A 230,686-nucleotide genomic window follows, 5' to 3' on the forward strand; every position below is an offset into this window, starting at 1 on the left:
TAATATTTAACTGTTTTCGAGAGGTTAAAAAAGCTTCTCTTAGATCATTGGATAAATGGCAAGAAGAAGATTGGCAACAAGTAATCGATCGCTTGCAGCAGTTACAACCGCAAGTTATTATCACCATTGAGGAAGTGCAAGCAAAACTCAATCAAATAGGAGAGATAATGCGTAATCATATCGATCCTCCTTACTCTAAATTTGAGCCTAATAATTATGACCATGATAGCAATTACTTTTGGGACAATCTCCCCAGCAAGAAGCAAAGTCAAGACTTACTACAACAGCAAGAAATCCAGGAAGATATTAAGAAGTTACTGATCACTCAAGAGGAGGAAGTTAAACAGATTGTCTATTGTTACTATCATCAAAAGATGACGCAAGCACAGATCGCTAATCGATTGGGAGTTCACTCATCTACTATTAGTCGAGAAATAACCCAATTATGTAAAAAAGTTTATCAGCTACTCTGTGCAAGGGAAGGCAAAGATTGTCCTAGTTTGTTAAATGAGATTAAATTACAATCTCGGCAAAAACAAGAGATCGATGCTTATCTAGAATATTTTTGTCAGTCCTACTTAACTCAAAACTAATCTATTAGGAGATACCATGAAAGTCAACCTCGATATTTTGCAACAAATTAACCCGAAATCTCTTTGGCTAACTTTTTCGGAAACAGAGATTAAACAAGCTCGATCGATTCTCGGTCAATACTCGAATCAAACCGCCAAAAATCAGGCTTTGATTAATTACTTAGTCCAAATATGCTTAAGCAATTGGCTGAAAGATAATCTTGATTTTTCCCTTCAAACAACACCTAAAAACCATCAGTATCTTTGGGAGTTTATTAACGGGTTTACTTGGCAAATTCAAGATAAAAAAGTGACTACTATTCCTAGTCAAGCTATTGACATTGAAGGATTGACAATAGAGCAAGAATGGGTTGATATTCCCGATTTAGCGGCGGATTTTTATCTAGGGGTGCAGGTAGATTTAGCAGAAAAATTCCTCAATATCTGGGGTTTTATATCCAGAAAAGATGTTAAAAATCTCGCAGAATACGATCCAATTTACCATCAATATTATTTAGACAGTGAGCAAATCATTGATGATTTAGATATTCTTTGGCAGAGTTGTTTAGAGGGAGAGAGTGAAAAAGGAAAACTGGAATCTTTAGCAAACTTATCGCCAGCAACAGCAGAAAATTTAATTAAAAAGTTAGGTCAAGTTTCCCCCTATTCTCCGAGATTAGATATTAGTTTTCAGCAGTGGTTAGCTTTGTTGAATAATCAGCAATGGCGAGAACAAATTTATAAGCAGCGTCTAGAAATAATCCCCACTAAACTTAGTCAATGGTTACAGGGAATTATTACAGAGAAATGGCAGGAAATCCTCAGCACTATCGACAATTATCGTCCAATTAATCCTGGTTTTTTGTTGGTTGCTGAAAAAATCAGCAGCCGAGAATCTCCGGCAGATATTCAGCGAGAAATTAGACAACTGTATGCTAGTCAAAAAGAGGTGGAATTTTCGGAACATTTAACCCCAGAGGAAGCTTTAGCAAAACTACAACATCAAACCCCAGATGAAACTATTCGCTGGCAAGCGGCCGAATATCTCTGGAATATCGATCCTCATTATCCCAATGCTGCTATCCGTAAAATGCTCGATGTGGGTAGTCAATTAATGGGACATAAAATCGCTTTAATGGTGGGAGTTTTATCGACCAGTCACCAGAGAGTTGCTGTCTTAATTCGTGCCTATGCCATGGACAATTTTGCCAAGCTACCCCCCGGTTTATCTTTGCAAATTAGCGATGAAATAGGCCAATTAATCCCCAGTTTAGAGGCAAGAGCAAGGGAGAAACCCTTAGATAGCTATCTGCAGCTTTATTTTCTAGCTGATGCCGATGATCGCTTTAATGTTAACCTAAGTTTAGGGGATAGTAGCATTACCGAACAGTTTAGGATTTAATAGAGATAGCAGAAAATGTCAAGGGTAGAGACATGAGCAGAGTTGTGATTCTGAAAATTGGTGATGGCAGTTTTGAAACGGGATTTTCCGTCACTCTAGAAATTCGTGACAATCATCTCTTGATAGCGCCTTTTGCCGAGGGTAAATTAGTCCCTAACCTTGACATTGCTGACGCTTTGCAAAATTATCGTCGAGCTTATTATCATTGGGTAAAAAGTCAACCCAGTTTAGGAATTACCGTTCCTCATAGCATGATCACCCATGCAGCGGTAGGTGATCCTAGAGACAACCTCAGAAAAGCCACTAAAACTTTAAAAGATAGCTTAAATGAATGGCTAAATTCCAGTTCTCTGAGTTCGATACAAAATCAGATCTTGTTCCATACAGGTACTGAGTCAGAAGTAAGATTTTTTATCCAAACTACCCACTTTGATCTACAACAAATTCCCTGGGAGTGTTGGAATTTTTTACACAAATGGTTTCCCGATGTGGAAATTGCTCTTACTATCCAGATAGATCCCCCGAAAGAACGTACTTTTACTTCCGCAATTAAGATTTTAGTAATTTTGGGGAATATTGACATCGAAAACAAGCATACTTCCCTGTGTTTATCCAGTTTGCAAACGGTACTAGGAAACCAAGATAAGGTTTCTATGCAAATATTAAGTCCTGGTTCAGACCCTCCTCTTTCAACGATAAATATTCACAATGAGTTGATCAAAAATCCATGGGATATTGTAGTTTATTTAGGTCATAGTCAAACCAGTAGTGACGGTCACGATGGAGTTTTTATCATTGATAATGATACGGCTTTATCTCCCGACCATAACTTAAGAAATTCCCTAGAAATAGCTGTTAAAAAAGGATTAAAACTTGTTATCTGTAATTCCTGTGATGGGTTAGGTATTGGTCGTCAGTTGGCTAATATCGGAGTACCGCATATTATTGTTATGAAAGAACCGATCGCCGTGCGGGTTGCTTTGAGATTTCTAGAAGTTTTTCTTCCCAATTTTCTTGGACATAAATCCCTACAAGAATCCTTAACAAGCGCTCGGCAAGAATTAAGATTACATGAATTTGAGGTGGATGCTGCTAGTTCTTCTTTGCTGCCTCGTTTGATAGAAAATCCTGAAGAACCACCGTTAATTTTACCTTTAACCCCTAAAAATACGGCAGAAGATTCCCAAGAAGATACTGATCAAAGTTGGCATTTACGTCTATCTAGTCGCTGGAAACAAGCACTGTTATTTATTTTAAGTCTTCTGGTAACTTTATCAGTTTTATATGGGGGAGGAGTATTTTCCGATGATGCTAGTAAATACCCAGAAATTAGCTTAGGTGAAGAAATATTATTCAAGACAAACCGACAAGATAAAAGTCTTGAACGGGGAAGACAAGCTTTTAAAAACCAAGAATATAAACAAGCAATTCAGCTTTTTAAACAATCCCTCGATCGCTTGCCCAATAATCCAGAGATTCGCATCTATTATAATAACGCTCGTGCGGCCTATCAAGACAGAAATCCCTTAAAAATTGCCACCAGTGTTCCTCTTGGTAATAATCCAGAAATTGCTCAAGAAATTTTACGAGGTATTGCTTTATTCCAACAGGAGTTAAACGATGAACAGGCCAAAAACCCCGATTTTCACTTTCTACAGGTAGTGGTCGCTAATGATAATAATAGCGCCGCAGATGCCAAAGATCGAGCCGAAAAATTTGTTAAAGATCCGTCAATTATAGCAGTGGTTGGTCATAATGCTTCTGCTGCTAGTGAAGCGGCCAAAGATATTTATGTACCAGGGAAAATTGTTGCCCTATCTCCCACCAGCTTTTCCCCGAAAATCTCTGGCAATGGCTATATATATAAAATGGTTCCCGATCTGGAAACTTTTGCCACAACCTTAAGTGAATATATCCGCGAACAAACTGAGAAGCTAATTATCCAAAACCCCACTAATTTAATTTGTTACGATAGTCGCTCTGGGGATAATTATAACTTTGCTCAAAAATATAGAAATATTCTTCTCGGTCAGCAGTTTCAAAAATTCGTTAAAGATGAAGATTTTGACTGCAATATCGAACCAAAAATTAATTTAGATCAAGAGAAAATTTATCAAAAAATCGCTCAATACCAAGTAAATATTCTCATGGTTGCTCCCTATATTGACGATCTGAAAAGAGCCGTCAGTATCTTTAAGCAACGTCCCGCAGAAAAGTTAAACTTAGTAACTTTAGGTTCCCCCACTTTTCAAAGTTATCTCACCCTTGCAGAAGGTAAACAGGGGGTAGAAAATTTAGTTATCGCCGTGCCTTGGTATGATCTCAAACAAGATAATTATATCCAGAGTTTTTGGCAAAATAAGATCAATGTTTGGCGCACTCCCATGTCCTACGATGCGACTAAAGTTATCCTCACCGCTTTGCGAAAGTTATACCAACAAGGACAAAAATTCGATCGAGAATCATTAAATCAAGTTTTAAGAAACGATTTTTCTATCGAAGGAATGACTGGCACTGTTAGATTCGATGAGAATGGTGTCCGCAACATGAATAATAATCCTGATGATCGCCGCTACTTGATTCTACAGGTCAAAAATGGTCGATTTGTCCCCCTCGCTCCCATTAAATCTGCCGATTCACTCTAAAGCTCCCTATCCTTGTCAAGACTTTTTACAAAAATTAACCTTACCCATTGCATCAAAGTTGGCCATCACTCCTAATTAACAGGTAATACCTCTAGGAGACAAACGGCATGAAATTGTTAAAAAAATTAACCCCAAAAGCCTTGATTTTTTGGCTGATCGGTGATAAGGCAGGAAATTCTCTCGTTGCGATCTGGAATTGGTTGTGGGGTATTCCCATCGAATCCGGCGGCAAAATTGCCGTAGAATCGGCCAGAGAATCCCTAGAATCGATGCAAAAATCCCTAGCGGAATTAACAGAATCAGTGGCGAAAGTAGTAGCGGCCCAGCAGTCGGCTCAAGCACAATACGAGGCAAAAAAACAGGAACACACAAACTACTTGCAGCAGGCTGTCACCGCTCAAAAAAAAGGTCTTCAAGAAGCGGCAAGACTTGCTATGGCTAAGGTTATCTCCCTAGAAAAAATTCTACCCGCCATGAAAGATCGGGTCGATAATGCCGAAAAAGTGGTCATTGCTGCCAAGGAAAAACTTCGCAAAGAGCAGGAAAAAATCGAGCATTATAAGTTAGAAATGAGCAACTTAAAAGCGATTAGTTCCATGAATGAGGCTTTAGGTAAAATAAACGAATTTGATAGTAGTCTCAACCTCAATACCTCCCGCGATCGCTTTGATGATGCCAATGAAGCGATTAACGACCGTTATCGCAAAGAAAACGCCTATAGTGAATTAAGCGAGAACTATAGCGAGAAATTAGCTCAAGAAATCGATTTCTTAAGCCTTGATGACGAAATTAACCGCCGTTTAGCCGAATTCAATCAGCAAAGTTAAGGAGTAAAGCGATGACAAAGACTGGCAAAAAAGCGAGCTTACCGCCAATTTTCTATGTTTTACTGGGGTTGATCGGTTGGTTTCTTTTTCCCCAAATCTCGGCAATATTTGCCCCAAAAGCCGATGATAATCCCCGCATCAGTTACGGCAATCATCTGCTGATCAAAACTAATTCTAACACCGCCAAAGAATCAGCGATCGCTGCCATTGCTCAAGGTGATCACCAAGAAGCAGCGCAACTCCTGCAAAAATCCCTCGCTCAACGTCCCAACGATCCCGAAAGCGTAATTTATCTCAGCAACCTGCAAACTGGCTCAAATCCCTTTAAAATCGCCGTTGTTGTCCCAGCGACAACTAATCCCAACGTCGCTCAAGAAATGTTGCGAGGAGTCGCCAGCGCACAAACCCAGATCAATCAACAGGGAGGGATCAACGGCAGAAAACTGATGGTTATCGTGGTTAATGACGATAATCAGCCGCAGATATCGAAAGAGGTAGCTGGTGAATTAGTCAAAAATCCCGATATTATCGCTGTTATCGGTCATAATGCCTCCGATGCCAGTTTAGCCGCCGCTCCCATCTACGAAAAAGGCGGTTTGGTGATGATTTCTCCCACCTCCCTGGCTAATAATCTCTCCGGTGCGGGAAATTATATCTTTCGTCTGGTGGCTTCTAACGGCAAAATTACGGAAAAATTAGCAAATTACATAGTAAATACTGCTAAAGTACAGAAAATTGCTTTTTGCTACGATTCTCAAGCTCCCGATAATGTTTCCTTTAAAGACGAGTTGATGGCTAATGTGGCGAAAAAAGGCGGTCAAATTGTGCCGATTGTCTGTGATCTGAGTGTCCCCAATTTTAAGGCCGATCAAGCCCTTAATCAGGCGATTTCTGGGGGTGCTAACGGCCTATTTGTCGTCGCTCATGTTGATCGTCTCGATCCCGTTTTTGAGGTTATTCGCTCCAATCGTCAGCGTTTGCCTCTGTTTAGTAGTCCCACCCTCTACAATATTCGTACCCTCGAAGATGGCGGCAAAAACGCCCAAGGTTTAACCCTTGCCGCACCCTGGCACCCCTCGGTTAACCAGACTTTTGCCAATCTTATGCAGGAACAGTGGCGCGGTCCAGTTAGTTGGCGCACAGCTACCAGTTTTGACGCTACACGGGTGATTATTGCCGGTTTAAGGGAAAATCCTCAACGTCAGGGCCTACAATCCAGGCTGCGTTCCAGCAGTTTTCATCAAACAGGGGCCACGGGAAAAATTAGCTTTGATCCCAATACTGGCGATCGCATTGGTCAACCAGTGTTAATTCAAGTGCGATCGACTCCCGACGGTGAGCAGTTTGTCGCTTTACCGTAAAAAGTCCCTAGTCCACCAAAGTCGGGAGAGTTGGCAACTCTCCCCCCAAAAAATGCTCAAAAATTACAATTATTTCAATGTTCAACCCTGAGCAAGACATGAATAGCTAATATGTTAAAATGTGCCTAGATATTTGTAAACTTTTTCCCTTGTATGGATATCGTTATTATCGAGGATGAAATTGAAATCGCCCATTTGATTCAGCAAACTTTAGAGAGGGAATCCTTTACTTGTCATCTGGCTTATAATGGTAGAGTAGGACTAGAACTATTTTATCAAAAGCAACCAGACTTAGTTATTTTAGATTTAATGTTACCCGAATTAGACGGACTGGAATTGTGTACCAGAATTCGCCAAAAACCGGGGACAAAAGACCCCTATATTTTAATGTTAACCGCTAGGGGAGAAGAAATCGATCGCATTATCGGTCTATCTACGGGAGCCGATGATTACATGGTCAAACCCTTTAGTCCCCGGGAATTAACCGCTCGCGTAAGAGCTTTATTAAGACGTAGTTTAAGACACGATAGTCAACCCCAGCAACTCCATCGCAGCCGTCATTTTCTGATCGACTTAGATCAACATTCTGCTCTTCGTAAATTGGAGGGAATGCCAGAGGAACCACTCGATTTAACCACCTTAGAATTTAATTTATTAGCTACCTTTGTCAGTTATCCCAATCGCGTCTGGAGTCGCACCCAATTAATCGATAATCTCTGGGGAAATGATTTTTTTGGCGATGAAAGGGTAGTAGATACCCATATCCGACGCTTACGCAAAAAAGTAGAACCCGATCCTGCTAATCCGATCTTTATCAAAACCGTAGTCGGTGTCGGTTATAAATTTGAAGATGACATTATTTAAAGACTATTGATCAGTAATTGGCAGTGATCAGGAGTCAGCATTCAGGAGACAGGAGACAGGAGACAGGAGATAGGGATTTAGGGGTTTTGGGGTTTTGGGGTTTTAGTTCAATTTCCCCACTTCTCCACTTCCCCACTTCCCCACTTCCCCACACCCCACACCCCACACCCCACACCCCACACCCCACACCCCACACCCCACACCCCAACCCCAATAAAAAATTCTCCCTAAAGGCACTTAAGCAGTCTTTAACCCTTATGTGCTAAAATTTTTGAAGATTTTGCTATTCATTTAGGTTTAATCAGGGATCACAGCCTTTTCAGGGAAATTTTATGACAAGTAACTACGGCGCGGAACAGATACAAGTTCTCGAAGGGTTAGAACCAGTCAGGAAGCGGCCGGGGATGTATATCGGTACGACCGGGCCGCGGGGACTACATCATTTAGTCTATGAAGTGGTGGACAACTCGATCGATGAGGCCTTAGCGGGTTACTGTACTCATATCGAAGTGGATATCAAGGCCGATGGTTCCGTCAGCGTTACCGACGATGGCCGGGGTATTCCCACCGATGTTCACCCCACCACGGGTAAATCTGCTCTCGAAACCGTTCTCACTATACTTCATGCCGGCGGTAAATTTGGCAGTGGTGGCTATAAAGTGTCGGGAGGGTTACACGGAGTCGGGATTTCCGTCGTTAATGCTCTTTCCGCATGGGTCGATGTGACAGTCTGGCGCGATCATAAAGTACATAGCCAACGCTACGAAAGGGGTATCCCCGTCACAGAATTGGTCAGCAGTCCTAGTGAAGAGGAAAAAACGGGAACTAGGGTTAATTTTCTGCCAGACACCGAAATTTTTAGCCAAGGCATCGAATTTGATTACAGTACCCTCTCTGGACGTTTACGAGAACTAGCCTACTTAAATGCCGGTGTTAAAATCACCTTTAGCGATTACCGTCCCGGGGAACCCCACATCGAAACCTATTGTTATGAGGGGGGTATTAAAGAATACGTCGCTTATATGTGTCGGGAAAAAGAAACCCTGCACAAAGATATTATCTATGTATCGGGGGAAAAGAACGGAATTAATATCGAAGTGGCGTTTCAGTGGTGTATAGATGCCTATAGCGACAATATTCTCGGTTTTGCTAATAATATCCGCACCATTGACGGGGGAACTCATCTAGAAGGATTAAAGGCAGTTCTGACTCGTACTTTAAATAATGTTGCTCGTAAACGCAATAAAATTAAAGAAAACGAGCCTAATCTAGCGGGGGAAAACGTCCGTGAGGGTTTAACCGCCGTTATTTCCGTAAAAGTCCCCGAACCAGAATTTGAGGGACAAACCAAGACCAAATTAGGTAACACTGAAGTCCGGGGTATTGTTGATTCCCTGGTGGGGGAAACTCTCAACGAATACCTAGAACAAAATCCCCAAGTGGCCGACACGATTATCGAAAAAGCAGTACAAGCGTACAAGGCGGCGGAAGCAGCCCGACGGGCCCGGGACTTAGTACGACGGAAATCGGTCTTGGAATCCTCACCTTTACCGGGTAAATTGGCTGATTGTAGCGAAAGAGACCCAGAAAAGTCAGAAATTTACATCGTCGAAGGGGACAGCGCCGGCGGCTGTTTTCATGGTGATACAGAAATCGCCCTTGTCGATGGACGCAACCTCAGTTTTAAACAGCTAGTGACCGAACAAGCCCAAGGAAAGGAACATTTTTGTTATACCATTCGTGACAATGGCACGATCGGGGTTGAACGAGTTATTAATGCCCGCATCACCAAAAAAGACGCAGAAGTAATTAAAATTACTCTCGATCATGGTGAAGCGATTATTTGTACTCCTGACCATCTTTTCCTGTTAAGAGATGGTAGCTATAAACCTGCTGCGGCTTTAACTCCAGAAGATGCTTTAATGCCTTTGTATCGGAAATTGTCCGCTCTTCGTGACCCCGGAATCACCATTAACGGTTATGAAATGGTCTGGAATCCCGCTTCCGATTCTTGGTTGTTCACTCATGTGATCGCTGATTGGTATAATCGTTGGCAGGGAATTAACACGATCAAGAAAACTTACTATCAAAAAACCCTAGCGACCTTAAAACAAATTGAGATCGATCGAGGTTATATTGATTTGGAAGCTTATCAAAAATATCGGCTTCAGACGCGGGATAAATCAATATTGCGATTTGATTCTTTCTGCGATCGCTACTTTGATGGTGATAAAAATAAAGCCTTAGAAGCGGTGTCTAATTACAATCATCGAGTCGTGGCGATCAAGCGATTAGAAACAAGATTCGATGTCTATGATATCGAGGTTCCTCACACCCATAACTTTGCCCTTGCTTCCGGTGTTTTCGTCCATAACAGTGCCAAACAGGGGCGAGATCGTCGTTTTCAAGCGATTCTACCTCTGCGGGGAAAAATCCTCAATATCGAAAAAACCGATGATGCCAAAATCTACAAAAATACGGAAATTCAATCCTTAATTACAGCCCTCGGTTTGGGGATTAAAGGAGAAGATTTTGACCCCTCACAATTGCGCTATCATCGCATTGTTTTAATGACTGATGCTGATGTGGATGGCGCACACATCCGAACTTTGTTGTTAACTTTCTTCTATCGTTATCAGAAGAATTTAATTGATCAAGGTTATGTATATATCGCCTGTCCTCCTCTCTATAAATTGGAACGCGGTAAAAATCATTCCTACTGCTATAGCGATCGAGAATTACAGCAAAAGATAGCGGAATTTCCCGCCAATGCTAACTACACAATCCAACGTTTTAAAGGGTTAGGGGAAATGATGCCCCAACAACTTTGGGATACTACTATGAATCCCGAAACTCGCACTTTAAAACGGGTGGAAATCGAAGACGCAGCCAAAGCTGAGGAATTATTTACCATTCTTATGGGCGATCGAGTTGCCCCCCGGCGAGAATTTATCGAAACCCATGGACCACGTTTAAATCTTACCGATTTGGACATTTAAACAGTAACTTGGGGCTGTGTTAGTCTAGGCTAATACAGCCCGATTATATTCCCTAAATCCAGTTACTAATCGGGGGGTTAGGGATTCAAGGAAACCGGGGCGCATTCCAGAACTTCATCGAAAAAATCAGCTGGTAGCAGTGGATTATCGGGGTCTTCTAGGGCGTTTTTGGCAATTTCCGCTTCACTCATCCCTTTAACTTTCTCCCAGTTCGTTTTGCCTTTCAACTTCGCCCACTGTTCGCGGGTGACTCTGGTAATATGTTCTTCGTTCACGGTTGTTAGCCCTCCTAGCACTAATTATTCGACAAACCGAGCCACGCCATCTATAAACCACCACTCAAGTGGAGCGATGTCGCCGTTGAGGATAAGGGACTTGCGTGGGAATAATATCCCAGCTTTGAAAATCGCTCTCTAGAAGAATCAGACCAGCCAGATGGCATATTATCAAAGCGCAAGTCCCTTAGCTGCGGAGGCTCTCGAAGGCTCTCCCCCTACTTAGGGTTGGCTGAATAAATCTAAAAACCTTGTTGGGTAAGACTTTTAGACTTTTTGTCAATCAAAAAGTACCGGATATGGGAGTGTTCGGGGGGAAAATTCAGATACTTTTTCCCTGAAAATTAGGTAATTGACACCCTCAAAATCGGTAAAACCCTACACCCCACACCCTACACCCCACACCCTACCCCCACGAAAAACTTTTTGCCGCAAACCCTACTTAGGGTGATCAGCAAATCTGATCGATCAGAGGGCGCAGCTTCCTTGCGCCCCTACAGTAAAGGATTTTGTCCACAATGTAGGGGCGAACTGCGTTCGCCCAAAAGGTACATTATCAAAGCGCAAGTCCCTAACTACCTGAGATCGATCGAAATGGGATTTAATAAAAATAAGGCCGCATGACTAGCCATTTCTGCTGATAAATAAATCTTTTTATATTTAATAATCCCCGTTTCTAGAAAAGAATCCCTTAACATGGCTTTTGTCCCACTATTAAAATCCGCTTCGTAAAAAACTTCTTTAATTCCCGAAGAAATAATTAGTTTTAAACAGGAAATACAGGGTTCTAAAGTAACGTAAATACTAGCTCCTCGTGTAGAAATACCGTGTTTAGCCGCTTGAGCGATCGCATTAGCTTCGGCATGAATTGCCCGAGAGGGAATTTCTCCGGATTCTCGACAGGTTCCCAAACCGGGATAACAAAAACCCTGGGCAGTACAATGAACTGTTCCTGATGGGGAACCATTGTAACCCGTGGCTAGAACCTGCCGATCTTTGACAATTACCGCACCGACGGGAAAAGCTAAACAGGTGGATCTGGTGGCGGCTAATTTAGCGATCATTAAAAAATATTCGTCCCAAGTCGGTCTTTTTTCTTCAGAGTTGATCACGGTTTCATACCAAGCTAGAAAAAGCGAAAAAGAGGGGGTTATCTCTGATAGCTTATCATTAGTTGACCTCTAAACCAATTAAAGCACTACCCTGACTACCGATCGCGTAGTCAATGTAGTCACCAGACTCTTCTAACTGATAACTGATTAATAACCAGCATAAAAACCGAAAAAAAGCTCTAAATTTAATAATAATTTAAATAATTTGACTGCTTGAGAATAATTCAGATTTTGGCTGATAGCTAAACCCTGACGACCAGAAAAAATAACAGAAATTCTTAAGAAGATCAAGGGTTTAAATCCCCAGAGAGAGCATTGTAGAATGAAGCGGTTAGTTATCTACTAGAAGATAGGACTTTTCCGTCCCAGCGAAACAATTCTCCTCAAATCCTTAACCCAAATTGCCAAGGAGACTGAGTTTTAATGTCTGTTAATTTTCTGGGAGTTGGCTTGTTTCACCCTCTCCTTACCCCTTATCTCGCCCTCCATATTCCTGACGGCTTTTTGAGTCCATCGGTGAGTCTATTTACTTGGATAATTGCCGTCGTCCTGATTGGCTTTTCTCTCAAAAAAGTGCGCGGTCACTACGCTGAACGGGCTGTGCCTTTGATGGGAGTTTGTGCCGCCTTTATTTTTGCCGCCCAGATGATTAATTTTCCCATTCCGGGGGGAACCTCCGGACATTTGTTAGGGGGGACTCTCGCGGGGGTTCTGCTCGGTCCCTGGGCGGGTTCTCTGGTGATGGCGGTGGTTTTTATCGTGCAAGCTTTATTTTTTCAAGATGGCGGTTTAACGGTTTTAGGGGCAAATATCGTCAATATGGGTCTGATCGGGACGTTTGGCGGTTATTATCTCTATCTGGGGATCAGGAAAGCCCTTGGTTTTAATAGTTGGCGCAGTATGGCGATCGCTGTTGCCCTGGCCGCTTGGACAAGTGTGGTGGTGGCGGCGTTGGCTTGCGCCCTGCAATTGGCTTTATCTGGCACTGTACCGCCTTTAGTCGCCCTTTTTACTATGTTATCTTGGCATATCCTCATCGGTATCGGGGAAGCGGTGATTACCGTTTTCGCTGTCGGTTATATCTGGCGAACCCGTCCCGATCTCCTCTACGATCCGCCCCATTCCCTTAATACCTCTGTTCCCTCTTCCTACGCTTCTCGTCAATAAAGCAATTAATTCGATGAATATTCGCAGAAATAGCCAATTTTTTCTGATTGGCTTGGTATTATCCCTAATTATAGCCGTTTTTCTTTCTCCCTTTGCCAGTCTCGATCCCGACGGACTCGATCGAGTGGCGGAAGACTTACAATTTAGCCAAAAAGAAGACCCTAACGCCCTAGGTAGTCAATTACCTTTCGCCCGAATTTTTGATGGTTATGCCCTCAAAGGTGTTCCCGAAGGTGTCGCCACTCCCCTGGCCGGTTTTCTGGGAACTCTTGCCACTTTCGGCATCGCTTGGGGTATCGGTAAATTAGTCATTCCAAAATCCCAAAATCAGGAGTAAGGAGATAGGAGTCGAGAAGTGGGGCATTTAGCTAAAATTTCCCTAAACCCCTATATCCCTATATCCCCTTTCTAACTGATAACTGATAACTGATAACTGATAACTGGATCAATGCTACACATTGCTACTTTTTCTCGCGAAAATGAGTGCCAAAATTTCGCTTTTTGGCAGAAACTTGCGCCCCATACCCGGGTTTTAGTGACTCTTTTGTTAGTTTTTGCCACAGCCTTAACTCCGAATGGTAGCTGGGCAACTTGGGGGATTTACGGATTAGGATTAATTATTTTAGTTCTGATCAGTCGGGTGACTATTAGCGTACTTTTACAAAGAGTAGCGATCGAATTTGTCTTTATCGGTGTGGTTTTATTGGGAACTCTTTTTCGCGATGGCGGCGAAATTCTTTGGTCTTGGGGATTTTTGCGGATAACTAGCGAGGGATTGCTGGTTTTAGGCAGTGTCGCCCTAAAAGCTTTTCTCTGTCTTTGTACGGTCAATATTCTGGTTTTAACGACAGCAATTCCCGACCTGTTACAAGCCTTAGTTACCCTAAAAACTCCCCCTTTATTGGTGGCAATTTTAGCTTCTATGTACCGTTATCTAGCTGTTTTGAGCGCTGAATTTAATTCCATGCGAAGGGCAGCAATTGCGCGTAATTTAATGAGTAGTCCCCGATGGCAACGGTTGCTAGTGGGACACATGATCGGCTCTTTATTTATCCGTACCTACGAACGGGGCGATCGCATTTATCAAGCCATGTTATCGAGGGGTTACACCGGTTCTTTGCCTTCTGTACGGGTTCCCCAAAGCAAGCTAAACGATTATCTCGCTATAATTGGCATAGTAATTCTGATCCTCTGGGGTCAAATGGTACATCTACTCAGGTAAAAGTCTCGTTTTTCATGCACCACAACCCGATTTTTATTGAAAACCTAGTTTATACCTATCCTGACGGTACAGAAGCGTTAAAGGGTATTAATTTAGCCATTGAAGCTACGGAAAAGGTGGCTTTAGTCGGGGCCAATGGATCGGGAAAATCCACCTTATTACTGCATTTTAACGGTATTCTCCCGCCGCAAACGGGTAAAATCACCGTCGGTCCCTACCAAGTTAAACCAGAGAATTTAGAAAATATCCGCAATTTTGTCGGTTTAGTCTTCCAAAACCCCGACGATCAGCTATTTATGCCCACTGTCTGGGAGGATGTGACTTTTGGCCCGATGAATCAGGGAATTCGGGGAGAGGATTTAAACCATCGCTGTCATCATGCTTTACAAGCGGTGGGATTGGATTCCCAGCATTACGGTAAGAGAAACAGTCAGAATCTATCGGGGGGTGAAAAAAAACGCGTGGCGATTGCGGGGGTTTTAGCCATGTTGCCCGAGGTCTTAGTTTTTGATGAACCTAGCGCCCAACTGGACCCCCGGTCCCGTCGGCAATTAATACAACTGTTAGCCACTTTACCCCAAACCCAGGTGATCGCCACCCATGATCTCGATCTGGCTTTAGAACTATGCGATCGCACGGTGGTTTTAAGTCGTGGTCAGGTGGTGGGAGAGGGAGAAACCGCTAAGATTTTAAGTAATCGGGAATTTTTGGAACAACACGACCTGGAAACACCCCTTTGTTATAGTCGTCCCTACTGTGCGATCGCTGATGCGCCCTCACAAGTCAGTGATCAGTGATCAGTGATCAGATGTGAGTTTTCAGTTTACTGGCTCTCCCGACATCATGGGGGAAAATGTTCGCATATGTTACATTTGGGCGAACGCGGTTCGCCCCTACATTGTGGAAAAAATCCGTTACTGTAGCGGCGCAAGGAACCTGCGCCCTCCGATAGATAAGGTTTGCTTATCACCATAAGTACGGGAGAGCCAGTTCACCGATTAAGTAGGGTCTGCTGAAAAAGTTTTTCGTGGGAGCAGGGTGTGGGGTGTAGGGTTTTTCAGTGGGTCAATACCTAATTTTCAGGGAAAAAGTGCCTAAATTTTGGCGTTGTCAGATCGGAATATGAAGAATGAATTGCGACACAACGCAAGCTTTGCTCTTAAAGCGTTGTCAAGTGTGAAGATAATCGCGCGTCAGAGCAGACTTGACAACGCTTGTCATTTTTGCTAGGTTATGGGGTAATTACAAGCGCAACAATATTTTTTAGGAGGCATTTATTTGTGGTATTAGCAAAACTTATAAAAAACTCCGTTGGGGGGGGGTAATACTTATCAGTCTCTCCATCGCCAGTGGAGTACAAGCTGTAACTATTACGGTTCCTGGCCAATCTAGCCCTTGGCTCGCAGGGATGCCCAATGGAACTACTCTCGACGGGGATACTGCTCCTAATCAGTCTCCTGTACAATTGTCGGGACTTTCCTTGATTCCTGGACAAACGCTCAATTTCTCCGTAACTGGGGCAGTCAACAATAATCCCTCCCCACCCCCACCCACCGCTACGCCAGATGGGACAACACAGTTTCTAAACTATGGTCCTAACTTTGGAATTTCCAGGATTAACGCTCCGCTCAATTCCCTTCTCGGTGTCTTTTTAGATAACAGCCAACCAGATTCGACTCCTGCACCGGCATCTCTTGACTTTTCTGCAATTGGACTCAATTTTTCTTCGTTAGCTCCACAAGTTAAGCAAGTTTTCTTCATCGGCGATGGACTGACAGGAACCGGCAGTGGTGCCGTGCAGAATTTCATCGTTCCTGCTGGAGCAACTCGCCTCTTCCTTGGACCACAGGATTTTGCAACGTTTAACAACAGCGGAAGTTTTACTGTAACAGTTCAAGCAGTACCTGAACCTAGCACAATTCTGGGCTTAGGTGTATTAGGATTTGGTGCTTTCTTGAAGCACAACCTAGCTAAATCTAAAAAGTCGAATAAACAGGACAAGTAAACAAGTCAAATTTTGGGCGCAGGCAGTTCGATAAACTCACTGACCACATTGCGCCCCTACCATTGGCGCAATAATATCATTGTAGGGGCGAATTGCATTCGCCCTCTTTTAATAACTTCTGCTGCTCACCATAAGTGAGAGAAAGTCACAAATAATGAGATGCAGCCTACACCCTTTCTTAGATAATCCTTTCTTATCACCATAACTCCGATAAGCAGAATTAAGATAGAGTTTAAATGCTTAGGAAAAAAGGGTCCGTAGGCGCACGGATCTTCCATTGTGAATACAATATCATGTCAAGTCGCCTTTGTCAAGAGAAATTTTGACAAAATCCAGATTTAGTAAAACGTAGTTAGACAGCCAAAATTTCCGCTTTAACTTCAAGCTAACAATCCGTCCTAACGCAGCACCATCGACTGTGATTGATGTAATCATCAGATGGACTATGATTAGGTATCTAGTTAAGACCATTGGAAAATAGGGTCTGTAGGCGCACGGATTTTCCATTATGAATATAATATCATGTCAAGGGGCTTTTGTCAAGAGAAAATTTTTCTGACCCGGAAGAAATTCAACCTAGATAAAAACTGAGGATCAGAGCCACTAAAAAAGTCATTAACAGGCATAAAATTCCGAAATAAAGGACGATTTTAGGACGGAAAGCTGATAGGAGAAGGATAAAAGCTTTAATATCAATGAGGGAAGCGACCAGTAAAAAAGCTAGAGTGGAACCCACGGACAGATTAGTAATTAAAGAACCGGGGACAAAAGTGCTAAGACTAGCATTAACAGCGAGGGTGAAACCAAAGAACAACTGGACGAGAATTTGAGTAACGGGAGTATTCCCCCAGGCAATTAATTGACTCTGAGGTAATAATAGCTGAAAGACACTAGCGATCGCACAACCAATAATTAATAATCCCCCTAATTCCAGCGCTTCATCGATAAAGTTATCGAGAAATAACTGCACAGAAATTGGCCAAGCTTGCCTATCTCTAGTTTTATACTCATAAACAAGACTGCCGACTCTTTGTAGGGGTTGACTGGCTGCTTCCTCCAGTAAAAAACTACCGGAAAGAACTAAACTCGATTCTAGGGGAATTTCGCTATCGGTGTGGGGTTTTTCCCGATAGAAACTAAAGAGAGTACCGATAACAATTGCCATTAACCAGACCGAAAGCGATCGATAGAAGAAAATACTAGAATAGCTGAAAGTCTGCCAAGTTAGCCAAAGAGTGACGATATTGAGGGTAGGTGCAGCGGTAAGAAAGCTAAAGACCACCCCTGGGGGTACTCCCTCTAATAAGAATCTTCTAGCGACGGGAATCGTGCCGTATTGTCCGACGGGTAGGATTAATCCGATGGCACTGCCAACGATCGCTCCTAAGACTCGATTACGGGGAAATATCGCCGCTAATCGCTGTTTATTGACGAAAACCAGCAAAAAACTGGAAACGGCTGTCCCCAAAAGTAAAAAGGGAAGCGAGGTCAAGACTAAACTAAGAAAAAAAGTAACAGCGATAGAAATTTGATTCATGAATAGGGTTCAAGATCGGAAGCTATCCTACAAAATAGCAGATAAGGTAAAAAGTAAAAAGAGCGGTTTTAGATGCAAGAATAGGTTAGTTTCTTGAAATCAAAAATTAAAAAGAACGTAAAGCGATTAATTGTGCCTCAGCTTTATGAAGGGATTCTAGCCATTCTTTTTCGGGATCACTATCGGCAACTATTCCCGCTCCCACTTGTCCCCAAACGGTGTTTAAATTCCCTTGAGCAGTCATTAATAGGGTACGGATGAGAATATTCAAATCTAAATGACCCCGTAGGTCAATATAGCCACAGGAACCATAGAATAAATTGCGTCGCATCGGTTCCAATTCTTCGATAATTTCTAGACAACGAACTTTCGGACAACCGGTAATTGTTCCCCCGGGGAAAAGAGCTTTAATTAAATCAATAGCATGATACTTTTTATCTAATTTTCCTTGAACATTACTGACCAAGTGCATAACGTGACTATAACGCTCGATCGTCAGTAATTCATCCACATCAACCGATCCCCATTCACAAACTCTACCCAGATCATTACGTTCTAGATCCACTAGCATAATATGCTCGGCGCACTCTTTTTTATTAGTTAATAGTTCCTCGGCTAATTGTCGATCGAGTGCTTCGGTTTTACCCCGGGGACGGGTTCCAGCGATCGGTCTAGTGCTGGCTATTCCCCTTTCTAATTTTACCAATCTTTCGGGAGAACAACTAATCATTTCTCCCCAAGGGGTGCGCCAATAACTGGCAAAAGGAGAAGGGTTAATCTGTTGTAAACTGCGATAAATTTGCCATCCTTTTGCCCTAGTTGTGCTTTGAAATCTTAGGGATAAATTTGCTTGAAAAATATCGCCTTTTCTGATATAATCTAGAGCTTTTTTAACAGCTTTTTCGTAGTCGAGTTGAGAAGTATAAAAGATTAAGGGAGAGGGATGGGGATCGATCAACTCAAAATCGTGGTTAGTGGTTAAAGATTGTTCGTATTTATCTAAATCTTCGGGTTTAGTGGCAGCTAACCAGAGAATTTGTGCTTGGTGATCGAGAATGGCAAAACTATCCGGTTCATACCAATAAGCGACGGGAAAAGGGAGAGTATCAGCTTTCCTGTCGGGTAATTTTTCTATCTCCCAAGCTAAATCATAGCCTAACCACCCCAACCAACCGCCATGGAAGGGAAGATGATCGGGAAGAACATCGGATCGGGTTTGGAGGAGTAAACTGCTTAAAAAGGGCAAAATTTCCCCCAGTGCGGGGGTCCAAAGCTGACGCGGGGAACCAGCACAAAGAGAGTAACGGGAGAGGGAATTACCCGGATAGGGACTTTCTAGTAAAGTAGCGATCGCATCTTGGCAGAATAAACAGGCAAAAACCTCGGAACCAGTGCGCTGATGCAGAGGAAGCGATCGCCAATGCCATGCTAAAGGTTTTTGCATCTAAACTCGCGGGCCAAAATAGCTGGGAAATTGGGTATAACTGGGGTTTTGGTGTTAGTTGTGGGGGAGTTTATCTTTCCTATCTGCTAACACCTATTCTCTTAGTCCTAAATGTTTGCTGCCTACTAATTATCCCCGATAATCGAGGTCAATTTCTTTAGAACCACCGCGCTGTAATTGGCCTAATAATTCCCCTAACTGACTCCAAACCAAACCACCGATGAAGATAGTCATCGGGAGAGAGATAGCGTAGGCAACCCAACCATTGAGAATAAATATATCTAATCCCGAGGCCAGGAAAAGACAAATCCCGATACAAATCCCAATAAAAGGAATTTGTAAGGAACTAGATTTTAAAAGATTTTGATCGTCTGAACCCTTATTTTTATACCAATTGTTAACCACTTGCTTGAGACTAGCTTCAAAAGCGGCCCCGCAGGTAATACCGATAAATAAACCAGCAAAAACTAGAAAATAGGGCGGTTGGGGCAGAAAATAATAATCCATAGAAAAAGTGATTAACCGATGATGACCTTAAACACTTTAACGCGAACTGGTTTCTCGCGGAAGGACAGCGGCCACACCTGGGGACGATAATTCCCGAAAAGCGCTCATGGCCACATCCAAGAGTCGCCGCGGTTGCAATTCTCCTTGAATTAAACCCCAGAGACGTTGCACTTCGGCCGTGTGGAGACGGTCATCTTCCGTTAAAGCTAATAGCAATTGACGACGCAGATAACGACCTTCTTCCGAGAGAAGAAAAGTGATGCCTAATTGCGCGGTGGGCAGTAAATCGAAGTTACTTTCCGAACGAGCCATTTTAATCATGTTTTCTAGGCGTTGCCACTGGAATTTACCGTTTTTGAACAGGACATCCAGTAAACGCCGCCGCAGTTGGGGCGATTCCCCGGTCAGGAGACGTTTAGCGACGTAGGGATAGGCCACTTGGACGATTTTGAAGTTAGGATCGAGGGTAAGGGCCACCCCTTCTTGGGTGACGAGGGAACGAATAATCAGGGCGAATTTGGCGGGAATCCGGAAGGGATATTGGTACATCAATTCGGAGAAATCATCGGTAATGGTGCGGAAATTGAAGTCACCGACACTCTGACCGATGGCATTGCCTAAAACTCGTTCTAGGGCTGGAATAATTGGTTTTATATCCGTTTCTGGGGTTAAAAATCCCAGTTTGACAAAGTTGGCGGCCAGGTTTTCGTAGTCTTTGTTAATTAAATCGACGACGCAACCAGCGAGGGTTTCTTTAGTTTCCTCCTCTAACTGGTCCATCATGCCAAAATCGATATAGGCCATGCGACCATCAAAGGTGGCGAAAAGATTACCCGGATGGGGATCAGCGTGGAAAAAGCCGTGTTCGAGGAGTTGCTGTAATCCCGAGGTTACGCCGATTTTAACGATACTATTGGGGTCTAATCCCAAAGCTTTGATATTCTCGATATCGGTGAGTTTATAGCCATCAATCCATTCCAGGGTGAGGACGCGGCGACCACTATAACGCCAGTAGATACTGGGAACTTTAACTTCGGGGTTATTTTGGAAGTTGGTGGCGAATTTTTCAGCGTTGCGACCTTCGTTTTGATAGTCGATTTCCTCAAAGAGTTTGGTGCCGAATTCATCGACAATCAGGGTGAGGTCGTGGCCGAGATTGAGGGGTAATAAACGACCGAATTTTTGGGCAGCCCAGCGCATTAGGTATAAATCGAGGCTTAAAAGCGCCCGCAGCCCCGGTCTTTGCACTTTAACGGCTACTTCTTCGCCGGTGGGTAGAATCGCTTTGTAAACCTGTCCTAAACTAGCGGCAGCCACGGGGGTGGGGGATATTTCTCGATAGGCTTTTTCTACAGGCATCCCCAATTCTGTCTCGATAAGGGCAAAAGCGATGTCGTTATCGAAGGGGGGAAGTTGGTCTTGTAGTTTAACTAATTCGTCTAAAAAGTCTTTGCGAACGAGGTCGGGACGGGTAGAGAGAGCTTGACCGACTTTGATGAAGGTGGGACCCAAACGGGTGAGAATTTGCCTAAGTTCGCTGGCACGCCTGTATTTATTGGCTTCTTCTTGCTTTGTCCATTTGTCCCAGAGGAGACTGAGGAGAAATAATCCTAAAGACCAAGTAATCACGAAAGCGCGACCGAACAATTGCCAAGGTTTGTAACGGTATTGTTGAGCGATCGCTTCTGCACTGTAAGGAGTGAACTGTGTTTCTTCTCGTTTCCGGTCAGTTTGACTGTCTTGATGCCGACTCACTAGCTAATCTCTATATATCTTACGCCACTTAATATTGTAGCTAAGTTCTTGACATCAGTATACAAAACTACACATTATTTAATGATTGTTATAATTCCCTGAGAAATCATAAGTATTTATGGCCGGACTGCCGGGGAAATTCTCGGCTAGTGGATGTCCTCAAGTACCTGATGGATATTTTCAACAAGCTGTTCTATAAAGTTAACGGCATCATTAACGAGATTTTCATCGATATTCCAGCGACTGCCAATGCCATAACTCGGGTCTATATCAGCTTCGTGGGCGATTTTGTTCCTTCGATCAACAATTGCGCTAAGTTGGCTTTTAATATCTTTAGCTGGTTTATTTAGTTTGCTGGCCACTTCTTCCCACAATTTCTTGGCTGAAATTAGTCTAATGGCCTCCGCTATTTTGTCCGGTTGTTGAAAGCTTTTATAGCTGAGGTTTTCTCTAATTTCAGCCTAAGAGCCAATAATTACTATTAAGTTTGTTAGTGAGAAGATTTTCAATCATTGGTAGTACCTCGGAAATTGAGCGAGATTCTTGATCAAAAAAAGAACCGTAGTTTTGTTGAATTTCGGTCTCTAACCAAGAGCCAATACTAATAGCTATCAATCGTTCTTGTCTTGCGCCATCTAAGGATACTTGAAAACGAGAAAAGGCAGAGGGTTCTGAACGTTGGCCTCGATAAATTTCCAGCATTCCTAGAGTAACCACTTCGTGAATATAATAATCTAAAGCGCTGACAGTCAGGACTAAAGCGGCTCTGAGGATATCCGATAGATCTGGGGCGGGAGTAGTCTGAGATTTGAGAGAATTGTGGATAGCGATTAAGTCACGAACGCGAGCAATGCTAAGGCGAAATTGTTCAATTGCTAACTGCATAAATCTCGGAGGTAAGACCGATAACTTTGTCTGCCAATTCAGCAAAAATCTTCTTAAAGTCTTCTTGTTTTTCTTGAGCTTTATCCAATACTTTACCTTGCCATTTAGCCGAGCGCAATTGTTCATCAGTTAACGCAAAAACAGGCCGTTGATGTTCTTGGGATAAAGCAATAAGACTATTAAAATTAGGGATTTTTACTAGAGTACAGCAGTCTGGTACACCATTCTCATTGTACATCGAATCAGGTAACATCATGGCATTTTTTTTTAGGGCTGGAATCATTTTATCGCTGATATTTTCCTCGATTGTGTTAATCCATTTTTGAAAAGCTTTTGTTTCTTGACCACTTCTAATTCGATAGTTCTGAACAATAGTTCCCAAAAAATGTAGGTTAACTTCGGGGAAGGGATAGTTGGCTGTTTTGAGAATTGGTAAAGCACTAGCTGCCTTGGCCCATTGATACCACTTAGGCAAGATTTTAGTTAGAGAATCGATAGCCATAACTGAGAAAAAATCCGCTGCGGTTGGCACAATAAAAAAGTTACTGGTCATCAGTATATTTTGATTGATTGACCCCAAACTGGGACTCATATCGATTAAAATATAGTCAGCTTGGAATTTTTCGGCAGTTTTGTCTAATAAATATGTAATCGCACCGGGGACATTTTTTAAAGCTTGAATTGACCCACTAAGTTCTTGAGCAATACCTAGGGTAACTTCATATTCAGCTAACCCCACATGACCGGGCAGTAAAAATAAATCATCACGACCATAAATAGGAACACAGTCCACAGCTTCGATTAATCTCGGTTGAGATTCAAAAGCGGGTGCTAAAGCTGTTTTAATATTAGAGTAAGTATTGTAGATAGCCTGTAGTCTTTCTTCTGTATCTTCACTTTCTTTAGCCAAAGCCATACCAGTTAAGTTACATTGGGGATCAGTATCGACAATAATTACTCTTTTGCCCTTGTCAGCAAGCATCCAACCAAGGTTAAAAGTGGTTGTAGTTTTGCTCACTCCACCTTTATGATTAAACAAAGCTATTTTTTGCACCATGGCATTAATTATATTTGAAGATTGTTGCCCTTGGTCATTATTGTAACATCAGTGTGGAGATTTTGCCATGATTTCTAGGCTAGAATCAGAGTTTCGGATTACTCGTTTTAATGCCTAGCAATTAAAGAAAAATTGCGTCATGGTTTCCACCCTAACCCCCCCACTGGATATTTAAGCAATTTCATCGGGATTAATGCCCAATTCTCGCAGCTTTTGGGCTAATTTTTCCGCCCGTTGTTGTTCTCTTTCTTTGGCTAATCTTTCCTGTTCTTTGGCTAATCTTTCCCGTTCTTTGGCTAATCTTTCCTGTCGGGCCGACTCTTGAGGGGTGGGAACCAATTCACCCGATGCGGTGAAATAGCGCAATTTATTGGCAAAAATCCCTAAATATAATCCTAGTTGCTTACTCCATAAATAACCGTTTTCATTGGGGGTAATCGGTTGGTATTGTCCCTCGATTAAAGTGAATCCTTGCCATTCTAAAGTATTGGGATCAAACCAAAAATATTCAGGAGTCCGGAAAGTATGCTGATATAGTTCCTTTTTGGCTTTTCTGTCCACATTAGCGGTGGAATCGGAGAGAATTTCGATGATTACATTGGGATATTTACCCCCTTCTCCCCAGACAACCCAACTTTTTCTGGGACGTTTCTCTGTATCTAAAACCACGAAAAAATCTGGCCCACAAAAATCTCGCTGTTTCAGTTGTCTTTCGTTATAATATATGGTCAAATTGCCCGAGGCATAGTAATCGTTTCTATCTTGCCAGAGCCAATCAAGACAAGATAATAATAAAATAATTTGTTGTAAATGCAGATCACTTTCCACGGGTGGTTCATCACTCCATAAATCGGTGGGAGGACAGACAATATCGGTAGCAATATCTAGGGTTGTCATCGTTTATAAACCCATTGAGTCAATTTGGGGTGATTCTAGCAACAAGGCACAATCAATACAATTATATTATAACTTTTATCGTTTTGCTTGGCGGGAAACTTTCTGCTAAAATTAGGGGTTACTTTCGGTTTTATCACTCAATCCCAGCTTTTGGGGGGTTCTACCCCCCAAACCCCGGAGCGCATTAGGTTAACTGTGAGATGCTTACACGCGATTGTTCATATTTTTGTACCAATTTAAGAGTCCCTGATAATTGCTGATTGTCGATATTTCTGCAAATGTGGGATGCACTCCTTAATCTTCCGCTCGGTCTTAGGGAGATTTTTGTCAAGTCTGAACTCGAATTACTTAACAATTCGGTGAAGGTGAATCAACGAGAGCCGTTAATCTTTATTAAGGGGGGGGTTGCCCTCAATTTCCTTCCTTGAAGGACTTATAAAAACCAGAAGAAAGCAATTAAAATAACAGTGAGAGTGGCGGCAAAAATGAGAGCGTATTCAATTTTTTTATTGATAATACCAATAACCATGACTAGGGTAATTGCCAGAATAAACACACCGATATAGACTAGATCTTGAGTACCTGAATTAACTAAATTATTATTTAAAGTCGGTGTGGGTGTGGGAGTTTGTAGAATTGTTGATAAGAGACTAATCGTGGAGGTAATGAACATAAATAGTTATGACTACCATAGAACTAATTTTATACAGTAAACCGGACTGTCATCTTTGCGAAGGGTTGCTAGAGAAACTAGAAAAAATCCGTCAACCGGAGTGGCAGTTAGAAATTAGGGACATTACCAGTCGAGAGGATTGGTTTAACGCTTATCAGTACGAAATCCCCGTCCTCTGTCAAAAACTGGCCACGGGGGAAAAAATCCTCCCTCGTCTTTCCCCCCGGGCAAATGCCGAACAATTAGCCCGTCTTTTAGTCAATAATTTAACCTAGGGGCTAATTACCCGGACTAGGAATAACGACCGGACTCGGAGAGGGAGAAGACTGGGCGACTGGTTGCGGTTTGGCTGCGGGTTGAGTTTGATACCATTTAAAGTGTTGGTAGGCCGTGCGCGATATTTGTTGAATCAGAGTCCTAGCGTTACTATCATTGTGGGGACGTTTCACCATCACTGCTCCCAGATAGCGTTTCCCGTTGGGCATATCAATAATCCCCGCATCCCCTAACATCGAGCCAATATCACCGGTTTTATGGGCAATATCGGCGGATTTCTCGATACCTTGCGGCAGCAGGGTGCGAGTGCGCGTTTCCTGCATAATATTTAATAGACGATCGCGGGAACGTAAACTGAGTAATTCCCCTTGATTAACTTTTCCTAAGATTGTCACCAAATCTCTCGGACTTGTGGTATTGGTTCCTTCCAAGTCTGGTAAAGGGTTATTAATTACCGTACTGGTCAAACCCCAAGCTTGAAAACGCTGATTAAGAGCCTTTTTGCCGCCCATCCGCTTAATTAACATATTAGTAGCGGTATTATCGCTAATTACGTTCATTTTAGTGGCGGTTTCTAGGGCAGTATAGGTTTTATTCACTCCTAAATACTGCATATCCCCGGACCCACTGGCCAGGACATCCTTAGTGGCCACCAGGGTTTCATCGAGACGAATTTTTCCCGCGTCCACATCCTCAAAAAAGGCGACCAGAATCGGGATTTTAATCGTACTAGCGGCGGCAAAAATAGTATCTCCGCGAAAATTAGCGTAAGCACCGTTATCGAGGTCAATAAATAAAGCTCCCGCCTGTAATTTCGGATATTTGACCGCTAAAGCCTGTAATTTCTGGTTAAGGCTGCTGAGATTTTCGTTTAAAACTAAGGTGGTCGGTTTTGGGGTGACGGGTTTGGGAGTCGGGGAATTAGTAGCGGTGGGTTTTGGGTGTAGAGGTAATTTGCTCGGATCCACCACGGTTAAAACCGTACCAGCGATCGCACCTAAACCGACACCAAGGATAGAGAAGCGAAGAACCTGAAGGAGAAAAGAAGCGATTAGGTTAGGTTTACGTTGTTTTTTCGACTTTTTAACCGGTACAGACCTTTTTTTATTGTTTGAGTCCATAGACCTAGGGGACTTAAGGCCAGATTGGACTTTAGTGGGACGACGAGTTACTTGACGAGTCACGGTTTTCCTCAAGGGTATCCAGATTTATTATCGATCGCTAGGAGAATTTTTTTTCTTGCCCTTGAGACTATCAAGACCGAGAAAAAGTTGCCCGATACTTTCAATATGACCGATAATGCCCCGCAGCAGGGCTAATTCCTCCACCGTGGGACGGGCCCGATGATAAAATTGCCGGAATTTCTCCATCCTAGCGGCGGCGGTGTGGGGGTAAAGATAGCCAATTTTGAGCAAAAAGCTTTCCAAGTGCTGATAATAGCCTTCTAGAGCCTCAAAAGTGGCATTAGGGGGCGTTTCTAACGGGGGTTCGAGCCTATTTTCCGTGGCCATTTGGTACAGTTCGTAGGAGCAAACCGCCACCGCTTGGGCGAGATTGAGGGAGGAATATTGAGGATTAGCGGGAATACCGACAAAACGCTGGGCGTGGTTCAGTTCGCTGTTACTTAAACCCCGGTCTTCTGGCCCGAAAATTAAGGCCGATTCCAGGTTAGGGGTGAGTAACCAGGGTAAGGCTGTCCGGGGTGTTTCCAGGGGAGTATTCAGGTGACGGGGTTTCGAGGTGGTGGCAATGATGCGATGACAACCCTGCAAAGCTTCCCCAAGGGTGGCTACCCGTGAACAGTTTTCTAGGACTTCAATCCCGTGTACTGCCATGCGTCGCGCTTCTTCTGCAAGGATATCGCAGGCGGGATTGACGATAATTAAGCGACTTAAGCCCATATTCCGCATAATTCTGGCAGTGGAACCCACATTTAAGGCTCCGGCTGGTTCAACTAAAATAATTCTCAGGCGATCGAGTGGGGAACTCTGATTATTTTCATCTACACTCATAGATAAGGCGCAGTTTTTGACTTTTTAACTTTAATCATGGCACGTCAGCCCTCGAAGTCCGATCTTCCCAGTAAAATTTGTCCCGTTTGCGGTTTATCCTTTACTTGGCGCAAAAAGTGGCAAAACTGTTGGCATGAGGTCAAATACTGTTCAGAACGCTGTCGTCGTCGCAAGTCCTCGACTAATGAGTAAAAAGCCGAGAATTTTAACTAGGGTCTGCTGAAAAAGTTTTTCGGTGGTGGTAGGGTGTGGGGTGTGGGGTGTGGGGTGTAGGGTTTTACCGATTTTCAGGTGGTCAACTACCTAATTTTCAGGGAAAAAGTCCCGGAATTTTCCCCCTGATCACTCCCAGTCCGGTACTTTTTGATTGACAAAAAGTCTAAAAGTCTTACCCAACAAGGTTTTTAGATTTATTCAGCAGACCTTAACTATGAGATAGGCACTCTTGCAAAAGGCAATTTTTAGCTGAGGACTTAGATGAGTAATTAATTTTGCTTAGGTACTCTATTAGCTTTTAATTTTACAGCTAATTTAGTAAGCTGATACTTGGCTAAATTAACTTTTTCTTAAGAGAATCTCAATGCACATTGCCTGGTTAGGAAAAAAATCTCCTTTTTGCGGTAACGTTACCTATGGGCGAGAAGTGACTAATTCCCTGCTCGATCGAGATTATCAAGTCAGTTTTCTACATTTTTCTTCCGAAAAACCCACCGTAAGCGATTGGCCCGACTTTTACGACGAAATCACCCTGCCACGTCTCTATAGTTCCCAAGTCTATACTATTCCCACCCTGAAATCGAGTCGGGTTCTACAGGATAAACTCAGGGAACTGAAACCCGATCTAGTTCATGCGTCCTTGCCCCTGTCTCCCCTCGATTTTCTACTACCGGAAATTTGTGAGTCTTTAGATTTGCCTCTGGTGGCGACTTTTCACCCGGCTTTTGATAGTAAAATTCGCAATCTGATCTCCAGTACCCAATTATTAACCTACCAACTACACGCCCCTTTTTTAGCTAATTACGATAAAGTAATTATTTTTTCCACCTCTCAACGGGATTTTTTAGTTAAATTGGGAGTTCCCGAAGAAAAATTAGCAATTATTCCCAATGGGGTTGATGTTAATAAGTATTGTCCAGGACCATCGAATATTAAAGCTCAATATAATGCCGATTGTTTATTTGTTTATCTCGGTCGGATCATGCCGGAGAAAAATGTAGAATCTTTATTGAAAGCTTGGAAAAAAACCAATTTAGGGGATAGATGCAAACTGCTCATTGTTGGTGATGGTCCGTTAACTGCTTCCCTTAAACCTTTTTATGGAGAAGAAGATGGTATTATCTGGTTAGGTTTTATCGGCGATGAAAATAAACGAATTGAAATTTTGCGCGGGGTTGACGGCTTTATTTTACCCTCTTTAGTGGAGGGTTTATCGATTTCCCTCTTGGAAGCGATGGCCTGCGGTGTTGCCTGTCTGGCTACGGATGTGGGTGCCGATGGGGAAGTGTTAAAAGGTGCGGGAATAGTTCTAGATACTAAAGGACTAATTACCCAGTTAAAAACTCTGTTGCCCGTATTACGAGATCATCCCGAATTAAGCACAATTTTAGGTCAAAAAGCCCGTCAAAGAGTTTTAGACTCTTACACTCTTAGCAAAAATATCGATCGCTTACAGTTAGTTTATCAAGAAGTGTTAGCCCAAAAACAATCTTCTCTTAGCTACTTTCACTAAGGAATTTATATGACGATCGCCCGGACAATTTGCTTGGGATTTATGGCGGTAATTTTAGCGGGAACTTCCCTGTTGATGTTGCCTGTTTCTACCACTAGCGGCACTTGGAATGATCCAATTGTTGCCCTCTTTACCTCCACTTCTGCTGTCTGTGTCACGGGTTTAGCAGTGGTAGATACGGGTACTTATTTTTCTTTTTGGGGTCAATTATTTATTGCTTTATTAATTCAAGTGGGTGGACTGGGATATATGACCACTACCACTTTTTTGATGTTATTAATTGGGCGAAAATTTGACCTGAGACAGAAGTTAGCGATTCAAGAATCCTTCGATCGACCTTTCCTACAAGGTAGTCAAAGTTTAATGAAATCAGTGATTGCTACTACTCTAGTTTTTGAGTTAACAGCAACTTTTGTTATGTTAACTGTCTTCACCCAAAAGTATGATTTTAGGTATGCGGTGTGGTTATCTTTATTTCATAGTATTAGTGCCTGGAATAATGCGGGTTTTGGCTTGTTTAAAGATAACTTGATGTCCTATCAATCCTCAATTGTTATTAACTTAGCTATCACAGGATTGATCATTTTTGGAGGTATCGGTTATCAGGTAATTATCGAGTTTTACACTTGGTTTATTTACCGCTTTCGATATAAACGAAAAGGTTTTGTTTTTTCTCTTAACTATAAAGTTGCTATCAGTACAACTATATTTTTATTAGTGATAGGAACATTGGCTTTTCTATTTACTGAACAGGGAAATGGTGACACTTTGGCTAATTTATCAATTAAAGATAAATTGCTGACTGCTTGGTTCCAATCGGTAACATCGAGAACAGCAGGATTTAATACCATTGATATTGGTAAAATTTCCGTAGAAGGTTTATTAATTACCATGGCTTTGATGTTTATAGGAGCCAGTCCTAGCGGTACAGGGGGAGGTATTAAAACCACAACTTTTAGGATTTTATATAACTGTACTCGCTCAGTTTTACGGGGACATGAAGAAGTGACTCTCTATCAAAGACGCATTCCTATGCCGTTAATTTTAAAGTCAATGGCGGTGGTTTTTGGTTCAGTTATAGCGATTATTATCTCCACCCTAGCTATCTCATTGGTGGAGACAGATTTTAAAATGATTCAACTATTTTTCGAGGTAGTTTCTGCCTTTGGAACAGTCGGCTTATCTATGGGTATAACGGCCGCTTTATCGCCGATTTCTAAGTTAATTATTGTTTTTATGATGTATCTGGGACGGGTAGGAGTTATACTTTTAATAGCGGCTATTATCGGCGATCCGAAACCAACAGTTATTAATTACCCCGAAGAAAACCTTTTAGTGGGATAATTAATATCACTTATCAGTTATCAGTTTCTCCTGTCTCCTCACTCATTGACACTAGCATTTTAAATGCGTAACAGTTTAACTTAAAATTATGCAATCAATTAAATTTTTTAGTAGTATGCGTCCCCAAAATCGTCAATTTGCCGTGATCGGATTAGGCCGATTTGGGCGTGCCGTCTGTGAAACCTTACGCAAACAAGGTTATCAAGTGGTAGGGACAGATATTGACGAAGGATTGGTAGCGCAAGCATTATCTGATCGCATAGTAGATAATGCGATCGAGCTTGATTCTACCAAACCTAACGCTTTGCGAGAAGCGGGAATTTTTGAAACCGATACGGTGATTGTCGCTATTGGTAAATACGTTGAAGAAAGTATCATTACTACTCTCAATTGTAAGGAAGCAGGGGTTAATTTTGTCGCCGCTAAAGCTTCCACAGAAATCCATGGAAAATTACTCAAAAAAGTTGGTGCAGATTTAGTAGTTTTTCCCGAATACGATGCTGGTTGTGAGTTAGCGCACCGTCTAACCAGACCATCAATTTTAGAACGATTTGATCTCGATCCCGAACATAGTATTGTCGAGTTAAAAGTCCCGGAAGCTTTTCACGGTAAAACCCTAGCAGAGTTAGAAATTCGTAATCGTTATGGCTTAAATATTGTCGCTGTCGGTAATGCGGAAAAATTCAAGATTAACCCCAATCCCCAAGAAAGATTATACAAGGATTTAGCCATGGTGGTGATTGGTTCTAACCGAGATATTCAGCGTTTACCAATGTAGAATTTAGTCAAATATTTGATTTACTTAGTTTCTAATCCTCTTTTTAGGTAGGAGAATTGTCAGAGCCTTTCTCTTGCCTATTGCCTATTGCCTATTGCCTTCAGAAACTGATAACTGATAACTGATAACTGATAACTGATAACTGATAACTGCTTAATTTCCTCGCCAAAAGACAATCGAATTATTGAGAGGTTGGATGGTGGTGCCGGGATAATAGAAAGCGAGAATTTGTTCGGGAGACCAACCCAAACGGGCTAAATTATAGGAACCAAATTGACTTAATCCTACCCCGTGGCCAAAACCGCCACCAATAAAGTTATAACCCTGGATCTGTCGATTGGTATCGTAGATAGGATCGATGTAGAATAGGGTACTGCGAGGCGGTCCTAAGGCACTACGCACCTCATTTTTATGGAGTTCCAAAATCCCCTTATCGGTTTGAATGGTCATAGTCAGAATCCGACCGGAAGGAGAGCGCTTAGTCACTTCTATCCATTGGATTTTCTGAAAGTGGGCAAGGGGATGTTTTCTGCGTTTTAGATAGGTTTCTAGGTCTTGACTCAAATCAGCTAAAGAAGCTTGTTTTTGCCAGCGAAAAATCCTTCGCCCCGTCTCATTAAAACCATCTTTAAGATTAATAAACTGGCGAAAAGTTGTCTCATTAGCGAGAGATTGTTTCGAGAGATCCCAGACTCGATTAGGGGAGTCCACCACTGCCCGGAGATAAGGCCTTTCTTCCCCATCCCAAACATCACTAAAGAGGGCAGTTATTCCTCCGGTGGTGGAGGAATAAAGGGCATCCACTAACTCATTTTGGTAGGTTAAAACTAGGCCTCGCGTGGATGCGATCGCTTGATCAGCCCGGGGATTAGTTCCCGTCAATCCATAATAAACTTGACAATGGGTATCGGCACAGAGTTCGTAATTATCGGCTTGAAAACGGCGGAGATTGCGGAGGGCGTAGGTACGGGCGATAATAGTTTGCGCCCGGGTGGCACTTTCCGGGGCATCATGACCGATTTCGTGGGGTACAACCCCGCGCAGGTAGGTTTCGAGGGGAACGTTATTAACTAGGGTAAAAGTGCCGTAGGCGTTGGGCTGTAGGCGCATGGTTCCCCCGTACAAACGTACCTGATCGGGGCTATGGGTGACTTGAATCAGGTTTTTTTGGCTCTCGATTTCTAATTCTTTGGGAAAATAGCGCACCCCGTTGATCAGGAAAGAAACTTGCGGCTTTTCTTTGAGTAAAACACTATTAATATAGGGTTGATTGTGGCCTTTGGCTTGCAAACTGGTCAGCAACCAACGTCGCACTAGGGGATTTTCATAAACTTCTCGCTTTGCCCAGACCTGCCAGCGTCCGGGTTGGGTAATTTCCACTTTAATGCCCATTTTTGCCCAATTTTTGGCGCTATTTTCGGCGGTTTCAAAGGTGGCATGGTCGCTCAAAATCACTTTTTCTTGGAGGATGGGAGAAGCGAGGGGACGGGGAATAACTTCTAATTGTAGGCGATTGGTTTGCAGGGTTTGGGATTGGCCATCTTCTCCCACCATGCGGAGGGTGAGATGATCACCACTGGTACTGCCCAGGGTTAATTTTTCCTTGGCTTCATCACCAAAACGTTGGACAATGCCCACTCTCAGAAGGATATCCTTGGCCATAGCGGCAGGAATTAGGGTTAAACTGAGCAAGATCGCCGCAGTTATGGAACTGATGCTAATTATTGGTTTTTTTTCCTTGATTTTTAGCATAAAGTCAAGTATCTGTTAATAAGTTTTCATAAAAGTTGAGGATATTCAGAGATTATAGCAGCAAGCCGTTAGGGGAATGGGGGAATGGGGAGGTGGGGAAGTGGGGGAATGGGGGAATGGGGAAATGGGGAAATGGGGAAGTGGGGAAGTGGGGAAGTGGGGGAATGGGGAAATGGGGAATTTCAGCTAAAACCCTAAAACCCTAAAACCCTAACACCCTAAAACCCTAACACCCTAACACCCTAAAACCCTAAAACCCTAACACCCTAACACCCTAACACCCAACCCCCAACAAAGCATCTAACTTCCCCCATCGCTGATAATGCGTAAACGTACCATTTTTTGCCCAGCTTCATCCAGTTCCACTTCGATCACTTCACTGGTTAAACTTTCCAAACAGGTTAACATCGATCGCAGATGGGGATTACTTGCTCCCGTATCCACATAGAGGCGATCGGACAAACTACCTAAACGTTTCCAAGTAGTATAAAGTTTAGCTACGGCTTGCTCTAATTGTGTGGCTTGTTTAACCAGATCCGCTGCCGTGTTTAGACAATCGACGCGCAAAGCTTCTTCTAGAGCCATTTCAATATCTAAATTACCTCGTCGGAGAGTTTGTACTTGGGCCGCCGCGTCGAGATATTTGGCTAAACTGCGTGCTTCCGAGGTGATTAATTTTACCGTCTCCACATCGGGATTAGCGGCGATTTCTTGACGGAGAGTGTCGATATGAGTATCGGGTAACTTTTCTAATTCTTTCACTAAGGGGGCGAGATGACGCGCCGGTAAACTGCCGTCGCTGGCTTTTTCCTTCACTTCATCGGGTAGTAATTCTGAACTCATCGCCGTCCATTCATCGGCCAATTGCTTCACCTCCCGACGGGTAATTCTCTCCCCTTGTCGGGCCGCATCACTGACTAATTTTTGAATTTCGGGGGCAGATTTGGCCGTTTCCACGAAGGCGCGTTTACTAAAATTATTGATACTATCGGGAGCCAGTTGTCCTTCTGCGAGGAGAGTATCGGCACTATTAGCCAATTGAATCAGAGCATAAGCTTGACTTTTAGTGATTTCTCGCTGTTTTAACCAGTTTAAAAAGCCTGTACCGCGACTATCACCGCCTTGCTTCTCCCGGTCGCGAATAGCTCGCAAAATTCGCCCCCGCCAGATTTCCGTTTGCAAATCAAAGCGATCGCAGACTTGCCAAAAAGAATCCAGTTGCTGCTGAAAATCATGATCTTGGATGGTTTCATCTTCGGGATCCGGCAGTTGAAAGTTAAACTCTAGAGGCGTTTCAAAGGCATCAATGATCGCGGAGGTGTCGGAGGAGAAGGTCGCAGCATCAACCATATATGATAGACTCGGCAGTTAATCGGGCATTTTATCTTAACTTGCTCTGGCAACCCCCGACAAGCCGATTAATCTTCAGCCAAAACCCCACACCCCACACCCCACACCCGTTCGGCAAAAGCTCACGGCCGAAGCCCACACCCTGCCTCCACGAACAACTTTTTCAGCCAACCCTAGTTAGGGGAAGCATTGGGGGGAGTGGGACTGGTGACAGGTGCGGAGGGTGTCGTCACTGGAGTGGGATCTGTGACAGGTGCGGGAGAAATCGATGGATTGGGAGCGGGATGACGACTTAGGAATTGCCAAGCGATCGCGGCAAGCAAACTGAGGAAACCGACAGCGATCGCTACCACGACTAGGGATGAAACTGTAGTGCGCTCAGGGGAAGAAGCACGACTAGAAACAGAAGAAGATGCAGGGGGGGGAGTGGGTATTGCCGTCACCACTTCTTCTTCGGAGTAGGTTTCTTCGCTGTTATCAAAATCTTGGTCATTAAAATCGAGAATAATCCGTTCTTTGACCTCAGCATAAACTAAAGGCGTGACAGGTTCAGCCCTAGGAACTACCCGACAATAAACTAGGGCGATGGTGGAGTTATCGTGACCGTTTTTCTGGTTAGCTAGTTGTAATAAACTTTCCCCCACGGCTGTCACGGTTTTCTCTCCTCGCAAAAGAGGCACAATTTCACTGTCCCAGTATTGTTCCACCCGATCATAATCACTTAAACCATCGGAACAGAGGAGAAAAACACAATCTTGATCAACAATCAACCTCTGAACAGTGGGATGGAGATTAGTGGCGCTACTCATGCCCAAAGCTTGCACCAAGGCCCCCGCGTTGGGATACTGTATCGCATCACGATAGAGGAGATAGCCTAATTTCACTTCCCTGGAAGCGAGATCGTCATCCACCGTCACTTGATGACAACTGTGGGCAGTAATCCAATAGATGCGGGAATCCCCCACATGGGCTGCGTACATTTCCTGAGCGTGGGCAAAAGCCATGACGAGAGTAGTACCCATGCGCTGACGATCTTGTCTTGACTCCTGATCATTGCGTTGACTGATCAGATCATTGGTGACACGAATCGCCTGTTCGAGGACAAGACTGTGACTATCGGGATAGACTTCAATATCATTCGTGGGACTATGATTAATTTCCCTAGAGAGGGTTTTGATCGCCAATTGAGCAGCGATTTCGCCCCCTTCCTGACCGCCGATGCCATCACAGACAATCACCAGGGGATTCTGACCATGCGCGAGGGTTATGGCCTGATTAGCCGGGGGATAACAGGCATCCTCGTTGTGTTCCCGCAGCGGACCGGTATCGGTGCAGGTAAAAATCTCATAGGTGCGTTCTTGACCTCCACCGTAGTGCTGTAGTGCATAATCGAGGATAGTGATCAGGGACTCTGGGCGATCGAGATCACCGGATTCTAGCTCTTGGGTTAGGGATGCGAGAAAATCTTGAAGATTAGCGGCTGCCGTCGGGATCAGACCAGACCACAAGGCCCCTAAATCTTGTAAATTGGGAGCGGTAGCCTCGTCTTTGCTTAATTCTAGCAATTGCAGCAGCTGATTATTCACTCTCGTCAGAGAAGGGTTGAGCAGACTAGAGACCACAGCTTTTTTCTGGAGGGGATGCCAGAGTTTGGCCATTTGCCATAACCAGTGAATTTGCCTTAAATCGGAAGCTTGCGACCAAACCTCGGCCAGAGTGGGCAATAGTTCCGGATATATTAATTCTCCCGTTTCATCGAGGGGAATAGTGCCGTATTCCAACAGCCAGATGTCCATATTCAAGCGTTCATCGGGACTGGGAATATAGCCATAGACTTGGGGTATGTGGAGATGGAAGGGTAACAATTTTAGGTAGAGGGAGAGCCAGCTAGGAGGTTCTTCCGGTGCTTGGGGTGCTTGAGCGGGTTTAGTATCAAGAACAATTTGTGGTTGTTTGACCAAATAACGATTATCAATTAGCTCGCCAACATGATAATAGGTTCTCACCCAATCACCCATCATCCATAAATAGCACTTAACTAAAGGAGTACCGCATTTTTCACAGAATCTATTAGTGAGAGCGTTCGGGGATAGACAGGTTAGGTTTTGACATTGGAGGGTTATCACGGAATCCATGAAAACTGCTGACTCCTAAAGCGCGATTAGTGTAGGTTAATAAAATAGGGTGTTTTTACCCACGTTGACTGCTAGTCTATTCCAGTGTTTCCTAAATTTTAACCTTTGTCGCTCGCTCGAGAATAATGAGGGTTTGCGGCAAAAAGTTTTTCCTGGGTGTGGGGTGTGGGGTGTGGGGTGTGGGGTGTGGGGTGTGGGGTGTGGGGTGTGGGGTGTGGGGAAGTGGGGAAGTGGGGAAGTGGGGAAGTGGGGGGACCACTTCGTGCGCGTTGCGGGGGGAAGTGGAGCATTTGGATGAAATTTCCCTAAACCCCTAAATCCCTATCACCCCAAAACCCTATCACCCCAAAACCCTATCACCCCAAAACCCTATCACCCTATCTCCTGACAGTTTCTAAATATTTTTCCACATCAGCAAAGAGCGAGTTTGAAAGCCGAGATTTTGGTAGAGATTGAGAGCATTGTCGTTATTGATGAAGACTTGTAAACCGATGCGGGTTTGTCCGCGACTTTTTGCCCAATCCTTAGCTCGATCGATTAGTGCGCTGGCGATACCTTGGCGACGATGCTGGGGAGCGACGTAAATTAGGAAAATATGACCATAGCGATCGCCTGTCACCTGATCGACGGCACTCCCCATCCAGAGACAAGCGATCGCCGTTTGTTGTGCTTCGACGATCCACAGGGGAGTATCGAGGCAAAAAAACTGTCTGACTGTATCAGCTAGATGGGAGAGGTTTTTTTGTTCGGGAAAAAATTCTTCATAGGTGCGGGTGAGAAAATTAATGAGTAGATAGCGATCGCCCATTTTTCCCAGTCGCAGCTGATAATCTTCGGGAAGGTTAACCATGCCAAGGATAAGAGAAAATCATGCCTAGGGATGGCTCAATCGGAGCGGGTGCCGCTAAATCTGCCGGTAAAAAAATCCGGATGCCGGTGGCAACCAGAGCAACTAAAAACACGAAGATAGTCAGGAGCGGGGCGATATATTGCCGAAAAAAAGCCATAATTATTTGATCTCTACACTGCTGTTCTTTCTATTTTAGGGATTGCCAGTGGAGATATCAGCAATTAAAAAAAAATTCGCCCAAAAAAAAGTGATCGGCATACCGATCACTAGAAACCGACAACTAGACTATGACTAAACACCGATTAAATCTAACGAAGGTGCAAATAGGCCGCCTCTGCTTCTAATTGACGCACTAAAGCTTCATTTCCCTGCGCTCTAGCTACTTCCAGTCGGTGTTGTAAATTTCTGCGGAGTGTTTCCCTATGAGCGACGGCGGCTTGTGTTAGGACTTGCTGACGATTTTTGTTCATGATGGACAGACTTTTGAGCGACTTAACTTACCTTATATCTAAATCATAACATTCTCCTTGGTAAACTGTATCTTTAGCTACTGAATTTAGCGTTAAGATTTATTAAAGCTGTTGGCAACCATAGTGACAAGTCGATGACGGAACAGGCAATAATAACCCTTACTAGCGATTTTGGACTACGGGACGGTTATGTGGGCATGATCAAGGGAGTAATCGCGGGAATTGCCCCCCATGCTCGCACGATCGATCTGAATCATCAAATTTCGCCCCAAGACCTTTACGCTGGTCGTTTTATCCTCCTGAATGCCTATCAATATTTTCCCCAAGGCACTATTCATCTGGCAGTTATAGATCCAGGGGTAGGAAGCAAAAGACGTGGGGTAGGGATTCGTTTTGCCGGTGGTTATTTAGTCGGGCCAGATAATGGTTTATTTAGTGGCATTTTAAGTCAATCTCCCGCTATATCTGCCGTTAATCTCAATAATTCTTCCTATTGGCGCACCCCTAACCCTAGCACTACTTTTCACGGTCGTGATATTTTTGCTGCTGTGGCCGCTTATTTGTCCCGGGGAGTACCCCTAGAAATGTTAGGTGAGATTATTGATCCCGATAGCTTGCAACAATTAGCGATCGCTGTTCCGCAGATCGAGGAAGATAAAATCAGGGGTCAAATTCAATATATTGACATTTTTGGCAATTTAATCAGCAATATTCCCGATTATCTCCTAGAGGGAAAAAATTGGTCAGTGCAGTTGGGGCCAAAAATTATCCCCGCAAAAAACACCTATAGTGATGTTCCTTCGGGGGAAATAGTCGCTTTTATCGGTAGTCACGGGGGGTTAGAAATTGCCGTCAATAGTGGGAGCGCCCAAAAGCAATTACACCTAAATATTGGCGATGCGATCGAGGTTAGAATAGATAGGAGTCAGTGATCACTGATCAGATTTGAGTTTTAAGGGTTCTTTGTTACTTGATATGGTTTGATCGGGGGGCATAAATCAACCAAATCCTTAATTTGGCAAGAGACTTAATTGATTAGTTCGTTCTAGATCAAAAACAATTGACAAAAATTGCCTAAGACATCTCTCTATAAGGGTTTCATCCCTTATAACCCCCGTCTATTGCATAACACAAACCGAAGAACCGTTTTAAGTTCACTGATAACTGATAACTGATAACTGATAACTGATAACTGATATAGCCTTTTAATCAATTCTCATACTAATATCTAACCAAGTAGAACGGGTAATTGGGGCGCTAGTGGAAATATAATCTACTCCTGTTTCGGCCACGTTGCGAATGCGATCAAGGGTAATATTTCCCGATGCTTCTATTTTGGTTTTACTATTAAAATTGCGGATCATCTCCACAGCAGTTTGCATCATCTCTAAATCCATATTATCTAACATAATGATCTCTACCTGCTGCTGCAGGGCCTGATTCACTTCTTCTAATTGGCTGGTTTCTACCTCAATTGTGAGAGGATAGGGCATATTTTGCCGTACACGAAGCACTGCTTCTTCAATGCTGCCTGCTGCTTGAATATGATTATCTTTAATCATAATTGCATCATCTAACCCCAAACGATGGTTAATAGCGCCACCGATACCGGAGGCATATTTTTCTAAAATTCGCAATCCGGGGGTAGTTTTGCGAGTATCCACGAGTCTTGTCGATAAATCGGCAATTTTCTCCACATACTGACGAGTGGCACTAGCAATCCCACTCAAGCGCATAGCAAGATTTAAAGCGACTCTTTCCCCAATCAACAACGCATCGAGGGAACCTTCTATCTCAGCAATAACTTTAGACTTGGAGCAGAATTCCCCCTCGGCAACGGTGGGGGTAAAGTGAATAGTGGGGTTAAGCAGTTGAAAAACTCGTTCAGCTACGGGTAAACCGGCAATAACTCCCGCTTCCTTGGCAATCCAACTAGCTTGACCGATTTTAGCATGACCGAAGAAAATTGCTTGGGTGGTGCGATCGCCTCTACCGAGATCTTCTCGTAACCAGTTTTCTAACAAGGGATCAAGAACTAATAGGGGCGGTAACATAGAATTTATCGAAACAATCGGGACGTATTTATTTTAAGTCTAGGAATATTTGACCTTTTTGTAAACTTTCTTTAATCGAAACTTATCCCTTCATAGATTAACTCGATCGCACAGTGAAAATCGAGACTAGATAGAATAATTTCTTCCCCTTGACTATAAGCGCAGTAAAACCAAATTTTATCTTCACCGCGACGATAAACCTCAACACTGATCGATTCGGGAGCGACTAAAACGTATTCTTGTAAACTAGGAATCTGACGATAGTATTGTAACTTTTTGGTGCGATCATAGTTTCCTGTGCTGGGGGAAAGCACTTCAATAATCACTTGTGGATGTTGAATAAAATTACGAGATTCTCTATCCCTAAAATCGCAACTAATCACCAAATCGGGATAAAAATAACGACTATTATTAGCTTGTACTTTCGCATCAGATACATTCACTCGACAGCCTCGCGGACGGAGATGAAGTCTTAAAGCAGTGTAAAAATTCAAGGTAATATCATTATGAGGCAGACTACCCCCAGTCATGGCGATAATTTCCCCATCAATGTATTCATGGCGACATTCCTGTGTAGCTTCCCATTCTAGATACTCTTCCGGGGTCATTCTTTCTGGGTATTGAGGTTGAGCGATCATTTTTCTTTTTCCTTGTCAACTAACTAAATTAATATCCCATTTCCTTTTTATGTTATACCATTTTCTCAGCCGAAGATTGAAGAATAGTCATAATTAAGCGGTGACTGATTACCCTAATGATAAGATAGAGAGAGAAAGCATTATTGTCGCAGGTCGCTAAGATGACAAAAACAGTTGCCGATATCATGACTCCCAATCCCATCACCGTCACTGCTAACACTTCTCTGTCTGAAGCAGTGAAGATTTTGGCCGAAAAGCGGTTTAGTGGTTTACCCGTGGTGGATGACAATATACGACTGATTGGGGTGATCTCCGAAACTGACCTTATGTGGCAGGAAACGGGAGTAGAAGCTCCTCCTTACATTATGCTCCTCGATAGCGTCATCTATCTACAAAATCCTAGCCGTCACGAGAAATTACTCCATAAAGCTCTCGGTCAAACCGTGGGGGAAGTAATGACCGATAAACCTATTAGTATCACAGCCGATCGCCCTTTGAAAGAAGCGGCCTCGTTAATGTATGATCGTCATGTGCGTCGTTTACCGGTGATTGAGGAAGAAACCCACAAAGTGATCGGTATTATCACCCGCGGCGATATCATTCGCGATATGGCAAAATCGGAGGCATAATTGCTTTTCTAGGGCAACAATTAACTAAAAGGTCTTGAACAAATGAATCAATCTCAGGAAACGGTTACTTATTCCCTAGAAACTATCTTGATGGGGATTGAGGGAAAAATCGATTCTTTACAAAAAGATGTGAGGGATTTCAAGGTAGGCCAAGCGGTGTTAACGGGAAAAGTCGAGGGAATAGAAAATCGACTAAACCCATTAGAAGGAAAACAAAAATATCATTTTTGGGCATTAATTGTCCTCTTTCCCTTGCAATTTTTCTAAAAACTATCAGGATGAAGCGCCGTCAATTTCTCACTACTACTGCCATAACTGCTGTTAGTTTTTCCCTAATTCCTAGAAAAGTTGTTAGTAATAATTTTCCTCTAATTAAACCGCCACATCTACAACCGGGGGACGGAGTGGGTATTATTAGTCCAGCGGGGGCAACTTTTAAAGAAGATGATTTAAATATAGTTATCGAAGCAGTTAAAGCCCTAAAATTAGTCCCAAAAGTTGGTAAATACGCTTTAGATCGTTATGGTTATTTAGCCGGTAAAGATAGGGAGCGAGCGTCAGATATAAATCAATTTTTTGCCGATGATAATATTGCCTTAATTTTACCAATTCGCGGCGGTTGGGGCAGCGCTCGTTTATTACCTTATCTTGACTACGATTTAATTCGCCGTAATCCGAAAATCATCTGTGGTTTTAGTGATATAACCTCTTTATTATTGGCTATTTATGCCAAAACTGGTTTAGTTACTTTCCATGCTCCCAATGGCTTTTCTAGTTGGCGCACTGCTCAAACTGAAAGCTTTCGACGGGTTTTATTTTCTGGGGAAAAGTTGACTTTTAGAAATATTCCCGATCCCGATGATGCTAATCGTTTAATGCAGGTAAAAAATCGGATTCAAACTATTACTAAAGGTCAAGCAAAAGGTAAATTAATCGGTGGGAATTTAACCACTTTAGCCTCGATCGCAGGTTCTCCCTATCTACCAGATTTTACCAGTGCTATCCTATTTTTAGAAGATATTGGTGAAGATGTTTATGAAATTGACCGCCTGTTAAATCAATTAAAATTAGCGGGAATTTTCGATAATTTAGCTGGGTTTATCTTCGGTCAATGTAGCAATTGTAGTGCCGATAGTGACTATGGTTCCCTGACTTTAGAAGAAGTAATCCGAGAATATATTCAACCTTTAAAAATTCCCGCTTGTTTAGGTTTAATGATCGGACATTTGGAGATTATCGAGACTATTGCTATTGGTATTGAGGTAGAATTTGATGCTAATCGGGGAACAATTACTATGTTAGAATCGGCGGTTAGTAAACCGTAAAATAGCTGACTGTTGCTATCCCCTTTTTTAACTGATAACGGAATATTTAGACTGGCGAAGTTACATTATGGGCGCACGCGGTGCGCCCCTACCATTGGCGCAATAATATTATTGTAGGGGCGAATTGCATTGGGTGCGGCTCTTTTAAAAAGATGGTATCCTGATCAAAAATCAACGAAGCACGAGAGTTTAGGAGAGCAAGAACAGAAATGTCAGAGGTAAGCAGAGAAGAAGGCGGATGTTTCACAGAAGCACGAGAGTTAAGTAATAAGACAAAATTAATTACACAAATAAGCAATAATATAGTAAGCTAGAGAGGCGGTGAATTAATTTCGATTACTTATGATATTTTTCAGAGAAATAAATCCTCTTTCCGCTAAATTACTGAAACGAATTTATTGCCAAAGTAAAAAATTGCAGGTGCGTCAAAGAGCGCCTTGTCTAATCTTAGCAAATCAAGGCACAAAAGTAGAAAATCTCATGCAGATTTTTCAAGTAAGCCGTAAAACAATTTACAATTGGTTTGAGAGATGGGAATCAGAGGGTCTGGTAGGATTGTATAATAAACCAGGAAGAGGTCGTAAACCAACCTTTAATTCTGAACAGAAGGCCAAGATTAAAGAATGGACAGAACAAGAACCAAGGCAATTAAAACAGGTGTTGGGAAAAGTGGAAGATGAATGGGGAATTAAAAGTAGTAAAAAAACCCTTCAAAGAGTTCTTAAAACCCTGAAAATGAGTTGGCATCGTATGCGTAAAGCAGTAGGCGGAAAACCAGAACCTGATGAATATCAACAAAAAAAGGCACAGCTTGAAGAATTTAAGCAACTAGAAAACGCAGGAAAAATTAACCTATATTACTTAGATGAAGTGGGATTTAGTCTCGTCCCTTCTCTCCCTTATGGTTGGCAAAATATCGGAGAATACTTGACTATTCTTAGCCGTCACAGTCGCCGATTAAATGTTTTGGGAATCATGAATCGAAAGAATCATCTTGAAACCTATGTTTCTGAGCAAAGCATTAATTCTGATGTAGTTATCGCTTGTATTGATACGTTTTTCCCCTCAGTAGACAAGCCAACAGTGATTGTTGTTGATCAGTCATCTATTCCTGTCAGCGATGCTATTCTTGACAAACTTGAAGAATGGCAAGAACGTCAGATTACTATCTTTGTATTGCCATCTTATTCGCCTCAGTTGAATTTGATTGAAATTTTGGGGCGATTTATTAAGTATGAATGGCTTGGGATAGATGCCTACTCTAGCTGGGAAACTTTTGTTGAATCTGTGGAAAAAATTCTGAAAGAATTTGGAGAAAATTATGTAATTAATTTTGTCTAACTACTTACGAGATGAAAATGGGTAAAACCCTACACCCTACACCCTACACCCTAGACCCCATACCCTGCCCCTAGGAGAAACTTTTTCAGCAGACCCTATATAGTCCTATGATCTAGCTTTTTCAGGGCGCTGAGAGCATGGAGACGGACGATCGCCTCCCCATCGGCCGCTAAAGTCAGCAAAATACTTTTATTGTCCCGATCTAATTCTCCTAAAGCGATCGCTAGAGACTGTTTAACTCCCGTATGAGTGAGGATCGCCGGACGGGAGTGATAAAAATTACCGAGAATTGCCCCTGCTTGTCGGCGTAATTTCTGGGAGGTTTGCCAGCCGAGAATCGCGATAATTTCCCGACAAATCAAGATATTTTCGCTATATAAAGCCTTTTCTAGGTAATTTAAAGCTTCCTGATCCTCGATCCAGCCCAATGCTCGCACTACAGTTAATTTTAAACTATCGGGAGTTAAGGAAGATTCCAGGAGTGGATTTAAAGCTTTGGCTGAGGTTACTGTGCCGATACGACCGAGAGCGATCGCCGTTTCTTGACAGATCTCGAGGTGGACATCGAATAACAGAGGTTGCAGATGGTTAACTAAATCTGCTTGGGGATAATTTGGCCCCAGGTAACTACTAGCTTTAATTGCTTCCCGTCGCACATCTATGGCCGGATCCTGTAAAGCATCGAGGATAATCGCAGTAATCTGGGGATGGTGAAAACTGCTTAAAGCTTCGATCGCGATAGACCGAATGGCGCTAGATTCATCCTTAACTACGGTTAAAAGCGGTTCGATAATTTCCGGCCGGCGAATTTGTGATAAAGCTTGTACGGCTAAAAAACGCGTGTTCGAGTCGGACAGTAATTGTCCTAAACTAGAGATCGCAGAACTGCCGATATTAGCTAAAGCGGCCGCAGCCATTTGGCTGAGTTCCTCCTCCTCCGACCTTTGCAATAGTTGACTGAGAGCGAGAATACAGGCTCGATCGTCAAATTGGCTGAGAATTCTCGCCAGAAACCAGCGCATTTCCCCATCTTGTTCCTCGGATTCCAACAGGGCAATTAAAGGAGCGATCGCCGATTGACCGATTTTAGGAAATAGTTTCGCTATCTCCCATCGCTGTTGAAAATCGCATTTTTGTAAAGCTTCTAGGGCTAAATCGAGGATTTCATCGTTAATAATCGGTTCAATAGCATCTTTTTGGGTTAAAAGTCGCTGTATGCTGGCGTTTACTGTCTCCCAGTCCTTTTTATTCAACGCTATCTGAGCTTTTTCTAGCAGAGCTTGCATCGTGAGAAATGGCCTCGATTTTCGTGCTACCTATCCTAAGAATGTCAGACTTTCTCGCTTTTGTCCTCTCTCATAATGCAAGAAACCGATAATAAATCTCCAAATTGTGCATCAGACATCAGTTTATCCTTAATTCTCTCGGGATGACCGAACAGAAAAGTATATGCTAGGCTACATTTAATCTAACCAAACCAAGAGAGCCGAGTTTTTTGTGGGAAGTGAAACTGCCTCATCCTGAAAGTACCATCATAGATGATCGCTCCAGTTGCATCAGCAAACGTACCTACTAGCTGATTTAGGTAGGTATCCCAATCAGCCGTCATATATTTGCTGGGAAACCCTAATCCGCTAGTCCCTCCAAAGTCATTTGTGATGTATGTAGATGGAGAGCCGAAATAACCTTTTGCATCTACTTCAGGAGAAGCTCCAGAAGCATTGGTTTTCCCATTGAAATAATTAATTGTCAGAGTATTCCCTGCGGTAAAATCTAACCCAGAACTGCTATTGATTGTACTTGGAGCTATGTGATCGCTCACCCCATATTGATAAGCTGTATTGAGAGTCGTATTATTCCAAAGCCAAGGACCAGCTTTGCTGTTAACGGTCACCGGAATTGTCATACTGGCCGCTTGTACTCCACTGGCGATGGAGAGACTGATAAGTATTACCCCCCCTAACGGAGTTTTTGATTAGTTTTACTAATGTCACAAATAAATGCCTCCTAAAAAATGTTGTTGAGCTTGCAATCACGCCGTGGCCTACCAAAAATGACAAGCGTTGTCAAGTGTGAAGATAATCGCGCAGCAATTCTCATTTTAAGGTTTCATGACATTAAAACCCTTGCACCTAGAGGGGTTAATAATTCTTAACGAATCTCTAGGTCGCTGAAACAACGCAAAATCGTTTCAAAATGAGAATTGCTGCATTGAATCCGTATTTTTGCCCTCTCCTTTAGCCGTTATTCAAGCACTAGGAAAATTAGCAGAACAGGGCTTTTTAATTCAAGATACTATTACCAGTTTTTTACGAGTAGTTGGGGGCTTTTTTTTGGGAGGATTGTTTGCTATTCCCCTGGGGATTTTAATGGGAACTTTTCCGAGTATTCGTAGTTTAATGGAACCGATTATTGGCGTTGTCCGTTATATGCCCGCTCCTGCTTTTATTCCCCTATTGGTTATTTATTTGGGTATTGGAGAAACGTCAAAGATCATGCTTATTTTTATCGGGACAATTTTCTTTAATACTCTGATGATTATGGATGCAGTTAAGTTTATTCCCCAGGAATTAATCGAAGTAACTTATACCCTGGGAGGAACTCGAAAACAGGTTTTATTTAAAGTGATTACTCCCTATATTATTCCTAATATTATTGATACTTTTCGCGTTAATATGGCGGCCGCTTGGAATTTGGTAGTGGTAGCGGAATTGGTGGCGGCCGATAATGGATTAGGCAAACGCATTTTATTGGCTCAAAAATTTCTGAGAACCGATGAAATTTTTGCCTGTTTAATTGTCCTGGGAATTATTGGCTTTGCTCTAGATTTAAGTTTTCGTTTGTTTTTGCAGTGGACTTGTAAATGGTCAATTACTCGTTAACCTAAAAACTCAAGCACAGAGTTTATTATGTCACCAGTAAAGTTATTTTAATGATAAGAGAAGAACCTTAATGCACTTAGAAATTACCCAACTCAATAAAATTTTCACCACTAAACGAGGTACTGTGGTCGCTCTGAAAGATATTAATTTACACGTTGACAGTGCTGAATTTGTCTGTGCAGTCGGGGCCTCTGGTTCGGGAAAATCGACTTTGTTGCGAATGATTGCGGGTTTAGAACTGCCCACTTCTGGCAAAATTACCGTTGATGGTGTTGAAGTGATAGGGCCAGGAGCCGATCGCGGCATGGTTTTTCAAAATTATACACTCTATCCCTGGATGACGATCCAAAAAAATGTTGAATTTGGTTTAAAACTACAGGGATTATCGACAAAAGAACGCTGGGAAGTGGCCTGTTATTATCTGGATATTGTCGGTTTAACCCAATTTGCTAATGCTTACCCTAGAGAACTATCGGGTGGGATGAAACAACGGGTTGCGATCGCCCGCTCTCTTGCTTGTCATCCCAAAGTTTTATTAATGGACGAACCTTTTGCCGCTTTAGATGTACAAACCAAAGAAAGAATGCACGAATATTTAATTGAAATTTGGCAAAAAATTAGGTGTAGTATTTTAATGATTACCCAGGATGTGGATGAAGCGGTTTTTTTTGGCTCAACGTATTTATGTTTTGAGTGCTAGACCAGGGACTATAGAACGGGAATTAACAATTAATTTACCCGCAGATCGTAATTATAAAATTAAACGACAATCTCAGTTTTATGACTATACGGATCAAATTTACGGCCTACTACGGGGTGAGAAATCCTAGAAAAAACTAGGGAGCATCAAGAGTATTCCTGGGTTGAAAACGAGTTAGAGCAGCAAAAATCATCCTCAAACAGCGATCGCTGCTGCCGCAAACCCCTAGATAAATGATGGAACAGTTGTTCAACCATTAAGATTTTGTGATAATCCTGGGCAAGTGTGATCTAAAGTACAGCTTTTTTTGGGAAAGTTTCTCCATCGGTGCTGCCTTGGGTCGCCAATATGATAGAATGCCAGTAAATTGATACAAAACTTTACTTCAAGGTGAATCTATGCCGTTTACGATCGAATCAGCGCGGAGCATTTTCCCCAACACGCTATCAGCGGATGTGGTTCCCGCCACGATTGCGCGTTTCAATCAGCTGAATACCGAAGATCAACTAGCCTTGATTTGGTTTGCCTACCTAGAAATGGGCAAAACCATCACCGTTGCCGCCCCCGGCGCTGCTAGTATGGTATTTGCCGAAAACACCATGAATGAAATTCGGCAGATGTCACCTTTGCAACAGTCGCAGGTGATGTGCGACTTAGCGAACCATGCTGACACCCCGATTTGTCGCACCTACAGCACTTGGTCTGCTAATATCAAACTGGGATTCTGGTATCAATTAGGACAATGGATGGAAGATGGCAGTGTTGCCCCAATTCCCAAGGGTTATGAACTATCTGCTAATGCTAGCGCCGTTTTAGACGGGATTAAAAAATTAGAGTCGGGACAACAAATCACCGTTCTGCGGAATTGTGTGGTGGATATGGGCTACGATCCCAAGAAACTGGGCGATTATAACCGTATTTCCGAACCCGTGGTTCCCCCCCAAAATATTGCCGAACGGACAAAAGTTAGCATTGAAGGCGTTACCAATGCCACCGTCCTCAACTACATGGACAACCTCAACGCTAACGACTTTGATGTATTAATTGAATTATTCACCCCTGACGGCGCTCTGCAACCACCTTTCCAACGTCCCATCGTCGGTAAAGAGGCAGTATATCGCTTTTTCCGGGAAGAATGCCAAAATTTGAAATTAATCCCCGAACGCGGTGTGGTGGAACCCGCCGATGACGGTTTTACTCAGATTAAAGTGACGGGGAAAGTACAAACCCCCTGGTTTGGTGCAGGTGTGGGCATGAATATGGCGTGGCGCTTCCTCCTAACTCCTGATAATAAAATTTTCTTCGTAGCGATCGACTTATTAGCTTCTCCGAAAGAATTATTAAACTTTGCCCGTGGCTAAATAGCTACTGAGAGAAATCATTAAAAATTCTGATGAAATTTATTAGAGTTCCTTGTCAAGTGAACTCTTTTTTTTCTACAATTAAAAGGCTGACTTAAAAAAATTGGTAAATACACTGGTTTCTTCTCCGATCTAGGTAAGAATAACTAAACAATCATTCTTAACAGATGTCGGCGAAAAGAGTCGAGGTAGTTCAAAAACCCAAAATTATCATCCCTAAAACTAAAATCATGCCTATGAGTGAAATAATTTGGTCAGATACCGAACAAGAAATTGCTCAAACTGCTTTCCAAAAAGCCTATCAGCGAGAAACTAGCACTTTAATAGAACATATTAAAGAACAGTCTGGTCAGATCACGGTTTTAGATGATATCTGGCAAATGCACGATTATCTAAGCGCCCGACGACATCAGATTGATGGTAAATATGACTATCGCTATACTTCCCTAATTTTTGTCTTTGCTCAACTATTAAAGGAAGGATGGTTAAAGCTAGAAGATCTCAACGGTTTGGAAAAAGATAAACTAGCGAAAATCGCTGCTCTCTCGCGAATGTAAATTAATGATTAGCCTTAAGCTATCAGCTTTCCGCTTCCAGTTGGGTGACTAAAAAATTCATCTCTAGATAATCAACACCGTCTTAAGTTTTTCCTAAGCGGCAACCAATTCCGCTAGAATGAGTCAATCATCCCGACCGCTTTTCGCTTGTTTTGCACCTTTGGTTTATGTTCAAAAATCTTTTACTTCCCCTAGGAATATCTATCTTTCTCGGTGTTTGTCAATCTTTGTCAGCCGCCGAATCAGCTATCATCAAATACTACATCTTCCAAGGGTCTGTATCGGTATCAGAATTAAAGCAATTGAGCGAAACAGGCGAATTAGCCCCCGCTTTAGCGGCACAATTAAAGATGGCTAACCAAAAACCCGAAGAATTCCGTAAAATCCTTAATCGTCGGGTAGCGGTGGATGCCGTCTTTCTTTCCAAATTTCTTAATAGTTTTTTTGGCGAAAGTTTGCTAGATTATGCCGCCGAAATTGTCCACACCCCCAATCGGGCTGCTAGTCGGCAAGCTTTACGGGGTTCCCTAGTCACTTCTGCCATTAATGATAATGAGATTCAAATCATCGAAGTCCTCGCTAATTATCCCACCAGCGAGGTTCATGTGGATGGCAATCGTCTGCTGGATTTAATCAACCAAATTGAGTCAGTATTGAAAAAAATGCCCCGTTTACCTTTCTGATATCAAATCCGCCTTTCAGGTTTTCTTGAATTGGGCTGTAAATCGAATAAATTAGGATAATCTAGTAGGAATAATGACCACTTCTTTGTCTGAAAGGAAAACAGTTAGCGCCAAACCTTTTTTAAAGTGGGCGGGAGGTAAAACTCAACTGGTTCCCAATATTCTATCTTTGATTAATTCCCAAATTTCTCAAGATTGTCAGTTTAACTACATTGAACCTTTTGTCGGAGGTGGTGCGGTTTTATTCTCAGTCTTAAATAATTTTTCTTCTGTCCAAAAAGTCATTATTAATGACATCAATCCTGATTTAATCAGGGCTTATAATGTTATTAAAAATAATGTCAAAGAATTAATAGTCAAGCTTAAACAAATTCAGCAGGATTTTTATGAACTTAAAAATCTAGAGGAACAACAAAAGTTTTTTTTAGATAAAAGAATAGAATTTAATTCTCGCAGCTGCGATGACTGTCTAGAAAAAACAGTTTTGTTATTATTTCTCAATAAAACTTGTTTTAATGGACTTTATAGAGTCAATAGCAAAGGACTTTTTAATGTCCCCTTTGGAAAATATGTCAAACCGTTGATCTGCAATGAAGAAAACTTATTAGCTGTCAATCATCATTTACAGAAAGTGACGATCCTACAAGGAGATTTTGTCCAAACTCTAAATTATGCCAATAACAAGACTTTATTTTATTTTGATCCTCCCTATAAACCGATTAAAAAAACATCAGCTTTTACCTCTTATACTAAAGAAAATTTTAACGATGAGGAGCAAATAAGATTAAAAGAATTTATCGATCGATTGGATCAGGCCGGTTATAAATTTATCTTAAGTAATTCCGACCTTAAAAACTTTGACTCTGACAATAATTTTTTTGATGACTTATATAAAAATTATAATATTCAAAGGGTAAAAGCCCGACGAAACATTAATTCCCAGGGCAATAATAGGGGAGAAATCTGGGAATTACTGATCAATAATTAGGGTTTGCGGCAAAAAGTTTGTTGGTGGGGTTAGGAGTCAGTAGTCGGTCGTTTCAGGCTTTGTTGCCGTCTTTTTTTTGTATTAATTTATGTACTACAAAAAGGATAATGCAAGGTTTTTGAAGGTTCCAATCCTATTTTCGCAGCATGAACATCGGATTTTAACAGGTCAAAAGCCTTATTTTAAAAAGGTTTTACCATTATTCAGCCAGTCCTAAGTAGGGCTGGCTGAATAAATGTGAAATGTAGGCAAGGTAAGGGTTTTGTGGCTTTTCTCGTGAAACAGGTGCCAGATTTTGAGAGAATCGTGCTTCAAAACCTTGCCTCTTCATCAGCCCGCGTCCTGTAGGGGCGAAGCATTCGGATAGAAAATCTACGGTTTCACCGATAGGTTATTGCCCGAATGCTTCGCCCGTACTTTTTCAGCAAACCCTAAGTAGGTAGGCGTTAAAAATTATCAGATGTGAGGGTAAAAAGAGAAAAAAGAGAAAAAGGGTTACACAGTCCTCCCAGCACCGCACACCACCCGAAAACCGTAGTAGTCGTAGAGGCCGCGGTGGAAGTAGTCGTCGCGGCAAGCGGAACGGCAGAAATACGGATCGAGGCACCAAGAACCGCCCCGCACTACTTTTGTAGTAGGTTTGTTCTTGCTAATCCAAGCACTCCCATTAGTGGGTGCGCCTTGATAATTAGGGTGATAATCGTCCTCGCACCATTCCCAAACGTTTCCGTGCATATCGTACAGACCAAAGGCATTAGCTACCTTAAAATAGCCTACTGGTGTCGTCTGTTTTCGATCGATGCCTTTTAGTCCCCTTCCATAATTCCCTGGATAAACTTTTTGGTCTTTTTCCCAATCAGTTCCTCTGTAATTAGCCAAATCTGTGGTAATTGTCTCCCCAAAATGAAAGGCGGTTGTTGTCCCCGCTCTACAGGCATATTCCCATTCTGCCTCACTCGGTAGCCGATATTCCCGTGTTGTTTCCCTTGATAATCGTTTACAGAATTCCCTTGCTTGCTCCCAGTTTACTTGTTCTACGGGTCTTGTCCATCTATCCTGCTCTTGATATGGCTCTTTGAAGTGGGAAGGCCCTAGTTCTAGATCGATGTCTATTTTAGCAGTTGCGGCGATCGCTTGCCACTGTGCTTGGGTGATGGGATAGCGTCCCATGAAAAAAGCTGAAATATTAACAGTGTGTTGATGACTTTCTCTTTGGAAATAGTCTAGATCGTATTCTTTACAGAGTCTTTCTATTTCTTGATCTGGGGTTCCCATCTGGAAGGAACCGCTAGGGATAAGCATCATGTCGAGATTAATACCTTCCCCTAAATTCTCGCTGTAATATTGTGCTTCTCGCTGCTGTCGGTGAATGATTAATTTAGTCATTTTTTCTGAAGCGGTTAAGTAGCTGGTTATAATTAAATTGAACATGGATTTTGGGTTCGATCCCCCCTTCCCCCTAGGGTTGATTCATGAATCAACCCCACCTTAATAAGGAGGACATCTGAAAATTTTTAACACCTGCCTACCAAGGAGCATTAAAACAATTCGGTGGAGTCAAGAAAAAAATAGGCAACTTCAAGCAGGATAAGGAATAAAGTTTCCTCGGAACTCTTTCTTAAGACTATCATCCCTTCTAGAAAAGCAACTTAAAAATATCTCGGAGATAAAAATAATCATGACTAAGTTAACTCCTGAAGAAAAAGATATCCTCGAATCCTATAACAATGATGAGTGGGTTTCTGTGGCAACGCCGGCTAGAATGGCTGAGTTGAAGTCCCATGCTAAGGAGACGCTGACTAAAGATCAAGAAATTACTTTACGTCTGTCTTCCCTAGATTTGGAAGCACTTCAAGCTAAGGCAATAGAGGAAGGTATTCCCCATCAAACACTTATCTCTAGCATCCTATACAAATATGTTACCGGTCGGCTCGTGGAAAGTTCGAGTTAGTTTTTGTTGTTGGTAAAATGAATCTTCCCAACTTGTGATCATCAGCTGTAGATGTCTCAAAAAATGTCTTAATCATCATCATAATGTAGGGGCGCATTGCGTGCGCCCAAATAACCCAAAAACCGCCCCCAAAAAACCCAAATCCCCAAAAACCGCCCCCAAACCCGTAGGGGCGCATTGCGTGCGCCCAAATAACCCAAAAACCCGTAGGGGCGCATTGCGTGCGCCCAAATAACCCAAAAACCCGTAGGGGCGCATTGCGTGCGCCCAAACAACCCAAAAATCGCTCCAAATCCCCAAAAAACGGGCGGGACGATTATTGCCGGTGGGACAATTATTGCCGGTGGGCGAACGCAGTTCGCCCCTACAAAATCGACCCGCCCTTAGGCGGGAAAGAAAGGAAAAGAGAAAAAATAGGGAATGAGGGAAAAAAAGGAAAAAAAGGGGAAAAGGGTTACAGAGTCCTCCCAGCACCGCACACCACCCGAAAACCGAGGTAGTTGCCGTTGTCGCGGCGGTTGTAGTGGTTGCGGTAAGCGGAACGGCAGCTATTTGGATCGTCGTACCAAGAACCGCCCCGCAATACACAGTATCGTTTATCTGTCAAGAGTTCTTTTGTGCTAATTAATGAGTTTTGATAACGATTATCATTATTGTCTTCGTCCCAAACGCTTCCGTCTCTCGGCGGCTCACCTTGATAATTCTCGTGCCAGGTATCGGCACACCACTCCCAAACGTTTCCGTGCATATCGTATAACCCGAAGGCGTTAGCTACCTGAAAATAGCCCACTGGGGTTGTTTTACGTCGATATTCTCCTTTTGGTTCATCGGCATAGGTTTCAGGAGCTCGATAGTTAGCTAAATCTGCCGTTATCGTTTCCCCAAAGTGAAAGGCGGTTGTTGTCCCCGCTCTACAGGCATATTCCCATTCTGCCTCACTCGGCAGCCGATACTCCCGTTTTGTTTCCCTTGATAGTCGTTTACAGAATTCTGTTGCTTCATACCAGTTAACTTTTTCTACGGGTAGCTCATTCCCTTTAAAGTAAGAAGGGTTTGTCTCTAGGTCGATGTCTATTTTAGCGGTTGCTGCGATAGCTCTCCACTGTGCTTGGGTGATGGGATAACGCCCCATGTAGAAAGAGGAAACGGTTACTCGGTGTTGTGGTCTTTCCCTTCTATATCCTTCCCAACCAAATTTTTTCACCAGTCTTTCGATTTCCTCGTCTTCCGTTCCCATCGTGAATGTGCCGCCAGGGATTTCCATCAATTCCAATTCGACTCCCTCGGCTAGTTTTTGGACAATGCCTTCTGCTTGCCTTTTTTCCTTTTTAATTACCCATTTTTTTGGTTCAAAACGACTTCTTTGAGACTGACGTTCTATGGTTGCTAGGGTAAATTCAAAGGTACGGGTTTCTAGGATTTCGATGGTGGCAACGTCAAAGATAGAGGTTTTTAAGGGAGGTTGGGAGGGTTGAGGGATTGGAAGGGGATTGGAGATATTAACGGCGATTTTTTCGGCGAATTCTGCGTATTCTCCCCCCAGATTGCCTAAGACTTCGATGCTGACTTGAGCAAAGGGAAGAATTTTTTCTCTTTGTTCTGGGGGATAGGTGGGTAATAGGGTTAATAAAGCGGCAAAACTGCGGATAGGACTTTTAATTTCCCCGGCAATATATTGGGAAATAGCATCGAGTACCTTGATAGTTTGTCGCCTACCGATAGCATCATTTAAGACTTGACGTACCCCGGGCAAAAAGTCATAGACTCGATACTGTCCTTCTTCATTTTCTACAATCGGTTTTAATAGACCTCCCATGTAGAATTCTGCCACATGAACGGGACGCACTTCGTTTAAAAGAGTTTTACGAATAAGATTGACCACCTGCATACTTACCGGGGCAGCTGCCATCATTTTTGCTAATTTTTTGGCTGGTTCTGAAGCGGTGGCAAAAAATCGCTCGACCATTGCCTCGGCTTTATTTTTAATGCTGTTTTTATCTTCGCTGTCTTGCTTATTTTCCTCTCTGGATATAGGAGAAATTTCAATAATTTGTTGTTTAATAAATTCTAAATCAAATAAAAAAGCGGAAATCTGAGCATTACCTGAACCAGCGACAACTTTTGCCCATTGTTTGAGGACTTCTGTTTCTAACGTGATTACGGGAATGAGAAGGGTATTTTGCCAGTTAATCGGTAGCCATTGGGGATAATTTTTTAAGATTAATTTCGGATTGGGAACCCCAGCAGTTAAAGCAGTGGTAAAGAGTTTACGTCCCCGTCCTAGTTGGGTACTATTCCATAATCTTTCGGGGAAAAGTTGCAGAATAGCGGTGGGTTGTTTTTCCGACCAATCTTTTAGCCAAGAATGAATTAAGGCTTTTTGCCAGAGAGGAGAAACACAATCACTTACTAATAAAACTAATCCCTGTCCCCTAGGATGAATAAGTTCTTTATGGGAGTGATAACGTTGTCCTGGTTTACCTTTTTTTCTGCGTCTTACTAACTGTAATTCTTGATTATTTGAGGTTGATAGTTGCCAAACTCTGACGGTTTTAAATGCTCCTTGATTTTCTAAGAGATTTTGTAACTCATTAATTAATTCTCGCCAAATAAAAGAGGATCTAGATTCTTCTACTACTAATTCGAGGGTTAACCAGCGTTCCGGTTGGGGTTTAGTCACAGGTAGCCAAATATCCCTTTCTGCAATAAAAGAAGCGGTTGCTTCTTCATCTAGAATCGTTTTAATGGCTGAGGGAACTTTTCCCATGAAAGGACGCAAAGCGCGACTAATCGGGAGTGCTGTCTGTAGTGCCGCGGCAGCAGGAACTTGAAAAGGAAAGCCTTGGATTGGGGTAGTTTTCTCTATTTCTTTGGGGAGAGATTCTTCGGTAATAACATCGATATTTGGCTGAGATTTTGATAGTTTATCTTCTGGAATGTCCTCTAAATTTTTCTCTATTTCATTAGAAGTTGATGAATCTATTGGCTGTTTATTTTCTGGATTTCTTGGGGGTGGTTGCAAGTCTTCAACTCCCATTTGTAGGGCCAACCAGATGCTATCAGCTACATCTTCATCACTGAGTTGTAACCGTTCGATTAGTCCTGTTTGCTCTAGATAATCTAATAGTTTTTTAATTGATGAATTAGATGGGGATTCACTCATCTTCTATCGTCCCCAAATCTTTCAAAAGTTGACTAATGAGGTCATCTTGAGTTGATATAGCTCCTTTTTTGACCATAAAAATAGCATTAAGTAATTGATCCGTAGCTAGGGTTTGTGAATTGCGCTTTTGAATGAAGTTATCAATCAGTTTATCGATGTCTGGATTGTTAGTAATTGTTTCTTCTAAATGTGCCTCGATTATTTTAATTAAGTCGGGTTTCTCTGGCTCTTTCATGGTTAAACGGAGACAACGACGCAAAAAAGGTGCAGGAAAGTCTCGTTCTCCATTGCTAGTTAAAATCACAAAAGGAAAAGCCTTACAGATAACTAAACCATTTTCTATAGGTGTTTTTATATCTTTCTTGGTAATGTCGGTTGTATCGGTATAAGCAGTTCGGACATCAACCCTTGGAACTTCTTCTTTTAGCCTAACTAATTCGGGAATTTCAAAGCGTCCTTCTTCAAATAAGGTGAGTAAATCATTGGGTAAATCGATATCACTCTTATCAATTTCATCAATTAACAGTATTCTTGGCTTTTCTGACTCTAATAATGCGGTTCCCAAAGGTCCAAGGGTAATATATTTTTCAATCTGTTTTAATTGGTCTTTTCGTTCTTCTGGGGTTAATTCTTTTTGCTCTCGTTCCAGTAATTTAACTTCCTGTAATCGACCGATCGCATCATAGTTATATAGTCCATCTTTTAGGGTAGTATGGGTGGTAATCGGCCAGTATAATACTTCTCCTAATTTTAATTCTTGGGCGACTTTATAGGCAAGAGATGACTTTCCTGTCCCCGGTTTGCCAGTTACTAATAAAGGTCGCCGTAAATACAAGGCTGCATTGACCATTTTAATTTCTTCTTCGCGCACTAGAAAGGTTTCTCCCCGATGCTTACGACGACTTTCTCCCAGTTGCTTTTCTTTGCCAAAAGGTCGCCAGCTGGGGGGTTCTGGTAATGTCCAAGCGTCTGTGGGATCCTGATTTCCTGTAAAAATTTTCCAGTCTTTCATAGTTCAATTTATGGCATCAAAAGTGGATAGTTGGGGGGAACAAGCTGATAGTCATCCCAAAGTAATGATAGATGATTCCCAATATGATTATCTTCTAACCAAGCAGCAGAACGTCTATTTTTAATTATTTCTGGTAATTTCTCTAGTGGACATTGACAGATAGGGTCTAATTTTTCCTGACAGTTAAGTTCTGGGTTAGCATCGGGTCGTATCCACAGAGATAAAGGGATTCCAGTTTCGTATAAAATGGCTAGAATATTTTTTAACTCTAAGGGGTTTTCTTGACTGAGATTAGTTAACCTTGAACCGATAACATTGTTAAATTTATGATATTTGAGTATTTTATTCGGATGGTCATTATTTGCCAGAGTTTTTTTTAAGATAACTGTTTGCTGATTGTTTGATTCGATCAGTTGTTGTATTTCTTCTTCACACTTTAAGATTTGGCTCAAATTTTGTTGCTGTATATTCCGAAAAAGTTGGCATTTTTTCATCCATAAATAGCTTTGTTGATTGTTGATATTTTCGGCTGTTATTCGTTCTGAAAATCTCATGATTATCTCATGATCGACTCCCCAATGATGAGGATCGCAGCCTGTAGCTGTTGCCACTTCATCAATTAAAAATAAATCAATCGGTTTAATCTCTTTTTCAATAAATCTATAGGGTAGAAAAAATTGAACTTTTTCTAGGGAAGATTGACAGATATTTTCTGATTCTCGTTTAAATTTTTTCAGGTGATTAATCAATTCATTTTCTTGGAGATGATTACCCAGACTTATTCCTTCATTGGGGGTTAAAGATTGATATTCTCCACGTTTTTGAGGTTCTTTTTCTGTGGGATGATAATTGTTGATATCTTTAACAATCCAAGCTCTCAGCATTAAAGATTTGTTTTCTTCTGTAAGGCTAACAAATAAGCAGGGATTTTTGTCTGTTGATTTTTGAGCGATATTTGGTAAGCGATGCTTAAGATTATTTTCTAAAGTATTGATTAAAACTTCCCATTTTGTTTGATATTTTTTTAGCCATTCTTTTAATAACTTTGCCAGAGCATCTGTTGAGGTTAACTGAATGATTAAATAGCCAATAAATATTTCTAACCAAGAAAATTTTGATCGAGAAGCATAGGTAAAATGTCTTTCATCTAATTGATAGATTATTTCTATAAAATCAGACCAAGAGGAAGTAATTACTCTAGGTAAATCCACTAAATGATCCCCCACTTCAATTACTAAATTTTCATAAGCTGTATTAAGTTGATCTTGATAATTATTGTTTTCAAATACACATCTAATCCAGGAGATAATTTCAGGTATTCTTCCCTCTACTTGTGCTATATCTAGCAACCTATCCCAAGCTTTTAAAAGAACATTAGTAGGAATAAAAAATGCAGATTTTGCAACCAATTTTTCCTTATCAGCCATTACTGCCATCCCCACTACTCCCCCCAATTGCTCATCCCAGATAGCTGTCCCACTAAACCCACCTTCTACAGCATATCCCGTGCTTTTATTATCTTCTATCTGAATTTTGTTGTTAGCAATATCACCTTGTATCTTACCATCAGACCAGACACCGTCGTTTCTGGAAAAACCATAAGCTTTATAATTATGATCAGATAAATCTCCTATTTCATAGGTAATTAAAGAAACTGGTTGAGCTTGTGAAGGAACTGAATCTTTTAATTTTAAGATAACAATATCTTGGGGATCATTGCTGTTAATTTTAACCGGATACCAAACCTCTACGGTTGTTTTTAAAGATGTACCCGATGCAATTATCGGAAAATCACATTCAATAATGTCAGTGGGTTTCTCAGCAGATGTAACTATTAATCCTAAAGATTCATTAACAACATGAGCGCAGGTAATCAAGTATTCTGATGATATTAGAAATCCTGCCCCAACAATTTCTATTTTATCATCTTGATTTTTTCGTTGCTTATAAATTCTGACCACAGAAAATTCTAGAGATGCAACCATTATTTCTATCTAAGTCCTCATTGAGTAGATGATTGCTTATTTTTTTCCTTGTTATCCCATTTTAAGGTAATTTCATAATTAACATCGACGCTGCCAGATGCAATAATAGCCCCTAGTCCAACAGTCATTTTTATCCCAAACTTGACCTCTACCTGATCAGCAGGTTCATTCAAACTTTTAACCTTATTAATTAGGGCATTTGCCACGGGTTTTATGCCATTTAATGCGTCTTCAAAAGATTGAGCGGCTTTAACAGCTATTTGATCTGTTCGACTAATAAGTTCATCTTCTGGTTTCGGTTTGGGTAAGGGTAACTTTTCATCCACCTCGATGTAAATAGTACCCTCGTCCGAGGTAAATTCCACTAAACGAGTCATAAAAATTCTCCTGTTTATTTTATTGCGTTTGCCCAGACTTAATCAATCACAACGCCATCTTTTTGGTCTCATGGCTAATTATATCTCTTTACCAAGTATTTGGTTGAAAGTCAGCATCATTAATAATTGCCACCGTATCCCCAGAGGGTTTAATCACGAATAAACCTTTTCTATAGGCATAGCGATCTACACCTTTGTTAATTTCAATACCGGCGACTGCACCGTAAGCTTGATAGTTTTTGTAATGGGGAAAAGCAATTTTAAAACGAGTCAATTTTTCGATAAATTCATCCACATCATCTTGAGATAATCGAGATTTACATTCCACCACCACGAGATCGGTATCATCCACCCCTAGGATATCAATTTCCATGGCAATCCCCTGACGTTTGACTCTGGCACGGGGATAAACTTCCTTAATATCAAGGCCTTTTTCCTGAAAAAGCCGTAAAACCGCCGGTTCTACCAATTCTTCCACAAATCGACCCCAGCGAGTGGTCAGACTATCTACCGCTTTGCTGGTTCGTTCTACGGTGCGTTTCAGTTCTGCCATCGAGCGCTCGGCTTCGGCGGCCCGGCGATCGCTTTCTAATTTCGCTTCGGCAGCCCGGCGCTCAAGTTCGGCGGTCTGGCGATCGCTTTCTAATTTCGCTTCGGCAGCCCGGCGCTCAAGTTCGGCGGTCTGGCGATCGCTTTCTAATTTCGCTTCGGCAAAGATACGTTCCATTTCCGCTCGACGAAGATCGCTTTCCCTTAAACGGCGATCAAACTCCTCGGCGGAAGCGCGGAATAGCTGGTAAATATCCTCAAGGGTTACAGGTTCACTCATGGACTGACAGGGGGTGCCGATAGACGGGGGGATTTAACACTTACCTATAATGCCTAATTATATCTCTTTACCAAGTGTTCGGTTGAAAGTCAGCATCATTAATAATTGCCACCGTATCCCCAGATGGTTTAATCACAAATAAGCCTTTTTTATAAGCATAGCGATCTACACCTTTGTTAATTTCAATACCGGCGACTGCACCGTAAGCTTGATAGTTTTTGTAATGGGGAAAAGCAATTTTAAAACGAGTCAATTTTTCGATAAATTCATCCACATCATCTTGAGATAATCGAGATTTACATTCCACCACCACGAGATCGGTATCATCCACCCCTAGGATATCAATTTCCATGGCAATCCCCTGACGTTTGACTCTGGCACGGGGATAAACTTCCTTAATATCAAGGCCTTTTTCCTGAAAAAGCCGTAAAACCGCCGGTTCTACCAATTCTTCCACAAATCGACCCCAGCGAGTGGTCAGACTATCTACCGCTTTGCTGGTTCGTTCTACGGTGCGTTTCAGTTCTGCCATCGAGCGCTCGGCTTCGGCGGCCCGGCGATCGCTTTCTAATTTCGCTTCGGCAAAGATACGTTCCATTTCGGCCCGACGAAGATCGCTTTCCCTTAAACGGCGATCAAACTCCTCGGCCGAAGCGCGGAATAGCTGGTAAATATCCTCAAGGGTTACAGGTTCACTCATGGACTGACATCGAAAACAAAACACCCCTAATTATTTTAGCGATTCGGTCGAGAAAACCGAGGAGGGCAAAAACGAGATGAATATTAATAATTATAGAAAAAGCTTGACAAATATGTACAAGTATCAGGGGCGGTTTTTGTTTTTTCTAAAACTTCAAGCCCTTCTCGTCAAGGTGAAGTATAACCTAATGAGGTATTCTATGACAGCAATCCTCATTTTGAAAAAAATCAGATAAAATTCTCTTATTTATAGCGGTTTTCACACCTGTGTAGTACAGTTAAACTTTTGCTGATTAAGCTTTTCAACATCGATAATGTACCTCGTGCGAACAGGAAATGCTATAAATAGAGAACTTGTGTCGAAGCATTATTTTTTAACAGATAATTATCCTCCAACGCTGGAGATAGACAGGTTTTAAGAACTCTGTTCATGAAAAATCGATTTCAACTCATAAATCCAGATGAAATTCTAACAAAAATTTTAGTTTTTTTTGATGAATAGCTTTCTTTTTTTTTCTTTAATATCTGTGAAATTTTCAACTAGAATTTACTTTTAAAAATGGGATATATTTGTTGATAATAAATGAGAAAAACTTCCACCAGTTCTTAAACAAAATTAAACAAAATAAATTTTAATATGGTACGAATATTCTTAAATAAAGAAGTCCGAGTTACTAATAGCTCAAGAATCGTTTCATAGGTGTGATTCACTAAATCCAAAACAGAGAGAGCCATTTGATACGACTACGTTTACCCTTCTGAGTATGAATTTTATCTACAATCACCCCTCGATCGAGCATTGTTTAAAACAACAATTAATTAATATTTTTCCAGAAAACAACCATAAATTAACTTTCTATCGTTGCCTAAAAACTGATAGTATCCTCTATCGTTCACCTCTGTTTTATTATTTTACGCCCGCTCAATGTCAAACCATATTTAACCATTTAATCACCTTTTTTCCACAAATTCAGCTTAAGGAAGGATGGCTAGAATTATTATTAGATCAGCAATTTTTGTCCTTTTGGTTACTGAAACTAAATGATTTAATCGATAAATTTTTCTCCGATCAGCTTCCTCTCCATCCCGAAGGAGAATTTTTCTTTTTATTTCAATACACCCACGCTCGCTATTCTAGTTTGTTACAACTGCTCAATCGGGAAAAAATTAGTTTAACCGAGCCAGAACTATTATCATGGCATCATCCCGCCGAAATAGCCTTAATACTGCAAATTTTAACCGTTTGTGATTGTTGGGAAGGCCAGAAACTCTATCCCCTAACCGCAAATTTTTGCGAGGCAATGCTCAATTTTGAGCGTAACTGTCGCATTATCGGAGAATCAGCCCCAATTCAGCGATCGAGATTAATCCTGATTAGCGTCAGTCAAAAACTACTTAACCGTCTCCTTCGCCAAAAATGGCAACTGCTGCCGATGACGGAACTATAAAAATATTAACTTTTGTGAATTTAGTGGACAAAACCATCAGCTTATGATAGATTTTAATTAGTGTGAGGAGCGAACCAGAATAGAGAGCCGAGACGAAACATGGACAGTCGCCGGCTCTCTTTCTGTTGTTCAGGAATTATTTTTTTCTTGGCGATATTTAATAAAAGTGGGCAAATCAACCCGAAAAGAGGAATATTTCGGGGAAGGAGAGATGATAGGTGCGGGCCAATCCCTCTCTTTCTTATTTAAGGATTCTACTGGCTCAATTGTCTCTAATTCAGCTAAAAACTCATCGATGGGAGCCACTTCATCCCTTTCTTGGTTCTCTGTCTGAGACCAAGGCTCGATCGCAGCTGCCTTAGCGACAATGGCTAAATCTGGGGGAGAATTGCGATCGCTACCGCGCTGGAAATACTGGGCCAAGGCCGCTTTATACTGGAGGGTATAGCGTTGCTGACGTTGGAGACGGGTGCGTAATTCCTGCAATTGCTGGTCATAGTTGCACAGTGTTTGGCTTTTTTCCTGATAACTTTCCTGAATTAAGGCACATTCTCGCTCTAAACGGGCTAATTGTTGGCGCGTGCGGGTCAATTCTGCGGTCAAATTGGCAATAATCATCGGTTGCCGTTGTTCTGCTTGACGATACTGTTCGATTTGCCCTAAAGCTCGCTGTAATTGTTGCTTTTCGTATTGCAGTTCCTCGTTTTGCTGCTGGATTAGGGTATCGCAACTTTGCCAGCGACGATGTTGCTCGGCTAACTGCGATCGCAATTCCGCAAAAGCTTGCTCCCGTCGCCAGATCTCCGCTTGTAATTCTTGATTTTGTTGACGTAAATGAGAGGATAGAGCTGCCCAATCTGTCTCATCTGTTGATTGACTCTCATGCTCGACAATTTCAGCAGTGATGACAGTATCCGCATGGGTGAGATGATCGAGGTACAGGTCGGAATTATCGTTCATAAAAGCCAAAGGATGAGGAAACCTAGAAGTTTAGAGACGTTAAAAGCCTTCTATCGTTCCAAAAAAAATGGGAACCGCATTGTTAGAGACTGCCGAGCGGTTCCACTGCCGATCCTTGAGAGGAGAACACTATAAATAACTATAAGCTTATTAGGAATTTTTGTCAATACTTATTGAGAAGTTTTTTCATTAAGTTGGGGACAGAGGAGAATCGACTAATACCAAATCCGTTTTTAATAGCATGATTAACTCCCAATCCAACTTTAAAAACCCACACCCCACACCCCACACCCCACACCCCACGAAAAACTTTTTCAGCCGACCCTAGATATCTATTGATACAAGAAGCATCGGTCGAGCGGGTTAGCGGCTCGATGTGCTTCAATAATCCTATAGTTTTTATTTTCCTTGTCGTATCATGCCACGTCCCCCAAAGAAAACCCCTAGCACCCCTGAACCCCCCGAAGAGCCAATTAAAGCCACTCCTCCCCTACAACCTCTACAAATTATTAAAAAGGGTTCTAGAGCCGCAGTACCCCCCAAACCTCCGGAAACCCCTCCAGAAATAATTGAGGAAAAACCAGCGGCAGAAACATTAAAATCAGTCAGTAGCGAGATAAAATCTCCTCTCCGTCCTCGTTCCGATTCGGCTCCTCTATTCCGAAAACCAATTCCCAAAGCAGAAATTCCCGTCATCGAAAAAGCGACGGGAGCCAATGGCGAAGTATTTAATCTGACTGATTCTGTCCTCATTACCGAACCTTTCGGTACTCGTATCGCCGCTATTATCGATAGTTTTTATGCCGATGATCAAGGCGAAATCTGGGCGCGACTCAAACCAGTGGAAGTTAATCCCGATTGTCGCTGGGAACAGGCCTGTATTCGCTCTCAGGGTTTGCTAAAGGCCGAGTAAGACAGTTATCAGTTATCAGTTATCAGATTTGAGTTTTCAGTTCACTGTTTACTGGTCACTGAAAAAGCTGACGGAGTAGCGGCTTAAATCTGTAATTAATTTTGCTTAGGCACTTATTCACATAATGAGGATAACCATTGTTTTTAGACTATGAAAACCATAGAAATTAGGCTCTCCTAGACTGGTTATAGCAAATTAGTAGTTTAAATGAGCCTAAACCCTTAAACAGCCTGGAATCCAACAAAGCCAAAAGCTTTTTTTATTAAAATTGCTTTTTTGAATTCTGGTGAGCCTTACTTGGCAAGGCTTGCGTGGATTATTTTCTGCTAATATATCATAACTAGGGTCTGCTGAATAAATCTAAAAACCTTGTTGGATAATACTTTTAGACTTTTTTCCCATCAAAAAGTGCCTTAGCTAGGGGTGATCGGGGGTAAAATTCAGGTACTTTTTCCCTGAAAATTAGGTAGTTGACCACCTGAAAATCGGTAAAACCCTACACCCCACACCCCACACCCCACACCCTGCCCCCAGGGAAAACTTTTTCAGCAGACCCTAACTACTCTAGAAGAGCCAGAAATTAAGCTATTAACACAACTTAACAATATAAACATCGCAGGTGATGGGGAAACCTCTGTCTGAGGAGGCTTTGGCCTATATGAAAGCGGAGGATGATGCGGGGGTAATTATTATCAATGGTGAAATTATAACGGTTGAACAGCAGGTAACGAGAACCTGGAATGCTCCAATTAATGGCTTTTGGGATGTTAGTAGTAACTGGACAGGTAATCAACTTCCTCTCGCGGGGGATGATGTAATAATTAGCTTTCCGATTAACAATATTAACACTACTTATCGAACTGGAAATAATTCTTTAAATAGGGTTTTATCAGACGAAGCTTTTGGGATTACTGGGGGGAGCATCCCACTTTTGTAGTAAGTATAAATACTTAAGCGAGCGGGAGAAGACAAATAGGAGATAATGTAAACATCCTCATTATCAGTAGTTGACATCCTCACCGCCGTAAACGGACGGTGATTCCCAAACCTCACGATTTAGGTTTCTGCTTCTTTCCCTTGCGGGGTTCCGCACCTGCCTTAACAGATTTACTCTGTTCTGGTCTTATGGTCGCTCTACAGACTGACACCGCAAGTCCTGCGGCCAAAATATTTTTACTAGCGTTAATATCTCGGTCATGGTGAGTCCCACAGTCTGGACAATCCCATTCTCGAATATTTAACGGCATTTTCTCAGCAATATACCCGCAATTACTACACCGCTTAGAACTAGGAAACCATCTATCTACTTCGATGTAATTTCTTCCATACCAACGGCATTTGTAGGCTAATTGTCGAGTTATTTCTCCCCAACTAACATCAGATATTGCCTGAGATAATTTCGGGTTTTTGACCAGATTCTTGACGGCTAAATTCTCAACCACAATCGTTTGGTTTTCACGGACTAATTGAGTGGTTAGCTTGTGTAAATGGTCTTTTCTGCTATCGGTAATTTGGGCGTGAATTCTGGCTACTTTGATTCTCGCTTTTTCCCGATTCTTTGACCCTTTCTGTTTTCTAGAAAGGCTTTTTTGTGCTTTTCGCAGTCTCTGATAATGCTTTTTAAAATGCTTAGGATTAGATACTTTGTCACCATCGCTGGTAATCACAAGGCTACTAATTCCTAAGTCAATTCCGATGGCTTTATCTGTTACTGGTAAAGGCTTAATCGTTGGGTCATCAAATCTTATTGAAATATGCCAACGCCCAGAGGGATGCAATCTGACTGTTACTGTACTTGGTTCACAGCTTTCTGGGATTTGTCTTGACCATCGAATAGGTAAAGGTTCTGTGCATTTAGCTAAATAAATTTGTTTGTCTTTAAATTTAAAAGCTGACTTAGTAAATTCGGCACTTCCTCCCTGATGTTTTTTCCTAAAGTTAGGATACTTAGTACGACCAGCAAAGAAATTAGTGAAAGCTGTTTGTAGGTGTCTTAACCCTTGTTGTAAAGGTACAGAGCTTACTTCGTTTAAAAACTCTAATTCTTCTTGCTTTTTCCACTCGGTCAACATTGAAGAAGTTTGAGCGTAGCCTACTCTTTCTTGCTTTTCGTACCATGCTTGTGTTCTGAGATGGAGAGCTTTGTTGTAAACCAATCTTACACAGCCCAAAGTGCGCCGCAATAGCGACTCTTGTTCTGGTGTGGGGTAAAATCGAAACCAATAGGCTTTTTCCATGGGGAGCATTTTAGCATATATGGTGTAAATGCGCTAGTATTTAACGGTAAAGCCGTCGTAGAACGACGGGGTTTCAGACCCAAAATTTTCGATGAAAATATCAGGAGCGCAGTGGAAAGCGGAAAATGTCCCGCAGTATCTAAAATTACCTAAGTATTTATACTCATGGCATGAATGGGATGCTCCCGTTTCCTACTGTCTTTTCACTGATTACTGCTCACTGATTACTGCTCACTGAAAAAGGCTGGCGGCTATAAAACGGGGACGGGCAAATAAACCTTTTCTACCGTAGGAGAAAACCCTAGCCATTGACGAGATAAACGGGCAAAAGTGTTAGGATCACCGCTAACTGCGAAGTTAGTAGGTAGGGGTGTTTCGGGATTTTTTAGACCTAATAATTCTAGCTCTTTTTCCGCCGCTCGCACAACGGCAGCGGCGGGATCTACCAAGCGCACGGAACTAGGTAAAAGACGACGTAAAACCGGGGAAAGATGGCGATAATGGGTACAACCATAGACCAGAGTATCAATATTTTCTGCTAGTAAAGGCTGAAGATATTCCCTAGCCACTTGTGTGGTGTAGGGGTCAAAAATGCGGTTAGCTTCGATCAAGGGGACAAATTCAGGACAGGGAATTTGCCAAACTTGGGCAGTAGGATCGATTTCTTGAATCGCCAGTTTATAGGCATTACTTTTAGCCGTAGCGGGGGTAGAAATCACCCCAATGCGCTTTCCTTTTTGAACGGCAGTTTTGGCACCGGGTAAAATTACCCCTAAAATTGGTAAATCTTTAAATTCGGCCTGTACTTCTTCTAAAGCCAAGGCGGAACTGGTATTACAGGCCATAATCACCATTTTCACCCGGCGCTCGCTCATCCAAGTGAGAATTTCCAGGACAAATTCGATAATTTCCCCTTTAGAACGGGTTCCGTAGGGAAGTCTAGCGGTATCAGCGAAATAGAGAATCGATTCTTGGGGCAGTTGTCGATACAACTCCCTTAAAACGGTCAGTCCACCCACACCACTATCAAACACACCAATCGGACTAAATTGTGATTCTCTCATAGATATCGAGGAAAACGCTGATCTAAAGTAGCTTTATTTGATGATATTAAAACACGGATTTTTTGATTGGTAAACGAATGCTCCAATCATTTAATCATTAACGGAGATTTCGTTGAATATATTCAATAATCCCCCTTGCGATCGCCGATGCCATTTGTCTTTGAAAGTTGGCATTGGCTAATTTAGCAGCATCCTCAGCGCCGGTAACGAAACCCACTTCCACGAGGGTGGAGGGCATTTTCGAGGTTCTCAGCACATAGAAACGCGCCCGACGCACCCCCCGATCGCGCATATCGACACTGCGGACAATATTGCGATGGATGGTATCCGACAAACGGCGATCGCCGAAGTAATAAACTTCCAATCCGTTGACATCCGGTCGTGCTTTCCCCATGGAGTTAGCGTGGATACTGACAAACAGGTCGGCATCGATCTGGTTAGCCAGATCCGTGCGACCTTGCAGGGTGACAAAAAAGTCGCTATCTCTAGTTAGACGCACATCGATGCCCTGTTGTTGCAGGATGCGGGTAACTTCTAGGGAAATGGGCAGAATTACGTTTTTTTCCTGAAGGCCACCAATTCCGATCGCTCCCGGATCCTTACCACCGTGGCCTGGATCTATGACCACTAGAAAGCGGCTATTGCCTTGTCGGGGGGGATTAGGAGTGGGGTTAGAGGGGCGCGGAGGTGGGTTAAATTGCCCCGTATTCGGGGGTAAGGGAACAGGGATAGTAGTGGAGTCAGGAACCTGAGAAACGGGGCTAGAAACGGGGCTAGAATTGGGGGAGGAAAGCAATTCTAGGGCTAGGGTTTGACTGTCCGATTGATTGAGTTGACCTAGTTGAAATCCTGCCGCGGTCTGTACCAAAATCAGCACCCTATTGGCGCTTTCCTGACGTACCCGCAATTGATAGATAGGACTATTGCGACCGAAGCGCGGACCACGAAAAGACTCGGCTAACTTAGCATTTTCGATGCGTAGTTCATAGACACCATCCCGGTTAACAGTGCCGTTAGCTTTCAGGGGTAAATCCGCGCGAATTAAGAGGCGATCGTTATTGCCCGTCAGATCGATCGAGGAGATCGTAGCCAAACGATTATTGTTAGAAGCGGAATTACTGGGAGTTTTCGGGGGGGGATTGTTGGGGCGAGGATTGGGATTCGTGGCCCTAGTGGGGGGGGGAGAGGAGATATTATCCACAGAACCCAGACCACCCCTAGGCAGTAAAACCAAGCCACCAAAACGACTATAGAGAGCTTGCCAATCGGGACTATCTTTATTAACGCTTAGGGAAATCTTGGCCCGTTGATTGGCCGTCTGACTGAATTGAATATCGCCGACCCCATAGCGATTGACGGGGATAGTTTGACCGGTGAGACTACCGGGTAAAGTGGCCCCGGGTAATTCAAATTCGATTTTTTTGCCGTCGCGGCTGCGTTGACTGCGGATCGATCGCTCATCACCATTTTGCTCTAAACGGACAAAAAGACCATTGCGAGTTACCTGAAAATCATCGTTGTTGTCCGTCTGGCTAACTGGAGGTGGGGGAGTGGGACGGGTGGAACCTTGGTTGGGGGTAGGTGTGGGAGCGGGGGTGACGGGGGGTTCTGTTTGCTCACTAATCGGTTGGGGTTCTGGCAGTTCCACTGTCCATTGGGTGGGCGAAATTCCGCGAATTTTTACCTGTTGAGGATCGACGGTGTAGCCGGGGGCCAATTCAATCACTAAACGGGTAGTTTCCGCATCAAATTGACCGATACGGACACTTCTGACGATATTGCCAATGGGCCGGTTGATATTGGGTTGCCCTAATTTGATCCCGGGCAGATCGATCACGATCCTGGTGGGGTTAGTGATCATTTGCGCTCGCGGTTGCACTCGATTGTCGGTGGTGAACACCAGACGATTCTCATTGGTGTCGAATCGCCAAAAGACGAGCTTGCCCGCCCAAGCAGGGGCCGCCACCAGCAACCAAGTTAATGCGCTTAGGAATAACCAATGAAATCTCACGATCGATGCTCCCGTTGCTCAGTTATCAATTACCTTTTTTCGGTAAAAATGGACGATTTTGTCGATTTTTGGCCATCCATAGCTCCGTTAATGCTCTGAGAATGACTATCAATAAAAACAAGCTTATGGGACGTTGGCTTGGTCTGCTATGTTTCTTATCAGTAATCAGTCATCAGTTATCAGTCATCAGTTATCAGCTTCTGAAGGTAAGAGGCAAGAGGCTACAAAAAAGAATCTGGCAATTCTCCTACCTAAAAATAAGGTTAGAAACTAAGTACATCAAAGCTTTTAGCTTAACAAATTAGGATTTAGATTCGGCCTTTGTTATCAATGAAAAGACAGTGCTGTTAGTGCCACTTAACACTGCCACTGGTAACTGCTCACTGCTCACTGCTCACTGATTGAGGACTGGCGGTAGGTTCTTTAAATACTAACCTTAACAGGGGCGGAGCGATAAAGGTAGTCAAGATCACCATCATAATAATGGCCGCATCGGTAGCGGGGGATAAAGCGCCACTAGCAGCCCCGACTCCAGCAAAGACTAAACCCACTTCACCCCGAGGAATCATGCCAACTCCGATCGCCAAGCGATTGAGTTTTTCCTGACTGAAAACGGCTAACCCCGTCACCACTTTACCCAAAATAGCGACGACAATTAGGAAAGCGGCCAAGACTAATCCTTCTCGATTAGTGGGAATAGCGGGATTAAGGACACTTAAATCGGTTTTTGCCCCCACACAGACGAAAAATATCGGTACAAATAAATCGGCGATCGGGAACACTTGTGCTGCCAATTCCGAGCGCTTTTCCGTTTCCCCTAGGACTAGGCCCGCGGCAAAGGAACCGAGAATCGCTTCTAATTGGATAACTTGGGCAATATAGGCAAGAATAAAAGCAAAAATCAGGGAAACTAAGAGCAATTGTCCCCTAGTTTTCATGCTATTAACTAATTGAACGTAAAAGGGGCTTAAAAAACGACCGATCAGGATCGCCCCGATCACAAAAGCGCTAGAACTAATAACTAGATAAATTACTTTGCTAATCTGCACTTCTCCGGTCTTCACCAAAGAAGCAACGATAGCGAGAACTATAATACCGAGAATATCATCGAGAACCGCTGCCCCGATGATAATTTGACCTTCTTTCGCCGATAACTGCCCTATTTCTGCTAAAACCTTGGCGGTAATGCCGATACTGGTAGCGGTTAAAGCTGCCCCGGCAAAAATAGCGGGAATGGTGGCCAGATGGAAAATATAGATTAAACCCAAAGTACCCACCAAAAAGGGAACTGTTACCCCCACCACTGCGACGACGGCTGCCTGTGGACCGACGCGAATTAATTCCTGCAAGTCTGATTCTAAACCAATCTCGAAGAGGAGGATAATTACCCCCAATTCCGAGAGGACGGAAATCACCCCACTGGCAGCACTAAAAACGGCGGGAGATTGCTCTGGGGTGAGGGGTGAAGTGGATTCTAGGAAATGAATGAGAAGAGAATCCTCGAATCCCGCACCACCTTCGGGAAAAACCAGTAATTTTAGGGCAGAAACACCGATAATCACGCCACCGACTAATTCTCCTAACACGGGAGGCAAGTTGAATCGGACGCATATTTCCCCCCCCAGTTTACAGGCGAAATAAATAACGGTCAAACTCAGCAGCACTCCGGCTAAAACTAAGGCACTATCGGCAGTTTCGGCTGTAGCTGCCGAGGCTAACAGGGGAAGATGAGGACTCCAAGCGGAAGAAAGGAAAGGCTGTAGTATCATCGCTCGCTCAAAATTACTCCCAATACTCTAACAAGCTTGCGGCCTATTCAGTTATTCCCGATCAAAGTTTGCCCCCTGTCCAGCTTCTACGAGGGGCCTTTCGTGGCCAGGTGAGGCTAGTTTTTTGATTCTAGGGATTTTTCCCTTTCTCCTCATTCCCAGTAATTGAGCAGAATGGCATTAACCGTATTACCGATCACATTTAATACGGTTTTAAAGCCATCGGTCAAGCGATCGACCCCTGCAACTAAAGCAACTCCTTCTAAGGGTAAACCCGCCGCCGATAATACAGTAGTCATGGTAATTAATGCGCTGCCCGGAACCCCCGGGGTACTAAAAGAAACCAATAAACCACTCAATGCGATCGCTAATAACAAAGAGGGACTTAAAGGAACTCCATAGACCTGAGCGATAAAAAGAGCATTAAATCCCTGTAAAATTGCCGAACCATCGCGTTTTAGTACCGTTCCCAAGGGAATAGCGAAACTGGCAATATCTTCGGGTAAACCGTATTCTTGAATTTCCCGCAAAACCACGGGTAAAGCGGCGTTAGAACTAGCAGTACCGAAAGCTAAGGATAAAGATTCCGATAAAGAAGCAAAAAAGCGTCGAGGTTCTCCTTTGAGGGCAAAAAGGAGCAAAACATACACCTCAATCATCAAGGCACTAGCCAAAAACAGACCAAAAACATAGAAAAAAAGTCTCGCCACTAATTCTAATCCCTGGGTGGCGATAACCGAAGCAATCAGGGCAAATACCCCCACAGGTGCTAGATAAAGAATCACCGATAGGATTCTCTCGCTGATTAGATAAAGACTGTCTATCAAGAGAATAAAAGGTTTTGCCCCTTCTTTGGCCAGTCCGATGCCGATACTAAATAAAACTCCCGTCACGATTACCTGTAAAAGATTGCCCCCGGTAAGAGCTTCTAGGGGATTAACCGGGATTAAGCTAATCAGCCAATCTCTCAAGGATACCGGTGCATTAGTGGTCATGGCGGCATTAGTGGCAAATCCCTCTAAACCTATCCCCGGTTTTAATAGCAACGCCGTGGCCATGCCAATTAATAGTGCAAATGTACTGGTTAACAGATAACCAGTCATCAATCTGAGTAAATATCTACCGATCCGCGCCGCATTCTGTACCCGGGTTAATCCTAAAATAAGGGAAGAAAAAACGATCGGAACCACCACAAATTGAATTAAGCGCAGAAAAACCTGTCCCACCGGCGTGAGAATATAGTCATCTAAAGGCAGAATTAGCGCAGGAAAAAAGCCATTAAGCAGCGCACCGAAAACAATTCCCGCACCGAGGGCGACTAAGATCAGGGTAGATAAATTCATCGGAAATCTTGGGTCTGAAACCCCGCCGTTCTACGGCGGCTCTGTGTTAAATTGTATACGGTCACTAGCCCACCCGTAACGTAAAGAGAAAAGATAGCCTAAAACTGACGAAATCTGCTTCACACCAATGGCGCAAAAAGCTCAGTAGACCAAGAAAAGAGACTAAAGCAATCATGGACATTCTAAACTTTGAATCAACCAACAGAGAATTCCGTTTAGATTTCAACACATAAGAACCGCAGGAGGGTGCATCTCGTATTTGTAAAAATATCATCTGGACAAGACACCATTAAGATAGGCACAACGTAAAGGTAGAAGAGAAGAAATGTTCTCATTTTCCGCTTTCCAATTTGTTTAATCCCCGATTCAATCGCACCTGAACCTAGAGAAAAAACCTGTTCTTTTTGGGAATAATCATCATTAATCAGGCAATGTTTATGAGTTGCCAAATATTGGCAAAAATTCTCTGTCTCTTTTTTTTCAACCCAGAAAACAATTTCTCTGAGGAGTCGTGTGATGTTTTCAGATCACCCACGGTTTTGGGGTGTCAAACCATCCACCCAGGGCTTACGGTCGAATCTATTCTCAATAAGTCTTACTTGTTGCTGTGACTAATTAGAGCTTGCTGAAAAAGTTTGTTGGTGGGGTTAGGAGTCGGTCGTTAGGAGTCAGGATTCGGTCGGGGAAGTCAGAATAACAGAATGACCTCGTGCGCCAGGAAGCAGAACCCTTTATGTTCTTGCGTAGCGAGCGCTTTGCGTTCGCCTCCGGAAAGTGCAAGGGTTTTGAGTCCCTCCGCTCGATTTCTCGCAGAAGTTATTAAAAGATGGCGAAGGCAATTAGCCCCTACAATAATATTATTGCGGCAATGGTAGGGGCGCATCGCGTGCGCCCAAAATCTAATATAGATATTTCGACCAAATTGAGATGCAGTCTTCATAGCTTGATTCAGCAACACCAGCAGCAGAAAAATTAATTCTGACTCAAAAATAAACTGGGCAATCCGATCAGATTATCTTGCTTAAAAAAGATCGAATTTTGTTGTCGTAATTTACCGATTAATCTTGTTACTGTTACTCTAGTAGTGCCGATGGCGCTGGCAATTTGAGCGTGAGTTAGGGGATAGGGGAGATAATAGCCTTCCACACAGGGTTGACCGTATTCTTCCAATAATAAAACCAAGAACCCCATTAATCGATCGAGGGAGCGTTTTTGACCGAGAATACTTAACCAAAATAACTTACGCTGGTACTGATGGCGAAAAGTTTCCATAACAGCTGATCGCAATTGCGGCCAGCGTTCTAGGTCTTCCCAGTATAACCAGACTAACTCGGTCTTGTCTAGATGAGCTTGGGCTTGTAATTGAAAGGGAAATTGAGAAACAATCTCAAAAGGTTGACCTGCACCCACAAAACCGAGAAATACTTCCTCACTATCGGCAATAGGTAGTTGACGGGGGGATTTTTGGTCAATAACGTTAACTTGTGCCTTACCAACAATACGAATCGCCCCAGATTCCACAAAGTATAATAGCCCGGGGCGCGTGGCTACTCTTTCATCTTTGGCAAAGGTATGGTGACGATAATGGGATTTTGCCCAGTTAAAGATTTCTGTTTCTTGACCGATTAAGGGGATGAAATCCGACGAAGGAACCGAAAAAGACATTAAAATTAATAACCCACTGGGGCGTTAAGGGAACTGTAAACTAATGTAACAAAAAATTTCTGCGATTGGGGGGAGTCTTGTCGCCGCTGGATGGTTATTGGTCAATAATCCCTAAAAGTTGCCAAGAGTGGGCAGATAGAAGAATTATTAAGTATTCTTGGCAGTATCCCCGCCCCAATGTTACAAAAGCTAGATAATCACCCTATCTATTCTTAACTTTTTCTCGCTTTTCCGGGGACTATGGCTTAGGATAGGATGCGTAACTATATTTTTCTATCTGATGATAAATGATAGATGATAGTTGATAGATAACTTAAATTTATACTTTTCCTGAAAAACTTCGGTAAAACTTGTATGAATAGCATTAGACAAAAAATTGAATCCCTCTTGAATCAATTACCAGATGATTGTTCAATTGAAGATATTCAGTATCATTTATACGTTCTAGAGAAGGTGCGTCAAAGTTTGAACGCTGCCTCTCTAGAGAATACAATCCCCCAAGAAGAAGTTGAGGGTCTTTTAAACAAATGGCTGATCGAGTGAATTATCGCCTTGTCTGGTCGCCCAAAGCAATTGAAGACGTGGATGCGATCGCATCTTACATTAGTCGAGATTCCCCGTCCTACGCGGCGGCCGTCGTGCGCCGAATTCTTGATATCAGCTATTCTTTAGAAAATTGTCCCCTAGAAGCGAAAAAATGCGCCGAATTTAGCGATGAAACCATCCGAGAAAAGTCTGCCTACGCCTACCGTCTGATCTATCAAATTCAAGGGTCAGTTGTCATTATAGCGGCGATCGTCCATAGCAAGCATTTCTTGGATTGATCTAGTCAGTGATCAGTTATCAGTGATCAGTTATCAGTGATCAGATTTGAGTTTTCAGTTCACAGGGGCCGAATCTAAAACCAAATTTGTTAAGCTAAAAGCCTGAATCTACTCAGTTTCTAACCTTCTTTTTAGGTAGGAGAATTGCCAGATTCTTTCTTGGAGCCTATTGCCTGTTGCCTATTGCCTTCAGTTCACTGATTACTGTTTACTGTTTACTGATCACTGAAAAGTCCCCCACCCCCCAATTTTGAGCCTAATTCCCGCTTAATCCGGTTGAGAATCGAGGTTTCATCAAGGGAATCGAGAATACTGGCCACCACTGCCTTCGGGCCATCGGGTCCCCAAGTGGCCCCATTAGCGAGATAGGTTTTCGTCACTTGGCCGATTGCGTAACAGGATACACCGGCAACTCCCGCTTGAGTCAGGGCGATCGAAGTATAGGGAAGGAGAGAAATGCCGCCAGTGGCAGGAATCGAGAGACCGAGTAATCCTTTTAGGGAACTTAAGCCCAAAACCGCTAAAAATTCGCTGGCACTAATGCCCCCCATATTGAGGGCAATTTTTTGTAAAAGAGCGATCGCCCCCTGACGAGTTAAATCGATGCCGTATAAGCGAGAAAGAGCGAGAATCATGGCTAGATCGATAACTGCCCCCGTAAACAGGTCCAACACCGTCACCGGATTCACAGCGATCGCCGATGCTTTGCTCATCACTGCTTTTTGAATCAATTGATTAGCGCCGCGATCACGGATAGCCATTTTGCGGGCGACAATTTGCTCGTTTACCTCGTCCGCGTACAGCATAGAATTGAGTGCTACCAGCGATTTACCCTCTCGCTCTAGAATTTCCAAAATTTTGAGTTTCAGGGCTTCTATCTGGGGTTTTCCTCGAAATCGTTGCGTTTTAAGCCGCCCATCCGGCCCCTTGACTGTCTCCGCCAGGAGGGGAGAGGCCGCCACCATAACAATCTCATCGGGGGAGAGTAATTCTTTCACCCGTTCTGAGGCGATTTTCTCATAGATAGCGAGGCGATCGACTTCCGGATACTGATCGATTTTATTAAAGACCAAAATCATCGGTTTTCCCGCTTCCCGCAACTTGGCCAGGGCGGAAAATTCCACTTTGGTCATATCACCGGAGATGATAAAAAGGATTAAATCCACCTGCTGCGCCACCTGACAGGCGAGAATTTCCCTCTTTTGCCCATCTACCTCATCAATACCGGGAGTATCAAGCAATTGCACCTGAGCATTACCCTTGCCGTTCAGGGTCAGACGCGCTAGATTGGGGAAAGTATCATCGCTGCTTAACTGCCAATTTACCCCTTCAATGGTGCGGGTAACTCCGTGTAGAGGACCGGTTGTCAAGATTTCTTGACCGACCAGAGCATTTAAAATCGAGGATTTTCCCCGGCCCACCAGGCCAAAAGCGGCAATTTGAATCAGGGATTGATCGAGTTTTTCTAGCAGGGCCACCAAGCGCTCGATCTCCGCTTCTAGACCAATTTTCTCCCTCGAGGTAAGATCTAGATGATCAACAAGTTTGCTCAGAGAATTGCGCGCCTGATTATAATTGAGTTCTTCTTGAATAGTGCCGACACCTCGAAGCGCTTGTTCTAGGTCTTCGGTATTCCAAGCTTGATCGAGGAACGGGTCATGGGTCATTTCAGTTATCAGTTATCAGTTATCAGTGACTACCACCGGTCGTCGGTAGCTTGAAATCAGAAAGATTTTAATTTTTATCCCCTTGAAAGGGGAGGTTTGTTACCTCTTGTTCTTGGTCATGAGGAGAGAAAAAAATCTGCTGATAGATTCAGTGTAGTTTAGCCCACATATTATTAAACCTACATTGCGGTGACTAATTACGCTACATTTTTAGATGCGCTTACCCTGCAATATCCCCGAATTTGCCAGGAAAATTGACCAGCAAATTCTCGTAGATTGAGAAATATAATAATAGGACGCTGGTTAATCAGCCAATTTTCAAATCCAGTATCATCAAAGGATTGAGTTATTCTTTTAATTAGAAAAATGGGCAATTAATTCTGTGCTAGATGAATTGAGTATTAAAGGGGTAAACTCCTCTACTGGTAATAATAAAATGCGATCAATGATTACGGACAAATCTGGGTCCAAACTACCAAAACGAGCTTTCAATAAATTTTCTACCACCAGACGTTCTCCTTGTTGAAGACCCTGTTGAAGACCCTGTTGAAGACCCTGTTGAAGACCCTGTTGAAGACCCTGTTGAAGACCCTGTTGAAGACCCTGTTGAAGACCCTGTTGAAGACCCTGTTGAAGACCTTGTTGAAGACCCTGTTGAAGACCCTGTTGAAGACCCTGTTGAAGACCCTGTTGACGGCCAGCATCCAGTTCTTCCTGAAGACGGGAAGTGTATAAAGGTGATAATCTCATAATTAACTCTCTGTCCTCCTGTTCAAGCTCTTGATCGTTAGTTAAAGAAGTTCTCAAGTTTAATAATAATTCTAGAGCATTTACCCGAAAAGGATGATCCTCTGGTAACGATTCTAGCTCATCGATCGCCCTTGCTTGTACTTTTCCCCGGCCTAAAATTCTTAACCAGAGAGTTGCTTCTGTTGGGGGTAATTGATGGATAACAGTGATTGCCGTGCGTAAAGAGGGTGCTAAAAAATAGATACCTTCCCCCCAATTCTCCTCATCTAATTTAGCACCGAATCCTTCTAACAGTTGCGAGGAAGCGGTGGGAGTCAAAATCCAGAGACGGGGGATTTCCCCATCGTTAACATTCGTTTTCTGACGATTTGCTCGACGATTAATTTCTCCTTCCACTTCCAACAGTTTTAACAGACAAGTTCTAATTTCTGTAGCAGTGACAGGATTGCGAAAGGGTTCAAATAAACAGGGATTAATCGCCATTTTTCCCAGTAATCCTAGCAGTTCTCTAGGATTATTATCGAGAATCTGGGGTGAAAACCAGACATCGATTTCTCGTACTTCTCCTCGTACAACCCGTGCCGATTTTACCTCTCCTAGGGAAGATAATAATTCTTCGAGATAATCTTTGGCAAACTGGTCATGAATAAATCTAGTCATAGGTTTATCTAACATGATTTAATAACTTATCTCGCAATTGCTTAATCCGATCACGATATTTAGCCGCTGCCTCGAATTCTAAATTTTTCGCCGCTTCTTTCATTTGCGCTTCTAGTTGTTGAATTAATTCGGGAATTTGTTCTAAAGAAAGTTCTTCTATATTCTCACAAACCTGCTCTAATTGTTGGGAATTTAGACGACGGGAAATATCCAGAAAAGCCAAAATTGAATTACTCGACCTTTTAACAATCGGTTGCGGAATAATCCCATGTTTCTGATTATACTCCTCTTGAATAGCTCGCCGTCTCTTGGTTTCTTCGATCGCATTAATCATACTATCGGTGAGATTATCTCCGTAGAGAATTGCCTGACCGCGAATATGACGAGCAGCCCGGCCGATAGTTTGAATTAAAGAGCGGGTAGCCCTTAAAAATCCTTCCTTATCTGCGTCTAAAATTGCCACTAAAGACACTTCCGGCAGGTCTAACCCTTCGCGAAGCAAATTCACCCCGATCAGCACGTCAAAGACCCCTTCTCGCAGGTCTTGAATAATTTCAATCCGTTGAATTGATTGAATTTCCGAATGTAGATATCTAACTTTAATTCCCCTTTCTTGCAAGTATTCGGTTAAATCTTCGGCCATGCGTTTAGTTAAAGTGGTAATCAAAACCCGTTCATTTAACCGCACTCGCTCCTTAATTTCCCCTAATAAATCATCCACTTGTCCCTCGGTTGGCCGCACAAAAATCTCCGGGTCTAAAACTCCTGTCGGTCGGATAATTTGTTCGACAATGCGATTTTCTGACTGTTCTAATTCCCAATCTCCCGGAGTGGCCGAAACAAAAATACATTGATTAACTTTCTGCCAAAATTCTTCCGACTTCAAAGGACGATTATCCGCAGCACTGGGCAAACGAAACCCGTGTTCGATCAAAACTTTTTTTCGTGATTGATCGCCATTATACATTCCGCGAATCTGCGGCACACTGACATGGGATTCATCCACAACTAATAACCAATCTTGGGGAAAATAATCCACCAAACATTCCGGCGGTTCCCCCGCTAATCTACCCGCTAAATGCCGCGAATAATTTTCCACGCCATTACAATAACCCACTTCCTGCAACATTTCTAAATCATAACGAGTCCGCTGATCCAAACGTTGCGCTTCCAGTAATTTGCCCGCTTTTTCTAACTCCAATAAACGGTTATCTAGCTCCGTTTTAATATCCCGACAGGCCACCTCTAAACGCTCCTCCGGGGTAACAAAGTGACGGGCCGGATAAATACTAATTCGCTCTAATTTTTGCAAAACTTCCCCCGTCAGGGGATCGAGATAACGAATACTTTCAATCTCATCGCCAAAAAAATCAATTTTAATAACCCGATCCTCGTAAGCGGGAACAATTTCCAAAATATCGCCCTTCAGACGAAAACGACCGCGAGTTAACTCCAAATCATTGCGATTGTACTGCACTGACACCAAAGCGCGTAATAATTGCCTTTGGTCGAACTCTTGACCAACTGTTAAGGAAATCGCCGCTTTCAGGTATTCCGCGGGCATTCCCAAACCATAAATACAACTAATGGAAGCGACGACGATCACATCCCTGCGTTCAAACAGCGAGCGCGTGGCCGAATGGCGCAGCATATCGATCTCATCATTAATCGAAGAACTCTTTTCGATGTAGGTATCGCTGACGGGAATGTAAGCCTCCGGTTGATAGTAGTCGTAATAGCTGATAAAGTATTCCACGGCGTTATTGGGGAAAAATTGCCGCAATTCGTTGCATAATTGGGCGGCCAGGGTCTTATTATGGGCAAGGACAAGGGTAGGCCTGCCAATTTTCTCGATCACAGCGGCAATGGTGAAGGTTTTGCCGGTGCCGGTTGCCCCCAAGAGGGTTTGGAAACGATGCTGGTTTTGCAGGGAATCTACTAATTTATCGATCGCTGCCGGTTGATCCCCGGTGGGTTGAAAGGGGGCTTGTAGTTGAAAAGCGGTCATTAGCGGCTAGGTGTAGAGAACAGGCAAAATAAATTATCAATCAAATTACCAACACTGATAGGGTTTTGGGAAAGAAAGATGTATCTTAATATTAGAGAGGATTTTAAAAAAAGATTAAAAGTCTTCGAGAATACCCTAAACTTAAATCTTATCGTTTCCCCGAAGCTATTAACGGAAAGGAGTATCAGGTTATGACGGTGGAAAATCTAGAAACAAATGGGACTCAAACCCCAGCAACCACAGAAGAAAAAACCAGCAGCTCACGCGGTAAAGCTACTACAGCTAAAACCGCCAAGGATAAAGAAGTGGTCGCCCTTTCGGTGAAAAACAGTCCCGAATCAGCTTCCAAAGCCTTAAAATTCTATCAACCTGAACATCGCTTGCCCGAAAATCGCCCTGTTGGTAGTAGCCATCTTCACTTCACGGAAGATGAAATGTTACCCGGTGGTCGTCCTGTGGAAGTTAGCCATCTGAAAGTGGTTAGTACCTACTCTTCCGTCGGTGGATTGCGTCCTGTCGGCTCTAGTGGTATGGAAATCAGTAGCACTCTAGCGATCTCTGGCAATCGTCCGATCGCTCTGAGTCATCTGCACATTAGCGAAACTTATACAGTCATGGGTAATCGTCCCGTTGCTTCCAATGAAATCGATGATCCCGAAACTCTAATGGGATTTTTGGATTAATTGTTTTGTTGATCAAGATAGATGTTTTCCCTGTCCCAGACGGGGAATTTATTTTTTTTCCCTTTACTTAATCACGATATTGAGCAATTAGTTGGTATTTTCCCGGTTTTAATTGCAGAGTAAATAAGCCATCCTGAGAGATTCCCTGACTGCTAATCATTCCCTTGGGATTAGTTTCAAAGTGCCAGCGACCAAAATAAGTAATTCCCAGATCAACCTGAGTATCTGAGACGATTTGGCAATCCCAAATACGATTATATGAAGAAGCTTTGACCATAGCTAATTGACCGTCACCATTGCGAACATAATGGTCTTGATAACCTTGAGCAGGAGAAACGGTATTACCTTGAAATTTCCAGAAAGGCGTTTTCTCACTCAGGGCAGCCGGAAGATAATCTACTACATCTGGAACAATTAAGAGACCAGCCGCTAGATTAAATCCTTTACCTCCGACTTTAATTGGTTCTACTGGTAAAAAATTAGCCGTTGCTGTTCTTTGGGATTGATAAGATGGCTGTTTAATCCTGGCGGTAATCAAGTTGTTGAGTTGTTCTTTGGCCAGGGAATCTTGGTAAAGAGGAGTTAGGACACTTGATAATAAAAGGTAATGGGGAATAGACAAACTAGCAATGACTAACAGGCTGACTAAAAGGCGTTTTTTGAATTGGTTAAATTTCACAGAAATAGAAAGAATTGCCAAAGTAGAAACTAGACCCGATGCCACGGCAAGGAACCGAAAGGGAAACTGGATTTTTTGCAGGGGAAAAATGATTTTGTAAAATGGTAAAGAAATAGGTGAAATCATTAATAAACTCAGTCCCGATAAAACGATTAGAGAAAACAGATTAAATTTTTCTAATTTGTTTCTTCTCCGCCAAACTGCTCGAATACTTAAGAGATAGATAATTAGATAGATGCTGAAAATGAGACTAATTATAAAAGTCTGTCGATTTTGATAAAAGTTATTACCAAAAGCAACCCAATCACCCAGAGAAGTTCCTAGCGGTTGACGAATTTCTTTTAAATTAAAAACCGCAGGAACTAAGTAAGGAAAAGAAAAAATTATGCCGATGTTAAAGAATAGAATCCGCCAGCAAAAATCTCGAAAATTTCTATTTTTTAACAGGATAATTACCGAATAAATACCAAACAGAAAAAATATAATAATCAGACTAGGCAGATGAGCTAATGCTATCAAAGAAGTTGTAATTGTTAATGCTAAACCATTAGCCAAAGTAATCCTAGTAGAAACTTTTAGAAGTGCGGTCACAAAAAAAGGCATTAAAGCAATAGCCAAGCACTCTGCTAATGCTCCGCGCCAAAATAAACAGTAAAATAGGTAAGGATTAATTGCTAAAATAATAATTAGTTGATAGTAACCTATGCTCCTTCTTTTGAATAAATACATTGCTAGGGTTGAGGCACTAATTATATTGATCAGCAAAATAGTTAGCACCGTAAATCTTAGAGCAACAACTGGATAAAATCCGAGCAAATGATAGGGAAAAGCTACATATCTTAAAAGAGGAGGATAGAATAAAAATGCAGCATTTCCGAAGCCTCCATAGCCTTGAGCATACCATTTTGGGAATAAATCTCCAGACTTAACTTGCTCTGCCCAAAAACTATTCCAAAATAAATGAACAAGACCATCATTTGTTCTTTCTGGAGCAAATAAGAAAGCGAACCAAGTGCTACCTATAATCAAAAACACCAGAAGAGCGAAACTAAGTTGTTTTCTATGTAATCGAGCAAGACTAACAAGTGTATTCATGATCAGGTAAGCGGAAGATTTTAATCTTTTTCTCGTTATCTAATCCTAGATTGTAGCAATATCAAGCTACAGAATTAAATAATTATTATCTATCAAATAGATATATTACCTATTTATTCTAGGAAAGTTCTTAGGATAAATTTTAGCATAAACTAGACTAGCTTTTTCAGCTAATACTTGAATTTCATAGTCAGAAGATAAATTATTAAAATCTTTTTTACTCATAATAATTTCAGGATTTTTATCAGTATTGACAGCAGTTTTAAGTTGTTCGGCACTCCTCACCCACCAAATCGGTCTGTTACTATAAAATAAGGCACTGGGATGATTAAGATCAGCAGATAACTTAGCAATTATTAAGGGATTTTTCTTATTATTACTAAAATCCCCTTGCCCTGCCACTTGTGCTAAAGCAGCTAGGGGAGTTACTCTTGCGGTATAAAGTCCTCGAACTTCTCTGATTCCAGAAAAGACAAAAACTGCAAATAGTAAAATAGTCGCCGATTTAGGAGTAAGCCTTTTCAGTAAAATGAGAACAAGTAGAGTGGCAGCAATCACAAAACAGAAAACTGCTACTATCTGTTTAACTGAAGCAGCAATTCTCATTTTAAAAAGTAACAAGTGATACAGACAGAAACAAAGCTTTAAGCAAGCTACAAAATGCGCTCCCGCGAGTGCGACTGCATCGCAGAGAAGTGAGTATATCGAGTATTTATACTCAAAATATTTGAAAGATGGGAGAAATCTAGAACAAAAGTTCTCTACATCAGAAAGAGAACCAAATAAAAATTGATGATTGTTGTCTGTTGAGGTAAAATTATTAAGTTGGAAATATTAATTAATCAAACTGTTCTGCGATGACGAAAAAGGCTGTGACTTTAGAAATTCCTGAATTAATACAATTTTTAGTTCAAGAATTCCATGACTTACCCGATGACAGAAAACCAGGAAACAATACCAAATATCAGGTAGAAGATGCAGTTAAGGCGGCTTTTTCGGTTTTTTTTACTCAGTCACCTTCTTTTTTAGAGCATCAACGTTTGATGAAAAGTAGTAAGGGAAAAGATAATGCTTCAAGTTTATTTGGGATCAAAAAAATACCTTGTGATCATCAAATCAGAAACCTGTTAGCTCCTATCCCAGCTGCCACAATATTTGGCTCTTTTCAACAAGTCTATCAATGGTTAAAAAAACCGGGAGTTATTAAAAAATTTTTCTACTTAGATGAGGAAATTTTAATAGCTTTAGATGGTACGGAATATTTTTCTTCAAAGAAAATTAGTTGTCCCCATTGTAATTGCCGCAATCATCGTAATGGAACGACAACTTATTTTCATGGTTGCGTCACGCCAATTGTGGTTTCTCCTGAGCAAAAACAAGTGATTAATTTAGAACCAGAATTTATTAAAAAACAAGATGGGCAGCAAAAACAAGATTGTGAAAATGCGGCTGTTAAAAGATGGTTAGATAAGAATCATCAAAAGAAGTATGGTTATCCTGTAACCCTGTTAGGAGATGACTTATACTCTCGCCAACCTATCTGTGATTTAGCTCTAAAACAAGGTTATAATTTTATTTTTGTTTGTCTTGAAACTTCTCATAAAACCTTATATGAATGGCTAGAATTTTTAGAAAAAAGTGGAGAAGTTAAAACCGTAGAAAAGAAACAATGGGATGGACGAAAGAATCTCATTTATCGTTATCGTTATGTTTCTAGAGTTCCTCTGAGAGAGGTCGAGTCAAGTCTCGAAGTTAATTGGTGTGAAGTCACGGTCATTAATGAAAAAACACAGAAAATTATCTATCAAAATAATTGGATTACCAATCATCAAATTACTGAAAATAATGTTGAAAAAATTGTCAAAGCTGGACGCAGCAGATGGAAAGTTGAGAATGAAGGAAATAACGTTCTTAAAAATCACGGTTATAATTTAGAACATAATTTTGGTCATGGTCAAAGTCATTTATGCGAGTTCTTGTTGTCTTTAAATTTACTAGCTTTTTTATTTCATACCGTTTTAGATTTAGTTAATCATACTTATCAAAAGATTCGTGAGTTATTAGTTACTCGCCCCAGTTTTTTTAATGATATTCGTACTTTATTAAAATATTTTTGGTTTAAGAATTGGTCAGAGTTTTTCTTGTTTATTCTTACCGAATATGTCCCGCTCAAAAAAATAAATTCTAGTTAAAAATGTCAATTTTTCGAGAGAAGGAAAGATTATTTTATTCATTGAAAAAACCACAAATTAGGTCAGAATTTCAGCTAAATTTATGAGTTGAGATAAGTTTTTTATGGGCAGATATTTTAAAACTGTCTCTTGAAGCTAATTATGATGATTATCTTGAAAAAAAATGATAATTAGACAGAAGTTCTCTTGTTCACATAGAGAACTTTATCTTCTTTTGTTTTCAAAATGAGAATTGCTGTAACTGAAGGACTGATAATACCAACAATTTTGAGAGGCGTTAAAGGGAAAATAACTAAAGCGGCTCTTCGTTACTCTTTATGCTAAATCAACATACAAGATGCCAAGATAACATACTTCTAACCCAAAAATTCCGAAAGTTTCTAAAGCCATAGGCTCTCCGTTTTATTAGTTTAAGTTTATTGTTGATTCCCTCGACCACCCCATTCGTTGTCCTTTGCTCGAAATAACTAATGATTTCTCCAAACCAGTTTCGGATTGTTTGACAACTCTTGGTAAAAACACTGGAGGATTTTGCCAACCATTCTGAGATAGATAGCATTCCCTCTGTCGGATTCTCTGAGGTTTCATAAATCTTTCTAAATTCTTCCTTTAATTCCTGCATCTTTTTCAAACTTGGTCAATTTTCTTTGATAGCTTCTAGTTTGATTTTTTGGGGTTCCGTTAAATTTTCTTCATTTTTTAACCGACTATATTTACTTCGCTTTAAAACTTCTAGTTTTGCTTCTTTTTCCCCTTTCTGTTTTTTATTTTTCTGCGCTTCTACCGCTCTTTTTTCTGCTCTTCTCTGTTCGTCTAACTCTTGATTAATTTGTTTCATTACATGGAATCTATCGGCGACTACCTCGGCCGATGGTATCAATTCTTTCACCAAATTTTTATAGGGCAACCAAAGGTCTATGCTGACTTCTTCAATTTGCTCTAACACCTCTTTTCCCCATCCCGTAAGCGTTTCCCTCAATTCTTCTTGTGTTCGCTTCTTTAGAATAGCTATTAGTTTTCCCGTATCTAAATTTACTAAAACCGCACAATATTTTTTTTGTCCTTTGACTAGAGCGATTTCGTCAATTCCTAGTCTTTTTAATTTCGATAGGTCTGTCTCTGTAATTTCTTCAGCTATGTCCTCTATCATTCTTTGAATCTCTTCTTCTGTTACGTCATTTATTCGGCTAACATTTAAAATATCTCCTTCTTTTAATTGTTCGAGTATATTCTCGGCTAGTCTTTTCGTATAGGTTCGTTTCTTGGCGACAAAATCTAACTCTTCGCTAAAGGGTTTTCGACAATTATCGCACTTAAATTGACGACGATTAACTTGTAGGTACACTGGTTGTCCTGAGATTGGTAAATCTTTGACTAAATGTCGATGATTTTGGTGTAGTTTATCGCTCTCTAACCCACAATGAGGACAGGTTGCTTTTTGCTTTTTCGATTCGATTCGGCAAACTATACCGATATTTTCTAGGTGTCGATAGCCTTGAATACAGGTTCCTTGTAGGTTCAAAAATTTGTCAAGTATCATAAGTAAAATAATCTCGTTTTTGGCTATTATATCAAATCTTAACTCGATTGTCTATCTTTTGGTATTAATCTATTTGTGCCGTAAGTGTCTCCCTGTATGAATTTCAGCCACTTTTAGGCGTAGGCACTCTCATCGAATTTTATTTTAAGTTAATTATTTGCATAACAATTACCGAAGAGCCACAAAGTTCCGTAATCATCTGTGCTACGCTGCTTTAAGTCTTGACGCGAGAGAAGAGATCCACCACAACGTCAAACCCTTCACTCCCCCCAATCCACCTTCCCACCACCCACCCCACACGGGAGTATATAAATATTGGGAAGTGCGATTCTGGCTGTGTTGTAGCATGATATGCTACCTCTTTAAGCTCCAACCATCTACCTCCTGCTCTCCAACCAACGTGATCGCCAAAACTATCCCATACTTCTGAATTATATCTTTTCGTACCCCCTAGGTCACGGTAAATTTTTGCCTGTCTCTTAATACCAAATTTCCCTTCGCTGTATTTCACCCAGAGACGGTCAATTTCATCGATTACATCTAGGGATACCCGTCTAAAAAGCTGGTAGAAGTGATCATAACCTTCTATAACCATCCACTGATACATAATGAAGGCAGTTTCGTAGTCGGCTTTTTTCCAATCCTGTTGCTCTAGGTACTCTTCTAACTTTTGATAGATCTGTTCTTGGTTTGCGATAAGATATCCTCTCTGTTTTCTCAGTTCTTTTTCGTAGGCAAGATCGGTTTCTTTGTTATATTGAACCGAGATCATCTTATCGAATTGTTCTCGAAAGCGATCTGGGTTTTCTGTCTCTGCAAAAGCTAGACGGAAAATCTCTGCCCATCTTTCCTCATTTTCGTTCTCCTTATTTCCCCAAAGTTCGGTTAAAGTCTTGGCTGCTGTTCCTGCTAAAGCAGAAAGCTTACTTGCATCTTTAGGAAGCTCGATATGGGGGTTAATATGTTTGATGTGAGAGGCGCGGTAGAGGGTTTCTCTGTCGTCATTGCAGATTACCTCGATCAAGCCTTTATCCTGTCCCTGTTTTATTTTTTTCTGATAGTTGGGAACAGATTGACAAACCGCTTCTAAAGCTTCAATAGGAACTGGAATTTCATAGATTAGGCAATTACTAACCACTTTTTCAAGAGCTTCATCCGTCAATAGTTGAGGTTTTTCTTCTAACCGCCAGACTATCTTATCGCGCCAAGTAACATCGGATTCATTCTCAAATGACCGCAACTTTGTATCTATCTCCCCTGAATTTAAAACCTCATTATTGAGCCATTCCAAGAGACGGGGGTTGCCATCAGCAAGGTTTAAAGCTCTTTCTATATAGTTTTTATCAATCTTACCCGAACTAAAATGCTCTAACCGCCGCAGTTTCTTTTCTAAATCGGACTCTTTGTATTTGAAAGAGGGTAAAGACTCGAGATGATAAAATTCCTCTAATAGAGGGGAATTGAAGGTATAGCGCGAGGTAATAATCAGGCGATGGTAGTAATTAGTTTCCTGTATCGCCCCAACTAGAGCTTGTAATAGTTGAGCTACCCCTGCTTTAAAGATATAGTCATCGCTGGATGAAGGGCATTCCAAGTTCCACTCGAAATCATCAAGAATAAGTAGAAAAGGTTGGTTTAACTGACCAAAAACATCCCTTAAGCGATAGTCTAGCTCCTCATTAGAATCCAGAAGGATTTGACGTTGTGAACGGTCTAATTTTTTAGCTAGGGTATTAACTAAGCTAGTTTGATCAATTTGTCGCCACCAGACAAGCTTAGTATAGTCTGGAAGGCGATCGCACAACCGAGCGGCGAGGGTACTTTTCCCGTTACCACCAAAACCTTGCAGAAAAACGCCAACCTTAGAAACTGCTACAGGATTATCAAAGGGTTTTTTCAGCACTTGCAAGCAATACTGAAGATCACGGCGGCGACCGATAAAAGTTTCCCGTGTGGCTACCCGCAAATATTTCGTTTCTGGGTCCACAAATTGGTCAACAACGGATACGGGAGGTAAAGGTTTTTTCTGTCCTCTGCTTACCAAAGCTTCTGGGATACTTCCCCGGACATAGAGGCGTAAACAATGCCAATCCCTCGCCTGATTTTCTAATAATTTCTGATAGGCAAAAGCTAACGACTCGCTTAAAGTAAAGCCTTGAGAAAGCTTTTCGTAGAGGATGGCCGCCGTGTCAGCAGCTTCCTGATCCCTGACGGGTTGACCCCACCCCAAAACAGTTTTAGCCCCATTTTCTAATAACTTCTCGGCCATCGAAAGGATCTCATCACCATCGGAGTAGCCTGTCCGACACCCTGATAAAAACAACAGCTTAGGTAAATTAAACTGTAATTCTCTAGCAATATCTTCAGCGCTGGTATCTTGTCTATCTCCGTATTCCGTCTCGGTAATAAAATAGGGTTTCTGATCCTTGATGGTAGCGTGTCCGCTCAGGTGGATAACATCGAAGTATCCCCTATCTTTACTGGCTATCAATTCGCCTAATTCTTTAATACATCCGCTCTCTTCAACGGTTAAAGATAGGGGTTTCCCTCTAGTTGCTTTGAGGATCTTCCCTTCTTCTGCCTCAAAGTCTAGTATAGGCTCGACACCTCTAGCAGAACTTGCCATGAAAACTACATTTAAGGCTCGATTCCTGCGGGTTGTTGTCCACAGTTAACAGCCTTTCATTACCGGTTTTCATCCACCGCATAGGAACAATAGCGGGAAGCTTAGACACAAGAAAACCCTGATCATCGTGTAATAATTCCCAGGGTAGATGGACTAATCCGTTGCTGGTGCTGATAGCCAGAACTATTTTCTCTCCTCGGTGGCTATCTAACTCGTTCTGGAGGATGCGCTCCGTACCATCTAACCATCGGTATAAACCTTGTCCTGTTTTGGCGTGGTCTTCCGGTAAACGGGTATAGTAATCGGTGTCAGCCTTTTCACTTAGGTGGTCTATTTCACTCAGGAATCTTGTGTAGGTACGAGTCTGGTTAGGGTTGTCCCAGAAAAATCGGAACTCAACGCTGTTGCTACCCCTCTCCTGAAGATCAATATGCAGTATCTTCATGATTTTTCTTGTTCCAAGAGTTTTTGTAGTTGCTCTAGGGTAGCATCTTTGAGCAGCAGGCGATCGCCGTTTTTGCTCACAATCAACACCCGTTCGATCTTCGGGGTTTCAGGAGAGTCAATTTTTCGCTTTAATTGGTACAATTTCTCGGCGATGGCGATTGTTCCGCTAATAATGCCGATGATGGTGGCGATAGTGGCAAGGGTTCCCTCTCTCTCCACTTCAGAGATAACTTCGTAGCTGCCTTGCACCCCTTCCATCTCGACGATATCCTGAGCAACTTTGATAGCATCGGCTCCTTGAATTTCTATCTGCATCAGTTTTGTTCCTCCCGTAAGTACCCAAGCAAAATGATACTAAATCCGTTTATTAAAAACTGATTATCTATTCCCCCTTTTGCCTGTCCTGATATCTAGCCTATACTCAACGAATTTAGCACGAAACCCAACCAATGTCCTATTATCAAATAATTATAAATGATTTTGCCTGGTTATTGGATGGGGTGTTGGGTAACAGTCGTCAACCCAACCTACCTTCCGCGCTTTCTAGCTGTCGGTTCTAAGAGTTAGATTACCAAGTACAAGCTGAGCTAAGTCATCAGCTTTCTTTGATTGTTCTGCCGCCAATGTCCTTAGCGTAAACTCTTGTTCGACAGCATCTCCAATTTGTGTTTGAATCTCTTCTGGGGGAACAATTATTTGTAATTCTAGTAATCTAGACGGGCTAATTCTCTGTCGCCCCGTTGCACCAGTAACGTTTGCTGTCGCTTGTCGGGTAAAATGATCAGAACGTAAAGCCCGAAAAAGGTAATAAAGATTAATCTCGGCTTGTGATTTTTTTCGCAAAACAATAAATTCAGTTGAAGCTACTGCGTTAGTTACATCTTGGGTTACTAGCGCAATCTTTTTGTTGGCCAAGCTGGGCATGATCTTGGCGAAGAGAATGTCATTCTTTTGAAAGCGATGTTTTGTGCTTCCAATCTCATTTCCTTGATTAAGTTTAAGAGTTAATATATAGCCATAAATATCATCTACTTCTCGTAAATCTATATATTCAAATATTTGACCAGCATATCTACTAGAGCGTGGATTAACGCTTCTTGATACAACATCTACAAAGTTTCCTAAAGGCTGCTGTTCAAACTCACCTATTTGCTCATGCAAATATTGTGTATAAGCTGCACCAGCATCAACTGTATCGATACTACGGGCTGATTCTTCAGTGATTGTTAATATTAAAGGGTCTGGTTTAATTAACTCGATAGTCATTGCAGTTCTAGTTTTACTCTATGATAGGCTTCCGCGATAACAGGTAAATCATTGAGATCAGTTTCTCTATAATATTTTGAGGTAATGTCATAGCCAACGTGTTCTGCTTGTGCTAAAAAACGCTTTTTATTGTCTCCAGTAGTCTTCTTGAGATACAAAACACAGGTTCTAGCATTAGACCCCCCAAACGGCTTAAATGATCCGACGGGTAAGCTTATACAACCATGAATATGTGTACGAGATTTCACAAAGTTGCGAACTTCAGTCTCGGAAACTCCGCTGGCAACACCATGGGGCAAAATAACTAGCAAACGTCCAGTTTCAGGCTTTAATAGTCGAATTGCTCTCTCAAGAACCAAATAGTCTGAACCTTGAGCAGCTTTACCTAGTCCTAGATAATACCGGTTTAAAGTAGCAGAATCTTCATAGGGTATATTGAACGGGGGATTAATGAGAATTACATCAAACATTGCTGCGTTATTTTGCTCAATATTTAAAAAATCAGTTCTGCGTCCATCTGTATTCTCAAAAACATCTTCTCTAATTGAATCTCCTGTATAAATATGTTCATAGCCATCACCATGTAAAATCATATTTATTCGACATAAAGTGGCTAACCGAGGATTTATCTCAATTCCCCATAGATTATTCGTGACAAGATTACTAACTAAATGATCTTTTTCATCTTGGCTAGAATCAAGAAATCGAATTTTTTTGCGGACATTAATAAACGCTCTAATAAGAAAGCCACCACTTCCGCATGATAAATCAAGGACTTTTTCTCCAATTTTTATATCAGCTATCTCAACCATGAACTCAACTAATTGTCTTGGGGTTAAATACTGTCCTAAGTCCCCTCGGAGTGTTCCAGTAAGAAAGGCCTCATAAACAGAACCAACTACATCTCCTCCTGCTCCAGCCAAGCCAAGTGGCGTCTTAAAACCATAAAGACCAAAAGGCTCTAATTCACGAACAATTTTTTCAACAGTTTCGTTGCTTCTAATTTGAATTTGAGTTCCCGTAGGGAATACATTAAAAGTCTGTTTTGCGTCAGTAAACATTTGCTGTAAAGCAGCTAGAGGTCCACTGCCAAGAAGCCAGGAAGATGTAAAGCGATTGGGTGCAAAGCCTTCAGCATCTCTTTTCTCTTCGTTAAACTTACAAGTGAGAATTTTAGTTAGCTCATCAAATGCAGACTCGGCAATGAGTCCTTCTTTAGCTAACTCTTTTCGACATTCCCTAAATGCTATTTCTAAGTCACCTTTATTTTCAATAGTTACTAAAAGTCGCTCAGCAGCTTGTCGCTTTTCCAATTGAACTACATTGCTAGAGACAGTAAGTATTGTGCTTTCAAGCTCTTGCGGTTCAGGAACGGATTCTAATCCGCCAATATCGTCTCTATCCAAATAATAAATCTCCCAATCACGTCCATTAGTCAGAACTGCAATTGGTGTAGATGGTTCAAGAAGTTGAGCATAGGAAAGCACTTGGTTAACATCCTCCTCGCTCAATCGATGCTGAATACGCTTGGTTTCAACCACAAGAGCCGGACGTTCCCCAATATAAACAACGATATCAGCTTGCTTTCTAAATCTATGTCCTGAAGTTCCAGTGATTGAGACTTTTCGACGTATCTGGTTCCTGTCGTAACCAAGCCTCATTATGAAAGGGATAACAACATTCTCAGCACAGTCGTCCTCAGAGTTCAACGGTGGTGCTTTGCGAAAAATGTCATCTAAGATAGCCTGTTTATTCAACGGCATAATAATCTATACACCTATGGGTTACACGATTACTAAGCCTACTGCAAACCAGAGCAGTAGGTAAATAGATTAAACCGTTGCGTTGCTGTTACAGGCAATACTACTATTGACCAGCTTAGTTGGGGAAAAAATCTCAATTACCATCAATGGTTGACCTAAGAAAATATTTCAGTCTCTCCGTCGGGAAATAACCTATTAGAGACTGAAAAATCTTAGTCATTCCATTCCCCTTTGGGGGGTACGGGGGGATTGCGTCGAAGATGACGGGTTAAGTCTTCATCCGGTTGTTTCTCTCCTCTTAGCCACTGTTTAATCGCTGTTTCGATAATGCGACTAGGATCGTTAGTCAGGTGTTTAATCTGGTCTAAAACTTCCGAGTCAAGGTGAATAGCGATTTCAACTTTCTCCGCCGTGCGCTGAGTCGGTGTAGCATTGTCGTTCATAAGCTCTATTAATGATTGCTATCTATCATTCTACCCGTCAGTCGAGGATTCTCATCCAAGAGTTTATCTATGGTAATCCGATTTGGACAAATCATACAGCCTTTCCTTAGCCATTGCCCTTTCCCTGATTTGGTCACCATAATCAAGCCTACCATAGTTTCCGGTGGATGCCGAGAGGGGAAGCTAAGGTTGAAACCATGACTATACTTGCAGTTTAGCTTTTTTTATCTTTACCGAAAAATTGGGTTTAAAGCCTCGCCCTTTTAGGACGGCTTTGTGTTAAACTGATTGGTAAGCGGAAAATCAGATGTGTAGTCGTGACACGCGAACTGACCGTTGGACAAAAGCTAGTGTCACCAACCCATTTCGGGTTGCCCCAATACCTCACTGCTCTAATCAAAAAAAGTACGGCATAGGTGGGAGATAAAAAAAATTAAATAGGGTAGGGCATACCCGAATTTACGCTTGGGGAGTAGTCCCTAAGAGTGCTTGCCTTGTAGGTGTAGTCGGACTAGACATGAAGCTGTAAGACCAAAATTAGCTTTGCTAGTAGAGGCAGGATTCAGCCCAAGAATCTCCGCACTTTTAGGGCGGAGAGTGTCAAAAACCCCTGACTTTTGCCAGCAGTGAACCACGATGACTGACGTTCCCGTTTCTCGCATTCGCAATTTTTCCATCATCGCTCATATCGATCATGGTAAATCAACTCTCGCTGATCGCCTCCTGCAAATTACGGGAACCGTAGCCCAACGGGAGATGAAAGAACAATTTCTCGATAATATGGACTTGGAACGGGAACGAGGTATCACCATCAAGTTACAAGCGGCACGCATGGATTATACCGCTAAGGATGGTCAAAAATACGTTCTCAATCTGATTGACACCCCCGGCCATGTGGATTTTCCTACGAGGTTTCTCGGTCTCTAGCGGCGTGCGAGGGAGCTTTATTAGTTGTGGATGCGTCCCAAGGAGTGGAGGCGCAAACTTTAGCCAATGTTTACCTAGCACTGGAAAATAACCTCGAAATTATCCCAGTTTTAAATAAAATCGACCTACCCAGTGCCGAACCGGAACGGGTCGCGGCGGAAATCGAGGAAGTGGTGGGTTTAGACTGTAGTGAGGCGATTCGGGCCTCGGCTAAGGCTGGGATCGGTATTAATGATATTCTAGAGTCGATCGTCCAATTAGTTCCCCCTCCCCAAGATACCCTCGAAGAACCCTTCCGAGCTTTAATTTTTGATAGTTATTACGACGCTTATCGAGGGGTAATTGTCTATTTCCGCGTCATGGATGGTCGGGTGAAAAAGGGCGATAAAATTCGTTTTATGGCTTCTGGTAAAGAATTTGTGATCGATGAACTGGGAGTTTTATCACCGCAACAGGTACAGGTAAATGAACTGCACGCGGGAGAAGTGGGTTATCTGGCAGCTGCGATTAAAACCGTCGCCGATGCCCGGGTGGGTGATACGATTACTCTAACCGCTAAACCAGCACAAGAGCCTTTACCCGGTTATACGGAAGCAAAACCGATGGTTTTCTGCGGATTATTCCCCACCGATGCTGATCAGTATGCCGATCTCAAAGATGCGCTGGAAAAGTTAAAATTAAACGATGCAGCTCTATCCTACGAACCGGAAACTTCTAGCGCCATGGGTTTTGGTTTCCGTTGCGGTTTTTTGGGATTACTGCACATGGAAATTGTCCAGGAAAGACTAGAAAGGGAATATAACTTAGATTTAATTACCACCGCTCCCTCGGTAGTTTATCAGGTCACTACCACCGATGGGGAAATTGTCGAAGTGGATAATCCTAGTTTGTTACCTTCCCCACAAAAACGGGAAAAAATTGAGGAACCTTATATCCAAGTGGAAATGATTACTCCGGAAACCTATGTAGGCGCTTTGATGGAATTATGTCAAAGTCGTCGGGGAGTTTTCAAGGATATGCGTTATTTTACTAAAACTCGCACCGCTTTGATTTATGAGTTACCTTTAGCAGAAGTGGTGACGGACTTTTTCGATCAATTAAAATCTCGATCCCGCGGTTACGCTAGTATGGAATATCAATTAATTGGCTATCGGGAAAATGAGCTAGTTAAATTAGATATTATGGTCAATGGTGATCCCGTTGATGCTTTAGCGATGATCGTTCACCGGGATAAAGCTTATTATGTTGGTCGCGCTTTAACCGAAAAGTTAAAAGAATTGATTCCCCGGCATCAATTTAAGGTTCCCATTCAAGCAGCTATTGGTTCTAAAATTATCGCTAGTGAACATATTCCCGCTTTAAGAAAGGATGTCTTAGCTAAGTGTTATGGTGGTGATATTAGCCGCAAGAAAAAGCTGTTAGACAAGCAAGCAAAAGGGAAGAAACGGATGAAAGCGATCGGAACTGTTGATGTCCCCCAGGAAGCATTTATGGCAGTCCTAAAACTCGATCCGCAGTAACGTCTAGGGGTGAGGATTAACTCACCCTTTTTAGTTTTAGCAGAGGGGAATTATTATGAAACTTTTGAGATTATCCTATCAAGATTTAGCCTCTGGATTAAGTATAGATTCTTGCGAGTTTTTTCCAGATTTGAATTTATTAGTTGGTATCTCAGGTGCAGGAAAAACCTCGATTTTAAAGGCTATTAGTAATTTAAAAAGAATCGCTAACGGTGAGTCTATAAATGGGGTGAAATGGGATGTAGAATTTTTAACAACCGCTCATATTCGTTATCATTGGTTGGGTGAATTTGAGGTTAAAAAAGCCCGTTCTCTCATCAAGATTGAAGAAGATGAAGTCAATAGTAATGACGGCGAAAATAAGGTTAGTATAATTAGTGAAACTCTTTTAAAAGATCAAGAGATTTTGATCGAAAGAAACCAAGAGGTAATTGAGTTTAAAAATTCAAAGACACCAAAACTACCATCTTATTTAAGCTGTATAGAGCTTTTCAATCAAGAAGAAGATGTTTTCCCTGTTCGACAGGAATTTAACAAAATGATTTTCAATCCACTTAAGTTTAATATCTCATATTCAACATTTGGTAAAATCCTTAGAAACTACGAATATGCCGAATATAACTCTCTCTCTGAATTACAATCGAGTCAACTTCCTATTTCCGACAAACTACTAATAACTTATCAAAAATATCCTGATATGTTCGAGATAATAAAGAGAAAGTTTTTAGATATTTTCCCTCAAGTTGAAGATTTAAAAATAGAATCTTTAGAACCATCCGAACTAGGTGATCTGTTTGTTTCATTAACTCGAAGTTCTTCCCTTAAAAACCGAGCTTTCATACAAATAAAAGAAAAAAACTCTCATGTCTGGATTTTAGAACCAAATATCTCCTCTGGAATGATAAAAAGCCTGATGTTCTTAGCAACGATCGAATTATCTGCTGCTGGCAGCGTTATATTAATCGATGAATTTGAAAATAGTTTGGGGGTTAACTGTTTGGATAGTTTAACAGAAGGTCTATTAGTTAATTATCGAGATTTACAGTTTATTATTACCAGTCATCATCCTTATATAATTAATAATATCAGTCCTGCCTATTGGAAAATCGTCACTCGTAAAGGAGGAGTAATTCAGGTAAACAATGCGGTCGATTTTCATATTTCTAAAACTCGACAAAAAGCCTTTATTGATCTTATCAATGTCTTAGAAGAATTTCCTCAAGGAATTAGTTAATCGATGAATATTTATTTTTTAGTTGAAGGAAGAAGTACCGAAAAAAAGCTTTATACTGCCTGGTTAACTCATCTTATTCCCGAATTTAAGCGAGTTGATTTTTACGATCAAGTCAATCGCAATAATTACTTTATTATTAGTGGTAATGGCTACCCCTCGATACTTAATGATGGAATTCCTAACGCCATCGATAAAATTCAAGAAGTATCCAAATATAACTATCTAGTCATCTGTCTCGATGCTGATGAGGATACTGTCGAAGAAAGAGAACAATATGTTAATGACTTTATCACCAAACATATTACTATTCCCGCACAACTTGAAATCGTGATAATCATTCAAAATCGATGTATTGAAACATGGCTACTAGGCAATCGTACAATATTTAATTCTAAACAACCTTTACAGGGACTTTTAGCTGATTATGTTCAACAATATGATGTTTACGAAAATGATCCCGAACTAATGGGTAGATTTAATTGCAGAAATCATGCCGATTTTCATTTTGCTTATCTAAAGTCTATTTTTGAAGCTAAAAATTTGTCTTATTCTAAAAAATTCCCTGGGGAAGCTCAAGAACAATACTATCTTAATCAATTAAAAAAGCGTATCGATAAAACTGAACACTTAAAAACCTTTCAGAAATTTATTAATTTTTGTGATAATATTTCCAAAATTTCCGATAAATTGATCTGTGGTACTTCTGCCAAGGATGAAATACAAGCTGATTTGGCATCGTCTCCTGACTAATAGCTGATCGAGAATACAAGACTATGACAAGGCTTTTGTCCTAGAAATTTCTAGTTCGGCAGATTTTTGTAGTATTGTAGTATAATGGTAACTCCAGAAAAACAATCCTAAAAGTGCCGTCAGTCTCTTCAGTTAGCAGTTAGCAGATAGAAGTTAAAAATTGGCAATTTACTTGATGTTATGGCTTCCTTACGCGATATTCTCAGTTACTATCGCAATTATCAAAAAGCCGCCTTTTTGAGTATTGCTGCCTCCAGTGTCTTTGAAATTATCGATCTGATGGTTCCCTACGCTGTCGGACAGATTCTTAATGTTCTTTCTGATCAACCTTTAGATGGATTCGTGCAATCTTTAGTTAATCGCACGATGCTTTTAACTCCCTTTGCCTCAGAAAAGTGGGTTAGTTTGGCAGTATTATTAGGCTTAATTTTCCTAACCACGGTAATTAAAGCACCAATTCAGCCTTGGGTGGGTGTCTGGTTTCACTGGGAAATATCCTTAAGAGCGCGACGAGATCATCTCAGAAAAATTGTTGCCAAAATTCTCACCTTACCCCTATCTTTTTACGATGAAAATAATCCAGGACGCATCGCTAACCGGATTGCCAAAGGGATAGAAAATCATACTTGGACTTATCCCGAAGTGGCGGGAATGATGATCCCAAAACTGTTTAGAGTTTTGGGTATCTTTATTGTTATTTGGATAATTCAATGGCAGATCGCCCTTACTTTTCTTATTTCCTTTGTATTAATTGTAGCTTTTATTTTGAGATATTTAAAAGATTTAATGCAAAAAGAAAGAATTCTTGATCGGCATATCGAAAATACCCAAAGTCGCAATTCTGAGATTATTACTAATATTAAAACCGTCAAAGCTTTTGCCACAGAAGGACAAGAATTATATCGTCAGAAACAGCGTTTAGAGAGAGAACTTACCTACGTTATCCATCGCATTCATAAGGGTTATGTGGACTTAATTACTTGGGAAAAAACCCTCGTCCAAGCTAGTTTATTTGGAGTATTTTTCTTTACTCTCCTAGCTACCGTTCAACAGAAAATCTCGATCGGGCATTTTATCACCACCTATACCCTCGCTAGTATGGCCTATGCGGAATTAGATCCCCTATCCCAAATGGCAGAAACTTTCGCCCGTCGCTATGCTTCTATGGCACGTCTAAACGAATTTATCAACTTGCCCAGTGGTACTGATTCCGGTAGTCTTTTAGCCGATCATGCCCAACACAATCCCTATCATTTTACGGGGAAAGTAGAATTAAGTAATCTTAGCTTTGGCTATAGTCCAGAAAGAACGATTCTCAAGGATATTAATCTGCTGATTGAACCCTATCAAACCGTGGCATTAGTGGGAAAATCTGGTTCGGGAAAATCCACTTTAGTTAAGTTACTTTTCCGCTATTTTGAACCGAATCAAGGGCAAATTATGATAGATGGCGAGGATATTAGTCGATTGGATGTCACTTGGTATCGGCGACGGTTAGCGATTGTCCATCAAGAAGTAGATGTGTTTAATGGTACGGTGTTAGAAAATCTCACTTACGGTAATCCTAATATTAGCTTCGAGAAGGTAGAAGAAGCCTGTAAAATTGCTCGTGTCGATGAATTTATTCAGGAATTACCTAATGGTTATTCCACTATTGTAGGGGAAAGGGGCGTGCGTCTTTCGGGGGGACAAAGACAGCGTTTAGGAATTGCTAGGGCGTTAATTGTTGATCCAGATGTGTTAGTTTTTGATGAGGCCACTTCTAGCTTAGATTATGAGTCAGAAAGAGCCATTCAACTAGCTATGAAATCCATTTTAGGCACTCGCACCACGATTATTATTGCCCACCGTCTCAGTACCGTTCGAGAAGCTGATCAAATTGTCGTCTTAGATAATGGTCGCATTGTCGAGATCGGTAGCCATGATCAATTATTAAATCAGCAGGGAATCTATCAACGTCTCCACTCTTTGCAAGAAAGCGGTGAACTGGTTTAGTCTTAAAATAGTCCCCGATAGCGGACCGAGAAAATATTATCTAATGGAAGTTGATACCATGTCTAACGAAACCGTTACCTATTCCCTAGAAGCTGTTTTGACGAGGATTGAGGGGAAAATTGACAATCTCCAAAAAGATGTTAACCAAAAATTTGACAGTTTCCAAAAAGATGTTGACCAAAAATTTGAAAGTCTTCAAAAAGATTTTAACCAGAAATTTGACAAAATCGATGAAAGGTTAAATAAGCTAGAGGTAGGACAGGCAAAGTTAACCGAAAAGGTTGAAGGAATCGATAATCGCCTAAAATCAGTGGAAGGAACCCAAAAAATCAGTTTTGGACATTAATTATTCTTTGGGCAACTGCGATCGCCTACGGCGCAGCGAAGCCGACCGCTACTGCCGATTGGAAAGTATTTTTTTCAGGTAATCCCTAGAATTAATAGTAGCAACCTCACCATACCCTTATCCTGATCGGCATGGTGGGTTAAATCAACAAGTTTAACCCTCTGCTAACCAGCGCACGGCATCCTTAGCGTGGTAGGTTAAGATAATATCAGCACCCGCCCGTTTAAAGCTGGTTAAAGTCTCTAAAGTCACTCTTTTTTCGTCAATCCAGCCATTTAACGCCGCCGCTTTAATCATTGAATATTCCCCCGACACATTGTAGGCAGCCACGGGTAAATTAGTCATTTCTTTGATTCTCCAGATAATATCCATATAAGACAGGGCAGGTTTCACCATTAACATATCTGCTCCCTCTAGTACGTCTAATTCCACCTCTTTTAAGGCTTCCCTGGCATTACCCGGATCCATTTGGTAGGTTCTGCGATCGCCGAATTGGGGGGTAGAATCAGCCGCATCCCGGAACGGCCCATAATAGGCAGAAGCATATTTAGCCGTATAGGAAAGAATCGGCGTATCACTATAACCGGCCTCATCCAATCCTTGACGAATTGCCTGCACAAAACCATCCATCATTCCCGACGGTGCAATGATATCCACTCCCGCTTTTACCTGGGAAACGGCGGTTTTTTGCAATAATCCCAGAGTAGGATCGTTTAACACCCTGCCGGTTAAATCTCCCGTTTGCAGATAACCACAATGACCGTGGTTGGTATATTCGCACAAACAAGTATCGGCGACAATGAGTAGATCGGGAACTGCCTCTTTAATCGCTGTGGCCGCTTTTTGGACAATACCATGATCGTGCCATGCTCCCGTCGCCTCTGTGTCTTTACTTTCCGGCAGCCCGAATAAAATAATCGCTGGGATTCCTAAATCCCGCACTTCCTTGGCTTCATCAACAATTTTATCGATTGATAATTGGTACACCCCCGGCATCGATTTGACTTCCCGGGCAATACCTTCCCCCGTCGTGGCGAAAAGGGGATAGATAAAGTCATTGGCTGTCAAGACGGTTTCACTCACCAGACGGCGCATTTGAGGGGTTTGACGCAGACGACGGGGGCGATGAATAGGAAACATAGTTTTTTGTGATTAAATCGGGAATCTGGTCTCGATTCTTTATTTTAAATCTTTGCTGAGGATGAACACAAATCAATTCAGCCGGCTGCGGGCTGCTGGCAACTATCCACAATATTTAGTTATTTTGAGCTTAATCACACTATTTAGGGCATTTTTGACCTAACGAGGCTTTATACTCGTTTTAAGTCCGAAAAACCAGCAATTTGACTAAAATTTAATCTTTATAGCGATCACTTTTGCTGTAGCCACCACCGCATCTATTTACAAAACTTTACCTCATCAGTGATCAGTGATCAGTTACCAGTTATCAGTTATCAGATGTGAGTTTTTAGTTCACTGATGGCTCTCTTGGATATTGGCTGAAAAATGTTCACGGTGTCACATTAGAGGCGCAAGCGTTCACTGATTACTGTTTACTGTTCACTGTTCACTGACACCCAAAAACCATCTCCATTTGCGGGAAGGATCGTTTATTCTAGGAAGTAAGAGCGATCAATTCAGGATTTTTGCTATGGTCAACTTAGGTGATTTAGTCAAAAAAGCAGTTTATTTGGGCGTAGGCATTGCTAATTATGCCGCCGAAAGAGCTGAAGTAAATTTACAAGAATTAAGAAATCAAGCCCAAAAATTAGCCGATGAAATGATTTCTCGCGGCGAAATAACGACGGAAGAAGCGCGCAAATACGTTGATGAGTTGGTGAAACAGGCACAACAGCAAACGGTGGCAGCTAACGAATCTAATATTCCCCATGAACCCCGACGGATAGAAATTATTGAAGATGAGGAGGACACCAAAGCAGCCGAGCCAAAAGTAGATGAATTGCGGCAACAGGTGGAACGCCTTCAGGAAGAATTACGGAAACTGCAACAGGATTAAAACCTAGATTTTAGCGACAAATAATTAATTATTACCAGACAAGGGATGCAAGGACAAACATGGACGATTGGCAGAAAGATTTTTGGGAAGTTATCGAAACTGTCGCGCTGGGAATTGAAACTTTTTTCCAAGAAGTAGCCCAAACTATCGAAGAAATTAATGAGGAAATTATCATCGATCTGGAACAGTTTATTCAAGAGGTTTTACCCCAGGAATTAGAAGAATTTTTTAACCTCGATGAATACCCCTTTTCGGAATTAGATGAACCCTCGGATTTTATGCTCACTCCTAAGGTTAACCCCGATCCTAACACCCATCCTGCTTGTATCGGTTGCCGTAATTATCACGGTTATATCTACGGAGGCAATCTTCTCGTCTGCGGTTTCCATCCCTACGGTTGGGATAGTGATAGTTGTCCCGATTGGCAAGCAGAGGATTAATTATTTTTCGATAAAATCAGGTAGGGTTATTATCCCTACCCATAACTTTTATCTCAAAGCAGTTATCCGTCATTTTTAGTTAGGAATTACCCTTGGGAGCATGGTAAGGTTCAGAATCAAAGGGCTGCGTCCCCACATCGGGATATTCATCATTGTTGGGACTAAAAATGCGAGCGAAAGCCTCTGTTAGGTACTGGACAAAATTGTGTAACGTATCCTTGATATTCATTGCTTTTCTCTCCGACTCTCGACAACAATCTCTGTTCAACTTCGGATAAGGTTGATTCACCCCTCCATCCCCATTATCTGGCCAGAATCTCATCAATTGTTGACTTTTGAGATAATTATTGAATAATCTTCATAAGACTTTATATTTTTTCTTGTTTATCTAAACTTTTATAAGTAGGGAGGCACAATTATTTGTAGGATGGGTTAGCGCACTTCGTAACCCATGGGAGCGTTGGGTTTCATGCTTCAACCCAACCTACGTTCATCTTATATTTAATTCCACCCACCTACTTAATAATTCTCCTATTTTTGTAAAGGAAAAATTATTCAATTAAATCGCTGAACAAATATTTGATTGTTGTCCAGAAAGGACTGTATCTTTGTTGATCATCTAAGCATAAATATCCATTGACAAAAACTGTTAATTGAGCATTGTCTATCTCCTCATCCAAAAAAGGATCGATGGCTGCCTTACGAAGTGCCTTGAGTTTATTGAGGTTTAATCCCAACTTTTCGATAGTATTAATTGCTTTTTGATCATCTTCTTGTGCAGGTTTAATTGTACCATCATAGTTAAAGGCAAAGTGAGACTCACAATCGGGATTAAGTGGAGAGATTAAGAGATTTTCATCAAACCAGCTATTTTTTAGATTACTACAGTGCCGAGGTTCACCAGTCCTAAGATTTGCCTGACAGGAACATAGCAAATTGGCATAATCTAAGGAGTCAACAGTGGGATCACTTTGAGGTTTAAAATGTTCTATATGGCATTCACCATCAACCAATCGACTTTCACAATAACAACATATTTCCCCCTGTTCTGTCATCAAAGCTTTAATTAGTATTTCTTTTGGGTTTCCCCTTAAATTTTTAAAGTCGGGCTGCCAATCTGAGTTAGCTTGCTCTTTCCAATTCTTAAACTCCGGTGGTTCTTGTCTTTTCCTAATATACTTCATTTTCCGATAATTTCCTTGCGTCGAATGATAACTTCAGCTTTAATTAATTCTGGATCATCTTGAATTTTTGCTCTGAGATCATTGATTTTATTTTTAGCTGCCTCTAATTGATTTTGAGAAATTTGTTCATAGATATCTTTCAAAGCTTCAGCGATTTCCTGGGGACGGGTTGTCTCTAATCCCATCAAATCTTCCAAAATTCGATCAACATTTTTGCCGTAGGACGACCGCACGGGATGAACTTTTATTCCCATTTGTGTTTGTTCCATGAAGTGTAAACTTTCTGGCTGAACATGAGTGATAATATTAGGAGAATGGGTGGAAATAAAAAATTGACAGTTAGGAAAAACTTCTAGTAATTTAGGTACTACAAATCTTTGCCATTGAGGATGTAAATGTAAATCAATTTCGTCAATGATAATAACACCATTACCCGTTAAAGGATCAGGATTTTGAGGATTAGCAATCGCCATTCTTCGAGCTAAATCTCCCAGCATAGCAATCAGACATTTTGCTCCATCAGAAAGTTGATTAACAGTAACTATTTTATCCTTTTTTGTTACTTCCATTCTCAAGGGATTACGACGGACGCTAAGATTAGTAAAATCGGGTAGAAAACGTTCGATAGTTTCCCGAACCGCTTCCAATTGGGGATCGGGAAAACAAAAACCTTCTGGTTTAATTTCATCTTCCCGATATTTTCTATTTTCATTTTCTAAATCTTCACGCTCGCGAAACCATTCAAAAAAAGTGCGAAAATCTGATCCACTGGTTAAATCATTTTCGTAGGCACTTAGAGAATCAAATTTATGTTTTGTTTTAATTTTTAAAGGTATATCCAGCACTGCTCGATTAACAGAATAATAAACAAATAAAGGTAAGTTGATTTGTCCTTGATGTTCAGTAATTTGTCGTTGTATTTGTTGAGTGTATTCATTTAATTGGCTAAAATTACTCCGTTCTCCAGCGTGGATATATCCAGTCCTAGTTTTTACTATTTTCCAAGTAATCTCTTGACTATCTTCCGTCACTCCCGTGATTTCAATTATAGCCGTCCCCTGACCATTATTAATCTCGGTTTCGCTAATCTGTCGTCCACTGGCATTAGTATTTTTTAGGCGATTAACTAACCATGAAAGCATAATCGCCAAACTATCTAAAACGGTAGATTTTCCCGCACCATTAACTCCTATGAATACGTTGATCTGCCGATGAAAGTCGATGTTTAAACTAACTGCACCTCGATAATTAATAAGCTTTATAGACTTAATTCTCATGGATTTTTGTATCGGCAAGATTTGCTTATATTTGAGATAATTGTTAGAGAATCACTCTCCAATAATTGCCAGTAAAACTTAGATAGAGTTAAGAGGAAGTAGGACAAGGAATAGAAAAAAATATCGACCAAAGAAATAATATCTAGTTTTGGCACAGAACCGGATATTCATAATGATTATTTATAATTTACCCCCGACCAACTCAAAAAAACCCCGGCCGACTTTCCCGATCGCTGCCGTCTGTGAGACAATCGATCGAGTGTTATCCTAAACTCCGCCAATTTTCATGTCCGACGACGCTACTATTCGCACTGCTGTACAACGTCTCTACAATACCTATCCTTTTCCCCCCGAACCGCTCCTAGACGAACCTCCTCCGGGTTACAATTGGCGCTGGAATTGGATTGCTGCCTATAACTTTTGTTGTCATCGTAAACCCGAACGAGAGGATATCCGGATTCTCGATGCGGGTTGTGGTACTGGTGCGGGAACCGAATATCTGCTTGCGCTCAACCCTTTCGCTCATGTAGTCGCTATAGATATCAGTGAAAAAGCTCTAGAAATTGCCAAAGAACGCTGTAATCGTTCGGGAGTCGCAGCAAAGCACCGAGGTTCTCTCGATTTTCACCATTTACCCCTTGAATCGGCCACTAATCTCCCCGGAGAATTTGATTTAATTAACTGCGTTGGGGTGCTGCACCATCTCCCGGACCCGATTAAAGGGATTCAATCCCTCGCGCAAAAACTGGCCCCCGGTGGTCTGCTGCATATTTTCGTCTATGCACAATTGGGCCGCTGGGAAATCCAGTTAATGCAGTCTGCGATCGCACTTTTGCAGGGAGACCGACGCGGGGATTATAAAGATGGGGTCGCTGTCGGCCGAGAGATTTTTGCCTCTCTACCAGAAGATAATCGCATTTTGAAACGGGAAAAAGAGCGTTGGTCAATGGAAAATCATCGCGATGAGTCCTTCGCTGATATGTATGTTCACCCCCGGGAAGTGGACTATAATATCGATACCCTCTTTCAACTGATTGACGCGTCAGGATTAGCCTTTATTGGCTTTTCTAACCCTTCCTACTGGCAATTAGAGCGTTTATTGGGTAAATCCCCCGAATTGATGGCTAGAGCGCAAAATTTAGGGGAAAGGGAACGTTATCGCTTGACGGAATTATTAGACCCCGAAATCACCCACTATGAATTTTTCCTCGCTAAACCACCGATTCTGACTGCCGATTGGTCCCGGGATCAAGTCCTAGAGAATGCAGTGGCCGAAGTTCATCCCTGTCTTTACGGTTGGCCTAGTGCAAGTGTTCTAGATTACGATTATCGGCCAGTTAATCTCTCGGAGAGAGAATTTGCTTTTCTACAAGCTTGTGATGGTCGTTTAACCGTGGCAGCAATCGATGCTCAAGTTGCTTTAGGATTAACTGGTGTGCGTTCTTTACAACAGCGCCAACTACTGATTTTAAGTTAGGGAAAATTTGGGGATGTTAGAGATAGCGTCCCTTAGCAATCGGTAACTTGTCAACTAACTTGGCTAAATTTTGCCAAAACTTCTTTTTTCTTAACAATTATCCCCTTCCTGTCCCCATAGTTTCAGCCCCAGAATTAACCGGGGCTGAATTATAATAGTTATATAGAGTGGACAAGGCTGATAAATTTCTGATCAGTTCGATTTTTCCCCGGATCGGCAAACGGGAGAGTTTAATCATTATCCCAAGATTCCGAGGCGATTAAGTCACCAATTTGATCTCTGAGAAGGTAGTCACATCGTTCTAGTTCACATTCAACACAAACCCACTCCCGGGGGGGAATGAACTGACAGAGGGTGTAGATCGGTTGGTGTCTGCTCACTACCCCCTGTTCTACCATCTGACGGACTTCGTCCTTGATCATCCTGATAGAGTAAGCGGTGGGAGCGGTGGAGAAAGTTATGGCACTCATGGGAGATTTCCTGCAAGATCTACAAAAGAAGTCTTATCAATAACTATAGTCTAACCTATAGGGGGACAAAAGAGATTTTTTGCTGTATCGACGATTACAATTTTTTATATATAGCGAAACCCTCTCCCCTCGCCAGTTTAGGCTTAGGTTAAGAAAAGTTAAATTTATCGGCTAAAAGTTGTCGAGTCCCCTTATGCCAAATCAGCGATCGGTGATCAGTTAAGCTGTTGAGTACCTAAATTACTGGTTAAGACTGCACCGGAGTGCTGGAGTTGGCAGCAGGGAGAGAAAGTTAGAGCTTTTGTACTGAATTTTTCCCTAAGCGGTTTAAAATCAGTACAGCTTGCACTTTACAATACCATTTTTCTTTATTCGTAGCAGGCATAACCGGGTGCATCTCCTATTGGTGATTTTCTCTCACTTATGGTGAGCAGCGGAAGTTGTTCAAAGAGGGCGAAGGCAATTCGCCCCTACAATAATATTATTGCGCCAATGGTAGGGGCGCACCGCGTGCGCCCAAAATGTAATATAGATATTTCGACAAAATTGAGATACACCAGGCATAACCATCTCTGTCATTACTTTTGAAAAATTGTATGATCAATGATCAGATTTGAGTTTTCAGTTCACTGATTACTGATTACTGTTTACTGATCACTGAAAAAAGCTTCCCACTTAAACTAATAAATGGGGAATAAAAATAAAAGCCGCTACGAGTAAAGCGGCGATCGAGGCGATTAAAACGGCACCGGCGGCACAATCTTTCGCTATTTTGGCTAAATCATGGTAGGATTGCCCCACCGTCAGATCTACCACTGATTCTAGGGCAGTGTTAATTAATTCTAAGACCATCACTAGGGCGCAGGTAAGGGAGACAATCGCCATTTCCATGGCATTAACCCGCAAAAATAAGCCCCAACTAATCGCTACTAGGGTAATCAGGGTGTGAATGCGAAAATTTCTTTGACTAACAAAAGCATAACGGACTCCTGCCCAAGCGTAGCGAAAACTGACTAATAGATTCGAGGCGACTTGCCAAGCGTATTCTCTTTGACTGGGATTGTTGCCCTCACTCACCTGTCCCGATCGAGGGATAAAATTATTGTTGAGATAGGGATTAGGTATGCTGGCAGATTGGTTGGCTTGATGATAATTTGTCTTCATATTCCTCAATAATGCTTGACAAAAACAACTAACTATGTATCGGCATTTCGACGGTTGTTAACAAAGTTTCCTGTAAAGATAGCATTTCCAAGAGACTTGTTTCATCGGGATGGTCCCAACCCAAAAGATGTAAACAAGCGTGGGTAGTTAACCAGGCCAATTCTCGCGCCAAAGGATGATTTTGTGTTAAAGCCTGTTGTTGTGCTGTCTCGACAGAGATGATAATATCCCCCAAATATAAAGGTTCTGTCTCTAAAATGCCCTCATCCACTGGGAAATCCACTTCCAGAGCGGCAAAAGCGAGAACATCCGTCGGTTGATCTTTGTGGCGATATTGGCAATTATAGTCCTGAATTTCTCGATCGTCTGTTAAGCGCAAACTTAGTTCATAACCGGCGGCAACGGGGAGATAATCCGATAGATAGCCTAACCATGTCTCCAACCAATAGTGCCAAGTTTCCCCATCCACAGGACTATTTCCGGGATCAAAATAATTATCCTGTAGGCATAAATCCACCACTAGGGGCAAAGTCTCACTCACCAGATTTCACCCTAGGGACGCGTCAGATAGGAAATACCGACAAAAAAGCCTAATAGGGCTGCCGTAGTCAAAAAAAAGTGTTTTAACGAGATGCCTTTTTTCTTAACCATATTCCGCATCGCCAGCTTAACGTAACTGGGTTGTGCTTCGGTGGCCGTTTCTACTGCGGGGTCAGTGGTGCTAACAGGTTCAGTCATCAGTAATTCCCCAGACAAGGATTGATCGCTATAAGTGTAACAGATTATTAAAAAAGTGCAAAAAAAATTCAATTATGGGAAAAATTGTTCCCCTTCCGGGATGGTAAAAACCCCTCAAACTGTTTAACCCAGAGGTTTCTAACCAGTTGTGCCTTTAAACAGGCCACTAGGTGAGGAGTCGGTCGTCAGTATTCAGGAGTCAGGAGATAGGGTGGTCACTGCGTGCGCGTTGCGGGGGGTTTTGGGGTGTTAGGGTTTTGGGGTGATAGGGTGATAGGGTTTTGGGGTGATAGGGTGATAGGGTTTTGGGGTGATAGGGTGATGAGACAGCTTCCCCACTTCCCCACTTCCCCATTTCCCCACTTCCCCATTTCCCCATTTCCCCATTTCCCCATTTCCCCACACCCCACTTCCCCACTTCCTCACACCCCACACCCCAGCAGTCTAACCATGTCTTCCCACGATACCGAAAGCATCCAGACTATTTTTCAAAAAATTTGGGGCTATGATAGCTTTCGCTTTCCCCAACAGGAGATTATCGAGACAATTTTAGCGGCAAAAGATGCCCTAATTGTCATGCCCACGGGATTTGGTAAATCTATCTGTTTTCAACTGCCCGCTTTATTAAAAACCGGCTTAACCCTAGTGATTTCTCCCTTAGTTGCCCTGATGGAAAATCAGGTGGCGGAATTATTAGCCAAAAAATTACCCGTCGCCCTCATTCATCACGAAATCCCCCGACAACAGAGAAAGAAAACTTTAGCTGCGATCGCAGATCAAACCCTGCGACTTCTCTATCTTTCCCCGGAAACCCTCTTAAGTCCGCCCCTCTGGTCAAAATTAACCCTTCCCCACGTTAAAATTAACGCTCTCATCCTCGACGAAGCCCATTGTTTAACCCAGTGGGGCGATAATTTTCGTCCTGCTTACCGTCGTCTCGGTGCTGTCCGTCCCGCTCTTCTGCAATCAAAACCGGCCGGCAGCCAAATAGCGATCGCTGCTTTTACCGCCACCGCTAATCCCGCCACCCGTGAGACTCTCACCCGTATCTTACAACTAGAAAAACCGCAGCTTTTCTTAATAAATCCTTACCGTCAAAACCTTGACTTAAGCACCAAAATATGTATTAGCCCCGGTTGTCGTCGTCATCAACTATTAAACTTTCTCACCGGTCAACCTCGACAATCCGGCCTGATCTATACTCGTTCCCGTCGCCATAGTGAAAATTTAGCGGCATGGTTGCAATCTCTCCATTATCGGACCAGTGCCTACCATGCCGGTTTATTGCCCTTTCAGCGTCGGGAAATAGAACAAAATTGGCTGCGGGGGGATTTAACTTTTGTTGTCTGTACCTCAGCTTTTGGCATGGGTATCAATAAACCCGATGTGCGTTGGGTTGTCCACTACCAACCCCCAGCTTTACTATCGGAATACCTACAGGAAATCGGCCGCGGTGGTCGCGATGGCGGCAAAATGCAGGCTCTCACCTTAATTAGTGAACCGACGGGATGGTTAGATAATAGCGATAAAAACCAGCAAAAATTCTTTAACTCCCAACAGGAACGCCAATACCGACAAGCTTGGCAAATTTTAGCCCAAATTCCCCTAGAGGGCAAAGTAGAGGCGATTAGTGCCGAATTTCCCGATGGTGCGCTTATTCTCTCCCTTTTACACAGTCTCGATCGCCTAGAATGGCTCGATCCTTTTCATTATCGGCTTATTTATCGTCATAATTCAGCCAAGATGACTTTTAAACCCAAAAATGAGATATTTCCCTACCTCTATACCCGTCGCTGTCGTTGGCACTTTCTCTTAAATGCCTTTGGTTTTCAGGAAAATGCCGACAATTTTCGCTGTGGTCATTGCGATAATTGTCGTCGCAATCGACCTCTGGTAAGCTAGGGAGCGCCAGAGCAGGGAGAGCAGAGCTTTTGTACTAAATTTTTTATGTCTTTTTTCTCCTCCTGTCTCGGATTCTCCTCAGCTAAGGTCAGATTTTTGATTTTTGCAGGAGATCTATAGCGGTTTTCCCAGAAGTTAGTCCCGATTGAATCTATCAAGGGATTTACTATACCTTACCCGAAATAATAGTGAAATTTTGTGACAAAGTGCAGCCAGATATAAGAATCTTTGCTAGATTTCTAGAAGGCTTCTGTGATAAGTCTCCTTAATTATCCTACGCACTTTGAACTGATATGGAACAACAACCCCCGCAATTAAACGGCGGTCAGAAAGAATTTACTATCAACTCGATTAATGACCGTCTACAAAAAGCAGTGGAATTGGCTAAAACTTGTGATCGGGATGCGGGGAGATCATCAAGGTATAAGCGGAGGGGTAGATTGATAAATGGGATAGGCGGTGGCTCAATAGCATTGCTAGGAATTGTAGTGACTGCACTTCCTCCCAATGCAGAGATTATTCGGAAATATATTGGTATTGCCAGTGCTGTGGCCGGCTCAATAATTGCGACCGCAGGTCAATATATTGACCCTGCAAGGGCTAGGCAACGTGCTATCGACCTAAAAACTTTAAAAGTACGACTAGACAATCTTGCAGAAGAGAGTCATGTGCAGTTTTTGGGGTTGCAGAATGATCAGGCAGATATAAATGAGCTAGTCGCATTGAATAAAAAGTTTATGGATGAGTTTGCCGAGATTCAAAAAGAAGCTTTTGACCGAGGGGTTGATGTTTGATTGGTTCGATTACTGAGAGATCTTTGAACGCCATCGAGTTGTAAGGTGTGTTAAAAAAATATGAAGCTCTAATTCCCCTGCAAATCCTCAAACCTGAGACTAAAATGTTGTAGTGTGATCGCCGATATTGTAGTAAGATGCACTCTAAGTATGATCGCCGATCTTGTAGGGTGCGTTCCCTAATGTGGCTCCTACGGCTCCACCGATCGATTTTTGGGGAACGCACCATGCACATTGATTGAAGCGCCGATTCAAATTTGAAGTGCGCCACTGGGGGACTTCCGATGAGGCGGATCATCAGTGCGATCGCTATCTCTGTAGGGTGCGTTCCCTAATGTGGCTCCTACTGCTCCACTGATCGATTTTTGGGGAACGCACCATGCACATTTATTGAAGCTGTGATACTAAATCCTGTTATAATAAAAGGACTAAGGGACTTCCAGAGAATAAAATACCCAACAAAAAAATAGAAAAGTGTTTTTTTGAAAAAGTAATTATTTTTGTCTAGGAAAACAAAGAATCTCCCATTACAACCTATTTTTCCGAAAAAATAGGCAGCACAAACTCTTATACTTCCGAGCTTTTTCGAGTATAACAAGGACAAGTTAAAGAATCAAAGACAGTTTTTAGCTAACCATCTTAGTTAACTACAAACTAGGTCTTATCATAATAGATATCAATAAACCATTGTCCCAAATCGGGAAAGTCTTGATTCGTTGATTCTGTGAGACGTTCGATTTTTTCTTCGATTTTTTCCCTGGCTTTTTTAGTAAGCTTTACTCCTTTTTCATAAGTTTCAGTAATCAACTTAACAATCGGGTGTTTTCCTTTCCAAGTCATAGTTTGGGCGAATTTCAAAGCGGTTTCGATTTCATCTAAAATACTCCCATTCCAAGGGTTTTCTAACACAGCCCAGGTTCGTTCAATAGGATTATATTTACTATGGTAGGGGGGATAGTAAGCTAAACGTATATTAACTTGATATTTTTGGGAAAACTCAACTATACGTTTCATGAACTGAGTTCGTCTCGAATTATTTTCTGGGCCATTATCTTGATTAATTATCAAAGTTTTAATTTTCTCAAAACGAGATTTTTCCGACTCCCAGAAATCCTCTAATATATCAACAATAAAGTCACTGGTGACTGTGGAGGTAGTGAAATACAAAAACAACTCATCAAATTCTGGAATAAATATTCCGTAAGGGGTTAGGGTTGTTTTCGGATTAAAATCATGATCGTTTGTTTCGACAGTTATTCTATTTTTACCTCCTCGATCCAACAGTCCAATATTAACACGGGCTTTGGCATCTAAACTAAGACGTAACATCGTAGGGTCTTCATCCGCTTCCCGATTAATGTTAGCTAATTCCTCAAAGATTGCCTCGGTTTCTGGAATTTTTTTTGAGGTAAAACTTTAGCGACTCTTTTCAGACGATAACCTAAGTTATTTAATTTAACCCGAATAGTTTCCTCGCTCGGTAAATCCTCATCACTGTACCCATATTTAGAGATTAATTGCTTTCGGACTTCGGCCGCACTCAGTCTCACATAAAGCCTTTGGCTTTTAAAACTTGGGTCAGTTTGGCTTTGAGAATCCACTAAACTTTTGATGTTTTCCAATAGAAAAGGTAAATGTTCTTCTGCTTTTTTCCGCCCCTTAGCTGAATGATTATCAACACAAATAATACCTCTTTTTAGTTCTTTAATTCCTTGACGAATAGTAGTTCGATTCCAGCCTAACTCCTGTGCAGCAAGGGTTTGTCCCCCATAGCCTAATTCTAAGACTGTTTGGGCCATGAATCTTCTTTTAGCTGCACCTTTTAATTGAAGTGCAGTTTCACTGAGCAATTTCTTGAGGGAATCAGTTAATTCCATATACACTTACAAAGAAAAACTTGATTAATAATGTACAGGATTAATTCTACTACAAAATTGGAAGGAGGAGGCAACCATCGACCCCTACCTCCTACACTCCGAGAATGATTATTATTCTTGAGAATGAATAGTTTATTTTTTGGAAGTCCCTAACTGAACTAAATTCTAAAAATGTGTTCTTACGCACATCGGCTAGTAATAATCAAGCGCAATTGTTGTATCAAAATATGGGTTTTCGTCATATGGACGGACTGTATACACAAGTTTTTCATAAACGTTTGGATGGTTTAGTTAGAGAAGATCGGTGAATCATAATGCTGAGACAGACAGGGCCGATCGAGTAAGCTTTACATTAAAGTTTGGGTTAAAATTATAGTCGTCACCCGTAAGGTTCCCTTACATATGGAGTCTTTACTATGCCCCAAGCCTTAAAAGCAGTTTACCGTGGTGGTACATTTATTCTTCAAACAGCCTGTAATTTGCCTGAAGGCATTGAAGTTGAGCTTTTCGTACAATCAGCCCAAGTTGCTCCACCCAGGATCACTGACATTGCTGCTAGAGAGAATTTCCTAAAGCTCCTTGTTGGGCGAATGCAACAAAACCCGATTCCCTCTAATGCTCCTCGTTTTACACGGGATATGTTGCATGAACGCCGTTGACACGAATATCCTGATTTACGTTAATGATCCTCGTGATCCTGATAAACAGGCAATAGCAGCTTCTTTAGTATCTTCATTGACAGACGGGGTTTTAGTCTGGCAGGTTGCCTGCGAATATTTGGCGGCAAGCCGCAAACTTGAGCCATTGGGGTATGACAGAGCGCAAGCCTATGATTACATTCGAGATTTGCAACAGGTTTGGTACACAGCTTTGCCAACTTGGGCTGTGATTAATCGTGCCGAGGACTTGATGAGCCGTTTTAGTCTGTCCCACTGGGATTCGATGGTGGTTGCTGCTTGCTTAGAAGCAAACGTCGAAACTCTCTACACAGAGGACTTTGGCTATTCAGATATTGATGGGCTAAAAATTGTCAATCCTTTCAAAAGTCCCTAAACCCTCCGCAGCATAACAACGCGCTGGAGCGGACGGTCGGAAGATCTCGTTGTGATGCTAGGGTTATCTGCCGCCGCTGAGCTAAGCCGTTCACCAGAAATATCTGGACTTCCCCCATACAGAAATACTAAAAAATCAACAAAACCCTTACTGCATGGGGCTTCTCAGAAAAAGTTGACAAGCCGCCACTGGGTACATTTTCCCTTGAAAATGGCTGTACCGTTGACTGTATCTGGAGTAGAGCGATGACCTAGAGTTGGCTGTATAGTGATCGCTAACCCTATTGTAACAGATGGTGTCATTAATCTCTAGAGTCAGCGATTCCCTCTGTAGTCATGTTTTTGATGGTTTTCTGCCCCGAAACAAGCTATAATGGTCGAAAGGTCAAATTTGAAAATTTTTGCCTCAAAGCCTATCTGCGTAAGGACTTCAGGATTTTGTGTCCAGTAGTCCATTAGTATTATATTGCTTTAACTCAAGCTCTGTAAGACTTTTAGCCATAGCTAGTATGTTTATACGGGGGAAGTCCAGAAATATGAAACGTGCTATCAAATGGATCGGTGGGATTCTTGGAGTCCTCGTTCTTGTCGTAGTATCGGCGTTTGCGTGGTTCGCCTACAGTTTCTTAGAGTCGCTAGAGCCCATTGAGTCCATTGATCAGTATCAGGAAGTATTGGCTTATTGGAAGGCGTGCGGACCCGGACTAGTAGATCACTTTCCCAGTTCTGTGCCAGCGTCTGCTCGCAACGTGAAGTTCTCTTCGTTTCCTGGATTTTTGCAGGGAGGAGGCCATGTGCAGATCAGAATGGAACTTCCCGAAGCAGAAGCGAAGAAGCTGTTTGAGCACGCAACAAAAACCGCCAAACAACATCGGGATGGGGGGAACCCCGTGTCCGGCCCCAGTCCACACACGCTTGCCAAAGACGCATACGAGTTTCCGGCCGACTACAGGATTTTCATCTTTCATGCGGAACCCTACAAGGAGGGATCAGGCCATGACTGGAACCATGGGGAGAGCAAGGGCATGGTTGTCAGCCTGCAACGAAACGAAGTCCTATACTATGCCGAGCAATGGTAACAAACAAAAGAGGCGAACAAGACGCTCCATCCAACGGCGGGCAGCGTCCTTCTTTGAATTCGGGCTTCCCTCCCCGCCGTGGATGAGCTAGATGGCGATCGCTATCTCTGTAGGGTGCGTTCCCTAATGTGGCTCCTACTGCTCCACCGATCAATTTTTGGGGAACGCACCATGCACATTGATTGAAGCTGTGGGTTTAAATGCGATGCCAAAGGCACTGGGTAGTGCGATCGCTATCTCTGTAGGGTGCGTTCCCTAATGTGGCTCCTACTGCTCCACCGATCAATTTTTGGGGAACGCACCATGCACATTGATTGAAGCTGTGGGTTTAAATGCGATGCCAAAGGCACTGGGTAGTGCGATCGCTATCTCTGTAGGGTGCGTTCCCTAATGTGGCTCCTACTGCTCCACTGATCGATTTTTGGGGAACGCACCATGCACATTAGACCTCCTGCAAAAATAGGAACTGATTATGTATAATAAAGTAAAACACTCAGAAAAACCATGACTTACGAAAAAGTAAAAAATTTGAATCCAGAAGAGTTTAAACGCTTTTGTGGAGTATATCCTGAAACATTTAAGGATATGGTGAAGGTTTTGGCTGCCGAAAAAGTTCTGCAAAAAAAATCGGGAAGACCAAGTAAATTAAGTCTAGAAGACCAAATCTTGATGACCTTAGAGTATTTACGGGAATATAGTACTTATTTCCATCTCGCAATTAATTGGGAGATTAATGAGACAACAGCCCTAAGAATCACTAGAAAGGTAGAAAATATTCTGATAAAATCTGGATTGTTTAATCTGCCTGGGAAAAAGACAGTTCACCGGGCGAATAGTGACCTAGAGGTAGTGGTAGTAGATGTAGCAGAGCATGAGATAGAAAGACCTCAAAAAAAGCAGAAAGATTACTATAGCGGGAAACAAGGCTATCATACAATAAAATCGCAAGTTCTTGCGGCACAAAAAACAGGAATGATAATCTGTACCGCTCATGGAAAGGGAAGAATACATGACTTTAATCTTTGGAAAAATAGTCAAATTGGGATCGATAAAAGTATTGAATGTTTAGCAGATAAGGGCGATCAAGGAATTCAAAAGCTGCACAAAAATAGTAGAATTCCTAACAAAAAAAAGAAAAATAAAGAATTAAGTTTAGAAGAAAAAGAATTTAATCGCCAGTTATCAAGAGAAAGAATTGTTATCGAACCTATTCACAGAAGTCTGAAGAGATTTAGAATTTTATCATCAAGATATAGGAATCGGAGACGACGTTTTGGTCTGAGATTTAATTTAATCGCTGGCATTTACAACTACGAACTTGCTTTAGGCTATCATCAAGTAGCTGAATAAGACTTTTGCAGGAGGTCTATTGATTGAAGCTGTGATACCAAATCCTGTTATAATAAAACGAGTAAAGACGATGCAGAAAAAACCATAACCCTGAAGGTGATTTCAAACCAGGAACTGAAACTTCTAGGATCAAGCTCAAATGCTTTATTGTTAAGATGTTAAGTGTGATCGCCATCTTTGTTGTTCAGGGTAAAATAGAGGGGTTAATTTTGAAATCGAGGTCATGCCGATGACAGTCCGCCAACGACGTTACAGCAAAGAGGAGATAGCTCGACGCGGGCAAGAACTTTATGAGTCTGGCATTCGGCAGCAAGTCGAAGCTGGCAACGAGGGCAAAATCCTAGCGATCGACATCGAAACCGGAAATTTTGAGGTTGATGAAACGGTCGTAGCTGCAACTAATCGGCTGTTTGAGCGCAATCCCGATGCCCAGCCTTTTGGAATTCGGATTGGACATCGCGCCGTTTATCACTTTGGTTCGCGGAGTTTGAAGAAGGGTCAATGATATATGGAGTGGTGAATTTGCGTCGGGAAGCCACGCTTTCCCTTGTTGTTGGTAATTCATCTGGTCAAAGAGAAGTCATCAATACCGTGATTGATACAGGGTTTGATGGCTTTCTGTCTTTACCCTCTGAAATCATTGTTCGTCTTGGATTGCCTTGGACGATTGCCAACCCAGCAACTCTGGGGGATGGTAGCGAAGTCTTGTTTGATTTTTACACCGCAACAGTCATTTGGGATGGGCAGTACCGTGAGGTCGATATTGCAGCATCAGAGACAGAACCGCTCCTCGGAATGGCGATGCTCTACGGCTATCGATTGCAGGTTGATAATGTTGAGGGCGGTATCGTGAAAATTGAAGCCTTGTGATCCTTGTTAGAAGCGATCGGCGAGGCACGGTCTAACAACACTCACGATAAAAATTGCTTGGCATGGATAGCTGTAACGACAATTTGTAACTACAATTGGTTATTGTAGCTGTCGTTCGGTTATGGAATATGAATGGGATGAAGCAAAACGTCTTGCTAATCTGCGTAAGCACGGAATAGATTTTACCGATGTTCCAGCCGTGTTTGATGGGGATATTGTAACAGTTGAGGACGATCGTTACGGTTATGGAGAGCAGCGTTTTGTCACATTCGGTTTGTTGCAAGGGCGAGTGATTGCCGTTGTCCATACAGAACGTGAGGATTGCACCCGTATTATTTCTGCAAGAAAAGCGACGAAATATGAACAACGAACCTACTTCGAGCAACTCTCAAACTGATTGGCAACGATTGGATGCGATGAGCGATGAAGATATTGATTTATCAGATTGTCCAGAGATTACGCCAGAAATCTTTGCTAAGGCGGTAGTGCGGCGGGGTTTACCTGCTACAAAAGCCAAGGCTCAAGTTACACTCCGCATTGATAGCGATGTATTAGAGTGGTTTAAGTCTCAAGGGCGTGGCTATCAAACACAGATCAATCAATTGCTACGAGCGTATATGGAGGCACATCAATAACAGGCAGATTCATGTTGTTGTATTTGAAAACAAGGATTGCAGCGGCATAACGTTAGGGTACTTGAGTGTGATCGCCAGTCTTGTGGGTTGGGTTGACGGCTGTTACCCAACTCCCTCAAAACCAAGATTAAATGCAGTAGGATAGACGTGGGATAGATTTTCTCTTATTGCCGTCAGCGAAACCGTCTATATTGAAACCAGTATTTTGGGTCATCTAACCGCAAGACCAACAGAAAAACTGATTCTTGCCGCCAACTAAAAAGCCTGAATCAATTTTATAACCAACGTCGAGCTAAGTTACAATCTCTGTTAAAAGGTAATCGTCAAAGTTCCCAGAGGCTTCGCCGTTTAACTCGCTGTCGAAATCAGAAAGTAGATGATTATCTTCATAAAGCTAGTCGTTATTTGGTTAAGCTCTTAGTTGACCAACAAATTACCACTTTAGTTAGGGTCTGCTGAATAAATCTAAAAACCTTGTTGGATAGGACTTTTAGACTTTTTTACCCTCAAAAAGTGCCAGCCATTGCGGGGATCGGGGGGAAAATTCAGGGACTTTTTCTCTGAAAATTAGGTAATTGACCAGATGAAAATTGGTAAAACCCTACACCCTACACCCCACACCCCACACCCTACCCCCACGAGAAACTTTTTGCCGCATACCCTAGTTATTGGGAAAAATGACGGTTGGAAACAAGAGGTAAACTTAGGGAAAGTCAATAATCAAAAGTTGGTGACCATCCCTCATGCTCGATTAATTGACATGATTAGTTATCAATGTCAATTAGTAGGAATCAAAGTGATTATTCAAGAGGAATCCTATACCTCCGTTGCTAATTTTTTGAATTTAGACCCCCTACCAGTGTAGGGACAAACAACTGAAAAGCCAGTGTTTTCAGGAAAAAGGATTAAACGAGGTTTATATCTGGACTTCCCCGTTGACAAAAAGCCATAACCTGTGCTGTAGAAGGGATTAAGAGAATTTCCGCCGCCCCTTTACTGGGTACAAATCAGGGAAACTCCCAATAAATCTAACGCTTTTTGTTGCAGTTGGGTCGGTCGAGTTATCTTAGAAAAACGATAACTTCCCTCCCTAATCGTACATTCCACTGTATTCAAGCAAATTGTCCCCAGGTCTTCTGTACAAAGTCCGAAAACTATGCACAGGGAGGTTCTCTTGATTCCGTTTTTTTCTCTCTTTCGATTGCACCGATTCACTGGGACTCGCTTTAATCACATTCAGAGAACTATCATCAATTTCTTCATCCTCAAATAATAAAGGAGCCAAGGACTGTTTTAAATGCCATTCCACATAATAAGCCAACATACATAAAAAGATCTGAGCTTTGACTCTATCACCCTTATAATGATAGATAGGACGTACCTTTAAATCAATTGACTTATAACAGCGAAATGCCTCCTCCACTTGAGATAAACTTTTATAAGCTTTAACCGTCGTCGCTGCATCCATCCAGGTTGACTCCAGAGAAGTTCTTAACACATACACACCATCCAAAGCCGTTTCTTGAGCGATTAATTCCAGCTTACGCTGATAATAAAAGCCTTCTTCTGTTATCTCTAGGTTATAGTATTTATTGACTTTAAACTGATTAAGAACCTTGCCCACTCTCAAAGCTATCTTATCTTGACCCTTTAAAGCTCTTTTCTCCCTTTGAGTCGCCTGAACAATCAAATCTAGTTCCTTCTCTGTTGCCTCTAATAAGGCCTCTCTTTCTTGTTGATTTTTCTGGGCAATGAAGGGATTTCGACAAGCAATTAATCTTTCGTCGGGATAATCTTCGCTCTCAAATTCTACCAAGTTTACCTGCTCAAATAATCCTAATTGAATCACTTCTACCTCAGCCAGTTTCCGAATTTGAGGCTTAGTTAAACCAGTAATATAGTCTAATCCTTCTATCGGTTTTACTAATTCGTTGATTTTCGAGTTAGTTAAAATTTCTCTATCACTTACCCAGACCACATTCTCAATCCCCCAACCCATTGATGACTTTCTCAATTTGTCCGCTTAAAGTAGCACCGTCTGAGGTGTTTCCTTCACAGACTTCTACCGCTATCGGACAACCCTTAGCTGAACATAACAAACCAAAAACTATCTGAGGTTTTCCTTTCTTTTTATCTCGATTATCACCATATTTTCCCAGTTCACAACCATTTCCTTCTAGGTAGGTAGAAGTGACATCATACAAGACTAATGTTCCTGATTCCAAGTGTTTAAGTGCTAGGTGCTTCTCAATTTTCTCTTGTTTTTCTAATAACCAATCTAAGGCGTTATCTAATTCGTCTTCATCGGCTTTCTCTAAGTCTAACAATTGTCCTAAACTCTGACTGCAAGTCTCGCTATTAAACCCTCTCGCTGTGGCTAGTTTCGATTTAGGATTGATGATTCTTGCCACAATCATCGCCACCACTAAGTTTCTGATTCGTGAGGATTTTTCACTGATTATTTTATCTAAACCTAATTTTTTAATCGTCTCTAAAATAGCCATTACATGACCAGGAGGAAGACTTCTAATCACTTCAAAATGATTGGGAATGCCTTCAGTCATGGACAGTGTTGCTCCTTTAAGAGCCAGTTTTAGATTGTCGATAATATCATCGGGTAATTTTGAGAGATTAGCCAAGGTTCTTTTTTTGACTTGATCTCCTTCTTTTGTAGGACTCTCGAAGAAGAACAGCGGGGGGAGAATTACGGTTAGGAACTTTTTCTATATACATGACTACTATTCTACAAATGGAGAGAATTCTTGTCCATTAAAAAATGTTACAAATTACATGGGTACATTAAGAAAAGTTAATGGGTGTATCCATTGATGTATAAGGGTTTTCGGCTATTATGGTATATATGTATGGGGTAAGTTCAGGTATAGGTCTTTTAATCGCTCTTTTTCTGGGTGATTGTCGATCTTGAATCAAATCTCGGTTTTCCTCGAGGAAAGAAATTAACTGATCATCAGGGATTTCTAGGAACTCGCCAGTTTTCGATAAAACAGTAGCCATGGTAAATCGGACTCCTGAATATTCGTCTCGATCGCTATCATAGCAGTCCTCTACTAACAGGGAGTTCCCTAAACTCAAAGAAATCACCACTTAGGGGTATATTCATTGCCTTTATTCCTGCGATTTTTTCGGCCACTGCTGACGGCGATAACTGCTATACTGCCCATGAACATTGACTAGATAGGGAACTAGATAAGTCAGTGATGCCGCCAGCCAGCGATCGCTTGTCATCCGCCCAGACATTATAGCATAACCGTGGTTAATTGTCAATAAAATCGTCCCCACCACTACAGCCACTTTTATCCCAGTGGGGGCAAATTGGGGGGATAATAAAGCATGAAAATAGCCGATAACTCCTTTCATTGCCTATAAATCGCACTCTATCAGGCGAGTAAAGCAAAAAGTCACCATTTTTAACCCGTAGGGAGACTTCCACCAGAGAGCGGGAAAACAACCTTCAGGAGCTGCTAGACTAAAATCCCAGTGGTCATAATCATCAATACGCCACTCATCTTTGTTGCGCCATCCTACCAACTCCCCAAATTTTCTAATCGTTTCCGCGTCTTGGGTACGCAGGGTGTTAATATCACCCCCGGCGGCAAAATATAACTTCACCTGATTGCTAAAACCGAAATGATCGCCGCTATAATTTTTCCAAAGGCGATCAAGTACCCGAATTACATTAACGGGAAACCGCATCATATCCTCTGGGGTTAAAGTATCCCGGGTTCTGCCGGCAGCTTCGAGGATAACTCGGAGAGTTTCTGCGTCTGCCTCCTTAAAGTTCCCCTCAGCTAGTAATTGCTGTAATTTACCATAGCGCTCGATGTCTGGTACTAACATCTGACGCGCTTCGATCAGGGCAACCCGTTCGGTTAAAGATTGCAATTGAGCTAAAATATCCTGAAGTTGGGCGTTAATATCTGTCATAAATGTAGGTTGGTTTGTTGACTGCAAAAATTAGCGATTTATCGGCAGAATAATTATTGATTTACCGCTGCTAATCGCGACTTAACAAAGCGATTCATCCATGCTTCTAGATAGATGCGATTGGCTTTTTGTTCTTTTAAATCTGTGGTAGTTAAAGGATAAGGTGCTAATCCTTGAATGGCTGCCGTTGTCACACAAAACATCGACTTTTGAAAAGTTTCGCAGATCTGGACTAATAAATCTTCTTCTTGACGAAAACTCTTTTTATAAATGTCGTGCAGATAATCTGGTAAAAAGTGACGCATATCCTGCATTAATAGTGTAGGGGGAATCCCTGCACCTCCTATGGGTAAAGGATCCGCATACAAAGCACCATAGGCAAACATTCCTTGATCGTAGGGAATTTGATAGGCTTGGGCATTATAGGAAATTGTACCGGGAAAAGGTGTTCCGCGAAAGAAAACCGCCTCAACGTAGGGGATTGCCGTATCGGCAAGAAAGGTTAATCCTGCCGATTTGGGGATAAGATCATAGGTTTGCCCTTTGATTTTTACTTGATAGACAATTGGTTTACTAGCATTATCAACTAAATTTTTCTTAATGTGTGCCACCACTTCGGGAATATTGGTAATTTTTCCGGCATCGTAGAGATCGGATAAACTTAAAAAAGTATCGGCCATAATTCGCCAAAATTGACCTAAACCGCTATAGTAGGCCATCATCCGCATTTGTTCTGGCAAAAATTCAGGAAAGGCTTTATTTAAACTTAAAACTAGGGGATTATTCCTAAATTTGGCTTGAATAACTTTGGCTGTCACTTCCCGAAAAGCGGCACTATCTACATAACTATCTAAACCACCACCACCATGCCAAAACATGGCTTTCATACAGTATTCAGCATACTCAAAATTAATGCGATCATGCCACCAGTGTTGTAGTAATTTCTGCCAAGATACTTGACCATTAAAATATTTAAAGAAGGGGAAAAAAACCAAAAACTGATTTTCCGCAATATAAATTAAATTTTTGGAATAAGCATCTAACACCACTCCGTAACTTTTCAGGATACCCACTACCTCGATCAAATTTTGGGGAGTATCTTTTAACAATGCTTCCCCAGCAGTGAGACGATCAATATAGGATGCTAGAGGGTGAGAGGAGGACTTGACAGGGGTAGTGACCATGCTAGAAGCTTGATAAAATAACTTTCCTTATCTATTTTAACCCATAAAAGCACAACCAATTAGCGGCGGTGGCACGGCGAGTCATGCGGGGATTGAATTCGCCAATTTTATAACCGGTAAACCCCAATTTATCTTTTAATAATTGTTTATTTTCTGGCAAGATTGATCGAGTTAATTTTACTGTTGGAGGACGATTGGCAATAAAATCGGGAGGCTGAGGATATTCCCGTCGCCAATCCTCCTCTACTTGACTATTATCCCATTTTCCTTGACTTTCATCGTAGCGATAACCTAAAGTTTGCCAAACCAATTTATTAACGGTTTCGTCGTCAATTTCATCGTTAATAATCGCCCAAATTGTCTCTATATTTAATTCTGGTAGTTCCATAGATTAAGTAAATGGGTGATGGGGTGATGGGGAAGTGGGGAAGTGGGGAAGTGGGGAAGTGGGGAAGTGGGGAAGTGGGGAAGTGGGAAAGTGGGGAAGTGGGGAAGTGGGGAAGTTGTCTCATCACCCTATCACCCCAAAACCCTATCACCCTATCACCCTATCACCCTATTTCCTGACCACCGACGACCGGCTCCTGCCTACGGTTAAAATAACTGGTGAATAACATCATCGATCATCGCGTAAGCGTAGCCTATTTTGCCTCCTTCTAACGCCAAAATTATTTTTATCTTAACTATCGGTGTGGTGTCGGTTTCTGCATCGGCAATTTTTATCCGGTTAGCGATCGAAGCGGTAGGTAATGCTACGATCGCATTTAGTTTATTTTTAGCGACTTCTCGTCTGATATTGGCTTCTGTTGTCCTAATTCCGAACTGGTTGACCTTATCACGCCAAAAAGTCCCTATTCAAGCCTATTATTACGCAGTGGGGGCAGGATTTTGTTTAGCTCTCCATTTTGCTACTTGGATTACTTCTCTATCCTACACCTCGATCGCCGCTTCTACCACTTTAGTCACCACTAATCCTCTCTGGGTTTCTCTGTTGGGTTGGTGGTGGTTTCGAGAAAAACCGAGCAAATTAACTTTTATCGGCATTTTTGTGGCTCTAACGGGGGGATTATTGATTGTTTTAGCCCATCGAGAGGTCAGTAGTTCTTATCCTAACCCTTTATTGGGTAATAGCTTGGCTTTAATTGGGGCAATTCTCGTTAGTGGTTATATTCTCCTCGGACGAGAAGCACAAAGAAAGGGCTTAAATATTAAGAATTATATAACTGTAGCCTACACTACCGCAGGATTAGCTTTATTACCTTCTATTTTTTTATTCGGTCAAGGTTACGAAAGCTATCCCTTATCCGTGTATGTTTATGTGTTAATGATGGCGATTTTTCCGCAATTAATCGGTCATACTAGCTTTAACTGGGCTTTGCGATGGGTAGCACCGACAATAGTAACCATGGTAATTTTATTAGAGCCAATCGCCGCTAGTCTTTTAGGACTGTTCATTTTTGGTGAAATACCCCCCCAAGAAGTCATTTATGGCGGATTAATTCTGTTAATCGGCGTAGGCATTGCTATTTTGGGGGGATAAGCTGTTAGTGTATCTAATATTACTGGTTAATTGTGATCTTGATCGCGGATGATGATCACAGACAAACAGTAGATTAGTATACAATGCTAACTGCATGAGAGTTTAGACAATCTAACTCACTTGAGCAATAGGGTTTTCGGGGAATTAATTCCCTGACTAGAGTTAGAAATATTCCATCATCTGGGTACTCTGTAGTTGAGAGATAAAAAAAGCCAGTGGTTTTCAGGAAAAACTTGGGGGGGGTGAAAAGTGAAATCAAAAGGAAAGGGGATACAGTCAAAACTGCCTTCGTCCGAGTCGGGTTTCTCGATGTTAGAAGTGATAATTGCCATTTTGACTATTACCGCTTTCTTAACAGGAACCTTACAGTTAATGGCAGTGGATGCCTTATATAGAGTCCGGGCAGAAAGACAATCTCGAGCTAACTTTTGGATACAAAAAGATTTTGAGGATGTCAAATATTTAGCTTCGAATGTGGATACCAAATTTGTCAGTTCAGATGTATGTACAAATATCAATCAGGGTTATGCCACAGCCTTAAGAAGACAACTAACAGATACTCCCCCCCCGGCCGACCCTCCGAAGGAAAAATTAGAAGCAACAGAAGAAATTGTCGGTAAAAAATATTCTCTCTATCGGACTTTTGATATTACTAACCAATCGAATAATCCCCATCGCCTTCGTATTGATTATCGAGTCGAAGCAAAAGATCAAACTCCTAAAGATTACCCCAACCAAGAAAATGTTATTGCCAAAAGTTCTGTCGAGGTGATTCCCGATGCGTCGTTTAACTGTCCATAAAAATCAGGGTTTTACCCTGTTAGAAATTTTGGTAGCTTTGGCAATTACGGGAGTTCTTGCCGCCTTAACTGGACCTAATTTATTAGCTTGGTTAAATAGCAATAAAGTCCAAGAAGCCACCGATTCTATACAATCAGCGCTACGGGATGCCCAAAGACAAGCTATCCGTCGAGGGAGAAGTTGCACGATTAATTTTACTGAAGGGACTGGCACTCCCAAGGTTTACTCGCAAATAACCGCCAGTGAAGCAGGTTGTTTAGTGGCGACTAATACTAACGCGAGTTCCTTAAGTCTGCCGGAGGAAGTATTTATGGTGGTGAGTAATTTTCCGAAATTTCCCCCTGTGAGTGGCAGTCCGGGGATTCGCTTTTCTTTTCGGGGTCATGTGCCGGGGTTAACCTTTGCTCCGCCTGGTGGTCCAGCGATAATCGTATTATATCCCGCCGCCAATGCCTCCGCCGATCCCTATCCCAAGCAAGAAAAAAAATGTCTAGTTATTGCTTCTCTGCTAGGAATAGTTAAACAAGGTACTTATAACGGCGATCCTCTAGGTACGCTCAATGCCAATAATTGTCAAATCCGTCTTGATGGAACTGAACCCTAGATTAGGGGAGATGGGGAGATGGGGAGATGGGGAGATGGGGAAATGGGGAGATGGGGAGATGGGGAGATGGGGAAATGGGGAGATGGGGAGATGGGGAGATGGGGAGATGGGGAAATGGGGAGATGGGGAGATGGGGAGATGGGGAAATGGGGAGATGGGGAATTCAACTAATACCCCAAAACCCCAAAACCCTAACACCCCAAAACCCCAACCCCTAACCCCCAAATCCTAACTTTTGATTGCTCAGAAATAGTCGTAATTTCAATAAACTGAGAGTTTGACCGAGATTGAGGGGAAGGAGAGAAATGCCTTCTAACCGCGATTGTAACCAACCATCGCCCCAATACCATTCGTGATAGCCATCGATAGCTTGACTCAAAAGCAAGCGTAAACACTGGTCATTGGCCAATAAAACCTGATGTTGTACGGGAATTAAACCTAACCAAGAGGTAAAAGTCAAACCTTCCTCTAATTTATCGGGTAGATTAGGCGAGAGCATTTGCGGCCACAGCCATTGACGGAGATGAGCAGTTTTGAGCAAACTATCCCGGATAGCCTGTTCACTGGCCGAGATTTCGATACGCAGCTGACTTTGTTGAAAATTGCCGAACATATGATTGTCTGATAATTTTTGTTAAGTTAGTTAAAGAATAACTAAAAATCGGGACAGCGTTTTCCAAGGATAACAGTAAGTAGTATGGCAGATAAATTAATCCGCGCCACGGCCGCCGATGGGGGAATTAGAGTAGTAGGAGTGATTACCACTCGTTTAACCGAAGAAGCTCGCCAAAGACATCAATTATCTAACGTAGCCACCGCCGCTCTCGGTCGCACGATGGCATCGGCTTTACTCTTGGCTTCCAGTTTAAAAAAACCCGGTTCTAGGATCAATATTCGCATTAAAGGCGACGGTCCCTTGGGTGGGGTCTTGGTTGATGCCGGACTCGATGGCACGGTGCGGGGTTATGTGGACTGTCCCCAGGTGGAATTACTCCCCAATGCTAAGGGTAAATTAGATGTGGGTCGCGCCGTCGGTGACAAGGGTTATGTGCGGGTCTTGCGGGAAGAAAAAGGTGAGGAGAGAAATGAACTTCAAGAAAGCATAGTGGAAATAGTTTCTGGGGAAGTGGGGGAAGATATCGCCTACTACTTGGACCAATCGGAACAAATTCCCTCCGCTTTGCAAGTGGGGGTTTTTGTCGGTACGACCACAGGAGTAACGGCTGCTGGGGGAATTTTATTACAAGTTCTCTCTAAAGAAGCGTCCCGGGATGAGGTCTTGGTGGCTCGTTTAGAGTCGAGATTGCGAAAATTAACGGGATTTACGCCCCTTTTACGGGCAGGAAAAGGACTAGAAGATATTTTTCAGGAACTTCTCGGAGATATGGGTCTAGAAATTTTTCCAGCTGTGCAGATGCTGCGTTTTGATTGTGATTGCTCTTTTGAACGGGCCTTAGGAGCTTTAAAATTTTTAGGGGTCGATGAATTAAAAGACATTATCGAAAAGGATAAACAAGCGGAAGCCGTCTGTGAGTTTTGTCGGGAAGTGTATAATGCCAACGAGAGACAATTAATCGAATTAGTCGAGTCTCTACAGGCTGAATCTTGCTGAGAAGTTGGGCAATGAGCGCCATTAGGGTAAAATCTATCTAAAATATCTGCCGGGGAGTCGTGAATGTTTAAAGGAAAAGAATTAACCGAAAATCTAGTCAAACGAGAATCGATTGACTCCCTGACTCGTTGGCCAGAGAAAACTAAGTCTTTTCTTTTTCTCTTTTGGTACCGATACCAGCATCGTTTCACTTGGAAAGTTTGGGCGGCTTTATTTGTGGTGGTCTTTGGTGGTGTTGGCTTTCTGGCCACTTGGCAGTTATTAAATATGCAGAAGTCGCCCAATTGTCCGAAAATCTTCTGGCCTATTGCTTCTGCCTCCCTGCGTCTCTACTGCGCTCAACTTTCCGCCGATAGTCGCACCGTGGAAGGTTTACTCGCAGCAATTGCCCTGGTGGAAGCTTTACCCGAAGACCATCCCTTGCGATCGCAAGTTAATCAACAGTTGGAAGAATGGGCGCGAGATATCCTGAATTTGGCTGAAAAAGACTATCAAGCGGGAAATTTAGAGCAAGCGATCGCTAAAGCTCGTCAAATCCCCAATAATATGGCAGTAGCGGCAATTATTGAAGAAAGAATCGCTAAGTGGCAAGAAACTTGGACGGAAGGCAACGAGATCTTAAGCAAACTAGAGGAAAATCTCCGCGCTTCCAACTGGAATCAATCTTTCCGTCTAGCAGTGGATTTATTGAACTTAAATAACGAATATTGGGCAACGGTTAAGTATAATGAAGCGATTGCGAAAATTACCGTCGCCCGGGAAGATAGCAGTAAATTAGATAATGCCTTTAATCTCTTTGCCCGGGGCGGTCTCGACAATTGGTTGAAAGTCATCGAAGAAGCTAGAAAAATTCAAGCCAGCAGTTATGCCTATCAAGAGGCACAAAAATTAATCGGGAAAACCGAGGATAAACTAAAAGAATACGCCGAAAGATTAATTGAGCGGAAGCAATGGCAAGCTCTCCGGGATTTGGCTAACCAAACCCCCAAAGACCTCAAAATTAAAGAAGATGTCACCGATTGGTCTCTCTTGTCCACAGCGGCCTTAGATGGGGAAACTGGCACGGTGGAGGGATTAGAAGCTGGCATCTTGGGACTAGAACAAATCGACGCTTCTCGACCCCTCCATCAAACAGCCCTAGCTATGAGGGAGCGCTGGCAGTTACAGGTACAGGATCTAAAAATATTGTCTGAGGCTAGAGATTTAGCACAAGCAGGTACAATCGAGCAGTATAGCGCCGCTATCGCGAAAGCGGGCGAGGTTCCCCGTAATAATCCCCTCTGGTCGCAAGCACAGCAGGAAATTGGCTCTTGGAATCGTCAAATACAAGTCATTGAAGACCGACCGATTTTAGAACGGGCGCGGGAAATAGCTCTCCCTGGCGATATTAACTCTCTCAGTAACGCTATTATTCAGGCGCGAGCAATCGCTAACAATCGGGCCTTATACAGAGATGCTCAACGGGAAATTGGCGGCTGGCAAGCGCGGATTGAACGCATGGAGGATCAACCTATTTTAGATCAGGCTCAAGCTTTGGCCAATCTCAAAGACTATAGCACAGCGATCGAAACTGCCAATCAAATTCCCCCCAGTCGCGCTCTTTCTGCGGAAGCGTCCCAAAATATCCGTCGTTGGCGCCGAGAGTTGCGGGCCCGTCAAAATCTCCAGCAGGCTAATCAATTAGCGGCGATGGGAACCGCAGAAGGTTTAACCCGAGCGATTGCTTTAGTTACCAATATTTCCACTAAAACTGATGCGGGTGTGCAACGGAGTGAATTGCTGGAACGTTGGAGTTATCAGCTTTTGTCTTTAGCCACGGACCAAGCTAATAATGGCCGTTATCTGGAAGCTATTCGCCTTGCTGAATCCGTATCCCCCGAAAGTACCGCTTACAGTTCGGCTCGCTCCCAAATGCAAGGCTGGCGCAATATTCTCCAACCTCCGGCCCCAGCGCCAATAGTTGAATCGACTCCCCTTTCCCCGGAGTCCCCGCTCGAAGCACCAAGTCCGGGTCAATAATCAGTTTTAGAGGCTGTTTTTGCCGTGGATTACCCCTAAAAAAAGTCCCTCATTCCCGGGGGTCTGTTAAGTTAAATCTGTATTATACTAAATCCTGTTTACAAGGTATGGGAGAGCGGGGAGAAACAATCCATAACTTGGGAGTTCATCGCACTATTAAAAACCGATTTATACTAAATCCATTGAGTACAGGCTAGTTATGAGGAGAGGCACTCATGCAAGAGGCAAAAGGCAAAAGGGAATAAATAATCAGTTTTTAATAACTGGATTTAGTATTAGTATAAATTGCCAACAAATAACCAAAGCCAATTTTAAAAAGATAAAAGGTGTTAAGTAGTCGTGCAAAATTAATTTCCTAGTGAAGATAGGCAAGAGGCAAGAGGCAAGAGCGGGGTTAGATATGTGTAATTAATTTTGCTTAGGTACTTATCAATTAAATTAATTAATCAAGCAAAAAACATATCTCCGTAATTTCTATAAACCTCCTGCATAATTAATTTTTGATGGTTCAAAAACAGCAATAGTAAGGATTAAATAACACAAAATCTTTAAATAGACCATTTAATTGATTATTATTCATTCTTAATTCTCCTGACTACTGACTACTGGCTACTGACTCCTAACCCTAAAAACGATTTTTGATTTCTGCAAGAGGTCTTATGAGAGCAAATGAGGTACTGGATTTATATGCCAAGGGCAAACGCAATTTCACAGGAGTAAAATTAAAAGGACAGTGTTTTCACGGACAGAATTTATCGGGGGCTAATTTTAGTAAAGCAGATCTGCGTGGCACTAATTTTCAAGGGGCTATTTTAGAGAGAACTAAATTTACAGAGGTCAAGGCAGGATTACTAAAGCGCGGTCGGCTACAATTAATTTTAATTTCTTGGTTAATAGCGGCTGTCTGCGGGTTTCTGTGGGGATTAGCTGGTTATTATCTAGCTTTAATGCTGGTGACAGATGTAACCGAATTTAAAATCATTGCTGCGGTGATAATCACGATTTTATCGCTAATTTACGGAAGATTTTATCCTCAGCGAGTTGGGGGATTGCCCTTAGTTTTATCCTTAATTTCTGGGAAAAAAATAAATTTTATCCTAGCAATTTTTATCAGCTTAATTTTAACTTTATTGACGGGGATTATATTAGCTTTTCAAGGATTATTAGCAGGAATAGCTGCGGTGAATATAACTTTGTCTATAGCTTGGATTGTTGGGGTTTGTGGTACTTTATTCACCGCTTATCTGGCCTGGTTATCCCTAGAAGAATCGAGAGAAACGATCACGAAATCCATGGCAATTGCTTTTTTAGCCAGTAAGGGTACAAATTTTTTCGGGGCAAATCTCCAAGAAGCTGATTTCACGGGAGCGCAGTTAAAAGCCACTGATTTAAGGGCAAAAGACTTAACTAGAACTCGATTTTATCTGGTATCGGGCATCGAGCGAGCGCGCTGGGAAAAGACAATTTTGGCCGAAGTGGCGATTAGAAATCTTCTGGTTACTGGTCAAGGGGAAAATAAAGCTTATATTGGCTATAATTTTCGCGGACTAAATCTTTCTGGGGTTAACTTCAAAAATGCCAACCTGACTAGGGCAAATTTGAGCGAGGCAAATTTAGCCTACGCTAATCTAGAAGGGGCAAATTTAGCCCATAGTAACGTGATGAGAGCCAATTTACAGGGAGCCACCCTGACGGGTGCTTGTATCGAAGCTTGGAAAATCGCCGAAAATACCAATTTAGAAGGGGTTGATTGTGATTATATCTATTTAGTCGAGTCCGAGGGAGAGCGCCGTCCGGGTGAGGGAGAATTTGGGGAAGGGGAATTCCAGCAATTGGCCCTGGAGCAGCGAAAATTGTATATTGACGAATAAGATAAATGCTAAGCTGTTCGTGATTTAAATTGCTTGTTGAGACGAGGCAAGAGGCACTCTTGCAAGAGGCAAGAGGCAACAGTAAAGGGATTGGGGGAGATTCGGCTAATCTAAAAATAAGCGATTTAAATACGTCTTATGCTATACAAAGCGAAAATTGCGGCACCGAAGCGGACAATTAGAGGGATAATAAGACCAGCCTTAACACCTATCCCCCGACTGGTAACTGATCACTGATAAGCGATGGTGAATATTTCTAATCAAGTTATACCCAATCGGGGACTAGCGCCCCTTAGAAAAGTCTCCGATGTCCAAATCCTAGCGGCGATCGATATTGGTACGAATTCGGTTCACATGGTAGTGGTGAAAATTGAACCGTCTTTACCCGCTTTTACGATTATTGCCCGAGAAAAGGATACAGTCCGTCTGGGCGATCGAGATAGGAAAACTGGTAAATTAACCCTAGTAGCCATGGAAAGAGCGATCGCCGCTTTAAAACGCTGTCACGATCTGGCTATTAGTCTCCATGCGGATCAGATTATCGCCGTTGCCACCAGCGCCACCCGGGAAGCGACCAACGGCGACGAATTTTTGGCTTTAATCGAGAAAGAAGTCGGTATTTCTGTAAATCTCATCTCTGGACAGGAGGAAGCGCGCCGGATTTATCTCGGTGTCGTCTCGGGGATGGATTTCCAAAATCAAGCCCATATTATTATCGATATTGGTGGCGGTTCCACAGAATTAATCTTAGCTGATAGTCAAGAAATTCGCTTTCTTAGTAGTACCAAAATCGGCGCGGTGCGTTTGACGCAAGATTTGATCACTACCGATCCCATTAGTACCACAGAATTAGCCTATTTAAGGGCATACACCAGGGGAATGTTGGAGCGGGCAGTAGAAGAAATTAAACATCATTTACAGGTGGGAGAAGTGCCGCGTTTAGTGGGAACTTCTGGGACGATCGAAACTTTGATGACTATCCATGCTTGGGAGAAATTGGGGGAAATTCCTAATCCTTTAAATGGCTATCAATTAACCCGTAAAGATGTCAAAGAATTGGTCAAGCGTTTCGCCACTTTGGACTATCATCAAAGACTGGCAATTCTGGGGATGTCCGATAAACGGGCCGAGATAATTCTAGCTGGTTCGATCGTGCTTTTGGAAGCGATGACCATGTTAGATGTTGATAAGTTAGTTCTCTGTGAAAGGGCCTTGCGAGAAGGGGTAATCGTCGATTGGATGCTGACGCACGGTTTAATTGATAATCGGTTACTTTATCAGAGTGAAATCCGTCAGCGCAGTGTCTTGAAAATAGCGAAAAAGTATCAAGTTAATTTAGAATCGGCCGAGAGAATAGCGAGATTTTCCCTGTCTTTATTCGAGCAAACGCAAGGACAATTACATTCTTGGAATCAGGAAGCTAAAGATTTATTATGGGCGGCGGCTATACTGCATAATAGTGGTTTATATGTTAGTCATGCTGCCCATCATAAACATTCCTATTATTTAATTCGCAATGGTGAACTGTTGGGCTATACGGAAATAGAGTTAGAAGTTATCGCTAATATCGCTCGTTATCACCGCAAAAGTAAACCGAAGAAAAGGCACGATGATTTTATGAAATTAACTGAATACTATCAGTATATGGTCAGACATCTAAGTGCAATACTGCGCTTGGCTGTGGCTTTAGATCGGCGACAAATAGGAGCGATTAAAAAGATTGAATGTAAGTATGATCCCGAATATAGAACCCTACATCTGCATCTTTTTCCCAATAATGCTGAAGATGATTGTGCTTTAGAATTGTGGAGTTTAGACTATAAAAAACCTGTTTTTGAGGAAGAATTTGGGGTGAAAGTGGTGGCAACTTTGGCATTTTTACCCTGAAATCATCAGCGGTGAGTAGCTTGAAATCGGCAAGATTGTAATTTTCGCGACTTGTTAGCGATTATTCTAGGTCAAGATTATCGACCGAGGTAAATTGATAATTTTTGTTGATAATTAAGTAAGAAAACAGTTAAAAACTGCGAAGTTACTGTTACAATCGAGAAGGAATAGGAACGCAGGAAAAAAAGGAGGCGAAAAACTTGTTGCAATTAGCTAAAATTGGTCGTTTGATCGCTCTTGGTTGCTTGGGAACGATACTGACTAGCTTTCCTGTCCTCTCGGCCGAGAGAATCACTTTTATCTTACCGCCCTTTAGTCGTACCCTAGAAATTAGTTCCCTAGAAAACTTTGTCGAGACTGGCAGAATTGACGCTAATCTAAGACAATATTTAGGTAATACCACGCCGGAACAACAAAGAGAATTTCGGCAAGCTTTAACCACAAGTAAAGAAATTAATCCCGTCCTGATCTCGCGCTTTTTTAACACCACAATGGGGGAAGATATCCTCAACCTTTTAGGGGGACTGATCACCATTCAAGGGGATATTAATGGTAAATTTGCCCTGCGTTCTGCCCTAATTAAATCAGCTTTTGAACCAGGAGGGGTAACTATTCTTAACCTGCTGCGTAATCTGCCCACTAATATGCAGATTGATGTGACAAAAGTGGCAAGATTAGCCCGGGCGATCGATATCGTCCTGAAAGCGACCACAGTATTTACGGAACAGGTGGCGCAATTATCTTTAGAAGAAGCGAAAAAGGCCAGTGAAATTAATTTTACCGCCATGACCGACCCCCGACAACCAGGCCCCCAACAAGTGGAACAAATGCGGCTGGATTTAACCGATAGCCGTCGTCAGAGGGAACTTTATCTGATCATTGTCAAACCCAAGGGGCAATTAACCCAGAAAACCCCCGTTATCGTCTTTTCCCACGGTTTAGCTTCCCGTCCTGAAGATTTTGTCCGACAAGCGGAACACTGGGCTAGTTACGGTTATCTCGTCGCCATACCCCAACACCCCGGCAGCGATACCCTACAGGTGCAGAATCTGCTCGCTGGTTTATCGCGGATGGTTTTTGATACCAAGGAATTTGTCAATCGTCCATTGGACATATCTTTTGTGATCGATGAATTGCAAAGACGCAATGCGGGGGAATTTCAGGGGCAATTAGATGTAGATAATGTGGGAGTTGGTGGACATTCCTTCGGCGGTTATACAGCCTTAGCTGTAGGTGGAGCGACGATCGATTTCGAGAATTTACAACGGGACTGCCAAAGAAGATTAGCTTTTCTCAATGTCTCCCTCTTGCTGCAGTGTCGTGCTTTGGATTTACCCCGAGAAGAATACAACTTTCGCGATCGGAGAATAAAAGCGATTTTTGCAGTTAATCCGTTTAATTGGAGTATTTTCGGGGCTAAAGGACTAGCTAAGATCGAAATTCCCACTTTTGTAGCGGCAGGAACCTACGATCCCGCTACCCCCGCTATTTTTGAACAGGTGCGCTCTTTTCCCCTGCTCAATACCGAAAATAAATATTTAGCTCTGATTGAAGGTCAAGCTCACGTCGATTTTTCGGTACTAGACGCGGGAATTAACGAAACGATCGAATCCATAGCCGATCTTACCTTGCCAGCACCATATCTGATCGATAGTTACGCCCATTCCCTATCTTTGGCCTTTTTTGAGGTGTATATTCGCAAAAACCCCAGCTATAAACCTTTTTTACAGGCGGCCTATTCCCAATATCTCAGTCAAGGCCAAAAGTTTAGATGTTTTCTGATCACCCGCGCCTCCTCGGCGGTTTTAGAACAACTCATCGAAGATTTTATTGCACAAAATGTCCGTTAATCAGTTATCAGTGATCAGTGATCAGTGATCAGTGATCAGTGATCAGTTATCAGTTTACTGATCACTGATAAGCTCCCCACTTCCCCACTGCCAATTCATAATTCGTAATTTATGTTTGTTGAGGGCGTTTAAGTAGTAATTGGATAGCCAAAAGAATTAAACCAATGGTGACAAAAGCAAAAATAAAGGTTCCTAGAGAAGCTAAACCAAAAACCAAAGTGCGGACAGCACTGCCAATTCTCAAGGCGATCGGACTGTGTGCAACCATTGGTTTTGAGTAAAAAGAATGACCGATCGCTGCCGTGAGATAATAGAGAATTGTCCCCAATGCGGCGGAAATTGCCGCACCAACTAAACAGCGAGTAGGAGTAACTTTTTTGGTTTCTAATTCTGTGGTCATTACTTTTTAGTCCTCAAATTTTAATTCTAAGTAGGGAGGCACAATTATTTGTAGGATGGGTTAGCGCACTTCGTAACATGAGCGGGCGTTGGGTTTCATGCTTCAACCGTTCGGCAAAAGCTCACGGCCGAAGCCCAACCTACGTTCTCAACAAGCAATTTAAATTACGAACAGCTTATTCTGGTCGGATTTCATCCCCCGCAAAGGTGAGTATCTTGTCGAAAAATGTAGCGGGGGCATTCATCCGACATTTTAGGTAAAATAAAGTGAAACACTCCGGGGTGAGGTAGACAAGATTGATAGTGAACACTCATTATATATTAATAAACATAAATAAATATGAAGTAATTTAAGTTTGAAGAAGAATGAACCCGATCTTTTTTACGATGGGGGTAAAACTGATTTTCAATTTCTCAGGTTGAAAGATGAATCCAGATTAAGCTATCTCAACGATAAGAGGACAAGCCAATGTTTGAAGATTTTACCTATATTACCGATGAGGCTTTTTTAGAGAATTATTGGTGGGAAGAAAAAGTTATCTGTCCCCACTGCCAAGGCAAAGGAAGAATCTATCTAGAGACAGAGAATGAATCCGTCCCCTGTAAATTCTGTGAGGGTAAAGGCATTGTTCAACGAAAACAAGAGGAAACTAACTATTCCTAAAAATCTGTATAATCAGATACCATAAATTAAAAATCTTCTTGAGTTAAAACCTCTGGCTGACATTGTTTAATTTCGCTGTTAATTCCCACGGCAGATTCCGATTGTAGGTCTTCGATATAACCGGATTGATGGGATAAAGCTTCAGAAAAACTCTCGAAAGGACCGAAATAATAGAGACATTTCGGCTGACTGGTGGTGATCTCTACCCACCAGGGTTGAGGGGGTAAACTAGGCTTGATCGAGACAGTTTCTGGGTCAAGAGGCCTGATACTGAGAATCTTGGCCCCTTGGCGCAGGAGGCGCTGTGTTTCTTGACTCATGCGGCTTTTAGGTACTCGCAAGACTGTCTGGGAGAAGCGTTGAGGCAAAGAGCCAGAAGAACCGGAAAAAACAACTTCATAGAGAAATATTTGATTCTCTCCCTGATTATTAGCCTCTAGCATACAGAAAAGATTCTCTTTTGGGGGTAAGGGTTAAAAAAACAGACGCTACTTTGGGCAGATGACTCAAGCAAAATCATCTCCTAACAGAGTAGCGCCTCTTGATACCCTAGCATAGAGGGGCAAAAAGTTAAATTTTGACATACTCTCCCCTCAGAGCATAGGTTAACGGGAGATTCTTCCACAGGAAGAACCCGATCGAGTTCTTTATGATGCTGTAGGGGAATATATAGCCGTTATCTTAATGGTGGGATAGGAAGTTTTCGTTTTGGGGAGTCGGTGGTCGATGCCAAACCCTGTTATACTTCATCTTTATGAGAAACACTGTCAATAGGGGTTGCGGCAAAAAGTTTTTCCTAGGGGTAGGGTGTGGGGTGTAGGGTGTAGGGTTTGACCAATTTTTAGGTGGTCAATTACCTAATTTTCAGGGAAAAAGTCCCTAAATTTTCCCACCGAACAATCCAATGGCTGGCACTTTTTTATTTCAAAAAGACCAAAAGATATTATCCAACAAGGTTTTTATATTTATGCAGCAATCTCTCAATAATATTGACAACAAATAGAGTTTTTTAACAAATATGCGGCCACCAAAATTAAGCTTAGGAACCAGATTATTTTTATCCCATCTCCTCGTTATGGTGGTGGGATTGAGTAGCTTTATTATCATTGCTAAATTATCTTCTCCGCGAATGTTTGTTTTGCGTTTGGAACAGTTAGAAAGGCAGGGATTTTTTACCGTGCGCTCGGCGAGAACTTTCTTGGTTAGGGGTTTTGAGACAGCTTGGGATAGTAGTGCCATTTGGTCATTTATTGCCGGGGGAAGCACAGCTGGTTATCTAAGTTTTTTGGTTTCTCAACGCATTATGAAACCGGTAAAACAAATGAAACAAATCACTAAAAATTTGGCTGAGGGGGATTTATCGGCGCGAGTTCCAGAAAGCGAAATCCCAGAATTAAATCAATTAGCCATCAGTTTTAATCAGATGGCGATTAGTTTAGCCGATGTGGAAAAAAGGCGCCGGGAATTAATCGGTGATCTTACCCACGAATTACGCACCCCTTTAACTGTAGTGCGGGGATATTTAGAAGAATTAGCCGATGGTGCGATCAAACCTAATCCAGAACTTTATCAAAAATTAGTGAAAGAAACCCGCAGATTAGAACGTTTAACCCACGATCTACAGGAGCTATCGCGAGCAGAATCTGGTTATCTCTCGATTAAACTGCAACCTGTTAATTTATTACCTTTGTTAAATTCTCTCATTGAAAAATTTGCCGATCAATTATTAGAAGATGGACCGACTTTACAGTTAGATTGTCCCCCCAATTTACCCTCTGTTATGGCCGATCCTGATCGCCTGGAACAAATCTTAGTGAATCTGCTCGGTAATGCCATTCGTTACACCGATCATGGTGCAATTACCCTGCAAGTGACAAGGGACAAAAACCACCTACAAATTGCCGTTATCGATACAGGAATCGGCATCGCAGCAGAGGATTTACCCTTTATTTTCGAGCGCTTTTGGCGGGCCGATCGCTCTCGTTCCCGTTATTCTGGGGGTAGTGGTATCGGTTTAGCGATTACCCGTCGTTTAGTGGAATTACACCAAAGTCAAATCGAGGTGGAAAGTGAATTAGGTAAAGGCAGCACTTTTCGTTTTTCCCTAGCAATATCTACGAATTGAGAGATGGGGATTTTTCAGTGAACAGTGAACAGTAAACAGTGATCAGTGAACAGTAATCAGTAAACAGTGAACAGTAATCAGTAAACAGTAAACAGTGATCAGTAAACAGGTATAAAGATATAGCGCTTTTCACGTTACTGAGGTATCAACAAGTTTTGCCAACAAAGGGTTTAAGCCCCTTGCCCATACCTCATTCCGATGAAAACTGCTATAAAGATAACTAACTAATTAACTGAAAACTAACATCTGATAACTGATAACTGATAACTGATAACTGATAACTGATTAAATGCCGTGACTTTTGCCGATTACCCAATGACGACGGAAGAAGCGAGCGAGCGAAGTTTCTTCTAAGGATAAGTAAATCGGTCTACCGTGGGGACAGGTGCGTGGATTACGGGTATTTTGCCAATCATCGAGTAAATTCTGCATTTCTTCTAAACTCAAAGCTGTACCGTTGCGGATCGCACTCCGGCAAGCGGTGGCAACCTGAGCGGTTTGTAAATCCCCCCCTAAACTTAATTCTAGTAAAGCATCAGCCCGATCCTGCCGCTCTTTTAGTAGAACAGGAATACTACGAATCGCCCAAGAGCGATCGCCAAAACTAGCAACTTCTAATCCTAAACGTTGTAATTGTTCGATTTGTCGAGTAGTTAACTGATTTAAGATGATCGGATCGTCTAACGGCACGATTTCCCAGTTATCCTCTAAACGTTCGTACAAAACCCGCTCATGGGCAATATGTTGTTCGACTAACCATAATCCGTTAGGATGTTGGGCAACTATGTAAGTTTGGTGAATTTGGGCTACTGCCTTTAATTCCAGCCGATTTTTCGGGTATTTCTCCCCTATTGTATAGGTGCTTTTTTCTTCGGCAGCCTTGAGAATTTGACTGACGCGCTGATTTTGCGCTTTTTCGGGTATATGTTCGGGATTTAGTCCTAAAGCCTTGTCTATGGCTGAAATTATCTGTTCTTGCCAAAAAATGAGGTTATGCAGGTATATTTCTGCTTTGGCTGGGTGACGATTCCAATCGATCGAACGAGGGTTAAGATGTAGATGGAGAAAACAAACGGGATAGCGATCTTTAGGGACTGTGCGAGCGAAAGCTTCAAATATTGCCTGTTCTAACTCCGATGAGCGCACCATTCGCCCATTAACAGCAATTCTAACCCAATCTGGTTGATGGCGAGAAATGCGATCGGGCAAACCAATGACTAATTCAATTTGGGCAGATTCTGCGTCAGGAGTCGTTAAGTCAAGTTTTAGAGATGCTAAATCGTTAAAATGCAGAGATTTAACTAATTGCGGTAATATTTGACTGGCATCCCTACCCGGACTAATGCGTAACCAATCTTGATGCTCTTGGAAAACCTGCCAAGTAATTTGGGGATGACAGAGAGCAAAATTATGAATTAAAGTCTGTATATCCTTTAATTGTTTGTTAATTGAAGGTAAAGCTTGACGACGAACGGGAAAGTTACCAAAGAGATTCTCTACCGTGACGATAGTGCCGATAGCTATAGGAATCGTTTCTAAATTATCCGGCTCGCCTTGGTGATTGTAAAGACAATAACAACCTAAATCATCGTCATGGCGACTGGCAACCCGCAGACGCGCCACCTGTGCGATACTGTGCAAAGCTTCACCACGGAATCCGAGACTGGTAATCTGCCAAAGATCGTCCCGTTGGCGGATTTTGCTGGTACTGTGGGCATAGCTACACAGTTGCAAATCTTCTCTGGACATTCCCCTGCCGTTATCCGATACCTGTATTCGCCAGTTTTGGGGAGATATATCGATGGTAATCCTATCTGCCCCCGCATCAATGGCATTTTCGACTAATTCTCGCACCACAGCGCCTAAAGAGTCGATTACCTCTCCTGCGGCAATTAAATCGATTACGTCTTGGGGTAAAACTTGTATGGGCAAGGTCATCAATTAATGGTTTTAGCCAAGGGCAAACTCGGTATATTGTCGCACATGGGGCGCATGGTAAGCTAAAACGATGTCTTGTTTGGGGACTCCCCTCGCTACCAATTTATCAGCGATCGCTTCTTCCGTGCCGTCGTGCTGCACCCAGATTTTATTATTGATAATATCAACGTGAATTATACAGCCATAAATGCGCGTGCTGCTGTCCCGCCAACCCACATGAACCAAGAGATAACGATCCTGTTTGGTATCAAAAACTGTTTCGGTTTTGACGGGATCACTAGGCGCTCTCAGTTTGGCTCTTTCGATCATTAATTCTTGAATATGTTGGCGATATAGGTCTATTTTATCCATTGTAATTTCTCCTTTTTTTCGGTGTCGTACACTATCAAGGGAATCTGATTTTTGTGAATTACTGTCTGAATAAATGTATTCTGAAAAAAGCGTTTGTATATATCTGCGGGAATCGCTAGATAAAGTAAGCGTTTAGGATCATTATCTTCTAAAGCGATACGATAGTTAATAAATTGACCAATAGCTGTATGAAATTCTGAAATTGCCGAAGCTGCTAAAAATGTTTTAATTTCTACTGCTATTTTCTCATCGTCTTTTATAGCAGCTAATAGCCTTTCTGCACCTAAATCTAGATAAAAATCAACAAAACCTAAGTCGATAGTGTAAGGATCATGAGTGATTGTCCAACCCTCATTTTCCAAGTCATGCTTAACCAATCCATGAAACTTATCTCTTGCAGACATGAGTAAGAACAAATTTAGAGATAGAAGGTAGATTGAGGGTGTGTTAGTCTCAATTAACACACCATTAATTTTATTTTTAAGTCAGAACTAGCCCAATTATGGGATAGATGTTTTAATTTCTTGCATAATCATCAACCTAAAAAGATTTAATTGTATTCAAAGATTCGGTAACGTGAGCCTTAAAATCTAACATAGAATCAAAAATATGTCTGACGATTCCCTCTTTATCAATGATATAGGTAACTCGTCCGGGGAGGACGAATAAGGTAGCGGGAACACCGAATAATTTCCGCACTCGGTTATCGCTATCACTTAAAAGGGTGAAGGGAAGATTATATTTTTGGGCAAATTGTTGATGAGATTGGGGACTATCGGCACTAATACCAATAACTTCCGCACCCGCGTCGGTAAACACTTCGTAACTATCGCGGAAAGCGCAGGATTCTGCGGTACAACCCGGAGTATCATCTTTGGGATAGAAATAAATTACCAGGGATTTTTTACCGATTAAATCGCTGATATTAACCGTTGTCCCTGTTTGGGAAGGGAGAGAAAAATCGGGAATTCGATCGCCTACTTTTATCGCTGCCATAAGATTAATTAATGAATAGATAATCGTGGATAGGGTGATACTTTAACATTCTAACCTTTTTTGGTCTTTTGTTTAGCCCGTTTAGCGGCAGCTTTGGCCGCTTTTTCTGCTTCAATGCGTTTTTGTTCGGCTTTTTGTTTTTCTTCGTCTAGTTTTTCTAGATAATAGTGATAATCTCCTGCGTAGGCAATTAATTCGCCCTCCCGAATCTCGACAATTTTGTTAGCTACCTGGGAGATAAAATAACGATCATGGGAAACAATTAAAACCGTGCCTTCATAAACTTTTAAAGCTGATTCTAACATTTCCTTGGCGGGAATATCGAGGTGATTAGTGGGTTCATCGAGAATTAATAAGTTAGCGGGAGCAAGTAACATCTTGGCCAAAGCAAGACGCGCTTTTTCGCCACCACTCAAAGATTCTACTTTTTTTAATACCGTTTCCCCACTGAATAAAAATCGCCCTAAAAGACTGCGAACTTCCACATCTTTCCAATCGGGAACTTCATCATGAATGGTATTTAAAACAGTCTTAGTTAGGTCTAAAGCTTCCGCTTGGTTCTGCTCAAAATAACTAGGAATAACGTTGTGTTTACCGATTTCGATCGAGCCTTCTGTGGGTGGTTCTAACCCAACAATTAAACGCAAAAGCGTCGATTTTCCCGCACCATTCGGTCCTAAAAACGCCACTCGATCGCCTCTTTCTATTTCCAGATTTGCTCCCAAAAAGAGAATTTTATCATCGTAAATGTGAACAAGATTTTTAATAGTTACCACTTCTCGACCACTACGCACTGCCGGAGGAAACTGGAATTTTAAGGTACGCACATCGGCGATTGGTGCTTCAATTTTTTCTACCTTTTCTAATTGTTTTTCCCGGCTTTTTGCTTGGGTACTGCGGGTGGCACTGGCCCGGAACCGATCGACGAAAGCTTGCTGTTTTTCTAGTTCTTTTTGTTGACGTTCGTAGGCACTTAACTGAGCGGATTGTTGTTCGTATTTTTGCTGTAGGTAGGCAGAATAATTACCTAAATAAGTGGTAGAAACTCCCCTTTCAGTTTCGACAATTTTGGTACAGAGGCGATCGAGAAATTCCCGGTCGTGGGACACTATGACCATGGGAGTGGTTAAATCCTTGAGGAATTTTTCTAACCATTCAATGGTTTCTAAGTCTAAATGGTTAGTCGGTTCATCGAGGAGTAAAATGTCGGGAGTTTGCAGGAGAATTTTGCCTAAACTCATCCGCATTTGCCAACCACCACTGAAGGAACTTACCAAGCGATCGCCGTCATCAATAGTAAAGCCCATTTCTGGTAAAATTTTCTCGATGCGCGCTTCTAATCCGTAACCATCTAACGCTTCAAATTGTCTTTGTAGGCGATCCAATTGATGAATTAAGCGATCTAATTCTTTAGGATCAGCTTTTTCCATGCGCTGAGGAATTTCTATTAGTTGATGGTGGACTTGATTCGCTTCTTGAAACACCGTCCAAAATTCCTCGCGTACCGTCCGACGGGGATCCACTTCAAATTCCTGGGTAAGATAACCGATATGGAGACTGGTAGGACGGATGATCTCCCCAGCGGTGGGTTCCACTTCCCCCATAATAATCTTCAGCTGGGTGGATTTTCCGGCCCCATTCACTCCCACCAATCCGATGCGATCGCCAGTTTTTACTTCCCAAGTGACATCTTTTAACACTTCTCCCGTCGGGTAAATCTTACTAATTTTCTCTAGTCGTAGCATCGCTGATTTTTCTCCAGTCCTAGGCCGGTGAGGCAGTCCGCCTTTATTGTAACATTTAGTTAAGCTTTATCTGGTCTCTGTCAAGTTTTCTCGATTGAGCCACCCGACAGTATTTTTTATTTGAAAGAGATAATAATGTTTAATCCCCACCCCATAAAAAAAGAAACAGCTAGTTTGATCACCAAAGATGGAATTAGTTTAGCTGCCGATATTTATCGTCCCGATAGTAGGGAATCTTTTCCCATTTTACTAATGCGACAACCCTACGGAAAAACGATTGCTTCTACGGTGGTTTATGCCCATCCTAGCTGGTATGCACGTCAGGGTTATATTGTAGTAATTCAGGATGTCCGTGGACGGGGAAAATCGACGGGAAAATTTAATTTATTTGCCCATGAAATTAGCGACGGATTAGAAACTATTGAATGGGTTTTAACTATTCCTAATAATACGGGTGTGGTGGGAATGTATGGTTTTTCCTATCAGGGAATGACCCAATTATACGCAGCTGCTAATGGTCACGGTGCTTTAAAAACTATTTGCCCGGCGATGATCGCTCACGATTTATATCGAGATTGGGGCTATGAAAATGAAGCATTTAATTTCCAATATAATCTCGCTTGGGCAATACAATTAGCAGCGGAAACAGCTAGATTAAAAGGAGACGAAACTGCCTATCAAAAACTCTGGGTAGCTTCCCGAAATTTACCCCTTTTTGATCCTATTGCTGCCTCTCCCCAAATTCTGCAAGATTTAGCTGCTGATTCTTTTTATCACGATTGGATTACTCGTTATCTTCCCGATGACTATTGGCAAAATTTATCCCCGCAAAACCTTTTAAAAAATATCGATTTACCGATGTTACATATCGGGGGTTGGTTCGATCCTCATCTCCGGGGAACTTTGGGTTTATACCAAGAAATGCAAGCGCGTTCTATCTATCCCCAACAGCTAATTATTGGTGCTTGGACTCATCTACCCTGGGGGAGAAAAGTAGGAGAGATAGATTATGGTCAACAGGCAATTAGTCCTGTGGATAAAATGCAGCTGCAATGGTTTGATTATTTCTTAAAAGGTCAGGAAACGGAGTTATTAAAAAATCCTCCCCTGTATCTATTTCAAATGGGGTCTAATCAATGGCACTATCTGGAAAAGTTTCCCAGAGAAAATCAGCAAATTTATTATCTTGCTAGTCAAGGTTTAGCCAATCTGCGCGAGGATGAGGGGAAATTAAGCGCGATTTTGTTAGAACCTGCGATCGAGGATACCATCGTTCACGATCCTTGGCGACCAGTGCCATCTTTAGGAGGTCATAGCGCCCTACCGGGGGGAATATTCGACCGCACCATGCTAGACTGTCGCAGTGATGTGATTACCTACACTTCTCCCCCCCTAGAGAAAGATTTAGCTATTTTGGGTAGTCCCCGTCTGGATTGTTATTGTCAAGCAGATGCGGTTAGTTTCGATATCTGTGCGGTGGTTTCTCAAGTTACCCCCGATGGTCGAGTTTTTAATATCACTCAGGGTTATAAACGGGTAAATAATCCCGAATTGCCCCTAAATATTGCCCTGCAAGCCACTTTTATCACTATTCCTCAAGGTCATAGCTTGCGTTTGAGTCTCAGTGCCTCTTGCTTTCCCGCACATCCCGTCAATGCGGGGACCGGCAGCTATCCCCACGCGAGTCGGGCGATCGATTTTTCTATTATCACAATTAAGGTTTTTTGTCAAGGAAATTTTCCCGCAAAATTGCTATTACCTTTAGTCGGGGAAAGCTAAACCGCTGCGGGGATCGCGAATGTATAAACCTAACACCAGCGAGGAGATAACCGTATCCCAGACGGGGGTGAATTTGTCCGCATCATCGACCCAATAATCCATAGTAATTAAACATTGAACCCCGGAACCAATGCCCACGGCAATGCGCGAATAAGCTGGCCGATTTTCTTGGGGGTCGATGAATTGAATTTGCCCCCAAACAATGCGTACGGTTTGGCGTTTTTCTTGGATAACTTCGCCGATTTCGTGAGGATTGCGGCTATCTTCACGAGCTAATTTTTTGACCATTCCTTTCAGGGGTAATTCTTTCCAATCTCCGGGGGGAAGTAGATTATAGGAAACCTCTAAACGACAATCATCATCGGGGGGTTTTCTATCTAAAAAACGAAAGGAATTATCATCGGGTTCAAAATGCCAATCTTGCGGAACTTCAAAGCGCACTGCACCGCGACCAGCTACAAAAATACTGTTACCAGGACTAGATTTCCAGTTATGATCTGGATTTAAGTCGAGGGTTTCTTTGATCCATTGCAGATTGTGTTTTTTGGATTTAGCCATAGGTATAATCCTGCGGTAAGAATCAGACTATAGCTGTCATTATACAGGCTTTTTCCTGAGAATTAACCAAAGCTTCTGTCTTCACCCTTAAGATAACTGCTGTATAATTTTTAGAAATCCCACAGCACGGGATTATCATCCAAGAAATCAGTTACCTGTTTACCAATATTATCAATTAATTTTAGGTCTTCCGGGGTTAAATTAATTGTCATTGCTTGAGCGTTATTAACTGCTTGAGCAGCATTTCTTACCCCAGCAATTGCATTAGTTTGAGGTTGCTTAATTAACCAAGCAAGAGATAATTGAGCTAAGGAACAATTATAGCGGTCAGCAATCGGTTCTAATTGATTTAAAGCCGCTTGTACCCTCGGAAAGTTTTCGCCATGAAAGAGTTTATTTTTAATTCTATGGTCTTCCGCTGCCAACTGATAACCGGTTCTAAATTTTCCTGTTAATAAACCTTGGGCAAGGGGAGAATAGGCAAGAATAGAAATATTATTCTCTATACAATAGGGCATAATTTCCTTTTCTACCGAGCGCCAAAACAGAGAATAGGGAGGTTGAATACTCTCAATTCTGCCGTATTGACTAGCTTCTTCCAGTTGAGAGCGGGAGAAATTGGAAACCCCTATAGCTCGAATTTTTCCCTGTGCTTTCAGATAATTAAGAGCGGCCATAGTTTCAGAAATAGGCACTATTTCCGTGTTCCATGAGCCACTAGGCCAATGAATTTGATAAAGATCGATATAATCAGTTTGGAGGTTTTTTAAAGAGCGATCGCAAGCTGCGATAACTTGCTCATATTTGAGGTGATTAGCAAAAACTTTTGTGGCATAAATTACCTGTTCTCGCACATCGGCTAAAGCTTGAGCGACAATCGATTCTGAGTGACCTTCCCCGTAGATTTCGGCTGTATCTACAGTGGTAATTCCTGCCTCAAAAGCGGCACGAATTGCTTTAATACTTTCCTCATCTTCAATACCTGCCCACATCTTTTTTCCTGCTTGCCAAGTACCCACGAGAAGGGGAGTAATTTCTATATTAGTCTGACCGAGATAGCGTTTTTGCATAACAGTTTTTTTGATGGGTTATGTATGCTTAGGGTTTTAGTCGAGTTTAGGGTTGAAAATCTCAGCTAAAGAGGACTAAAGTGACAAGGATAAAAACTTTTACCAGTAGGGGTGTAAAGAACAAACTTAATAAGCCACAAAAAAGACCCAATAAGCGGGTACTGAGGCTAATTATTTCGCCGTGAACATTGTAGCTAATCGACAGGGAGATTAGGGCTAGAGTAAGGAGAAAAATCATAGTTTTCTTTCCTGAGTCTATCGAGCAGAAAAGCCGTGACCGCTCACGACTTTTCGCCGTTTCTATATCTATTATTAGCTCGATTACTTAGCTAATGACATCGGGTCAAAGTAAACTTTTTTAACGGAAAAGATTAAAAAATCCGTTGAAAAGGCCTGTCAGACCGGTAAAGGGACTTAAAACCGTGCCGAGGGTGTCGGTAGCAGATGCCAGACCGTTACGATGAACCACAACCACATCATTATTGCGGAGAATCGGGTTAGTTTTCTCGTTGATACCCTGGGAAAAATCGATGTTAATTGAGGTTTTGGTGACAGTCCCGTTAGGATTGAGACGAATTAATTCCACTGTGGACTGATTGGCCCGACGCTTATCAAAGTCTCCTGCGGTTAAAATTGCCTGATTGAGAGGGGTATTGGGAGGAACTTCAATTGTCCCTGGTTTGACCACTTCCCCGACCACTTTCACGTTAATAGTTTTAGGGGCAAAACTAGCCGATGCTAGGGTTTCTGATTCCTTGGCCGAGATTTCGGTAGCGGTGGGGATAATCACTGTATCCCCTTCTTGAAGAAAGATATCGCCGGTCATATCACCTTTATCGAGCAAACTCCAGAGATCTACGGGGATTTTCTGCTGGGAACCGTCACGAGTATAACGCAGCACTTGTACCTGTCGGATATCGGCAAGAGGTTTGATGCCTCCCGCTTGTTGGATAGCTTGGGTTAGTCGGGCCGGTTTCCTGGTGCCGCCGCGATCTAGGTCATTATTATTATTATTATTAATATTATTGGGAGTGGGGACAATACGATGAGACCCCGGACGATAAACTTCTCCCACCACAGTAACATTAATTTCTCGATCGCTATCTAGTCCAAAATTGGCATCGGCTAATTGATTGACTTCCCCGACGCTAAGGGTCGTTTTAGTGGGAATAACGATGCTATCGCCATCTCTAAGGCTAATATCTTGGGTTTTATCGCCTTTTTGGATTAATTGCCAGAGATTGGCTTGAATTAGCTGTTCTTGTCCCTTGAGGTTGCGTCGGATTTGAACTTGACCAATATCGGCCACCGTAGTCACTCCCCCCGCTTGCCGGATTATTTCGGTCAATAGGGGCGTTTTTTGGCTTTGTTCGGGGTTAATTGTATAAGTACCCGGACGATTAACTTCCCCCGCGATGGCGATTTGCAGAGGCCGGGGGGTGAGAATGCTAACAGTAACCACGGGACGTTTGAGATAGGTGCTGTAACGTTTAGCGAGGGTTTGGCCGGCTTCGGTAACGGTCATTCCTTCCACTTTGACGCTACCAATCAGAGGTAACGTCAGGGTTCCATCGGCCAAGACGAGGAAATCGCCGCTTAAATCCGCGACTTGGTAAACGGTGACGCGCACTTTATCCCCTTCTCCTAGGGTGTACTCTTTGCTTTCTGCGGGGATAGGGGCAATCGCTTCTTTAGGGGGTGCATCACTACTAGGAGGAGTAGCTTGGACTGGGCGAGCCTCTAAGGAAGTTAGGGGGGCAATAGTGCCGATAATTAATAGATAACGTAGTGATTTACTGATTAAATCCTGTAATTGGCTGCTATTTAACATGATCAATAGGATTAATTTTATCGTTAACATTGGCGATCAGTGTAACATAAATAGTCGATCGCCTATGGAAACCCCCTGCAATATCGCATCTATCGAGAGTTACCGCTAACTGTAAGATAGTTTTAACGATTGCCTGTATGTAAAGGGGTATATTAATTTTTTGACATCCTCGCCGCCGTAAACGGACGGCGATTCCCAAACCTCACGATTTAGGTTTCTGCTTCTTTCCCTTGCGGGGTTCCGCACCTGCCTTAACAGATTTACTCTGTTCTGGTCTTATGGTCGCTCTACAGACTGACACCGCAAGTCCTGCGGCCAAAATGTTTTTACTAGCGTTAATATCTCGGTCATGGTGCGTCCCACAGTCTGGACAATCCCACTCTCGAATATTTAACGGCATTTTCTCAGCAATATACCCGCAATTACTACACCGCTTAGAACTGGGAAACCATCTATCTACTTCGATGTAATTTCTCCCATACCAACGGCATTTATAGGCTAATTGTCGGGTGATTTCTCCCCAACTAACGTCAGATATTGCCTGAGATAATTTCGAGTTTTTGACCAGATTCTTGACGGCTAAATTCTCAACCACAATCGTTTGGTTTTCACGAACTAATTGAGTGGTTAGCTTGTGTAAATGGTCTTTTCTACTATCGGTGATTTGAGCGTGAATTTTGGCTACTTTGATTCTCGCTTTTTCTCGATTTTTTGAGCCTTTCTGTTTTCTAGAAAGATTTTTTGGGTCCTTTCGCAGTCTCTGATAATGCTTTTTAAAATGCTTAGGATTAGATACTTTATCACCATTGCTGGTAATTACTAGGCTACTAATTCCTAAGTCAATTCCGATGGCTTTATCGGTTGGGGGTAAGGGTTTAATTGTTGGGTCATCAAATCTTATTGAGATATGCCAACGTCCAGAAGGATGTAATCTGACTGTTACTGTGCTTGGTTCACAGCTTTCTGGGATTTGTCTTGACCATCGAATAGGTAAAGGTTCTGTGCATTTGGCTAAATAGATTTGTTTGTCTTTAAATTTAAAAGCAGATTTGCTAAATTCGGCACTTCCTCCTTGATGTTTTTTCTTAAAGTTAGGATACTTAGTACGACCAGCAAAGAAATTGGTAAAAGCTGTTTGTAGGTGTCTTAAACCTTGTTGTAAAGGTACACAACTAACTTCGTTTAAAAAGTCTAATTCTTCTTGCTTTTTCCAATCAGTTAGCATTGAAGAAGTTTCAGTATATCCTACTCTTTCTTGCTTTTCGTACCAAGCTTGTGTTCTGAGATGGAGAGCCTTATTGTAAACTAATCTTACACAGCCCAAAGTGCGCCGCAATAGGGACTCTTGTTCGGGTGTGGGGTAAAATCGGTAAGAATAGGCTTTTTCCATGCCTCACATTTTAGCATATATTTCGTAAATGTGCTAATATTTAACGGTAAAGCCGTCGTAGAACGACGGGGTTTCAGACCCAAATTTTCGATGACAGCTACTAGCACAATTCCCGATTTTTGTCAAGGGATAAAATATTTTGGGGCTTCCTTACCCGAATTTGATAAATATGCAGGAAAAGCCGCTATCGCTGCGGGAAAAACCGCTATTATTGCCGCTAATGACCCGAATGCTATCTATCAAACCCTCCTAGCCGCCGATGCTTTGCGTTACCTCACCCTACAAATCACCGCTACCAAAGAATCGGGACACCCCGGCGGTTTTGCCAGCGCTGCCGACGTGATTGCCTCTTTGATGATGCTAGGCCAGAAAAATATTTTCACCGAAGTGGGCCATCATGCCCCCGGTTTTTATAGTAACGTCTTTCTTGATCGCTCTCTGGAAGCCATGGGCATCAGCAACGTCAGCCAATTGGGAGAACGTTTTCGGGAAAAACACGGACTTTTAGGACATCTTTCTGGACAAATCCCCGGACTGCTCGGGCCCGCTGGTCCTTTGGGCCAAGGACAACATTTCGCCATGGCGGCGGCCAAATTACACCCTAATACCCTTTTCCCTGTGACTATCGGGGATGGTGGTTTAGGAGAACCCTATATTATGAGTAGTTTTGGTCATTTTCACACTGCTTATCCCGAAATTACCAATTTTCTGCCGATTTTAGTTTGGAATGGCTATTCCCAAGAACACCATAGCATGGTGTCCCTGAAAACTAACGCCGAAATGGAAGCCTATTGGCGCGGTAATGGTTTCGAGGAAGTGATTCTCATTAATGCCAAAGACTTCGATGATGCTAATCAAAATGGGGAATATGTAGATAGCACCAAATTCTCTTTTAACCAGCGTCTAGAGTTCATGAAAGCGGTGTTAATGGCCACGGATAAAGCCGCCCAATTAGCTCTAGGAGGCAAACTAACGGTGATCATTATTAAACAACTTAAAGGGGCGGGAGTTCACAAACGGGGAGCGGCTTCCCATAATCTTTATCCGGGAGATTCTTTAGAAAAAGATTATATCGTTGCTGCCTTACAAGAACGCGCTTTACCCCCTGAAGCTTGGGCAATTGTTCGTACTAATTTCCAGCGCTCTGGAGGAGGTCCAGCAGCGGAAACAGTGGTAACGGAAAAAGTCTTCCCGCTGCCGGATTTAGGAACCTTACCGATGACGGAATATACTGTGGGTGGCGATAAAAAAGTGGCCACTACCGCTATGGGGGAATTAGTAGTAGCTGTGGGTAAAGCTGACCCCAATTTTGTCGTCACTAATGCTGATGGTAATGCCGCTTCGGGAATTAATAATATTAACGTCGGTTTAAAGATTATTCACCCCACCACAGATGATAGCTATTTCCAAGCACCCAAAGGTCAAGTTTATGAACCTTTAAGCGAGGATGCCTGTGCCGGATTAGCCGTCGGTTTATCTCTCTTGGGAGCGCGGACTTTATGGTGTTCCTACGAGTCTTTTGCTATCAATGGTTTACCGATTTGGCAGACTGTAACTCAAGCGATGGCTGAGTTACGTCGTCCCACCCCTTCTACTATTACTTTATTCACCGCTGGAGCCTTGGAGCAAGGGCGTAATGGTTGGACACACCAACGCCCAGAGATTGAAAATTATTTCGCCGCTATGATGCGAAATGGCAATATTTTCCCGCTCTTTCCCTGCGATGCTAACAGTATTCAAGTCTGTTATGAATGGACGTTAGGAACTAGCAATAAAGGCATTACAATCACCGCTAGTAAATCGCCTTTACCAGTACGAAGCACCTTTGAGCAAACCCGTCAAGCTTTGGAAAAAGGCGGCGTAATTCTCCACGAATCGGAAGGCAGTAAAAAAGTCGTTTTTGCCGTTATTGGTGATATGACTTTATTACCCGTTTTTGATTCGGCACAACAGTTAGAAGCGGCAGGAATCGGCGTAAAAATCGTCTCGGTAATTAATCCTCGTCGTCTCTACCGTCCTAGCGATGTGATGAGTGAAACTAGCTCAGAAGCTGATAATAATTTCCTCGATGATGCTGGTTTTGACAGTCTCTTTGCTGGTGATGCTTTAATCGGAGTAACCGGTGGTACAAGCGCCATGTTAGAACCGATTATGTTACGCAGTAATGCGCGTCGGGATGTCTTCGCTTGGAAACGGGGAGAAACCACCGCCAGTGCCGGGGAAATTATGGCCTATAATGGCTTAACTGCCAATGCTTTAACTGCGCGTGCCACCCAGTTATTAGGTTAAGTTCCCAGTTAGTTTTTTTGATTATTCCCTACTCTCTCTGATTGGAAAGTAGGGATTTTTTTCTCAGGTCACTTTTGCCAACGGGGTAAACTTTTCAACATTCGCCAAAGATGAGGATATTGGAGGGATAGATAGCGTTTAATATGGGATTTTAAACTAACTAAATCCTGAGATTCTTTCAGTTCTCTATCTTGATAAAAACGAATTAAATCATCCCGTCTTTTCAGTAAAATTTTAATTTGTTGGTAATCTTCCGCGCTTAAAACTTGATGGGGTTGAATATTTTCTGGCAGCGGGCGCGGGATGTAAAAAGTTGTATGAGATGGTGATAATTCTTCGATAGGACGTTCTTTGGTATAGAGATAGATAGAAAGAGATTTACGCGATAAATGCCGTTGATTTTCTGGTAAATTAATCTGAGAAAATCCATGCCATGAATATTCATTGGTTTCAAAAATAAGACAACGATTAAAGATAGGTACAAAAGATTTAATCCTATTTTCTTCCGGTTGACGAGGATTGGAATGTAATTCTAGATTCCCTCCCCAATCTGCTTGCCATTGGGGATTTAAATAGATTAATAAATTCAAGCGGCGATGATACCAATGACGCTCATCAAGGTTAAAATCAACGTGAGGGTCTAATTCTTGACCGTGTAAATTTTCGTGGGTTCCACCCCCATAAAAACTAGGGTCTGGAATTAAATTATCGATACCAGTTAATTGGGAAATTAACTCTAAAAACTCTTGAGCTTGAATGTAGTGGACAAACTGTTGATAAACACCCCCCAAACCGATTAAATCCTCATTAACTGCCTTTCCGCCAACTTTTCCTAACTCACTAATAGCTTTTTGCGGATTAAAACTGGGAAAATTTTCCAGCAAAATTTGCGCTTGCTTCCTAACTAAAAAATTATCGATGACCAAATGCTTAAACGGTTGCGCTGTCTCAAAATCTTGACGATAGACAGAAGATTTCTCATAAACAAGGGGATTAATAAACATTAGACAGCTTTTTTGTTGGTATGATGAATTGTAGCAATCAAACTAGCAAAATAAAGATTAACTCTCCTATTGACCTCATCGCCTATGGACTGGTGGCACAAACTCAAAGATAATCCTCTCGCCCGTTGGGGAGCAGTTTTACTGTTAATCTTCTATTTAAGCGTAATGGCGGCGGATTTTGTCGCTCCCTACTCTCCCTACTCCTCCCAACCCGGTCAGTCTCTCCTCCCCCCCACCCAAATCTTTTGGCGCTCGCAGTCGGGAAGTAACAAGGGTGAGTGGATTGGCCCCCACGTCTATCCCACCACTCAAAGTGCTATTAATATAGAAACTGGTGAGCGGAAGCTAATTAGAGATTTTAACAACCCCTTGCCGCTGCGTCTCTTGGTTAAGGGTGAAACCTATAATTTCGGTCAAATTCGTCTACCTTTACCGCCAAAATGGCAGGAAGTAACTTTATTTCCCGGTATCCCCTTTGATCGCCATCTGTTCGGGGTCATCGGCGATGGTAGAATCAATATATTGGGAACTGACGAATCAGGACGTGATAGTTTTAGTCGCTTGATTTTCGGGGGCAGAATTAGTTTATTTATCGGTTTAGTCGGGATTTTAATTTCTTTCCCTATCGGTTTATTTGTTGGTGGCGTTTCTGGCTATTTTGGCGGCTGGTTAGATGCGATTTTAATGCGTTTTGTGGAAGTTTTAATGACTATCCCCGGCATATATTTACTCGTAGCTCTGGCGGCAGTTTTACCCGCAGGATTAACCAGCACCCAGCGCTTTTTATTAATCGTCCTGATTACTTCTTTTATCAGTTGGTCGGGATTAGCGCGGGTAATTCGCGGTCAAGTTTTATCCCTGAAAGAACAGGAATTTATTCAGGCCGCTAAAGCTATGGGAGCAAAACCCCTTTATATTATTCTGCGTCATGTGCTGCCCCAAACTGCCAGTTATATCATTATTTCTGCTACATTAGCCGTGCCGGGGTTTATCGTGGCCGAATCGGTTTTAAGTTTAATTGGTTTGGGAATTCAACAACCAGACCCTAGTTGGGGAAATATGCTTTCTTTGGCTACCAATGCCTCAATTATTGTTCTACAACCCTGGTTAATTTGGCCACCTGCTTTGTTAATTATTCTCACTGTTTTAGCTTTTAACTTACTCGGTGATGGTTTACGCGATGCCCTAGATCCTCGCAATTTAGAGAGATAATTTAGTTATTTTAGCCATTATCAGTTATCACTTCACTGATTACTGTTCACTGTTCACTGATAACTGAAAAGTCTCCCCACTACCCCACTTCCCATTATGAATAAAATCAGTAAAACTTTTAATAATTTCGCCGATAGTTTGGTGATTTATAGTCAAAGATACGGGAAAATAAGCTGGTTAATATTTTTAATTATCTTTGCTTGTATCATGACGATAACCTTTAATTATCCGGCCCAATCGACTAATCAAACCCAAGAAAAAGCCGAAATTCGTGGAGTTTGGTTAACTAATATCGATAGTGAGGTATTATTTAAACCGCAAACCCTAAAAGGGGCCCTTGATAGGTTGGCTGATTTAAACTTTAACACTATTTATCCCACGGTCTGGAATTGGGGTTATACACTCTATCCTTCTAAGGTAGCAGAAAAAGTCACAGGACGAGCGATCGATCCCCATGAATCTTTAAAAAATCGCAACTTTTTAAAGGAAATAATTAGCCAAGGTCATCGGAAAAAATTAAGAATTATTCCCTGGTTTGAATTTGGTTTTATGGCTCCTGCGGATTCAGAATTAGCAAAACGACATCCCGATTGGTTAACCCAAAGACAGGATAAAAGCGTGATTTGGTGGGAAGGAAAAGTGCATCAACGGGTGTGGTTAAATCCCTTACATCCGCAAGTACAAAACTTTATTACGGATTTAGTCAGCGAGATTATTACTAACTACGATATAGAAGGAATTCAGTTTGATGACCATTTTGGTTATCCCGCCGATTTTGGCTATGATGAAACCACAATTAAACTCTATCAAAGGGAACATTCGGGACAATTGCCACCGCAAGATTACCAAGATAAAGCATGGATTCAATGGCGGGCCGATAAAATTACTGACTATATGAGTAGTTTAGCCCAGACCATTAAAAAACGCCAACCTAGAGCGATTATTTCCCTATCTCCTAATCCCTACACTTTCTCCCTAGAATCCTATCTTTTAGATTGGCAAAAATGGCAAGAAAAAAACTTGATTGATGAGCTAATAGTACAAGTGTATCGAACTGATATGAACGCCTTTGACTGGGAATTATCCCAACCAGAATTACAGCAAGCTAGAGAATCTATACCCGTAGCTATTGGAATTTTATCTGGTTTAAAAGGTCGTCCGATTCCGATGGTTAATATTACTCAACAAGTGGAAAAATCGAGACAACAAAATTTTGGCGTTTCTTTCTTTTTCTACGAAACTTTATGGAATATGAGCAATGAATCTCCTTCCTATCGACGCAGGATTTTTCGGGAAATACTCCACTCTCCTAACCCTAGCTAAAATTGCTGAAAATTCCTGACTTTAAGTGAAATTATCGCCCTAACCCCGCTATAGTTTCTTAAGTTTATCTTTAAATTAAGAAAAAGCGGCAGGGAGAGACAAGAATCGCTAGAATGAAAGAAGACTCTCCCTGATCTTTTTATCCATGCTCATTAGACATAACCGAAGCTCGATCGCTAAACCTATTTTACTGTTTCTTGGCTGCCTTGTGATCGGGCAGTTAGGGGTGTTAGTGGTAGCCAATAGCCTCTGGTTTGCCGAGATGGGTTATTTAAACACTTTCCTGAAACAATTATCTTGGCAACTAGGATTAGGTTGGGGAAGTGCGATTCTTTCTCTACTTTTTATTTTTACTAATTTACGTTTAGCCCAGCGTTTTCGTTGGCAAAAATCCCAGGAAGATAGTTATCCTCTTAGTCCTCAATCCCCTAGTATTAATTTACTCGGTCTTTTGATTATTGCAACGGGAATTGGAGCTTGGATCGGGTCAATGTTATTGTATTACAGTAAACTAGCCCTCAGTCTCTGGACACCAGATTTTAATCTCCCTAACCTTAGTTCTTCCCTAAGTTCTCCTCTGGAAATAGTTTGGATTAGGCAAGTATTAAACGATATTTCTAGCAATCTTTGGCAAGGGGTAATCATCGCTCTTTTAGTCTTGGGATTATTAATTAAAACCGAGTATTTTTTGCGAATAATATCTATATTATTCACTGTAATGCTATCTTTTATTATTGCTGGGCAGTGGGCGAATTTTTTAAAATATTTTTATGGTGTTCCTTTCAATATTAACGATCCTCAATACGGGAATGATATAAGTTTTTACATCTTTCAATTACCCCTGTGGCAGTTACTAGAATTATGGCTCAGTGGTGTGGGAATATATACTCTTTTTGCCGTCAGTTTAACCTATCTTTTTTCGGCTGACAGTCTTTCTCAGGGAAAATTTCTGGGGTTTTCCCGTCCGCAACTGCGTCATTTATACGCCCTGTGGAGTGGGTTAATGGGGCTGCTAGTATTACACCATATTATTCAGCGTTACCTGCTACTTTATTCTCCGCAAGGAGTAGTTTATGGTGCGGGTTATATCGATGTTCATGTTGGTCAATTTATTGAAATTATTCTGGGAGTTATTGCAGGAATAACCTCTATATGGTTAGGAGAAAAAGCATTATTTGGTAAAATAAGCCGTCGCAAATTACACAAAACCGCTAAGAAAAAGTTGGTATTTTCTCCCTACTTAATTCCGGTATTTCTCTATTTAATTGTTTGGATAAGTGGCACAATTATCAGTGGACTATTACAAAGAACTATCGTACAACCGAATGAATTAGTGAGAGAAAGACCCTACATTGAAAGAAGTATTCAATCCACAAGAGCGGCTTTTTCCTTAGATAGAATTGATGCCCAAGTTTTCGATCCACAGGCCGAATTAAATGCCGAAGTTTTAGAGAGAAATCATCTAACTATCGATAATATTCGTCTTTGGGACACCAAACCACTACTAGAAACTAACCGACAATTACAGCAAATTCGCTTATATTATAAATTCCCCGATGCTGATATTGATCGCTATCAAGTGCGAGTAGGCTCCCATCAAAAAATCGAGGAACGTCAAATATCTGAAAAACAACAGACAATTATTGCCGCTAGAGAATTAGATTATAGTGCGGTTCCCACTTCTGCTAACACTTGGGTGAATAAACATCTCGTTTATACCCACGGTTATGGGTTCACTCTTTCCCCGGTTAATTTAGTGGCTGCCGGGGGTTTACCCTACTATTTTGTCAAAGATATCGGCACAAATAAAGACGAAGGAGCCTTACAAACCTCTAGCGAATTAATTGATTATAGTATTCCCATTGGTAAACCCCGCATTTACTACGGGGAATTAACTAATAATTATGTGATGACTCCCACCACCGTAGAAGAATTGGATTTTCCTAGCGGGGATGGAAATGTCTATAATACCTACGATGGTAAGGGAGGAATCCTAGTGGGGACGGGGTGGAGACGTTGGCTATTTGCCCTTTATCTGCGGGATTGGCAAATGTTATTTAGCCAAGATTTTACTCCCGAAACTCGCTTATTAATGCGTCGTGATATCCAAAATCGCGTGCAAACTATCGCGCCTTTTTTAAGTTATGATCGCAACCCCTATTTAGTAGCGGCAGATGTGGGCGATAGTAGTAGTAAATTACATTGGATTATTGATGCTTATACTATCAGCGATCGCTATCCCTATTCTGACCCGGGTAAAGATAAATTTAACTATATTCGCAATTCGGTCAAAGTGGTAGTGGATGCCTATCATGGAACGGTGAATTTCTATGTTGCCGATCAAAATGATCCCATTATTCAGACGTGGAGTAAAATCTTTCCTCATCTGTTTAAATCTTTAGCAGAAATGCCGAAAACTCTCCGCAGTCATATCCGTTATCCCGAAGATTTATTTAGTACCCAAGCAGAAAGATTATTAACCTATCACATGACCGATCCGCAAGTATTTTATAATCGGGAGGATCAATGGGAAATTCCCCTAGAAATTTACGGCACAGAACCCCAGGCTGTATCACCCTATTATTTAATCATGAAACTGCCCGATGCCGACAAAGAAGAATTTATTCTTCTCCATCCCTATACTCCCTCTAGTCGGCAAAATTTAATCGCTTGGTTAGCGGCGCGTTCCGACGATAGAGAATATGGTAATTTATTACTCTATCAATTTCCTAAACAAAGGTTAGTGTACGGACCGAATCAAATTGAGGCTTTAATTAACCAAGATCCAGATATTTCTCAACAGATTTCCCTTTGGAATCGGGACGGTTCTAAAGTTTTGCAAGGACACCTATTAATTATTCCCATTGAACAATCGCTGCTTTATGTAGAACCTTTGTATCTAGTGGCAGACCAAAATAGTGTCCCGACAATCGCTAGAGTAACAGTTGCTTATCAAAATAAAATTGTCATGGAACCAACCTTGAAGGAAGCTTTAGAAAAGTTATTCCGCCAATTCAAAAATGAAACGCATCAACCTCAAGAGTTGACAAAGAAAGGCTCATCAGGTACTGTCTGATCATTAACAAAAACAAATCAGACCCAAAAATGAGCCGCTGACATCTTAACATAGAACAAAGAAACTTGCTCTACCAACTTAGTCAAGAGGGAAATTTATCTCAACGGCAAATGGCTGTCTTGCTCGGATGCCATCAAAGCACGACCAAAGCGAGAATTAAGAAGGAATCAAAGTTCCCTCGGATGCTATCTACCTGACACAGCACAAGCTAAAAGCGAGACGCACCCCAAAAACGCCAAACAACCCTTTAAAATGTCAGCGAGTCAGACAGGCTAGATTGAGGAAAGTGTCATCGCTGCTTAACTGCCAATTTACCCCTTTAATGGTGCGGGTAACTCCGTGTAGAGGACCGGTTGTCAAGATTTCTTGACCGACCAGAGCATTTAAAATCGAGGATTTTCCCCGGCCCACCAGGCCAAAAGCGGCAATTTGAATCAGGGATCGATCGAGTTTTTCTAGTAGTCCCACTAGGCGCTCGATATCAGCTTCTAGACCAATTTTCTCGCTCGAGGTAAGATCCAGACGCTCAACAAGTTTGCTCAGAGAATTGCGTGCCTGATTATAGTTGAGTTCTTCTTGAATAGTGCCGACACCTCGAAGCGCTTGTTCTAGGTCTTCGGTATTCCAAGCTCGATCGAGGAACGGGTCAGAGGTCATTTCAGTTATCAGTTATCAGTGACTGAGTGGGTGGGTGTTAAAAATTCTCAGGCACCCCCTTATCAAGGGGGTAGGGGGGAGCCATCTTCAATTTAATTATAACCAGCTACTTTATTAAGGACAATCAGGATGAGTGTCATCTACGACTTGGAACACATCACCACCTATCATTATCGTAGGCCGGTAACTTTTGGGGAACATCGGGCGATTTTTTTGCCTAGCGCCGGTCACGGTGAAAGAATTATCAGTTATTCTGTGGAGGCGAATATTGCCGCCAAAACCCGCTGGACTATGGATACTCTATCTAACAATGTGGTAGAGCTTGAATTTGCTGAACCAGCGTCAGAATTAATCGTTACCTGTCGATTACGGGCGGAACATTTGGGCTTAAAAGCGATCGCTGATTTTCCCCTCGCTCAACGGGCGATCGAAATTCCTGTCCAATATACCCCCGATGAATGGTTAGATCTAGTGGTGTTTATGCGTCCCCACGCCGAGGATGCCGACGGCAGCCTGGCAGCTTGGGCTAAAAGTTTTGTAGCGGGGGATCAAGATGATACCCTCGATGCCATGGCAAGAATGATGGCCGCTATCAAAGATAATTTTACCTACCAATCCCGGGAGAGTGAAGGAACTCAATCCCCCGGAGAAACCCTGCGGCTAAAGTCGGGAACTTGTCGCGATTATGCTTGGTTGTTGACATCCTCGCCGCCGTAAAACGGACGGCGATTCCCAAACCTCACGATTTGGGTTTCTGCTTCTGTCCCGAAGGATTTTTCGCACCTGCCGCCCCAGTTTTACTCTGTTCTGGTCTTATGGTCGCTCTACAGACTGACACCGCAAGCCCTGCGGCCAAAATATTTTTACTAGCGTTAATATCTCGGTCATGGTGAGTCCCACAGTCTGGACAATCCCATTCTCGAATATTTAACGGCATTTTCTCAGCAATATACCCACAATTACTACACCGCTTAGAACTAGGAAACCATCTATCTATTTCGAGGTAATTTCTCCCATACCAACGGCATTTATAAGCTAATTGTCGGGTAATTTCTCCCCAACTAACGTCAGATATTGCCTGAGATAATTTCGGGTTTTTGACCAGATTCTTGACGGCTAAGTTCTCAACCACAATCGTTTGGTTTTCACGAACTAATTGAGTGGTTAGCTTGTGTAAATGGTCTTTTCTACTATCGTTGATTTGAGCGTGAATCCTTGCCACTTTGATTCTTGCTTTTTCCCGATTTTTTGAGCCTTTCTGTTTTCTAGAAAGATTTTTTGGGTCCTTTCGCAGTCTCTGATAATGCTTTTTAAAATGCTTAGGATTAGATACCTTTTCTCCATTGCTGGTAATCACAAGGCTACTAATTCCTAAGTCAATTCCGATGGCTTTATCGGTTGGGGGTAAGGGTTTAATTGTTGGGTCATCAAATCTTATTGAGATATGCCAACGTCCTGAGGAATGTAATCTGACTGTTACTGTGCTTGGTTCACAGCTTTCTGGTATTTGTCTTGACCATCGAATAGGTAAAGGTTCTGTGCATTTAGCTAAATAGATTTGTTTGTCTTTAAATTTAAAAGCTGACTTAGTAAATTCGGCACTTCCTCCTTGATGTTTTTTCTTAAAGTTAGGATACTTAGTACGACCAGCAAAGAAGTTAGTGAAAGCTGTTTGTAGGTGTCTTAACCCTTGTTGTAAAGGTACACAGCTTACCTCGTTGAGAAAGTCTAATTCTTCTTGCTTTTTCCAATCGGTTAGCATTGAAGAAGTTTGAGCATATCCTACTCTTTCTTGTCTTTCATACCAAGCTTGTGTTCTGAGATGGAGAGCTTTATTGTAAACTAATCTTACACAGCCCAAAGTGCGCCGCAATAGCGACTCTTGTTCGGGTGTGGGGTAAAATCGGTAAGAATAGGCTTTTTCCATGTCTCACATTTTAGCATATATTTGGTAAACGATGCTCATATTTAACGGTAAAGCCGTCGTAGAACGACGGGGTTTCAGACCCAAATTTTCGATGATCGAAGCTTTGCGAAGATTGGGTTTAGCCTGTCGATTTGTCAGTGGCTATCTCTACGATGCTGCCCTCGACGGTGGTGAAGTGGGGATGACTGGCTCTGGTGCTACCCATGCTTGGTTACAGGTTTATCTACCGGGGGCCGGTTGGCGTAATTATGATCCGACTAATCAAATTACCGCCGGCTTTGATTTAATTCGAGTGGCGATCGCTCGTCATCCCGGTCAAATCATACCTCTTTCTGGTTCTTGGTTTGGTGATGCCGATGACTTTTTGTCTATGGATGTTAAAGTAACCATTCGCAAGCTGGGGACGCTGCCAGATTTTGATCCGAGGGAATAGGTTGAATTATCGGGTTTTTCCTTGACCGGCGATCGTTTTCTGACTCCCCCAAAAGGAAAACTCCCTACTTCACCATTAGGATAAGGGACTTGCGGTTTGATAATGTACCTTTTGGGCGAACGCAGTTCGCCCCTACATTGTGGACAAAATCCGTTACTGTCGGGGCGCAAAGCTTGCGCCCTCCGCGCGGAGGGGGTTTGCTGATCACCCTAAGTAGGGGGAGAGCCTTCGAGAACCCCCTTCCAATAAGGGACTTGCGCTTTGATCCTGTGCCATCTGGCTGGTCTGATTCTTCTACAGAGCGATTTTCAAAGCTGGGATATTATTCCCACGCAAGTCCCTAACTGCTAGGGTGTTCGTAATTTAAAGCGAAGATTGCCGTTAGGTTCTAGCATTTTTATCGATTATCGATAAAAATGCTACTTAGGGCTGGCTGAATAATGGTAAAACCCTTTTAAAATAAGGCTTTTGACCTGTTAAAATCCGATGTTCATGCTGCGAAAATAGGATTGGGACTTTCAAAAACCTGGCATTATCCTTCTTGTAGTACATAGCTTGGTACAAAAAACCAGGGCAACAAAGCCTGAAACGACCGGCTCCTGACGACTGGCTACTGACGACCGACTCCTACCCCCACCGAAAAACTTTTTCAGCAACCCCTAACTGCTATAAGAATTCATCTTTCTATCGTATTGAGGACGACAGGGACTGCCCCAGGCGACCTTTTGAGCAGGAATATCGGCAAATACGCTGCTTCTTGCCCCGATAACCACATTAGAGCCAATTTTTACCCCCGGAGCCAAAAAACAATCGGCCGCGATCCATGTACCATTACCGATGAGGATGGGAGTGGTTTTTAAGCCAAAAGAGCGATCGCCAGGATCGTGACTGCCAGTGCAAAGATAGCATTTTTGAGAAATTACACAATGACTGCCGATGGTAACGTTATCTAAACTATAAATCACCACATCATCGCCGATCCAAGTATAATCGCCGATCGCCACTTTCCAAGGATAAGTCACCCTTGCCGTCGGGCGAATTTTCACACCTTGGCCGATTTTAGCCCCGAATAGCCGCAAAACAGCGCAGCGAAAGCTATCCATCTGATGTAAACTGAGGGGAAAAAGAATTCCTTGTACTAACCACCAAAGTAGGATAATCGGATTAGAACGACCGCGATCGAACCAAGATTGATCGTAGGTACGCAGCTCTAGCCACGCTTCCTCATCGGTGCGGATTTCTGGGGACATAGGACCTATTTAATCATTTCTGCGGGTTGAGGTTCCGAGGGTTTAACCGGGGGATTAGCCTGGGCATTAACGTTTAATTTACCGCCAAATTGCCGTAATTCGTACAATTTAACCCCAATTTGGTATTCGTACTGACTCAAAAGACGACCGTAGATATAACCAGCTTTGCCATCCAAGAAACCGAGACGGATAAAATAAAAGAGAATAAAGCGCAGCAGCGGTTTAAAGGGCAGTTTTACCCAAATTTTCTTTAAAAAACGTTTTCTCTGCACTGCGTCACCGAAGAAGTTCGCTCCGATCGTGCCGCTTTCATCATTACCCGTGAGAATATTGTAATAAACTCGCGCTTCCCAGTTGGAATAACGATTATGTCTTTCTAACCAATGATAGATATCGCGGAAATCGATGTGCAGCATATCATTTTTTAGATAGCCCACCTTGCCATCGAGGATAACGTGTTCGTGAACTTCGTTATCTCCCGTGTTGGGGATATCTTCCGTGTTTAAATTCTCGTATCTGCCCGAATTATGTTTAAATAAGCGCAGATTCCAGTCGGGATACTTGCCACCATAACGAATCCATTGTCCGAGGAAGAAGACGCGACGATTGAGATAATAACCGTTATAGTGGGGATCTTGGATCACGGTGGCGATTTCGTCCCATAGTTCGGGGGTGATTCTCTCATCACAATCGACGATTAATACCCATTCATTGCGAAAGGGCAGGTTATCGAGAGACCAGTTTTTCTTTTTCGGCCAACGACCATTAAAATAAAATTGGACTACATTAGCACCATAGTTTGTAGATATTTCGATCGAGCGATCGCTACTTTGGGAATCGACGACAAACACTTCATCAGCCCTAGCAACACTCTCTAAACAAGCGGGAAGGTTAGATTCCTCGTTTTTGGCGGGAATTAGCACCGAAACGGGAATTTTTTCTGATTGACTAAACATTGGTACACTGTGGCTAGGTAGAGTGTTCGCATCTTTCCTTAAAACCCTTAGTTACTCAGAAAGCGAGAACTAAGACCTAAGATTTTTTTCAATCATACTATACCTTATCTGCTTTTTTCCGTCATTCTCCTGCTCTTCTCCCTAAATTTCTAACTGCGAAATAGACGACTATACTGGGTTTCGTGGTTCATACTGGCAAAACTTAGCCCCCAACTCCAACTACTCAGGTTTTCATCGGCTAAACTGATAATATCTGCTGTTGCCGTTAATAAACTGGGCTGTAAACCGATCAGAAGCGCTTGTCCTAGGGTTTGTCCAAGGGGAATTAAACGCAATCCTGCATTGATTAAATTACTTGCCCAACTGTGTAAATAGCCTAAAACCGCTAATTCTTCCCCAATTTGCCAATGACTTGCCCCGATCGCAAAGGCGGTGGCATAATTAGCCTGTTCCGGTAGATTATCTCTGTCCGCTGCTAACTCCCGTAATAAGTTTAACAGCGATCGCCCCATTTGCCAGCTTTGTTGTCTTAATTCGGCTGTTTCCCGCGTTGCCGATAACCAATTGTCCCAATAATTAAGTTTTGTAAAATCTTCTTGACAAAAACAACGATATACCCTTAGCAAAACAGCCGTTTCTAAGCGAATCGAGCCTTGACAAAGCGATCGCTCTAACCAATCATTTAAGGTGGCACTATTGGAGATAATCCCCTTTTCGACGAGGGTTTCTAGCCCTTCGGAATAACTATAGGCCCCGACGGGTAAAATGGGACTAGCCAATTGTAATAAACACAAAAGTTCTTTTTGATTGAGCATAGAAAACCGAGAAAATTGTCCTTAACACAACTGGGGAAATGCTTGGCGCTTCCTTATTTAGATCGAGCGGGTAGAAAGCGGCACTTTGTGAATTATACCGTGATTAATAGCCACAATTATAAACTGCTATACTTATGTCCTCACGAGAACAGCATTTTCAGAAAATAAATCTTGTCGTTCTCCTCTTGGTTTTAGCTTTGATTGCTTGGGTTGATTGGGCAAAATTACCCTCTAGTCTTTTATTTTATCCTCCCGCTACTCCCCCAACTCCGATCGCTGGTTTATTAACCCATGCTTTTCAATTGCTTTGTTGTTTACCCCCGATTGTTTGCCTTTTTAGTTATACTTTGTTGTCCCGCAAGACAAGTTTCAATAGTTCTGACAATTTTTTACTTTTTTCTGGTATAATAACGGGACTTTTTGCCATCAATGAAATCTTCAGAATTCATATCATTCTCCTCTATTTTAATATTCCCAAATTCTTGACTATCTCTGTTTATGGCCTCGCAATTCTGATTTATGGTTTAGCATTTTGGCGGCGAATAAGACAAACTTATTACCAAATTTTAATCATTGCTTTAGCACTTTTAACTTTTGCAATCGCTATCGATTTTCTCCAGATTAAAAATCAAGGTTTTGCTAGTCTAAGTGAAGGAATTCCTAAACTGTTAAGTGCTGTGAATCTAGCCAGCTATTTTTGGGATGTATGTTTTCAAGAAATTTCAGCCCAGATCAAATCCCAATAAATTATCCATTCATCTGTTTAACCAGATGTAAGATTTCGGGAAGAATCAGTTTTTCTAGGGCTAATTTAACGGCATTAGTGGAACCGGGGATAGAAAAGACTAATAAGTTTTGATAAACCCCAGCTATTGCCCTCGATGCCATGGCACGAGAGCCGATTTCCTGATAGCTGAGATAACGAAATAATTCGCCAAAACCGGGCAAAGTGATCCTTAATAAAGGGACTAAAGCATCATAGGTGCTGTCTCTGGGAGCAATACCAGTACCCCCATTGAGAATTAAGACTTTTATCTGATTTTGATTGCTAATCTCTGGTAAGATTGCTTGAATTTGTAAGGGTTCATCAGGGATAATTAAGTATAGACCGATATCATGACCCGATCGAGTTAGTAACTCTTGAATTATTTGTCCACTCCTATCCGTCTCTGGGGTACGAGTATCGCTCACCGTGACTACGGCACAGGTAAGGTGAAGGGGGGCGGTGTCGGGATGGGGAATAAAGGTCATAATTAGGGATAAGCTGAGAGTTCGAGAAAAACCAGCATTAAGAACAAATGTATGTACTGACTTGTGAGTGCAGTCACCCTGGAACAAAAAACTTAACTTTGGCAAGTATTGCCGATTTTTGCCAGTTTTTGGAACCTTTTCGCCAGTAATGATGACAAAGTAAAAGGATATTCTAGAGAAGAGATTATCCCAAATTGACATCCTCACCGCCGTAAACGGACGGTGATTCCCAAACCTCACGATTTAGGTTTCTGCTTCTTTCCCTTGCGGGGTTCCGCACCTGCCTTAACAGATTTACTCTGTTCTGGTCTTATGGTCGCTCTACAGACTGACACCGCAAGTCCTGCGGCCAAAATGTTTTTACTGGCGTTAATATCTCGGTCATGGTGCGTCCCGCAGTCTGGACAGTCCCACTCTCGAACATTTAACGGCATCTTCTCAGCAATATACCCGCAATTACTACACCGCTTAGAACTAGGAAACCATCTATCTACTTCGATGTAATTTCTCCCATACCAACGGCATTTATAGGCTAATTGTCGGGTAATTTCTCCCCAACTAACGTCAGATATTGCCTGAGATAATTTCGGGTTTTTGACCAGATTCTTGACGGCTAAATTCTCAACCACAATCGTTTGGTTTTCACGAACTAATTGAGTGGTTAGCTTGTGTAAATGGTCTTTTCTACTATCGGTGATTTTGGCGTGAATTTTGGCTACTTTGATTCTTGCCTTTTCTCGATTCTTTGACCCTTTCTGTTTTCTAGAAAGGCTTTTCGATGCTCTTCGCAGTCTCTGATAATGCTTTTTAAAATGCTTAGGATTAGATACTTTGTCACCATCGCTGGTAATCACAAGGCTACTAATTCCTAAGTCAATTCCGATGGCTTTATCTGTTACTGGTAATGGCTTAATTGTTGGGTCATCAAATCTAATTGAGATATGCCAACGTCCTGAGGGATGTAATCTGACTGTTACTGTACTTGGTTCACAGCTTTCTGGGATTTGTCTTGACCATCGAATAGGTAAAGGTTCTGTGCATTTGGCTAAATAAATTTGTTTGTCTTTAAATTTAAAAGCTGACTTAGTAAATTCGGCACTTCCTCCCTGATGTTTTTTCTTAAAGTTAGGATACTTAGTACGACCAGCAAAGAAATTAGTGAAAGCTGTTTGTAAATGTCTTAACCCTTGTTGTAAAGGTACACAGCTAACTTCATTGAGAAAGTCTAATTCTTCTTGCTTTTTCCAATCGGTCAACATTGAAGAAGTTTGAGCATATCCTACTCTTTCTTGTCTTTCGTACCATGCTTGTGTTCTGAGATGGAGTGCCTTATTGTAAACCAATCTTACACAGCCCAAAGTGCGCCGCAATAGGGACTCTTGTTCTGGTGTGGGGTAAAATCGAAACGAATAGGCTTTTTCCATGTCTCACATTATAGCATATATTTCGTAAATGTGTTAATATTTAACAGTAAAGCCGTCGTAGAACGACGGGGTTTCAGACCCAAATTTTCGATGACTGGAATTATGAGTCAACTCAGTCCCCTACAAGCCGAACAAATCAAGGAAATCGGGACTTATTTACGTCAAAAACGGGAAGAAAGCTGCCTGAGCATAGACGATATCGCCGCCCTGACGATGATTAGAGTACCAATGCTAGAAGCGTTGGAAACGGGGAATTGGCAGAAATTACCAGAATTAATTTATGTCAAGGGATTTATCAAACGCTACGGTGATGCCCTAAAAATTGATGGTAAAGCTTTAGCCGATCGCTTGTCTCCTAGTGCGGAACAATTAGCCCAAGAGGTAACTATCCCGAAAACACTGCCCACAAAAGTTACCCCTATCCCCAAGGCTGAACCCGCTTCCCCAAAAGTGGAACGGGTGAAACCAGAAAAACCAACCCCAGAAACTGGCCCCCAACCGGCTAAATCAGGCTCTTTCGGGATGTATCTCTGGCTAGGCTTGCTGGCGGGCATATTTTGCGGTATTGGCTATCTTTTCCTCCGTCCCCCTCTCTCTAATCCCCCTGCCGTTACTCCCTCTCCTTCCCCCGTGGTTTCCCCCGCGCCGGTAGTCCCTCCCGCGCCGGTAGCCTCTCCTTCCCCTTCTCCTCAGCCAAAAGTTCCCCTCTCAGCTGAGGTAACTATTGAACAGGCCGCTTGGGTAAGGGTAATTGCCGATGGCAAAAAAGTCCATGAAGGCACTCTCCAACCCGGTACTAAACAAACTTGGAAAGCCCAAAAGAGTTTAAAAATTCGATCCGGCAATGCTGGCGGTGTTAAAATCTCTCTTAACGAAAAACCCGCCCAATTAATGGGTAAAGCTGGCCAAATCGGCGAAATCACCCTAACTGCACCTCCTCTCAGTGATCAGTAAACAGTAATCAGTAATCAGTGAACTAAAAACTCACATCTGAAAACAAGGGCCGAATCTAACACCTAATTGGTTAAGCTAAAAGCTTTGATGTGCTTAGTTTCTAACCTTCTTTTTAGGTAGGAGAATTGTCAGATTCTGTCTTTTGCACGAGTGCCTGTTGCCCCTTGCCTTCAGAAGCTGAAAACTGAAAACTGAAAACTGATAACTGATAACTGATAACTGATTAGGCTGCATTATCCCAGATGGGGGTAAGGGTCTGATAATCGTAGCGGGAAGCGTTGGGATGACAGGTGACACAGGTGGTGTGACCGAGAGGAGTGGGTAAATTGACCCTAGGGTGCAAAACTTTTAAATAGCTGGACTGTTCAATTAAGAGGGGAACAAAAGTAGTCTCGCTAACAGGGCGGGAAGAATAACTGAGATAATCCCAGATAAGACGCTGAGTAATGCCAACAATTGGTTTTAAACGGATACCATAGTGAGAATTAGGATTTTCTAGGATTTTTTTCCAAGTTTGACTCGGTAGGATGCTCGGAGGAATGGCAATATGGCAAGTGGCACAATTTTCTAGATAGGTTTGCTCTCCAATTTGATAACGATTCAGCACTGTATCCGAGGAGGGAGATTGGGCGATCGCTGGTTGTTTAAGTAGCGAAGCCAGTAGAATACCCCCTAGAATACTGAGGAGAAAGAGGATAAGAAAAAAAATCGATTTCACTTGACCGCTGGAAGGCATGACTGGGATGACGGGTAATTGAACACAATTTTGACACTCTCGCCATCACAATGCAAAGCTGTGTGATGGGAGATTCTTGCTTCACAGAAACCTGCTTTTTGAGACGAATCCCAACGAGTCTTACAGTCTCTCCACAAGCTTAAACTCCTGACTGCCCATCAGTATTTGGGAGCTTCTGGTTTATGTGTGGAAACGAGGTCTATACTGATATTTTCTAGTTTCTTCCTCGGCTCGACTGAGCATCGCCGAACGTCAAAATAGCCCTAAAAGTCTTGCTTGATAGGTAGGGTTTGCGGCAAAAAGTACGGGCGAAGCATTCGGATAGAAAATCTACGGTTTCACCGATAGGTTATTGCCCGAATGCTTCGCCCCTACAGGACGCGGGCCGATGAAGACGCAAGGTTTTGAAGCACGATTCTCTCAAAATCTTGCACCTGTTTCGCTCGTAAAGCCACAAAACCCCTACCTTGCCTACATTTCACATTTATTCAACAAACCCTAGGTATTTCACGGTTTCATAAGCAAAAATTATAACACAAAGTCGAGAAGAGCCTCTTAACTTTTTTTGTATCAAAATTACTTGAACGGGAGGATTAAAAGGGGAGAATTAATCCCCCCCATCAATTTAGACAAAGAAACTATTGACCGCAATAGTGCCGAGCGCCGGTAAACTACCCGTTAATCCGGTGAGATTAATCACCAAATCATTAGCACTTTGGAAACCCGCCGTACCGTCGTTGATAATTAGGTAAGTAGAAGAACTATTGTCCCGCACTAAAACAGCACTGTTAATTCCGAGAGCTTGATTTCCGGCTGTTGCCCCATTAGCATCGGTGAAGACGTTAGTAACAATGGTGTTAATATTGGTCGTGGTGCTATTTGTTGCCTGGGTAAAAGCGACCGGGGCATTAATTGCCGCACCAGCTTGACTAAGCAGGTCAATTTTATCATCACCAATAGCAAAATCCGTAACTCGGTCTAGGGCTGCCGCGGTGGACTGACTAAATTGGAAGATGAAGATGTCTGTCCCCACCCCACCGGTTAAAGTATCGAGTCCGGCAGCACCATTGAGGGTATCATTACCTAAGCCACCAATTAGAATATCATTGTCCGCAGTACCAGTGAGAATATCATCGTTTGATGACCCGATAATGGGTTCTGGGACGTTAGCAGAAACCGCTAGACTACTAGCTATATTGGGTAAGGGATTACCAATCTTATTATCACCGTTAAAATCTTGTTGGAAGTTGGTTTCTTGAGTAAAAGCTTCCGATGAGTTTAATCCCCACCATCCGGTGGAAGATTGCCAATTCCAGTTATTATCTAAAGTCCACAGATGCAGATAATTACCATCGTTATACTTCCATAAAACTTGATTGACTCCATTGACGGTTTCAGCAGCCAAAGTTTGCCAACCTGAGTAGATATTTGTGGTAATCTGAGTCCCCCCATTTTTGATAGCGATGGGGTTATTATTACCAATTTGAGCGTAAAGTTTGTTAGTTGCGTCTTTGACTAATTTGGTGTTACCGAAAGCTTCGATTGGGGTGAAGGGATTACCAATCTGATTATCACCATTAAAGTCTTGTTGGAAATTGGTTTCTTGGGTGAATGCTTCAGGAGAGTTTAATCCCCACCATCCAGTGGAAGATTGCCAATTCCAATTATTATCTAAACTCCACAGATGGAGGTAGTTTCCATCGTTATACTTCCATAAAACTTGATTGACTCCATTGACGGTTTCAGCAGCCAAAGTTTGCCAACCTGGGTAGATATTTGTGGTAATCTGAGTCCCCCCATTTTTGATGGCGATGGGGTTATTATTACCAATTTGAGCGTAAAGTTTGTTAGTTGCGTCTTTGACTAATTTGGTGTTACCGAAAGCTTCGATTGGGGTGAAGGGTTGACCAATGACTCCATCACTATTAAAATCTTGTTGGAAGTTGGTTTCTTGAGTAAAAGCTTCCGATGAGTTTAATCCCCACCATCCAGTGGAAGATTGCCAATTCCAGTTACTATCTAAAGTCCACAGGTGGAGGTAGTTTCCATCGTTATACTTCCATAAAACTTGATTGACTCCGTTGACGGTTTCTGCTGCTAGAGTTTGCCAACCTGAGTAGATATTTGTGGTAATCTGAGTCCCCCCATTTTTAATGGCGATGGGATTGTTATTACCAATTTGAGCGTAAAGTTTATTAGTCGCGTCTTTGACTAATTTGGTGTTACCGAAAGCTTCGATTGGGGTAACACTGATATCATCATTGGTGATTGTCCCCGTAACTGCGGTGGTAGTACCTATCGTATAACCTGTCCCGGTCGCGAGGGTTAAAATGACAGTTTCATCGGGTTCAACTGTGGTATCCGCAGTGGGGTCAATTGTTACTTTAGCAGTCGCTGAATTAGCCGCAAAGGTGACACTGGTGGGAATAGAAGCGTAATCGGTTCCATTGGTTGCTGTCCCCCCAACTGTATAGTTAACCGTTAAAGAATTAGTTGTGGAACCAGTACGAGTGAAGGTATAAACCAGATTAGCTGTCCCGTCTTCGGTGACGCTTGCGGGGGAAACTGCTAGGGTGACACTGGTATCGTCATTGGTAATTGTTCCCGTGGCTGCGTTGGTAGTCCCTACTGTATAACCTGTACCCGCAGCAAGGGTTAAAATAACGGTTTCATCGGGTTCAACTATTGTGTCAGGAGTGGGGTCAATTGTTACGGTAGCAGTTGATGAATTAGCAGCAAAGGTGACAGTATTGTTAGTCCCTGTACGAGTGTAATCTGTATTAAGGGTAGCTGTCCCCCCGATGGTGTAATTGACTGTTAAAGCATTTGTTGTGGAACCGCTACGAGTGAAGGTATAGACTAAGTTGGTTGTCCCGTCTTCTGTCACACTTGCGGGAGAAACCGCAAGACCAACACTTGGAGGCTGATTTGTCCCAGTAAATTGACTTACATCTAGAATCCATAAACCGCCTAGGTCTTTCGCTGCTTGAACAGTTAGATAGGCATAATTATTGACGACTTCGACACTCGTAGCTGTGTTAGTAACGGGCATCCCATAGTATGTTGTTATTGGATCATAAGACCCTGCTAAAGTGGGTGAAGATGGGTTGCTAATGTCAATAATTTCCAATCCTGTTAAACCAAAAACAACGTAGGCATACTTACCAACTACTTGGACATCATAAGCTTCAGCGCCGGAGTTGTAATAATATTCGCCTTGCAAGACAGGAGATGCTGGGTTACTGATGTCAATAATTTTCAGTCCTCGGTTTCCAGCAGATATATAAGCGTAATTGCCTAAAACTTGAACATTGGAAACAAACCCTTCCAAGACAAATGAATACTCACCTGATTTTGTAGGTGAGGCCGGATTACTAATATTGATAATTTGCAGCCTTCCGGTAGACGAACCCTTGTTGACAATGTAAGCATAATTACCAACCACATCTACGGAAGAAACTGAACCAATAACACCAATAGATATTCCAGCAGTTCCTTGGAGAACAGGAGAATTTGGGTTGCTGATGTTAACAATCTGTAATCCTGAAGTTCCGTCTGCCACATAGGCATAATTGCCAACTATTTTCACATCTTGAGCATCACCTGGAGAATTGTACGTGCTTTTCAAGTTTGGAGAAGAAGGGTTACTAACATCAATCACTCGTAATCCTGAAGTGCCATCTGCTGCATACACATAGCCATTAGAAAAATCTACATCAGAAATAACATTAGTTGCGTTAGACTGGCTTACCAGTACCGGAGCAGCAGGAGTGCTGATATTAACAATTTTCAAATCTGCTGTCGTTGTTGAAAAATCGGCGAGGTAGGCATAGTTGCCTACAACTCGAACATCCCAGGCATTGCGAAGACCCTGGTAGCTTGCAACCAAAGCAGGAGTGGGATTTGACTGCTCGACCGCCGTTAACTGACCATCAATTATCATCGTTGCCCAATCATTCTCCGCTCGTAATAAAGCCAACTGAGAATCAGACAGAGCGCCCCCCTGTACCAACTCTGCAAAAATTGCCCCCTCATCTCCGGCTCTATCCACCTGATTAATTTGAGCATCCACATAATGGCCAATTTCTTCTAAAATTACATTAATTATCGCTGCTGACGAAGCCGTATTTAAAAAAGATGCTGATAAATAAATCTTATTCGTACTGTTGGAATATGCACCATTCGCCGTCCCCAAAACCTCATCACTGAGTACCTCAATTGAGGGAAGTTGACTGAAATTTCGACTTTGCCACTGTTGTCGTAATTCTGTCGCCTTAACCACATCATAATTTGTGCCAAAAGCGGTTTCTAAATTCGCCCAAAAGCCATCAGATTGAGCGAAATCGAACAAAACATCGTCAACAGCAGGAAAAATCGGCAACGGGGTAGAAGTCATGACGCTGACCTGGAAAGATGACTGCGTCTATTTTATGCAAACAATCGCCAATTTTTCAAGACCCCTGTAACAGAAATTAATATTGCAAGAAGGAACAAGAAAACGGGTTTCTTCAAGAAACCCGTTTTCTAAAGAAGAAGGTTTTCTAGATGTTGATTTTTGCCAAAGACTGCTTAAATTCTGCGAGGGAATTAGCGGTAGCTGCTAATTTTAGTAGCTCTTCTAAGATAGTAGGGTTAGTCATTTTGCCGATTATCTCTTCAATTTCTGAAGAAATTTGTCCAAACCGCACAGTTAAAACTGTTTTGATGGCATCGCGGCTTTTTTCTAACGCTCCAATTTCCTTACCAATTTCCTTACCGCGTTCTATCCCTCTTAACTCCCCAATTTCCTCACCAATTTTCCTTCCTCGTAACTCCATATTACTTACTAAAGGCATGGTTCTTTCCTCCTCAAATTGTTTGATTTTACTTTCTAAGCTTGACTGTAATTTAGGGGATAAAGTCATCATATTGTCGATGATTTCAAACAGTTTAATTATCTGTTCTCTCTCGAACTCCTTTTCATATAATCCCCTGATTAACCTCCACTTCCACTGTTCCCGTTCTGGCAGCTTCCCAGTAGTCGCTTTCGTTTTCAGGTGTGCCATCACTATTGTAGCAAATGGATTACTACTTGCTTCCAATTAGTCACTGATAACTGATAACTGGTAACTGATAACTGAATAGAGTTTGTCAGCGAAACGTTTTTTTGTCTTTGCTGAAGCGGTAATCCGTTTCAGTTCTTTTTCCAGAGATTCGGGAATTTTTGTCCAATCAATCAATTGGTGAACTTCCGGAAAAAAGAAGCATAAAAACGCTTCAAAATACTCGGTTAATGCTTCTTTCCAGGGTTCATCATAATTGGCGGTTGTTGGGTTCATGGCAAGTCGCTACCAATTGGAAAGTTAGGCAATCCTCTAGATTCATTATTCCCAATAAATATCATCAATGCTACTTGTCGTCACAAAACTTCCCATTAGAGCAACCTACATCTACATCTTTGTTCTGACATTTATTGGTAAAACTATATAATGCCGTCAGATAGCGGCTCTTCTGGTTTATGTTTGGAAGGTCTATTCTCGCGAAACAGGTGCAAGATTTTGAGGGAATCGTGCTTCAAAACCTTGCGTTTTCATCGGCCCGCGTCCTGTAGGGGCGAAGCATTCGGATAAAAAATCTACGGTTTCACCGATAGGTTATTGCCCAAATGCTTCGCCCGTACTTTTTGCCGCAAACCCTAGATAGAGTCCTATAGCAGCGGGCAGAAGGCAGGATTTCCGCTGCTTTTGCCCCCTTTTAGAGAGATTCTTCGCTCACGGAACCATCTTCCTGCACCCAGGCGAGATTTTTAATCATTCGATCGCGGGCATAGGTGCGAATTTGTGCCTCGCTGCGACCCCCTAAATCGATCGCCACCCTCAGATTCGGATCACTGGTGCGAAGGGAGCGAGCTTGACTAAAAGTCGCTATCTGGGCGTTATTACCCAAAGGGATAAGTAACCAGTCGAGGGGAGGAGCTTGACTGGGTAAAGTCTGCCCTGATAATAAACTTTCGTGCAGTTCTTCGATATTCAGGGAAAAACCGATACCCGGAGCCGATTGACCCTGGGGATGAAAAACGCCCAATAATTGATCATAGCGTCCGCCCTGGCCTAAAATACTGAGATTTTGCTGGTGATCACTAACGGCTTGAAAAACGATGCCAGTGTAGTAATCAAAGGTTTGAATCAGACTTAAATCGAGAATTAGGGGGAAAGGCCTAGAGCGATCGGCATTAAGCAGCTCTACTAGGGATTTAAGGTTATTAACGGCTTTTTGGGCCGATTCTTCCTGGGCTAATACTGCCACTTGTGCGAGGACATCGTGAGGATTACCGCGCAGCTGAAATAATTGTCGGGCTTGCTGCCGGAGGGTTTCGTTGGGATAGGGAAGATTTTCGAGGCTAACGTAGTCAAGGAGGGCTAAACAGCGTTTCACCTGTTCCCGCAAGGGACCGGGAAAAGGAGAAAGTAGGGAACGAGTCAAACCCGCTTCTCCTAGAATAATCTGCCAGTTAGGGAAGGCCAAACTATCGAAACAGTCAGCCAAGAGCAGTAAAATCTCGGCATCAGCTAGTAAACCGCCAGAAAAGAGCAATTCTACCCCCGCTTGATAGAATTCCACTTGACGACCGTGATAACCGGCGCTAGGGCGACGAAAAACGTTAGCCCGATAACAGAGACGTTGGGGATAGGACTCCCCACTCATGCGGGTGACGGCACTACGGGCAATGGAAGCGGTTAATTCAGGGCGTAATCCCGATAGTCCTTGACTATCCCCGTGCAGTTGGATCACGGTGCCCGGATCGATCGCACCGCCTGCGGTGAGGGTATCGAGCCATTCAATGGTGGAGGTGACAATCCTTTGATAGCCCCAACGCTGAAAGACAGACTGAAGGCGATCGTTAATCCAGCCTTTTTGGGTAACTTCTAGGGGTAATAAATCCCTTGTCCCCGCCGGGGGTTGATGAATCATGGGAGTTTGCTAATCAAAATCGGTGGCACTGGTTAGTCCTATTTCTTTTTACCACCAAATCGAGACCAAAAACCGCCCTTGCGCTCTCCTTCCTCTTTTTGTCCTTTCTGGTCTTGCATTTCAGTATTAGAATTAATTACTTTATCTAGTTCCCGTTTGCTCCTAATCACCGTCGCATCTTGGGGGTTGGCTTTCCAGGCGCGATTGATATGAACCCGGGCCATGGAGAGTTGATTTTGTCGCAGGTAGGCTAAACCGAGAAGGGCGTGACAGATGCTATTATCCGGTTCTTCCCGCAGGGCATCGCGCAATTCTCGCAAAGCTTGGGCGGGATTATTTTGGTCAAGAGAGGCTTGGGCGCGGCGAATATAGGCTTCTAGGGGCGATTCTTTGGCTTTAGCTGGGGCTGCCGTGGTTACAGCCGCTCTAACTAACTCGGACTGGTTGTTAGGATTGCCTTGGGAGATAAAGACTTTCGGGGGGGTTTTCCTGTTGCCCTGACCTTCGGTTAACATCAGATAAACCATGTTGAGTTCACTAAGTTGGGCGATTTTCTGATCGGTATTTTCTAGGGCGGTATATTGATCGATCGCCAAAGATTGCAGGATTTTTTGATAGGCTAATTCATAGTTAGCACTAGATTGGGCTAGTTTTCTAGCTGGTTCGCTATTGATGGTGATTTTACTCAAATCTCTCGCCATTGCCTTGCCCATTTGTGCTAAAGTAAGCCGAAATTCTTCGCGAGATAGGTCGCGGCCTAGATGTTCGTAGGCGGGGTTAACTAATTTTGAAAGTAACTGATTAGCCCGTTCCCTTTCGGCGGGGGTGTAAATGCGACAGGTATCGGGATGGAGTTTATAGGCGATTTTTAAGTAACGCTGGCGAATCTCCTGATGCCCGGCATCGATCGAGACTCCTAAAATAGCGAAGTGATCGATTAAATCATATTGAAATAATCCCTGGGAAATTGGAAAAGTCATAGAGAGTATCCTAACTTTAATCGAAATGATAATCGCAGTGAACTACTCTCAAGGTCGTTGAGAGCTTCCTATTTCAAGGGGGATTGCCTCAAGACAGACTTACGCCCAGCTTTTGGTCTTATATCCCCTCTATAGGCAGTATCGCTAGTTCCTAACGACAGTATCCGTAAGGCTTCATCTCTGATATTTATCGCCGCATTTATGTCCCGGTCATGGGTTGTTTGACAATGTTCACAAGTCCATATTCTAACATCAAGCGGCAAACTACCCACTTGATTTAGACAGACATGACAAGTTTTAGAACTAGGAAAAAACCTATCAACTTCGATATAGGTTTTCCCCTCCCATTCTGCCTTGTATTTAAGCATTGTACAAAACATTCCCCAACCACAATCACTAATAGCCTTAGCTAAATTATGATTGCGTACTATGGCTTTAACATTGAGGTTTTCTACAGCAATAACTTGGTTTTCGTTAACTATCTTACGGGATAGCTTGTGGAGAAAATCCTCACGGCATCTTGAGATTTTATAGTGAACTTTAGCTACTTTACGTCTAGCTTTTTGACGGTTGTTACTTCCTTTCTTTTTACGAGAAAGCTTTTGTTGTTTACGTTTTAAATTGCGTTGATGTTTAGCAAAATGTTTAGGGTTATCATATTTACTGCCATTACTGGTAATAGCAAAATGAGTTAATCCTAAATCAATTCCTATCGCTTTTCCATCCGTTGATGTCTCAAGAGAATCTAATCCGTCATCAACTAAAATAGAAGCGTAGTATTTACCGTCTGGGTTTTTTGAGATAGTAACGGTTTTAATTGTTCCTGCAAATTCCCGATGACGAACACAATAAACTAATCCAACTTTACCAGGTAATTTGAGGTAGTCTCCTTCAAATTTGACATTAGCGGGATAGCTAATTGATTGTTTACCATGTTTAGATTTGAATCTTGGTAATCTCGCCCGTTTTTCAAAGAAGTTTTGATAAGCTTGAGATAAGTTCAAAGCAACAACCTGCAAGCACTGGGAATAAGCATCTGTCAACCACTCATATTCTTTTTTGAGACTAGGCAATAGTCCCTGAATATAGTTTCTTGTCAGTCCTTTTCCTGTTGCTTTATAGGTTTCTTGGCATAAATTCAATGAATAATTCCAAAACCAACGACAACAACCAAAGCTTTTTGCTAAGGCTATTTCTTGCTCGGTATTGGGGTATATCCTGAATTTGTATGCTTTATACATTACTCTGTTATCATAAACCTATATTTAGGATAACATGGGTTTGAAAAATCGTCTATATGCTGGTCAGCATTCATCCCATCGCTAAAAGCGAGGGACTTCTGCTGACATTCAAGTTAAAACTGAAAGCTCCAAGAGGCCGCTTTTTGCAGAGCTTGGCTTAAGGGGGTGTGAATCTGTCCGTTAGTAGCCAGGATTCGCCCCGTTTCTATCAAAAAAGGACTCTCATCGTAGGCGGTAATTTTACCCCCAGCTTCTTCGATCAGAATAACTCCTGCGGCCAGATCCCAGGGATTAATTCCTCGTTCCCAATAACCATCTAAGCGCCCACAGGCCACATCGGTTAAGTCTTTGGCAGCGGAACCGCTGCGGCGTACCCCTTGGGTCAGATGGGTCAGATAACAGAATTCGGCATAATTATTATCGGGGGTTTGACAGCGATCGTAGGCAAAGCCCGTCACCAGTAAACTTTTTTCTAGTTCACTGGTCCGGGAGACATGGATGGGACGACGGTTCAGGGTGGCCCCTAAACCCCGGGCCGCCCGAAATAGTTCGTTTCTAAAGGGGTTATAGACGACTCCCACTTTTGCTATCCCTGCGATCAGTAGTCCGATGGAGACGACGGATACGGGATAACCGTGGGCATAGTTGGTGGTTCCATCGAGAGGATCGATCGCCCAGAGATACTCGCTGTCCGTGCCTGGCAGTTTTCCCGATTCTTCCGCTAAAATCCCATGTTCGGGAAAATGACGGCCAATAATTTTGAGAATTTCTGTTTCCGCTCGACGATCTATTTCCGTCACTAAATCGCCCGATCTCCCTTTTTCTTCTATTGTCTCGATTTTACCCCAATTATCGAGGATAATTGTTCCCGCCGCTAGGGCGGCTTCGCTGGCAATGTCTAGGTATTTTTCCAATTGGCTGCTGGTATCTGGCACGATTAATCCCGAATCTATTCTTCATCTAAGGGTAAACCAAAACGCACTTTTCCACGAGCAAAAAAGCGACCGAATTGCAATTCATAGACTTCATCTTCGTCTTGGGTGGCTACTTCCATATCGCTACGGGCATAACTGACACAAAGTAAAGCATAACCTCTGGCTTTTAATTCCGGCGATAGTCCGATCGCTTCTGGTTGATGGATATCCCCCGACAATACCCTGACCGCGCAGCTGGTACAAGCTCCATTGCGACAGGAAAAGGGTAATTGATAGCCCTGTTTTTCCAGACTGTGGAGTATATAGTTATCCTCGGGAACGGTGGTGGTAATTTTTTCGCCCGTCTGACGATTGTTAACGGTGATTTGATAATATTTAGTCATAGTTTAGTTAGGCGGAAATTATCGATGCAATTCTCGATAGTGCTATTTTGATCAGTCATCTTGACTGTATCATAAATCATTGCTCAAATGCTTATCATCTTGACAAATGCTCCTTGACAACTGTTAACTTTTCTTGGGTCACTTGCCAATTTTTATGGCTCTTGAAACTTAATCTCTTTTAATCTAACTGCACCGTCAATAATTGAGATTTCCTGGGAGCCAATTTGCACGATCGCATCTAATCCCTTACCGATAATTTTAACTGCTGGGGGGCGACTTTTCTGCACGGTCATCACCAGAAAAAATTCCTCGCTACCCGTGGCTAAAATGCGCTCACCTGTATTAGTTTTCTCGACTTTTAAAGTCACGGGAGTGATAAAAGTTCCCTGCATAGTTGCCCTATTTTGAGTGATAGTAAAACTATTTTTTCCGAGAGTGACATTTCCCTGGGTATTCATCACCCAAGTTTTATTAATAAATTCTGGTTGCTCGACTTCACCTAATAATTTATCCATCAAGACGAATAATCCGGGGGAACCAGAGGAGAGACTGTAATCGACGGCGAAAGATCGAACTAGAGCCACTCCTGCGGTTGAATTATCTCCTTTAACCCTGATTTTATCAGTTTTTAACGTAATTACTCCCGAACCATCGGGACTAGATTGAAAAGATATCGGTTTTGCCTGGTACCAAGGTAGGGTTTTCGGGAAAATAACCGTATTTTCCGAATTCCAGTCACCTTCTGACCCCTCAAAACTCGCCCAATGTCCTCCTAATCCCCAAATTCTCACACTAGCGACATCGGGAAAAGACCATCCCCCCACAAAAGGTTGCTGTTTGAGATAGATACTAGCGACAAAATCCTCTTCATTTTGCCACTGATTACGAAAAGCATAAAATCCCTTTTGTTGATCAACTAAAACGCGGGAAAGTTGGCGTTCGGGATTTTCGGGAGTAAGATTAGATGGATAAGCAGCAAGAAGAAAAGGGGCAATATGAGGATAATGGGGGTGAAAAAGTTGTTTTTCTTGACCTTGTAATCGCCATTTTATTGCTGGCAGCCATGATTTATCGGTAATTCCCAATCCGATAGTTAATAAAGACACTCCTAAAAAAGTCTGATGTCTGCCATAAGCAGGAATCAATAATTGACCATTTTTAGGGACAATTCTGGTTAAATAATGGGGGATCAATTGGGCTGCCGAGGAACCGGTTACTAAGTCTAATCCGAGACTATTTCGATACCCTTGCAAAAAAGGAAAAACACCGATAACCATCGGTTCGGTGGTGTATAAATCTCCTTCCGTGCCAAATCCTCGATCGCCGATAGCTTTGGTAAAATAGCGTTCTAGGTGACGTTTAGCCATTTCCACCTGTGCAGAGGGATAATAGAGAGAATCCGGTGGTAAATCTTCCTTGAGAATCGCTAAACTAGCTAAACCGGCAGCACCTCTGGCCCGCGCATTCCAGTTACTAACTGCGTCTCCATTCCATCCATTTTTGGGTGAATCACCTTTGAGAAGTTTTTTACTTTCACTGGATAACCAATGAGTAATTTCCTGTTGGCGCGTTTCTCCCCAAAGATCATAACAAAGATCGTAGGCGAGAGCGACTCCGGCGACAATTGGAGCTTGTTCTAAGACTCTCCTTCCCCGATTTTTACGGGTTTTTTCGATAATTTCCCAGGCGGTTTCTGCTGATTTTTGATCTTGATTTAAAATTGCTAAAAAACAATGACCTGTGGCATGATAACCCCCATTAGGCACATAACCACCGTAATAAATTTTTTCCTGTAAACTGTTGTTTAATTGGGCGATAATAGTTTGACCGATGGGAGTTTTCGCTTTTTCTCTGAGATTAGTTAATTCTGACTTGCGAAAGATTAAACGGGGATGTTCTCGCGCTTGTAGCGGTTGATAATTAGGGACAGGATTAGGCCATAAAGGGGAAATTGTGCCATTAACTGTGTTTTGTAGTCTTCTTCCCCCTAACGTGCCTTGATAACTGCCGATAAGTTGGTCTTGGTAGGGGACAATTTCGATATTATAGATAGCTTCCCTGACTTCCGCTTGCCAGTGGTCAGTTTGAATGTTTATTTTCACCTGTAATCGCCAAGCATTGTCTAATTTAATCGTTTTTACCGTACCTTGGTGATCCACTTCTTGATTGAATTTGGGTGCGTATCCCCACACCGATGGCTGACAAACAGCGCGATCGCAGGTTAAATCTAGGGTCAGATATTGATAAACGGGTTTATCTTGCCACAGTTTCCAAACGCCATGTTTCAGGGTTAAACGAAGGTTGCCAGTTAATAATTGCGGATTGATCGTTTCTTGGCTAGGTGCGCTTGTACCACCTAGCAAAAGTAAGGGAATGGCCGCTAAAAAAGGAGATATTTTCATAGTAAACAAGCTAGGGGAAATATCAGGTATTCTAGAAAGAATAATTTCCAAATAAATTGGTAAAATCGGCTGATTTCGCTTTTATCTTCTAAATTTACTCTGCGACTACGCCACCAAAGAAGAAGTAGTAGGAGCAGATGGGCAATAATGGCCAGAGAAGAATTAATTCCTGTTATCCCCAAGAGACCGACGGCAATCATCCCTGCATAACATAGCGAAATTGTCAATAGGGAAATTGTTAAGATTTTTTCAGGGCCGAGAAGGAGGGTAAAAGTGGTAATTTGGTAAATGCGATCGCCTTCTAGGTCAGGAACATCCTTGAAAATAGCGATCGCAACGGTGAAAACAAGAACAAAAGCTGTTAAAACCCAGACTGAGGGATAGATAGACTGATTTTGATTAATAACTGTGTTGTAGTGACGAAAAAGACCTAAATTGACGATAACACCCCGGACGGTAAAAATACAGAAGGCTGCCCAGAGGGGAAAGCGTTTTAAACGCACTGGTGGCAAGGAATAGGCAGTGCCGATGAGTAAACTAATCCCCACGGTGATTAACAGCCAAAAACCACCGATAAAAGCCAGTATAATTGCTAAAATACCAGTAAAAACCACGATTAACCCGCCTGTTAACCGAGAAAATTCGCCCTTGGCTAGGGGAAGCTGGGGTTTATTGATTTTATCGATGTCGATGTCTTCTAACTGATTTAAACCGACGATGTAGATATTACCCGCAAGACAAGCGACCCAAGTGAGCAATAAAACCGACCAATGGCTAAAAAAATCGCTAATATTGCCCAAAGCAATTAAATACAGACTTAAAACACTCAAAGAAGTGCCGATAATCGTATGAGGACGGGAAAATTTCCAGAGACTCCCTAACCGGTCGAGAAAGTTAGGCTGGGGATGGTTAACTGGAAGAAAAGGAGCTTGATTCATCAGACCTCTGGTAAAAATCAAAAATTGTCGTGGTTGGTGAGGAGTCAGTAGTCGGTCGTCAGGAGAATTAGGAATGAATAATAATCAATTAAATGGTCTATTTAGATATTTTATGCCGCTTAATCGTTATTTTTGACGTTTTTAAACCCTCAAAAATCAATTATGCAGGAGGTCTATCAAAAAAAATCAATCCGAGGACAAGTAATCTGTTAAAATGATAATCCAGACTCAAACCCTGTGGAGAGGTGGCAGAGTGGTTGAATGCGGCAGACTCGAAATCTGCTTTAGGGTCACACCTAACGTGGGTTCAAATCCCACCCTCTCCGTTGAACTGATAACTTAGTGCTGTCGTTAAGCATCTTAAGGGATGTAGAGTTGTTGGCTGGTTTCCGACTGGTGACTAAATTGGGACAACAAAAATCAACCCTGATTGTTAAGAGCAAAAGCTTTTCTATTCTCCCCAACTTCTTCACTTTTTCATGGCCAGGGTCAAACCATCACCAATAGGAATAATACTGATATTTACCCGTTCATCCTGCTGAATTTTGGCATTAAGTGAACGGATAATGTTTGTGCGATTATCGGTGCTATCGGCCGCCGCTACTCGTCCCGACCAAAAAACATTATCGATAGCGATAATTCCGCCCGTTCTGACCAATTGTAATGCCCTTTCGTAGTAGCGATCATAATTACTTTTATCGGCATCGATAAAGACAAAATCGAAACTATTACTTTCTCCCCTGGCGATTAATTGATCTAAAGTCTCCAGAGCCGGGGCAATTCTTAAATCGATTTTATCGGCGACACCGGCCTGCTGCCAATAACGGCGGGCTATATTGGTATATTCTTCGCTTAGATCACAGGCGATGAGCTTGCCTTCTGGGGGTAAAGCTAAGGCCACCACTAGAGAACTATAACCGGTAAAAACCCCTATTTCTAGGGTTTTTTTCGCCCCGATCGCCTGTACCAAAAAAGCCATAAATTGACCTTGTTCGGGGGCAATCTGCATGACTGCCAGGGGTTGAGAGGCAGTTTCTTGACGTAATTGAGCTAGAATAGGAGACTCTCGCAGACAGATAGATTGATAATAGGAATAGAATTGTCGATCGAGTCCAAGAGTTTGATTAGCCATAAAAAAAATCCTAGTGGATGAAGTTATCGGGTAAAATTCTGGGTAATCTGAAGCTAGAGAGACCGTATTGGTTAACCAAAAAGGAAGACTTGGCAGGAAGCAAATCATGATGAAACCCGACTCGGATCATCTCTTTAACGAAGATCTCGAACAGTTGTTAGAGAGTTTAGAAGACAAAGACACCGACGGTAATGAGACTCTAGACGAACTCAGCTTTTTATGGGAGCAGAGTGACTCTCCGGCGGCCAAGTCAGGGGTCTCTTTTGGCCAAACCCCGTCTTCCTTGCCCTCGGAAAGGGAATTAGAGGAACTTTTTGGCGGTAGTATCAATTGGGAAGATGCCCCCAGTAATGATCTTCATTCTACCCGTGGAACCTCTCCAAAGTCAGAACCGGAAGATGGGGATGATCTCGCATCGCTGCTGCTAGAAAAGGCGGTGGTCTTGGACTCAGAAGCAATTATAACCATCAGCCACCCCAATTTTTACGACAGCCTCGAAGACTTAGAAGCTTTTCTGGAAAAACCCACCCCACCAGGGCAATCGCCACTACCAGACATCTTTGAATCCCTAGAGTCCCTTCTCTCGGAATCCACAGCAGCGGACTGGGTGGGTGCGGCGGAACATCTCCAACGGTTAGAATCACGGGAAATTGCCCTGGAAAGCCCCCTAGAGGCTGAATTCAAGGATTTAGAAAAACTCATCGAAGAAACCAATCAGGTGATGGCAGCAACTCCGGCGGCCAGTTTCAGTCCATCGCTAGGGTTAAATAACCTGCGTCCCCGTGTCAGTAAAGCTTTTGAACAGACGATGCGGGTGCCGATCAAACAATTGGATAACCTCAGCAATCTGATCGGAGAACTGGTGGTTAAACGCAATCGCATTGAAGAGGAACAGGAGCGCCTGCGTCTCTTTTTGGATAATTTGCTTAACCAAGTTCAAAATCTCAGCGATGTGGGCAGTCGGATGCAGGATCTCTATGAAAGAACCCTCCTAGAAGGGGCTTTACTGGCTAGTCGCAATCCCAGCGGTGCCATCGGTTACGGTAGAGTTAAGGGAGAAAATCAGGGCGATTCGGCTATGACCGGGGAACTAGATGCCCTAGAGATCGACCATTTTACCGATTTCCATTTATTATCCCAAGAGATGATCGAATTGATCGTGCGCGTGCGAGAATCGGCCTCTGATATTCAATTTGTCGTCGATGAAACCGATCGGGTGACGCGCAGTCTGCGACAGGCTACCACCCAACTACAGGAAGGGATGACCAAATCGCGCATGGTTCCCTTTAGTCAAACTGCCGATCGCCTACCCCGGGCAATTCGCGATATTTCCCTGAAACTACATAAACAAGCCAAATTAAAAGTGGAAGGGGGTGATGTTCTCATCGATAAGATGATCCTCGAACATCTCAATAGTCCCATGACCCATCTGGTCAACAATGCGATCACCCACGGTATTGAATCACCCCAAGAACGCAGGGCCAAAGGGAAACCTGCCCACGGTAAGATCTCTGTCCGGGCATTCCTACAGGGAAATCAAACCGTGATCACCGTTGGTGATGATGGGGCCGGTATTGATGCTGATCGGGTGAAACGCAAGGCGCTCGAAAAAGGCCTGATCGGCGATCGGGAAGCTCAACACCTCAGTCCCCAAGAAGTCTATGAACTTCTCTTTCACCCCGGTTTTAGTACCAAAGATCAGGCCGATGATTTTGCCGGTCGTGGGGTGGGTTTAGATGTGGTGCGTACCAGTTTAATCGATGTGCGCGGGACTGTTACTATTGACTCGGTACTGGGCCAAGGAACCACTTTTACCATCCGTTTACCCCTAACCGTGAGCATCTGTAAGGCCCTCTGTTGTGTTAGTAATCATGCGCGCATCGGTTTCTCCATGGACGGAGTGGAAGATATGAAGGATTTCCGGTCTGGCGATATCCATCGGGATCGGGAGGGACGGCGCTGCGTTTTCTGGCAAAATACTTTACTGCCCTTCCAACCCTTGAGCGAATTGCTTTCCCATAATCGGCAACTAAGTCGCGGTAGTTTTTACACCAGCAAACAGGAGGAAGACTCTTTTTCGATCGTGATCCTGCGCGGTGGTAATAATCTCCTAGCGGTACAGGTGGATCAAGTGATCGGGGAACAGGAGATCGTGATCAAACAGATCGAAGGACCGATTCCGAAAACGGCTGGGATTGCTGGGGCGACGGTTTTAGGCGATGGTACGGTGATGCCGATCGGCGATGTGTTAGAGTTAATCGACATCGCCAGGGGTCGTCTGCGTACCGATAACGGTAGTCTTTGGCGCCAACCTGCCCCCCCCGTAGCGGTGGAAACTAGCCAAAAATCGGAGGCTATGGTTCTGATTGTCGATGATTCGATTACTGTCCGTGAATTGCTCTCTTTAAGCTTTAGTAAAGCCGGTTATCTTGTGGAACAGGCCCGGGATGGTCAAGAAGCTTGGGAAAAATTACGCGGTGGTTTGCCCTGTGATATCGTTTTCTGCGATATCGAGATGCCCCGCATGAATGGCCTAGAATTACTGTATAATTTGCAAAAAGACCCCCGATTAGCGGCGATTCCCGTGGCTTTATTGACTTCTCGGGGAGCGGAACGTCATCGCAAGGTGGCGGCGACATTAGGAGCTAGTGGTTATTTTACCAAGCCCTACACGGAAAGAGATTTACTCTCGGCGGCTGAAAGAATGATTGCAGGGGAAGTGTTACTAGCTAATAGTATTAAAGCGACTTCTAATCGGCCTTTATCCTCCGATAAAACGATTATTGACAGTAATCTTCCTAATTTCTGGGAACAATCGAGTCCTCTGGTGTTGATTGTTGATGATTCGGTAATGGTGCGGGAAATGTTAGCGATTTCTTTTGTTAAAGCCGGTTATCGCATTGAACAGGCCCGGGACGGTTTAGAAGCATGGGAAAAATTACGGGCCGGATTAGCTTGTGATCTGATTCTCTGCGATATCGAAATGCCTCGTCTGAATGGGTTAGAATTGCTCTCTCGTCTGCAAAGGGATGAACAACTTCAGGGGATACCAGTAGCGATGATTACCTCGCGAGGAGCGCAAAAAATGCAGCATCTCGCCGCCGCTAAAGGGGCAAAAGGTTATTTTGTCAAGCCCTATATTGAGGATGTGTTACTGTCGGCAGCCCAACGTTTAATCGCTGGTGAGGTATTAATCCAAAAAGAAAATTCCGTGGATTAAGTTCAGTGGGATTTAAGTTTTATCGAGGAGAATTTCCACTAGGGTTTTTACCGTTTTCTCTAATTGTTCAACCCGCTGCTCTAAACTAAGAGAAGGAGCAGGAGGTTTTAAACCATGAATCGCTTGTAAAAATGCCTCCCATCCCTTTGAGCATTTAATATTGTAGGCTTCTTTATAGGCTTTATAGGCATTATTATAGTTACCGTAAAGGGAGATAATATCATCTTTAGTTAAATTTCCTTCGGGCAAAGACTTATGGGCAATATTCAAATCATGATCGCTTAAACTATTTAAAACTTCTTGCAAGCGGACAGTCAAAGTGGCCGTAATTCCGTAAACCTGGGCAGCATTTTTTAGATACTGCTGGTGCAAATCTTCTAGATTAGCAATTAATTTACTGATTCTAGACATGATTGATTTTACTCCTTAACTGATTTATTTATCTAGCAAAGATTTGTTGATATTTGACCGACCACTCCCCATTTGTGGCCGGTCAGGATCGGAGGGCAAGTTATTATCGATCGAACCAAAATCTTCCCAGTTATCATCGAGAAATAGAGATTTTACTAGAGTCCATAAAATAGTTAGCTTTCCATATACAGACTTGGTACTACGGACATTATGAGCCGCCACTTTTACTTCCATTTCGATCTGCTTTAATTCAGCAATAACTTTCTGGCTCTCCGCCGTAATTTTGGCTTTTTCTTCAGTTAAATTCCGCATTTCTGAATTTAAAGAATCTAATTCTTTTTGCAGGTCAATATTAGGGGCAGATATTTCAACAATTTGGTCTTTTAAATGACTATTATCATCTCGATATTGCTGATTCCATCGTTTATATTGTCCTTGAGAGCTTCGCAGGGACTTAATTACAGCAGCCGCTTCTTGTAACTCCCGATTATCTGGATAATTTCTAGCTAGTTTATCTTAAGTGTCGGGTGAAGACCCTCAGTTTCACTGACGGGATGAAACCCGACCAGTATAAAAAAGCACTTCGACACATTTCGACAGGAGTTCGGCGAGGCTCACTCGGGCCGCTCAATGTAAAGGCTCAGTGACACGAAGCACGATTGAATCCTTGACAATTTTGTGCGGATGCGTTAGCATAAAAATAGTTGTTTGAGGTCGATAAACAATGATTGTCTTAGAAATGAAAGCTGTGGTCAAACCGAGTCAATGTTCTGCCATTGATGAGGCTATTCGTACAGTACAATTCATCAGAAACAAAGCATTAAGGCTTTGGATGGATGCCAAGAGAGAAGACAAAATCGATAAATATTCTCTCAATAAATATTGTGCAGTTCGCGGCCATTCAGTTCAAGTTTGTTGATACTCTAAATTCTACGGCTAGACAAGCATCAGCCGAACGCGCCTGGTCAGCTATTGCTCGTTTCTATGACAATTGTAAGAAAAAAATAAAAGGTAAAAAGGGTTATCCTAAGTTTCAGAAAAATAATCGTTCTGTGGAATACAAAAACTCTGGGGGTCAACTATCGGAGGATAGAAAGAAAATCACTTTCACCGATAAGAAAAACATTGGCAGAGTTAAACTAAAAGGAACTAGAGACTTAAACTTTTACCCTATCGACCAAATTAAACGAGTTAGGATTGTTAAACGAGCGGATGGTTATTATGTCCAATTCTGTCTTAGCGTTGATATTCGGGAATATGCGAAACCCCTAGAACCAACAAAAAGATGTGTGGGATTGGATGTAGGTTTAAAAGTTGGCGTTGCTGAATCAAGGTATGAATGACAACCTTGCACCCATCCAAAAGTTAGTTTGGGTCTAGGTTTTAAAAATCCCACACAAGAAGATTCATATCTCAAATCAGCAACGCCGAAAATCTTATGATACCCAAGCTTGCCGATAAAATTAACCAGAAGAACCAGCCTTTTGGAAAATCATTAAATGTTGCTGGGGCAAAGTCTCGATGATTTCTTCTGGCACTAAACCGACAGCGGCCATTTCTTTTTCTACTTGTCTGCGGGTCATTTTATCCCACATTTCGCACCCTCAACTGTCACATTGGCTGTCCCCCTCTAGAGACTTGAGTAAAAAGACTTAGCTAGTCAGGGTTTTCTCTGCGCCCAGTAGGGGGGTCTTGAGACCCCTAATTAGGGTTTGCTGAAAAAGTTCGTTGGTGGGGTTAGGAGTCGGTCGTCAGGAGTCAGGCTTCGGCCGTGATTCTCAGGCTTCGACGGTGATCTCAGCCGAACCGCCGAACGGAGTCAGGAGTTTCAGGCTTTGTTGCCCTCTTTTTTGTGCTAATTTTTGTACTACAAAAAGGATAATGCAAGGTTGGGTTGACGTAAGGAAACCCAACCATAGACCGAAGGAAACTACCGTAGGTTGGGTTGACGTAAGGAAACCCAACCATAGACCCAAGGAAACCCAACAAAAAGATTCAGATATAGTGCGCCTAAATGATATGTAAACTAGAATGCCGACAACAATCCCGAAATATTTTAGAATAAAAGGAAGACAAATATAAGTGTTTGGAGAATCAAATGGAAGCAGAACTTCAAATTCTCGAAGAGTTCATCAAAACTAATCCCGATTCCCGGGAACTGAAAAGAGCCTTAGGGGTTAAGCTGGCTTTGTCGGGATACGCTTATAGAGCAATTCAAGAAATTATTGGAGTGACCCCCGGATTCATTGCTAAATGGAAAAAGGAATTTATTTCAGCAGGAATTGAGGGGATTATCTTGAAGTATAAAGGTTCGAGACCCTATCTAAATGCCGAGGAAAAACAAGAATTAATTCAATGGATTATCAACCAGAGTCACTGGGATATTTGGGAGCTAGAAACTTATGTACTAGAAACTTATGAGGTTGTGTTTAAATCGAGACAGAGCTACTACCAATTGCTAAAAGAAGCGAGAATTAGCTGGCCAAAGGCGGAACAAGTAAACCCGAAAAAAGATGCAGAAGAGGTAAAAAAAAAGAATGAAGAAATCAGTCAATTATTGGAGAGCAAAAAAGAGGAGATTCAGTCGGGAAAGCTTGCGGTGTACTTGCTTGATGAATGTCATTTGGTCTGGAAAGATGTTCTAGGTCATCTCTGGAACTTTATTAAAGAAAGACTAAAAGAAGGTCAAAATCCCTCAGAGTTACCCGAAAGAACTTTGGTAAAAATTAAGAATGAAAAAGAGAGACAAACTTATTATGGAGCTTTAAATTTAGTGGAAAAAGAATTTATTTTAGCTCCTTACAAAGCAGGAAATGGAGAGAATACAGTAGATTTTTTGAAAAAACTAATTCAAAGCAACCCTGGGCGAAAAATACTGATTATTTGGGATGGAGCTTCCTATCATTCAGGAGAAGAGATGATCAAATTCCTTACTGAACAAAATCAGGGTTTATCCCCAGAAGATTGGCAGATTACCTGTCATAAATTTGCCCGATACGCTCCCGAAGAAAATCCAGTAGAAGCAATTTGGCTACAGTTAAAAAATCTTTTGAGAAGATTTTATTGGTTGGCCAAAAATTTTCGAGTGGTTAAACGCTTGTTCGAGTTTTTTGCCAAATTTCAATTATTTAATTTTCCTAACCTTAAGAAATACGATGCTTTTTCACAATTCATTTAGGTGCGCTATAGATTTAGGTGTTGGGTGTTGGGTTTCGCTTTCCCTGAGAATTGAGAGGTTTTCTTTAACATATTTATTCGCTCAACCCAACCTACGGACTACTGATTAACATAATTTTTTAGTTCAGGATGTGCTAATAATTTTTGAACATCAGCAAAAATTTTGTTTGTCCGTAAAATCTTTTTGAGGAAATCAATATTGGCAAGTTGAGAATTAATACTTAAAGCACTTTCAGCGAGTTTTAATGCTTTATCTTTTTCGCCTTGGTGATAAAAAGCAACGGCTAAAGCTAATTGAATTTCGGCTGATTGATTGTTAATTATTAGTGCTTTTTCTAATTGTTTAATTGCTTCACTTATTGACCCTTGTTCATACTTAACTAAGCCGATGCCCATCATAGCAAACGAAGCATTTTTGTTAAGTTCAATAGCTTGGTTGAAGTTAGCTAAAGCTAATTCGTATTTTTGTTGGAGATAGTAAAAATACCCCCGATTGTAGTAAGCCATAGCAAAATTAGAATCAAGTTCAATAGCTTTGTTATAGTCGGCTAAAGCTAATTCGTCTTTTTGCTGGAGAATGTAAAGACTCCCCCGACCACAGTAAGCCATAGCAGAATTAGGATTAAGTTCAATAGCTTTGTTGTAGTCAGCTAAGGCTAATTCGTATTTTTGTTGGTCTTTGTAAAGATTCCCCCGATTGTAGTAAGCCATAGCAAAATTAGAATCAAGTTTAATAGCTACGTAGAAGTTAACTAAAGCTAATTCGTATTCTTGTTGGAGATAGTAAACAACCCCCCGATTGTTGTAAGCCATAGCAAAATTAGAATCAAGTTTAATAGCTACGTAGAAGTCAGCTAAAGCTAATTCGTATTTCGTTTGGCGACCGTAAACACCCCCCCGAAGGACGTAAGCTTGAGCCAAATTAGGATTAATTTCAATAGCTTTGTTGTAGTCAGCTAAGGCTAAATCGTATTTTTGTTGGTTAAAGTAAAGAACCCCCCGATTGTTGTAAGCCATAGCAAAATTACGATTAAGTTCAATAGCTTGGTTGTAGTCAGCTAAAGCTAATTCGTATTTTTGTTGGTTAAAGTAAAGAAGCCCACGATTGCCATACCAAGCAGCACGAGGCGCAAGTTCAATCGCTTTATTAATTGCGGCTAATCCCTCATCATAGCGTTTTAATTCACTTAATACTACCCATTTTTCATTATAGTAATTGGGGTTATTGGGAAACAGAGAAATCGCCTGATTAATCACTGTTAATGCTTGCTCATAATTTTCTAAATATTTATAAACAGCACTTTGCTTTTGTAAAATACTACTGTGAAACTCCAGAAACGTTGAATCTCGTAACAAAACTTTACATTTAAGAACATAACAACCCCAAAACGCCATTTTTCAAATTGAATAGACAATTTTCCTAAACCAGTGTACATAGCTGATATGTTGACACATAAAACTCTGTAAATAGCGTAGTTTATCTAATAAGCTTTTTCCAAAATCTTCCGCAATATCAATTAATTGCAAAATTAGGTAGGCGATAATACAGCTATAGATTTGTATCCGAATTCCATTTTCATTTTTGGTGATGAGATTGTCGAGTTTAAGGGGCATTTTCAAGAACTTCCATAGGAGTTCTATCTGCCATCTTTGTCGATACATTTCCCCGATTTCTTCATTACTTACCGCTCCTTTCCCTTCTAAAGGTAAATCCGTTGCTATCCGAAATTCAGTCCGACTTTCTAGGTCACAGAAAGCTACTACTCTTACCTCTACTTGCCTTTTTCCTTTTCCCAGTTTACACCGTCCATTTTCCAGCATTTCTAGAGTCATATTATTTTTAACTCTTAGAATAAAGTGTTTGTCTTTTTCTTCTAATAATTTTAGAATTCTCAGACGAGAAGCAAACCCTCGAGCCATCGCCCCCACTCCATTTACGGGGATCGCTGCTACCGTTTTCTCTCCTTATGAGCGAGTCATGACCTTGCCCGAAATGGATCACGATTCCCTCTACGGTTGTCGTGATACTATTAAGACCCGAAAACAGCTTGGTGGTGATTCGGTAGTAGTGATAGCGGCTTAATCCTTTGCTTTGCTGTGCATTGTAGTCATGGATAAAATACCAAACAGATCCAACGTGATTCTCCATTTTTTTAGAGAAAGATAGACTCTCTCTCACTAGCCGAGAAATACTTTGTCGAAAGGTATTATTTAATCTTTCAATATGATTAGTTTGACCAGTTTCTTTCCCGACCGGTCGATGACGTTTACTGGGAATTACTGTCTTATATGACTCCCAAAAGTCTGTGTAAGCAACCGCACATTGTCGGTAAACGCCTGGTAAACTAGCAAAAAGTTTTTTGGCTGATTGACGACTCCTATCTCCGCGCATAGCAGCCAATAATTTCCCTTGTTTTTCTATCAATTAACCGCCAAATATAAACCTTTATTGTCTTAGAAAAAACAAAAGACCACATCTCATCACATTCTCTAACCAATTTACCTTTTGGTTTGTCCGAAACCTTTATTTGACGGGGGACAGCCGCCAGTTTATTGTTGACATAGTTTTGTAACCATGACCAACTTACCCCTGTTACTCTGGCAATTCCTCGTAAAGAAATTCGTTCGAGCAAGAGTTTATCAATTAATTGTTTGGTTTCGTCAGATACGGTTTTATTAGTGGGATTGATCACAAACTGACGACCACATTCTTTACATTGACGTTTGGGTTTTCCATTATGAATAGAACCATTCTTGATCCTATGGTGAGAACCACAATTAGGACAGGGGAACGGAGGTGAACTAGGGGGGGTACTTTGTTCGGTGCTAGACTGATATTTCAGTAAGCCAGACAGGAGCCAGAAAAAGATATTTATCAGAAAATTCATGATCAAGCTAGAGGTTTAAAGACTGAGCGGGTTCCAATTATTTTTATTAATAAATATTTTACACAATTCATACCAGGTAAGCAAGAGAGCTACGCCACTACTACCGAATCATTACCAACAGCTTGACTTGATGCCATCCTTCCTCCCACAATAATTTACTCGTTAAGGTGATTATTGTTGAGTCAATGGGAAACATCGCTCGTGCGTCCGCCTTTCCTTTTTTGGCGATTAATCGTTTCGTTAACTCTTCGATTATTTTCTCGAATGGTTCACTTTCTCGGATTTTACTGGCTTTAGAAAATGTGGAGAGATTAAGGTTGATTCCTTGAAGAGTCATCCGCGTACATAAATCTCTCATACTGACGAGGCTTTTATCTAGAGCGAAACCTATCCAACTGGACACGAAGGTAAATGTACTAATCGCCCTCGTAGTCATTTTTGGGCAGTGGATTGAGAAGATCTTTTATGAGTTTTGAAAAATTTGTCATCAGGGCAAACTCACTATTGTGAGGGTAATAAGTTGTCTAGATTCTATCTATAATAGCATTTTTTGTCTCGCTTTTCTCAACGTTCAACACTTCTGCTTTAGTTGATGAGTTTCTGTTAGTTGAATTTCGCAATCTTGGCCATCTTCTGTACTGGCACTATGACCGCTAAAAAAGAGAATATTCCAATTTTCTTGACGCAATAACTGATTTAATTTTTGCGGGTGTGGGGCTTTTTCCCAGATAATTTCGGCTCCTGCTTTTCCCGCAATATCGTCTAAAGTTTTGCGATCTTCTTCGAGAAATTTTAAGTCGGTAGCATAGCCTAAAATGGCTAAAATGCGAATTTTTTCATGATTTTTTAATTGTCTGGCTAAGGTATCGTATTCCGAGACAATAATTGCTATATCTGCGCCGATATTTTTGAGGATTTCCCATTTTTCCCAGGGGAATCTTTGCAGCCAAATATTATCGGTTTGTAACCAGATACGAAAGTTATTCCCAGAGAGCAGAATTGCGGTTCTAATCGGTTCAAATTCTGGGCTATTATTCAACCATTTGTTTAAGTTATCCTCAAATAATTTGGCTTTTTCTTAGCAGGTTTTAAAAACTAAATTCTGCTGAGAACTATTGGTAATTTGTTGGGGATTGCTATCTTTTAATACTTGAAAAAATCCCTCTAATTCACTATAGTAACGTTGCCATTGACGGTAAATAGTTAATAACTCTAAATTAGCTGGTAGCCTTGCTTTGATCACAGTTTGGGGACGAGAATTAAGATCGGGACGAATTTCTAATTTTACTTTAAATCCCCGATCAAATGTGCCATCTAGTTCGAGAGTTAAGAGTTTAATCATCAAGTTTTTCCTCGCTTACACTTGTAAATATTCGGTTACTTTTGCCGATTCTAAAGCTACTTCAATGAAGAATTTATCCCCCAATTCGGCATCAAATCGATAACGAATAAATTCATCGTTATCTGTGGCAATTACTTCTCGAAAAACCTGGTCAGTTTCGGTGAGAATACTTAATTTTAAATGGGGTGGTAAAGTGCTTGTTTCTCCCGTGGGGTAAACAGTCGCTTGCAGGCTAAATATTTCTTCAGTTTTAGCGATAGTAATCATCAAAGCGAGGGGATTTCCCAGTAATTTTACTCCTAAATCTTTGATGCGTTTAATTTCTGTATTTTTGAAAGCTGGAACCAGTGACAGTGAGCTAAAATCGAGGATACTTTGCCAATCAATGGGGAAATTATGGGCAAACCAATTGGTTAACTTGACGGGGGATTTTTGCCGACGGGTAATTAAATTTTTTCTCCAGTTACTATTGACGATAACTGCTGCCCATTCTTGAAAAGCAATAGCTTTTCTGGGAAAGATTAACTGAGGATTAGCTAAGATGTCTAGTAAGGTTGTCAATCTATCTAAAGATAGTTTTTCTGACCTCTTTTCCCGTTCAATCTTAACTGGTTGTAATTGATACTCTCCCCATAAATCCAAAGAATCTGATCCTGATTGCAGTTGATTTCTCGGTAGAGAGTAGTTAAGATTACGCTTAATATATTGTCCTTTTTCCTTAATATCTTTATAGGTAGTAGAACCCCAAATTCTTAGATAACTTTCGGCAGTGTTTACCTGTACCGCTAGATAATAATCACCAATTAATTGAGGAATATCTACCCATTCTTGAGGAATTTCGAGCGCTTCTATATCCAGAGTTTCACTGGCAATAACGACCACTGACTTTTCGCCTAATTTAACGGCAAAACCGTTAACTCCTAACTGCCAGAAATCTTCTTGATTTTCCACTAAACTAACCGGAGGCATCCCTGACTGGAGATAGTTAAAAATAACTTGTTGACAGAGATAATTAATATAAAATCTCTGACGAATACTGGCATCAGTAAAACTGGAACTTTTTGCCCAACTTATCTATTGAATATCTGCGGGTATTTCTAGCCAAATGCTATCAGGAGTTAGTTCTAACCAATCATTAACCATAATTAATCCTCCTGAGTTGTTGCGCTGGTTTGATAGTAGTATGTTAGCCATGGTTCTATTGCCTTACTAATAACTTCTCTATCGTGAGACTGGGAAGGAATATGCAGGTTTTCGGTGGCCCAGGGTAAAAACTTTTTAGCGAGGTGACGATAAACTTTATCCAGTTCCCTAGAAACCTGATATTGTTTGATAACTACCTTGGTAATTTCTGTAATCTTAGCGGCAATTGCCACTTGTCCCAACCCTGACCCATAAGTCATCTCTAGAATTAACTGAATTTGCGGATGCAGTTTTGCCTGTTGCGGCTGCTGACAAATCTGTGAAATTTCTGCCCCTAACCAAGCTAGAATTTTTTGGTGGTTTTGTTGCGACTCGCGAAAATTTTCCGGGCTCTTCGGTAATTGTTATGCAAATAATTAACTTAAAATAAAATTCGATGAGAGCGCCTACGCTCAAAAGTAGCTGAAATTCATACAGGGAGACACTTACGGCACAAAAGGGTTAATACCAAAAGATAGACAATTGAGTTAAGATTTGATATAATAGCCAAAAACCCGAGTATTTTACTTATGATGCTTGACAAATTTTTGAACCTAAAAGGAACCTCTATTCAAGGCTATCTACACCTAGAAAATATCGGTATAGTTTGCCGAATCGAATCGAAAAATCAAAAAGCAACCTGTCCTCATTGTGGGTTAGAGAGCGATAAACTACACCAAAATCATCGACATTTAGTCAAAGATTTACCAATCTCAGGACAACCAGTGTACCTACAAGTTAATCGTCGTCAATTTAAGTGTGGTAATTGTCAGAAACCCTTTAGTGAAGAGTTAGATTTTGTCGCCAGTAAACGAACCTATACGAAAAGACTAGCCGAAAATATACTCGAACAATTAAAAGAAGGAGATATTTTAAATGTTAGTCGAATCAATGACGTAACGGAAGAAGAGATTCAAAGAATGATAGAGGACATAGCCGAAGAAATTACAGAGCCAGACTTATCGGAATTAAAAAGACTAGGAATTGATGAAATCGCTCTAGTCAAAGGACAAAAAAATTACTGTGCAGTTTTAGTAAATTTAGATACGGGAAAACTAATAGCTATTCTAGAGAAGCGAACACACTCTTGAATTAAGGAAAACCCTTACAGGCTGGGGAAAAGAGGTGTTAGAGCAAATTGAAGAAGTCAGTATAGCTCTTTGGTTGTCCTATAAAAATTTGGTGAAAGAATTGATGCCATCGGCCGAGGTAGTCGCCGATAGATTCCATGTCATGAAACAAATTAATCAAGAGTTAGATGAACAGAGAAGAGCAGAAAAAAGAGCCGTAGAAGCGCAGAAAAATAAAAAACAGAAAGCGGAAAAAGAAGCAAAACTAGAAGTTTTAAAGCGAAGTAAATATAGTCGGTTAAAAAATGAAGAAAATTTAACGGAACCCCAAAAACTCAAACTAGAAGCTCAGAAGTGTTGAACGTTGAGAAAAGCGAGACAAAAAATGCTATTATAGATAGAATCTAGACAACTTATTACCCTCACAATAGTGAGTTTGCCCTGATGACAAATTTTTCAAAACTCATAAAAGATCTTCTCAATCCACTGCCCAAAAATGACTACGAGGGCGATTAGTACATTTACCTTCGTGTCCAGTTGGATAGGTTTCGCTCTAGATAAAAGCCTCGTCAGTATGAGAGATTTATGTACGCGGATGACTCTTCAAGGAATCAACCTTAATCTCTCCACATTTTCTAAAGCCAGTAAAATCCGAGAAAGTGAACCATTCGAGAAAATAATCGAAGAGTTAACGAAACGATTAATCGCCAAAAAAGGAAAGGCGGAGGGAGCAAGTCAGTTTTGTCAGAACATAAATACTATTCAATAGCTAAAGACTGTTATTTAGGTAAGCACAGCGGTGTTTAAGCACTTGAGGGATATTTTCTTCATTCCACTGGGCTCCAGAAATTTTCAGTCGTCGGTCAATCTGTTTAACCGTGGATTCAACGGCTCCCGAAGCAATAGAGCAAATCTCTTCTTGTTGATAGTAATTATAATTAACAATTCGATGACGATGAATCTCTAAATAACGACAGAAATTTTCAGCTCGTTTGTTTTTTAAAGGAGAGATTAATGCTATTGTTTCCTCAATTTTGCCCTGCCATAATAAACTTTCTGCTTTTTTCAATCTCTTCACTGAACCGCCGACTTTATGAAGATTTTCTACCAAATGAAACCAGTCAAGTATTTCTCTTTTTTCTCCTGGACAATCCCAGTTTTTCACAATTTTCCAAATACCGGGATGTCCGTCTCCCAAACAGGTAAGGGGGTCAGATAAAGGTTGTTGATTAACCCAATATATTAACGATTCATTCTCTCCAAACCAAGCTTTTCTTAGGAAAGTATCAACACAGATTGCTTTATAATCTTTCCAGATACAAGCCTCTCCCTTAGTTTCGGTTCTTAAGCGCACTTTTCCTCCATCTAGACTAATTTCTTGAACGGGGTTTCCTGATTCTTCTTCGGCAAATTGGTGGCGATGGACTAATCGTTGTTGAGTCCTAGCCGAGACCTTCATCCCTGTATAAAATTGAATATCTCTGGCGGCATTTTCATAAGAAACATTGGCACTAGCTCTTAAACAACAGCGTTCTAAGTAAGGACTAATTTGGTTATTACGAGGAATATTTAAACGCAGAAACGTTGAATCCTGTAATAAAACTTTACATTGACAAACATAATACTCCTATAACATCAAATTTTAAGTTGAATAGACAATCCTCCGGAACCAGTGTACATAGCTAATATGTTGACACATGAAACTCTGTAAATAGCGCAGTTTGTCTAATAAGCTTTTCCCAAATCCTTCTTCAATATCTATTAGCTGTAGAATCAGATAAGCGATAATGCAGCTATAGAACTGTAGGCGGATTCCGTTCTCGTTTTTAGTGATTAGATTATCCAACTTTAGAGGCATTTTTAAAAATTTCCACAGCAGTTCTATTTGCCATCTTTGGATGTAAATTTCGGCAACTTCTTCATTGCTAACTGCCCCTTCTCCTTCTAGAGGTAAATCGGTCGCCAGCCGAAATTCTGTTTGACTTTCTAGGTCGCAAAAAGCGACTACTCTTACTTCTATTTGTCTTTTATCTTTTCCGAGTTTACACTTGCCATTTTCGAGCATCTCTAGGCTAATATCATTTTTCACTCTCAAGACAAAATGCTTGTCACTACTCTCTAATAATTCGGTGATTCTTTGATTAGAAGCAAATCCTCTATCCATTACGCCAACTCCATTTACAGGAATTGCTTCTATGGTTTTTCCTCCTTATGAGCGAGTCATGACCTTGACCAAAATGGATGAGGATTCCGGCCACCTCTGTGGTGATACTATTAAGACCAGAGAATAGTTTTACTTGATGCCATCCCTGGGACCATAGTAGTTTACTGGTTAAGCTAATTATTGTTGAGTCAATAGGAAATAAAGCTCGCGCATTCTCTATTCCTTTTTTGGCAACTAAATGCTTATTTAATTCGACAATGACTTTCTCAAACGGACTTGTTTTTCTAATTTTGCTTGCCTTAGAAAATGTGGATAGATTTACATTAATTCCTTGCAGTACCATTCGACTGCATAAGTCCCTCATACTGACGATGCTTTTATCTAAAGCAAAACCAATCCAACAGGACAAAAATGTAAAAGTGTCTAAAGCGGGGTAGTCATTTTTAGGCAGTGGTTTGAGAAGCTCTTTTATGAGTTTTGAGAAATTCGTCATCAGGGCAAACTACCTATTGTGAGGGGAATAAGTTGTCTAGATTCTATCTATAATAGCATTTTTTGTCTGACTTTTCTCAACGTTCAACACTTCTGATTTAAACGGATTGCTTGTTTTTCTGTCAGGCATAATTCTCCGATGATGCTTTTTATTTTTCTCGGTCTCCCGGCTTGAGTTCCTGTCGTTTTTGTGACCAAAAAAAATCCTAGTTTCGGAGTTATATATTTTCAGGTCTGTTCTCTTATTGTCGTCTCTATTCCCTCTAAAGTTTGGATTTTTTCAGCCTCAGCTTCCTGATGAAGAATCTTGGCTATCGCTTGAATATGTTGGTTAAGTTCTTGTTGTTGCTCTGGAGTCATTTTTGTCTTTTCCCCACTCTTTTCTCTATCCCATACCCAATTGATGCTTTTGTCAAGTAGTTTATTTGTTCTTCAGCTTTGACTTGCTCCCAAGGCGGACGCACGAGCGATGTTTCCCATTGACTCAACAATAATGGTTCTTCCGAACTTACCATGTAAAATCAACTAGCAAAATGCCAATTTAATAAACATCTAAGACTAAAGTTTTTAAAGTTTCTAAATCCATAGCCTCTCCTTTTAATCACCTTCAGTTTATTATTAATTCCTTCAACTGTTCCCTGGGTTGTTCGGTTATCAAAATAGGCAGTTATTTCGTCAATCCACCGCCTCATTGTCTGGCAGCTTTTAGGAAAGTAAGCCATCGCCTTTTTTATCCAATCACTCAAGGCAAATAATCCCTCATTCCCCTCCGTATTTTTCTCAAATACTTCTCTAAATTCCTCTTTTAATTTGTGCATTTCCCCAAGTTTTGGAGACACTTTATATACTTCTTCCAATTTTTTCCTTTCTTTCTCTACTAAGTCTCCTTCATTCTTTAATAAGGCATATTTGCTCTTGGCTATTCCTGCTAAGATATTTTCTTTATTTTTCTTATTTTTTATCTTGGCTGCCTCTCTTTTTACCTCCTTTCTCGCTTCATCTAGCTCGTTATTTACTTGTTTCATTACAGGGAATCTATCTCCTACTATTTGAGCTTGAGGCATTAGTTTTTCTGCCACATTTTTATACCCTATCCACAGGTCTATACTTACTTCCTCTATTTGGCTCAAAACCTCTTCTCCCCACTGTTTCAGATATTCTGTTAATGCTTCTTCTGTTCTTTTTTCCCCTAAGCCTACAATTTTTCCTGTGTCTATATTTACTAACACAGCATAGTAATTTCCTTTTCCCTTTATCATGGCTATTTCATCTATTCCTAGTTTTTTTAGACCTTGAGGTTTTGCGGTTATTAAGTCTTCTCCTAAGTCTTTGAGCATCGTTTCTATTTCTTGTTCGCTTACTCCATTTCTTTCTGCCGTATTTTTCAGATCACTATTCAGGACTTCGTCCACTATTTTTTTTCTAAATCTATCTGTGTAGGTTCTTTTCTTCGGCAAATAATTTAGTTCTTCTGTGAATTTTTTCCCACATTTCTCGCATCTCATCTGACGACGATTGATTCTCAGATATAATGCCTGTTCTCCAAAGGGTAAATCTCGGATTGTTAATTCATTGTTTTGATGAAGTTTTTCCGTTTTACTTCCACAATAAATGCACTGGGTTTCTCTTGACATATTTTCTAAATGTAAAACAATTCCTATATCGGTAATAATTTGATAATTGGTAACGACAACTCCTTCTAGGTGAAGTAGCTCGGTCATTAACTTTAATTGTGGATTTGATGGCATAAGTATAGCTTGTGTCTAAAATTGCTGATCTTGGCTGTCTATATTTTAACCAATAAATTGCTGTATTGCAAGCATAGTCAGCTTTTAAAGATAAATTATTGTTTTTATTGGTCAGCTATAGTTGTCTGTTTTTCTTTGATTTTACACGACAAGTTCGGAAGAGCCACAATAATCACCTTAACGAGTAAATTATTGTGGGAGGAAGGATGGCATCAAGTCAAGCTGTTTTCGGGTCTTAATAGTATCACGACAACCGTAGAGGGAATCGTGATCCATTTCGGGCAAGGTCATGACTCGCTCATAAGGAGAGAAAACGGTAGCAGCGATCCCCGTAAATGGAGTGGGGGCGATGGATCGAGGGTTTGCTTCTCGTCTGAGAATTCTAAAATTATTAGAAGAAAAAGACGGCTCTTCGGGAATTGTTATGCAAATAATTAACTTAAAATAAAATTCGATAAGAGTGCCTACGCCTAAAAGTAGCTGAAATTTATACAGGGAGACACTTACGGCACAAAAGGGTTAATACCAAAAGATAGACAATTGAGTTAAGATTTGATATAATAGCCAAAAACCCGAATATTTTACTCATGATGCTTGACAAATTTTTGAACCTAAAAGGAACGTCTATTCAAGGCTATCTACACCTAGAAAATATCGGTATAGTTTGCCGAATCGAATCGAAAAATCAAAAAGCCACCTGTCCTCATTGTGGGTTAGAGAGCGATAAACTACACCAAAATCATCGACATTTAGTCAAAGATTTACCAATCTCAGGACAACCAGTGTACCTACAAGTTAATCGTCGTCAATTTAAGTGCAATAATTGTCGAAAACCCTTTAGTGAAGAGTTAGATTTTGTCGCCAGTAAACGAACCTATACGAAAAGACTAGCCGAAAATATACTCGAACAATTAAAAGAAGGAGATATTTTAAATGTTAGTCGAATCAATGACGTAACGGAAGAAGAGATTCAAAGAATGATAGAGGACATAGCCGAAGAAATTACAGAGCCAGACTTATCGGAATTAAAAAGACTAGGAATTGATGAAATCGCTCTAGTCAAAGGACAAAAAAATTACTGTGCAGTTTTAGTAAATTTAGATACGGGAAAACTAATAGCTATTCTAGAGAAGCGAACACACTCTTGAATTAAGGAAAACCCTTACAGGCTGGGGAAAAGAGGTGTTAGAGCAAATTGAAGAAGTCAGTATAGCTCTTTGGTTGTCCTATAAAAATTTGGTGAAAGAATTGATGCCATCGGCCGAGGTAGTCGCCGATAGATTCCATGTCATGAAACAAATTAATCAAGAGTTAGATGAACAGAGAAGAGCAGAAAAAAGAGCCGTAGAAGCGCAGAAAAATAAAAAACAGAAAGCGGAAAAAGAAGCAAAACTAGAAGTTTTAAAGCGAAGTAAATATAGTCGGTTAAAAAATGAAGAAAATTTAACGGAACCCCAAAAACTCAAACTAGAAGCTATCAAAGAAAATTGACCAAGTTTGAAAAAGATGCAGGAATTAAAGGAAGAATTTAGAAAGATTTATGAAACCTCAGAGAATCCGACAGAGGGAATGCTATCTATCTCAGAATGGTTGGCAAAATCCTCCAGTGTTTTTACCAAGAGTTGTCAAACAATCCGAAACTGGTTTGGAGAAATCATTAGTTATTTCGAGCAAAGGACAACGAATGGGGTGGTCGAGGGAATCAACAATAAACTTAAACTAATAAAACGGAGAGCCTATGGCTTTAGAAACTTTCGGAATTTTTGGGTTAGAAGTATGTTGTCTTGCAGAAGTGTTGAACGTTGAGAAAAGTCAGACAAAAAATGCTATTATAGATAGAATCTAGACAACTTATTCCCCTCACAATAGGTAGTTTGCCCTGATGACGAATTTCTCAAAACTCATAAAAGAGCTTCTCAAACCACTGCCTAAAAATGACTACCCCGCTTTAGACACTTTTACATTTTTGTCCTGTTGGATTGGTTTTGCTTTAGATAAAAGCATCGTCAGTATGAGGGACTTATGCAGTCGAATGGTACTGCAAGGAATTAATGTAAATCTATCCACATTTTCTAAGGCAAGCAAAATTAGAAAAACAAGTCCGTTTGAGAAAGTCATTGTCGAATTAAATAAGCATTTAGTTGCCAAAAAAGGAATAGAGAATGCGCGAGCTTTATTTCCTATTGACTCAACAATAATTAGCTTAACCAGTAAACTACTATGGTCCCAGGGATGGCATCAAGTAAAACTATTCTCTGGTCTTAATAGTATCACCACAGAGGTGGCCGGAATCCTCATCCATTTTGGTCAAGGTCATGACTCGCTCATAAGGAGGAAAAACCATAGAAGCAATTCCTGTAAATGGAGTTGGCGTAATGGATAGAGGATTTGCTTCTAATCAAAGAATCACCGAATTATTAGAGAGTAGTGACAAGCATTTTGTCTTGAGAGTGAAAAATGATATTAGCCTAGAGATGCTCGAAAATGGCAAGTGTAAACTCGGAAAAGATAAAAGACAAATAGAAGTAAGAGTAGTCGCTTTTTGCGACCTAGAAAGTCAAACAGAATTTCGGCTGGCGACCGATTTACCTCTAGAAGGAGAAGGGGCAGTTAGCAATGAAGAAGTTGCCGAAATTTACATCCAAAGATGGCAAATAGAACTGCTGTGGAAATTTTTAAAAATGCCTCTAAAGTTGGATAATCTAATCACTAAAAACGAGAACGGAATCCGCCTACAGTTCTATAGCTGCATTATCGCTTATCTGATTCTACAGCTAATAGATATTGAAGAAGGATTTGGGAAAAGCTTATTAGACAAACTGCGCTATTTACAGAGTTTCATGTGTCAACATATTAGCTATGTACACTGGTTCCGGAGGATTGTCTATTCAACTTAAAATTTGATGTTATAGGAGTATTATGTTTGTCAATGTAAAGTTTTATTACAGGATTCAACGTTTCTGGTTGTCTTGGCATCTTGTCTGTTGATTTAGCATAAAGGGTAACGAAGAGCCAAAAAGACAAACACTTTATTCTAAGAGTTAAAAATAATATGACTCTAGAAATGCTGGAAAATGGACGGTGTAAACTCATTCGTGACAAGTTAAGGTCGTGCATCCTTTGTCAACTAGGTAATTACAAAATGTTACAAACCCTCAAAGTGCTTGCTAGTTCTAGCTTTGAAGGGTTCACTCCCGCACCGCAATCGCCACACTCCCTCAACGATTTGCGAAACTTGGAATAGAAAAATCCTCCTCCCGATGGTGAGACCTGATGAGTACAAAGCGCAAAACCAATCGTGACCACGCCAAAAAAGTCCAGCGTCCGATGGTGGAAGATGAAGCGATAGCAAACCAATTAGAAAACCTAGTTAAACCAGCCATAACCGCCCAAGAAAACTATTACCGTCAACTAGGATTAAGAGACCGGATTCTTAACCTCCCGTTGATGGTAGCGGCGGTATTAACTCTACTGTGGCGGGATGTAGCTGGAGTTAGAGAACTAAGCCGAATGTTAGCCAGAGAAGGGTTTTTATGGTGTTCACCCATCCAGGTAAGTCAACAGGCAGTTTCCCAAAGATTCTTAACCTTTCCCTCTCAATTGTTCGAGGGAGTCTTCAAGGAATTGCTCCCCCAATTAAGACAAGCTTGGCAGTGGAGAAATAAGCGTCCCCTGCCCGAAAGTGTTCAGTGGACCTTAAGCAAATTCGAGAGAATTTGGATAGCTGATAGTTCCACCTTAGAAGCCTTGTTTCGGAAACTGAAAAGCTTGGCCGATGTACCCCGAGGACAACTAGCCGGAAAAATGGCTATAGTAATTGATTTAATGAACCGACTTCCTGTAGAGATTTGGTTTCAAGAAAATCCGAAAGCTTCTGATACTAAGTTAGAATCGGATTTGTTAAGCTTAGTCAAGACCAACACCTTGCTGTTAATGGATCGAGGCTTCTATCACTTTTACTTTTGGCAGCAACTAATTGACCGGGGGATTCATTTTATTACCCGCTTGAAGAAAGGAGCCGCGATTCAAGTCCAGCAAGTTTTTACCGATAGTTATGGGCTTCGAGACCGCTTAATTCGCCTCGGCTCAGGAACTAAAGAGACTCCTTATATTACCTTACGTCTCCTTGAAGTGCGTTCGAGAAAGATTTGGCATTCCTATCTGACTTCAGTGCTTGACCCCAATATTTTACCTCCCTACGTTGTCGCTGATTTGTATCGACGGCGTTGGCGAATCGAGTCCGCATTTAACACGGTGAAACGACTGCTGGGGCTAAGTTATTTGTGGACTGGTTCTCTTAATGGAATTAAGTGGCAGATTTGGGGTACTTGGCTATTTTATGCGGTTTTAGTAGATTTAGGTGATGCTGTCGCTGACGAACTTTCTTTACCCTTTGACCGTATTTCTTTAGAAATGATTTATCGCGGTCTGTATCATTTTTAGGTGGCGCACCAAAAAGGCTTGGCTTCTGACCCCGTGAAGTATTTTGCCGCACCGGAGAATCGAGATTTAGGTATTGTTAAACAGCAGCGAAAACCCAATGTCAAACTTATTGTCGCCCCTTTTCCTGACCGACAACGAAGTTCGTCTGAATTCTTCTTCCAACCTTTTTCCCAAACCCCCTTGACAACTGGCATCCAGGCTTAACTTGTCACCAATGGTGTAAACTGGGAAAAGGAAAAAGGCAAGTAGAGGTAAGAGTAGTAGCTTTCTGTGACCTAGAAAGTCGGACTGAATTTCGGATAGCAACGGATTTACCTTTAGAAGGGAAAGGAGCGGTAAGTAATGAAAAAATCGGGGAAATGTATCGACAAAGATGGCAGATAGAACTCCTATGGAAGTTCTTGAAAATGCCCCTTAAACTCGACAATCTCATCACCAAAAATGAAAATGGAATTCGGATACAAATCTATAGCTGTATTATCGCCTACCTAATTTTGCAATTAATTGATATTGCGGAAGATTTTGGAAAAAGCTTATTAGATAAACTACGCTATTTACAGAGTTTTATGTGTCAACATATCAGCTATGTACACTGGTTTAGGAAAATTGTCTATTCAATTTGAAAAATGGCGTTTTGGGGTTGTTATGTTCTTAAATGTAAAGTTTTGTTACGAGATTCAACGTTTCTGCTAGAAGCTATCAAAGAAAATTTGCCAAATTTGAAAAAGATGCACGAGTTAAAGGAAGAATTTAGAAAGATTTATGAAACCTCAGAGAATCCGACAGAGGGAATGCTATCCATCTCAGAATGGTTGGCAAAATCCTCCAGTGTTTTTACCAAGAGTTGTCAAACAATCCGAAACTGGTTTGGAGAAATCATTAGTTATTTCGAGCAAAGGACAACGAATGGGGTGGTCGAGGGAATCAACAATAAACTTAAACTAATAAAACGGAGAGCCTATGGCTTTAGAAACTTTCGGAATTTTTGGGTTAGAAGTATGTTGTCTTGGCATCTTGTCTGTTGATTTAGCATAAAGGGTAACGAAGAGCCGAAATACCGACACTGTGCTCTTTGGGAAGGAGGAGCAGCAAAGGCTAGTTCTGTTTGTTGAAGTTGCTGTCGGCACTGATGACAATCTGAAAGAAAACTTTGAAATACTTCATCAGCTAATAATTCCTTTTTTAGTAAATTAGCCATAGCATGAGTGACATCATAGGTATAGATAACTTGAGGATAATTCTCTTGATAAAGTTTAATTCCTTTTTTCAAGTTGCTACCACTATCGGCTACAATTTGACGAGGTATCCCTACTTGAAGAGTTACCTTCTCCAACATCTCTTGAATCCATTCTCCTGTAGCTGATTCCGTAACTTCAATGCCGAGAATTTCTCCATCTGTATGTCTTAATGCACCACCTCTTTCTAAGATTTGATTTGTCCATAAACTCTCCGAAACTCCAGAGATTATTAGAGCTTTTTCTTGGCCTAGTTGTAATGTTAAATCAACAATATATATCCAGTCATCTCTTTTTTTATCTCTCATCAATTCAAATAATCCAATTCTTTCTACCCATTGTCTAATACTGCTATAGTGAGGGGATTTTATTGAGGAACTTTGAAATAGTATTTTCATTGTTGTAGCTACTCCTCGATAGCTATTACCTGCTTCTATTATTTGCTGTACTGATATCTGTATGGTTTGGGCTGTGTAGTGATGACCTGAGATTTTCAAAGGATTCTCTCCCAGGACTTCCAAAAGCTGGGAATCTTTCTCTTTCCGGTCTTGTCTTTCTAGTTCTTCTATCTTTTTCTCTAATTCTTTTATTCTTTTCTTAGCTTCTTTTGCCTGAGTTTTCCAATTTTCTCTGCTGTTGGATAAGACTCGTATTGTTTGCTCATATTCTCGAATTTTTTCTTGTTTTTTAGCCGCATTCTCTTTCCAGTTGTCTCTACTTCTTCTCAAGTACCGAATTTGACGACTGACAGGCATTTTGGATTTTTCTATGCTCACTAACCACAGACTCCCTTTTCGACACGAAATTAGCTTACTATTTTATCGCCTTTTTTCTGGCAAAGTCAACACCCTAGGTTAGGAGTCATACTAAATCCGGTTATTAAAGAATGATTATTTATTCTCCCTTTTGCCGTTCGGCTGACCGTTCGACTGAGATCACCGAACGTCTGAAGTCTCACTGCCGAAGCCTATTGCCTATTGCATGAGTGCCTGTCCTGATATGTAGCATAAAGGGATTGGGGGAGATTCGGCTAATCTAAAAATAAGCGATTTAAATACGTCTTAGCTTACAATTATTATTAACTTCGATCAAACAGGGAGTTTCCCAAGTCAATCCACCCAGTAAGGTTACTTAAGAATTTGGGTTACAAGTTGGGGGTAAAACGGGGATATCTTTAGTGACAAAAGGTTCAGCACAAGCTAATATTAAAGTTGCTATTGAATGGGAATTTAACCAAGATAAGGTAGGTTAGTATGCAAGTTCAAATCGAAAAACGGTATTATACACCTGAAGAATATTGTCAGTTAGAAGAAACAGCAGAATACAAAAATGAATATCTGGATGGAGAAATTATTCCTATGACGGGAGCAACAACCAATCATAATCTAATTGCTGGTAATTTTTATAAAAATTTTCCGACTAAGATTGATCATGAAGATTATTGGGCTTTTATGAGTGATGTACGGTTATGGATGCCGACATATCGCTTTTATACTTATCCTGATGTAATGGTGATTAAAGGCAACCCATTATATGAAGGAAAAGGCACAAATACTGTAACTAATGCGTTAATTATTGTCGAAGTTTTATCGAAATCAACTAGAGATTATGACCGCACTGATAAGTTTAAATTTTATCGCTCAATTCCTGACTTTAAGGAATATATTTTAATCGATCAATACCGTTATTATCTCGAACAATTTTATCAACAAAATAATGGGGAATGGTTGTTTAAAGTTTATGAATCGGACAAGGAAGCTTTAAGGTTTTATTCTGTGGATTTTCAAATTTCCCTGCTGGATATTTATCAACGAATTGATTTTACTTTAAGTGAAGAATAATGATTAAATCCCATCTCAATTATCTACCAAAATCAGTTGATATGGCGATTCTCAAGATCAAGAAGGAAACCCAACAAAAAAATAAGAGGATCAAAATAGCGATCGCCCTTTTCAAATCCTATAGTAATCATAACAATTATCCTAGGTTGGGTTGACCCAAGGAAACCCCACAAAAAGTAATGAGAGGAGGGGAGCGCTGATTCAGACAGATTTAGGTGTTAGCTGTTGGGTTTCGCTTTCCCTTAAAATCGAGAGGTTTTCTTTAACCTATTGATTCGCTCAACCCAACCTACGAAATTAGACTTTGATTAAGTATTGACTGATTCTAAATGCCTTAAAATCTGTTCTCTTAAATTATCCAAATAATTCTCTACCACATCCCAAACTGTATTAAGGTCAATTCCTCCTAAATAATCATGTACTAAAATATTCCTAAAACCAGAAATATTACGCCAGTCAACATCGGGAATATTTGCCTTTAATTCCTCCGAAAGCCGTTGAGTTGATTCTGCCAAAGTTTGTAAGCGTCTAATGATAGCATCGCTCATCATTGAATTAGCAAAAAACTCCTGTTTTCCTCCTTGGGAATACTCCTGAATTTGTAACCGTTCAGGGGGGGTACGAAATCTGGTAATCTGAGAGACATGGATGAGAAGCAGCTACTAGAGATGTCAGGAATAGACGCAGAGGATTGGGAGCAGACCCCAGCCAGCGTCAGACGGCTAGTAGTGCAGTTAGGCTTGAAGATAGAGCAACTAGAGCAACACCTCAAAGAATTACAAGACTCAAAAGAGGGGCTAGAAGAGAAAGTCAATCGAAACTCACAGAACTCCCATAGCTCTCCTGCCTCAGACTCTCCCAACGTCGAGAAGACCAAGAAAAAAAAACCAACAGGAAAAAAGCGAGGGGGGCAACCCGGACACCCAGGTCATAGTCGTTCCCTGTATCCAGTGGAAGCGTGTGATAGCGTCACCAACCACTATCCTAAAACTTGCCCCTGTTGTGGCGAACCCCTACAAGGAGTTGACCCCAGCCCCTACCGCCATCAAGTAGTAGAAATTCCCCCGATTAAGCTCCAAATCGCGGAGCATCGCCTACACCAACTAACTTGCACTCGCTGCGGCCAGACAAGCAGAGCCACTCTACCAGAAGAGGTAGAAGCCAGTGGCTACGGCGAAACAGTGGTAGCCATCGTCTCAGTGCTGAGCGGGATGTACCGTCATTCAGTAAGGATGGTGGTTTCGGCGATGTCGGACTTGTTTGGGGTGAAAATCTCTCTGGGGACAGTCAATCGTCTGAGAAAAGAAGCCAGTGAGGCGGTCTCAGCCTCAGTAGAGGAGGTCAAAGCCTACATTCAAGCTGCGCCGATAGTGGGAGCCGATGAGACAGGTTTCGGACAAGGAAATGCCGATGGGGAAAATCCTCAGTCCAAGAGAGCCTGGTTGTGGGTGGCCGTCACTCCCTTGGTCAGCTTCTTTTGTGTGGAGTTGTCGCGCTCGACGGCGGCGGCTCAAGGGTTATTGGGAGAGAACTTCGAGGGGATTCTCAACAGCGATCGCTATAAGGCCTACAATTGGGTCGATGTTGACCGAAGACAACTGTGTTGGGCACATCTCAAGCGAGAGTTCACCAAAATCTCTGAACGCAGTGGAGTCTCCCGTCAACTAGGACGAGATTTGCTCGCCCAACAGAAAAAGTTGTTTCGCCTCTGGCATCGAGTCCGAGATGGGACTTTGAGCCGGACTCAGTTTCAGTCATTAGTGTCGCCAATTCGAGAACGAGTCAGAAGTTTACTCTCTTCAGGAGCGGATTATCAGATTGGCTCCAGGGAGAAGACTCCTTTGGCTAAAACCGTTCGCACCTGCCGGCAACTGCTGAAGGTGGAGTCCGCCCTATGGCTGTTCGTCACGGTGGAGGGGTTAGAGCCAACGAACAATGCGGCTGAGAGAGCCATTCGCCAGGCTGTCCTCTGGCGGCGCACTAGCTTTGGCTCTCAAAGTGAGGCGGGTAGTATTTTTGTGGCGCGGATGCTGACGGTAGTCACCAGTCTGCGTTCTCAGAACCGCAATGTCTTGGAATTCATGACCGACGCTGTTCGAGCCTCTAGGAAAGGTAGTGCTTCTCCTTCTCTGCTACCCCAGGAGAGTACTTCTACAGGGTCAATACCACTGGCTGCTTGACACCCCCCCCTGAACGGTTACCTGAATTTTATCAATACAGTCTAAAATGTATCCAAGATAAACTTGATCTTCATTCATAACTTAATTGCCTCCTTTAAGATTCGCTGTTTAATTAGATGATGAAGGCTTTTTTCAGTTACTACATCCACTTTACACCCTAAGAGATCCTCTAAATCAACTAATAATCCACCGGGAAACCAAGGGGATGTTTTAGCTAAATCATAATCAATTAAAAAATCAATATCACTATTTTCGGTTTCCTCACCTCTAGCAACGGAACCAAATACACGCACATTAAAAGCACCATGTTTGGTGGCAATTTTTAGGATATCCTCTCGTTTGTCTTGTATGAGTTGTTTTAGGGTCATAAAATAACATCCGTCCCGAAGGTTTTTAGTGAACAATTAACAGACTAGACTAGAAAAAACTAAATACTGATAACAATTATCGTCGGTTGGATTGACCCAAGGAAACCCAACAAAAAGCCATGAGAGGAGGGGAGAGCCGATTCAGACGGATTTAGGTGTTGGGTGTTGGGTTTCGCTCTCCCCTAAAATTGAGAGGTTTTCTTTAACCTATTGATTCGCTCAACCCAAGAAAAAGGACTAGACCTCTGTTGTATTCATCGCGTTTTATTAGCGGTAAGCTTGACTGCGATGTTCAATGAGTAAGACAATAACTTGAGATTGACTATCATCAACGATATAAATAACCCGATAGTCTCCGACTCGGAAGCGATACTTCCCAGCAAATTCTCCCTTTAATGCTTTAATTTGAGGGTGATTTTTGGGCGTTTCTTGAAGAATCTTTAAACACTTAGCAATCCTCTTTCTCAAGACTGAATCAGCTTCAGAATAAACTTTATTAGCTTTAGCTGTTAAACAGACTTTATAAATCATCTAAGTTTTTCCAATCAATGAGACGACCTGATTGTAAATCCATTTCAGCTTCTTTTAATTTTTCTATGATATTGGGAATTTCTCTAATTTCTTGGGTTGCTTGCTCACTCTCTTTATCTGATAAATAAGCAGCAAATTCTAGAATAGTCTTTAAATTTTCTAATGATAAGGTTTGGAGATATTCTTGAATTTTTTGCGGCATTAAATCAATCTGTGCTAATGTTTCAGAATCTAAAAAATCTTCTGAGGTCGATAGATTTATTTGAACGTCAGTAATAGTCATAGTCTGATAAATTGATTCTTTTAAGTTGATTATATATATCTTAGCGAATTTTTCAAGCTAGGGCTTGCTACCTTGGAACCTAATCTGGGAATTGATGACCCTCGGCGATTCGCGTCTGGAGAGGTAACGCTTCTCCCTCTACATTTATAGTACCCCAGGAGAGTCCTCCCACAGAATCAATACTAATGGCTACTTGATAACCGCTCCGGAACGGTTAAAGTAAAATTATGAGTGATTCGGAGAAAAAAATATGTCAACGCTTTACGATAACTGTTTTGACCACATTACTGATCCTGTCCAACGGAATTCTGTTCGCCAGCAATGGTTACAGATGCTTGGTGGAGGTTTATCTATGGCGGATGTTAGGATGCTACTAGATAAGTCCCCAGATTTTCGGGTTGCGATTAGTCGGTGGATTTCCGCAAAACCTGTAAGTCTCGGTTTTAGTTATGATATAATGGACAGGCTAAATCAGTTAAATTAATCATTATCTTGAATCTGTTTGATGATTCTTTTCCCTCTTTGAATACTTGCTTGTAATTCTGTCTCAATTAAAGCTGTTAATTCTTGCTGTTTTATCCCAGAAAATTCAGTCTCAGAAGCTAGAGATTGATGAAATTCTTCCATCAGTTCTTGTAAACGTTCTTGTTGCTGTTTGGTGAATAAATTATCAGGACGGAAACGCTGTAAAATCACTAATGTCTCACCCATATTTTCCCCTTCAGCAATTAAACTTGTTTCCATAATATCCAGTGCTTGACCGGGAGTCAAACCACTTGTTTCTTGGTTGCCACAAATTGCTTTATATGTCAAGGTTTTTCCTGCCAATTCTGGAACAATTGTGATAGTAGTCATGGTTTAAACAGTAAAGCGAATTTTGCAAGCTCATCCAAAATAATTTGGCTTTTCCATACTTGTTATACACTTTAACATACTAACCGTAGATTGGGTTGAGCAATAATAACTCTTGTCTGTCCAATATTAGCGACGCTTGAGGGAAACCAAACCCCACCAATATCGTTAAGAATGTTGGTTTTACCTCAAACCATTGAATCGAGCAGTTTTCTCCTAAGTATTAAATCCCTCAACCCAACCTACAAGCTCTTATTACTAAAAATGCTCTCAAATATTTCACGCTTGACTCTAAAGTTAATTTCTCCAAGTCTTTGATAAAAACTCTCCAAATTTTCAATTTCTATCTTTTCTTCTTTGAGAAGTTTACGAATAACCGCTAAAGTTCCTTTAACATTCAATCCTAAACGTATTGCTTCTTTTCTTGCGGCAAAGTCATCAAGGACGATATAATCGGTTTGTAATTCTATTCCTAAAGTGATGGCATCAGATTCACCTTTCCCTAAACGTTCATTTAAACTATTTGCTAGAGAGATTAATTGAATATTTAGCATGGTTAATTTCTGTTGATCGATCAGCTTATTAAGAGTCTCTGAAGATTGATCTTGTTTGGCATTAATTTCTTGTTGTACGGTTACAGGTAAATAAAAGTTATCATGAGAATCTAGGAATTTTTCTAAAAATCCTAACCGAGACAAAAAGAGTAAAGGAGAAGAATTGAAAACAATTTTCCTAGAGATTACCAATTTTTTTCTCTATCTATGTCTTCCGTAGTAAGATAAGAAAAATCGATTCCCATTAATTCTAAAATTTTCAAGAACATTTCTGTATCCATTTCCATTACTTCTGCTGCTTTATGAAGACTGATGATACGAGAAACTAAAGCACCCACTACAAAAATAAATTGTTCTTTTTGTTCAATATTATCAAATAATTGAATTTCGGCGGCGATTTCTTGAAAAGTGGTCGAAGTATTCATTGTCTTGCTAAGTTTTATTAATTAAGACAGACCTAACCCAATTTTAACACCAAATCAAGCCAACATTGAGTGAGATGCTCGAAAGAACAACATCAATATCAAAAAACACGGGATCGACTTTAATTTTGCCAAGTAATTGTCCTAAGTAGGTGGGTGGAATTAAATATAAGATGAACGTAGGTTGGGTTGAAGCATGAAACCCAACAAAAAGTCATCCGAGGTTTTCCATCTCCTCGATAATTGCCATTGTCTCAACACTAACGGTACACACACGAGTCAATAAGTCAATAACTTTGTCTTTATAATTTACAAAACGATAACTATTAAATTTCTCAGCGATGGTTTTATCTTTGGGTTTCTTTTCTTTGTATTGATCCAATACCCATTCTAACGCGCAACGATTACCGAGTTTATATTCCCAAGCAGTTGCGGGGATTTTTTCGAGGGTGGTGACATCATCAAGAATTATTTTTCCTGCGGGTTTATCTGCTTTCAGTTTTGGGGTGGGATTATCTTTGCTGGAGGGAATATCAACGCGGGTTAACGGATAGGGATTGACGGTTTCATAGTTGATATGCAGATGGATTAATTTTTCTCCCCAGTTTACCCATTGTGGGAAGTTTTCATACAAGGGAATACGAGGAAATTCTCGCTTAAGATTTAATTCGTATTTACTGCGATATGCTGGATGATGAAGGACTGCATAGGTATAGCAGAATGCCAAGAATAAGCGGTGAGAATGGTTAGTTAAATTAACCAACCTCTCTGAATGCCATGTTCAATTCCACCGGTCCAATCCATTGTTAAATGTTCTCTTACTGCATTAAAAAGGTGTTGTATAACTAGAGGATTAATTGAATTTTTGACATAATTTTCTTTATATCGTAATTCGCGATCAGTATTTCTTTGTTGACGAAGTACATAAATCTGATCGACTTTATATTTCCTTAAATTGACATCATCTGATAGTTTAATCCATTCCATCACTACAATATATAAACTATTAGGATTGCGTGCTTTTAAGTCTTCTGCTGCTCGTGAAGAACCTTCCAGCATAGTTTTATCTAAATAAGTTTTGCATTCGATAACAATCACTGGCAGATCGAAAATATGTGTTTCAGTATTATTGGTGATTTTCACCTCAGAATAACTATCTGGATCATCTTTTGGTGAAAAAGATGATAACTGCTCTGTCGGATTATTTTGTGCCAGGGGATAAGATGATTCTAGAGATGCTTTAATTGTTGTACCGATAACAAAATCATGATCCTTTTTCTCAATACGAGCGTAAGGACGCTTGAGCATTTCTGAATAACTGGGAGGAACAAAGAAAATGTCTTTGAAAGTGTGTGATTTACCAATTAAAGTATTCTCACCAAAATCACCAATTAAATCTTTAAATAAATAGTACAAAAATTCCTCAAGTACCGTTGAATGAAGATTGGAACGAGAGTCAAATTTTTCTGCGTATTGTTGTTGATCGATAAAATCTTTATAAATTGACAGCAGTTTAACTCGTCTTTGCAAAATTTTATTGTCTCGCTCTGTTGCTATTGAAGTCGGTCCGACTAATTTATAATTAATGCTACACCACTGATCATATTTTTCTCGTATTTCACCAAGAAATCGCTTACTTTCAGCATCTTTATACTTTTGAGGGTGGTTTTCCTTTTGTTCAAGATTAGAACCGTGAACTAGAGGATTTCTACTGGTTTTGGACATAAATTTAACTTTTCTTTAATATGTAATGCTATGGAACGAGCGAGGAGAGGTGGTACAGCATTACCTATTTGATTGTACTGACAAAGGAATTTTTCGTCAAATCTTTTTTCTCTATGTAATAACTTTTGAGAAACCACGGTTTTTTTGCCAAGAAAACGGTATTGATCGGGAAAAGATTGTAATCGCGCACCCTCACGAGCAGTTAAATTACGATTTTGGAAAGGATGCAGAAAATTAGCATAAAATGAAGCTGTAATTGTATGAGATGGTTCGTAGGGATTTAAACGACGATTATTTTGATCATAGCAATGGGAAGATAACTCCCCATTGCTACTTCTTCGTCTAGGTTTATGTTCTTGGGGTACATCAGAACTAGATTCTCCCCATTTAATATGTTTAAAACGTTCAACAAGTCTTGCTGAATGTTCCATAGCTACATGATTATATAATACATCACTATTATCCCTTATCCATGTTTGATAGCTGTTTTGAGGGTCACAAATATACGACTGTTCTTCTTGTCCTTCTCTCGCATTTAATAAAGGTAAATCTGAGATAGCATCCCAGAGATTAATAGCAGGATTTAAGGTCTCTGTTTCTAACAAGGAAAGTTGACGATTACCTCTATCATTGTATAACTTTAACGAATGACTAATAGTGGGGATTCCAATCTTTTTTCCACTGGTATTTCCCACAATAAAAACTCTTTCTCTGGACTGAGGAACGCCATAATTAAGCGCATTTATTAACCATACCTCTACAAAATAACCAAGCTCAATAAAGGTGCTTTGTATAATGTCTATAACTTTTAAATTGTCGCTATTTTTGCGAGATAAAATTCCTTTGACATTCTCTATAATGAAAGCTTTCGGTTTTAGGTAATCTATCCAACGAGCAAACTCTAAAAACAAACTATTCCTCGGATCCTGAGGATCTTTATGTGCCGGACCAGCAATACTGAATCCTTGACAGGGTGGACCACCAATAATAACGTCTGGTTTAAAAATACACACTTTCTTGACACTATCTTCAGTACAATAATCACGAATATCATGTTGAAGAACTAGCATTTTGGGATGATTGTAACGCAAAGTATCACAAGCCCAAGCATCTATTTCCAGTGCTAACGGCACTGAATAACCTGCCATTTTAAATCCTAGTCCGAACCCACCGGCTCCAGCAAATATATCAATTGCTATTGGTTGTTGTATGAACATATAATTTAACTTTTGTCAACAGATGAGATGATTGTGTGGTTCAACTACTAATCCTCTTCAAATTTTCCTTACTTTCCCAGTAACCCCAGTCTAATCTTAAAGCATCTTTGACTGTACCATCGGGATAAACTAACTTTCCTGACTTGTTACGATAATCTAATTCCGGGATTAATAAAAAATCACGGGTTTTACAGTATTCATTTAAAAGATTCTGGAAAGCAACTCTTAAAGAAGTTTCTTTTTTACTGCCTCCAAATTGAATAATTTTATCGACTTCGCTATAGTATTGCTGGATGAGGAGACGAGACATAGCATAAAAATTAGAGATTGAGGTGATTATCTTTATTATTCCCGAAAAAGCTAGAAAAATCTGACCGGGTGAGCGCATCTCAAAAACTATTGACAATTGGCCAATTTTGTGATCAGCGTGGGCATTTCCAGTGATACCATTTTTCTTTATTCGTGGCAGTCAATCAGACTCCCCTCTCCCGTCCCCCCCTTTTTTTTGCTCCCCGATGTCGGGGGATTGGGGGGTTGCCTCTTACCTTCAGTAATTGATAACTGATTAAGATTTCACTCCCAGATTAAAGAAAATCGTTCCCCGACGCACAGAATTATCACTACCTTGGCTGCTAATGGTAAGAGAACGCAGATTATTAAATAAAGGCTTAATGGATAATTCTAACACCCGCACGATCGGGAATTTTGCCTCGATAACTGGCTGTAATTGTCGCCAATCGACGTAAAAATAACCATCATTTTCCGCAGGTAGAGCAGTAATTGCCTGTCGAAACTTACCACTGCTTAAAATCGGGTTTTTCTGTGCAGATAAAGCTAAACCCATCGCTTCCACAGAACTAGCGATAATCTCATAATTATCGACTCTCGTATGCACTCCCGTCACGATCGTCTCTAGTTGCGCTTTTCCCCCTGGGACTGCCGTGGTTAACTTTGTCCAAGCTGTCACCGATCGATCGAGTAAAGGCAGATTAACCACATTATAGCCGCGACTGCGGGCTAACTCATCCAAATGCTCGATCGCATTGTCCACCTCTACTCCCATCACCCGTTCCCCTACAAAAACACTATCGGGTTCCATCCCCTTTGAACTAGGCACGAGAGCGAGGCTATATTCGCCTCTAACCCAGCTAAAAACGTCTTCAGGCAAATTTAAACCTAAAGGCGACTGGAAGCGGTTTAAGACCTGTGTTATTAATTCCTGTAGGGGACTATCTGCTTCTAACCCCTCCTCTACCTGAGTCCAAAAACGATTTAAATCGCGACTAGCGGCGACTACAAGGCTATTTTCGCTGATAAAAGATAATGCTCCCACGGGACTAGATAAAATTGGGGCTTGGTTATCCTGTCCTAAGACCCCAATTAAGGCGGTTTGAGCGACTATTCCCCCGGATTTGAGCGTAAAAGCCGTGGCTAATCGTTGTTTTGCTTCGGGACTCTCCGGGACGGGTTGATTGGCGATCCAAGCCGATAACGTGGGTAAATTGCCGTAAACTATAGCTATACGCGGTTCAGTGATATTTTTTATTGCTTCTTGGTAATCGGGGCTATTTTTTAGGTTTAAATCCGGTACTTGCACGTTATTAAGTGCCTCGCGCAAAACCTTGATATTATTGGCAAAAAGCACCGTATCCCCCACCACGGCACTAGCGAGAAAACGATTATTATCTCCCGCGGTCAAGGGACGTTGATAAATGAGGTTAATTCCCTTGTAGGGTTCAAAAACGAGGTCAAATTTGCCCGAAACCGCCTGTTTTGAGTAGGAAGCTTGCAGAAATTCCTTAGCGCGTTCACCATCTTTACTTTCAATTGCCAAAAGATAACCCGGTTGGATACCATTATCGGTATCGCGATCGAAATCTAGGGAAGTAACAGCGAGGGTAATTTCCTCCCCTAACCAAGGTTTGATTTCCTTTTGATAATTCAATCCCGTTTTACCGAGGAGAGTTTTTTCTAAATCCTTAATTTCTTGGTGGGAACGTCGTCGATTAGCCGGTGTAGCGATTAATTGACCAAAAGACTCCAAACGTTCGGGATTGACCAACAGGGATACCATAACCGGGGCCTGTTTCGGCACAAAAATCGCCGCCGTCGGTTCCCGCAGCACCCCACCTTTGAGCAAAGACAGCGGACTATCGGCGAGAATCCAAGCAAAACTGGCTGTAGCGACTCCTAGGAGAATGATTACCGTCGCACCTAAAAGATAGAAAAACGATCGCAATTTCACAACCTTGCCCCGAGATGAACCATTAGCTATTTTAAGCCAGCAAATGACCCAAGAATTTCGATCGCTACAATTCTTACCAGACTGACAACCGATAACTCGCCACCGATAACTAATTTTTACCAGCCTTTTTCCGCTTGAGCGAGGACATAATTAGCTACAGTTTCGATATCTTCAGCGCTGAGACGACCACCGAAAGCAGGCATCGCCCCCATACCTTTGGTAACTTGGGTAACGATAGCTTCAACGGAATCTTTGCCGTATTTAACTAAATCCTCTTTTTTCAGGGTTTTAGCGGCATTAACCACGTTTTTACCGCCCATGTGGCAGGAAGCGCAGTTAGCACTGAAAATCGAAGCCCCATCAGCTAAAGCGGGACGAGCCATACCGAATGTAACCACAGCCAAGAGCAAGCACAGGGAAATTAATAATCTTTTCACGATAGGTTCTCCTCTATTTCTCAAGAAATTCCCCAACCATCGTCAGAAAAAAACGGTTTTCTTGTCAAAAGACAAGCTGTCAAACTTCGTGTAGAATTAATCCATGGGACAGTTAAAAGCAAACTTTTACTTTTTTGTCAAAAGACAGGCTGTCAAACTTGTCATCTTCCCTCGTGTAAAGGATTAACAAGCATGAAAAAATTAGGTTTATTGGTCGCTACCGTGGTGCTAGTCGTCTCTAGCTTCTTCTTCAACACTGCCGCCGCTGCTGCGGAAACCTTCACGGTTAAGATGGGCGGTGATGCAGGTACACTACAATTTGATCCCCCCACCCTGACTATTAAAGCAGGAGATACGGTGAAATGGGTCAATAACAAACTTTCTCCCCATAACATAGTTTTCGATAGCACCAAAGTTCCCGAAGCTCAAGCCAGCAAATTATCCCACAAAGGTCTGGCTTTTTCCGCCGGTGAGTCCTTTGAAAGCACTTTCAGCGAACTGGGTACTTACACCTACTACTGCGAACCCCATCGCGGCGCCGGTATGGTCGGAACGATTACCGTTGAGTAATTAGGGTCTGCTGAAAAAGTTTTTCGGTGGTGGTAGGGTGTGGGGTGTGGGGTGTGGGGTGTAGGGTTTTACCGATTTTCAGGTGGTCAACTACCTAATTTTCAGGGAAAAAGTCCCGGAATTTTCCCCCTGATCACTCCCAGTCCGGTACTTTTTGATTGACAAAAAGTCTAAAAGTCTTACCCAACAAGGTTTTTAGATTTATTCAGCAGACCCTAATTATCCGATTTTAACCAAAAATAACTCGCGGTTAACTGCCGCGGGTTGTTTTTTGGGAAGTGGGGTGTGGGGTGTGGGGAGAACAAAGATGCCTTTTGTCTTTTGTCTTTTGACTCCTGAAATATAAAGTCTCGGTTACAAAACTCACTTGGGAGCAATTCTCACCCCACCATAGAAACAGAAGCCCGTAGGAAAATCAGCCATGAAAGAACACGATGTCGTTATAGTGGGCGGTGGGTTAGCAGGATGCCGCGCCGCCTTAGAAATCAAACGCCTCAACCCGACTATCGATGTTGCTGTCGTTGCCAAAACCCACCCAATTCGTTCCCACTCCGTCGCTGCCCAGGGAGGTATCGCCGCCGCCCTGCAAAACGTTGACCCCAAAGATAATCCCAAGGCCCACGCCTACGATACTGTCAAAGGTTCCGATTTTCTGGCTGACCAGGATGCGGTGGATATCCTCACCCGAGAAGCCCCCGAAGTTATCATCGAATTGGAACATCTAGGCGTGTTATTCTCCCGTCTCGAAGATGGACGCATTGCCCAAAGAGCCTTTGGCGGTCACAGCCATAACCGGGCCTGTTACGCCGCCGATAAAACCGGTCACGCCATGCTGCACGAATTAGTCAGCAATTTAGGCCGTAATCAGGTAAAAATCTACGATGAATGGTACGTTTTGCGTCTTATCCTCGAAGAAGGTACAGCTAAAGGAGTAGTTATGTACCAAATCGCCACCGGACAGATAGAAATCCTCCGGGCAAAAGCAATTATGTTCGGGACGGGGGGCTATGGTCGCGTTTATAACACCACCTCCAACGATTTCGCCTGTACGGGAGACGGTTTAGCTTTATCGGCAAAAGCGGGTATTCCCCTAGAAGACATGGAATTTGTCCAATTTCACCCCACTGGACTCTATCCCGTCGGTGTTTTAATCTCGGAAGCAGTCCGGGGTGAAGGAGCTTATTTAATCAATAGCGCAGGTCGTCGTTTTATGGAAGACTATGCCCCCTCGCGCATGGAATTGGCCCCCCGGGACATCACTTCCCGGGCCATTACCCTAGAAATTCGCGCCGGCCGGGGGGTAAATCTGGACGGTAGCGCCGGAGGCCCCTTTGTCTATCTGGATTTACGCCATTTAGGCCGGGAAAAAATTATGAGTCGGATTCCTTTCTGTTGGGAGGAGGCCCACCGTCTCGTCGGTGTCGATGCGGTAGAGGAACCGATGCCTGTACGTCCTACAGTTCACTATTGTATGGGAGGCATTCCCGTTAATACCGATGGTCGCGTTCGCTTAAGTGCCGATACCCTCACCGAAGGCTTTTTCTCCGCTGGGGAATGTTCCTGTGTCTCCGTTCACGGGGCCAATCGTTTGGGCAGTAATTCCCTGTTAGAATGTGTGGTCTATGGGAGAAGAACCGGCAAATCGATCGCTAAATACGTCGAAAAACGCGCTTTTCCCGTCTTTAATCCCGATATTTACCTTCAGGAGGCTAAAGAGCAAATCACCGCTCTATTGACCAAAAAAGGCACGATTCGCATCGGTCAACTACGTCAGCAATTCCAAGACTGTATGACCCAACATTGCGGCGTTTTTCGCACCGAAGCGACCATGCGCGAGGGAATTAAACAAATCGGCGAATTAAAGCGCCAATACGAGCAGATTTACCTCGATGATACGGGGGATTGCTGGAATACGGAACTAATCGAGGCCTGGGAATTACAAAGTCTCATGGTAGTGGGGGAAATTATCCTCACCTCTGCCCTCAATCGTCAAGAAAGCCGAGGGGCCCATTCCCGCGAGGATTTTCCCCAACGGGATGACCAAAATTTTCTTCAGCATACCCTCGCCTATTATTCCCCCGACCGCATCGATATCAACTATATGCCCGTGGTGATTCAGGATTTCACCCCCGTGGAACGTAAGTATTAACCTCTGGTCGGACGGTAAATGTAAAGTAATTTTACAAACTCCTTGGCATTTACCGAGATTTAGTTCTATACTAAATAAAGCAACGCGGGATAGAGCAGTCTGGTAGCTCGTCGGGCTCATAACCCGAAGGTCAGTGGTTCAAATCCGCTTCCCGCCATTAATTCGAGTTGGTTCTGATTGACAGGTTTTGAATTTCTAGGAAATTTGGATGTACGAGAGTTGAAAAATGAGTAATGCAAAACCAAAATCCCGATTCTGAACAAAAATCGCCGCCGTCGGTTTCCGCATCTCCATTAGAACCGGCAGGTCCTAATTTTTTTGATAAATTTTTCATTGTAGTTACGGCTTTTGGTTTTGGACTGGGTACGGCTATAGCTTTGTTGCCCAATGTCATACCTTTGCCAATCATACCATCTATTTTTTTTGGCACTGGAATAGGTGCATTGGTTTACCGATTTATGGGAGGGTTTAAAGATGATGATTCCTTACAAACCCAGGCAATAAAAATTTGGCTCTTCGTTACTCTTTATGCTAAATCAACATACAAGATGCCAAGATAACATACTTCTAACCCAAAAATTCCGAAAGTTTCTAAAGCCATAGCCTCTCCGTTTTATTAGTTTAAGTTTATTGTTGATTCCCTCGACCACCCCATTCGTTGTCCTTTGCTCGAAATAACTAATAATTTCTCCAAACCAGTTTCGGATTGTTTGACAACTCTTGGTAAAAACACTGGAGGATTTTGCCAACCATTCTGAGATAGATAGCATTCCCTCTGTCGGATTCTCTGAGGTTTCATAAATCTTTCTAAATTCTTCCTTTAATTCCTGCATCTTTTTCAAACTTGGTCAATTTTCTTTGATAGCTTCTAGTTTGAGTTTTTGGGGTTCCGTTAAATTTTCTTCATTTTTTAACAGACTATATTTACTTCGCTTTAAAACTTCTAGTTTTGCTTCTTTTTCCGCTTTTTGTTTTTTATTTTTCTGCGCTTCTACGGCTCTTTTTTCTGCTCTTCTCTGTTCATATAACTCTTGATTAATTTGTTTCATGACATGGAATCTATCGGCGACTACCTCGGCCGATGGCATCAATTCTTTCACCAAATTTTTATAGGACAACCAAAGATATATACTGACTTCTTCAATTTGCTCTAACACCTCTTTTCCCCAGCCTGTAAGGGTTTTCCTTAATTCAAGAGTGTGTTCGCTTCTCTAGAATAGCTATTAGTTTTCCCGTATCTAAATTTACTAAAACTGCACAGTAATTTTTTTGTCCTTTGACTAGAGCGATTTCATCAATTCCTAGTCTTTTTAATTCCGATAAGTCTGGCTCTGTAATTTCTTCGGCTATGTCCTCTAACATTCTTTGAATCTCTTCTTCCGTTACGTCATTGATTCGGCTAACATTTAAAATATCTCCTTCTTTTAATTGTTCGAGTATATTTTCGGCTAGTCTTTTCGTATAGGTTCGTTTACTGGCGACAAAATCTAACTCTTCACTAAAGGGTTTTCGACAATTATCGCACTTAAATTGACGACGATTAACTTGTAGGTACACTGGTTGTCCTGAGATTGGTAAATCTTTGACTAAATGTCGATGATTTTGGTGTAGTTTATCGCTCTCTAACCCACAATGAGGACAGGTTGCTTTTTGATTTTTCGATTCGATTCGGCAAACTATACCGATATTTTCTAGGTGTAGATAGCCTTGAATAGACGTTCCTTTTAGGTTCAAAAATTTGTCAAGCATCATGAGTAAAATACTCGGGTTTTTGGCTATTATATCAAATCTTAACTCAATTGTCTATCTTTTGGCATTAACCTATTTGTGCCGTAAGTGTCTCCCTGTATAGATTTCAGCTACTTTTAGGCGTAGGCACTCTCATCGAATTTTATTTTAAGTTAATTATTTGCATAACAATTACCGAAGAGCCAAGATTAGAAACCCTTGCCCACCTATAACAACAATGAAAACTAAAGCGATTATTCACAGCGATCCTGATATTCTAGGAGGAACTCCCGTCTTTAAAGGGACTCGTGTACCTATTAAAACCTTACTCGATTATCTAGAAGCAGGTGACTCATTAGACGTATTTTTGGATCATTTTCCCAGTGTCAGCAAAGAGCAAGCGATCGCCTCTCTTGAATTAGCCGTCAAGATAGGATGGTCAGGAAAAAAGAACGGTGAATTGCTAAAATTGATCAGTCAGAATGGATTTACAATCCTACTCACGACTGATCAAAATTTGCGTTATGAACAAAATTTACAACAAGCTGGAATAGCAGTTATTGTTCTCGTTGCACCCACTAATAAGATATCTGATTTATTGCCACTAATGCCTGATGTTCGTAATGTATTGAATACTATTGCTACAGGAGAATTCATTGAAATTATATCAACAAAAAGCCCTTGAATTAAACCAAAAACCCGGTGTTATCCTTTTTAAAGACTATGAGGAACTTTTAGCACAGATTGGCTCTCTTGGGGTTATGGTGATAAGCTTATCTGATCGAAGAAAGGGCGTACACTATACGCCCCTACCAATCACACCACGTGCGGCGGTAGGGGCGCAACGTGGTCAGTGAGTTGAGCGAACTGCTTGCGCCCATAATGTAACATTGTGAACATTTTTCACCTTGAGAAGATTTGTCATAACAAAATTATTCTATAAACCCTATTGATTCCCCATGAAAAACTAAATTAATCTCACCATTGAACGATTTAATGAAAACGGACAAGATTACTATGTCGCCACCAGTCCCGACATACAAGGACTTGTCGCTGAAGCTAAGACAATAGATGCCGTCATTGATATTGCCAAAGACTTAATTCCCATCTTATTAGAATTGCCAACAAAAGATCGGCCATCGGCTGCATCTCACATTTGCAGAAATACCGACAAACTATTACTTATCAGTCGTCAGCGGTCAGCTTTTTTCTCCCCACTTCCCATTTCCCACTTCCCACTTCCCATCTCCCTGCATTTCCACACAGAGTAGTAATCTTCTGGTTGCCTTTTAGCCAAGCTCAGAACTAGGATAGGAGAGAAAGAGGTATTAATGCAGCAAGAGAGGCTTATACTGTGACCAATGTAGCGATCGATGTCCGATTAACTAGGACTTCTCTGTGGCAATGGCAAACATGGCAAGGATTGCCCTATCTTACCTGTAATCTTTTAGAGGACTGGTCTCACGGCTTTTTTACCCGTCATTATTACCCCCAAACCCCGGAAGCTTTTACAGCTGCTCTAGGCGCAAATGTACCGGTTTATCGGGTCAAACAGGTACATGGCGATCGCCTATTAAATCCCCAAGCGATTACTAACCCGGAAATTGTCGAAGCGGATGGGATTATCACCGATGCTTCTGGTCAAGGGATTTGGGTGGCCAGTGCTGACTGTACGCCTGTACTAATAGGTGAGCGCTCTACCGGTGTTGGGGTGGCGATTCATTCTGGATGGAGAGGGACAGCCAAGGGGATAGTTCCCAAAGCAGTTAAGCAGTTATTAAACTCCAGCAGTTGTTTAGATAACTTAGTGCTGGCCCTGGGGCCGGCAATTGCCGGGGAAGTGTATCAAGTAGAGACAGAAGTTGCGGCGGAAGTGGGTTTAAGTTTATTTCCCCAAGAAACTAATCCCGACCAAATTCTGGCGAATTTATTTACCCTGTCCCCCTCCCCCTTATTTGCTGACGAGGAAAAAGGAAAAGTGCGCTTAGACGTACGACGGGTGATTTATCATCAACTACAACAGTTAGGAATTAGGGATGAACAAATTGCGATCGCTCCTTTTTGCACCTATCAACAAGAGGATCATTTTTTCTCCTATCGTCGGGAAAAAGCCAAAAAAATTCAATGGTCTGGCATAGTTAGTCGTTAATAACTGGTTGGACATTTTCACTCAAGAATTCGCCCTTTCTTTTCACTGATTACTGATTACTGATTACTGATAACTGATTACTGCACACTGATAACTGAAAAATCCCCCCCTCTCCCATGCGTATTGTTTTTTTCGGAACCCCGACTTTTGCCGTTCCCACCCTGAAAAAATTATTAGCCAATCCCGATATAGAAGTGATTGCCGTCGTTACCCAACCGGACAAGCGCCGGGGAAGGGGCAATCAATTAATCCCCTCACCAGTGAAACAAATAGCCATAGAACAGCAAATACTGGTTTGGCAGCCCAAAAGTGTGAAAAAAAACGCTAAAACCTTAGATTTTCTCAGACAATCGCGGGCGGATGCCTTTGTGGTGCTGGCCTACGGACAAATTCTCTCCCCAGAAATTCTAGAGATGCCAAGATTAGGCTGTATTAACGTTCATGGCTCAATTTTGCCCAAATATCGGGGAGCAGCCCCCGTGCAGTGGTGCATCGCTAGGGGAGAAAAAGAAACCGGCATTACCACCATGTTAATGGATGCGGGCATGGATACCGGACCGATGTTACTGAAAGCCTACAGCCCGATCGCTCTTTTTGACAATGCCGAACAGGTGGGAGCAACCCTAGGACAAATGGGGGCGGATTTGCTCCTAGAAACCCTCTCTAAGCTCGATCGAGCAGAAATTACCCCAATTCCTCAAAATAATGACGATGCCACCTATGCCCCTTTAATTCAAAAATCCGACTACCTAATCAACTGGCAAGATTCGGGCCGGACAATTCACGATCGAGTCCGGGGTTTTTATCCTCATGGGCTAACCACTTTCCGGGGACAACCCCTAAAAGTGATGGCGACTATTCCCCTAGACGATCCTAGTCAACTACCTCGAGAATTACAGACAAAAGACCTTTCTCATCTAAACGGAGAAGTGGGATCGATAGTAGCTCTCTGGAAAAATTTCGGGCCAGTCATACAAACGGGAGAGGGTTTTTTATTATTAAAAGAAGTGCAATTATCGGGAAAACCACCGCGTTTTGGTGGGGATTTGGTTAATGGTTCCCGTTTAACTATCGGTGAGATTTTCGGTCAATAGTTTTGGTGGGGATGGCTTTCCTTTCCTCCTCTATGCTTCACTGGTGAAGATTTTTTTCAACTGGCGAAAGCGATCGGAATAACTTCTTAACACTTCGATCGCAAACATGGGGGTTTCCTGCACGGCAAATAAAAACTGCGGTTGATTGAGATAGGCTAATTTACAATCAGTTTTGGCGATAGCTGTGGATTCTCGCAGTTTATCCTCATGCAGGAGTGCTCCTGCTCCGAATACATCCCCTTTTTCTAGAGTTTCTATCAAGTGGCCTCTGATATACATCTCCACTTCTCCGCTAAGAATACCGTACATTAACTCGCCCTCCGTGCCATCGGCAAAAATAACTTCACCAGCTGGAAAAGTGCGATCGGGATGATTTTCGAGAATTTTAATCGTGTCTACCGGACTTAACATGATTTAACAAGAATTTTTCGGGTTATCTCTCCCATTTTCCGATATATTGAACTCCTCGATCATCGTTTTTGTATGTAAGAATACTTGAAACTTCTCTACCTGACAAAGATTCGGTTTGACTCTCAGAAATGCTTTGTTTAATGCTTGTCGGGGAGAGAATATTTCCGTCTTCATACCTTTATCCTTATTCCTACTCAACCCGATTTTTGAGTCTATTTTTTTTTCTGTTATCTTCCCTCAAAAACCCTATATATATGGGCGCACGGATCCCGATCATATAATAATTTTAAACAAGTCTCGCCATTTGTCAAGGGTTTTCCGAAAATCTCCCCCTCTCCCCACTTCCTTGAGAAAACACTGGGGTTAAAACTGTTTGATCGCTGCTTGAGTGATTTCTGCGATCGCGGCTAAACTGGGACTAACTTGGCCGGTATCGGTGGACAACCAGAGAAGATACTCGACGTTACCCGCAGGTCCGGTAATGGGAGACCAAGTTAAACCCCGATAGAACCATCCTAAAACTTCGGCGGCCTGTAAAACCTGAAAAATTGCCCCCGCTTGGTCTTGATGGTTGCGAACTACCCCTTTTTTACCGACTTTTTCCCGTCCCACCTCGAATTGGGGTTTGACCAATAAAATCGCTTCTCGCGGTGGATTTAACAGCGTCCACAGGGTCGGTAAAACTTTAGTCAGAGAAATAAAAGACAGATCCATAACTGCTAAATCGGCGTGTTTTTCCTGTCCGTATAACTTTTCTGGGGTTAAATAGCGAAAATTAGTTCTTTCTAGTAAAATAACTCGTTCATGCTGCCGTAAACTCCACGCCACTTGTCCATAACCCACATCAACCCCATAAACCCGTTTTGCTCCTTTTTGCAAGAGACAATCGGTAAATCCCCCCGTAGAAATGCCCCCATCTAAACAAATGCGATCGCCGACATCGATGGCAAACAATTCTAAGGCCTTGGCTAATTTTTCGCCACCCCTTGACAAATAGGGCAGTTTCTGCTTAACCTCGATCGCCGCTTCCTGGTCGATTTCTGTGGCTGGTTTATCGATAATTTGGTGATTGACTTTCACCTCTCCAGCGCAAATTAATCGCTGTGCCTGTTGACGGGAATCACAGAGATTTTTGGCTACTAATAATAAATCTAATCTTTGTTTCGGCAAGGAAGGCCCCCTTAGTAAGTGGTCGTGCAAAATTAATTTCTTAGTTGAAACAGGAGACTCCGAGACAGGAGTAGGGAGATGGGGGAGTAGGGAGACCACTTCGTGCGCGTTGCGGGGGGAAGTGGGGAGAGGCTGACAGGTGTAGGTATTTTACAACTAAGAGGAAGGGGAGTAGTAAAAAGCATCAACTGGGGTGGGAGGGGGGGAAAAAGAAGGAAGAAGGTGAATCGACAAACCCTTCAGTAAATCAGCAACGCCGGGTCAGAGAACCCAAAAGAAAACAAGAAATCTGACGAAAGGGGTTGAGCTTGAGAGTTTGGCTAAAGACAGTATGTTGGGGGGAAGTTACTCGAAATTGGGCAAGGGAAGATTGATTTTCCGCTTCTCCACTGGGTATAACCATCCAGAGAGTGGCTACAGCCATAGCTAACCAAAGACGTTCGGCACGCTGTGGGTCAAGCAGACGAGTGTTTTGCCACTGCCAACCGTCAGACTTGAGGTCGCAGTAAACACACTCGCTAGAAGGACGTAACCCATACCAGAGAGCATCAGCTTGCTGGGGTTTCAAGTCAGTAGCTCTTCTGCAAAAGTCTTATTCAGCTACTTGATGATAGCCTAAAGCAAGTTCATAATTGTAAATGCCAGCAATTAGATTAAATCTTAGACCAAAACGCCGTCTCCGGAAAATATCATCAGTTAACTGAGATTTAAGGGAATTACTTTCAGTCTGACT

General features: G+C 41.9%; 200 protein-coding genes, 2 tRNA genes and 37 pseudogenes (1 of these 239 running past the window's edge). 106 read left to right on the forward strand and 133 right to left on the reverse strand.

Going from position 1 to position 230,686, the window contains the following annotated elements:
* The 8 genes from GQR42_RS00565 to gyrB all read left to right on the forward strand — a co-directional run.
* On the forward strand, positions 1 to 593 hold the 3' portion of the coding sequence (locus tag GQR42_RS00565) for a sigma factor-like helix-turn-helix DNA-binding protein (RefSeq protein WP_158198491.1). The gene continues 556 nt to the left of window position 1, outside the view; the window shows 593 of its 1,149 coding nt (coding positions 557-1,149); its start codon lies beyond the left edge, outside the window; the stop codon is at positions 591 to 593.
* Positions 594 to 609: 16 nt separating this feature from the next.
* Entirely contained in the window at positions 610 to 1,974 is a 1,365-nt protein-coding gene (locus GQR42_RS00570) for a DUF1822 family protein (protein WP_158198492.1), read from the forward strand.
* Between the two features lie 32 nt (positions 1,975 to 2,006).
* On the forward strand, positions 2,007 to 4,619 hold the full coding sequence (locus GQR42_RS00575; RefSeq protein WP_158198493.1) for an ABC transporter substrate-binding protein: 2,613 nt from the start codon (positions 2,007 to 2,009) through the stop codon (positions 4,617 to 4,619).
* Positions 4,620 to 4,726: 107 nt separating this feature from the next.
* Positions 4,727 to 5,446: a PspA/IM30 family protein gene (locus GQR42_RS00580; RefSeq protein WP_158198494.1), complete on the forward strand. Its 720-nt coding sequence runs from the start codon at positions 4,727 to 4,729 to the stop codon at positions 5,444 to 5,446.
* Positions 5,447 to 5,457: 11 nt separating this feature from the next.
* Positions 5,458 to 6,807, forward strand: a complete 1,350-nt coding sequence (locus GQR42_RS00585) for an ABC transporter substrate-binding protein (protein WP_158198495.1) — start codon at positions 5,458 to 5,460, stop codon at positions 6,805 to 6,807.
* A 153-nt stretch (positions 6,808 to 6,960) separates the two neighbouring features.
* Positions 6,961 to 7,671: a response regulator transcription factor gene (locus GQR42_RS00590; RefSeq protein ID WP_158198496.1), complete on the forward strand. Its 711-nt coding sequence runs from the start codon at positions 6,961 to 6,963 to the stop codon at positions 7,669 to 7,671.
* 23 nt (positions 7,672 to 7,694) lie between these two features.
* Positions 7,695 to 7,937, forward strand: coding sequence for a hypothetical protein (locus tag GQR42_RS00595; RefSeq protein ID WP_158198497.1), 243 nt, complete (start codon positions 7,695 to 7,697; stop codon positions 7,935 to 7,937).
* Positions 7,938 to 8,003: 66 nt separating this feature from the next.
* Positions 8,004 to 10,670, forward strand: a complete 2,667-nt coding sequence (gyrB, locus tag GQR42_RS00600; protein ID WP_158198498.1) for a DNA topoisomerase (ATP-hydrolyzing) subunit B — start codon at positions 8,004 to 8,006, stop codon at positions 10,668 to 10,670.
* Positions 10,671 to 10,747: 77 nt separating this feature from the next.
* Here gyrB and GQR42_RS00605 read toward each other — a convergent pair whose 3' ends face one another.
* The 3 genes from GQR42_RS00605 to GQR42_RS00615 all read right to left on the reverse strand — a co-directional run bounded on the left by GQR42_RS00605 (position 10,748) and on the right by GQR42_RS00615 (position 12,348).
* Positions 10,748 to 10,945 (reverse strand): hypothetical protein, encoded by a 198-nt coding sequence (locus GQR42_RS00605; RefSeq protein ID WP_158198499.1) that lies wholly within the window; start codon positions 10,943 to 10,945, stop codon positions 10,748 to 10,750.
* A gap of 575 nt (positions 10,946 to 11,520) precedes the next feature.
* Entirely contained in the window at positions 11,521 to 12,057 is a 537-nt protein-coding gene (locus GQR42_RS00610; protein ID WP_158198500.1) for a deoxycytidylate deaminase, read from the reverse strand.
* Positions 12,058 to 12,204: 147 nt separating this feature from the next.
* Positions 12,205 to 12,348 carry a hypothetical protein gene (locus GQR42_RS00615; protein ID WP_158198501.1) on the reverse strand — a complete coding sequence of 48 codons (144 nt, stop codon included), beginning with the start codon at positions 12,346 to 12,348 and terminating at the stop codon, positions 12,205 to 12,207.
* Positions 12,349 to 12,480: 132 nt separating this feature from the next.
* Between GQR42_RS00615 and GQR42_RS00620 the strand changes: the two genes are divergently transcribed.
* The 5 genes from GQR42_RS00620 (at position 12,481) to GQR42_RS00640 (ending at position 16,451) form a co-directional block, all read left to right on the forward strand.
* Positions 12,481 to 13,224 (forward strand): energy-coupling factor ABC transporter permease, encoded by a 744-nt coding sequence (locus GQR42_RS00620; RefSeq protein WP_158198502.1) that lies wholly within the window; start codon positions 12,481 to 12,483, stop codon positions 13,222 to 13,224.
* A gap of 13 nt (positions 13,225 to 13,237) precedes the next feature.
* Entirely contained in the window at positions 13,238 to 13,561 is a 324-nt protein-coding gene (locus GQR42_RS00625) for a PDGLE domain-containing protein (RefSeq protein WP_158198503.1), read from the forward strand.
* A gap of 111 nt (positions 13,562 to 13,672) precedes the next feature.
* On the forward strand, positions 13,673 to 14,446 hold the full coding sequence (gene cbiQ / locus GQR42_RS00630; RefSeq protein ID WP_158198504.1) for a cobalt ECF transporter T component CbiQ: 774 nt from the start codon (positions 13,673 to 13,675) through the stop codon (positions 14,444 to 14,446).
* Positions 14,447 to 14,460: 14 nt separating this feature from the next.
* Positions 14,461 to 15,243 carry an energy-coupling factor ABC transporter ATP-binding protein gene (locus tag GQR42_RS00635; RefSeq protein ID WP_158198505.1) on the forward strand — a complete coding sequence of 261 codons (783 nt, stop codon included), beginning with the start codon at positions 14,461 to 14,463 and terminating at the stop codon, positions 15,241 to 15,243.
* A gap of 611 nt (positions 15,244 to 15,854) precedes the next feature.
* Positions 15,855 to 16,451: a PEP-CTERM sorting domain-containing protein gene (locus GQR42_RS00640; RefSeq protein ID WP_158198506.1), complete on the forward strand. Its 597-nt coding sequence runs from the start codon at positions 15,855 to 15,857 to the stop codon at positions 16,449 to 16,451.
* A gap of 291 nt (positions 16,452 to 16,742) precedes the next feature.
* Here the strand turns inward: GQR42_RS00640 and GQR42_RS28135 are convergent, their stop codons facing one another.
* From GQR42_RS28135 to GQR42_RS00680, 10 genes are all read right to left on the reverse strand, one after another.
* Entirely contained in the window at positions 16,743 to 16,886 is a 144-nt protein-coding gene (locus tag GQR42_RS28135; protein WP_233271204.1) for a hypothetical protein, read from the reverse strand.
* Positions 16,887 to 17,022: 136 nt separating this feature from the next.
* Entirely contained in the window at positions 17,023 to 17,988 is a 966-nt protein-coding gene (locus tag GQR42_RS00645; protein ID WP_158198507.1) for a permease, read from the reverse strand.
* A 106-nt stretch (positions 17,989 to 18,094) separates the two neighbouring features.
* Positions 18,095 to 19,432 (reverse strand): anthranilate synthase component I, encoded by a 1,338-nt coding sequence (locus tag GQR42_RS00650; RefSeq protein ID WP_158198508.1) that lies wholly within the window; start codon positions 19,430 to 19,432, stop codon positions 18,095 to 18,097.
* A gap of 129 nt (positions 19,433 to 19,561) precedes the next feature.
* The gene (locus GQR42_RS00655) at positions 19,562 to 19,939 is read right to left on the reverse strand and encodes a hypothetical protein (protein ID WP_158198509.1); all 378 of its coding nucleotides are present in this window, start codon (positions 19,937 to 19,939) and stop codon (positions 19,562 to 19,564) included.
* Positions 19,940 to 19,975: 36 nt separating this feature from the next.
* Positions 19,976 to 21,694, reverse strand: a complete 1,719-nt coding sequence (locus tag GQR42_RS00660) for an ABC1 kinase family protein (RefSeq protein WP_158198510.1) — start codon at positions 21,692 to 21,694, stop codon at positions 19,976 to 19,978.
* A gap of 146 nt (positions 21,695 to 21,840) precedes the next feature.
* Positions 21,841 to 22,068: a HEPN domain-containing protein gene (locus GQR42_RS28140; RefSeq protein ID WP_233271205.1), complete on the reverse strand. Its 228-nt coding sequence runs from the start codon at positions 22,066 to 22,068 to the stop codon at positions 21,841 to 21,843.
* Positions 22,069 to 22,150: 82 nt separating this feature from the next.
* Positions 22,151 to 22,579 carry a HEPN domain-containing protein gene (locus GQR42_RS28145; RefSeq protein WP_233271206.1) on the reverse strand — a complete coding sequence of 143 codons (429 nt, stop codon included), beginning with the start codon at positions 22,577 to 22,579 and terminating at the stop codon, positions 22,151 to 22,153.
* Positions 22,563 to 23,636 carry a ParA family protein gene (locus tag GQR42_RS00670; RefSeq protein WP_158198511.1) on the reverse strand — a complete coding sequence of 358 codons (1,074 nt, stop codon included), beginning with the start codon at positions 23,634 to 23,636 and terminating at the stop codon, positions 22,563 to 22,565. Before GQR42_RS00670 ends, GQR42_RS28145 begins: the two co-directional genes overlap by 17 nt.
* 171 nt (positions 23,637 to 23,807) lie before the next feature.
* Positions 23,808 to 24,533: a Uma2 family endonuclease gene (locus GQR42_RS00675; protein WP_158198512.1), complete on the reverse strand. Its 726-nt coding sequence runs from the start codon at positions 24,531 to 24,533 to the stop codon at positions 23,808 to 23,810.
* A gap of 433 nt (positions 24,534 to 24,966) precedes the next feature.
* The gene (locus tag GQR42_RS00680; protein ID WP_158198513.1) at positions 24,967 to 25,206 is read right to left on the reverse strand and encodes a hypothetical protein; all 240 of its coding nucleotides are present in this window, start codon (positions 25,204 to 25,206) and stop codon (positions 24,967 to 24,969) included.
* A gap of 8 nt (positions 25,207 to 25,214) precedes the next feature.
* Here GQR42_RS00680 and GQR42_RS00685 point away from each other — a divergent pair, with 8 nt between their 5' ends.
* Complete coding sequence (locus GQR42_RS00685) at positions 25,215 to 25,481, forward strand: glutaredoxin family protein (protein ID WP_158198514.1); 267 nt, start codon at positions 25,215 to 25,217, stop codon at positions 25,479 to 25,481.
* Positions 25,482 to 25,484: 3 nt separating this feature from the next.
* Here the strand turns inward: GQR42_RS00685 and GQR42_RS00690 are convergent, their stop codons facing one another.
* Positions 25,485 to 26,666 carry a serine hydrolase gene (locus tag GQR42_RS00690; RefSeq protein ID WP_158198515.1) on the reverse strand — a complete coding sequence of 394 codons (1,182 nt, stop codon included), beginning with the start codon at positions 26,664 to 26,666 and terminating at the stop codon, positions 25,485 to 25,487.
* Between the two features lie 27 nt (positions 26,667 to 26,693).
* Positions 26,694 to 27,494: an RNA methyltransferase gene (locus GQR42_RS00695; RefSeq protein WP_158198516.1), complete on the reverse strand. Its 801-nt coding sequence runs from the start codon at positions 27,492 to 27,494 to the stop codon at positions 26,694 to 26,696.
* Positions 27,495 to 27,530: 36 nt separating this feature from the next.
* Between GQR42_RS00695 and GQR42_RS00700 the strand changes: the two genes are divergently transcribed.
* The 5 genes and pseudogenes from GQR42_RS00700 to GQR42_RS00715 all read left to right on the forward strand — a co-directional run bounded on the left by GQR42_RS00700 (position 27,531) and on the right by GQR42_RS00715 (position 31,345).
* Positions 27,531 to 27,686 carry a DUF2256 domain-containing protein gene (locus GQR42_RS00700; protein ID WP_158198517.1) on the forward strand — a complete coding sequence of 52 codons (156 nt, stop codon included), beginning with the start codon at positions 27,531 to 27,533 and terminating at the stop codon, positions 27,684 to 27,686.
* A 24-nt stretch (positions 27,687 to 27,710) separates the two neighbouring features.
* Positions 27,711 to 27,902 (forward strand): annotated as a pseudogene (locus tag GQR42_RS29765) (hypothetical protein).
* A gap of 172 nt (positions 27,903 to 28,074) precedes the next feature.
* Positions 28,075 to 29,223 (forward strand): glycosyltransferase family 4 protein, encoded by a 1,149-nt coding sequence (locus GQR42_RS00705; RefSeq protein WP_158198518.1) that lies wholly within the window; start codon positions 28,075 to 28,077, stop codon positions 29,221 to 29,223.
* A 9-nt stretch (positions 29,224 to 29,232) separates the two neighbouring features.
* Positions 29,233 to 30,567, forward strand: a complete 1,335-nt coding sequence (locus GQR42_RS00710) for a TrkH family potassium uptake protein (RefSeq protein WP_158198519.1) — start codon at positions 29,233 to 29,235, stop codon at positions 30,565 to 30,567.
* 88 nt (positions 30,568 to 30,655) lie between these two features.
* Positions 30,656 to 31,345: a potassium channel family protein gene (locus GQR42_RS00715; protein ID WP_002765468.1), complete on the forward strand. Its 690-nt coding sequence runs from the start codon at positions 30,656 to 30,658 to the stop codon at positions 31,343 to 31,345.
* Between the two features lie 153 nt (positions 31,346 to 31,498).
* Here GQR42_RS00715 and GQR42_RS00720 read toward each other — a convergent pair whose 3' ends face one another.
* The 3 genes from GQR42_RS00720 to GQR42_RS00730 all read right to left on the reverse strand — a co-directional run bounded on the left by GQR42_RS00720 (position 31,499) and on the right by GQR42_RS00730 (position 36,582).
* Positions 31,499 to 33,097 (reverse strand): SpoIID/LytB domain-containing protein, encoded by a 1,599-nt coding sequence (locus GQR42_RS00720; protein WP_158198520.1) that lies wholly within the window; start codon positions 33,095 to 33,097, stop codon positions 31,499 to 31,501.
* A gap of 300 nt (positions 33,098 to 33,397) precedes the next feature.
* The gene (locus tag GQR42_RS00725) at positions 33,398 to 34,447 is read right to left on the reverse strand and encodes a hypothetical protein (RefSeq protein ID WP_158198521.1); all 1,050 of its coding nucleotides are present in this window, start codon (positions 34,445 to 34,447) and stop codon (positions 33,398 to 33,400) included.
* 173 nt (positions 34,448 to 34,620) lie between these two features.
* The gene (locus GQR42_RS00730) at positions 34,621 to 36,582 is read right to left on the reverse strand and encodes a PP2C family serine/threonine-protein phosphatase (protein WP_158198522.1); all 1,962 of its coding nucleotides are present in this window, start codon (positions 36,580 to 36,582) and stop codon (positions 34,621 to 34,623) included.
* Between the two features lie 133 nt (positions 36,583 to 36,715).
* Between GQR42_RS00730 and GQR42_RS28150 the strand changes: the two genes are divergently transcribed.
* Positions 36,716 to 36,880, forward strand: a complete 165-nt coding sequence (locus GQR42_RS28150) for a hypothetical protein (RefSeq protein WP_233271207.1) — start codon at positions 36,716 to 36,718, stop codon at positions 36,878 to 36,880.
* A 96-nt stretch (positions 36,881 to 36,976) separates the two neighbouring features.
* Here the strand turns inward: GQR42_RS28150 and GQR42_RS00740 are convergent, their stop codons facing one another.
* From GQR42_RS00740 to pirA, 3 genes are all read right to left on the reverse strand, one after another.
* Entirely contained in the window at positions 36,977 to 37,432 is a 456-nt protein-coding gene (locus GQR42_RS00740; RefSeq protein ID WP_158198524.1) for a GNAT family N-acetyltransferase, read from the reverse strand.
* The gene (locus GQR42_RS27310) at positions 37,425 to 37,589 is read right to left on the reverse strand and encodes a hypothetical protein (protein WP_199273253.1); all 165 of its coding nucleotides are present in this window, start codon (positions 37,587 to 37,589) and stop codon (positions 37,425 to 37,427) included. Before GQR42_RS27310 ends, GQR42_RS00740 begins: the two co-directional genes overlap by 8 nt.
* A 151-nt stretch (positions 37,590 to 37,740) precedes the next feature.
* Complete coding sequence (pirA, locus tag GQR42_RS27315; RefSeq protein ID WP_002765458.1) at positions 37,741 to 37,902, reverse strand: arginine synthesis PII-interacting regulator PirA; 162 nt, start codon at positions 37,900 to 37,902, stop codon at positions 37,741 to 37,743.
* A gap of 134 nt (positions 37,903 to 38,036) precedes the next feature.
* Here pirA and GQR42_RS00745 point away from each other — a divergent pair, with 134 nt between their 5' ends.
* Entirely contained in the window at positions 38,037 to 38,834 is a 798-nt protein-coding gene (locus GQR42_RS00745) for an SAM hydrolase/SAM-dependent halogenase family protein (protein ID WP_158198525.1), read from the forward strand.
* Between the two features lie 273 nt (positions 38,835 to 39,107).
* Here the strand turns inward: GQR42_RS00745 and nadC are convergent, their stop codons facing one another.
* Both nadC and GQR42_RS00755 read right to left on the reverse strand, forming a co-directional pair.
* The gene (nadC, locus tag GQR42_RS00750; RefSeq protein ID WP_158198526.1) at positions 39,108 to 39,956 is read right to left on the reverse strand and encodes a carboxylating nicotinate-nucleotide diphosphorylase; all 849 of its coding nucleotides are present in this window, start codon (positions 39,954 to 39,956) and stop codon (positions 39,108 to 39,110) included.
* Between the two features lie 71 nt (positions 39,957 to 40,027).
* Positions 40,028 to 40,594, reverse strand: coding sequence for a Uma2 family endonuclease (locus GQR42_RS00755; RefSeq protein ID WP_158198527.1), 567 nt, complete (start codon positions 40,592 to 40,594; stop codon positions 40,028 to 40,030).
* Positions 40,595 to 40,755: 161 nt separating this feature from the next.
* Here GQR42_RS00755 and GQR42_RS00760 point away from each other — a divergent pair, with 161 nt between their 5' ends.
* From GQR42_RS00760 to GQR42_RS00775, 4 genes are all read left to right on the forward strand, one after another.
* Complete coding sequence (locus tag GQR42_RS00760; protein WP_002765452.1) at positions 40,756 to 41,223, forward strand: CBS domain-containing protein; 468 nt, start codon at positions 40,756 to 40,758, stop codon at positions 41,221 to 41,223.
* Between the two features lie 42 nt (positions 41,224 to 41,265).
* A complete protein-coding gene (locus GQR42_RS00765; protein WP_158198528.1) occupies positions 41,266 to 41,490 on the forward strand; it encodes a polyhydroxyalkanoate biosynthesis repressor PhaR in 225 nt (74 codons plus the stop codon).
* 11 nt (positions 41,491 to 41,501) lie between these two features.
* On the forward strand, positions 41,502 to 42,548 hold the full coding sequence (locus GQR42_RS00770) for a S66 peptidase family protein (RefSeq protein ID WP_158198529.1): 1,047 nt from the start codon (positions 41,502 to 41,504) through the stop codon (positions 42,546 to 42,548).
* A gap of 342 nt (positions 42,549 to 42,890) precedes the next feature.
* On the forward strand, positions 42,891 to 43,889 hold the full coding sequence (locus GQR42_RS00775; protein ID WP_158198530.1) for an IS630 family transposase: 999 nt from the start codon (positions 42,891 to 42,893) through the stop codon (positions 43,887 to 43,889).
* 95 nt (positions 43,890 to 43,984) lie between these two features.
* On the opposite strand, the gene GQR42_RS00780 is transcribed toward GQR42_RS00775, so the two are convergent.
* Together GQR42_RS00780 and GQR42_RS00785 are read right to left on the reverse strand one after the other, a co-directional pair.
* Positions 43,985 to 45,175, reverse strand: a complete 1,191-nt coding sequence (locus GQR42_RS00780) for a HEAT repeat domain-containing protein (RefSeq protein ID WP_158198531.1) — start codon at positions 45,173 to 45,175, stop codon at positions 43,985 to 43,987.
* A 182-nt stretch (positions 45,176 to 45,357) separates the two neighbouring features.
* On the reverse strand, positions 45,358 to 45,795 hold the full coding sequence (locus GQR42_RS00785; protein WP_158198532.1) for a hypothetical protein: 438 nt from the start codon (positions 45,793 to 45,795) through the stop codon (positions 45,358 to 45,360).
* Between the two features lie 304 nt (positions 45,796 to 46,099).
* Between GQR42_RS00785 and GQR42_RS00790 the strand changes: the two are divergent.
* From GQR42_RS00790 to GQR42_RS00815, 6 genes and pseudogenes are all read left to right on the forward strand, one after another.
* Positions 46,100 to 46,771: pseudogene (locus GQR42_RS00790) on the forward strand (ABC transporter permease); the annotation flags it as partial.
* Between the two features lie 70 nt (positions 46,772 to 46,841).
* Positions 46,842 to 47,601, forward strand: a pseudogene (locus GQR42_RS00795) (ABC transporter ATP-binding protein).
* A 268-nt stretch (positions 47,602 to 47,869) separates the two neighbouring features.
* Positions 47,870 to 48,832, forward strand: coding sequence for an orange carotenoid-binding protein (locus GQR42_RS00800; protein ID WP_158198533.1), 963 nt, complete (start codon positions 47,870 to 47,872; stop codon positions 48,830 to 48,832).
* Positions 48,833 to 48,999: 167 nt separating this feature from the next.
* Positions 49,000 to 49,389 carry a hypothetical protein gene (locus GQR42_RS00805; RefSeq protein WP_004158794.1) on the forward strand — a complete coding sequence of 130 codons (390 nt, stop codon included), beginning with the start codon at positions 49,000 to 49,002 and terminating at the stop codon, positions 49,387 to 49,389.
* Between the two features lie 167 nt (positions 49,390 to 49,556).
* The gene (locus GQR42_RS00810) at positions 49,557 to 50,072 is read left to right on the forward strand and encodes an alpha/beta hydrolase (protein ID WP_072926031.1); all 516 of its coding nucleotides are present in this window, start codon (positions 49,557 to 49,559) and stop codon (positions 50,070 to 50,072) included.
* Positions 50,073 to 50,145: 73 nt separating this feature from the next.
* Complete coding sequence (locus tag GQR42_RS00815; RefSeq protein WP_158198534.1) at positions 50,146 to 51,060, forward strand: DNA adenine methylase; 915 nt, start codon at positions 50,146 to 50,148, stop codon at positions 51,058 to 51,060.
* A gap of 495 nt (positions 51,061 to 51,555) precedes the next feature.
* Here GQR42_RS00815 and GQR42_RS00820 read toward each other — a convergent pair whose 3' ends face one another.
* A complete protein-coding gene (locus GQR42_RS00820; protein WP_158202331.1) occupies positions 51,556 to 52,446 on the reverse strand; it encodes a formylglycine-generating enzyme family protein in 891 nt (296 codons plus the stop codon).
* Positions 52,447 to 52,738: 292 nt separating this feature from the next.
* Between GQR42_RS00820 and GQR42_RS00825 the strand changes: the two genes are divergently transcribed.
* A complete protein-coding gene (locus tag GQR42_RS00825; RefSeq protein ID WP_158198535.1) occupies positions 52,739 to 53,011 on the forward strand; it encodes an antitoxin in 273 nt (90 codons plus the stop codon).
* A 454-nt stretch (positions 53,012 to 53,465) separates the two neighbouring features.
* Here GQR42_RS00825 and GQR42_RS00830 read toward each other — a convergent pair whose 3' ends face one another.
* The 6 genes from GQR42_RS00830 to GQR42_RS00855 all read right to left on the reverse strand — a co-directional run bounded on the left by GQR42_RS00830 (position 53,466) and on the right by GQR42_RS00855 (position 61,077).
* Positions 53,466 to 56,174: a formylglycine-generating enzyme family protein gene (locus GQR42_RS00830; protein ID WP_158198536.1), complete on the reverse strand. Its 2,709-nt coding sequence runs from the start codon at positions 56,172 to 56,174 to the stop codon at positions 53,466 to 53,468.
* Positions 56,167 to 57,186 carry an AAA family ATPase gene (locus GQR42_RS00835; RefSeq protein ID WP_158198537.1) on the reverse strand — a complete coding sequence of 340 codons (1,020 nt, stop codon included), beginning with the start codon at positions 57,184 to 57,186 and terminating at the stop codon, positions 56,167 to 56,169. Before GQR42_RS00835 ends, GQR42_RS00830 begins: the two co-directional genes overlap by 8 nt.
* Positions 57,187 to 57,194: 8 nt before the next feature.
* The gene (locus tag GQR42_RS00840) at positions 57,195 to 59,171 is read right to left on the reverse strand and encodes a VMAP-C domain-containing protein (protein ID WP_158198538.1); all 1,977 of its coding nucleotides are present in this window, start codon (positions 59,169 to 59,171) and stop codon (positions 57,195 to 57,197) included.
* A gap of 17 nt (positions 59,172 to 59,188) precedes the next feature.
* Positions 59,189 to 59,548 (reverse strand): CU044_2847 family protein, encoded by a 360-nt coding sequence (locus tag GQR42_RS00845; RefSeq protein WP_158198539.1) that lies wholly within the window; start codon positions 59,546 to 59,548, stop codon positions 59,189 to 59,191.
* An 88-nt stretch (positions 59,549 to 59,636) separates the two neighbouring features.
* Positions 59,637 to 60,377, reverse strand: a complete 741-nt coding sequence (locus tag GQR42_RS00850) for a DUF3782 domain-containing protein (protein WP_158198540.1) — start codon at positions 60,375 to 60,377, stop codon at positions 59,637 to 59,639.
* A gap of 67 nt (positions 60,378 to 60,444) precedes the next feature.
* Positions 60,445 to 61,077, reverse strand: coding sequence for a DUF3782 domain-containing protein (locus tag GQR42_RS00855; RefSeq protein ID WP_158198541.1), 633 nt, complete (start codon positions 61,075 to 61,077; stop codon positions 60,445 to 60,447).
* Between the two features lie 763 nt (positions 61,078 to 61,840).
* On the opposite strand from GQR42_RS00855, the gene GQR42_RS00860 reads away from it, so the two are divergent.
* A complete protein-coding gene (locus tag GQR42_RS00860; RefSeq protein WP_158198542.1) occupies positions 61,841 to 62,524 on the forward strand; it encodes a DALR anticodon-binding domain-containing protein in 684 nt (227 codons plus the stop codon).
* 129 nt (positions 62,525 to 62,653) lie between these two features.
* Here GQR42_RS00860 and GQR42_RS00865 read toward each other — a convergent pair whose 3' ends face one another.
* Positions 62,654 to 63,484 (reverse strand): hypothetical protein, encoded by an 831-nt coding sequence (locus GQR42_RS00865; RefSeq protein ID WP_158198543.1) that lies wholly within the window; start codon positions 63,482 to 63,484, stop codon positions 62,654 to 62,656.
* A 418-nt stretch (positions 63,485 to 63,902) separates the two neighbouring features.
* Between GQR42_RS00865 and GQR42_RS00870 the strand changes: the two genes are divergently transcribed.
* On the forward strand, positions 63,903 to 64,397 hold the full coding sequence (locus tag GQR42_RS00870) for a hypothetical protein (protein ID WP_158198544.1): 495 nt from the start codon (positions 63,903 to 63,905) through the stop codon (positions 64,395 to 64,397).
* A 622-nt stretch (positions 64,398 to 65,019) separates the two neighbouring features.
* Positions 65,020 to 65,334: a hypothetical protein gene (locus GQR42_RS00875; protein WP_158198545.1), complete on the forward strand. Its 315-nt coding sequence runs from the start codon at positions 65,020 to 65,022 to the stop codon at positions 65,332 to 65,334.
* 112 nt (positions 65,335 to 65,446) lie between these two features.
* Here the strand turns inward: GQR42_RS00875 and GQR42_RS00880 are convergent, their stop codons facing one another.
* The 7 genes and pseudogenes from GQR42_RS00880 to GQR42_RS00905 all read right to left on the reverse strand — a co-directional run bounded on the left by GQR42_RS00880 (position 65,447) and on the right by GQR42_RS00905 (position 74,486).
* Positions 65,447 to 66,634 (reverse strand): RNA-guided endonuclease InsQ/TnpB family protein, encoded by a 1,188-nt coding sequence (locus GQR42_RS00880; RefSeq protein ID WP_158198546.1) that lies wholly within the window; start codon positions 66,632 to 66,634, stop codon positions 65,447 to 65,449.
* 251 nt (positions 66,635 to 66,885) lie between these two features.
* On the reverse strand, positions 66,886 to 67,698 hold the full coding sequence (gene murI / locus GQR42_RS00885) for a glutamate racemase (protein ID WP_158198547.1): 813 nt from the start codon (positions 67,696 to 67,698) through the stop codon (positions 66,886 to 66,888).
* A 97-nt stretch (positions 67,699 to 67,795) separates the two neighbouring features.
* Positions 67,796 to 69,709 (reverse strand): N-acetylmuramoyl-L-alanine amidase, encoded by a 1,914-nt coding sequence (locus GQR42_RS00890; protein WP_158198548.1) that lies wholly within the window; start codon positions 69,707 to 69,709, stop codon positions 67,796 to 67,798.
* 380 nt (positions 69,710 to 70,089) lie between these two features.
* Positions 70,090 to 71,478: a cation:proton antiporter gene (locus GQR42_RS00895; RefSeq protein ID WP_158198549.1), complete on the reverse strand. Its 1,389-nt coding sequence runs from the start codon at positions 71,476 to 71,478 to the stop codon at positions 70,090 to 70,092.
* Positions 71,479 to 71,630: 152 nt separating this feature from the next.
* Positions 71,631 to 72,821: a dicarboxylate/amino acid:cation symporter gene (locus GQR42_RS00900; protein ID WP_158198550.1), complete on the reverse strand. Its 1,191-nt coding sequence runs from the start codon at positions 72,819 to 72,821 to the stop codon at positions 71,631 to 71,633.
* Positions 72,822 to 73,091: 270 nt separating this feature from the next.
* Positions 73,092 to 73,317, reverse strand: a pseudogene (locus GQR42_RS28155) (ISKra4 family transposase); the annotation flags it as partial.
* Between the two features lie 476 nt (positions 73,318 to 73,793).
* On the reverse strand, positions 73,794 to 74,486 hold the full coding sequence (locus tag GQR42_RS00905) for a Crp/Fnr family transcriptional regulator (protein ID WP_158198551.1): 693 nt from the start codon (positions 74,484 to 74,486) through the stop codon (positions 73,794 to 73,796).
* Between the two features lie 354 nt (positions 74,487 to 74,840).
* On the opposite strand from GQR42_RS00905, the gene GQR42_RS00910 reads away from it, so the two are divergent.
* Together GQR42_RS00910 and GQR42_RS00915 are read left to right on the forward strand one after the other, a co-directional pair.
* Positions 74,841 to 75,029 (forward strand): hypothetical protein, encoded by a 189-nt coding sequence (locus tag GQR42_RS00910; protein WP_158198552.1) that lies wholly within the window; start codon positions 74,841 to 74,843, stop codon positions 75,027 to 75,029.
* A complete protein-coding gene (locus tag GQR42_RS00915; RefSeq protein ID WP_079206196.1) occupies positions 75,014 to 75,310 on the forward strand; it encodes a type II toxin-antitoxin system RelE/ParE family toxin in 297 nt (98 codons plus the stop codon). The genes GQR42_RS00910 and GQR42_RS00915 overlap by 16 nt, the downstream gene beginning before the upstream one ends.
* 215 nt (positions 75,311 to 75,525) lie before the next feature.
* On the opposite strand, the gene GQR42_RS00920 is transcribed toward GQR42_RS00915, so the two are convergent.
* From GQR42_RS00920 to uvrB, 3 genes are all read right to left on the reverse strand, one after another.
* Complete coding sequence (locus tag GQR42_RS00920; RefSeq protein WP_158198553.1) at positions 75,526 to 76,977, reverse strand: GTP-binding protein; 1,452 nt, start codon at positions 76,975 to 76,977, stop codon at positions 75,526 to 75,528.
* 354 nt (positions 76,978 to 77,331) lie between these two features.
* The gene (locus GQR42_RS00925) at positions 77,332 to 78,387 is read right to left on the reverse strand and encodes a flagellar assembly protein H (protein WP_158202332.1); all 1,056 of its coding nucleotides are present in this window, start codon (positions 78,385 to 78,387) and stop codon (positions 77,332 to 77,334) included.
* 4 nt (positions 78,388 to 78,391) lie between these two features.
* Positions 78,392 to 80,395: an excinuclease ABC subunit UvrB gene (gene uvrB, locus GQR42_RS00930; RefSeq protein WP_158198554.1), complete on the reverse strand. Its 2,004-nt coding sequence runs from the start codon at positions 80,393 to 80,395 to the stop codon at positions 78,392 to 78,394.
* 191 nt (positions 80,396 to 80,586) lie between these two features.
* Here uvrB and GQR42_RS00935 point away from each other — a divergent pair, with 191 nt between their 5' ends.
* Positions 80,587 to 81,078, forward strand: a complete 492-nt coding sequence (locus tag GQR42_RS00935) for a hypothetical protein (protein ID WP_158198555.1) — start codon at positions 80,587 to 80,589, stop codon at positions 81,076 to 81,078.
* A gap of 67 nt (positions 81,079 to 81,145) precedes the next feature.
* On the opposite strand, the gene GQR42_RS00940 is transcribed toward GQR42_RS00935, so the two are convergent.
* On the reverse strand, positions 81,146 to 82,852 hold the full coding sequence (locus GQR42_RS00940; protein ID WP_158198556.1) for a hypothetical protein: 1,707 nt from the start codon (positions 82,850 to 82,852) through the stop codon (positions 81,146 to 81,148).
* A 105-nt stretch (positions 82,853 to 82,957) separates the two neighbouring features.
* Positions 82,958 to 83,458, reverse strand: a complete 501-nt coding sequence (locus GQR42_RS00945) for a hypothetical protein (protein WP_158198557.1) — start codon at positions 83,456 to 83,458, stop codon at positions 82,958 to 82,960.
* A gap of 251 nt (positions 83,459 to 83,709) precedes the next feature.
* On the opposite strand from GQR42_RS00945, the pseudogene GQR42_RS00950 reads away from it, so the two are divergent.
* Positions 83,710 to 84,958, forward strand: a pseudogene (locus tag GQR42_RS00950) (ISNCY family transposase).
* Positions 84,959 to 85,369: 411 nt separating this feature from the next.
* Here GQR42_RS00950 and GQR42_RS00955 read toward each other — a convergent pair.
* The 7 genes and pseudogenes from GQR42_RS00955 to GQR42_RS00980 all read right to left on the reverse strand — a co-directional run bounded on the left by GQR42_RS00955 (position 85,370) and on the right by GQR42_RS00980 (position 93,129).
* Positions 85,370 to 86,584 (reverse strand): annotated as a pseudogene (locus tag GQR42_RS00955) (ISL3 family transposase).
* Between the two features lie 214 nt (positions 86,585 to 86,798).
* Positions 86,799 to 89,210 carry a GUN4 domain-containing protein gene (locus GQR42_RS00960; RefSeq protein WP_233271209.1) on the reverse strand — a complete coding sequence of 804 codons (2,412 nt, stop codon included), beginning with the start codon at positions 89,208 to 89,210 and terminating at the stop codon, positions 86,799 to 86,801.
* Positions 89,194 to 89,655 (reverse strand): CHAT domain-containing protein, encoded by a 462-nt coding sequence (locus tag GQR42_RS28160; protein ID WP_233271210.1) that lies wholly within the window; start codon positions 89,653 to 89,655, stop codon positions 89,194 to 89,196. Before GQR42_RS28160 ends, GQR42_RS00960 begins: the two co-directional genes overlap by 17 nt.
* Positions 89,652 to 89,972, reverse strand: a complete 321-nt coding sequence (locus tag GQR42_RS00965; RefSeq protein ID WP_158198559.1) for a hypothetical protein — start codon at positions 89,970 to 89,972, stop codon at positions 89,652 to 89,654. Before GQR42_RS00965 ends, GQR42_RS28160 begins: the two co-directional genes overlap by 4 nt.
* Positions 89,973 to 90,200: 228 nt before the next feature.
* Positions 90,201 to 90,923, reverse strand: a complete 723-nt coding sequence (locus tag GQR42_RS00970; protein WP_002762203.1) for a restriction endonuclease subunit S — start codon at positions 90,921 to 90,923, stop codon at positions 90,201 to 90,203.
* Positions 90,920 to 92,686 (reverse strand): N-6 DNA methylase, encoded by a 1,767-nt coding sequence (locus GQR42_RS00975; protein WP_158198560.1) that lies wholly within the window; start codon positions 92,684 to 92,686, stop codon positions 90,920 to 90,922. The genes GQR42_RS00970 and GQR42_RS00975 overlap by 4 nt, the downstream gene beginning before the upstream one ends.
* 212 nt (positions 92,687 to 92,898) lie before the next feature.
* On the reverse strand, positions 92,899 to 93,129 hold the full coding sequence (locus GQR42_RS00980) for a type II toxin-antitoxin system CcdA family antitoxin (protein ID WP_002732463.1): 231 nt from the start codon (positions 93,127 to 93,129) through the stop codon (positions 92,899 to 92,901).
* A gap of 636 nt (positions 93,130 to 93,765) precedes the next feature.
* Between GQR42_RS00980 and lepA the strand changes: the two are divergent.
* The 5 genes and pseudogenes from lepA (at position 93,766) to GQR42_RS01005 (ending at position 99,990) form a co-directional block, all read left to right on the forward strand.
* A pseudogene (gene lepA, locus GQR42_RS00985) lies at positions 93,766 to 95,576 on the forward strand (translation elongation factor 4).
* Positions 95,577 to 95,631: 55 nt separating this feature from the next.
* Complete coding sequence (locus tag GQR42_RS00990) at positions 95,632 to 96,810, forward strand: AAA family ATPase (RefSeq protein WP_158198561.1); 1,179 nt, start codon at positions 95,632 to 95,634, stop codon at positions 96,808 to 96,810.
* Positions 96,811 to 96,813: 3 nt separating this feature from the next.
* The gene (locus tag GQR42_RS00995; RefSeq protein ID WP_233271211.1) at positions 96,814 to 97,560 is read left to right on the forward strand and encodes a hypothetical protein; all 747 of its coding nucleotides are present in this window, start codon (positions 96,814 to 96,816) and stop codon (positions 97,558 to 97,560) included.
* Positions 97,561 to 97,740: 180 nt separating this feature from the next.
* A complete protein-coding gene (locus GQR42_RS01000; RefSeq protein ID WP_158198562.1) occupies positions 97,741 to 99,555 on the forward strand; it encodes an ABC transporter ATP-binding protein in 1,815 nt (604 codons plus the stop codon).
* A 58-nt stretch (positions 99,556 to 99,613) separates the two neighbouring features.
* Positions 99,614 to 99,990: pseudogene (locus GQR42_RS01005) on the forward strand (DUF4164 domain-containing protein).
* Between the two features lie 64 nt (positions 99,991 to 100,054).
* Here the strand turns inward: GQR42_RS01005 and hemB are convergent.
* Positions 100,055 to 101,041, reverse strand: coding sequence for a porphobilinogen synthase (hemB, locus tag GQR42_RS01010; protein WP_158198563.1), 987 nt, complete (start codon positions 101,039 to 101,041; stop codon positions 100,055 to 100,057).
* A 511-nt stretch (positions 101,042 to 101,552) separates the two neighbouring features.
* Here hemB and GQR42_RS01015 point away from each other — a divergent pair.
* Positions 101,553 to 101,918, forward strand: a complete 366-nt coding sequence (locus tag GQR42_RS01015; protein ID WP_158198564.1) for a phasin family protein — start codon at positions 101,553 to 101,555, stop codon at positions 101,916 to 101,918.
* A gap of 59 nt (positions 101,919 to 101,977) precedes the next feature.
* Positions 101,978 to 102,358, forward strand: coding sequence for a hypothetical protein (locus GQR42_RS01020; protein ID WP_158198565.1), 381 nt, complete (start codon positions 101,978 to 101,980; stop codon positions 102,356 to 102,358).
* Between the two features lie 79 nt (positions 102,359 to 102,437).
* On the opposite strand, the gene GQR42_RS01025 is transcribed toward GQR42_RS01020, so the two are convergent.
* The 3 genes from GQR42_RS01025 to GQR42_RS01035 all read right to left on the reverse strand — a co-directional run bounded on the left by GQR42_RS01025 (position 102,438) and on the right by GQR42_RS01035 (position 104,819).
* Positions 102,438 to 102,587, reverse strand: a complete 150-nt coding sequence (locus GQR42_RS01025) for an isochorismate synthase (RefSeq protein ID WP_158198566.1) — start codon at positions 102,585 to 102,587, stop codon at positions 102,438 to 102,440.
* Between the two features lie 322 nt (positions 102,588 to 102,909).
* Positions 102,910 to 103,542, reverse strand: coding sequence for a retron system putative HNH endonuclease (locus tag GQR42_RS01030; protein WP_158198567.1), 633 nt, complete (start codon positions 103,540 to 103,542; stop codon positions 102,910 to 102,912).
* Complete coding sequence (locus GQR42_RS01035; RefSeq protein ID WP_158198568.1) at positions 103,539 to 104,819, reverse strand: AAA family ATPase; 1,281 nt, start codon at positions 104,817 to 104,819, stop codon at positions 103,539 to 103,541. Before GQR42_RS01035 ends, GQR42_RS01030 begins: the two co-directional genes overlap by 4 nt.
* Before the next feature lie 286 nt (positions 104,820 to 105,105).
* Between GQR42_RS01035 and GQR42_RS01040 the strand changes: the two genes are divergently transcribed.
* On the forward strand, positions 105,106 to 106,296 hold the full coding sequence (locus GQR42_RS01040) for a class I SAM-dependent methyltransferase (RefSeq protein ID WP_158198569.1): 1,191 nt from the start codon (positions 105,106 to 105,108) through the stop codon (positions 106,294 to 106,296).
* A gap of 230 nt (positions 106,297 to 106,526) precedes the next feature.
* On the opposite strand, the gene GQR42_RS01045 is transcribed toward GQR42_RS01040, so the two are convergent.
* The 5 genes from GQR42_RS01045 to GQR42_RS01065 all read right to left on the reverse strand — a co-directional run bounded on the left by GQR42_RS01045 (position 106,527) and on the right by GQR42_RS01065 (position 109,063).
* Entirely contained in the window at positions 106,527 to 106,766 is a 240-nt protein-coding gene (locus GQR42_RS01045; protein WP_002738935.1) for a DUF4327 family protein, read from the reverse strand.
* Positions 106,767 to 107,441: 675 nt separating this feature from the next.
* Positions 107,442 to 107,930, reverse strand: coding sequence for a diacylglycerol kinase family protein (locus GQR42_RS01050; RefSeq protein ID WP_158198570.1), 489 nt, complete (start codon positions 107,928 to 107,930; stop codon positions 107,442 to 107,444).
* Positions 107,931 to 107,958: 28 nt separating this feature from the next.
* Entirely contained in the window at positions 107,959 to 108,471 is a 513-nt protein-coding gene (gene ybeY, locus GQR42_RS01055) for an rRNA maturation RNase YbeY (protein WP_158198571.1), read from the reverse strand.
* 11 nt (positions 108,472 to 108,482) lie between these two features.
* Entirely contained in the window at positions 108,483 to 108,668 is a 186-nt protein-coding gene (locus GQR42_RS01060; protein WP_002739193.1) for a DUF3285 domain-containing protein, read from the reverse strand.
* 215 nt (positions 108,669 to 108,883) lie between these two features.
* Complete coding sequence (locus GQR42_RS01065) at positions 108,884 to 109,063, reverse strand: hypothetical protein (protein WP_233271212.1); 180 nt, start codon at positions 109,061 to 109,063, stop codon at positions 108,884 to 108,886.
* A gap of 55 nt (positions 109,064 to 109,118) precedes the next feature.
* Between GQR42_RS01065 and GQR42_RS01070 the strand changes: the two genes are divergently transcribed.
* Both GQR42_RS01070 and GQR42_RS01075 read left to right on the forward strand, forming a co-directional pair.
* The gene (locus GQR42_RS01070) at positions 109,119 to 110,570 is read left to right on the forward strand and encodes a RecQ family ATP-dependent DNA helicase (protein WP_158198573.1); all 1,452 of its coding nucleotides are present in this window, start codon (positions 109,119 to 109,121) and stop codon (positions 110,568 to 110,570) included.
* Between the two features lie 293 nt (positions 110,571 to 110,863).
* Complete coding sequence (locus GQR42_RS01075) at positions 110,864 to 111,364, forward strand: hypothetical protein (protein ID WP_158198574.1); 501 nt, start codon at positions 110,864 to 110,866, stop codon at positions 111,362 to 111,364.
* Positions 111,365 to 112,018: 654 nt separating this feature from the next.
* Here the strand turns inward: GQR42_RS01075 and GQR42_RS01080 are convergent.
* A protein-coding gene (locus GQR42_RS01080) for an ISAzo13-like element ISMae28 family transposase (RefSeq protein ID WP_158198575.1) occupies positions 112,019 to 113,241 on the reverse strand; the annotation gives its coding sequence in 2 pieces (ribosomal slippage) (positions 112,019 to 112,761 and positions 112,761 to 113,241; 1,224 coding nt in all).
* A 416-nt stretch (positions 113,242 to 113,657) separates the two neighbouring features.
* Here GQR42_RS01080 and GQR42_RS01085 point away from each other — a divergent pair.
* From GQR42_RS01085 to GQR42_RS01130, 11 genes and pseudogenes are all read left to right on the forward strand, one after another.
* Positions 113,658 to 113,900, forward strand: a complete 243-nt coding sequence (locus tag GQR42_RS01085) for an antitoxin family protein (protein ID WP_158198576.1) — start codon at positions 113,658 to 113,660, stop codon at positions 113,898 to 113,900.
* Complete coding sequence (locus GQR42_RS01090) at positions 113,887 to 114,294, forward strand: PIN domain-containing protein (protein WP_158198577.1); 408 nt, start codon at positions 113,887 to 113,889, stop codon at positions 114,292 to 114,294. The genes GQR42_RS01085 and GQR42_RS01090 overlap by 14 nt, the downstream gene beginning before the upstream one ends.
* A gap of 535 nt (positions 114,295 to 114,829) precedes the next feature.
* Positions 114,830 to 115,372, forward strand: coding sequence for a hypothetical protein (locus tag GQR42_RS01095; protein ID WP_158198578.1), 543 nt, complete (start codon positions 114,830 to 114,832; stop codon positions 115,370 to 115,372).
* A gap of 504 nt (positions 115,373 to 115,876) precedes the next feature.
* The gene (locus GQR42_RS01100) at positions 115,877 to 116,722 is read left to right on the forward strand and encodes an IS5 family transposase (protein ID WP_158198579.1); all 846 of its coding nucleotides are present in this window, start codon (positions 115,877 to 115,879) and stop codon (positions 116,720 to 116,722) included.
* A gap of 229 nt (positions 116,723 to 116,951) precedes the next feature.
* Entirely contained in the window at positions 116,952 to 117,227 is a 276-nt protein-coding gene (locus GQR42_RS01105; RefSeq protein ID WP_158198580.1) for a hypothetical protein, read from the forward strand.
* Positions 117,224 to 117,592, forward strand: coding sequence for a clan AA aspartic protease (locus GQR42_RS01110; RefSeq protein ID WP_158198581.1), 369 nt, complete (start codon positions 117,224 to 117,226; stop codon positions 117,590 to 117,592). The genes GQR42_RS01105 and GQR42_RS01110 overlap by 4 nt, the downstream gene beginning before the upstream one ends.
* A 121-nt stretch (positions 117,593 to 117,713) precedes the next feature.
* Positions 117,714 to 117,989 carry a BrnT family toxin gene (locus GQR42_RS01115; protein ID WP_002785632.1) on the forward strand — a complete coding sequence of 92 codons (276 nt, stop codon included), beginning with the start codon at positions 117,714 to 117,716 and terminating at the stop codon, positions 117,987 to 117,989.
* Positions 117,952 to 118,227 carry a BrnA antitoxin family protein gene (locus GQR42_RS01120; RefSeq protein ID WP_158198582.1) on the forward strand — a complete coding sequence of 92 codons (276 nt, stop codon included), beginning with the start codon at positions 117,952 to 117,954 and terminating at the stop codon, positions 118,225 to 118,227. Before GQR42_RS01115 ends, GQR42_RS01120 begins: the two co-directional genes overlap by 38 nt.
* 166 nt (positions 118,228 to 118,393) lie before the next feature.
* Positions 118,394 to 118,483 (forward strand): annotated as a pseudogene (locus GQR42_RS30260) (type II toxin-antitoxin system VapC family toxin); the annotation flags it as partial.
* Positions 118,484 to 118,491: 8 nt separating this feature from the next.
* The gene (locus GQR42_RS01125) at positions 118,492 to 118,686 is read left to right on the forward strand and encodes a transposase (RefSeq protein WP_233271437.1); all 195 of its coding nucleotides are present in this window, start codon (positions 118,492 to 118,494) and stop codon (positions 118,684 to 118,686) included.
* A 199-nt stretch (positions 118,687 to 118,885) separates the two neighbouring features.
* Positions 118,886 to 119,089 (forward strand): annotated as a pseudogene (locus GQR42_RS01130) (IS200/IS605 family accessory protein TnpB-related protein); the annotation flags it as partial.
* A 131-nt stretch (positions 119,090 to 119,220) separates the two neighbouring features.
* Here the strand turns inward: GQR42_RS01130 and GQR42_RS29770 are convergent.
* The 5 genes and pseudogenes from GQR42_RS29770 to GQR42_RS01160 all read right to left on the reverse strand — a co-directional run bounded on the left by GQR42_RS29770 (position 119,221) and on the right by GQR42_RS01160 (position 123,744).
* Positions 119,221 to 120,960 (reverse strand): annotated as a pseudogene (locus GQR42_RS29770) (IS1634 family transposase).
* A 393-nt stretch (positions 120,961 to 121,353) separates the two neighbouring features.
* Complete coding sequence (nrtS, locus tag GQR42_RS01145; RefSeq protein WP_158198584.1) at positions 121,354 to 121,605, reverse strand: nitrate/nitrite transporter NrtS; 252 nt, start codon at positions 121,603 to 121,605, stop codon at positions 121,354 to 121,356.
* Between the two features lie 3 nt (positions 121,606 to 121,608).
* Positions 121,609 to 122,172, reverse strand: a complete 564-nt coding sequence (locus GQR42_RS01150; protein ID WP_158198585.1) for a GUN4 domain-containing protein — start codon at positions 122,170 to 122,172, stop codon at positions 121,609 to 121,611.
* 53 nt (positions 122,173 to 122,225) lie between these two features.
* Positions 122,226 to 123,356: a CO2 hydration protein gene (locus GQR42_RS01155; protein WP_158198586.1), complete on the reverse strand. Its 1,131-nt coding sequence runs from the start codon at positions 123,354 to 123,356 to the stop codon at positions 122,226 to 122,228.
* Positions 123,357 to 123,387: 31 nt separating this feature from the next.
* A complete protein-coding gene (locus tag GQR42_RS01160) occupies positions 123,388 to 123,744 on the reverse strand; it encodes a DUF1823 family protein (RefSeq protein WP_045358538.1) in 357 nt (118 codons plus the stop codon).
* A gap of 11 nt (positions 123,745 to 123,755) precedes the next feature.
* Here GQR42_RS01160 and GQR42_RS01165 point away from each other — a divergent pair, with 11 nt between their 5' ends.
* The 5 genes from GQR42_RS01165 (at position 123,756) to GQR42_RS01185 (ending at position 126,472) form a co-directional block, all read left to right on the forward strand.
* Positions 123,756 to 123,923 carry a hypothetical protein gene (locus GQR42_RS01165; RefSeq protein WP_158198587.1) on the forward strand — a complete coding sequence of 56 codons (168 nt, stop codon included), beginning with the start codon at positions 123,756 to 123,758 and terminating at the stop codon, positions 123,921 to 123,923.
* 79 nt (positions 123,924 to 124,002) lie between these two features.
* Complete coding sequence (locus tag GQR42_RS01170) at positions 124,003 to 124,896, forward strand: DMT family transporter (protein WP_158198588.1); 894 nt, start codon at positions 124,003 to 124,005, stop codon at positions 124,894 to 124,896.
* A 309-nt stretch (positions 124,897 to 125,205) separates the two neighbouring features.
* Positions 125,206 to 125,697, forward strand: a complete 492-nt coding sequence (locus GQR42_RS01175) for a type 4 pilin (protein WP_158198589.1) — start codon at positions 125,206 to 125,208, stop codon at positions 125,695 to 125,697.
* A complete protein-coding gene (locus GQR42_RS01180; protein ID WP_158198590.1) occupies positions 125,675 to 126,301 on the forward strand; it encodes a GspH/FimT family pseudopilin in 627 nt (208 codons plus the stop codon). Before GQR42_RS01175 ends, GQR42_RS01180 begins: the two co-directional genes overlap by 23 nt.
* Before the next feature lie 18 nt (positions 126,302 to 126,319).
* A complete protein-coding gene (locus tag GQR42_RS01185; RefSeq protein WP_158198591.1) occupies positions 126,320 to 126,472 on the forward strand; it encodes a hypothetical protein in 153 nt (50 codons plus the stop codon).
* A 43-nt stretch (positions 126,473 to 126,515) separates the two neighbouring features.
* On the opposite strand, the gene GQR42_RS01190 is transcribed toward GQR42_RS01185, so the two are convergent.
* Positions 126,516 to 126,914, reverse strand: coding sequence for a hypothetical protein (locus tag GQR42_RS01190; protein ID WP_158198592.1), 399 nt, complete (start codon positions 126,912 to 126,914; stop codon positions 126,516 to 126,518).
* 84 nt (positions 126,915 to 126,998) lie between these two features.
* Here GQR42_RS01190 and hslO point away from each other — a divergent pair, with 84 nt between their 5' ends.
* The 5 genes from hslO (at position 126,999) to GQR42_RS01215 (ending at position 135,540) form a co-directional block, all read left to right on the forward strand.
* On the forward strand, positions 126,999 to 127,913 hold the full coding sequence (gene hslO, locus GQR42_RS01195; RefSeq protein WP_158198593.1) for an Hsp33 family molecular chaperone HslO: 915 nt from the start codon (positions 126,999 to 127,001) through the stop codon (positions 127,911 to 127,913).
* A gap of 63 nt (positions 127,914 to 127,976) precedes the next feature.
* The gene (locus tag GQR42_RS01200; RefSeq protein ID WP_158198594.1) at positions 127,977 to 129,932 is read left to right on the forward strand and encodes a chromosome segregation ATPase; all 1,956 of its coding nucleotides are present in this window, start codon (positions 127,977 to 127,979) and stop codon (positions 129,930 to 129,932) included.
* Between the two features lie 659 nt (positions 129,933 to 130,591).
* Positions 130,592 to 131,803, forward strand: coding sequence for a pentapeptide repeat-containing protein (locus tag GQR42_RS01205; RefSeq protein WP_158198595.1), 1,212 nt, complete (start codon positions 130,592 to 130,594; stop codon positions 131,801 to 131,803).
* Between the two features lie 243 nt (positions 131,804 to 132,046).
* Positions 132,047 to 133,690 carry a Ppx/GppA phosphatase family protein gene (locus GQR42_RS01210; protein WP_158198596.1) on the forward strand — a complete coding sequence of 548 codons (1,644 nt, stop codon included), beginning with the start codon at positions 132,047 to 132,049 and terminating at the stop codon, positions 133,688 to 133,690.
* A gap of 200 nt (positions 133,691 to 133,890) precedes the next feature.
* Entirely contained in the window at positions 133,891 to 135,540 is a 1,650-nt protein-coding gene (locus tag GQR42_RS01215; protein WP_158198597.1) for an alpha/beta hydrolase, read from the forward strand.
* Positions 135,541 to 135,649: 109 nt separating this feature from the next.
* Here GQR42_RS01215 and GQR42_RS01220 read toward each other — a convergent pair whose 3' ends face one another.
* Complete coding sequence (locus tag GQR42_RS01220) at positions 135,650 to 135,940, reverse strand: DUF3082 domain-containing protein (protein WP_002786666.1); 291 nt, start codon at positions 135,938 to 135,940, stop codon at positions 135,650 to 135,652.
* A gap of 468 nt (positions 135,941 to 136,408) precedes the next feature.
* Between GQR42_RS01220 and GQR42_RS01225 the strand changes: the two genes are divergently transcribed.
* Positions 136,409 to 136,603 (forward strand): hypothetical protein, encoded by a 195-nt coding sequence (locus GQR42_RS01225; RefSeq protein ID WP_158198598.1) that lies wholly within the window; start codon positions 136,409 to 136,411, stop codon positions 136,601 to 136,603.
* Between the two features lie 26 nt (positions 136,604 to 136,629).
* Here the strand turns inward: GQR42_RS01225 and GQR42_RS01230 are convergent, their stop codons facing one another.
* Positions 136,630 to 137,046: a DUF1816 domain-containing protein gene (locus tag GQR42_RS01230; RefSeq protein ID WP_158198599.1), complete on the reverse strand. Its 417-nt coding sequence runs from the start codon at positions 137,044 to 137,046 to the stop codon at positions 136,630 to 136,632.
* 575 nt (positions 137,047 to 137,621) lie between these two features.
* On the opposite strand from GQR42_RS01230, the gene GQR42_RS01235 reads away from it, so the two are divergent.
* Complete coding sequence (locus GQR42_RS01235) at positions 137,622 to 138,728, forward strand: sensor histidine kinase (RefSeq protein WP_158198600.1); 1,107 nt, start codon at positions 137,622 to 137,624, stop codon at positions 138,726 to 138,728.
* A gap of 285 nt (positions 138,729 to 139,013) precedes the next feature.
* On the opposite strand, the gene mutL is transcribed toward GQR42_RS01235, so the two are convergent.
* The 5 genes from mutL to GQR42_RS01260 all read right to left on the reverse strand — a co-directional run bounded on the left by mutL (position 139,014) and on the right by GQR42_RS01260 (position 143,758).
* On the reverse strand, positions 139,014 to 140,666 hold the full coding sequence (mutL, locus tag GQR42_RS01240) for a DNA mismatch repair endonuclease MutL (RefSeq protein ID WP_158198601.1): 1,653 nt from the start codon (positions 140,664 to 140,666) through the stop codon (positions 139,014 to 139,016).
* 12 nt (positions 140,667 to 140,678) lie between these two features.
* Positions 140,679 to 141,017, reverse strand: coding sequence for a XisI protein (locus GQR42_RS01245; protein WP_158198602.1), 339 nt, complete (start codon positions 141,015 to 141,017; stop codon positions 140,679 to 140,681).
* A complete protein-coding gene (locus GQR42_RS01250; RefSeq protein WP_158198603.1) occupies positions 141,005 to 141,421 on the reverse strand; it encodes a XisH family protein in 417 nt (138 codons plus the stop codon). Before GQR42_RS01250 ends, GQR42_RS01245 begins: the two co-directional genes overlap by 13 nt.
* Positions 141,422 to 141,557: 136 nt before the next feature.
* Complete coding sequence (locus GQR42_RS01255) at positions 141,558 to 142,013, reverse strand: peroxiredoxin (RefSeq protein WP_158198604.1); 456 nt, start codon at positions 142,011 to 142,013, stop codon at positions 141,558 to 141,560.
* 50 nt (positions 142,014 to 142,063) lie between these two features.
* Positions 142,064 to 143,758 (reverse strand): ABC-F family ATP-binding cassette domain-containing protein, encoded by a 1,695-nt coding sequence (locus tag GQR42_RS01260; protein WP_158198605.1) that lies wholly within the window; start codon positions 143,756 to 143,758, stop codon positions 142,064 to 142,066.
* A 135-nt stretch (positions 143,759 to 143,893) separates the two neighbouring features.
* Here GQR42_RS01260 and GQR42_RS01265 point away from each other — a divergent pair, with 135 nt between their 5' ends.
* Entirely contained in the window at positions 143,894 to 145,537 is a 1,644-nt protein-coding gene (locus GQR42_RS01265; RefSeq protein WP_158198606.1) for a CocE/NonD family hydrolase, read from the forward strand.
* On the opposite strand, the gene GQR42_RS01270 is transcribed toward GQR42_RS01265, so the two are convergent.
* From GQR42_RS01270 to GQR42_RS01285, 5 genes are all read right to left on the reverse strand, one after another.
* The gene (locus GQR42_RS01270; protein ID WP_158198607.1) at positions 145,520 to 146,095 is read right to left on the reverse strand and encodes a hypothetical protein; all 576 of its coding nucleotides are present in this window, start codon (positions 146,093 to 146,095) and stop codon (positions 145,520 to 145,522) included. The two genes, GQR42_RS01265 and GQR42_RS01270, sit on opposite strands and share 18 nt — an antisense overlap.
* Positions 146,096 to 146,205: 110 nt before the next feature.
* Positions 146,206 to 147,165: an aldo/keto reductase gene (locus GQR42_RS01275; protein WP_158198608.1), complete on the reverse strand. Its 960-nt coding sequence runs from the start codon at positions 147,163 to 147,165 to the stop codon at positions 146,206 to 146,208.
* Between the two features lie 358 nt (positions 147,166 to 147,523).
* Entirely contained in the window at positions 147,524 to 149,026 is a 1,503-nt protein-coding gene (locus GQR42_RS01280) for a polysaccharide biosynthesis/export family protein (RefSeq protein WP_158198609.1), read from the reverse strand.
* Entirely contained in the window at positions 148,986 to 149,195 is a 210-nt protein-coding gene (locus GQR42_RS27325; protein ID WP_199273377.1) for a hypothetical protein, read from the reverse strand. The genes GQR42_RS01280 and GQR42_RS27325 overlap by 41 nt, the downstream gene beginning before the upstream one ends.
* Positions 149,196 to 149,198: 3 nt before the next feature.
* Positions 149,199 to 150,386, reverse strand: a complete 1,188-nt coding sequence (locus GQR42_RS01285) for an RNA-guided endonuclease InsQ/TnpB family protein (protein ID WP_158198610.1) — start codon at positions 150,384 to 150,386, stop codon at positions 149,199 to 149,201.
* A gap of 90 nt (positions 150,387 to 150,476) precedes the next feature.
* Here GQR42_RS01285 and GQR42_RS01290 point away from each other — a divergent pair, with 90 nt between their 5' ends.
* Positions 150,477 to 152,675 carry a phosphoketolase gene (locus tag GQR42_RS01290; protein ID WP_158198611.1) on the forward strand — a complete coding sequence of 733 codons (2,199 nt, stop codon included), beginning with the start codon at positions 150,477 to 150,479 and terminating at the stop codon, positions 152,673 to 152,675.
* Between the two features lie 68 nt (positions 152,676 to 152,743).
* On the opposite strand, the gene GQR42_RS01295 is transcribed toward GQR42_RS01290, so the two are convergent.
* Complete coding sequence (locus GQR42_RS01295) at positions 152,744 to 153,679, reverse strand: 2OG-Fe(II) oxygenase (protein ID WP_158198612.1); 936 nt, start codon at positions 153,677 to 153,679, stop codon at positions 152,744 to 152,746.
* An 84-nt stretch (positions 153,680 to 153,763) separates the two neighbouring features.
* Between GQR42_RS01295 and GQR42_RS01300 the strand changes: the two genes are divergently transcribed.
* From GQR42_RS01300 to GQR42_RS28175, 4 genes and pseudogenes are all read left to right on the forward strand, one after another.
* Complete coding sequence (locus GQR42_RS01300) at positions 153,764 to 154,891, forward strand: ABC transporter permease (protein WP_158198613.1); 1,128 nt, start codon at positions 153,764 to 153,766, stop codon at positions 154,889 to 154,891.
* 96 nt (positions 154,892 to 154,987) lie between these two features.
* Positions 154,988 to 156,214 (forward strand): glycoside hydrolase family 10 protein, encoded by a 1,227-nt coding sequence (locus tag GQR42_RS01305; protein WP_158198614.1) that lies wholly within the window; start codon positions 154,988 to 154,990, stop codon positions 156,212 to 156,214.
* Between the two features lie 145 nt (positions 156,215 to 156,359).
* A complete protein-coding gene (locus GQR42_RS01310; RefSeq protein WP_158198615.1) occupies positions 156,360 to 159,290 on the forward strand; it encodes a UPF0182 family protein in 2,931 nt (976 codons plus the stop codon).
* Positions 159,291 to 159,340: 50 nt separating this feature from the next.
* Positions 159,341 to 159,542 (forward strand): annotated as a pseudogene (locus GQR42_RS28175) (helix-turn-helix domain-containing protein); the annotation flags it as partial.
* Positions 159,543 to 159,551: 9 nt separating this feature from the next.
* Here the strand turns inward: GQR42_RS28175 and GQR42_RS01320 are convergent.
* Positions 159,552 to 159,947 (reverse strand): annotated as a pseudogene (locus tag GQR42_RS01320) (dynamin family protein); the annotation flags it as partial.
* 129 nt (positions 159,948 to 160,076) lie between these two features.
* Here GQR42_RS01320 and GQR42_RS01325 point away from each other — a divergent pair.
* A pseudogene (locus GQR42_RS01325) lies at positions 160,077 to 160,646 on the forward strand (transglutaminase family protein); the annotation flags it as partial.
* Positions 160,647 to 160,686: 40 nt separating this feature from the next.
* Here the strand turns inward: GQR42_RS01325 and GQR42_RS01330 are convergent.
* Positions 160,687 to 161,874, reverse strand: coding sequence for an RNA-guided endonuclease InsQ/TnpB family protein (locus GQR42_RS01330; protein ID WP_158198617.1), 1,188 nt, complete (start codon positions 161,872 to 161,874; stop codon positions 160,687 to 160,689).
* A 91-nt stretch (positions 161,875 to 161,965) separates the two neighbouring features.
* Here GQR42_RS01330 and GQR42_RS01335 point away from each other — a divergent pair.
* Positions 161,966 to 162,307: pseudogene (locus GQR42_RS01335) on the forward strand (transglutaminase-like domain-containing protein); the annotation flags it as partial.
* Between the two features lie 659 nt (positions 162,308 to 162,966).
* Here GQR42_RS01335 and hpsU read toward each other — a convergent pair.
* From hpsU to GQR42_RS01350, 3 genes are all read right to left on the reverse strand, one after another.
* A complete protein-coding gene (gene hpsU, locus GQR42_RS01340) occupies positions 162,967 to 163,557 on the reverse strand; it encodes a hormogonium polysaccharide biosynthesis acetyltransferase HpsU (RefSeq protein WP_158198618.1) in 591 nt (196 codons plus the stop codon).
* A gap of 5 nt (positions 163,558 to 163,562) precedes the next feature.
* A complete protein-coding gene (locus tag GQR42_RS01345) occupies positions 163,563 to 164,513 on the reverse strand; it encodes a glycosyltransferase family 2 protein (protein WP_158198619.1) in 951 nt (316 codons plus the stop codon).
* A gap of 149 nt (positions 164,514 to 164,662) precedes the next feature.
* Positions 164,663 to 165,328 carry an urease accessory protein UreF gene (locus GQR42_RS01350; RefSeq protein WP_158198620.1) on the reverse strand — a complete coding sequence of 222 codons (666 nt, stop codon included), beginning with the start codon at positions 165,326 to 165,328 and terminating at the stop codon, positions 164,663 to 164,665.
* 134 nt (positions 165,329 to 165,462) lie between these two features.
* On the opposite strand from GQR42_RS01350, the gene GQR42_RS01355 reads away from it, so the two are divergent.
* The gene (locus GQR42_RS01355; RefSeq protein ID WP_158198621.1) at positions 165,463 to 166,074 is read left to right on the forward strand and encodes a hypothetical protein; all 612 of its coding nucleotides are present in this window, start codon (positions 165,463 to 165,465) and stop codon (positions 166,072 to 166,074) included.
* 1 nt (position 166,075) lies between these two features.
* On the opposite strand, the gene GQR42_RS01360 is transcribed toward GQR42_RS01355, so the two are convergent.
* Both GQR42_RS01360 and GQR42_RS01365 read right to left on the reverse strand, forming a co-directional pair.
* On the reverse strand, positions 166,076 to 166,579 hold the full coding sequence (locus GQR42_RS01360) for a MogA/MoaB family molybdenum cofactor biosynthesis protein (RefSeq protein ID WP_158198622.1): 504 nt from the start codon (positions 166,577 to 166,579) through the stop codon (positions 166,076 to 166,078).
* Between the two features lie 236 nt (positions 166,580 to 166,815).
* Positions 166,816 to 168,003 carry an RNA-guided endonuclease InsQ/TnpB family protein gene (locus GQR42_RS01365; protein ID WP_158198623.1) on the reverse strand — a complete coding sequence of 396 codons (1,188 nt, stop codon included), beginning with the start codon at positions 168,001 to 168,003 and terminating at the stop codon, positions 166,816 to 166,818.
* 90 nt (positions 168,004 to 168,093) lie between these two features.
* Here GQR42_RS01365 and GQR42_RS01370 point away from each other — a divergent pair, with 90 nt between their 5' ends.
* Positions 168,094 to 168,957, forward strand: coding sequence for a helix-turn-helix domain-containing protein (locus GQR42_RS01370; RefSeq protein WP_158198624.1), 864 nt, complete (start codon positions 168,094 to 168,096; stop codon positions 168,955 to 168,957).
* A gap of 223 nt (positions 168,958 to 169,180) precedes the next feature.
* Here GQR42_RS01370 and GQR42_RS01375 read toward each other — a convergent pair whose 3' ends face one another.
* The 11 genes from GQR42_RS01375 to GQR42_RS01435 all read right to left on the reverse strand — a co-directional run bounded on the left by GQR42_RS01375 (position 169,181) and on the right by GQR42_RS01435 (position 183,523).
* Positions 169,181 to 169,693: a dihem cytochrome c family protein gene (locus GQR42_RS01375; RefSeq protein ID WP_158198625.1), complete on the reverse strand. Its 513-nt coding sequence runs from the start codon at positions 169,691 to 169,693 to the stop codon at positions 169,181 to 169,183.
* Between the two features lie 625 nt (positions 169,694 to 170,318).
* Entirely contained in the window at positions 170,319 to 174,089 is a 3,771-nt protein-coding gene (locus GQR42_RS28180) for a bluetail domain-containing putative surface protein (protein WP_233271215.1), read from the reverse strand.
* A 145-nt stretch (positions 174,090 to 174,234) separates the two neighbouring features.
* Positions 174,235 to 174,738 (reverse strand): hypothetical protein, encoded by a 504-nt coding sequence (locus GQR42_RS01395; protein ID WP_158198626.1) that lies wholly within the window; start codon positions 174,736 to 174,738, stop codon positions 174,235 to 174,237.
* Between the two features lie 36 nt (positions 174,739 to 174,774).
* Entirely contained in the window at positions 174,775 to 175,011 is a 237-nt protein-coding gene (locus tag GQR42_RS01400) for a hypothetical protein (protein ID WP_147073864.1), read from the reverse strand.
* 415 nt (positions 175,012 to 175,426) lie between these two features.
* Positions 175,427 to 176,644 carry an ATP phosphoribosyltransferase regulatory subunit gene (locus tag GQR42_RS01405; protein WP_158198627.1) on the reverse strand — a complete coding sequence of 406 codons (1,218 nt, stop codon included), beginning with the start codon at positions 176,642 to 176,644 and terminating at the stop codon, positions 175,427 to 175,429.
* 38 nt (positions 176,645 to 176,682) lie between these two features.
* A complete protein-coding gene (locus tag GQR42_RS01410; protein WP_158198628.1) occupies positions 176,683 to 177,624 on the reverse strand; it encodes a J domain-containing protein in 942 nt (313 codons plus the stop codon).
* 68 nt (positions 177,625 to 177,692) lie between these two features.
* Positions 177,693 to 178,865, reverse strand: a complete 1,173-nt coding sequence (tnpB, locus tag GQR42_RS01415) for an IS200/IS605 family element RNA-guided endonuclease TnpB (RefSeq protein ID WP_158198629.1) — start codon at positions 178,863 to 178,865, stop codon at positions 177,693 to 177,695.
* Between the two features lie 113 nt (positions 178,866 to 178,978).
* Entirely contained in the window at positions 178,979 to 179,800 is an 822-nt protein-coding gene (locus tag GQR42_RS01420; protein WP_158198630.1) for an inositol monophosphatase family protein, read from the reverse strand.
* A 14-nt stretch (positions 179,801 to 179,814) separates the two neighbouring features.
* On the reverse strand, positions 179,815 to 180,183 hold the full coding sequence (locus tag GQR42_RS01425; protein WP_158198631.1) for a 2Fe-2S iron-sulfur cluster-binding protein: 369 nt from the start codon (positions 180,181 to 180,183) through the stop codon (positions 179,815 to 179,817).
* Positions 180,184 to 180,335: 152 nt separating this feature from the next.
* Entirely contained in the window at positions 180,336 to 182,585 is a 2,250-nt protein-coding gene (locus GQR42_RS01430) for a hypothetical protein (RefSeq protein WP_158198632.1), read from the reverse strand.
* Positions 182,582 to 183,523, reverse strand: coding sequence for a homogentisate phytyltransferase (locus tag GQR42_RS01435; protein ID WP_158198633.1), 942 nt, complete (start codon positions 183,521 to 183,523; stop codon positions 182,582 to 182,584). Before GQR42_RS01435 ends, GQR42_RS01430 begins: the two co-directional genes overlap by 4 nt.
* A gap of 239 nt (positions 183,524 to 183,762) precedes the next feature.
* Here GQR42_RS01435 and GQR42_RS01440 point away from each other — a divergent pair.
* Positions 183,763 to 183,849 (forward strand) — tRNA-Ser (locus GQR42_RS01440).
* 143 nt (positions 183,850 to 183,992) lie between these two features.
* Here the strand turns inward: GQR42_RS01440 and GQR42_RS01445 are convergent.
* Positions 183,993 to 184,655, reverse strand: a complete 663-nt coding sequence (locus tag GQR42_RS01445) for a class I SAM-dependent methyltransferase (RefSeq protein WP_158198634.1) — start codon at positions 184,653 to 184,655, stop codon at positions 183,993 to 183,995.
* 106 nt (positions 184,656 to 184,761) lie between these two features.
* On the opposite strand from GQR42_RS01445, the gene GQR42_RS01450 reads away from it, so the two are divergent.
* The gene (locus GQR42_RS01450; protein WP_158198635.1) at positions 184,762 to 187,875 is read left to right on the forward strand and encodes a hybrid sensor histidine kinase/response regulator; all 3,114 of its coding nucleotides are present in this window, start codon (positions 184,762 to 184,764) and stop codon (positions 187,873 to 187,875) included.
* 12 nt (positions 187,876 to 187,887) lie between these two features.
* Here GQR42_RS01450 and GQR42_RS01455 read toward each other — a convergent pair whose 3' ends face one another.
* Both GQR42_RS01455 and GQR42_RS28185 read right to left on the reverse strand, forming a co-directional pair.
* Positions 187,888 to 188,286, reverse strand: a complete 399-nt coding sequence (locus GQR42_RS01455; protein WP_158198636.1) for a hypothetical protein — start codon at positions 188,284 to 188,286, stop codon at positions 187,888 to 187,890.
* Positions 188,287 to 188,310: 24 nt separating this feature from the next.
* Positions 188,311 to 188,598 (reverse strand): hypothetical protein, encoded by a 288-nt coding sequence (locus tag GQR42_RS28185; protein ID WP_233271216.1) that lies wholly within the window; start codon positions 188,596 to 188,598, stop codon positions 188,311 to 188,313.
* Positions 188,599 to 189,010: 412 nt separating this feature from the next.
* Here GQR42_RS28185 and GQR42_RS01465 point away from each other — a divergent pair.
* Together GQR42_RS01465 and GQR42_RS01475 are read left to right on the forward strand one after the other, a co-directional pair.
* Positions 189,011 to 189,617, forward strand: a pseudogene (locus tag GQR42_RS01465) (RNA-guided endonuclease InsQ/TnpB family protein); the annotation flags it as partial.
* Between the two features lie 767 nt (positions 189,618 to 190,384).
* On the forward strand, positions 190,385 to 191,464 hold the full coding sequence (locus GQR42_RS01475; protein WP_158198637.1) for an IS630 family transposase: 1,080 nt from the start codon (positions 190,385 to 190,387) through the stop codon (positions 191,462 to 191,464).
* 98 nt (positions 191,465 to 191,562) lie between these two features.
* Here GQR42_RS01475 and GQR42_RS01480 read toward each other — a convergent pair whose 3' ends face one another.
* The 7 genes and pseudogenes from GQR42_RS01480 to GQR42_RS01510 form a co-directional block, all read right to left on the reverse strand.
* Positions 191,563 to 192,858 (reverse strand): tetratricopeptide repeat protein, encoded by a 1,296-nt coding sequence (locus tag GQR42_RS01480; protein WP_158198638.1) that lies wholly within the window; start codon positions 192,856 to 192,858, stop codon positions 191,563 to 191,565.
* Between the two features lie 3 nt (positions 192,859 to 192,861).
* Positions 192,862 to 193,383, reverse strand: coding sequence for a transposase (locus tag GQR42_RS01485; RefSeq protein WP_233271217.1), 522 nt, complete (start codon positions 193,381 to 193,383; stop codon positions 192,862 to 192,864).
* Positions 193,384 to 193,561: 178 nt separating this feature from the next.
* A pseudogene (locus GQR42_RS01490) lies at positions 193,562 to 194,306 on the reverse strand (IS1 family transposase); the annotation flags it as partial.
* 145 nt (positions 194,307 to 194,451) lie between these two features.
* Positions 194,452 to 194,787, reverse strand: coding sequence for a hypothetical protein (locus GQR42_RS01495; protein ID WP_158198639.1), 336 nt, complete (start codon positions 194,785 to 194,787; stop codon positions 194,452 to 194,454).
* Positions 194,788 to 194,934: 147 nt separating this feature from the next.
* Positions 194,935 to 195,693: pseudogene (locus GQR42_RS29775) on the reverse strand (CHASE2 domain-containing protein); the annotation flags it as partial.
* Positions 195,694 to 195,708: 15 nt separating this feature from the next.
* Positions 195,709 to 196,836: pseudogene (locus GQR42_RS01505) on the reverse strand (DUF1822 family protein).
* Between the two features lie 2 nt (positions 196,837 to 196,838).
* A pseudogene (locus GQR42_RS01510) lies at positions 196,839 to 197,231 on the reverse strand (RNA polymerase subunit sigma-70); the annotation flags it as partial.
* A gap of 174 nt (positions 197,232 to 197,405) precedes the next feature.
* Between GQR42_RS01510 and GQR42_RS01515 the strand changes: the two are divergent.
* Both GQR42_RS01515 and GQR42_RS01520 read left to right on the forward strand, forming a co-directional pair.
* Positions 197,406 to 198,300, forward strand: a pseudogene (locus GQR42_RS01515) (ISL3 family transposase); the annotation flags it as partial.
* Positions 198,301 to 198,441: 141 nt separating this feature from the next.
* The gene (locus GQR42_RS01520) at positions 198,442 to 198,714 is read left to right on the forward strand and encodes a hypothetical protein (protein ID WP_158198640.1); all 273 of its coding nucleotides are present in this window, start codon (positions 198,442 to 198,444) and stop codon (positions 198,712 to 198,714) included.
* Here GQR42_RS01520 and GQR42_RS01525 read toward each other — a convergent pair.
* From GQR42_RS01525 to GQR42_RS01540, 4 genes and pseudogenes are all read right to left on the reverse strand, one after another.
* A pseudogene (locus tag GQR42_RS01525) lies at positions 198,715 to 199,557 on the reverse strand (ISKra4 family transposase); the annotation flags it as partial.
* Positions 199,558 to 199,587: 30 nt separating this feature from the next.
* Positions 199,588 to 200,605, reverse strand: a pseudogene (locus tag GQR42_RS01530) (IS4 family transposase).
* A gap of 92 nt (positions 200,606 to 200,697) precedes the next feature.
* Positions 200,698 to 200,961 (reverse strand): annotated as a pseudogene (locus GQR42_RS01535) (ISKra4 family transposase); the annotation flags it as partial.
* 161 nt (positions 200,962 to 201,122) lie between these two features.
* Positions 201,123 to 202,349 carry an ISL3 family transposase gene (locus GQR42_RS01540; protein ID WP_158198641.1) on the reverse strand — a complete coding sequence of 409 codons (1,227 nt, stop codon included), beginning with the start codon at positions 202,347 to 202,349 and terminating at the stop codon, positions 201,123 to 201,125.
* Positions 202,350 to 202,936: 587 nt separating this feature from the next.
* Here GQR42_RS01540 and GQR42_RS01550 point away from each other — a divergent pair.
* The 5 pseudogenes from GQR42_RS01550 to GQR42_RS01570 all read left to right on the forward strand — a co-directional run.
* Positions 202,937 to 204,155, forward strand: a pseudogene (locus GQR42_RS01550) (ISL3 family transposase).
* A 73-nt stretch (positions 204,156 to 204,228) separates the two neighbouring features.
* A pseudogene (locus tag GQR42_RS01555) lies at positions 204,229 to 205,246 on the forward strand (IS4 family transposase).
* A 430-nt stretch (positions 205,247 to 205,676) separates the two neighbouring features.
* Positions 205,677 to 206,996: pseudogene (locus GQR42_RS01560) on the forward strand (IS4 family transposase).
* A gap of 20 nt (positions 206,997 to 207,016) precedes the next feature.
* Positions 207,017 to 207,415 (forward strand): annotated as a pseudogene (locus GQR42_RS01565) (transposase); the annotation flags it as partial.
* A 66-nt stretch (positions 207,416 to 207,481) separates the two neighbouring features.
* Positions 207,482 to 207,817: pseudogene (locus GQR42_RS01570) on the forward strand (ISL3 family transposase); the annotation flags it as partial.
* On the opposite strand, the gene GQR42_RS27350 reads toward GQR42_RS01570, so the two are convergent.
* Positions 207,751 to 208,803: a hypothetical protein gene (locus GQR42_RS27350; RefSeq protein WP_199273254.1), complete on the reverse strand. Its 1,053-nt coding sequence runs from the start codon at positions 208,801 to 208,803 to the stop codon at positions 207,751 to 207,753. The pseudogene GQR42_RS01570 and the gene GQR42_RS27350 sit on opposite strands and share 67 nt — an antisense overlap.
* Before the next feature lie 371 nt (positions 208,804 to 209,174).
* On the opposite strand from GQR42_RS27350, the pseudogene GQR42_RS28200 reads away from it, so the two are divergent.
* Positions 209,175 to 209,279, forward strand: a pseudogene (locus GQR42_RS28200) (CU044_2847 family protein); the annotation flags it as partial.
* 1 nt (position 209,280) lies between these two features.
* Positions 209,281 to 209,868 (forward strand): Uma2 family endonuclease, encoded by a 588-nt coding sequence (locus tag GQR42_RS01580; RefSeq protein WP_158198642.1) that lies wholly within the window; start codon positions 209,281 to 209,283, stop codon positions 209,866 to 209,868.
* Positions 209,869 to 210,176: 308 nt separating this feature from the next.
* Here the strand turns inward: GQR42_RS01580 and GQR42_RS01585 are convergent, their stop codons facing one another.
* Positions 210,177 to 210,518: a HepT-like ribonuclease domain-containing protein gene (locus GQR42_RS01585; protein WP_158202333.1), complete on the reverse strand. Its 342-nt coding sequence runs from the start codon at positions 210,516 to 210,518 to the stop codon at positions 210,177 to 210,179.
* Here GQR42_RS01585 and tnpC point away from each other — a divergent pair.
* Complete coding sequence (gene tnpC, locus GQR42_RS01590; RefSeq protein WP_158198643.1) at positions 210,513 to 212,048, forward strand: IS66 family transposase; 1,536 nt, start codon at positions 210,513 to 210,515, stop codon at positions 212,046 to 212,048. The two genes, GQR42_RS01585 and tnpC, sit on opposite strands and share 6 nt — an antisense overlap.
* 74 nt (positions 212,049 to 212,122) lie before the next feature.
* Here tnpC and GQR42_RS01595 read toward each other — a convergent pair whose 3' ends face one another.
* The 3 genes from GQR42_RS01595 to GQR42_RS01605 all read right to left on the reverse strand — a co-directional run bounded on the left by GQR42_RS01595 (position 212,123) and on the right by GQR42_RS01605 (position 213,230).
* The gene (locus GQR42_RS01595) at positions 212,123 to 212,416 is read right to left on the reverse strand and encodes a nucleotidyltransferase family protein (RefSeq protein ID WP_002733639.1); all 294 of its coding nucleotides are present in this window, start codon (positions 212,414 to 212,416) and stop codon (positions 212,123 to 212,125) included.
* Positions 212,417 to 212,683: 267 nt separating this feature from the next.
* On the reverse strand, positions 212,684 to 212,947 hold the full coding sequence (locus tag GQR42_RS01600; RefSeq protein ID WP_158198644.1) for a type II toxin-antitoxin system RelE family toxin: 264 nt from the start codon (positions 212,945 to 212,947) through the stop codon (positions 212,684 to 212,686).
* Positions 212,937 to 213,230: a hypothetical protein gene (locus GQR42_RS01605; protein ID WP_158198645.1), complete on the reverse strand. Its 294-nt coding sequence runs from the start codon at positions 213,228 to 213,230 to the stop codon at positions 212,937 to 212,939. Before GQR42_RS01605 ends, GQR42_RS01600 begins: the two co-directional genes overlap by 11 nt.
* 250 nt (positions 213,231 to 213,480) lie before the next feature.
* On the opposite strand from GQR42_RS01605, the gene GQR42_RS01610 reads away from it, so the two are divergent.
* Positions 213,481 to 213,714: a hypothetical protein gene (locus tag GQR42_RS01610; RefSeq protein WP_233271220.1), complete on the forward strand. Its 234-nt coding sequence runs from the start codon at positions 213,481 to 213,483 to the stop codon at positions 213,712 to 213,714.
* Here GQR42_RS01610 and GQR42_RS01615 read toward each other — a convergent pair.
* From GQR42_RS01615 to petJ, 9 genes and pseudogenes are all read right to left on the reverse strand, one after another.
* Positions 213,711 to 214,085, reverse strand: a complete 375-nt coding sequence (locus GQR42_RS01615; protein WP_158198646.1) for a hypothetical protein — start codon at positions 214,083 to 214,085, stop codon at positions 213,711 to 213,713. The genes GQR42_RS01610 and GQR42_RS01615 overlap by 4 nt on opposite strands.
* 239 nt (positions 214,086 to 214,324) lie before the next feature.
* Positions 214,325 to 214,780 (reverse strand): DUF3368 domain-containing protein, encoded by a 456-nt coding sequence (locus GQR42_RS01620; RefSeq protein ID WP_233271221.1) that lies wholly within the window; start codon positions 214,778 to 214,780, stop codon positions 214,325 to 214,327.
* A 41-nt stretch (positions 214,781 to 214,821) separates the two neighbouring features.
* Positions 214,822 to 215,061 carry a UPF0175 family protein gene (locus GQR42_RS01625; protein ID WP_158198648.1) on the reverse strand — a complete coding sequence of 80 codons (240 nt, stop codon included), beginning with the start codon at positions 215,059 to 215,061 and terminating at the stop codon, positions 214,822 to 214,824.
* A gap of 211 nt (positions 215,062 to 215,272) precedes the next feature.
* A pseudogene (locus tag GQR42_RS01630) lies at positions 215,273 to 215,779 on the reverse strand (type ISP restriction/modification enzyme); the annotation flags it as partial.
* 29 nt (positions 215,780 to 215,808) lie between these two features.
* Positions 215,809 to 216,783 carry a Bpu10I family restriction endonuclease gene (locus GQR42_RS01635; protein ID WP_158198650.1) on the reverse strand — a complete coding sequence of 325 codons (975 nt, stop codon included), beginning with the start codon at positions 216,781 to 216,783 and terminating at the stop codon, positions 215,809 to 215,811.
* Complete coding sequence (locus GQR42_RS01640) at positions 216,756 to 218,000, reverse strand: DNA cytosine methyltransferase (protein WP_158198651.1); 1,245 nt, start codon at positions 217,998 to 218,000, stop codon at positions 216,756 to 216,758. Before GQR42_RS01640 ends, GQR42_RS01635 begins: the two co-directional genes overlap by 28 nt.
* Positions 218,001 to 218,064: 64 nt before the next feature.
* Positions 218,065 to 218,310 (reverse strand): annotated as a pseudogene (locus GQR42_RS01645) (hypothetical protein); the annotation flags it as partial.
* Between the two features lie 255 nt (positions 218,311 to 218,565).
* A complete protein-coding gene (locus GQR42_RS01650) occupies positions 218,566 to 220,245 on the reverse strand; it encodes a DUF3352 domain-containing protein (protein WP_158198652.1) in 1,680 nt (559 codons plus the stop codon).
* 116 nt (positions 220,246 to 220,361) lie between these two features.
* On the reverse strand, positions 220,362 to 220,682 hold the full coding sequence (petJ, locus tag GQR42_RS01655; RefSeq protein WP_002796336.1) for a cytochrome c6 PetJ: 321 nt from the start codon (positions 220,680 to 220,682) through the stop codon (positions 220,362 to 220,364).
* A 192-nt stretch (positions 220,683 to 220,874) separates the two neighbouring features.
* On the opposite strand from petJ, the gene petE reads away from it, so the two are divergent.
* The 5 genes and pseudogenes from petE to GQR42_RS01675 all read left to right on the forward strand — a co-directional run bounded on the left by petE (position 220,875) and on the right by GQR42_RS01675 (position 223,961).
* Positions 220,875 to 221,252: a plastocyanin gene (gene petE, locus GQR42_RS01660; protein WP_158198653.1), complete on the forward strand. Its 378-nt coding sequence runs from the start codon at positions 220,875 to 220,877 to the stop codon at positions 221,250 to 221,252.
* A 7-nt stretch (positions 221,253 to 221,259) separates the two neighbouring features.
* A pseudogene (locus GQR42_RS29780) lies at positions 221,260 to 221,451 on the forward strand (hypothetical protein).
* Between the two features lie 222 nt (positions 221,452 to 221,673).
* Positions 221,674 to 223,401: a succinate dehydrogenase/fumarate reductase flavoprotein subunit gene (locus tag GQR42_RS01665; protein WP_158198654.1), complete on the forward strand. Its 1,728-nt coding sequence runs from the start codon at positions 221,674 to 221,676 to the stop codon at positions 223,399 to 223,401.
* A gap of 83 nt (positions 223,402 to 223,484) precedes the next feature.
* Positions 223,485 to 223,558 (forward strand) — tRNA-Met (locus GQR42_RS01670).
* A 76-nt stretch (positions 223,559 to 223,634) separates the two neighbouring features.
* Positions 223,635 to 223,961 carry a hypothetical protein gene (locus GQR42_RS01675; RefSeq protein WP_158198655.1) on the forward strand — a complete coding sequence of 109 codons (327 nt, stop codon included), beginning with the start codon at positions 223,635 to 223,637 and terminating at the stop codon, positions 223,959 to 223,961.
* Here the strand turns inward: GQR42_RS01675 and GQR42_RS01680 are convergent.
* Positions 223,938 to 225,153 (reverse strand): annotated as a pseudogene (locus GQR42_RS01680) (ISL3 family transposase). The gene GQR42_RS01675 and the pseudogene GQR42_RS01680 overlap by 24 nt on opposite strands.
* A gap of 214 nt (positions 225,154 to 225,367) precedes the next feature.
* On the opposite strand from GQR42_RS01680, the pseudogene GQR42_RS27355 reads away from it, so the two are divergent.
* The 4 genes and pseudogenes from GQR42_RS27355 to fmt all read left to right on the forward strand — a co-directional run.
* Positions 225,368 to 225,553, forward strand: a pseudogene (locus GQR42_RS27355) (DUF433 domain-containing protein); the annotation flags it as partial.
* 547 nt (positions 225,554 to 226,100) lie between these two features.
* Positions 226,101 to 226,262 (forward strand): annotated as a pseudogene (locus GQR42_RS29785) (DUF1902 domain-containing protein); the annotation flags it as partial.
* A gap of 221 nt (positions 226,263 to 226,483) precedes the next feature.
* Complete coding sequence (gene pgeF, locus GQR42_RS01695; protein WP_158198656.1) at positions 226,484 to 227,278, forward strand: peptidoglycan editing factor PgeF; 795 nt, start codon at positions 226,484 to 226,486, stop codon at positions 227,276 to 227,278.
* 116 nt (positions 227,279 to 227,394) lie between these two features.
* Positions 227,395 to 228,372 carry a methionyl-tRNA formyltransferase gene (gene fmt / locus GQR42_RS01700; protein WP_158198657.1) on the forward strand — a complete coding sequence of 326 codons (978 nt, stop codon included), beginning with the start codon at positions 227,395 to 227,397 and terminating at the stop codon, positions 228,370 to 228,372.
* A 30-nt stretch (positions 228,373 to 228,402) separates the two neighbouring features.
* Here the strand turns inward: fmt and GQR42_RS01705 are convergent, their stop codons facing one another.
* The 5 genes and pseudogenes from GQR42_RS01705 to GQR42_RS29790 all read right to left on the reverse strand — a co-directional run.
* The gene (locus GQR42_RS01705; protein WP_158198658.1) at positions 228,403 to 228,783 is read right to left on the reverse strand and encodes a cyclic nucleotide-binding domain-containing protein; all 381 of its coding nucleotides are present in this window, start codon (positions 228,781 to 228,783) and stop codon (positions 228,403 to 228,405) included.
* 3 nt (positions 228,784 to 228,786) lie between these two features.
* Entirely contained in the window at positions 228,787 to 228,957 is a 171-nt protein-coding gene (locus tag GQR42_RS01710) for a type II restriction endonuclease (protein ID WP_158198659.1), read from the reverse strand.
* A 189-nt stretch (positions 228,958 to 229,146) separates the two neighbouring features.
* Positions 229,147 to 229,953: a TlyA family RNA methyltransferase gene (locus tag GQR42_RS01715; RefSeq protein ID WP_158198660.1), complete on the reverse strand. Its 807-nt coding sequence runs from the start codon at positions 229,951 to 229,953 to the stop codon at positions 229,147 to 229,149.
* A gap of 247 nt (positions 229,954 to 230,200) precedes the next feature.
* On the reverse strand, positions 230,201 to 230,521 hold the full coding sequence (locus tag GQR42_RS28205; RefSeq protein ID WP_233271222.1) for a hypothetical protein: 321 nt from the start codon (positions 230,519 to 230,521) through the stop codon (positions 230,201 to 230,203).
* A 24-nt stretch (positions 230,522 to 230,545) separates the two neighbouring features.
* Positions 230,546 to 230,635 (reverse strand): annotated as a pseudogene (locus GQR42_RS29790) (IS5/IS1182 family transposase); the annotation flags it as partial.
* Between the last annotated feature and the right edge of the window lie 51 nt (positions 230,636 to 230,686).

Source organism: Microcystis aeruginosa FD4, assembly GCF_009792235.1.
GTDB lineage: Bacteria > Cyanobacteriota > Cyanobacteriia > Cyanobacteriales > Microcystaceae > Microcystis > Microcystis viridis.

Coding starts and splice junctions, on each gene's coding strand:
- GQR42_RS00570 (WP_158198492.1), top strand. CDS start 610: ATGAAAGTCAACCTCGATATTTTGCAACAAATTAACCCGAAATCTCTT.
- GQR42_RS00575 (WP_158198493.1), top strand. CDS start 2,007: ATGAGCAGAGTTGTGATTCTGAAAATTGGTGATGGCAGTTTTGAAACG.
- GQR42_RS00580 (WP_158198494.1), top strand. CDS start 4,727: ATGAAATTGTTAAAAAAATTAACCCCAAAAGCCTTGATTTTTTGGCTG.
- GQR42_RS00585 (WP_158198495.1), top strand. CDS start 5,458: ATGACAAAGACTGGCAAAAAAGCGAGCTTACCGCCAATTTTCTATGTT.
- GQR42_RS00590 (WP_158198496.1), top strand. CDS start 6,961: ATGGATATCGTTATTATCGAGGATGAAATTGAAATCGCCCATTTGATT.
- gyrB (WP_158198498.1), top strand. CDS start 8,004: ATGACAAGTAACTACGGCGCGGAACAGATACAAGTTCTCGAAGGGTTA.
- GQR42_RS00620 (WP_158198502.1), top strand. CDS start 12,481: ATGTCTGTTAATTTTCTGGGAGTTGGCTTGTTTCACCCTCTCCTTACC.
- GQR42_RS00625 (WP_158198503.1), top strand. CDS start 13,238: ATGAATATTCGCAGAAATAGCCAATTTTTTCTGATTGGCTTGGTATTA.
- cbiQ (WP_158198504.1), top strand. CDS start 13,673: ATGCTACACATTGCTACTTTTTCTCGCGAAAATGAGTGCCAAAATTTC.
- GQR42_RS00635 (WP_158198505.1), top strand. CDS start 14,461: ATGCACCACAACCCGATTTTTATTGAAAACCTAGTTTATACCTATCCT.
- GQR42_RS00640 (WP_158198506.1), top strand. CDS start 15,855: ATGCCCAATGGAACTACTCTCGACGGGGATACTGCTCCTAATCAGTCT.
- GQR42_RS28135 (WP_233271204.1), bottom strand. CDS start 16,886: ATGATTACATCAATCACAGTCGATGGTGCTGCGTTAGGACGGATTGTT.
- GQR42_RS00645 (WP_158198507.1), bottom strand. CDS start 17,988: ATGAATCAAATTTCTATCGCTGTTACTTTTTTTCTTAGTTTAGTCTTG.
- GQR42_RS00650 (WP_158198508.1), bottom strand. CDS start 19,432: ATGCAAAAACCTTTAGCATGGCATTGGCGATCGCTTCCTCTGCATCAG.
- GQR42_RS00655 (WP_158198509.1), bottom strand. CDS start 19,939: ATGGATTATTATTTTCTGCCCCAACCGCCCTATTTTCTAGTTTTTGCT.
- GQR42_RS28145 (WP_233271206.1), bottom strand. CDS start 22,579: ATGCAGTTAGCAATTGAACAATTTCGCCTTAGCATTGCTCGCGTTCGT.
- GQR42_RS00670 (WP_158198511.1), bottom strand. CDS start 23,636: ATGGTGCAAAAAATAGCTTTGTTTAATCATAAAGGTGGAGTGAGCAAA.
- GQR42_RS00675 (WP_158198512.1), bottom strand. CDS start 24,533: ATGACAACCCTAGATATTGCTACCGATATTGTCTGTCCTCCCACCGAT.
- GQR42_RS00680 (WP_158198513.1), bottom strand. CDS start 25,206: ATGTTCATTACCTCCACGATTAGTCTCTTATCAACAATTCTACAAACT.
- GQR42_RS00685 (WP_158198514.1), top strand. CDS start 25,215: ATGACTACCATAGAACTAATTTTATACAGTAAACCGGACTGTCATCTT.
- GQR42_RS00695 (WP_158198516.1), bottom strand. CDS start 27,494: ATGAGTGTAGATGAAAATAATCAGAGTTCCCCACTCGATCGCCTGAGA.
- GQR42_RS00700 (WP_158198517.1), top strand. CDS start 27,531: ATGGCACGTCAGCCCTCGAAGTCCGATCTTCCCAGTAAAATTTGTCCC.
- GQR42_RS00705 (WP_158198518.1), top strand. CDS start 28,075: ATGCACATTGCCTGGTTAGGAAAAAAATCTCCTTTTTGCGGTAACGTT.
- GQR42_RS00710 (WP_158198519.1), top strand. CDS start 29,233: ATGACGATCGCCCGGACAATTTGCTTGGGATTTATGGCGGTAATTTTA.
- GQR42_RS00715 (WP_002765468.1), top strand. CDS start 30,656: ATGCAATCAATTAAATTTTTTAGTAGTATGCGTCCCCAAAATCGTCAA.
- GQR42_RS00720 (WP_158198520.1), bottom strand. CDS start 33,097: ATGCTAAAAATCAAGGAAAAAAAACCAATAATTAGCATCAGTTCCATA.
- GQR42_RS00725 (WP_158198521.1), bottom strand. CDS start 34,447: ATGGTTGATGCTGCGACCTTCTCCTCCGACACCTCCGCGATCATTGAT.
- GQR42_RS00730 (WP_158198522.1), bottom strand. CDS start 36,582: ATGGATTCCGTGATAACCCTCCAATGTCAAAACCTAACCTGTCTATCC.
- GQR42_RS00740 (WP_158198524.1), bottom strand. CDS start 37,432: ATGGTTAACCTTCCCGAAGATTATCAGCTGCGACTGGGAAAAATGGGC.
- GQR42_RS27310 (WP_199273253.1), bottom strand. CDS start 37,589: ATGGCTTTTTTTCGGCAATATATCGCCCCGCTCCTGACTATCTTCGTG.
- pirA (WP_002765458.1), bottom strand. CDS start 37,902: ATGAACAAAAATCGTCAGCAAGTCCTAACACAAGCCGCCGTCGCTCAT.
- GQR42_RS00745 (WP_158198525.1), top strand. CDS start 38,037: ATGACGGAACAGGCAATAATAACCCTTACTAGCGATTTTGGACTACGG.
- nadC (WP_158198526.1), bottom strand. CDS start 39,956: ATGTTACCGCCCCTATTAGTTCTTGATCCCTTGTTAGAAAACTGGTTA.
- GQR42_RS00755 (WP_158198527.1), bottom strand. CDS start 40,594: ATGATCGCTCAACCTCAATACCCAGAAAGAATGACCCCGGAAGAGTAT.
- GQR42_RS00760 (WP_002765452.1), top strand. CDS start 40,756: ATGACAAAAACAGTTGCCGATATCATGACTCCCAATCCCATCACCGTC.
- GQR42_RS00765 (WP_158198528.1), top strand. CDS start 41,266: ATGAATCAATCTCAGGAAACGGTTACTTATTCCCTAGAAACTATCTTG.
- GQR42_RS00770 (WP_158198529.1), top strand. CDS start 41,502: ATGAAGCGCCGTCAATTTCTCACTACTACTGCCATAACTGCTGTTAGT.
- GQR42_RS00775 (WP_158198530.1), top strand. CDS start 42,891: ATGATATTTTTCAGAGAAATAAATCCTCTTTCCGCTAAATTACTGAAA.
- GQR42_RS00780 (WP_158198531.1), bottom strand. CDS start 45,175: ATGCAAGCTCTGCTAGAAAAAGCTCAGATAGCGTTGAATAAAAAGGAC.
- GQR42_RS00785 (WP_158198532.1), bottom strand. CDS start 45,795: ATGACAATTCCGGTGACCGTTAACAGCAAAGCTGGTCCTTGGCTTTGG.
- GQR42_RS00800 (WP_158198533.1), top strand. CDS start 47,870: ATGCCGTTTACGATCGAATCAGCGCGGAGCATTTTCCCCAACACGCTA.
- GQR42_RS00805 (WP_004158794.1), top strand. CDS start 49,000: ATGTCGGCGAAAAGAGTCGAGGTAGTTCAAAAACCCAAAATTATCATC.
- GQR42_RS00810 (WP_072926031.1), top strand. CDS start 49,557: ATGTTCAAAAATCTTTTACTTCCCCTAGGAATATCTATCTTTCTCGGT.
- GQR42_RS00815 (WP_158198534.1), top strand. CDS start 50,146: ATGACCACTTCTTTGTCTGAAAGGAAAACAGTTAGCGCCAAACCTTTT.
- GQR42_RS00820 (WP_158202331.1), bottom strand. CDS start 52,446: ATGACTAAATTAATCATTCACCGACAGCAGCGAGAAGCACAATATTAC.
- GQR42_RS00825 (WP_158198535.1), top strand. CDS start 52,739: ATGACTAAGTTAACTCCTGAAGAAAAAGATATCCTCGAATCCTATAAC.
- GQR42_RS00830 (WP_158198536.1), bottom strand. CDS start 56,174: ATGAGTGAATCCCCATCTAATTCATCAATTAAAAAACTATTAGATTAT.
- GQR42_RS00835 (WP_158198537.1), bottom strand. CDS start 57,186: ATGAAAGACTGGAAAATTTTTACAGGAAATCAGGATCCCACAGACGCT.
- GQR42_RS00840 (WP_158198538.1), bottom strand. CDS start 59,171: ATGGTTGCATCTCTAGAATTTTCTGTGGTCAGAATTTATAAGCAACGA.
- GQR42_RS00845 (WP_158198539.1), bottom strand. CDS start 59,548: ATGACTCGTTTAGTGGAATTTACCTCGGACGAGGGTACTATTTACATC.
- GQR42_RS00850 (WP_158198540.1), bottom strand. CDS start 60,377: ATGAGTGAACCTGTAACCCTTGAGGATATTTACCAGCTATTCCGCGCT.
- GQR42_RS00855 (WP_158198541.1), bottom strand. CDS start 61,077: ATGAGTGAACCTGTAACCCTTGAGGATATTTACCAGCTATTCCGCGCT.
- GQR42_RS00860 (WP_158198542.1), top strand. CDS start 61,841: ATGAATTTTATCTACAATCACCCCTCGATCGAGCATTGTTTAAAACAA.
- GQR42_RS00865 (WP_158198543.1), bottom strand. CDS start 63,484: ATGAACGATAATTCCGACCTGTACCTCGATCATCTCACCCATGCGGAT.
- GQR42_RS00870 (WP_158198544.1), top strand. CDS start 63,903: ATGCCACGTCCCCCAAAGAAAACCCCTAGCACCCCTGAACCCCCCGAA.
- GQR42_RS00875 (WP_158198545.1), top strand. CDS start 65,020: ATGGGGAAACCTCTGTCTGAGGAGGCTTTGGCCTATATGAAAGCGGAG.
- GQR42_RS00880 (WP_158198546.1), bottom strand. CDS start 66,634: ATGGAAAAAGCCTATTGGTTTCGATTTTACCCCACACCAGAACAAGAG.
- murI (WP_158198547.1), bottom strand. CDS start 67,698: ATGAGAGAATCACAATTTAGTCCGATTGGTGTGTTTGATAGTGGTGTG.
- GQR42_RS00895 (WP_158198549.1), bottom strand. CDS start 71,478: ATGATACTACAGCCTTTCCTTTCTTCCGCTTGGAGTCCTCATCTTCCC.
- GQR42_RS00900 (WP_158198550.1), bottom strand. CDS start 72,821: ATGAATTTATCTACCCTGATCTTAGTCGCCCTCGGTGCGGGAATTGTT.
- GQR42_RS00905 (WP_158198551.1), bottom strand. CDS start 74,486: ATGTCTTTTTCGGTTCCTTCGTCGGATTTCATCCCCTTAATCGGTCAA.
- GQR42_RS00910 (WP_158198552.1), top strand. CDS start 74,841: ATGAATAGCATTAGACAAAAAATTGAATCCCTCTTGAATCAATTACCA.
- GQR42_RS00915 (WP_079206196.1), top strand. CDS start 75,014: ATGGCTGATCGAGTGAATTATCGCCTTGTCTGGTCGCCCAAAGCAATT.
- GQR42_RS00920 (WP_158198553.1), bottom strand. CDS start 76,977: ATGACCCATGACCCGTTCCTCGATCAAGCTTGGAATACCGAAGACCTA.
- GQR42_RS00925 (WP_158202332.1), bottom strand. CDS start 78,387: ATGACTAGATTTATTCATGACCAGTTTGCCAAAGATTATCTCGAAGAA.
- uvrB (WP_158198554.1), bottom strand. CDS start 80,395: ATGACCGCTTTTCAACTACAAGCCCCCTTTCAACCCACCGGGGATCAA.
- GQR42_RS00935 (WP_158198555.1), top strand. CDS start 80,587: ATGACGGTGGAAAATCTAGAAACAAATGGGACTCAAACCCCAGCAACC.
- GQR42_RS00940 (WP_158198556.1), bottom strand. CDS start 82,852: ATGAATACACTTGTTAGTCTTGCTCGATTACATAGAAAACAACTTAGT.
- GQR42_RS00945 (WP_158198557.1), bottom strand. CDS start 83,458: ATGAGAATTGCTGCTTCAGTTAAACAGATAGTAGCAGTTTTCTGTTTT.
- GQR42_RS00960 (WP_233271209.1), bottom strand. CDS start 89,210: ATGGCAAGTTCTGCTAGAGGTGTCGAGCCTATACTAGACTTTGAGGCA.
- GQR42_RS28160 (WP_233271210.1), bottom strand. CDS start 89,655: ATGAAGATACTGCATATTGATCTTCAGGAGAGGGGTAGCAACAGCGTT.
- GQR42_RS00965 (WP_158198559.1), bottom strand. CDS start 89,972: ATGCAGATAGAAATTCAAGGAGCCGATGCTATCAAAGTTGCTCAGGAT.
- GQR42_RS00970 (WP_002762203.1), bottom strand. CDS start 90,923: ATGACTATCGAGTTAATTAAACCAGACCCTTTAATATTAACAATCACT.
- GQR42_RS00975 (WP_158198560.1), bottom strand. CDS start 92,686: ATGCCGTTGAATAAACAGGCTATCTTAGATGACATTTTTCGCAAAGCA.
- GQR42_RS00980 (WP_002732463.1), bottom strand. CDS start 93,129: ATGAACGACAATGCTACACCGACTCAGCGCACGGCGGAGAAAGTTGAA.
- GQR42_RS00990 (WP_158198561.1), top strand. CDS start 95,632: ATGAAACTTTTGAGATTATCCTATCAAGATTTAGCCTCTGGATTAAGT.
- GQR42_RS00995 (WP_233271211.1), top strand. CDS start 96,814: ATGAATATTTATTTTTTAGTTGAAGGAAGAAGTACCGAAAAAAAGCTT.
- GQR42_RS01000 (WP_158198562.1), top strand. CDS start 97,741: ATGGCTTCCTTACGCGATATTCTCAGTTACTATCGCAATTATCAAAAA.
- hemB (WP_158198563.1), bottom strand. CDS start 101,041: ATGTTTCCTATTCATCGCCCCCGTCGTCTGCGTCAAACCCCTCAAATG.
- GQR42_RS01015 (WP_158198564.1), top strand. CDS start 101,553: ATGGTCAACTTAGGTGATTTAGTCAAAAAAGCAGTTTATTTGGGCGTA.
- GQR42_RS01020 (WP_158198565.1), top strand. CDS start 101,978: ATGGACGATTGGCAGAAAGATTTTTGGGAAGTTATCGAAACTGTCGCG.
- GQR42_RS01025 (WP_158198566.1), bottom strand. CDS start 102,587: ATGAATATCAAGGATACGTTACACAATTTTGTCCAGTACCTAACAGAG.
- GQR42_RS01030 (WP_158198567.1), bottom strand. CDS start 103,542: ATGAAGTATATTAGGAAAAGACAAGAACCACCGGAGTTTAAGAATTGG.
- GQR42_RS01035 (WP_158198568.1), bottom strand. CDS start 104,819: ATGAGAATTAAGTCTATAAAGCTTATTAATTATCGAGGTGCAGTTAGT.
- GQR42_RS01040 (WP_158198569.1), top strand. CDS start 105,106: ATGTCCGACGACGCTACTATTCGCACTGCTGTACAACGTCTCTACAAT.
- GQR42_RS01045 (WP_002738935.1), bottom strand. CDS start 106,766: ATGAGTGCCATAACTTTCTCCACCGCTCCCACCGCTTACTCTATCAGG.
- GQR42_RS01050 (WP_158198570.1), bottom strand. CDS start 107,930: ATGAAGACAAATTATCATCAAGCCAACCAATCTGCCAGCATACCTAAT.
- GQR42_RS01060 (WP_002739193.1), bottom strand. CDS start 108,668: ATGACTGAACCTGTTAGCACCACTGACCCCGCAGTAGAAACGGCCACC.
- GQR42_RS01065 (WP_233271212.1), bottom strand. CDS start 109,063: ATGGGGAAATGGGGAAATGGGGAAATGGGGAAGTGGGGAAATGGGGAA.
- GQR42_RS01070 (WP_158198573.1), top strand. CDS start 109,119: ATGTCTTCCCACGATACCGAAAGCATCCAGACTATTTTTCAAAAAATT.
- GQR42_RS01075 (WP_158198574.1), top strand. CDS start 110,864: ATGGAACAACAACCCCCGCAATTAAACGGCGGTCAGAAAGAATTTACT.
- GQR42_RS01085 (WP_158198576.1), top strand. CDS start 113,658: ATGCCCCAAGCCTTAAAAGCAGTTTACCGTGGTGGTACATTTATTCTT.
- GQR42_RS01090 (WP_158198577.1), top strand. CDS start 113,887: ATGAACGCCGTTGACACGAATATCCTGATTTACGTTAATGATCCTCGT.
- GQR42_RS01095 (WP_158198578.1), top strand. CDS start 114,830: ATGAAACGTGCTATCAAATGGATCGGTGGGATTCTTGGAGTCCTCGTT.
- GQR42_RS01100 (WP_158198579.1), top strand. CDS start 115,877: ATGACTTACGAAAAAGTAAAAAATTTGAATCCAGAAGAGTTTAAACGC.
- GQR42_RS01105 (WP_158198580.1), top strand. CDS start 116,952: ATGACAGTCCGCCAACGACGTTACAGCAAAGAGGAGATAGCTCGACGC.
- GQR42_RS01110 (WP_158198581.1), top strand. CDS start 117,224: ATGATATATGGAGTGGTGAATTTGCGTCGGGAAGCCACGCTTTCCCTT.
- GQR42_RS01115 (WP_002785632.1), top strand. CDS start 117,714: ATGGAATATGAATGGGATGAAGCAAAACGTCTTGCTAATCTGCGTAAG.
- GQR42_RS01120 (WP_158198582.1), top strand. CDS start 117,952: ATGAACAACGAACCTACTTCGAGCAACTCTCAAACTGATTGGCAACGA.
- nrtS (WP_158198584.1), bottom strand. CDS start 121,605: ATGAAAGGAGTTATCGGCTATTTTCATGCTTTATTATCCCCCCAATTT.
- GQR42_RS01150 (WP_158198585.1), bottom strand. CDS start 122,172: ATGACAGATATTAACGCCCAACTTCAGGATATTTTAGCTCAATTGCAA.
- GQR42_RS01155 (WP_158198586.1), bottom strand. CDS start 123,356: ATGGTCACTACCCCTGTCAAGTCCTCCTCTCACCCTCTAGCATCCTAT.
- GQR42_RS01160 (WP_045358538.1), bottom strand. CDS start 123,744: ATGGAACTACCAGAATTAAATATAGAGACAATTTGGGCGATTATTAAC.
- GQR42_RS01165 (WP_158198587.1), top strand. CDS start 123,756: ATGGGTGATGGGGTGATGGGGAAGTGGGGAAGTGGGGAAGTGGGGAAG.
- GQR42_RS01175 (WP_158198589.1), top strand. CDS start 125,206: ATGTTAGAAGTGATAATTGCCATTTTGACTATTACCGCTTTCTTAACA.
- GQR42_RS01180 (WP_158198590.1), top strand. CDS start 125,675: ATGCGTCGTTTAACTGTCCATAAAAATCAGGGTTTTACCCTGTTAGAA.
- GQR42_RS01185 (WP_158198591.1), top strand. CDS start 126,320: ATGGGGAGATGGGGAGATGGGGAAATGGGGAGATGGGGAGATGGGGAG.
- GQR42_RS01190 (WP_158198592.1), bottom strand. CDS start 126,914: ATGTTCGGCAATTTTCAACAAAGTCAGCTGCGTATCGAAATCTCGGCC.
- hslO (WP_158198593.1), top strand. CDS start 126,999: ATGGCAGATAAATTAATCCGCGCCACGGCCGCCGATGGGGGAATTAGA.
- GQR42_RS01200 (WP_158198594.1), top strand. CDS start 127,977: ATGTTTAAAGGAAAAGAATTAACCGAAAATCTAGTCAAACGAGAATCG.
- GQR42_RS01205 (WP_158198595.1), top strand. CDS start 130,592: ATGAGAGCAAATGAGGTACTGGATTTATATGCCAAGGGCAAACGCAAT.
- GQR42_RS01210 (WP_158198596.1), top strand. CDS start 132,047: ATGGTGAATATTTCTAATCAAGTTATACCCAATCGGGGACTAGCGCCC.
- GQR42_RS01220 (WP_002786666.1), bottom strand. CDS start 135,940: ATGACCACAGAATTAGAAACCAAAAAAGTTACTCCTACTCGCTGTTTA.
- GQR42_RS01225 (WP_158198598.1), top strand. CDS start 136,409: ATGTTTGAAGATTTTACCTATATTACCGATGAGGCTTTTTTAGAGAAT.
- GQR42_RS01230 (WP_158198599.1), bottom strand. CDS start 137,046: ATGCTAGAGGCTAATAATCAGGGAGAGAATCAAATATTTCTCTATGAA.
- GQR42_RS01235 (WP_158198600.1), top strand. CDS start 137,622: ATGCGGCCACCAAAATTAAGCTTAGGAACCAGATTATTTTTATCCCAT.
- mutL (WP_158198601.1), bottom strand. CDS start 140,666: ATGACCTTGCCCATACAAGTTTTACCCCAAGACGTAATCGATTTAATT.
- GQR42_RS01245 (WP_158198602.1), bottom strand. CDS start 141,017: ATGGATAAAATAGACCTATATCGCCAACATATTCAAGAATTAATGATC.
- GQR42_RS01250 (WP_158198603.1), bottom strand. CDS start 141,421: ATGTCTGCAAGAGATAAGTTTCATGGATTGGTTAAGCATGACTTGGAA.
- GQR42_RS01255 (WP_158198604.1), bottom strand. CDS start 142,013: ATGGCAGCGATAAAAGTAGGCGATCGAATTCCCGATTTTTCTCTCCCT.
- GQR42_RS01260 (WP_158198605.1), bottom strand. CDS start 143,758: ATGCTACGACTAGAGAAAATTAGTAAGATTTACCCGACGGGAGAAGTG.
- GQR42_RS01265 (WP_158198606.1), top strand. CDS start 143,894: ATGTTTAATCCCCACCCCATAAAAAAAGAAACAGCTAGTTTGATCACC.
- GQR42_RS01270 (WP_158198607.1), bottom strand. CDS start 146,095: ATGGCTAAATCCAAAAAACACAATCTGCAATGGATCAAAGAAACCCTC.
- GQR42_RS01275 (WP_158198608.1), bottom strand. CDS start 147,165: ATGCAAAAACGCTATCTCGGTCAGACTAATATAGAAATTACTCCCCTT.
- GQR42_RS01280 (WP_158198609.1), bottom strand. CDS start 149,026: ATGTTAACGATAAAATTAATCCTATTGATCATGTTAAATAGCAGCCAA.
- GQR42_RS01285 (WP_158198610.1), bottom strand. CDS start 150,386: ATGGAAAAAGCCTATTCTTACCGATTTTACCCCACACCCGAACAAGAG.
- GQR42_RS01290 (WP_158198611.1), top strand. CDS start 150,477: ATGACAGCTACTAGCACAATTCCCGATTTTTGTCAAGGGATAAAATAT.
- GQR42_RS01295 (WP_158198612.1), bottom strand. CDS start 153,679: ATGTTTATTAATCCCCTTGTTTATGAGAAATCTTCTGTCTATCGTCAA.
- GQR42_RS01300 (WP_158198613.1), top strand. CDS start 153,764: ATGGACTGGTGGCACAAACTCAAAGATAATCCTCTCGCCCGTTGGGGA.
- GQR42_RS01305 (WP_158198614.1), top strand. CDS start 154,988: ATGAATAAAATCAGTAAAACTTTTAATAATTTCGCCGATAGTTTGGTG.
- GQR42_RS01310 (WP_158198615.1), top strand. CDS start 156,360: ATGCTCATTAGACATAACCGAAGCTCGATCGCTAAACCTATTTTACTG.
- GQR42_RS01330 (WP_158198617.1), bottom strand. CDS start 161,874: ATGGAAAAAGCCTATTCTTACCGATTTTACCCCACACCCGAACAAGAG.
- hpsU (WP_158198618.1), bottom strand. CDS start 163,557: ATGTCCCCAGAAATCCGCACCGATGAGGAAGCGTGGCTAGAGCTGCGT.
- GQR42_RS01345 (WP_158198619.1), bottom strand. CDS start 164,513: ATGTTTAGTCAATCAGAAAAAATTCCCGTTTCGGTGCTAATTCCCGCC.
- GQR42_RS01350 (WP_158198620.1), bottom strand. CDS start 165,328: ATGCTCAATCAAAAAGAACTTTTGTGTTTATTACAATTGGCTAGTCCC.
- GQR42_RS01355 (WP_158198621.1), top strand. CDS start 165,463: ATGTCCTCACGAGAACAGCATTTTCAGAAAATAAATCTTGTCGTTCTC.
- GQR42_RS01360 (WP_158198622.1), bottom strand. CDS start 166,579: ATGACCTTTATTCCCCATCCCGACACCGCCCCCCTTCACCTTACCTGT.
- GQR42_RS01365 (WP_158198623.1), bottom strand. CDS start 168,003: ATGGAAAAAGCCTATTCGTTTCGATTTTACCCCACACCAGAACAAGAG.
- GQR42_RS01370 (WP_158198624.1), top strand. CDS start 168,094: ATGACTGGAATTATGAGTCAACTCAGTCCCCTACAAGCCGAACAAATC.
- GQR42_RS01375 (WP_158198625.1), bottom strand. CDS start 169,693: ATGCCTTCCAGCGGTCAAGTGAAATCGATTTTTTTTCTTATCCTCTTT.
- GQR42_RS28180 (WP_233271215.1), bottom strand. CDS start 174,089: ATGACTTCTACCCCGTTGCCGATTTTTCCTGCTGTTGACGATGTTTTG.
- GQR42_RS01395 (WP_158198626.1), bottom strand. CDS start 174,738: ATGGCACACCTGAAAACGAAAGCGACTACTGGGAAGCTGCCAGAACGG.
- GQR42_RS01400 (WP_147073864.1), bottom strand. CDS start 175,011: ATGAACCCAACAACCGCCAATTATGATGAACCCTGGAAAGAAGCATTA.
- GQR42_RS01405 (WP_158198627.1), bottom strand. CDS start 176,644: ATGATTCATCAACCCCCGGCGGGGACAAGGGATTTATTACCCCTAGAA.
- GQR42_RS01410 (WP_158198628.1), bottom strand. CDS start 177,624: ATGACTTTTCCAATTTCCCAGGGATTATTTCAATATGATTTAATCGAT.
- tnpB (WP_158198629.1), bottom strand. CDS start 178,865: ATGTATAAAGCATACAAATTCAGGATATACCCCAATACCGAGCAAGAA.
- GQR42_RS01425 (WP_158198631.1), bottom strand. CDS start 180,183: ATGACTAAATATTATCAAATCACCGTTAACAATCGTCAGACGGGCGAA.
- GQR42_RS01430 (WP_158198632.1), bottom strand. CDS start 182,585: ATGAAAATATCTCCTTTTTTAGCGGCCATTCCCTTACTTTTGCTAGGT.
- GQR42_RS01435 (WP_158198633.1), bottom strand. CDS start 183,523: ATGAATCAAGCTCCTTTTCTTCCAGTTAACCATCCCCAGCCTAACTTT.
- GQR42_RS01445 (WP_158198634.1), bottom strand. CDS start 184,655: ATGGCTAATCAAACTCTTGGACTCGATCGACAATTCTATTCCTATTAT.
- GQR42_RS01450 (WP_158198635.1), top strand. CDS start 184,762: ATGATGAAACCCGACTCGGATCATCTCTTTAACGAAGATCTCGAACAG.
- GQR42_RS01455 (WP_158198636.1), bottom strand. CDS start 188,286: ATGTCTAGAATCAGTAAATTAATTGCTAATCTAGAAGATTTGCACCAG.
- GQR42_RS28185 (WP_233271216.1), bottom strand. CDS start 188,598: ATGCGGAATTTAACTGAAGAAAAAGCCAAAATTACGGCGGAGAGCCAG.
- GQR42_RS01475 (WP_158198637.1), top strand. CDS start 190,385: ATGGAAGCAGAACTTCAAATTCTCGAAGAGTTCATCAAAACTAATCCC.
- GQR42_RS01480 (WP_158198638.1), bottom strand. CDS start 192,858: ATGGCGTTTTGGGGTTGTTATGTTCTTAAATGTAAAGTTTTGTTACGA.
- GQR42_RS01485 (WP_233271217.1), bottom strand. CDS start 193,383: ATGGCTCGAGGGTTTGCTTCTCGTCTGAGAATTCTAAAATTATTAGAA.
- GQR42_RS01495 (WP_158198639.1), bottom strand. CDS start 194,787: ATGACTACGAGGGCGATTAGTACATTTACCTTCGTGTCCAGTTGGATA.
- GQR42_RS01520 (WP_158198640.1), top strand. CDS start 198,442: ATGACTACGAGGGCGATTAGTACATTTACCTTCGTGTCCAGTTGGATA.
- GQR42_RS01540 (WP_158198641.1), bottom strand. CDS start 202,349: ATGCCATCAAATCCACAATTAAAGTTAATGACCGAGCTACTTCACCTA.
- GQR42_RS01580 (WP_158198642.1), top strand. CDS start 209,281: ATGCAAGTTCAAATCGAAAAACGGTATTATACACCTGAAGAATATTGT.
- tnpC (WP_158198643.1), top strand. CDS start 210,513: ATGGATGAGAAGCAGCTACTAGAGATGTCAGGAATAGACGCAGAGGAT.
- GQR42_RS01595 (WP_002733639.1), bottom strand. CDS start 212,416: ATGACCCTAAAACAACTCATACAAGACAAACGAGAGGATATCCTAAAA.
- GQR42_RS01600 (WP_158198644.1), bottom strand. CDS start 212,947: ATGATTTATAAAGTCTGTTTAACAGCTAAAGCTAATAAAGTTTATTCT.
- GQR42_RS01605 (WP_158198645.1), bottom strand. CDS start 213,230: ATGACTATTACTGACGTTCAAATAAATCTATCGACCTCAGAAGATTTT.
- GQR42_RS01610 (WP_233271220.1), top strand. CDS start 213,481: ATGTCAACGCTTTACGATAACTGTTTTGACCACATTACTGATCCTGTC.
- GQR42_RS01615 (WP_158198646.1), bottom strand. CDS start 214,085: ATGACTACTATCACAATTGTTCCAGAATTGGCAGGAAAAACCTTGACA.
- GQR42_RS01625 (WP_158198648.1), bottom strand. CDS start 215,061: ATGAATACTTCGACCACTTTTCAAGAAATCGCCGCCGAAATTCAATTA.
- GQR42_RS01635 (WP_158198650.1), bottom strand. CDS start 216,783: ATGTCCAAAACCAGTAGAAATCCTCTAGTTCACGGTTCTAATCTTGAA.
- GQR42_RS01640 (WP_158198651.1), bottom strand. CDS start 218,000: ATGTTCATACAACAACCAATAGCAATTGATATATTTGCTGGAGCCGGT.
- petE (WP_158198653.1), top strand. CDS start 220,875: ATGAAAAAATTAGGTTTATTGGTCGCTACCGTGGTGCTAGTCGTCTCT.
- GQR42_RS01665 (WP_158198654.1), top strand. CDS start 221,674: ATGAAAGAACACGATGTCGTTATAGTGGGCGGTGGGTTAGCAGGATGC.
- GQR42_RS01675 (WP_158198655.1), top strand. CDS start 223,635: ATGCAAAACCAAAATCCCGATTCTGAACAAAAATCGCCGCCGTCGGTT.
- fmt (WP_158198657.1), top strand. CDS start 227,395: ATGCGTATTGTTTTTTTCGGAACCCCGACTTTTGCCGTTCCCACCCTG.
- GQR42_RS01705 (WP_158198658.1), bottom strand. CDS start 228,783: ATGTTAAGTCCGGTAGACACGATTAAAATTCTCGAAAATCATCCCGAT.
- GQR42_RS01710 (WP_158198659.1), bottom strand. CDS start 228,957: ATGAAGACGGAAATATTCTCTCCCCGACAAGCATTAAACAAAGCATTT.